The organism is Paenibacillus sp. Cedars (assembly GCF_003184205.1).
GTDB lineage: Bacteria > Bacillota > Bacilli > Paenibacillales > Paenibacillaceae > Paenibacillus_AQ > Paenibacillus_AQ glucanolyticus.
Map to the genome: position 1 here is coordinate 227,501 of NZ_CP020866.1, position 230,686 is coordinate 458,186.

At 49.9% G+C, this 230,686-nt stretch carries 206 protein-coding genes, 11 tRNA genes, 2 rRNA genes and 2 riboswitches (2 of these 221 cut by a window edge); of the genes, 176 read left to right on the forward strand and 43 right to left on the reverse strand.

What is annotated here, in order from left to right; all coding sequences use genetic code 11:
• The 20 genes from B9D94_RS02550 to glmS all read left to right on the forward strand — a co-directional run.
• Window positions 1-88 (forward strand): 23S ribosomal RNA (locus B9D94_RS02550) (it extends 2,840 nt beyond the left edge of the window).
• A 66-nt stretch (window positions 89-154) separates the two neighbouring features.
• Window positions 155-271 (forward strand): 5S ribosomal RNA (rrf, locus tag B9D94_RS02555).
• A 10-nt stretch (window positions 272-281) separates the two neighbouring features.
• Window positions 282-357 (forward strand) — tRNA-Asn (locus tag B9D94_RS02560).
• 3 nt (window positions 358-360) lie between these two features.
• Window positions 361-436 (forward strand) — tRNA-Thr (locus B9D94_RS02565).
• A 37-nt stretch (window positions 437-473) separates the two neighbouring features.
• Window positions 474-548, forward strand: a tRNA-Glu gene (locus tag B9D94_RS02570).
• A gap of 22 nt (window positions 549-570) precedes the next feature.
• Window positions 571-646 (forward strand) — tRNA-Val (locus B9D94_RS02575).
• Between the two features lie 55 nt (window positions 647-701).
• A tRNA-Gln gene (locus tag B9D94_RS02580) sits at window positions 702-776 on the forward strand.
• Window positions 777-844: 68 nt separating this feature from the next.
• Window positions 845-920, forward strand: a tRNA-Lys gene (locus B9D94_RS02585).
• 14 nt (window positions 921-934) lie between these two features.
• Window positions 935-1,018, forward strand: a tRNA-Leu gene (locus B9D94_RS02590).
• A 5-nt stretch (window positions 1,019-1,023) separates the two neighbouring features.
• Window positions 1,024-1,098, forward strand: a tRNA-Gly gene (locus tag B9D94_RS02595).
• Between the two features lie 3 nt (window positions 1,099-1,101).
• Window positions 1,102-1,178, forward strand: a tRNA-Arg gene (locus tag B9D94_RS02600).
• Between the two features lie 19 nt (window positions 1,179-1,197).
• Window positions 1,198-1,271, forward strand: a tRNA-Pro gene (locus tag B9D94_RS02605).
• Between the two features lie 76 nt (window positions 1,272-1,347).
• Window positions 1,348-1,421: transfer RNA gene (locus B9D94_RS02610), tRNA-Gly, on the forward strand.
• Window positions 1,422-1,696: 275 nt separating this feature from the next.
• Window positions 1,697-4,486: a phosphoenolpyruvate carboxylase gene (ppc, locus tag B9D94_RS02615; RefSeq protein WP_148246404.1), complete on the forward strand. Its 2,790-nt coding sequence runs from the start codon at window positions 1,697-1,699 to the stop codon at window positions 4,484-4,486.
• Between the two features lie 241 nt (window positions 4,487-4,727).
• Window positions 4,728-5,297, forward strand: coding sequence for an RNA polymerase sigma factor SigW (gene sigW / locus B9D94_RS02620; RefSeq protein ID WP_006212876.1), 570 nt, complete (start codon window positions 4,728-4,730; stop codon window positions 5,295-5,297).
• Between the two features lie 220 nt (window positions 5,298-5,517).
• Complete coding sequence (locus B9D94_RS02625; protein ID WP_040681072.1) at window positions 5,518-6,132, forward strand: zf-HC2 domain-containing protein; 615 nt, start codon at window positions 5,518-5,520, stop codon at window positions 6,130-6,132.
• Between the two features lie 313 nt (window positions 6,133-6,445).
• Entirely contained in the window at window positions 6,446-7,276 is an 831-nt protein-coding gene (gene cdaA / locus B9D94_RS02630; RefSeq protein ID WP_006212874.1) for a diadenylate cyclase CdaA, read from the forward strand.
• On the forward strand, window positions 7,269-8,729 hold the full coding sequence (locus B9D94_RS02635; RefSeq protein ID WP_051449335.1) for a CdaR family protein: 1,461 nt from the start codon (window positions 7,269-7,271) through the stop codon (window positions 8,727-8,729). The genes cdaA and B9D94_RS02635 overlap by 8 nt, the downstream gene beginning before the upstream one ends.
• A gap of 32 nt (window positions 8,730-8,761) precedes the next feature.
• Window positions 8,762-10,102 carry a phosphoglucosamine mutase gene (glmM, locus tag B9D94_RS02640; RefSeq protein WP_148246405.1) on the forward strand — a complete coding sequence of 447 codons (1,341 nt, stop codon included), beginning with the start codon at window positions 8,762-8,764 and terminating at the stop codon, window positions 10,100-10,102.
• Between the two features lie 735 nt (window positions 10,103-10,837).
• Complete coding sequence (glmS, locus tag B9D94_RS02645) at window positions 10,838-12,670, forward strand: glutamine--fructose-6-phosphate transaminase (isomerizing) (protein WP_036643618.1); 1,833 nt, start codon at window positions 10,838-10,840, stop codon at window positions 12,668-12,670.
• 452 nt (window positions 12,671-13,122) lie between these two features.
• Here the strand turns inward: glmS and B9D94_RS02650 are convergent, their stop codons facing one another.
• The 5 genes from B9D94_RS02650 to B9D94_RS02670 all read right to left on the reverse strand — a co-directional run bounded on the left by B9D94_RS02650 (window position 13,123) and on the right by B9D94_RS02670 (window position 19,918).
• The gene (locus B9D94_RS02650) at window positions 13,123-14,412 is read right to left on the reverse strand and encodes an ABC transporter substrate-binding protein (protein WP_063477838.1); all 1,290 of its coding nucleotides are present in this window, start codon (window positions 14,410-14,412) and stop codon (window positions 13,123-13,125) included.
• A gap of 162 nt (window positions 14,413-14,574) precedes the next feature.
• Window positions 14,575-16,194, reverse strand: coding sequence for a response regulator transcription factor (locus tag B9D94_RS02655; RefSeq protein ID WP_148246406.1), 1,620 nt, complete (start codon window positions 16,192-16,194; stop codon window positions 14,575-14,577).
• On the reverse strand, window positions 16,169-17,956 hold the full coding sequence (locus B9D94_RS02660; protein ID WP_006212867.1) for a cache domain-containing sensor histidine kinase: 1,788 nt from the start codon (window positions 17,954-17,956) through the stop codon (window positions 16,169-16,171). Before B9D94_RS02660 ends, B9D94_RS02655 begins: the two co-directional genes overlap by 26 nt.
• A gap of 163 nt (window positions 17,957-18,119) precedes the next feature.
• Entirely contained in the window at window positions 18,120-18,956 is an 837-nt protein-coding gene (locus B9D94_RS02665; RefSeq protein WP_006212866.1) for a carbohydrate ABC transporter permease, read from the reverse strand.
• The gene (locus B9D94_RS02670) at window positions 18,953-19,918 is read right to left on the reverse strand and encodes a carbohydrate ABC transporter permease (protein ID WP_036643609.1); all 966 of its coding nucleotides are present in this window, start codon (window positions 19,916-19,918) and stop codon (window positions 18,953-18,955) included. The genes B9D94_RS02665 and B9D94_RS02670 overlap by 4 nt, the downstream gene beginning before the upstream one ends.
• Before the next feature lie 376 nt (window positions 19,919-20,294).
• On the opposite strand from B9D94_RS02670, the gene dcuS reads away from it, so the two are divergent.
• The 3 genes from dcuS to B9D94_RS02685 all read left to right on the forward strand — a co-directional run bounded on the left by dcuS (window position 20,295) and on the right by B9D94_RS02685 (window position 24,497).
• Window positions 20,295-21,908 (forward strand): DcuS/MalK family sensor histidine kinase, encoded by a 1,614-nt coding sequence (gene dcuS, locus B9D94_RS02675; RefSeq protein ID WP_006212863.1) that lies wholly within the window; start codon window positions 20,295-20,297, stop codon window positions 21,906-21,908.
• Window positions 21,909-21,916: 8 nt separating this feature from the next.
• Entirely contained in the window at window positions 21,917-22,624 is a 708-nt protein-coding gene (locus B9D94_RS02680) for a response regulator (RefSeq protein WP_348537788.1), read from the forward strand.
• Window positions 22,625-22,787: 163 nt separating this feature from the next.
• Entirely contained in the window at window positions 22,788-24,497 is a 1,710-nt protein-coding gene (locus tag B9D94_RS02685) for an SLC13 family permease (protein ID WP_148248717.1), read from the forward strand.
• Window positions 24,498-24,675: 178 nt separating this feature from the next.
• Here B9D94_RS02685 and B9D94_RS02690 read toward each other — a convergent pair whose 3' ends face one another.
• From B9D94_RS02690 to B9D94_RS30845, 3 genes are read right to left on the reverse strand one after another with little or no spacing between them, the layout of a single operon-like run.
• Window positions 24,676-26,586, reverse strand: coding sequence for a hypothetical protein (locus B9D94_RS02690; RefSeq protein ID WP_006212860.1), 1,911 nt, complete (start codon window positions 26,584-26,586; stop codon window positions 24,676-24,678).
• Window positions 26,587-26,601: 15 nt separating this feature from the next.
• A complete protein-coding gene (locus B9D94_RS02695; protein WP_148246407.1) occupies window positions 26,602-27,537 on the reverse strand; it encodes a hypothetical protein in 936 nt (311 codons plus the stop codon).
• On the reverse strand, window positions 27,530-27,682 hold the full coding sequence (locus B9D94_RS30845; protein ID WP_006212858.1) for a hypothetical protein: 153 nt from the start codon (window positions 27,680-27,682) through the stop codon (window positions 27,530-27,532). The genes B9D94_RS02695 and B9D94_RS30845 overlap by 8 nt, the downstream gene beginning before the upstream one ends.
• Window positions 27,683-27,990: 308 nt before the next feature.
• Between B9D94_RS30845 and B9D94_RS02700 the strand changes: the two genes are divergently transcribed.
• From B9D94_RS02700 to B9D94_RS02745, 10 genes are all read left to right on the forward strand, one after another.
• Window positions 27,991-29,778 (forward strand): vWA domain-containing protein, encoded by a 1,788-nt coding sequence (locus tag B9D94_RS02700; RefSeq protein ID WP_148246408.1) that lies wholly within the window; start codon window positions 27,991-27,993, stop codon window positions 29,776-29,778.
• Window positions 29,779-29,850: 72 nt separating this feature from the next.
• Window positions 29,851-33,240 (forward strand): tubulin-like doman-containing protein, encoded by a 3,390-nt coding sequence (locus B9D94_RS02705; RefSeq protein WP_148246409.1) that lies wholly within the window; start codon window positions 29,851-29,853, stop codon window positions 33,238-33,240.
• A gap of 3 nt (window positions 33,241-33,243) precedes the next feature.
• Entirely contained in the window at window positions 33,244-35,628 is a 2,385-nt protein-coding gene (locus B9D94_RS02710) for a transcription initiation factor TFIID (RefSeq protein WP_148246410.1), read from the forward strand.
• A 37-nt stretch (window positions 35,629-35,665) separates the two neighbouring features.
• Complete coding sequence (locus tag B9D94_RS02715; RefSeq protein ID WP_148246411.1) at window positions 35,666-36,931, forward strand: vWA domain-containing protein; 1,266 nt, start codon at window positions 35,666-35,668, stop codon at window positions 36,929-36,931.
• Between the two features lie 16 nt (window positions 36,932-36,947).
• Entirely contained in the window at window positions 36,948-37,589 is a 642-nt protein-coding gene (locus B9D94_RS02720) for a hypothetical protein (RefSeq protein WP_006212853.1), read from the forward strand.
• 73 nt (window positions 37,590-37,662) lie between these two features.
• Window positions 37,663-38,925: a TRAFAC clade GTPase domain-containing protein gene (locus B9D94_RS02725; RefSeq protein WP_172963898.1), complete on the forward strand. Its 1,263-nt coding sequence runs from the start codon at window positions 37,663-37,665 to the stop codon at window positions 38,923-38,925.
• Window positions 38,925-41,933 carry a GAP1-N2 domain-containing protein gene (locus B9D94_RS02730; RefSeq protein ID WP_148246412.1) on the forward strand — a complete coding sequence of 1,003 codons (3,009 nt, stop codon included), beginning with the start codon at window positions 38,925-38,927 and terminating at the stop codon, window positions 41,931-41,933. The genes B9D94_RS02725 and B9D94_RS02730 overlap by 1 nt, the downstream gene beginning before the upstream one ends.
• Window positions 41,878-42,303 carry a carbohydrate-binding protein gene (locus B9D94_RS31240; RefSeq protein WP_216642864.1) on the forward strand — a complete coding sequence of 142 codons (426 nt, stop codon included), beginning with the start codon at window positions 41,878-41,880 and terminating at the stop codon, window positions 42,301-42,303. Before B9D94_RS02730 ends, B9D94_RS31240 begins: the two co-directional genes overlap by 56 nt.
• 48 nt (window positions 42,304-42,351) lie before the next feature.
• On the forward strand, window positions 42,352-42,720 hold the full coding sequence (locus tag B9D94_RS02740) for a YybH family protein (protein WP_063477829.1): 369 nt from the start codon (window positions 42,352-42,354) through the stop codon (window positions 42,718-42,720).
• Between the two features lie 707 nt (window positions 42,721-43,427).
• Window positions 43,428-47,120, forward strand: a complete 3,693-nt coding sequence (locus tag B9D94_RS02745; RefSeq protein ID WP_148246414.1) for a glycosyl hydrolase family 18 protein — start codon at window positions 43,428-43,430, stop codon at window positions 47,118-47,120.
• An 88-nt stretch (window positions 47,121-47,208) separates the two neighbouring features.
• Here the strand turns inward: B9D94_RS02745 and B9D94_RS31730 are convergent, their stop codons facing one another.
• Window positions 47,209-47,340 carry a hypothetical protein gene (locus tag B9D94_RS31730; RefSeq protein ID WP_301337238.1) on the reverse strand — a complete coding sequence of 44 codons (132 nt, stop codon included), beginning with the start codon at window positions 47,338-47,340 and terminating at the stop codon, window positions 47,209-47,211.
• A 172-nt stretch (window positions 47,341-47,512) separates the two neighbouring features.
• Between B9D94_RS31730 and B9D94_RS02750 the strand changes: the two genes are divergently transcribed.
• The 4 genes from B9D94_RS02750 to B9D94_RS02765 all read left to right on the forward strand — a co-directional run bounded on the left by B9D94_RS02750 (window position 47,513) and on the right by B9D94_RS02765 (window position 50,191).
• On the forward strand, window positions 47,513-48,259 hold the full coding sequence (locus B9D94_RS02750) for a helix-turn-helix domain-containing protein (RefSeq protein WP_148246415.1): 747 nt from the start codon (window positions 47,513-47,515) through the stop codon (window positions 48,257-48,259).
• Between the two features lie 86 nt (window positions 48,260-48,345).
• Entirely contained in the window at window positions 48,346-48,756 is a 411-nt protein-coding gene (locus B9D94_RS02755) for a VOC family protein (protein WP_006212842.1), read from the forward strand.
• A gap of 184 nt (window positions 48,757-48,940) precedes the next feature.
• On the forward strand, window positions 48,941-49,369 hold the full coding sequence (locus tag B9D94_RS02760) for a MarR family winged helix-turn-helix transcriptional regulator (RefSeq protein WP_040681070.1): 429 nt from the start codon (window positions 48,941-48,943) through the stop codon (window positions 49,367-49,369).
• Window positions 49,370-49,534: 165 nt separating this feature from the next.
• Window positions 49,535-50,191 (forward strand): FMN-dependent NADH-azoreductase, encoded by a 657-nt coding sequence (locus B9D94_RS02765; protein ID WP_148246416.1) that lies wholly within the window; start codon window positions 49,535-49,537, stop codon window positions 50,189-50,191.
• Window positions 50,192-50,493: 302 nt separating this feature from the next.
• Here B9D94_RS02765 and cls read toward each other — a convergent pair whose 3' ends face one another.
• Window positions 50,494-51,942 (reverse strand): cardiolipin synthase, encoded by a 1,449-nt coding sequence (gene cls / locus B9D94_RS02775; protein WP_063477825.1) that lies wholly within the window; start codon window positions 51,940-51,942, stop codon window positions 50,494-50,496.
• A gap of 226 nt (window positions 51,943-52,168) precedes the next feature.
• Here cls and B9D94_RS02780 point away from each other — a divergent pair, with 226 nt between their 5' ends.
• The 4 genes from B9D94_RS02780 to B9D94_RS02795 all read left to right on the forward strand — a co-directional run bounded on the left by B9D94_RS02780 (window position 52,169) and on the right by B9D94_RS02795 (window position 55,823).
• Complete coding sequence (locus B9D94_RS02780; protein WP_006212838.1) at window positions 52,169-53,248, forward strand: AI-2E family transporter; 1,080 nt, start codon at window positions 52,169-52,171, stop codon at window positions 53,246-53,248.
• 218 nt (window positions 53,249-53,466) lie between these two features.
• Window positions 53,467-54,414 carry a VOC family protein gene (locus B9D94_RS02785; protein ID WP_148246417.1) on the forward strand — a complete coding sequence of 316 codons (948 nt, stop codon included), beginning with the start codon at window positions 53,467-53,469 and terminating at the stop codon, window positions 54,412-54,414.
• 1 nt (window position 54,415) lies between these two features.
• Window positions 54,416-55,027 carry a flavin reductase family protein gene (locus B9D94_RS02790; protein ID WP_148246418.1) on the forward strand — a complete coding sequence of 204 codons (612 nt, stop codon included), beginning with the start codon at window positions 54,416-54,418 and terminating at the stop codon, window positions 55,025-55,027.
• A 52-nt stretch (window positions 55,028-55,079) separates the two neighbouring features.
• Window positions 55,080-55,823 carry an SDR family NAD(P)-dependent oxidoreductase gene (locus tag B9D94_RS02795; protein ID WP_006212835.1) on the forward strand — a complete coding sequence of 248 codons (744 nt, stop codon included), beginning with the start codon at window positions 55,080-55,082 and terminating at the stop codon, window positions 55,821-55,823.
• A 70-nt stretch (window positions 55,824-55,893) separates the two neighbouring features.
• Here B9D94_RS02795 and B9D94_RS02800 read toward each other — a convergent pair whose 3' ends face one another.
• The gene (locus B9D94_RS02800; protein ID WP_301337239.1) at window positions 55,894-56,850 is read right to left on the reverse strand and encodes an exosporium glycoprotein BclB-related protein; all 957 of its coding nucleotides are present in this window, start codon (window positions 56,848-56,850) and stop codon (window positions 55,894-55,896) included.
• Between the two features lie 497 nt (window positions 56,851-57,347).
• A riboswitch (cyclic di-AMP (ydaO/yuaA leader) is annotated at window positions 57,348-57,492 on the forward strand.
• Window positions 57,493-57,877: 385 nt separating this feature from the next.
• On the opposite strand from B9D94_RS02800, the gene ehuB reads away from it, so the two are divergent.
• Genes ehuB through B9D94_RS02845 form a run of 9 tightly spaced genes read left to right on the forward strand, consistent with a single transcriptional unit; the run spans window position 57,878 to window position 64,577 of the window.
• Entirely contained in the window at window positions 57,878-58,696 is an 819-nt protein-coding gene (ehuB, locus tag B9D94_RS02805) for an ectoine/hydroxyectoine ABC transporter substrate-binding protein EhuB (RefSeq protein WP_228030115.1), read from the forward strand.
• Window position 58,697: 1 nt separating this feature from the next.
• Window positions 58,698-59,351, forward strand: coding sequence for an ectoine/hydroxyectoine ABC transporter permease subunit EhuC (gene ehuC, locus B9D94_RS02810; RefSeq protein ID WP_036643586.1), 654 nt, complete (start codon window positions 58,698-58,700; stop codon window positions 59,349-59,351).
• A 3-nt stretch (window positions 59,352-59,354) separates the two neighbouring features.
• Entirely contained in the window at window positions 59,355-60,017 is a 663-nt protein-coding gene (gene ehuD / locus B9D94_RS02815; RefSeq protein WP_148246420.1) for an ectoine/hydroxyectoine ABC transporter permease subunit EhuD, read from the forward strand.
• A gap of 12 nt (window positions 60,018-60,029) precedes the next feature.
• Window positions 60,030-60,872, forward strand: a complete 843-nt coding sequence (gene ehuA / locus B9D94_RS02820) for an ectoine/hydroxyectoine ABC transporter ATP-binding protein EhuA (RefSeq protein ID WP_148246421.1) — start codon at window positions 60,030-60,032, stop codon at window positions 60,870-60,872.
• 44 nt (window positions 60,873-60,916) lie between these two features.
• The gene (gene ectA / locus B9D94_RS02825) at window positions 60,917-61,429 is read left to right on the forward strand and encodes a diaminobutyrate acetyltransferase (protein WP_006212828.1); all 513 of its coding nucleotides are present in this window, start codon (window positions 60,917-60,919) and stop codon (window positions 61,427-61,429) included.
• Window positions 61,430-61,445: 16 nt separating this feature from the next.
• Entirely contained in the window at window positions 61,446-62,738 is a 1,293-nt protein-coding gene (ectB, locus tag B9D94_RS02830) for a diaminobutyrate--2-oxoglutarate transaminase (protein ID WP_148246422.1), read from the forward strand.
• A complete protein-coding gene (locus B9D94_RS02835; RefSeq protein WP_006212826.1) occupies window positions 62,735-63,145 on the forward strand; it encodes an ectoine synthase in 411 nt (136 codons plus the stop codon). Before ectB ends, B9D94_RS02835 begins: the two co-directional genes overlap by 4 nt.
• Window positions 63,142-64,050 carry an ectoine hydroxylase gene (thpD, locus tag B9D94_RS02840; RefSeq protein ID WP_036643579.1) on the forward strand — a complete coding sequence of 303 codons (909 nt, stop codon included), beginning with the start codon at window positions 63,142-63,144 and terminating at the stop codon, window positions 64,048-64,050. The genes B9D94_RS02835 and thpD overlap by 4 nt, the downstream gene beginning before the upstream one ends.
• Window positions 64,047-64,577, forward strand: a complete 531-nt coding sequence (locus B9D94_RS02845) for a DUF2179 domain-containing protein (RefSeq protein ID WP_006212824.1) — start codon at window positions 64,047-64,049, stop codon at window positions 64,575-64,577. Before thpD ends, B9D94_RS02845 begins: the two co-directional genes overlap by 4 nt.
• Before the next feature lie 140 nt (window positions 64,578-64,717).
• Here the strand turns inward: B9D94_RS02845 and B9D94_RS02850 are convergent, their stop codons facing one another.
• On the reverse strand, window positions 64,718-65,239 hold the full coding sequence (locus tag B9D94_RS02850; RefSeq protein WP_063477819.1) for a DinB family protein: 522 nt from the start codon (window positions 65,237-65,239) through the stop codon (window positions 64,718-64,720).
• A gap of 75 nt (window positions 65,240-65,314) precedes the next feature.
• Window positions 65,315-66,271 (reverse strand): helix-turn-helix transcriptional regulator, encoded by a 957-nt coding sequence (locus B9D94_RS02855; protein ID WP_148246423.1) that lies wholly within the window; start codon window positions 66,269-66,271, stop codon window positions 65,315-65,317.
• Between the two features lie 93 nt (window positions 66,272-66,364).
• Here B9D94_RS02855 and B9D94_RS02860 point away from each other — a divergent pair, with 93 nt between their 5' ends.
• From B9D94_RS02860 to B9D94_RS02885, 6 genes are all read left to right on the forward strand, one after another.
• Window positions 66,365-67,033, forward strand: a complete 669-nt coding sequence (locus B9D94_RS02860; protein WP_148246424.1) for a hypothetical protein — start codon at window positions 66,365-66,367, stop codon at window positions 67,031-67,033.
• A gap of 106 nt (window positions 67,034-67,139) precedes the next feature.
• Window positions 67,140-67,364: a hypothetical protein gene (locus B9D94_RS02865; protein WP_006212820.1), complete on the forward strand. Its 225-nt coding sequence runs from the start codon at window positions 67,140-67,142 to the stop codon at window positions 67,362-67,364.
• Window positions 67,365-67,392: 28 nt separating this feature from the next.
• Window positions 67,393-68,055: a ribonuclease H gene (gene rnhA, locus B9D94_RS02870; protein WP_006212819.1), complete on the forward strand. Its 663-nt coding sequence runs from the start codon at window positions 67,393-67,395 to the stop codon at window positions 68,053-68,055.
• 29 nt (window positions 68,056-68,084) lie between these two features.
• Complete coding sequence (locus tag B9D94_RS02875; RefSeq protein ID WP_036643575.1) at window positions 68,085-68,867, forward strand: Cof-type HAD-IIB family hydrolase; 783 nt, start codon at window positions 68,085-68,087, stop codon at window positions 68,865-68,867.
• Between the two features lie 429 nt (window positions 68,868-69,296).
• Complete coding sequence (locus tag B9D94_RS02880) at window positions 69,297-70,154, forward strand: CPBP family intramembrane glutamic endopeptidase (protein ID WP_148246425.1); 858 nt, start codon at window positions 69,297-69,299, stop codon at window positions 70,152-70,154.
• Window positions 70,155-70,171: 17 nt separating this feature from the next.
• Complete coding sequence (locus B9D94_RS02885) at window positions 70,172-70,774, forward strand: TetR/AcrR family transcriptional regulator (RefSeq protein ID WP_006212817.1); 603 nt, start codon at window positions 70,172-70,174, stop codon at window positions 70,772-70,774.
• A 152-nt stretch (window positions 70,775-70,926) separates the two neighbouring features.
• Here the strand turns inward: B9D94_RS02885 and B9D94_RS02890 are convergent, their stop codons facing one another.
• Window positions 70,927-71,310 (reverse strand): RidA family protein, encoded by a 384-nt coding sequence (locus B9D94_RS02890; RefSeq protein WP_036643570.1) that lies wholly within the window; start codon window positions 71,308-71,310, stop codon window positions 70,927-70,929.
• A gap of 278 nt (window positions 71,311-71,588) precedes the next feature.
• Between B9D94_RS02890 and B9D94_RS02895 the strand changes: the two genes are divergently transcribed.
• The 4 genes from B9D94_RS02895 (at window position 71,589) to B9D94_RS02910 (ending at window position 74,697) form a co-directional block, all read left to right on the forward strand.
• Window positions 71,589-71,990 (forward strand): Rrf2 family transcriptional regulator, encoded by a 402-nt coding sequence (locus B9D94_RS02895; protein WP_006212815.1) that lies wholly within the window; start codon window positions 71,589-71,591, stop codon window positions 71,988-71,990.
• Window positions 71,991-72,295: 305 nt separating this feature from the next.
• On the forward strand, window positions 72,296-72,952 hold the full coding sequence (locus B9D94_RS02900; protein WP_253806100.1) for a ThuA domain-containing protein: 657 nt from the start codon (window positions 72,296-72,298) through the stop codon (window positions 72,950-72,952).
• A 117-nt stretch (window positions 72,953-73,069) separates the two neighbouring features.
• Window positions 73,070-73,540, forward strand: coding sequence for a DinB family protein (locus B9D94_RS02905; protein ID WP_006212813.1), 471 nt, complete (start codon window positions 73,070-73,072; stop codon window positions 73,538-73,540).
• 257 nt (window positions 73,541-73,797) lie between these two features.
• Window positions 73,798-74,697, forward strand: coding sequence for a class I SAM-dependent methyltransferase (locus B9D94_RS02910; RefSeq protein ID WP_006212812.1), 900 nt, complete (start codon window positions 73,798-73,800; stop codon window positions 74,695-74,697).
• Window positions 74,698-74,799: 102 nt separating this feature from the next.
• On the opposite strand, the gene B9D94_RS02915 is transcribed toward B9D94_RS02910, so the two are convergent.
• Entirely contained in the window at window positions 74,800-75,183 is a 384-nt protein-coding gene (locus B9D94_RS02915) for a hypothetical protein (protein WP_172963899.1), read from the reverse strand.
• 223 nt (window positions 75,184-75,406) lie between these two features.
• A complete protein-coding gene (locus B9D94_RS02920) occupies window positions 75,407-76,285 on the reverse strand; it encodes an AraC family transcriptional regulator (protein ID WP_006212810.1) in 879 nt (292 codons plus the stop codon).
• A gap of 204 nt (window positions 76,286-76,489) precedes the next feature.
• Between B9D94_RS02920 and B9D94_RS02925 the strand changes: the two genes are divergently transcribed.
• From B9D94_RS02925 to B9D94_RS02965, 10 genes are all read left to right on the forward strand, one after another.
• Window positions 76,490-77,224, forward strand: a complete 735-nt coding sequence (locus B9D94_RS02925; RefSeq protein WP_006212809.1) for a ThuA domain-containing protein — start codon at window positions 76,490-76,492, stop codon at window positions 77,222-77,224.
• A gap of 259 nt (window positions 77,225-77,483) precedes the next feature.
• The gene (locus B9D94_RS02930; RefSeq protein WP_148248719.1) at window positions 77,484-78,419 is read left to right on the forward strand and encodes a DNA-binding transcriptional repressor DeoR; all 936 of its coding nucleotides are present in this window, start codon (window positions 77,484-77,486) and stop codon (window positions 78,417-78,419) included.
• Window positions 78,420-78,807: 388 nt separating this feature from the next.
• Window positions 78,808-79,473, forward strand: a complete 666-nt coding sequence (deoC, locus tag B9D94_RS02935; protein ID WP_036643563.1) for a deoxyribose-phosphate aldolase — start codon at window positions 78,808-78,810, stop codon at window positions 79,471-79,473.
• A gap of 76 nt (window positions 79,474-79,549) precedes the next feature.
• Entirely contained in the window at window positions 79,550-80,728 is a 1,179-nt protein-coding gene (locus B9D94_RS02940; RefSeq protein ID WP_063477813.1) for a NupC/NupG family nucleoside CNT transporter, read from the forward strand.
• A gap of 80 nt (window positions 80,729-80,808) precedes the next feature.
• On the forward strand, window positions 80,809-81,987 hold the full coding sequence (gene deoB / locus B9D94_RS02945) for a phosphopentomutase (RefSeq protein WP_148246427.1): 1,179 nt from the start codon (window positions 80,809-80,811) through the stop codon (window positions 81,985-81,987).
• Window positions 81,988-82,011: 24 nt separating this feature from the next.
• Window positions 82,012-82,719 (forward strand): purine-nucleoside phosphorylase, encoded by a 708-nt coding sequence (deoD, locus tag B9D94_RS02950; RefSeq protein ID WP_006212804.1) that lies wholly within the window; start codon window positions 82,012-82,014, stop codon window positions 82,717-82,719.
• Between the two features lie 108 nt (window positions 82,720-82,827).
• Entirely contained in the window at window positions 82,828-84,129 is a 1,302-nt protein-coding gene (locus B9D94_RS02955; protein WP_006212803.1) for a pyrimidine-nucleoside phosphorylase, read from the forward strand.
• A gap of 237 nt (window positions 84,130-84,366) precedes the next feature.
• Window positions 84,367-84,495: a hypothetical protein gene (locus B9D94_RS31735; protein ID WP_255308638.1), complete on the forward strand. Its 129-nt coding sequence runs from the start codon at window positions 84,367-84,369 to the stop codon at window positions 84,493-84,495.
• 145 nt (window positions 84,496-84,640) lie between these two features.
• Window positions 84,641-85,606, forward strand: coding sequence for an MraY family glycosyltransferase (locus B9D94_RS02960; protein WP_063477812.1), 966 nt, complete (start codon window positions 84,641-84,643; stop codon window positions 85,604-85,606).
• Window positions 85,607-85,725: 119 nt separating this feature from the next.
• Window positions 85,726-86,592: an SDR family oxidoreductase gene (locus tag B9D94_RS02965; RefSeq protein WP_172963900.1), complete on the forward strand. Its 867-nt coding sequence runs from the start codon at window positions 85,726-85,728 to the stop codon at window positions 86,590-86,592.
• A gap of 127 nt (window positions 86,593-86,719) precedes the next feature.
• On the opposite strand, the gene murQ is transcribed toward B9D94_RS02965, so the two are convergent.
• Both murQ and B9D94_RS02975 read right to left on the reverse strand, forming a co-directional pair.
• On the reverse strand, window positions 86,720-87,631 hold the full coding sequence (murQ, locus tag B9D94_RS02970; protein WP_148246428.1) for an N-acetylmuramic acid 6-phosphate etherase: 912 nt from the start codon (window positions 87,629-87,631) through the stop codon (window positions 86,720-86,722).
• A gap of 55 nt (window positions 87,632-87,686) precedes the next feature.
• A complete protein-coding gene (locus B9D94_RS02975; RefSeq protein WP_148246429.1) occupies window positions 87,687-88,643 on the reverse strand; it encodes a BadF/BadG/BcrA/BcrD ATPase family protein in 957 nt (318 codons plus the stop codon).
• A 225-nt stretch (window positions 88,644-88,868) separates the two neighbouring features.
• On the opposite strand from B9D94_RS02975, the gene B9D94_RS02980 reads away from it, so the two are divergent.
• From B9D94_RS02980 to B9D94_RS03060, 17 genes are all read left to right on the forward strand, one after another.
• Complete coding sequence (locus B9D94_RS02980) at window positions 88,869-89,705, forward strand: MurR/RpiR family transcriptional regulator (protein ID WP_036643553.1); 837 nt, start codon at window positions 88,869-88,871, stop codon at window positions 89,703-89,705.
• A gap of 45 nt (window positions 89,706-89,750) precedes the next feature.
• Complete coding sequence (locus B9D94_RS02985; protein WP_148246430.1) at window positions 89,751-91,145, forward strand: ABC transporter substrate-binding protein; 1,395 nt, start codon at window positions 89,751-89,753, stop codon at window positions 91,143-91,145.
• A gap of 138 nt (window positions 91,146-91,283) precedes the next feature.
• Entirely contained in the window at window positions 91,284-92,201 is a 918-nt protein-coding gene (locus tag B9D94_RS02990; protein WP_006212796.1) for a carbohydrate ABC transporter permease, read from the forward strand.
• Window positions 92,202-92,234: 33 nt separating this feature from the next.
• Window positions 92,235-93,068 (forward strand): carbohydrate ABC transporter permease, encoded by an 834-nt coding sequence (locus B9D94_RS02995; RefSeq protein WP_006212795.1) that lies wholly within the window; start codon window positions 92,235-92,237, stop codon window positions 93,066-93,068.
• A gap of 14 nt (window positions 93,069-93,082) precedes the next feature.
• Window positions 93,083-94,189, forward strand: coding sequence for an ABC transporter ATP-binding protein (locus B9D94_RS03000; RefSeq protein WP_006212794.1), 1,107 nt, complete (start codon window positions 93,083-93,085; stop codon window positions 94,187-94,189).
• A 26-nt stretch (window positions 94,190-94,215) separates the two neighbouring features.
• On the forward strand, window positions 94,216-94,911 hold the full coding sequence (locus B9D94_RS03005; RefSeq protein ID WP_063477809.1) for a hypothetical protein: 696 nt from the start codon (window positions 94,216-94,218) through the stop codon (window positions 94,909-94,911).
• The gene (locus B9D94_RS03010; protein WP_148246431.1) at window positions 94,908-96,086 is read left to right on the forward strand and encodes a DUF1343 domain-containing protein; all 1,179 of its coding nucleotides are present in this window, start codon (window positions 94,908-94,910) and stop codon (window positions 96,084-96,086) included. Before B9D94_RS03005 ends, B9D94_RS03010 begins: the two co-directional genes overlap by 4 nt.
• Before the next feature lie 3 nt (window positions 96,087-96,089).
• Window positions 96,090-97,280: an anhydro-N-acetylmuramic acid kinase gene (locus tag B9D94_RS03015; protein ID WP_148246432.1), complete on the forward strand. Its 1,191-nt coding sequence runs from the start codon at window positions 96,090-96,092 to the stop codon at window positions 97,278-97,280.
• A 165-nt stretch (window positions 97,281-97,445) separates the two neighbouring features.
• Window positions 97,446-98,909 carry an FAD-linked oxidase C-terminal domain-containing protein gene (locus tag B9D94_RS03020; protein WP_036643545.1) on the forward strand — a complete coding sequence of 488 codons (1,464 nt, stop codon included), beginning with the start codon at window positions 97,446-97,448 and terminating at the stop codon, window positions 98,907-98,909.
• 15 nt (window positions 98,910-98,924) lie between these two features.
• On the forward strand, window positions 98,925-100,328 hold the full coding sequence (locus B9D94_RS03025; protein WP_148246433.1) for a (Fe-S)-binding protein: 1,404 nt from the start codon (window positions 98,925-98,927) through the stop codon (window positions 100,326-100,328).
• Between the two features lie 213 nt (window positions 100,329-100,541).
• Window positions 100,542-101,117 carry a class I SAM-dependent methyltransferase gene (locus tag B9D94_RS03030; protein ID WP_148246434.1) on the forward strand — a complete coding sequence of 192 codons (576 nt, stop codon included), beginning with the start codon at window positions 100,542-100,544 and terminating at the stop codon, window positions 101,115-101,117.
• Window positions 101,118-101,214: 97 nt separating this feature from the next.
• Complete coding sequence (locus tag B9D94_RS03035; protein ID WP_148246435.1) at window positions 101,215-101,838, forward strand: hypothetical protein; 624 nt, start codon at window positions 101,215-101,217, stop codon at window positions 101,836-101,838.
• A 316-nt stretch (window positions 101,839-102,154) separates the two neighbouring features.
• Window positions 102,155-102,934: a TerC family protein gene (locus tag B9D94_RS03040; RefSeq protein ID WP_228030114.1), complete on the forward strand. Its 780-nt coding sequence runs from the start codon at window positions 102,155-102,157 to the stop codon at window positions 102,932-102,934.
• Between the two features lie 540 nt (window positions 102,935-103,474).
• Complete coding sequence (gene map, locus B9D94_RS03045; RefSeq protein WP_006212783.1) at window positions 103,475-104,221, forward strand: type I methionyl aminopeptidase; 747 nt, start codon at window positions 103,475-103,477, stop codon at window positions 104,219-104,221.
• Between the two features lie 47 nt (window positions 104,222-104,268).
• Window positions 104,269-104,508: a hypothetical protein gene (locus tag B9D94_RS03050; protein WP_148246436.1), complete on the forward strand. Its 240-nt coding sequence runs from the start codon at window positions 104,269-104,271 to the stop codon at window positions 104,506-104,508.
• 62 nt (window positions 104,509-104,570) lie between these two features.
• The gene (pdxK, locus tag B9D94_RS03055; protein WP_036643640.1) at window positions 104,571-105,383 is read left to right on the forward strand and encodes a pyridoxine/pyridoxal/pyridoxamine kinase; all 813 of its coding nucleotides are present in this window, start codon (window positions 104,571-104,573) and stop codon (window positions 105,381-105,383) included.
• Window positions 105,384-105,642: 259 nt separating this feature from the next.
• On the forward strand, window positions 105,643-106,299 hold the full coding sequence (locus B9D94_RS03060; RefSeq protein ID WP_006212780.1) for a YqaA family protein: 657 nt from the start codon (window positions 105,643-105,645) through the stop codon (window positions 106,297-106,299).
• A 126-nt stretch (window positions 106,300-106,425) separates the two neighbouring features.
• On the opposite strand, the gene B9D94_RS03065 is transcribed toward B9D94_RS03060, so the two are convergent.
• Complete coding sequence (locus tag B9D94_RS03065; protein WP_148246437.1) at window positions 106,426-107,046, reverse strand: hypothetical protein; 621 nt, start codon at window positions 107,044-107,046, stop codon at window positions 106,426-106,428.
• Window positions 107,047-107,357: 311 nt separating this feature from the next.
• Between B9D94_RS03065 and B9D94_RS03070 the strand changes: the two genes are divergently transcribed.
• Complete coding sequence (locus B9D94_RS03070) at window positions 107,358-108,425, forward strand: ATP-binding protein (protein ID WP_148246438.1); 1,068 nt, start codon at window positions 107,358-107,360, stop codon at window positions 108,423-108,425.
• A gap of 66 nt (window positions 108,426-108,491) precedes the next feature.
• Entirely contained in the window at window positions 108,492-109,715 is a 1,224-nt protein-coding gene (locus tag B9D94_RS03075) for an MFS transporter (protein ID WP_148246439.1), read from the forward strand.
• 149 nt (window positions 109,716-109,864) lie between these two features.
• Here B9D94_RS03075 and B9D94_RS03080 read toward each other — a convergent pair whose 3' ends face one another.
• Window positions 109,865-111,583, reverse strand: coding sequence for a ribonuclease J1 (locus B9D94_RS03080; protein ID WP_006212775.1), 1,719 nt, complete (start codon window positions 111,581-111,583; stop codon window positions 109,865-109,867).
• A 185-nt stretch (window positions 111,584-111,768) separates the two neighbouring features.
• Here B9D94_RS03080 and B9D94_RS03085 point away from each other — a divergent pair, with 185 nt between their 5' ends.
• Together B9D94_RS03085 and B9D94_RS03090 are read left to right on the forward strand one after the other, a co-directional pair.
• On the forward strand, window positions 111,769-112,521 hold the full coding sequence (locus tag B9D94_RS03085; RefSeq protein ID WP_036643538.1) for a YqcI/YcgG family protein: 753 nt from the start codon (window positions 111,769-111,771) through the stop codon (window positions 112,519-112,521).
• 304 nt (window positions 112,522-112,825) lie between these two features.
• Window positions 112,826-114,247: a glycosyl hydrolase family 18 protein gene (locus tag B9D94_RS03090; RefSeq protein ID WP_234973112.1), complete on the forward strand. Its 1,422-nt coding sequence runs from the start codon at window positions 112,826-112,828 to the stop codon at window positions 114,245-114,247.
• On the opposite strand, the gene B9D94_RS03095 is transcribed toward B9D94_RS03090, so the two are convergent.
• The gene (locus tag B9D94_RS03095) at window positions 114,242-115,120 is read right to left on the reverse strand and encodes a helix-turn-helix transcriptional regulator (protein WP_063477799.1); all 879 of its coding nucleotides are present in this window, start codon (window positions 115,118-115,120) and stop codon (window positions 114,242-114,244) included. The two genes, B9D94_RS03090 and B9D94_RS03095, sit on opposite strands and share 6 nt — an antisense overlap.
• Window positions 115,121-115,320: 200 nt before the next feature.
• Between B9D94_RS03095 and yicI the strand changes: the two genes are divergently transcribed.
• The 3 genes from yicI to B9D94_RS03110 all read left to right on the forward strand — a co-directional run bounded on the left by yicI (window position 115,321) and on the right by B9D94_RS03110 (window position 121,233).
• A complete protein-coding gene (yicI, locus tag B9D94_RS03100; protein ID WP_148246440.1) occupies window positions 115,321-117,651 on the forward strand; it encodes an alpha-xylosidase in 2,331 nt (776 codons plus the stop codon).
• Window positions 117,652-117,896: 245 nt separating this feature from the next.
• A complete protein-coding gene (locus tag B9D94_RS03105) occupies window positions 117,897-119,705 on the forward strand; it encodes a sensor histidine kinase (RefSeq protein ID WP_036643535.1) in 1,809 nt (602 codons plus the stop codon).
• Complete coding sequence (locus B9D94_RS03110; protein WP_006212769.1) at window positions 119,680-121,233, forward strand: response regulator transcription factor; 1,554 nt, start codon at window positions 119,680-119,682, stop codon at window positions 121,231-121,233. The genes B9D94_RS03105 and B9D94_RS03110 overlap by 26 nt, the downstream gene beginning before the upstream one ends.
• A 172-nt stretch (window positions 121,234-121,405) precedes the next feature.
• Here B9D94_RS03110 and B9D94_RS03115 read toward each other — a convergent pair whose 3' ends face one another.
• A complete protein-coding gene (locus B9D94_RS03115; protein WP_148246441.1) occupies window positions 121,406-121,642 on the reverse strand; it encodes a hypothetical protein in 237 nt (78 codons plus the stop codon).
• A gap of 114 nt (window positions 121,643-121,756) precedes the next feature.
• Here B9D94_RS03115 and B9D94_RS03120 point away from each other — a divergent pair, with 114 nt between their 5' ends.
• The 5 genes from B9D94_RS03120 (at window position 121,757) to B9D94_RS03140 (ending at window position 130,155) form a co-directional block, all read left to right on the forward strand.
• Window positions 121,757-122,719, forward strand: coding sequence for an ABC transporter permease (locus B9D94_RS03120; RefSeq protein ID WP_006212767.1), 963 nt, complete (start codon window positions 121,757-121,759; stop codon window positions 122,717-122,719).
• A 15-nt stretch (window positions 122,720-122,734) separates the two neighbouring features.
• Window positions 122,735-123,643, forward strand: coding sequence for a carbohydrate ABC transporter permease (locus B9D94_RS03125; RefSeq protein ID WP_006212766.1), 909 nt, complete (start codon window positions 122,735-122,737; stop codon window positions 123,641-123,643).
• A gap of 98 nt (window positions 123,644-123,741) precedes the next feature.
• Window positions 123,742-125,454, forward strand: a complete 1,713-nt coding sequence (locus B9D94_RS03130; protein WP_148246442.1) for an ABC transporter substrate-binding protein — start codon at window positions 123,742-123,744, stop codon at window positions 125,452-125,454.
• A gap of 172 nt (window positions 125,455-125,626) precedes the next feature.
• Window positions 125,627-128,035: a glycoside hydrolase family 95 protein gene (locus B9D94_RS03135; protein ID WP_253806101.1), complete on the forward strand. Its 2,409-nt coding sequence runs from the start codon at window positions 125,627-125,629 to the stop codon at window positions 128,033-128,035.
• 86 nt (window positions 128,036-128,121) lie between these two features.
• The gene (locus B9D94_RS03140) at window positions 128,122-130,155 is read left to right on the forward strand and encodes a beta-galactosidase (protein ID WP_148246443.1); all 2,034 of its coding nucleotides are present in this window, start codon (window positions 128,122-128,124) and stop codon (window positions 130,153-130,155) included.
• 249 nt (window positions 130,156-130,404) lie between these two features.
• Here the strand turns inward: B9D94_RS03140 and B9D94_RS03145 are convergent, their stop codons facing one another.
• The 5 genes from B9D94_RS03145 to B9D94_RS03165 form a co-directional block, all read right to left on the reverse strand.
• Window positions 130,405-131,289: an IS3 family transposase gene (locus B9D94_RS03145; RefSeq protein WP_210190097.1), complete on the reverse strand. Its 885-nt coding sequence runs from the start codon at window positions 131,287-131,289 to the stop codon at window positions 130,405-130,407.
• Window positions 131,232-131,555 carry a helix-turn-helix domain-containing protein gene (locus tag B9D94_RS31365; RefSeq protein WP_006210604.1) on the reverse strand — a complete coding sequence of 108 codons (324 nt, stop codon included), beginning with the start codon at window positions 131,553-131,555 and terminating at the stop codon, window positions 131,232-131,234. The genes B9D94_RS03145 and B9D94_RS31365 overlap by 58 nt, the downstream gene beginning before the upstream one ends.
• Window positions 131,556-131,598: 43 nt before the next feature.
• Window positions 131,599-132,174 carry a dihydrofolate reductase family protein gene (locus B9D94_RS03155; RefSeq protein WP_148246444.1) on the reverse strand — a complete coding sequence of 192 codons (576 nt, stop codon included), beginning with the start codon at window positions 132,172-132,174 and terminating at the stop codon, window positions 131,599-131,601.
• A 249-nt stretch (window positions 132,175-132,423) separates the two neighbouring features.
• On the reverse strand, window positions 132,424-134,061 hold the full coding sequence (locus B9D94_RS03160) for a response regulator transcription factor (RefSeq protein WP_148246445.1): 1,638 nt from the start codon (window positions 134,059-134,061) through the stop codon (window positions 132,424-132,426).
• Complete coding sequence (locus B9D94_RS03165) at window positions 134,039-135,877, reverse strand: cache domain-containing sensor histidine kinase (RefSeq protein WP_148246446.1); 1,839 nt, start codon at window positions 135,875-135,877, stop codon at window positions 134,039-134,041. Before B9D94_RS03165 ends, B9D94_RS03160 begins: the two co-directional genes overlap by 23 nt.
• Before the next feature lie 124 nt (window positions 135,878-136,001).
• Here B9D94_RS03165 and B9D94_RS03170 point away from each other — a divergent pair, with 124 nt between their 5' ends.
• The 4 genes from B9D94_RS03170 to B9D94_RS03185 all read left to right on the forward strand — a co-directional run bounded on the left by B9D94_RS03170 (window position 136,002) and on the right by B9D94_RS03185 (window position 141,271).
• Entirely contained in the window at window positions 136,002-136,883 is an 882-nt protein-coding gene (locus B9D94_RS03170; RefSeq protein WP_006212759.1) for a carbohydrate ABC transporter permease, read from the forward strand.
• Between the two features lie 21 nt (window positions 136,884-136,904).
• Window positions 136,905-137,723 (forward strand): carbohydrate ABC transporter permease, encoded by an 819-nt coding sequence (locus B9D94_RS03175; RefSeq protein ID WP_036643633.1) that lies wholly within the window; start codon window positions 136,905-136,907, stop codon window positions 137,721-137,723.
• A 67-nt stretch (window positions 137,724-137,790) separates the two neighbouring features.
• A complete protein-coding gene (locus tag B9D94_RS03180) occupies window positions 137,791-139,077 on the forward strand; it encodes an ABC transporter substrate-binding protein (RefSeq protein ID WP_148246447.1) in 1,287 nt (428 codons plus the stop codon).
• 154 nt (window positions 139,078-139,231) lie between these two features.
• Window positions 139,232-141,271 (forward strand): beta-galactosidase, encoded by a 2,040-nt coding sequence (locus B9D94_RS03185; RefSeq protein WP_148246448.1) that lies wholly within the window; start codon window positions 139,232-139,234, stop codon window positions 141,269-141,271.
• Between the two features lie 309 nt (window positions 141,272-141,580).
• Here the strand turns inward: B9D94_RS03185 and B9D94_RS03190 are convergent, their stop codons facing one another.
• Window positions 141,581-141,922 carry a protein YmzB gene (locus tag B9D94_RS03190; RefSeq protein WP_036643523.1) on the reverse strand — a complete coding sequence of 114 codons (342 nt, stop codon included), beginning with the start codon at window positions 141,920-141,922 and terminating at the stop codon, window positions 141,581-141,583.
• A 191-nt stretch (window positions 141,923-142,113) separates the two neighbouring features.
• Here B9D94_RS03190 and B9D94_RS03195 point away from each other — a divergent pair, with 191 nt between their 5' ends.
• Together B9D94_RS03195 and B9D94_RS03200 are read left to right on the forward strand one after the other, a co-directional pair.
• Complete coding sequence (locus tag B9D94_RS03195) at window positions 142,114-143,016, forward strand: hypothetical protein (protein WP_148246449.1); 903 nt, start codon at window positions 142,114-142,116, stop codon at window positions 143,014-143,016.
• Window positions 143,013-143,564, forward strand: a complete 552-nt coding sequence (locus B9D94_RS03200; RefSeq protein ID WP_063477793.1) for a hypothetical protein — start codon at window positions 143,013-143,015, stop codon at window positions 143,562-143,564. The genes B9D94_RS03195 and B9D94_RS03200 overlap by 4 nt, the downstream gene beginning before the upstream one ends.
• 59 nt (window positions 143,565-143,623) lie before the next feature.
• Here the strand turns inward: B9D94_RS03200 and B9D94_RS03205 are convergent, their stop codons facing one another.
• Window positions 143,624-143,803, reverse strand: coding sequence for a hypothetical protein (locus tag B9D94_RS03205; protein WP_006212752.1), 180 nt, complete (start codon window positions 143,801-143,803; stop codon window positions 143,624-143,626).
• A 124-nt stretch (window positions 143,804-143,927) separates the two neighbouring features.
• Here B9D94_RS03205 and B9D94_RS03210 point away from each other — a divergent pair, with 124 nt between their 5' ends.
• The 7 genes from B9D94_RS03210 to B9D94_RS03240 all read left to right on the forward strand — a co-directional run bounded on the left by B9D94_RS03210 (window position 143,928) and on the right by B9D94_RS03240 (window position 151,484).
• Complete coding sequence (locus B9D94_RS03210; protein ID WP_172963901.1) at window positions 143,928-144,722, forward strand: sulfite exporter TauE/SafE family protein; 795 nt, start codon at window positions 143,928-143,930, stop codon at window positions 144,720-144,722.
• Window positions 144,723-144,771: 49 nt separating this feature from the next.
• Entirely contained in the window at window positions 144,772-145,677 is a 906-nt protein-coding gene (locus B9D94_RS03215; RefSeq protein ID WP_006212750.1) for an aldo/keto reductase, read from the forward strand.
• A gap of 287 nt (window positions 145,678-145,964) precedes the next feature.
• Window positions 145,965-146,834: an ABC transporter ATP-binding protein gene (locus tag B9D94_RS03220; protein ID WP_006212749.1), complete on the forward strand. Its 870-nt coding sequence runs from the start codon at window positions 145,965-145,967 to the stop codon at window positions 146,832-146,834.
• Complete coding sequence (locus tag B9D94_RS03225; protein WP_148246451.1) at window positions 146,827-149,031, forward strand: ABC transporter permease; 2,205 nt, start codon at window positions 146,827-146,829, stop codon at window positions 149,029-149,031. Before B9D94_RS03220 ends, B9D94_RS03225 begins: the two co-directional genes overlap by 8 nt.
• Window positions 149,032-149,121: 90 nt before the next feature.
• A complete protein-coding gene (locus B9D94_RS03230) occupies window positions 149,122-149,811 on the forward strand; it encodes an RNA polymerase sigma factor (RefSeq protein ID WP_036643512.1) in 690 nt (229 codons plus the stop codon).
• Window positions 149,792-150,634, forward strand: a complete 843-nt coding sequence (locus tag B9D94_RS03235; protein WP_006212746.1) for a hypothetical protein — start codon at window positions 149,792-149,794, stop codon at window positions 150,632-150,634. Before B9D94_RS03230 ends, B9D94_RS03235 begins: the two co-directional genes overlap by 20 nt.
• Entirely contained in the window at window positions 150,627-151,484 is an 858-nt protein-coding gene (locus B9D94_RS03240) for an ABC transporter ATP-binding protein (protein ID WP_148246452.1), read from the forward strand. The genes B9D94_RS03235 and B9D94_RS03240 overlap by 8 nt, the downstream gene beginning before the upstream one ends.
• A 116-nt stretch (window positions 151,485-151,600) precedes the next feature.
• On the opposite strand, the gene B9D94_RS31370 is transcribed toward B9D94_RS03240, so the two are convergent.
• Entirely contained in the window at window positions 151,601-151,675 is a 75-nt protein-coding gene (locus tag B9D94_RS31370) for a DUF3949 domain-containing protein (RefSeq protein ID WP_253806174.1), read from the reverse strand.
• A 256-nt stretch (window positions 151,676-151,931) separates the two neighbouring features.
• Between B9D94_RS31370 and B9D94_RS03250 the strand changes: the two genes are divergently transcribed.
• The 10 genes from B9D94_RS03250 to B9D94_RS03295 all read left to right on the forward strand — a co-directional run bounded on the left by B9D94_RS03250 (window position 151,932) and on the right by B9D94_RS03295 (window position 163,726).
• The gene (locus B9D94_RS03250) at window positions 151,932-152,759 is read left to right on the forward strand and encodes an SDR family NAD(P)-dependent oxidoreductase (RefSeq protein WP_063477791.1); all 828 of its coding nucleotides are present in this window, start codon (window positions 151,932-151,934) and stop codon (window positions 152,757-152,759) included.
• A gap of 142 nt (window positions 152,760-152,901) precedes the next feature.
• Entirely contained in the window at window positions 152,902-154,194 is a 1,293-nt protein-coding gene (locus B9D94_RS03255) for a homocysteine synthase (protein ID WP_063477790.1), read from the forward strand.
• 299 nt (window positions 154,195-154,493) lie between these two features.
• On the forward strand, window positions 154,494-155,204 hold the full coding sequence (locus B9D94_RS03260) for a response regulator transcription factor (RefSeq protein WP_006212742.1): 711 nt from the start codon (window positions 154,494-154,496) through the stop codon (window positions 155,202-155,204).
• Between the two features lie 336 nt (window positions 155,205-155,540).
• Window positions 155,541-155,807, forward strand: coding sequence for a PqqD family protein (locus B9D94_RS03265; RefSeq protein WP_006212740.1), 267 nt, complete (start codon window positions 155,541-155,543; stop codon window positions 155,805-155,807).
• Window positions 155,804-156,271, forward strand: a complete 468-nt coding sequence (locus B9D94_RS03270; RefSeq protein WP_006212739.1) for a lasso peptide biosynthesis B2 protein — start codon at window positions 155,804-155,806, stop codon at window positions 156,269-156,271. Before B9D94_RS03265 ends, B9D94_RS03270 begins: the two co-directional genes overlap by 4 nt.
• The gene (locus tag B9D94_RS03275) at window positions 156,268-158,292 is read left to right on the forward strand and encodes an asparagine synthase-related protein (RefSeq protein WP_063477789.1); all 2,025 of its coding nucleotides are present in this window, start codon (window positions 156,268-156,270) and stop codon (window positions 158,290-158,292) included. Before B9D94_RS03270 ends, B9D94_RS03275 begins: the two co-directional genes overlap by 4 nt.
• 1 nt (window position 158,293) lies before the next feature.
• The gene (locus B9D94_RS03280; protein ID WP_148246453.1) at window positions 158,294-160,288 is read left to right on the forward strand and encodes an ABC transporter ATP-binding protein; all 1,995 of its coding nucleotides are present in this window, start codon (window positions 158,294-158,296) and stop codon (window positions 160,286-160,288) included.
• On the forward strand, window positions 160,224-162,065 hold the full coding sequence (locus B9D94_RS03285) for an ABC transporter ATP-binding protein (RefSeq protein WP_253806102.1): 1,842 nt from the start codon (window positions 160,224-160,226) through the stop codon (window positions 162,063-162,065). Before B9D94_RS03280 ends, B9D94_RS03285 begins: the two co-directional genes overlap by 65 nt.
• Window positions 162,007-163,254 carry a clostripain-related cysteine peptidase gene (locus B9D94_RS03290; RefSeq protein ID WP_148246455.1) on the forward strand — a complete coding sequence of 416 codons (1,248 nt, stop codon included), beginning with the start codon at window positions 162,007-162,009 and terminating at the stop codon, window positions 163,252-163,254. The genes B9D94_RS03285 and B9D94_RS03290 overlap by 59 nt, the downstream gene beginning before the upstream one ends.
• A gap of 7 nt (window positions 163,255-163,261) precedes the next feature.
• Complete coding sequence (locus B9D94_RS03295) at window positions 163,262-163,726, forward strand: GNAT family N-acetyltransferase (protein ID WP_006212735.1); 465 nt, start codon at window positions 163,262-163,264, stop codon at window positions 163,724-163,726.
• 116 nt (window positions 163,727-163,842) lie between these two features.
• Here B9D94_RS03295 and B9D94_RS03300 read toward each other — a convergent pair whose 3' ends face one another.
• On the reverse strand, window positions 163,843-164,463 hold the full coding sequence (locus B9D94_RS03300; protein ID WP_327196597.1) for a nucleotidyltransferase domain-containing protein: 621 nt from the start codon (window positions 164,461-164,463) through the stop codon (window positions 163,843-163,845).
• A gap of 276 nt (window positions 164,464-164,739) precedes the next feature.
• Here B9D94_RS03300 and B9D94_RS03305 point away from each other — a divergent pair, with 276 nt between their 5' ends.
• From B9D94_RS03305 to B9D94_RS03320, 4 genes are all read left to right on the forward strand, one after another.
• A complete protein-coding gene (locus tag B9D94_RS03305; protein WP_148246456.1) occupies window positions 164,740-165,849 on the forward strand; it encodes a PEP-utilizing enzyme, TIM barrel domain protein in 1,110 nt (369 codons plus the stop codon).
• Window positions 165,850-166,195: 346 nt separating this feature from the next.
• On the forward strand, window positions 166,196-168,220 hold the full coding sequence (locus B9D94_RS03310) for a heavy metal translocating P-type ATPase (protein ID WP_148246457.1): 2,025 nt from the start codon (window positions 166,196-166,198) through the stop codon (window positions 168,218-168,220).
• Between the two features lie 448 nt (window positions 168,221-168,668).
• Window positions 168,669-169,610, forward strand: a complete 942-nt coding sequence (gene trxB / locus B9D94_RS03315) for a thioredoxin-disulfide reductase (RefSeq protein WP_006212731.1) — start codon at window positions 168,669-168,671, stop codon at window positions 169,608-169,610.
• A 67-nt stretch (window positions 169,611-169,677) separates the two neighbouring features.
• Window positions 169,678-169,914, forward strand: coding sequence for a glutaredoxin family protein (locus tag B9D94_RS03320; protein WP_006212730.1), 237 nt, complete (start codon window positions 169,678-169,680; stop codon window positions 169,912-169,914).
• 116 nt (window positions 169,915-170,030) lie between these two features.
• On the opposite strand, the gene B9D94_RS03325 is transcribed toward B9D94_RS03320, so the two are convergent.
• Both B9D94_RS03325 and B9D94_RS03330 read right to left on the reverse strand, forming a co-directional pair.
• A complete protein-coding gene (locus tag B9D94_RS03325) occupies window positions 170,031-170,234 on the reverse strand; it encodes a hypothetical protein (protein ID WP_006212729.1) in 204 nt (67 codons plus the stop codon).
• A gap of 153 nt (window positions 170,235-170,387) precedes the next feature.
• Complete coding sequence (locus B9D94_RS03330) at window positions 170,388-171,560, reverse strand: ROK family protein (protein WP_148246458.1); 1,173 nt, start codon at window positions 171,558-171,560, stop codon at window positions 170,388-170,390.
• Between the two features lie 378 nt (window positions 171,561-171,938).
• Here B9D94_RS03330 and xylA point away from each other — a divergent pair, with 378 nt between their 5' ends.
• The 5 genes from xylA to B9D94_RS03355 all read left to right on the forward strand — a co-directional run bounded on the left by xylA (window position 171,939) and on the right by B9D94_RS03355 (window position 179,657).
• Window positions 171,939-173,255, forward strand: coding sequence for a xylose isomerase (gene xylA, locus B9D94_RS03335; RefSeq protein WP_148246459.1), 1,317 nt, complete (start codon window positions 171,939-171,941; stop codon window positions 173,253-173,255).
• A 143-nt stretch (window positions 173,256-173,398) separates the two neighbouring features.
• Window positions 173,399-174,895, forward strand: a complete 1,497-nt coding sequence (xylB, locus tag B9D94_RS03340) for a xylulokinase (RefSeq protein ID WP_148246460.1) — start codon at window positions 173,399-173,401, stop codon at window positions 174,893-174,895.
• A 275-nt stretch (window positions 174,896-175,170) separates the two neighbouring features.
• A complete protein-coding gene (locus tag B9D94_RS03345) occupies window positions 175,171-175,806 on the forward strand; it encodes a bifunctional 4-hydroxy-2-oxoglutarate aldolase/2-dehydro-3-deoxy-phosphogluconate aldolase (protein ID WP_172963902.1) in 636 nt (211 codons plus the stop codon).
• Window positions 175,807-176,052: 246 nt separating this feature from the next.
• Entirely contained in the window at window positions 176,053-178,407 is a 2,355-nt protein-coding gene (locus tag B9D94_RS03350) for a YcdB/YcdC domain-containing protein (RefSeq protein WP_148246462.1), read from the forward strand.
• 107 nt (window positions 178,408-178,514) lie between these two features.
• Window positions 178,515-179,657 (forward strand): transglutaminase domain-containing protein, encoded by a 1,143-nt coding sequence (locus tag B9D94_RS03355; protein ID WP_006212723.1) that lies wholly within the window; start codon window positions 178,515-178,517, stop codon window positions 179,655-179,657.
• 66 nt (window positions 179,658-179,723) lie between these two features.
• On the opposite strand, the gene B9D94_RS03360 is transcribed toward B9D94_RS03355, so the two are convergent.
• Complete coding sequence (locus B9D94_RS03360; RefSeq protein WP_231888095.1) at window positions 179,724-181,121, reverse strand: amino acid permease; 1,398 nt, start codon at window positions 181,119-181,121, stop codon at window positions 179,724-179,726.
• Window positions 181,122-181,293: 172 nt separating this feature from the next.
• Window positions 181,294-181,473, reverse strand: a riboswitch (Lysine riboswitch).
• 115 nt (window positions 181,474-181,588) lie between these two features.
• Window positions 181,589-182,719 (reverse strand): virulence factor, encoded by a 1,131-nt coding sequence (locus tag B9D94_RS03365; protein WP_063477780.1) that lies wholly within the window; start codon window positions 182,717-182,719, stop codon window positions 181,589-181,591.
• Between the two features lie 356 nt (window positions 182,720-183,075).
• On the opposite strand from B9D94_RS03365, the gene B9D94_RS03370 reads away from it, so the two are divergent.
• From B9D94_RS03370 to B9D94_RS03385, 4 genes are all read left to right on the forward strand, one after another.
• A complete protein-coding gene (locus B9D94_RS03370) occupies window positions 183,076-184,428 on the forward strand; it encodes a cytochrome ubiquinol oxidase subunit I (RefSeq protein ID WP_063477779.1) in 1,353 nt (450 codons plus the stop codon).
• The gene (locus tag B9D94_RS03375; protein ID WP_006212718.1) at window positions 184,425-185,456 is read left to right on the forward strand and encodes a cytochrome d ubiquinol oxidase subunit II; all 1,032 of its coding nucleotides are present in this window, start codon (window positions 184,425-184,427) and stop codon (window positions 185,454-185,456) included. The genes B9D94_RS03370 and B9D94_RS03375 overlap by 4 nt, the downstream gene beginning before the upstream one ends.
• 229 nt (window positions 185,457-185,685) lie before the next feature.
• On the forward strand, window positions 185,686-186,717 hold the full coding sequence (locus B9D94_RS03380) for an MBL fold metallo-hydrolase (RefSeq protein WP_006212716.1): 1,032 nt from the start codon (window positions 185,686-185,688) through the stop codon (window positions 186,715-186,717).
• Between the two features lie 181 nt (window positions 186,718-186,898).
• Complete coding sequence (locus B9D94_RS03385) at window positions 186,899-188,524, forward strand: ABC-F family ATP-binding cassette domain-containing protein (RefSeq protein ID WP_006212715.1); 1,626 nt, start codon at window positions 186,899-186,901, stop codon at window positions 188,522-188,524.
• 129 nt (window positions 188,525-188,653) lie between these two features.
• Here B9D94_RS03385 and B9D94_RS03390 read toward each other — a convergent pair whose 3' ends face one another.
• On the reverse strand, window positions 188,654-188,842 hold the full coding sequence (locus B9D94_RS03390; RefSeq protein WP_006212714.1) for a hypothetical protein: 189 nt from the start codon (window positions 188,840-188,842) through the stop codon (window positions 188,654-188,656).
• A 223-nt stretch (window positions 188,843-189,065) separates the two neighbouring features.
• On the opposite strand from B9D94_RS03390, the gene B9D94_RS03395 reads away from it, so the two are divergent.
• Window positions 189,066-189,944 carry a cation diffusion facilitator family transporter gene (locus tag B9D94_RS03395; protein WP_006212713.1) on the forward strand — a complete coding sequence of 293 codons (879 nt, stop codon included), beginning with the start codon at window positions 189,066-189,068 and terminating at the stop codon, window positions 189,942-189,944.
• Window positions 189,945-190,052: 108 nt separating this feature from the next.
• Here the strand turns inward: B9D94_RS03395 and B9D94_RS03400 are convergent, their stop codons facing one another.
• Window positions 190,053-190,397 carry a hypothetical protein gene (locus tag B9D94_RS03400; RefSeq protein WP_006212712.1) on the reverse strand — a complete coding sequence of 115 codons (345 nt, stop codon included), beginning with the start codon at window positions 190,395-190,397 and terminating at the stop codon, window positions 190,053-190,055.
• 186 nt (window positions 190,398-190,583) lie between these two features.
• On the opposite strand from B9D94_RS03400, the gene B9D94_RS03405 reads away from it, so the two are divergent.
• The 3 genes from B9D94_RS03405 to B9D94_RS03415 all read left to right on the forward strand — a co-directional run bounded on the left by B9D94_RS03405 (window position 190,584) and on the right by B9D94_RS03415 (window position 193,430).
• Window positions 190,584-191,162: a hypothetical protein gene (locus tag B9D94_RS03405; protein WP_148246463.1), complete on the forward strand. Its 579-nt coding sequence runs from the start codon at window positions 190,584-190,586 to the stop codon at window positions 191,160-191,162.
• Window positions 191,163-191,420: 258 nt separating this feature from the next.
• Window positions 191,421-191,870, forward strand: a complete 450-nt coding sequence (locus tag B9D94_RS03410) for a MarR family transcriptional regulator (protein ID WP_006212710.1) — start codon at window positions 191,421-191,423, stop codon at window positions 191,868-191,870.
• Window positions 191,871-191,924: 54 nt separating this feature from the next.
• Entirely contained in the window at window positions 191,925-193,430 is a 1,506-nt protein-coding gene (locus B9D94_RS03415; protein WP_036643487.1) for a DHA2 family efflux MFS transporter permease subunit, read from the forward strand.
• 126 nt (window positions 193,431-193,556) lie between these two features.
• On the opposite strand, the gene B9D94_RS03420 is transcribed toward B9D94_RS03415, so the two are convergent.
• The gene (locus B9D94_RS03420) at window positions 193,557-193,721 is read right to left on the reverse strand and encodes a DUF1328 domain-containing protein (protein WP_006212708.1); all 165 of its coding nucleotides are present in this window, start codon (window positions 193,719-193,721) and stop codon (window positions 193,557-193,559) included.
• A gap of 280 nt (window positions 193,722-194,001) precedes the next feature.
• On the opposite strand from B9D94_RS03420, the gene B9D94_RS03425 reads away from it, so the two are divergent.
• The 11 genes from B9D94_RS03425 (at window position 194,002) to B9D94_RS03475 (ending at window position 206,056) form a co-directional block, all read left to right on the forward strand.
• Window positions 194,002-194,523: a DUF948 domain-containing protein gene (locus B9D94_RS03425; RefSeq protein WP_036643485.1), complete on the forward strand. Its 522-nt coding sequence runs from the start codon at window positions 194,002-194,004 to the stop codon at window positions 194,521-194,523.
• 56 nt (window positions 194,524-194,579) lie between these two features.
• A complete protein-coding gene (locus tag B9D94_RS03430) occupies window positions 194,580-195,119 on the forward strand; it encodes a hypothetical protein (RefSeq protein WP_006212706.1) in 540 nt (179 codons plus the stop codon).
• A gap of 87 nt (window positions 195,120-195,206) precedes the next feature.
• On the forward strand, window positions 195,207-195,548 hold the full coding sequence (locus B9D94_RS03435; RefSeq protein ID WP_036643483.1) for a YflT domain-containing protein: 342 nt from the start codon (window positions 195,207-195,209) through the stop codon (window positions 195,546-195,548).
• Between the two features lie 254 nt (window positions 195,549-195,802).
• Complete coding sequence (locus B9D94_RS03440) at window positions 195,803-196,978, forward strand: PP2C family protein-serine/threonine phosphatase (RefSeq protein ID WP_148246464.1); 1,176 nt, start codon at window positions 195,803-195,805, stop codon at window positions 196,976-196,978.
• Window positions 196,975-200,634 carry a response regulator gene (locus B9D94_RS03445; RefSeq protein WP_148246465.1) on the forward strand — a complete coding sequence of 1,220 codons (3,660 nt, stop codon included), beginning with the start codon at window positions 196,975-196,977 and terminating at the stop codon, window positions 200,632-200,634. The genes B9D94_RS03440 and B9D94_RS03445 overlap by 4 nt, the downstream gene beginning before the upstream one ends.
• A 60-nt stretch (window positions 200,635-200,694) precedes the next feature.
• Window positions 200,695-201,567 (forward strand): CheR family methyltransferase, encoded by an 873-nt coding sequence (locus B9D94_RS03450; protein ID WP_051449329.1) that lies wholly within the window; start codon window positions 200,695-200,697, stop codon window positions 201,565-201,567.
• 21 nt (window positions 201,568-201,588) lie between these two features.
• On the forward strand, window positions 201,589-203,268 hold the full coding sequence (locus tag B9D94_RS03455; RefSeq protein WP_148246466.1) for a response regulator: 1,680 nt from the start codon (window positions 201,589-201,591) through the stop codon (window positions 203,266-203,268).
• A gap of 113 nt (window positions 203,269-203,381) precedes the next feature.
• Window positions 203,382-203,705 (forward strand): STAS domain-containing protein, encoded by a 324-nt coding sequence (locus B9D94_RS03460; RefSeq protein WP_006212700.1) that lies wholly within the window; start codon window positions 203,382-203,384, stop codon window positions 203,703-203,705.
• 32 nt (window positions 203,706-203,737) lie between these two features.
• Window positions 203,738-204,187 carry an anti-sigma B factor RsbW gene (rsbW, locus tag B9D94_RS03465; protein ID WP_036643480.1) on the forward strand — a complete coding sequence of 150 codons (450 nt, stop codon included), beginning with the start codon at window positions 203,738-203,740 and terminating at the stop codon, window positions 204,185-204,187.
• The gene (locus B9D94_RS03470) at window positions 204,184-204,954 is read left to right on the forward strand and encodes a sigma-70 family RNA polymerase sigma factor (RefSeq protein WP_006212698.1); all 771 of its coding nucleotides are present in this window, start codon (window positions 204,184-204,186) and stop codon (window positions 204,952-204,954) included. Before rsbW ends, B9D94_RS03470 begins: the two co-directional genes overlap by 4 nt.
• 124 nt (window positions 204,955-205,078) lie before the next feature.
• Window positions 205,079-206,056 (forward strand): magnesium transporter CorA family protein, encoded by a 978-nt coding sequence (locus B9D94_RS03475; RefSeq protein ID WP_006212697.1) that lies wholly within the window; start codon window positions 205,079-205,081, stop codon window positions 206,054-206,056.
• An 85-nt stretch (window positions 206,057-206,141) separates the two neighbouring features.
• Here B9D94_RS03475 and B9D94_RS31375 read toward each other — a convergent pair whose 3' ends face one another.
• From B9D94_RS31375 to B9D94_RS03490, 3 genes are all read right to left on the reverse strand, one after another.
• Window positions 206,142-206,573, reverse strand: a complete 432-nt coding sequence (locus tag B9D94_RS31375; protein WP_006212696.1) for a DUF5665 domain-containing protein — start codon at window positions 206,571-206,573, stop codon at window positions 206,142-206,144.
• 137 nt (window positions 206,574-206,710) lie between these two features.
• Window positions 206,711-207,121, reverse strand: coding sequence for a YtxH domain-containing protein (locus B9D94_RS03485; RefSeq protein ID WP_006212695.1), 411 nt, complete (start codon window positions 207,119-207,121; stop codon window positions 206,711-206,713).
• Window positions 207,122-207,172: 51 nt separating this feature from the next.
• On the reverse strand, window positions 207,173-207,430 hold the full coding sequence (locus B9D94_RS03490) for a GlsB/YeaQ/YmgE family stress response membrane protein (protein WP_006212694.1): 258 nt from the start codon (window positions 207,428-207,430) through the stop codon (window positions 207,173-207,175).
• 282 nt (window positions 207,431-207,712) lie between these two features.
• On the opposite strand from B9D94_RS03490, the gene B9D94_RS03495 reads away from it, so the two are divergent.
• Window positions 207,713-208,717 carry an asparaginase gene (locus B9D94_RS03495; RefSeq protein WP_148246467.1) on the forward strand — a complete coding sequence of 335 codons (1,005 nt, stop codon included), beginning with the start codon at window positions 207,713-207,715 and terminating at the stop codon, window positions 208,715-208,717.
• Between the two features lie 66 nt (window positions 208,718-208,783).
• Window positions 208,784-209,503 (forward strand): pirin family protein, encoded by a 720-nt coding sequence (locus B9D94_RS03500; RefSeq protein ID WP_006212692.1) that lies wholly within the window; start codon window positions 208,784-208,786, stop codon window positions 209,501-209,503.
• Window positions 209,504-209,599: 96 nt separating this feature from the next.
• Here B9D94_RS03500 and B9D94_RS03505 read toward each other — a convergent pair whose 3' ends face one another.
• Entirely contained in the window at window positions 209,600-209,827 is a 228-nt protein-coding gene (locus B9D94_RS03505; protein ID WP_006212691.1) for a DUF1128 domain-containing protein, read from the reverse strand.
• A gap of 181 nt (window positions 209,828-210,008) precedes the next feature.
• Between B9D94_RS03505 and yyaC the strand changes: the two genes are divergently transcribed.
• The 5 genes from yyaC (at window position 210,009) to B9D94_RS03530 (ending at window position 216,764) form a co-directional block, all read left to right on the forward strand.
• Window positions 210,009-210,548: a spore protease YyaC gene (gene yyaC, locus B9D94_RS03510; protein WP_036643477.1), complete on the forward strand. Its 540-nt coding sequence runs from the start codon at window positions 210,009-210,011 to the stop codon at window positions 210,546-210,548.
• Between the two features lie 107 nt (window positions 210,549-210,655).
• The gene (locus tag B9D94_RS03515) at window positions 210,656-211,447 is read left to right on the forward strand and encodes an alpha/beta fold hydrolase (protein WP_036643476.1); all 792 of its coding nucleotides are present in this window, start codon (window positions 210,656-210,658) and stop codon (window positions 211,445-211,447) included.
• A 350-nt stretch (window positions 211,448-211,797) separates the two neighbouring features.
• On the forward strand, window positions 211,798-212,490 hold the full coding sequence (locus B9D94_RS03520) for a DUF6483 family protein (protein ID WP_036643475.1): 693 nt from the start codon (window positions 211,798-211,800) through the stop codon (window positions 212,488-212,490).
• A gap of 32 nt (window positions 212,491-212,522) precedes the next feature.
• Window positions 212,523-213,704 carry a class I SAM-dependent methyltransferase gene (locus tag B9D94_RS03525; RefSeq protein WP_148246468.1) on the forward strand — a complete coding sequence of 394 codons (1,182 nt, stop codon included), beginning with the start codon at window positions 212,523-212,525 and terminating at the stop codon, window positions 213,702-213,704.
• A gap of 924 nt (window positions 213,705-214,628) precedes the next feature.
• A complete protein-coding gene (locus B9D94_RS03530) occupies window positions 214,629-216,764 on the forward strand; it encodes a tetratricopeptide repeat protein (RefSeq protein ID WP_148246469.1) in 2,136 nt (711 codons plus the stop codon).
• A 101-nt stretch (window positions 216,765-216,865) separates the two neighbouring features.
• Here the strand turns inward: B9D94_RS03530 and B9D94_RS03535 are convergent, their stop codons facing one another.
• Complete coding sequence (locus B9D94_RS03535) at window positions 216,866-217,180, reverse strand: hypothetical protein (protein WP_148246470.1); 315 nt, start codon at window positions 217,178-217,180, stop codon at window positions 216,866-216,868.
• Window positions 217,181-217,331: 151 nt separating this feature from the next.
• Between B9D94_RS03535 and B9D94_RS03540 the strand changes: the two genes are divergently transcribed.
• The 19 genes from B9D94_RS03540 to perR all read left to right on the forward strand — a co-directional run.
• Window positions 217,332-217,940 (forward strand): undecaprenyl phosphate transporter UptA, encoded by a 609-nt coding sequence (locus B9D94_RS03540; protein ID WP_148246471.1) that lies wholly within the window; start codon window positions 217,332-217,334, stop codon window positions 217,938-217,940.
• Between the two features lie 3 nt (window positions 217,941-217,943).
• On the forward strand, window positions 217,944-218,510 hold the full coding sequence (locus tag B9D94_RS03545) for a thioredoxin family protein (protein WP_006212681.1): 567 nt from the start codon (window positions 217,944-217,946) through the stop codon (window positions 218,508-218,510).
• A 2-nt stretch (window positions 218,511-218,512) separates the two neighbouring features.
• Window positions 218,513-219,151, forward strand: coding sequence for an MBL fold metallo-hydrolase (locus B9D94_RS03550; protein ID WP_148246472.1), 639 nt, complete (start codon window positions 218,513-218,515; stop codon window positions 219,149-219,151).
• 178 nt (window positions 219,152-219,329) lie between these two features.
• Window positions 219,330-219,521 (forward strand): hypothetical protein, encoded by a 192-nt coding sequence (locus tag B9D94_RS03555; protein WP_063477769.1) that lies wholly within the window; start codon window positions 219,330-219,332, stop codon window positions 219,519-219,521.
• A gap of 250 nt (window positions 219,522-219,771) precedes the next feature.
• Entirely contained in the window at window positions 219,772-220,317 is a 546-nt protein-coding gene (sigY, locus tag B9D94_RS03560) for an RNA polymerase sigma factor SigY (protein WP_006212678.1), read from the forward strand.
• Window positions 220,301-220,639, forward strand: a complete 339-nt coding sequence (locus tag B9D94_RS03565; RefSeq protein WP_006212677.1) for a YxlC family protein — start codon at window positions 220,301-220,303, stop codon at window positions 220,637-220,639. Before sigY ends, B9D94_RS03565 begins: the two co-directional genes overlap by 17 nt.
• Window positions 220,636-220,845: a hypothetical protein gene (locus tag B9D94_RS03570; protein WP_006212676.1), complete on the forward strand. Its 210-nt coding sequence runs from the start codon at window positions 220,636-220,638 to the stop codon at window positions 220,843-220,845. Before B9D94_RS03565 ends, B9D94_RS03570 begins: the two co-directional genes overlap by 4 nt.
• A 34-nt stretch (window positions 220,846-220,879) precedes the next feature.
• Complete coding sequence (locus B9D94_RS03575; protein ID WP_006212675.1) at window positions 220,880-221,074, forward strand: PLDc N-terminal domain-containing protein; 195 nt, start codon at window positions 220,880-220,882, stop codon at window positions 221,072-221,074.
• Complete coding sequence (locus tag B9D94_RS03580) at window positions 221,071-221,994, forward strand: ABC transporter ATP-binding protein (RefSeq protein WP_148246473.1); 924 nt, start codon at window positions 221,071-221,073, stop codon at window positions 221,992-221,994. The genes B9D94_RS03575 and B9D94_RS03580 overlap by 4 nt, the downstream gene beginning before the upstream one ends.
• Window positions 221,991-222,767 (forward strand): ABC transporter permease, encoded by a 777-nt coding sequence (locus tag B9D94_RS03585; RefSeq protein ID WP_148246474.1) that lies wholly within the window; start codon window positions 221,991-221,993, stop codon window positions 222,765-222,767. The genes B9D94_RS03580 and B9D94_RS03585 overlap by 4 nt, the downstream gene beginning before the upstream one ends.
• A gap of 213 nt (window positions 222,768-222,980) precedes the next feature.
• A complete protein-coding gene (locus B9D94_RS03590) occupies window positions 222,981-223,364 on the forward strand; it encodes a hypothetical protein (RefSeq protein WP_006212673.1) in 384 nt (127 codons plus the stop codon).
• Window positions 223,365-223,536: 172 nt separating this feature from the next.
• Window positions 223,537-223,824 carry an Asp-tRNA(Asn)/Glu-tRNA(Gln) amidotransferase subunit GatC gene (gatC, locus tag B9D94_RS03595; protein WP_063477766.1) on the forward strand — a complete coding sequence of 96 codons (288 nt, stop codon included), beginning with the start codon at window positions 223,537-223,539 and terminating at the stop codon, window positions 223,822-223,824.
• Between the two features lie 20 nt (window positions 223,825-223,844).
• The gene (gatA, locus tag B9D94_RS03600) at window positions 223,845-225,302 is read left to right on the forward strand and encodes an Asp-tRNA(Asn)/Glu-tRNA(Gln) amidotransferase subunit GatA (protein ID WP_148246475.1); all 1,458 of its coding nucleotides are present in this window, start codon (window positions 223,845-223,847) and stop codon (window positions 225,300-225,302) included.
• Between the two features lie 30 nt (window positions 225,303-225,332).
• The gene (gene gatB / locus B9D94_RS03605; RefSeq protein ID WP_148246476.1) at window positions 225,333-226,772 is read left to right on the forward strand and encodes an Asp-tRNA(Asn)/Glu-tRNA(Gln) amidotransferase subunit GatB; all 1,440 of its coding nucleotides are present in this window, start codon (window positions 225,333-225,335) and stop codon (window positions 226,770-226,772) included.
• Between the two features lie 113 nt (window positions 226,773-226,885).
• Window positions 226,886-227,344, forward strand: coding sequence for a GNAT family N-acetyltransferase (locus B9D94_RS03610; RefSeq protein ID WP_040681054.1), 459 nt, complete (start codon window positions 226,886-226,888; stop codon window positions 227,342-227,344).
• Between the two features lie 49 nt (window positions 227,345-227,393).
• Entirely contained in the window at window positions 227,394-228,107 is a 714-nt protein-coding gene (locus tag B9D94_RS03615) for an MgtC/SapB family protein (protein WP_006212668.1), read from the forward strand.
• Window positions 228,108-228,298: 191 nt separating this feature from the next.
• Window positions 228,299-228,916: a hypothetical protein gene (locus tag B9D94_RS03620; protein ID WP_006212667.1), complete on the forward strand. Its 618-nt coding sequence runs from the start codon at window positions 228,299-228,301 to the stop codon at window positions 228,914-228,916.
• A gap of 59 nt (window positions 228,917-228,975) precedes the next feature.
• Window positions 228,976-230,295, forward strand: coding sequence for a DUF4097 family beta strand repeat-containing protein (locus B9D94_RS03625; protein WP_006212666.1), 1,320 nt, complete (start codon window positions 228,976-228,978; stop codon window positions 230,293-230,295).
• Between the two features lie 88 nt (window positions 230,296-230,383).
• Window positions 230,384-230,686, forward strand: the 5' portion of a protein-coding gene (perR, locus tag B9D94_RS03630; protein ID WP_006212665.1) for a peroxide-responsive transcriptional repressor PerR. 117 nt of this gene lie beyond the right edge of the window; the window shows 303 of its 420 coding nt (coding positions 1-303); the start codon lies at window positions 230,384-230,386; the stop codon falls past the right edge of the window.

Below are 230,686 nucleotides of genomic sequence, written 5' to 3' on the forward strand. Positions count from 1 at the left end.
CTTGAAGACGACGAGGTAGATAGGTTGGAGGTGGAAGTGCAGCAATGCATGGAGCTGACCAATACTAATCGGTCGAGGGCTTATCCAAACATATTTCAATGTGCTGCAACTTCGTTTCGTATCTAGTTTTCAGGTGATTAAGCATCTGAAGCCGTTTGGTGGCGATGGCGGAAGGGTTCCACGCGTACCCATACCGAACACGACCGTTAAGCCTTCCAGCGCCGATGGTACTTGGACCGCAGGGTCCCGGGAGAGTAGGACGTCGCCAAGCGGATACATATTCCCTGATAGCTCAGTTGGTAGAGCACTCGACTGTTAATCGAGTTGTCACAGGTTCGAGTCCTGTTCGGGGAGCCACTTGCTTCCATAGCTCAGTAGGTAGAGTGCATCCATGGTAAGGATGAGGTCACCGGTTCGATCCCGGTTGGAAGCTCCAGATTCGTTTTTAGAATGGACATGCGTCATGTAAATGAGGCCCGTTGGTCAAGGGGTTAAGACACCTCCCTTTCACGGAGGTAACAGGGGTTCGAATCCCCTACGGGTCACCACTATTTCTCATCCATTACATATGGAGGCTTAGCTCAGCTGGGAGAGCATCTGCCTTACAAGCAGAGGGTCGGGGGTTCGAACCCCTCAGCCTCCACCATTTAACTCATGATTATTAGAGTGTTGAAATGAAAAATAGAAATACTCATCGATATTGGGGATTAGCCAAGCGGTAAGGCAACGGACTTTGACTCCGTCATGCATAGGTTCGAATCCTATATCCCCAGCCACTTCACACCAAAAAGTGAAGTTGCGCTTTGAAGGTGATTCCGGATATTTTTCGGAGGCCCTGATATGCGAGCCATTAGCTCAGTTGGTAGAGCACCTGACTTTTAATCAGGGTGTCGAAGGTTCGAGTCCTTCATGGCTCACCATTGTTTCATCTTGTGCGCGTGTGGCGGAATTGGCAGACGCACTAGACTTAGGATCTAGCGTCTTTGACGTGGGGGTTCAAGTCCCTCCACGCGCACCATTTATGCGGACGTGGCTCAGCGGTAGAGCATCGCCTTGCCAAGGCGAGGGTCGCGGGTTCGATTCCCGTCGTCCGCTCCATTTGCGCCCTTAGCTCAGCTGGATAGAGCGTTTGACTACGAATCAAAAGGTCGGGAGTTCGAATCTCTCAGGGCGTGCCATTTTTTCAAAGATTAATATCGGGATGTAGCTCAGCTTGGTAGAGCACCTGGTTTGGGACCAGGGGGTCGCATGTTCAAATCGTGTCATCCCGATTTGCTTAGGCGTTATTGCCCATAAAAGTAATCAGAATATGCTACAAAGCATAAGATCACTTTTGTGGGGTGATATGCGGGTGTAGTTCAATGGTAGAACTCCAGCCTTCCAAGCTGGTAGCGTGGGTTCGATTCCCATCACCCGCTCCATACATATGCAGGACATCACCGTGTGTGATGTTTTTTTTACATATTTACACGACTATCCTGCGAAGTGTTAATGTGATAAAGAATGCAGTCATATCAAGGGTTTCTTGGACTAATGTTTATCGTAGAAGGGCATATCAATAGCATGAGTTTTGTCGATTTGGCTAATTTTTTCGCCTGAAAAATGCAGATTTTCATTCGCTTTTATTGTATGATGTTAGGAAGGCGTTACGTCCTAAAGATAAACTGCTGAAACGGGTTGAGATGGGAGGAGTAGCATGACTGAACTTACAGTAACCGCAAAGAGCAATTCCAACAATCTGCTGCGGCGTGATGTACGGTTCCTTGGCAATATTCTTGGGGAAGTTCTTGTCCATCAAGGAGGCAATGAGCTTTTAGATATAGTTGAGAAAATTCGCGAAACGAGTAAATCGTTGCGATCCGTATTCCTGCCGGAATTGTTTGCAGATTTCAAAGGGATTATCAGCACGCTGGAACCAGACATTCGCCATCAGGTGATTCGTGCGTTTGCCATTTACTTTCAATTGGTTAATATCGCAGAGCAGAATCATCGCATACGCCGCAAGCGTGATTACGAGCGTTCCGCTGGGGAGAGTGTTCAACCAGGTTCCATTGAAAGTGCGATCCAGGATTTGAAAGAGCGCAATATTACGTTTGAAGAAGTTCAAGAAATTCTCGAAAGTCTATCCCTTGAGCTGGTAATGACAGCTCATCCGACAGAAGCGATGCGTCGGGCTATTCTGGATATTCATAAACGGATAGCAGACGATGTTATGCAACTGGACAACCCGACACTGACATTCCGCGAACGAGAGCAGCTTCGGGAGAAATTACTGAATGAGGTTATCACACTGTGGCAAACCGATGAGCTTCGTGATCGCAAGCCGACGGTTCTTGATGAAGTCAGAAACGGCATGTATTATTTTCACGAGACTCTGTTTCACATTCTGCCAGAGGTTTATCAAGAGCTGGAGCGCTGCCTAAGTAAGTATTACCCGGGTCACCATTGGCACGTTCCAACCTATTTGCGTTTCGGTTCATGGATTGGTGGCGATCGGGACGGAAATCCTTCAGTGACGGCGGACGTAACATGGAGAACGCTCGAAATGCAGCGGAAGCTTGCGGTTCGTGAATATCAACGGATCTTGCGTGAATTCATGAAATACCTCAGCTTCAGTTCATCCATTGTGAGCGTGTCGGATGAATTGCTTCAATCCATCGAAAAAGACCGCGAGCATGTGACACTGAAAAAGATGGAAATTTGGCACAATGAGAAAGAGCCTTATCGTGTAAAACTGGTATATATGTTAGCTAAAATGAGTCATATTCTTGATGAAAACATGACAGGAAGCGAGCGGTACCAGTCTCCTGAAGAGTTTATTGAGGATTTGAATATCATTGATCGAAGCTTGCGTTTCCATTTTGCTGACTATGTTGCAGACACTTATATCCAGAAGCTGATTCGCCAGGCGGAGTTGTTTGGTTTCCATACAGCATCACTGGATATCAGACAGCATAGCCAAGAGCATGAGAACGCAATGGCCGAAATTCTTCGTAAAATGAACGTCACTCAGGATTACGCACAAATGAGCGAGGACGAGAAAATCGAGCTGCTCAATAACCTGCTTAACGATCCTCGACCGTTGACAACTCCATATCAGGAGTATAGCGACAGCACCGAAGAATGCCTTGAAGTCTATCGCACGGTATTCCGCGCACAGCAGGAGTTTGGTGTGAAATGTATTTCGAGTTATTTGATCAGTATGTCGGAAGGAGCAAGCGACATTCTTGAAGTGATGGTGTTTGCCAAAGAGGTCGGACTCTTCCGCAAGGATAATGATGGTTCTGTGGTTGCTACATTACAGGCTGCCCCATTGTTCGAGACGATTGAGGACCTTCATGCAGCGCCTGAAATTATGCGCAAGCTCTTCAGCCTGCCGATTTATCGTGAGGCCGTAAGCGCAATGAATGAACTGCAGGAGATCATGCTGGGCTACTCTGACAGCAACAAGGATGGCGGAGCTATTACAGCAAATTGGGAGCTGCAGGTAGCGCTCAAGGATATTACCGCTGTAGGCAACGAATACGGCATCAGGCTGAAATACTTCCATGGACGCGGTGGTTCGCTTGGACGCGGCGGCATGCCTCTGAACCGCAGCATTTTGGCTCAGCCGGCATCCACTATTGCTGGCGGCATCAAAATCACGGAACAAGGCGAGGTGATATCCTCCCGCTATTCCTTGAAAGGAATAGCTTACCGCAGCTTGGATCAGGCCACTTCAGCACTTATTACGGCTTCTCTGAATGCGCGGTACGCTGAAACCGAATCGACCGAAAAGGAATGGGAAGAGATTTCTTCCAGCATTTCGGCTGCTTCACAGAAGAAATATCAAGATTTGATATTCCGTGACCCGGATTTCCTTAGCTTCTTCAAGGAATCCACACCGCTTCCCGAGGTGGGAGAACTGAATATTGGCTCCCGACCTTCCAAGCGTAAGAACAGTGACCGTTTCGAGGACCTGAGAGCCATTCCTTGGGTGTTTGCGTGGACGCAGAGCCGTTACCTGCTTCCAGCATGGTACGCTGCTGGTACGGGCTTACAGAGCTTCTATCAGGACAAGGAAGAGAATCTGAAGGTGCTTCAGAAGATGTATACGAGTTATCCGTTCTTTACTTCGTTAATTGACACGCTTCAGATGGCTCTTGCCAAGGCCGATCTGATCATCGCCAAGGAGTACTCCTTGATGACGAAGGATGATAAAGCTCGTGAGCGTATCTTCGGTTTGATACAGGATGAGTTCAATTTGACGAAGGAGCTTGTTCTCAAGATAACGGGTCAACAGGACATTCTGGATAACCAGCCGGTCCTTCAGGAGTCCATCCGTCTCCGTAACCCTTATGTCGATCCGCTCAGCTATTTGCAGGTTCAACTGCTTAATGAGCTGCGTGAACTTAGAGAGCAAGAGCAGGATGACGATCCGGATCTGCTCCGGGAAGTACTCCTCACGATCAACGGCATTGCAGCAGGGCTGCGCAATACAGGTTGATTTTTGTAACTGGTCAAAAGGGTAGGCAAGGGTTAATATAAAGCGAGGTTCCCCTGTGGGCCTCGTTTTTTCATCTATGAGGTTGCTTGCCTGCTGATCATGAATTTACAGGCTGCAGGAAGCGTATCTTTGATATGGAAATGGGATTGTTTTTGAATTATTGTTGATTTTTAGAAACAGTTGAATTACCATTTGAATGATGCTTTTTAGACGTTACCCATCAGACCATTCTGGGGGAATTATGGTGGACAATTTGGATGTAAGACTGGCGAAGCTGGCCCGAAAAGGGGATCAGAGAGCTTTTGCCGAAATCGTAGAGCTTTATAAGGATAAGATTTTTCATCTGGCTTACCGGATGCTGAGCAACCGCCATGAGGCCGAGGATGTCGTACAAGAGACTTTTCTGCGTGTGTATAAGAACCTTGATCGATATGACGAGAACCAAAAATTCTCAACTTGGATATATCGTATTGGCACAAATCTTAGCATTGATCGGCTGCGTAAACGCAAGCCTTCTTTCTCGCTGGACGCAGATCTGAATGAAAGTGAAGGCATGGACGGCTACTCCCTGATTCCGAGTGATAACCGTACACCTGAGAGCGAGATGCTGCTGTCCGAAACACAGCGCATCATTCATCAGGCTATTGATGGACTCCCTGCGAAGTACAAGACGATCATGATCCTTCGGTACATCCAGGATTTATCACTGCAGGAGGTCAGCGAGATTATGGACTTGCCTGTAACAACGATCAAGACGAGAGTACATCGCGGACGTGAATTTTTGCGAAAAAAATTAGAGTACAAGCTTTGAGGAAAAACGCCTATCGCCGTTCTTAGAGGAAGACAGACAGCGTTTATGGGCGCTTTTTCTTGAGGAATCAGAAAGTCATGTCATTTCATCTTTCTTTCCGATTTTCTTAAAAAAAATTGAAACATCCCCGATTCCGGCACGTATGAACAATAAGCAAGTCTTATGCCTCTCAGGAGGTATAGACCCAGCAAAGAGATTGAATGAAAGGATTGGCTCACAAATGGATTGCAAATTAGCCGTCTCTTTGATGCATGATTATCTGGATAATGACTTGTCCAACCCGCAGCAGCTAGAATTGCAGAAGCATTTGCTGGATTGTGCTGACTGTCGGAATTACTTCGAGAAGCTGGAGCATACCGATATGCTTCTTTTTTCCTTAACTCATCATGCGACCAAGCCATCAGATGATTTAACGGATCGTATAATGGGCATGCTGCCGCAGCCCAAGACACAAAAAGTCTGGGTCAAATGGGTTAGGAATCATCCTGCGCTCACGGCTGCAGCAATGTTTTTGGTTGTCATGCTCTTTAGTACAATCAGTTTTTGGAGTCAGGATAATCAGCTGGTTGTGAAGAGTGATGAATTCGAAAAACTGGTGATTGAAGGAGATACCGTCATTATTCCTCCAGATCAGATCATCACGGGAGATATTACAGTTGAGAATGGCAAAGCTAAGGTTTATGGCCAGGTTAATGGCAATTTGACGGTCATTGACGGAGAATTATTTCAGGCTTCCACCGCACATATAGCAGGTCAAGTGAAAGATATAGATAGGGCAATGGATTGGATATGGTATAAAATTTCCACTCTGTTTACAGATGTCGCTTATCGCTAGGTGAAAGCCGCAGCTTGCTGAATGAAAGCGCCTCTTTTCAGTGAAAAGAAGGCGCTTCTTTTGTTGATTTTAGGCTTCTAAATACGAAAAGCGAGGGACGTCCGCTTGCATCGGAAAGATTAACGTTATAACCTAGAGAGTGTAGAGCACATACTACATATATAGTCTCAAGCGTTACTCAAGAGGAAGTTCAAAAAGTCCTGGGGCATTCACGAAGGATCATGTGGGCAGGTTCGGTATCGAATCCTGCGATCATCTTCGAGGAACCGGATGGATTGGGCCCGCACTTAAAGGAAATGACGGGGGTTGCTGTATGGAGTATTTCACAGATATGACCTGGGGTGAAACCATTAAAGATATCATCGATATCCTTATCGTTACTTATATAATATATCAATTGATTCTGCTCGTCCGAGGTACAAGGGCGGTCCAGCTGCTTAAAGGGATTCTTGTGCTGGTTGTCATCTGGGCGCTTAGCACCTGGTTTGATTTGTACACACTCAAATGGCTGATGAATCAGATCTTTACATTTGGGGTGCTTGCCATCTTTATCATCTTCCAACCGGAGCTTAGACGTGGTCTGGAGCAGCTTGGGCGAGGTAAGCTGTTCGGACGGGGCGGGGATGTTGATGAGGAGACGAATAAGTTAATCAGCGAAACCATTAAGGCGGTTAATTATTTGTCGAGGCGCAAAATAGGGGCTCTGATCGTGTTTGAGCGGACCACAGGTCTGAATGAATTTGTAGAATCGGGAATTCCGATGCGGTCTGTGATCAGCTCGGAGTTGTTCATTAACATTTTTATACCGAATACACCTCTCCATGATGGGGCGGTCATCATTCAGAATGGTCAAATTGCAGCGGCAGGCTGTTATTTGCCACTATCAGAGAATCCTTTTATCAGCAAGGAACTGGGAACGAGGCATCGTGCAGCCATCGGTATCAGTGAGGTGGGGGATGCCATTTCTGTTGTTGTATCCGAGGAGACTGGACAAGTATCGCTGGCTTTGAATGGACAAGTGGTTCGGGATATCAAAGAAGAGTCTCTGATCTCCAAGCTGTATGAGGAGCTTCGTCCTGCCGCATCCATAAAGGAGAAACGCTCGTTCTTCTGGAAACGGAAGGGGGATGGCCGTAATGGATAAATGGATCAAGAACAACACGGCAAGCAAATTGATTGCTTTGGCAGTCAGTATCCTGTTATGGGCAATGGTTCATATGGACAGTGGAGCTCCTGCCCCGCCAACTACATTTTATGATACCAAGATCATTGAAGGCGTTAAGATCCAGACTTATGGATTTGATGATAGTGAATATGCATTAACCGGCATTGATAAAGATCGCGTGAATCTCGAAGTTCGAGGGAAGAAGTCCAACATTGCGCTCTTGACGGATGAATATAAAGTGAAACTTGATCTGAGTACTGTCAGAGAACCGGGTACACACACACTTCCGCTAACTTACTCGATTCCAAGCGGAGTTGAGCTGGTATCGATGGAACCTTCCGCTGTAACCGTAACGGTAGAGACAAGAGTATCGGAATCCGTTACGGTAAGTATTGGCACGAAGGGGGAACCGGCAAAAGATTACCGGGCCGGAACACCCGTGCTGATTGACCCACGACAGGTCACCGTAACCCTGCCAGAATCGTCGATGGCGAATTTGGGACAGGTCAAAGGTAACGTGGATCTGGATGGAGCCAAGGAGAAAATTACGGAGAAGCGAGTCAAGCTTACAGCATATGATAAGCAAGGCGTCGAGATGGAGGATGCGGTCATTGAACCTGCTGCGGTAGCGGCTGAAGTACCGATTGAACCTGCGTTCGTGACTCTTCCTCTGGAGCTTGAATATACGGGAAGACTGCCGGAAGGATTCGTTTTATCCAAGGTAGACCAGAAGGTAAAAGAAGTGAAGCTGTTCGGCAGCAAGGAGGCACTCGCAGGAGCTGGGACCTATATCGAAGCCGCGATCAACTTGGGAGAAGTTAGGAACTCCGGAACAACAGTGCTTACGGCCGACTTGACGCCGCCCGAAGGTTTTGAGAAAATCGAGCCGAGCTCTATAACAGTGGATGTTACGGCCGTATCGCATGGTGAACGGGTTGTTAATGGCATTCCCATTACGTTAAAAGGGGTCTCTTCAGGCCTGGATGCTGTAATAACCGATCCGAAAACGCAGACGATATCCTTGACGCTTACCGGTGCGCCGGATTTGCTGAATAGTCTGGAGCCATCAGACATCGGGGTTGAAGCGAATGCGGCCGGCTTGAAGGCGGGGGTGCACGAAATTCCGCTGCAGATCACATTGCCAAGTTTCATCAACCGAGCGGACCGGAATCGACTTGTCATTAAAGTGGAGCTGAAGGACAATTCCAAGCCAGTTACAACGGATCCAAGCAGCTCTAACAACGAGGGAACCGACAAAGACAAGCCTGATTCACCGGGAACGGGATCAGGTAATGATCAAGTGGAGAATCCGCCTGCGCCTCCCACGAACGAGGGCACGGATAACTCCGGATCAGGAGAAAGTCCATCCCATCCGCCGGGAGACGGATCGAACGATGGAACAACGGGGTCAGAATCATCACAAGATGGATAATATCGAAGAGTAGATAAAGGAGTATATAAAACATGGGGAAATATTTTGGTACAGATGGAGTAAGAGGAGTTGCGAATCAAGAACTGACAGCGGAAATGGCTTATAGCATCGGTCGCTGCGGCGGCTATGTGTTGACAGGTGATAAAGAGAAGCCAACCGTAATCATCGGTATGGATACCCGGGTATCCGGGGCTATGCTGGAGTCGGCTTTGGTTGCAGGCCTGCTGTCCATCGGTGCACACGTCATTCGTTTGGGTGTTGTAAGCACTCCCGCGGTGGCTTATATTACAAGACTGTTGAAAGCTGATGCAGGTGTCATGATCTCGGCATCGCACAATCCGGTGCAGGACAACGGCATCAAATTCTTCGGCGGAGACGGCTTCAAGCTGTCGGATGAAACAGAACTCAAGATTGAAGAGCTGATGGATGCCGAAACGGATAATCTGCCGCGTCCGATCGGAGCTGATTTAGGTGAGCTTCTCATTGATGATGAATCGAAATATAAATACCTGGATTATCTGAAAACCACGGTTAACAACCGGTTTGACGGCTTGAAAATCGTGCTCGACTGTGCAAATGGTGCTGCTTATGAGCTGGCTCCGAAACTTTTCCGTGAGTTGGGTGCTGACGTAATCACCATTGGCGCTGAGCCGAATGGCCTGAATATTAATGATCACTGTGGATCTACACACCCAGAGAAACTCGTTGAGGCTGTGCTTGCTCATGGGGCTGATCTCGGTCTTGCTTTTGACGGTGATGCGGATCGTCTGATTGCGATTGACGGTAAAGGCGAGGAAGTGGATGGCGACTTCATCCTATGCATTTGCGGTGACGCTATGAACCGTGCGGGCAAGCTTAAGGAAGGCACAATCGTTTCGACCGTCATGAGTAACATCGGCTTTTATAAAGCATGTGAGAGCTTGAAGCTGAAAACAGCAAAAACCGCAGTCGGCGACCGTTATGTCATGGAAGAAATGCGCCGCGGCGGGTATAACCTGGGCGGAGAACAATCCGGACATGTCATTTTCCTGGATCACAACACAACCGGTGATGGCATTTTGACGGGGATTCAACTGGTGGATACATTGGTAGCCTCCGGGAAGCCTCTGCATGAGCTGAAGAGCAGCATGCGCAAGTACCCGCAAGTGCTGGTTAATGTACGTGTGGGTGATAAGAGCAAATATCAAGGAAATGCGGTTATCGAGTCCGCGATTGCTGAGGTTGAGGGCATTCTGGGCGATAACGGCCGTGTCTTGGTTCGCCCATCGGGTACGGAATCCCTTATTCGAGTCATGGCGGAAGGCCCGGACAAAGAAGAGCTCGATCGTTATGTTACGCAGATTGCGGATGTAGTGAAGCGGGAATTGGCGTAAGTCTAAGGGTGTATTTTTCAAGGAAAGCAGACTAATTTCTGTCAGGGCCAGTGAACTATGTTGTTCGGTTCACTGGCCCACAGCTTTTCCAATATGTCGAGTGTATGAAAGCGCAACACACCCTGTCCTGTCTGCGAACATAGCTGTGTAAGCCATCGCCTGCGAACATAGGTCATTCGATGTCATCAGCGTGGATTATAGCGTGTAGAGTCCAGTCGGGCAAGGAAACGGCCGAGTTGCCAAAGTGATGATGTGTGAATATAATAAAGGATGTTATTCAAGAATAGAAAGTGAGGACCGTGAGGTTACTATAAGCTTCATAAGCGCCAGAGCTTGTACCTGCGCGGGGATTGGTTATTGCTTGATGGAATGACCAAACGGCAGAACGCAAGTTGACGAGGTAGAGGTGTTCGGATTATTCGGCGGGGACCTCTCGGTGATGCACCAACCGTAAGCGGATCACGGAAAAGGAATGGGCGACCGTTCTGACAACGTATTTGCAGGTGCTGCACAATAACTTATATACCAAAACATGAATGTGCGATCTAGAATGCGACAGCGCGGTGGAAGAAGAGTGCATTCATGTCTGTTCAACTAAAATCAGCCTACGTATTGCTGGGTTTCTTGAACGTTGATAATTGAATAGATCATTCTTCTTTCCTCATACCGCACAGATGCTGCCGTGTTCTATTTCCGCCTAACTATTATAGGGAAATCGAACGGAGGAATCATACTATGTGTGGTATTGTCGGATATATTGGAAATCAGAAAACGCAAACGGTGTTGATCGAAGGATTGAGAAAGCTTGAGTATCGTGGATACGATTCTGCTGGGATCGCGGTCTTCACGAATGAAGGTCTGCGCGTTGCGAAGGCACAAGGACGTCTTGCCAACTTGGAGGAGAGACTGGAGTCTGCTCCCCTCGTAGGAACCGCAGGTATCGGTCATACCCGCTGGGCTACGCATGGTCGTCCATCGGACGTGAACTCTCATCCGCATACAGACGAAAGCCAGAAGTTCTCCGTTGTTCATAACGGTATCGTTGAGAACTATTTAGAGCTGAAGGAAGAGCTGATCAGTCAAGGACATCACTTTGTTTCGGAGACCGATACAGAAGTTATTTCCCACCTCATTGCCCGTGAGTATGACGGTGATATCGTTAAGGCCGTGCAGAAGGCGATCTCTTACATGAGAGGTGCATTTGCCCTTGGAGTCTTAACCGAGTATGAGCCGGATCGTCTGGTGGCTGTGCGTCAAGCAAGCCCGCTTATTATCGGTCTTGGCGAAGGAGAGAATTTCATCGGTTCTGATATTCCGGCGATTTTGAAATATACACGGAACGTATATATTCTTAACGACGGAGAGATGGCTCTCTTGACGGCAGATGCTGTCGAATTAATGACCATTGAGGGGAACTTTATTTCTCGGGAAATGATTCGTGTCGATTGGGATGCTGTTACAGCGGAAAAAGGCGGATTCGATCACTTCATGCTGAAGGAAATCCATGAGCAGCCAAAAGCATACCGTGATACGATGCTGGGCCGCGTGGATGAGAGCGGACGCAAAGTGGTTCTGCCTGAACTGAAGCTGACCCAGGAACAGATTAAGAACATTCGCAATGTGCAGATCGTTGCCTGCGGTACGGCTTATCATGCCGGTCTTGTTGGACGCAGCGTGATCGAAGAAATGGTACGCATTCCGGTAGAAAATGATGTGGCTTCCGAGTATCGTTACCGTTCGCCAATCGTTACACCAGAGACCCTTGTCATCGTGGTGAGCCAATCCGGTGAGACGGCTGACACATTGGCTGCGCTTCGTGAAGCCCAGAGCCACGGTGCTCATGTCCTGGCCATCACGAACGTAGTAGGCAGCTCGATTGCCCGTGAAGCGAATGATGTACTCGGCACGCTGGCTGGTCCAGAGATTGCTGTAGCATCCACTAAAGCTTATACCTCACAGTTGATTGCCTTCTATCTGTTTGGTCTGTACCTGGCTCAAGTACGCGGTACAATGACTGAGGACGCTGTTGCTGAAGTCATTGCAGCGATGGAAGCACTGCCTGAACAGGTGGAATCCATGCTGACCAACGCGGAATCCATTAAGGGATATGCCGAGCAAATTGCGGAGCATGAGAACCTGTTCTTCATCGGCCGTGGTCAGGACTACGCCGTGGCACAGGAAGGCTCCCTGAAACTCAAGGAGATCTCTTACATTCATTCCGAGGCATATGCTGCCGGCGAACTGAAGCATGGTACGCTTGCCCTTATTGAAGAGGGAATACCAGTCATTGCCCTGGCAACCCAGGAAGCGGTGTTGGAGAAAACCGTAAGTAACATCAAGGAAGTGAAAGCACGTGGTGCTGAAGTAATGGCAATTACGTATGAAGAGCATGTGGCTGGCCTGCTGAAATCCGTGGATCAAGCCTTTGCCATTCCGAAGACCTTGCCGATCTTGACGGCTGCCGTGTCTGTAGTTCCACTGCAGCTTCTTGCTTACTATGCATCTCTTGCCCGTGGCAACGACGTAGATAAGCCGCGTAACCTGGCGAAGAGCGTGACGGTGGAGTAAGGAAAGAGGGTGGGAGCAAGGAAAATATAAGCTTCCTAGTGGCACAAAGTGTAGAAGAGTAAAATGTGTGGAAACACATATAAGATATCGTATATAGAGGGCAGTCTAAGGGAGTCATCCCAGGCTGCCCTCTTTTTATTTCAATGAACATTATTTCGTGTAGAATCTGAATATGCTGGTTTAAAGAAGCTGTTTGAGCCTGTTTATTTCATCGAAATTTCAAAGCGGTCGTGGCTGGCTGTGATTCGATGGAGTTGTGCCGACCCAGGAAAGTCGGTGCTCCCTATATTGTTGCGGTAAAGCTGACTTACAAGATGCCGCTCAGAACTGAAAAGCAAACACCAAAAAGCACCTGATAGTATCAGGTGCTTTTTGGTGTACTACTGCTATTGCTACGCTGCCGCGCGTACGGCATTTTATGCAAACGTAATCCAGCCCTTATGGGACATAGCTTACTCCAAGCTTTGGCTTAATTTGACAATCTGATTCCAGCCCTCGTCGATGCTGATTTTACCGAACATAATCGACTGCGTGATGTTGTCGTACTCCTTCGTGAAGTTGGCCCAGCCGCCCTTATTCCCCGGGCCGGGGTCAAACGCGGCGCCGTCCTTGGATACCTCGTTGATCAGACCGAGGGAGCTTTTATCGACGTCCGTAAATTTAGGCTGGAGCGCATCGGCTACGCTTTTATTAACGGGAATCCCCCTCGAAGTGCCCAAGATTTCTCCGGCTTCTTCGCTGTTGACGAACCAGTCGATAAACTCCTTCGCTTCCTCTTTATATTGGCTGTTGGGGCTGACACTCCAATACATGGAGGCTTTCAGCCAGCCGCTCGCCTGCGTGGCCCTCGGCTGAGTCGTTAGTGCCATCACGCCAGGTTTTAAGGCATCCGTTCCGCCGAATTCCGCCGCATGTGCGCCCCGAAGCAGAATCTTTTCCTGGATGAGCAGGTCCATTTGTGCGTCCTGCCCTTTATCCGACACGGTCACGTCCGGAGGTGTCACAAGTTGTTCTTTGCGAAGCTCAGCCCATTGGTTCATCCAATCCTTCCAGGTAGCCTCGTCATAATGGAATTTTCCGTCCTTGCTCATGGAGAAGCCTTTGCCCATGCTCAGCTGATAGGACATATAGGACGCGCCATCCGCGGTCAGGTCCCGCGTGAGGTATTGGTCTTTGGCCAGCCTCGGTTTCAGGTCACGCGCCATGGCAAAAAACTCGTCCCATGTCTTTGGCGGTTGAATGCCGAGACTGTCCATCATCGTTTTGTTGTACACCATGCCCCAGGCATTGTTGCCCAGCGGCATCGCGTACAATTTGCCCTGATAGGTGCCAGTCTCAAGCAGCACCTTATCGATCTTGTCCGTCGGAATGGAGGAGAGATCCTCCAGCCGTCCGCTGGATGCCCAATCGTTGAACCAGGCGGCATCCATTTGGAAGATATCCGGTGTATTTTTCCCCGCGGACTGGGTAGACAGCTTGTCCTGGTACCCGTCGAAGGACTGGTACTCTGGTTCGAAAGTGATGCCCGGATGCTTTTCAGAGTATAAATCAAGCGCTTTCAAAGTTGCGTCATGCCGGGCTTGAGAGCCCCACCACATGATCCGGAGTGTGATGGACTTGCCGTTTCCCGAATCCGCGGATCCGCCTTCTTCCTTCTTGACACCGCTGCAAGCGGAGAGAATGAGTGATAGTGAAAGCACTGCCGCAGCGCCAGTGGCGAGACGATGCCATGATTTTCTCATCGGATGAACCTCCCTTAAGTAACTGATCTACTTCTTCACTTAACGTACCAAGTCCAGAGCCTCCCTCGTAGTGGACAAATCAACAAATCGTTTCAGTATTTTACGATTATCGAGTGAAGGGGGCCATATGCTTAACGCCAGGAATAATCGGGAACTCTTCATTCAGGCTTTGTGGAACTCGGTCGGACTGCGTCCGGTATGCTTTTTGAACAGGGTGGTGAAGTACGGAACATTCCGATAACCGACCCGCTCGGCGATTTCGGCGATCAGCAGTTTTTTCTCGAGAACCATGCGCTTGGCTTTGTCCATTCGGACCCTGGTTAGATAATCGCCAAAGGTTTCGCCTGTAAACTGGCGGAATAACGTGCTGAGATAGTTTTTGGAGATATAGACCTGGTCGGCCAAATCCTGAAGGTGGATGTTCTCGGCATAATGCTCATGAATGTATTGGATGATATAATCGACCGTTTCCTTATGCTTGAGGTTCTCGTTAGGCGTGTAACGCGAGCAGATTCGTTTCACTTTCTCCGCTACCCATGCTTTCCACTGCAACGCATCTTCCATTTGGTCCAGCTCTTTGGTCAAGTCCGTGAGAGGCAGTTCATCGTCGAGCCGGATGCCGGACTCATACAGGGTGAAGGAGAGGATGGCGAACAGCTGCGTTCCGATGGCGGTAAGCTCTTCGGGTTGGAGCTGGGCCGCGCCGTTATCCCTGCGGAAGAAATCATCCAGCGCCAGCAGCGCCCGGGGCTCATCGAAGGTTCGAACAGCGTCGGTCATCTCCTGGAAAAATCGCACCGGCCGTACGCTCCGTGCTGCTGAATGCCGGAAACCGCCTTCGTTATAAACGTAGACACAGGGAAAGGCGACATCCGGTTCGCGCCGCTCGGCGAGTGCCTGAAATGCTTCTTCGGTAGAATCGGGGATGGCAAGCCAGTCATCCTTGCGAAGACCTGCCCCGATGTGCAGCTTGACCTTGAGGAACCGATGCACAGATGAATTGATTCGCCCTGCCAGTGCCAGAACTTCCGAGCGGAACGCCTCTGTCGGCCAGGAGAGGGGCTTATACAGCAGCAGTGCCATATGGTGACTATGCAGCTCCAGGAAATAGCTGCGCAGCCCATCCTGGCCGGCCAGCTCCTCGACCGTGTTGCCCACGGCGAAACGGAACAGGTGCCAGTCACGGACGGAGATTCCCTCCATACGTCCTTGCCGCTTGATTTCTAAGGCCAGCATCATGAATTGGGCATTCTTCCAGCCGAGCCGTTCCAGCATTCGGGAGGGATCTGTCAGCGGGGAGGGTGTTCCTCCGGTGAGGGCGGACTTGACCCATTCCCTTTCCAGATAAGGCTCATACTGCATAAGCTGGGTTTGAATCTCCTGCTCTCTGTGTTCCAGCGCTCGGCGTTCCGCAAGCTCGCGGGTGACGCGCTGCAGCACCTCGCGGATCGTGGTCGGTGAGGCCGGCTTCGGTAAATAATCATCAACCTGAAGCCGAAGCGCTTTACGAGCGTAGTCAAAATCCGAGTACCCGCTCAAAATGATGATTTTGCCAGCGTACTGCTGCTTACGGAGCTGTTCAATCATATCGAGACCGTTCATCACCGGCATATAAATATCCGTAATGACAATATCGGGCTGAGTCGCTTCAATCAGCCGAAGTCCTTCTTCACCATCTAGAGCCTCCCCGACAGGCCGGACTCCGAGCTGCTCCCAGGGAATCAGCCGGGACATGCCGCTGAGCACTTGCCGGTCGTCATCCACGATAGCGATGGTCCACATGTATTCCTCCCCCTTCCTGATCCCGCGGCTGATTTACCTTCGGCCAATAGATCTCCGCTTCGGAGCCTGGCGCATCGGTACGGTTGCGAAGCGAAACGCCAAAGGGCGGGCCGAAATAAACCTGTATGCGCTCCTTTACATTGCGGATCCCGTATCCGCCCGTGGGATGGCGTTTACGAGTCTTCCAGTCTTCACGCAGTCCGATGCCGTCATCCCGAATCCAAATCCGGATGCCTCGGTCCTCTTCCATGCAAATCAGATGAATCCGGCCCTGGCGTCTGCCATGAAAACCATGCATAACGGCGTTTTCTACAAAGGGCTGCAGGGTCAGCTTCGGAATCATCAGATGCCGTAATTCCTCCGGGCAATCGATGTGCCATTCCAATTCTTCGCCCCACTTGAACTGCTGGATTTTCAGAAAGCAATCCACGTGCAGAAGCTCTTCCTGAAGCGTAATCATGGATTCGCCGCCTGACAGCCCGATGCGGAACATCTGTCCCATCAGCTCGAGCACTTGGCTGATCTTCTCCTGGCCAGCTTCAAGGGCCATCCAATTCAGCTGATCCAGCGTGTTGTAGAGAAAATGGGGGTTAATCATCGCTTGCAGCGCCTTAATCTCCGCTTCGCGCTGTGCTTTATACTGCTGCTCCAGGGATTGATACAGGGTTTCGATCCGCTCGGTAAGCTTGCGGTAGCCGCTGAACAGGCTGCCGAATTCGTTGCGGTATTCTGTCGGCAGCGGCTGTCCGCGCTTCTCGGGATTAAACGCCTGCATCAGCTGAACGAGCTTCCGGATCGGCCGCGTGAAATTCCGGGATAGGAACATTGTGAAGAACAAGGACAGCAGAATGGCGGCGGCTCCAACTACAGCCATCGTCCACGCCAGACGTACACTTCCGCTGGTGATGTCCTTCCAGGGCGTAAGCTCCACCAGCATCCAGCTGCCCGGGGACGTCCGGGACCATACGGTGAGCATGCTCTTCTCCGGCAGCGAGCCGGCGGCAGCCAGCACCTGATGCGCTTGGCCGGTGTCCCCGTCGACCCGCTCCAGGATGGCGTTGATTTCCCCGGGAGGCGGAGCAATCCGGGTGTGCATGATCATCCGGCCGCCGGAGTCGAGCAGCAGTCGGCTGGCCGAGGAGTTGTCTTCAGTCAGAATTTGCTGCAAAAATTTAACCCGGACATTGATGATCAGAATCCCCCGGTTCACGCCGTCCAGCGTGGTGATTTTACGGATAAAGCTGATTACCTGCTGCTTCCCCTGCGGGGAACCGACCTCACGCTGGCCGATCCAGACAAAGTCGGACTTATCCACGGCCGGATACCAGCTCTCCCGGCTGGCCGAGGCGAGAGGGAGGTACTGAATGTTGGCGTTGGGGTCGACCTGAAGCGGATCATTCATATAAATCTGAAAGGAGAACATCGAGCGAGAGCTATTCAGCATCGGCGCCAAATAATCCCGGTTCAGCTCGTCCCTCGCTGTCTTTCGTGCATAATAATCTCCGTTCATCGTTACATAGTTGACCAGAGGCGAGTTAATGGACACGGCTAACGAGGTTTGCTCCACAGCACTCATATGGTCGGTAAGCTGCTTGTTGAGCTGCTGCAGCACCGCCTGCTGGTACATGGAGGTGCTGTCCGCCTGCTCAGCTGCCGAGAACCGATAGCTAACGATCATCATGATCGTGATGAGGACCGCGACAAAACCGGCAAAGCTGAAGAAAAAGACGTAATCGATGCGGAACGTGCGAAACGGATTCATGCGTTTTTCCCTCCTCTTGGTAGCTGTGAGGACTCTGCATTCGCTCTGCTGCCTCAAAGCCAACGTTGACGGAAGCCGAATGAACGAGACCGTCCGGCTTAACCGCTGCCTGAAGAAGAGCTGGAATAAACTTGGCACAGCGATCCGTTTACCGATCTGAAACCTAACCTTTCAGCCCGGTTGTGGCGATCCCTTCCACGAAGTGCTTTTGCGCCAGAAAGAAGATGACAACCGGCGGCAGCACGGAGAGCAGGGATACGGCAAGCAGTTGTCCCCACGGAACGGCTGACTGGGAATCGATGAACATCCTGAGCGCGAGCGGGACGGTATACTTGTCCACAGTATTCAGATAAATCAGCGGGCCGAAATATTCGTCCCAGCCCCAAATAAACGAGAAAATCGTGACCGTAATGAGCGCCGGGAGAGTCAGCGGCATGATGATGCGCAGATAAATGCCGAACCAGGTGCAGCCGTCGATTTTTGCTGACTCATCGAGCTCTCGCGGAATACCGCGGATGAATTGGACAATCAGGAAAATAAAGAAAGCTCCGCCCATGGCTGACGGGATGATCAGCGGCAGATAGGTGTTGATCCAGTCGAAGGAATGGAACATCGTATACTGCGGGATGAGCGTGACCTGCCCCGGAAGCATCAGGGTCATGAGCAGGATGGAAAACCATAATCCCTTCAGCGGAAAGGTCAGCCTAGCGAAGCCGAAAGCCACCAGGCTGGCTGAAATAACGTGAATGATCGTAGTCGCCACGTTGAGCTTGAGGCTGTTCATAAAGAAGCGTGTAAACGTATACTTGGGCAGTGCCATCCAGCCTTCCGTATAATTTTGCCACAGCCATACCTTGGGGAACAGGGTGGGCAGACTGATTTCTGGTGTAGACTTAAAAGAAGCGCCGATCCACCAAAGCACGGGATAGAACATCACAAAACAGAACGCAATCATCAGCACATGGACCAGCCAATTTTGTTTATTATGAGCCCCTGTCATTTGCGACCCTCCGTTTCAGTTTCGTAGAACACCCAGTATTTGGACGCAACAAAATTGAGCGCCGTGGCAATGCCGATGATAACGAGCAGTATCCAGGCCAAGGCCGAAGCGTAGCCCATCTGCAGCGAACCGAAGGCTTTATTGTAGAGGAACAAGGCAAACATCTCGGTTGAATTGACCGGTCCTCCATTCGTGACCACAAAAGCCGAAGTGAACATCTGGAATGCGTTGATGATGCCCATGATCAGATTAAACAGGATGACCGGGGATAACATGGGCAGGGTAATCCGGATAAACTTGCGGAGCGGCGATGCTCCGTCCACGGAGGCAGCCTCATATAACTCACCAGGGATTTGTTTGAGACCGGCAAGGAAGATAATCATCGATGAACCGAACTGCCATGCCGTCAGCAGCACCAGGGTGGCAAGGGCGGTGGAGGGGGTGCCAATCCAGTTTTTGGGGGCGATTCCGACCCAAATCGCGAGATGATTAATGAAGCCGTTCAGGCCGAAGATATTGCGCCACAGCACGGCCACCGCCAAGCTTCCGCCGATCAGAGAAGGCAGGTAGATGATGGTCCGGTAGAAGGAGATTCCACGGATGTTCCGGTTCAGCAGCAGGGCTACAGCCAGCGCAGCCAGCAGTTTCAGCGGCACGGAAGCGATCACGTACAGAAAGGTCACCTTCAGCGAATTGAAGAAAAGCCGATCTTGGGAGATATCCTGGTAATTCTTGAGTCCGATCCAGCGGGCCGGCTCCAGCAGCGAATACTCGGTGAAGGATAAATAGAAGGATTGGATGATGGGCCACAGCTGTAAAATGAGAAAGCCCAGCAGCCAGGGTGCGATGAACAGGTAGCCGGCTAACGGAGCGTTCCAGCGTCCTTTGAACCTTTTGGTAATCGCTTTCATCTTTTTGTCCAGTTCGACCTTACCCGCCGACTGTACCGTTTGTGGATTCATGATTGATTAATCTCCTCTCGCCTATTGATAGCTCCCATTGTATCCTGATGAAAATGTGGCCTGTAGGCGAAAGATGCACAAATTCTTTCATTATTGAATGATGATTAGGAGTGAATTCAAGGTAAATTGCAGGGGGATGTTTTAAGAGTATCTTTTCTGACGATGGGTGTTCAGCACAAAGGACTGTAAAAAGCATTAAAAGCATGCCGGTTACTATGGGCGTCAAGCAGTTGAGTTAATGTGCTGAGGAGAGGTCTGCAGAATCACAAAATCCTTATTTCACAAGGGTTTTGTGACATCGTTGTCGAATTTATCTGCAAGGAAAACCGACTCCACTACATTTTATCAAAACAAGATAGAAAGGTGACCAAGATGGATGGTACACGGTCTCAAAACATTTGTTTTTTCGAATAGACCTTATAAACTAAAAACGCTTATCATTTTACTGGTAACCGTTGTGCTTGCGGTGTCTCTTATTTTGACAGGTATACTTATTGCAAATGACTATGCAACTACAACCCAGAGAAATCTCGAAGATAAAGCTAAAGCGATTGCAAGTGCAGTGGGGCACACCTCCACCACTCTGGAAAGCCTGCGCAATGGAAGTTATGGCGGTGCGGTCCAGACTTATACAAAGGATGTTCAAGCGGACACAAACATTGAGTACATCGTGGTCATGGATATGAATAGCATTCGCCTCTCTCATCCTAACGAAGAGATGATTGGCAGAAGGTTTGTAGGAGGAGACGAAGGGCCAGCCCTTGCAGGAGAAAGCTATACATCGGTCGCTCTCGGCACTTTGGGAGAGTCGATGCGTGCCTTTGTGCCAATTTGGGACGGAGCAGAGCAGGTTGGCGCAGTGGCGGTGGGGATGGCAAAGGATAAAATAAATGATGCGGTTTTTCATAGTCAAAAGATTATCCTTTTCGGCATGAGCATTGGTTTGGCTGCAGGCTTAGTTGGTGCACTCCTGCTGGCGCAAAAGGTCAAGAACACGATGCATGGGCTGGAGCCGGCTGAAATAAGCAAACTACTGGAGGAAAAGGAAGCGATGCTTGCTTCCGTTCGTGAGGGAGTAGTGGCTATTGATGAAAAGGGGATCATGGTGGTGGCCAATCCGGCAGCGCGGGATATATTTAAGAGGGCTGGTCTTGGAGTCGATCCTATTGGGAAAAATGTGCAAGAAATTATGCCAGAATCAAAGCTGCAGGAAGTTCTCATTCATCAAAGAGCAGAGATGGACCAGCCGCAAAAACTTAACAATCTGGAAATCGTCGTAAACTGTGTTCCTGTTAAGGCAGCAGGCAAACTCGTAGGAGCACTGGCTACGTTTCGTGATAAGAGGGAGTTGACAAGCATGCTGGAGCAATTATCAGGGGCCAAAAATTATGCAGAAAGCCTTCGGGTTCACACGCATGAGTTCATGAATAAGCTTCATGTGATATCAGCAATGGTACATACAGAATCTTACAAGGAATTGCTGGAGTATATAAAACAAATTTCAAATTACTATCAAAAAGATGTAGGCTGGGTCTCCAACTATGTGAAAGACCCTGTGTTAGCAGGATATTTGCTTAATAAGCTCACCTTTTTACAGGGTCATGATGTCAAAGTCACACTTACAGGGCAAGAAGCGTGGCCTTCCATTGCACGGTCAGAAGTTCTGGATGCGCTTACTACCATAATAGGAAACAGTTTGGACAACGCCTATGAAGCGATGGCCGGGCAGGAAGAAAAAGAAATAACGGTTGAATTGTCTTCAACCAAGGACGGCTGGCTTGAATGGACGGTGCGTGACAATGGCCCAGGTCTATCGGAAGAGCTTCCAGGGGAATGGATCAGAAAAGGAAGTTCTACCAAAGGAGAGGGACGGGGCTACGGCATGCATCTAATCCACAAAGCGGCGGCAGACACAGACGGCACTGTGCATATATCATCAAGGAAAGGAGACGGGATGAAATTGACGGTGCGCATCCCATACCAGGCATGATTCAGGTCTTGATTATTGAAGATGATCCGATGGTAGCAAAGTTTAACGGAATGTACGTGGACAAGGTGTCAGGATTTGAATTGGCAGGAACGGCAGATAGAGTGGAAGCGGGATGGGAGATTCTAAAAAATAAAAAAGTTGATTTAATTTTACTTGACGTATATCTGGCGAACAAGAACGGGCTTGATTTACTCGTTGATGTACGGAAATCTAACCATTCAGTTGATGTTATCGTTGTCTCTTCCGCGAATGACCAGGGCTCTATACAAACGGCTCTTCGTTACGGGGCTGTTGACTATTTAATCAAGCCCTTTGATTTCGAGCGGTTTCAAGAGGCGCTTATGCGATACAAGTTCAGATATATCCATTTGCAAAAAGAAGGAATTCAGCAAAAAGAGCTGGATGAATTATTTCATCAAGGGAACGGGAACAAAGAAAGAACTGAGGAGAACTTGCCCAAAGGGATTACAAAAGAAACATATATTCGTGTTCTACGTGAGCTTCATGGGCTGGAGGGCTGGTTTTCCACAGCTGCGTTAGCTGAGGTAACAGGGATTTCAAGAGTCTCGCTGAGAAAATATCTGCGCTTCCTGGAGGACTGCAACATACTGCTTAATGATGTCAGCTATGAAGGCAGCGGCCGTCCACTTCATCGCTACAAGCTTAGTCAGGAGGGGCATGATTACGTGCTTTCTATTCTGCAAAAAACCAGATAAAAAATGAAGTTCATGCAGCTCGTTTGCAAATTTGCAACGAGTTTTTTCATGTTCACACACTTTTTTTAGTTACAAAAAACCAGATATTAGTTACAAAACCTATACGGAAAGGCAAATATATAAGAGAATTATCGAAAGCGCTTACAAAATGGAGGGGTAAATGATGAGACAACTGGCTTTGTCAGCTTGGCGCAGCCTGTGGGCACAGCACAAACGAACAAAAAACATACTGAATGTATTCTTTTATCGGAATCAATCAGCAGCTGTGCCAGAACCTAAACAAGCATCAGACAAGATAGCTATTCAACATAACGAAGAAAATGCTGTTGAGGATATGAAGAGTCAAGAATCGAATGAAAACTCCAATAAGCCGTACTCAAAAGCTCAGCTGATCGGGCTTATACTGGGGCCAGCCTTGTTCATATTGACGATGTTATTTTTCCAACCTGACGGACTGTCCACGGAAGGGAAATCCGTGCTCGCCGTTACGTTATGGATTGCCACATGGTGGATTACAGAGGCGATCCCTATACCGGCTGCATCATTGCTGCCGCTCATACTTCTTCCTGTTACAGGAGCGATGCAGGGCAGTGAGGTGGCATCATCATACGGCAACGATATTATTTTTCTGTTTCTGGGCGGTTTTTTCATTGCTACGGCGATGGAAAAGTGGAATTTGCATAAAAGAATGGCCCTATTTATCATCTCGATGATCGGTACCAGCACACAGCGTATCTTGCTAGGTTTTATGGTTGCAACTGGATTTTTATCGATGTGGGTGTCAAATACCGCGGCTGTTATGATGATGGTCCCAATGGGCCTTGCGATTACCGCCCAGGTTGCCAGTGCTTTGAAGGGAAGGCCGGAAGAAAAGGATCTGCCGAAATTTGAGAAGTCCCTTATTTTTGCTATTGGCTATGCAGGAACGATCGGTGGACTCGGGACATTAATCGGCACTCCGCCTAATATTATTCTAGCTGCCCAAATGAATGAGTTATTTGGTATTACCATTTCCTTTGCCCAGTGGATGCTGTTTGCCGTACCCGTTGTCATTGTAATGCTGTTCTTCACATGGTTTTATTTGGGGAAAATGAAGTTCAACACGTCCATTAAACAACTTCCAGGCGGAAGAGAATTGATTCAAAGCGAGCGCGGAAAACTTGGCAAGTTATCCTTTGAAGAAGGTATGGTTGGCGCGGTGTTTGTATTTGCTGCATTTATGTGGATCACTCGTGAGTTTTTATGGGTAGAAGATGGTTTACTCATCCCAATTCCCGGGATCTCGGATGGGATGATTGCAATTATGGCAACCGCACTTTTGTTTATGATTCCAGCTAAAGCAAAAACAAGTTCTCGTATTTTAAATTGGAGTGATTCGAAGGAAATTCCGTGGGGTGTACTCCTTCTTTTTGGAGGCGGCCTGGCTATTGCGGCAGGGTTCCGTTCCAGCGGCTTATCTGACTGGATGGGTGAGCAGTTGACCATACTCAATGGTTCTCATCTTATTGTTATTATTTCATGTGCTACACTTCTCATCATCATGATGACCGAGATCACGTCCAATACGGCAACAGCAACGATGATCTTGCCTGTCGTAGCTGCCCTTGCCATCGCCCTTGGTATTCATCCATTCGCTCTTATGGTGCCTTGCGCCATGGCGGCCAACTGTGCCTTCATGCTGCCTGTCGGCACGCCGCCCAATGCGATCATATTCGGCACGGGGAAAATAAAGATTATTGACATGGTTCGCGCAGGTTTCTCCGTTAACATTTTTGCCACAATCATTATTATCCTTGCCGTGTATTATTTGCTTCCCATCGTTTTTGGGTTTGATCTTACCGTTGTCCCTGAAAGTTTCTTGAATAAGGCATAAAGAAGCCACCCCACTTCTACATCTGCATCTGCATAGCTTGATGAAAGTGGGGACCTCTTTCGGTATCGTTTATACGCTTTAATATGTCTTGCCGATATTTCCTGTTATTTCTCTTCCATCTTGAATTCATCCTTGTCAATAGGATGAATTCATTGTGACAGGCCTTCATTCTTATGACTCATTCTACCGATTCTACCTGAATGACAGGAACCTGCGTGAGTTTAGCAGTTTCAGTACTGTCACGACTCTCACTGTTGTCTGGTTGGGCATCCTCAGGATTGATGACCTCGGTGGGGACGGAATCTCCTGGAATATCCGTTTCCTCCATGGAATCGCCCTCAGCTGGTATATCCTCCGGTTCGGTCGGGTCGGAGGCAGGAGGATCCTGGCTGCCTGGTATCTCCATCTGCTGATACTCGCTAAACGTTCCTATAATGCTTGCACTCCCCGCAGGGAAATCCAGCTCGCCTCTTAAGATCACATAGTGGCCATCCCGTTCAGCAAGGGCTTCACCATAGCCCCCTGCCAGGATATTGATGGTGAAGCGGACTTTCTTGTTCCGGTGACTTTCGATATCAGCAATATCGATGTCGGTATAATTGGGCTGAAACCCTGTGAATCCGTATTGATCTCCCTGACGCTCGAAGATGGCGATCTCTTCCGGGCTTGCTCCTTCGAAGTTGGTAACCAGCAGAGACTTATCCGGAAGGATTTGATAGCTTTCGGCGGTAAACTGGAACAGCGGAATCAGATTGGAAGCCCTGGCTTCATAGGCTGAATACCATACCAGATCGGTTCCTGTGCCACCTTCCACCAGGACGACCGGATTTGTCTCCGTGCTGAGCGATTCTTCAATTGAAACTTGGCGGATCGCGATTTCAGACGGGAAATCATGATTTTGGAATAATTGCACGCTTTCATCGGCGTTTAAAACCGCTAGATAGATGATATTCCCTTCATCGACTCCAATGGCATATGCCAATCCCCCGAAACGTTTCCCGCCTCCGCTGACATAACTAAAGCTGCCTTGAATATCTGCCATATTGAACAAACGAATGGGATCGTGAATAGTCCAGGCCAATTTTGCAGCTTGCAATGGTCTGCTCATATCCTGGTACCCGGACAGCGCTTCATAGAGCGCTACAGCTTCCTCGTAGTTCTGCTCTGTTACCATTTCATCCGCAGCCAGGATCCACCGGTTGATCTGATTCTGAATATACTCCAGCATATCCGAATTCTGTTGATTACTCCGATTCAAGTAGTCTCTGTAACCCTTGGCGTGTGAAACAAAGTCTGCCGGCCGTTCCCGCTGTGCATCCTTTTGCAGCATGGCAAGCACAAGTTCATCTGTCTTGCCGCTCACCCAAGCAGCCTTCACTGAACGGCTGGCATATTCGGAGCTTATGGCATGGGACCAGTTTAGCAGCTCGGCGTAATGTCCGGCTCCTGCCAACCGGGTCATTACCGTCTCATCGTAACGCTGGAACAGGCTGAGCAGCTTCTCATCCTTCTGCTTCTCGCCGCCATAGAATGAGTCCGGGATGCGAAGCAAGTTCCATTTAAAGCTGTTGTCATCATACTGCAACTCTTCAAGCTGCTCGTCGGCCTGGCGGTTAAACAAACCGATGAATTGCAGGAAAATTCGCTTCACATCATCGGGTATGCCATAGAACGCAACAATTTCATCGTAATACGAAGCATATGATCCCTGGTGCCCCGTCAGCTTCTCCTCCGCATCAAGCAACTCGGCATATACGTTCATGAAGGCGGAAAAGTCGCCTGCTTCTCCCACTTGATTCAACCGTTGATCTAGAGAGGAGAGATTCTGCTTCATAGACGTAATGGGGGCGAGCTCCTGAAGCCTTGAGGCCAGCAACGCTTCTTTATATAGAAGGGAGTGGTTTCGGCTTGCCTTCTGATACCACTCCTCAGCCTGAACGAGTTTCTTCTGAGCATACAATCGTTCGGCTTGCGCCATTGTCTGGATTTTTTGATAGATATGAACGCCCTTATATCCAATCAACAACAGTAGGACTATACATAGAAAAAAATACAGATTACGCAGGGTTAGCGTGTTTTTTATCGTCATAACGGTATAGCCCCTCTAATCCCATTTTTGAAAATCAGGGTCCGAGCGGTATTGTTCATTATAAATGGCAGATACCCGGTCCCGCAGGCCGTTCCACGACAAGCCGGGATTGCGGCGTACGATCTGATACAAGCGGAGGAAGCGATATCTTGGCAGTCCATCCGCATAGCGGCTAATAAAATCAGGGAATGTGTCGATATATTTTTTCTTCCGTACCGCTGCTCCGGCAGCGTCAATCATAATCTGCCTGCCTTGCTCCATCCGCAAAATGTCAGCTTCATGATCGAGCAGGTAACGGATGGCTTTACTGTTAATCAGTTCCCGCTTGATTTTGGCGATTTCACCAATATAAGCGGCCAAGTCCGGATCAAACTCATTCAGCAGCAGCGGTTCAAGTTCAAGCTCCATATCCTTGCGCAGGCAGAAGGTTTGCAGAAGAACGATCTGCTGCAGGCGGATTCGGTCATTTCGGACCAGGGAAGAAATTTCCCTGACGATCTCATACCCTAGTTGGGCATCTTCCTTGATGGCGGCAGCAGCCGTTGCTTTGTTCAGATCTAGGCCATCAAGAATCTGTTTTTGATGACTTCGTATTAACTTGTCCAGAGCATGCAGGGTCTCCGTTTGCAGCACTCGCCGCTGGATCAGCCATAACCATACGAGCAGGACCACCATACAAGCAAAGGAGATCACGATCTGCAAGAAGGTCTGACTAAGAAGTACGGCAGAGAGTCCTATAATATAGAAGAGAAGCCGGTCACTCTGCATGGAACGCTTGGCCTTTTTCTCTGCAAGCTCCATCACGTGGACCAGCGAGTGGCGTTTACAGAACGCGCAGCTGTCTTCCCACAGAATCGTAAAATTGTGGCAATGTTTGCAAACCCTTAACTTTTGGTAGACATATCTCGTTTTAATATAGGGACGAAGTTGTACCGGCTTTTTCTTATCCATGCCGTTCCCTCTTTGAATTGGCGACTTCTAGCAGCGTTTGGTGCAGCTGCTCCGGTGTCGGGGCGTTCTTCTTACGTTTGAAGTATGCCGTGATCTTGATGATGACAAAAAGAAACAAAATCCCGAGACATCCGTATGTAATCATATACCTATTCCTTTCCGGTATCGTAATGGGGGTGAAAATGGTGAATGAGCCTTGTGTCCTAAGTCCGGGTGATACACTGATTATGTTGAACTTTGGCAGGTATAATTATATCATATGGACATAGTACTGGGATATTTTAGTGAGTTGCATGGTATTTCCTATATAAACATACCAAGGAAATGAAAGTGGATGTATCGTTTTTAAGCTTTTTTTCATATATTTTTAAGACTTAATGCCTACAGTTAGATTAGAGGATCGAACATAGGCATCCTCAAATGCTAGATTAAATGGGTGAAGGAGTAAAATCAATGCTACGTAACAATAAATGGCTGCTCTGTCTGATGGCAGCAGCGCTGCTGATCGTGACCTGGAGCGGGGGAACCTTGCCTCAGGCAATGGCAGCCTCGCAAGGCTCCAAGATAGATGCCGTTCTGGTGATGGATGCCAGCAACTCGATGAAAAACAGTGATCCTGACAGAATCGGCAGCGAAGCGATGAAGATGTTCATCGACATGCTGTCCACAACCGGCGACAAAGTCGGCGTTGTTTCCTATACCGACCGGATTCAGCGGGAGAAGGCACTGCTGGAAATTCAATCGGAGGCGGACAAAACGGCGCTGAAGGAGTTTATCGACCAACTGGACCGCGGTCCTTACACTGACATTTCGGTAGGTCTTGATGAAGCGGTGAAGGTGCTGAAGCAGGGCATGGACCCGGCTCATGCACCCATGATCGTTGTTTTGGCCGACGGTAACAATGATCTGGACCCCAACACAGGCAAGACGAGCCAAGAAGCGTCAGATCATTTGAACCAGGCGGTTCAGGAGGCCAAAGGAAGCGGCATCCCGATCTATACGATTGGTCTGAACGCCGACGGGAAGCTGAATAAAGAGGCTTTGGCTGAGCTGGCGAACCAAACGGGAGGAAAATCCTTTACCACGAGCTCGGCGGATGATTTGCCGCAAATTCTAAGCGAGATTTTTGCCAGCCACCAGCAGCTCAAGATTGTACCCGTGCAGTCGATTACCGGCAATGGCAGCTATCAGGAGGTCACGGTCAACGTACCGAATGCAAACGTGCTGGAAGCGAATATTTCTATTATGTCCTCAAGTCCCGTGGACGTTAAACTGATGGACCCCACTGGTGCTGAGCAGAGCATTCCATCGGCTAATGTCATGCGCTCCACATCCAATTCCTACTCGCTTCTCAAGCTGCTGAAGCCGCAGCAGGGCGATTGGAAGCTGCAGGTGAAGGGTGTATCCAAAGACAAAATCGATATCAATCTTGTGTTCAACTACGATCTGGAGCTGACCATGGATCCTCCGTCATCATCGAAGGTGAAGGCAGGGGATACAATCGATATTAACGCGTATCTCGTCAGCAACGGACAGAAGCTGCAAAACAATGAGCTGTACGGCAACATGAAGGCCAAGCTGTTGGTGAAGGATCTCGACACCGGTGACGAGTCGGAGGTCGAGCTGGAGAACAAAGGCGGCAGCTTTGAAGGGAGTTACAAAATTCCGCAGAAGCATGACTATGAGCTGCGGGTAAGGGCGGAGGAGCAGAGCTTCTACCGCGAAAGCGCGCCTGTGAAGATCAGTGCGAAAGCAGCCGCCGCGGGCTCCGGCAGCGGTGGGAATGAGCTGACCGCAGGCGATGAAGAGAAACCTTTTCCATTATGGCCCGTAATCATTGGCATCGCTGCTCTGCTCATTGTGGGGGCTGGAGCTTATTTCATACTAGGCGCGATTAAGAAAGCGAACAAGGGCTTTGTCGGTCAGATCGTGATTGAAATCAGGGATGAGAATACCGGCGAGAAGACCTTCCCGCAATACAAAAAGCTGACTTCATTCAAAGGGAAGTTCAACCTGCACCAGCTTCTGCAGCTGGCACCTGAGCTGAAGGAGACGGAGAAGATTCTGTTCACGCCTGGCAAGAATGATCGCATCATGCTTAGAAATAATTCTTCGGCTGTGATTGAGAAGTCGGGACGTGCCCTGGATGCCACGAAAGGGACGGAACTGAAGAACGGAGACCGGCTGAGAGTTTCCCTGCAGCAGGCTGACAAGACCATATTATTTGAATATTTGGCTTAAAGTGCGTGTTCATGATCAAAAGCGGACTTTTTGAACAACCTCTTAAGCCATGACCTATCAGGAGGGGAAATTATGAAACCGGTAGTTAGAGAACATATACAACAGCTTGACGTTTCACTCGGAGGCGGGATTGTCAGTGAGAAAATACGAGTGGATACCATCGACAACCCGATTCTCATCATTGGACTTGGAGGCACGGGGATCGATGCGCTGCTGCGCCTGAAATATCAGATTAACCGCCGGTTTAAGCTGCCGGAGGATCCCTTGTCCAAGAAAAGAATGGACAAGCCGGACAATGTGGAGTTTATGGCTTTTGAGACCAACGAACAGGATAAGAATAAACGCTATAAGGGCATAGGGCTTGATCCGATCAATGAATTCGTGCTTCTCTCGAATGCGGAGATTGGAGGGCTCCTTCAGAATCGCAGCATCCTGGAGCCGTACATTACGGATTGGCTGTCGCCGGAGCTAAGCATTACCGATGGAATGAACGGGGCAGCCGGTGTCCGTCAGGCCGGCCGCTTGCTTCTGTTTACGAAAATCACCCAAGTGGTGCAAGCGATCGACAAGAAGATTAAGACATTATCGGTTGGCACCAACAAAAAGCTGATGGTCTTCCTGTTGACCGGATTGTCCGGCGGGACAGGCAGCGGCTGCTTCCTTGATATTGCTTATATCGTCCGCGGCATTATTGAGCGCGATCACGGCTCTGCGGGGATTGACCGCGTGAACACACTCGGTTATCTGTTTACGCCGGATATCAATCTGGCTAACAAAAGCTTGAGCGAGCACACGCGCGAGTACATCAAGAAGAACGGATATGCGGCGCTAAAGGAGCTTGACTACTGGATGAACGTGGATGCCAGAGGCGAGCGGTTCAAGCAGCAGTACGGCAGCATTCTGAACGTGAATTCGCCGCTGCCTCCGTTTAATCTGTGCCATCTCATCTCTGCTACCAATACGGAGGGCAAACTGCTGGAGAACGCCTATGATTACTGCATGAATGTCACCGCCGAGAATATCACGAACTTCATGGCCAGCGAGGAAAAGCAGTCCGGCGAAGAGTTTGCAATCCATGATTATATCAGCAACATCCGAACCAACATTGCCCAGATGAACAAAGCCTATCCTGCCAATTACGATTACAACATTATCGGAGCATCCTCGGCCGTGCTGCCTATCGAGGAGATGACCACCTATCTGGCATACCGCGTATTTGGCAAAATGCAAACCATGTTCGAGAAAGCGCCAAGCCAGGAGGATGTTGAGAAGTTTGCAAGTAAGCTGGGCATCGACCTGGACTCGATGACGAAGAATTTCGAGTCCCGCGTACCGGAGCCGCTGCCCGGGTATCAGAACAGCGAGCGGCTCAGCTACGCCAATGTGGTGAAGAATCAGGTCATTAATATGGATACGGAGCTGGAGCAGAATTTTCTCGCCAGAGCCCGTGAGGAATACATCAAAGCGAAGAAGCAGCTTCCAGGCGAGATCGTGGATCAATTCAGCGACCAAATCCGCCGGATGTTCCTGCATCCGCAGCAAGGACCGTTCTATGTATCCCGTCTGATTTATACGGAGAAGGGCTTCAGCCTGCTGAAGATGCTGCTGTCTTACATCGAAACGCTCCGGGAGAACCTGACCCGCATTCCCCGCGACATCGAGTCGGCCAGAGAACAGGCGATCGAACGCCTGGGCGATGCGAAGAGTGCTTTTGTTTCTAAGGATAAGAAGAAGAACATCTATATTGAAGCAAAGATCAATGAATACTGGCTGGAAGCCGATGTGGAACGCACCGAGCAGATGATTGAATTCTATGAGGATTTATACGATCTACTCAACCAGGAGAATAACCGGATTTATAGCGTATATACCGAAATTCTGAACGCGCTGAACTCCATATTTGCCAAGAATGGGGACATCCTTGTCAACGGTGATGAACAGCAGGATCATAAAGGGAACAAGACGTATTACTGGAACTTGGTCAGCGTGCCCGACATCTCCGATGTGATCAACAAGATCATGGATCAAAAAGATGTGGACGATCTCATCCGGGATTTCGCACAGGAACTGCTGAGCCATGCCAATCGTTGGACACGGGAGCAGGAGATTGATATCGTCAGATCCATCTCCGAGTTTCTGACGGACAAATTCGGCGATTTGATCACCCGCTCGATGGAGGACTTCCTGACCATGAAATTCGGGCAGGAGGATTCCATCGAAAAGTTCGTCGAGCGCAACATCGCCAGCAAGCTGGATGATGAAGCCGTGCCGGTCTTCCATCTGAGCAACAGCGCGGGCAATTTGTACTTCCCATCCTGGGGCTTTGTGTCCGTGCCTGTGCAGGCGCCAAGCATTCTGAAGGGCATTCGCAATTACCAGAACAATTCGGTGGGTAAATCCCATTTCACGGTGAAGGAAAGTGAAGTGAAGAATCGGATATTCTGGTTGAATACAAAGAACGGTGTGCCGCTGTTCGTTTACACGCCGCTTAAGGTTTATGAGGAGAGTTACGAACGCACCATCATGGACAAGGAAGGCGTAGGGCGTCATTTGGTGCAGACAGACCGCAACAATTGGACCTACCTGCCTTCGCCGATTCCTGAGAAGTCCTGGGGCGATACTTATATCAACCCGCGGGTTCAGGATTATAACGCCCGGGTTCGTGCAGAATTCAACCAAGCACTTACGTATAAAGTTATCATGGAGAAGGATGTGGACCAGAATACAAGCAGCCGTTATGCGGTTGTGTTCACGAAGCCATTTGATCTCAGCGAGCTGCTTCGTGCCTATGATCTTCAGCTTGACACGCCTAAGCCTAATCTGGGCGAAGTGAAGCGGGCCTGGACGGAGCTGAAGCGACTGATGAACGAAGGCCTCGAGCCGGTGGGGTCCAAGGATATCTTCAACAGCATCAATGAGGATATGGCTAAAGAGAATTTGATCCGTTCACCGGAAATGATTCGCAGCGTGCGTGAAGAGTTGAAGAAGTATGCCGCCATTGCCGCCAAAATCACGGCATTCGAGCTCTTGATCAGCGACAATCAGAATGAGGAGAAATGGCTGGATCAATTTATCGAGGCTATGTATACCGGGACCATTACCAAGAAGGGTGCGCTGTTCGTCTATGACCGCGATCCGGAAGAGGATTCCTGGGAGCCGTTTGCCAATCTGCTGAAAAGCGTGAATGACGTGGAGTATGAAGTCTACAAGCATTTCCGCCAGCTGGATGAGAAAAGCCGGAGCACGCTGCTGCGCAAATCTTCCCGCCGGGATCAGGAGCTGACCGCTTCCGAAGATATTACGCCGCTGCTCGGTAAGCTGGAGGAATTGGCTGAGCGTTTCCTGGAGACGCGCGACCGGTTGGAATACGAGAAGGTGGAGCTAGCGGACGGCGAAGAGCGGTACCAGTTCTACCGACAGGTATCCTCCAAATTAAACGACATTCGAAGAAGGTTGAAATAGACGATGAGGGAAATTCTTCGCCAGTATGCTGCCGGTTATGCCAAGTCGGAAGAGCAGCTTACCTTGATGGAGGATGATCAGAGCAGCATCCACTACCCGGAGGTATACTTGTTCATCGGTGATATGACGGCTGCAGCCATCGAACCGATCATGGAGATTCATGACCGCAAATGGGACAACAGCGCTAGCGTCATCTATTTTCATGTGGGAACGGACCGTGGCGGCAGGCCGGGGCCGAAAGGCTCCGAATCCTCCAATCGTCTTCACAGTTATCAACTGGATCTGCCGGTGGCAGACGGTGCGTCCAAGTCCTTACGCAAAGAGCTGTATCAGGCGTTCTATCAAGAACGGGGCCCCCTGTCTGGGTTAAATAAAGCCATTCGGAAGTTGAGCCACCATATTTCAGATTATGGACGCAGTTATTCGTCTTTTGACCGGGTCCATCTGTCTATCATTACACGGGTCGATGACCCGTTTAATGTATTTATCCCGGAAATTTCATTACTGGCAGAATCCATCTTCAATCAGTCGTTCAAATCGGTGCAGATGGATTTGTACGCGCTAATCAATGAGAGGGAGCAGATTGAAACCTATGGCTATGCGAGCTCCGTGGGGGTCGCCTTCTTACGGGAGCTTGAGTTGATGCAGAGCCGGGATTACAGCTTCTCCGCACCGCTTCAAATGACGGAGGATGGACTGAGCATCCCGGTCGTTCACCCGGCTTCTCCGTTGTTTGATCTGGTCTACGTGCTGTCCGATAAGAATGAGCGGGGCATCTCCGGTTACTCCGGCATGCAGGATATCTATGATATCATCTGTCATCTCGGCTTGCTTAAGAATCGGAAGCGGAAGGACGAGGCATATGACGGGATCAGAGGCGTTTACAACAATACATCCTTCAAAAGCAACATCATGACCGAATCCGGTCGCCAAGGCTTTGTCTCGGCTGGCTTTGCCCGGGTAAAAAGGCCGAACGAGCCGATTGCCTTAACGGTCCTCTATCATCTCTGCCGGGGACTTCTCCAGCGCATGAAGACCGGACCTGAACCGGAGGTTCAGGAATGCCTGACTTACTTCGGCCTCGACCCGGAAGCCGTAACGGCTAGAGCGAAGCGGATGCTCCCGAATGTCGAACATCTGGACGGACTGAAAGGCATGATGTCCCATCCTGTCAGTTATGCCGGACTGAAGCGGATGAATATCCGCGAGGCCGAAGAGGCACTGTTCGGAGAAGGCTGCCAGCAGTTTTTCCATAGCAATTATGAGCTGGAGGTCCAGAAGAGACTAGGGGATACGAGCACAGCCGAAGAAGTACACGCTGCCCTTCGCCGCTCGTTGTCCACACATCCGCATATCGGCTGTTATCAAATCGTGGAGTGGACAAGCGACAAGGGTGGAGCGGGGATCCTGCTCGAAGCGGTCCGTTCCCGAATCCGGGATCTCGGCAGTCTGCTGAAGACGGAGCAGGAAGAACTAACCCGCTATTATGAAGAAAGCGTGGAAACCCAGCCCTTCAAGAAACTGCCCTTTCGGGATAAACAGAATGTGCGCCAGTTCATTCGTTTTTTTGTAGGCGAGGTTTATCATCGCAGGTATGAGCTGCTGCTTCTGGAGACCGAACTTGCGCTGTACAGGTTATATGAGGCGGAGCTTGAGCAGATTCACCGGCATTACAAGCAGCAAGCGAGCATGCTGGACCAGTTGGAAGCAGAATTGCTGGAAGCAGCTCAGTCCAGTATCCGCACGGCAGACGATTATATCGGTCAGAACTTGATGGAGTATTATGGCCTGGTGACCGAGGAGTTGATGCTGGAGCTGGAAAGTAAGCGCGGCGCGGCTGTATTCTTCGAGGATCGCTATGTCGGCAATTTATCCGTTCTCACTCACGAAGGTACGGAGCCGATCCTGGCCAATATGATTCGAGTCTGTCTAAGGGATTTATTGACGGCAGAGCCGTTTGTGCAGACCTTCGAGGAGGAGCTGCTGCGCCGGGCGAACGTAACCATCGAGTATCATAACAAGCAGGTGCTTGCCAAGGAAGATTTGTTTAAGGTGCTCTATCGGATGCTGGAGGAGAACTCCGTTACTTTGGTCAGGCTGCTGGACTATACGCAGGAGCATCGATATGAAGAGAAATATTTCTTCGGCGATGCCGACAGTGAATTCGTTCGCTACGCCATCCGTGCGGATGAAGCATTACGAGTATACAAGCTTGGCATCGTGCATGAGAAGCGCTCCAGCGGGGTCGAGAAGCTGAATCTGATGGGGGGCTTCCATCTGGAGGATCTGATGTATTACCGGAATGGCAGAGCTTACTACGAAACCTATACGGCGAACGGTTATGAATTTCATGGAATGGAACCGGCGCTGCTCCCGGAGCTGCGCTAGCGTTCTTAGATTCTGATAAAGAGAGTAGGCGCGTATTGTGCAACGAAAAATAAACCCTCTCCTGCTGCTGTTGAGTCTGGTCGGCGGGGGAATTGGATTTGCCATTGGGGAATTTCTGCTCCGCCAGTGGGGAACAGGGCTTCCCGTTATTGTGGTTACGGGAATTTATTTCGGGATTCTGGCCTTCTGCATCGGCTTGGCCTGCTTAATCGCAGAATTGATCTCCCCCCGTTTGAGCGGGAGCTCCTGGAGACAGCGATACACGGGCACATCGTGGAAGCTGCTGATTCCATCCACTTTGGTGGCACTGTTCCTGCTTGGCATGCTGTTTGAGTGGGTGTACCAGCTGAACCCGGGCAGCGCCAAGCCCGTGAAGGACGTTGTTCTGGTCATAGACAATTCCGGCAGCATGAAGGATACCGACCCGAATCAGGATCGCTATACAGCAGCCAAAAATCTGATCAACCGCATGGATCGGGATAACAGGGTATCGGTGATCGTGTTTGATCATGCAACAACGTTACTGCAGCCATTTACCCGTGTGAAGAACCAGGAAATCAAGGATGAGATCATGGCGGAAATCGACGGTTTGGCAACAACTGACGGCGGTACGGACATTAGTCTCGCACTTGAGGATACCATGTCGCATATTCAGGAAAGCCAGGATGCGGGGCGAAGCGCCATGGTCATTATGCTGTCAGACGGATTTAGCGAAACCGACCATGATCGTGTGCTTGCGGACTACAAGCAGCAGCAAATCGCGGTGAATACGATTGGCCTTAGCCTCGTGTATAAGGACGGTGCCAATCTGCTTCAAACGATTGCAGCCGAGACGGGCGGGCAATATTACGATGTGCAGAATGCGGCAGACTTGTCTTTTGTTTTTCAGAAAATTTATGATGATGTCGGGGACCGTTCGCTGTTGACGAAGCGAACGGGCGCTATGGAAGACAGCGTTTATTATCAGATCGGAAGAATTGCTGCGATGCTGCTCATTGGCACTGCCATGGGTCTGGCGCTCGGCCTGGTGTTTGACAACCGTTATCTCGCGCGCAGCTTTAGCATAGGCGGTGCGGTATCGGGCTTACTGGCGGGCGTTGTTCTGGAATTTGGCCTCTCCGGGGGAGAAGTCAGAGATGCCAGTGTGCGTCTCTTGGCATGCTTCATCCTCGCAGGTATGATGACCTTGTTCACGCTGGTGATACCTGTCAAGGAGAACGGCAGGTTAACTGGCGGCACGCAGCGGCCGGGCCGAACAGGACGTGGACAACGGCCGAATGATTCGACAAGCCGAGGATTTTAAGCAGGGGGCGTTCGATATGCAGTATAAAAATGCGGAGCCCGGAGATTGGGTTATTCAGGGATTAAGCCATCAATTGGACGAAGGTTTCTGCACGATTCGCTGGAACTGGCCGCCTGGTCTTCAAGCGGTATACATTCAACGTGTGATGGATGACGGATTCGCCGCATCGAATGGAGATCCGCATCTTGGCAGCCTGCGCTTGTATACCAGAGACGAATACAAGGCGAATAATGGTTATCGGGATCGTGTGGATGGTGTTGGGCAGATCTCATATACGGTGTATGCCTTCTCTTCTGAAAACGGGGAGACCACCTTGATCACACAGCCCGATGAAGCGAACTGCATTCAGTTCAGCACCGGTAAAGCCATGCTGGTATACTCCATTCGCGAAAAAAGCCGCTGGCTGCAATCCTATAAAACGATTGAAATTCAGGTTACAGCCGAAGTGCCTGTACCGAAGGAGGCTCTCTGCTATGTGAAGAAAGAGGGAGCTTATCCGGTGAACAAGGAAGACGGGATATTGTACCCGTTCGTTACGGATTTTGGGGCCGGACGGAATGTACTGCCCGTCATTGAGGTCGGTAAGAACGATTATGTACGCCTGTTTTTTACGGACGGGAAGAAGTATGGGCAACGGTATGAGCTGGTGTATAGATAGAGAGAGCAGAGATAGAACACAGTGACAACAACGAAAGCGTCCATGCAATCCAGAGGTTTAGAGGGAGGTACAAATGATGGGCATTTTTGATATTTTCAAGAAGAAGCCGGAGCCGGAGCCAAGGCCGCTGTTTTATGATATTGTGTGCCCTTACTGTTTCAGTAAGTTCACGCCGAAGGAGGTTGTCTTCCGGGCTGCCCACGACCGTGAGGACGACGAGGATTATGCGCTTGGGGAAGACGACGAGCTGAATCGTTACCGCGAACGCTTTGGGCTGGATTCGGTCTATGATATTGAGGCTATCATCCGGCCAAGCGACATACCGGAGGAGCATCACATTTATTCGGATCATGTGCTGGTTGGATTGAACGACCGCTACGGTGTCGTCACACGCAGACGCCTATGCCCGAAATGCCATAATGAGCTGCCTGTGACCGCAGGGAAGGTACCGAGCAACATTATCTCGATTATTGGTGCATCCCAAGTGGGCAAGTCGGTGTATATGACTTCGCTGATCCATACATTGCAGCATACGACGGCGGATCACTTCGATGCGGCCTGTATGCCGCTGAATGCGGAGATCAGCCGCAAGTTCCGCACCGGATATGAGGAACCGTTGTTTGAACGCGGAGATTTGCTGGCGTCTACTCAGAAGGAGAAGATGCAGGAGCCCTTTATATTTCAATTCGTGTTCAAGGATGAATCGAAGCCGCCGTTAACGCTTGTATTTTTTGACGTGGCGGGTGAAGGCATGGTGGACGAGGACTACCTGGGACTTCATGGACAGCATATCAAGAACTCCGCGGGCATTCTGTTTATGGTCGATCCGCTCCAGATTCGCTCCATTCGGGAGAAAATCCGTTTGAAGTTCGGCGATCAGCCAGGCGAATGGGTATCCCAGTACGATGAACCTCGCGATGTTGTCCTCACCATGTTCGGTGATTTCATTGCTTATGAGGACAAGGGCAAAACGGATATTCCGACAGCTGTCGTCCTAACCAAGAGCGATATGCTTCATGCGCTTAAGGATGAGGATGGCGAATATGTGAAGCTGAACAGCAACATATTCAACAATATGGTTCACCGCAAGCATTTGAACATGACCGAGTTTGAAAATATCGATGGCGAGATTCGCCGCTTTATCGAGAAGGTCGACCGTCCGTTCAAGGGCACAATGGATGTATATTTTTCGAATACAGCGTATTTTGCCGTGTCTGCCTTAGGCAGCAACCCTGTGGATCAGAAGCTGCAGAGCGTGGTCAGCCCGATCCGGGTGGACGAACCGTTCATCTGGCTTCTGTACAAGCTGAAGTATATTGAGGGGAGGGATGACTAGTGCCGGATTTCCCTTCCCGAAACATACAGCAGCAAATGTACACGAGGGAACGGCGGGGCGTGTTTCGCTCGGCTGAAGGATTTGATACGGTTGCGCGCTCGTCAGGATTGGAACCTTCCTATATCAAAAAGGTGCTGCATCCCTTTTGTCAGTATGAAGCTCCGGCGGAGCTTACGGCACGCAGCGAGAAGGACGCCGAGGCTTATCCTGCCGCTCTTCATCTGTTCCATACGGAAACAGGGGAGACGGTGCTGGGGCGCAGTGTGTTTCAGCCAGCGGATTTCACGGGACTTCGCAGCGCTTTTTTTACGCACCATTATGTGATTCCTGACGGATTTCTGGAAGATGAGCATTCCGCTTACCGGACTTGGCTTCAGGCCTCTTTTGCCAATCATTACGATATTGAAGAGGGGATAGAGCTGCCGGAGTTATCTGCCATGCCGGTTCAGGCTCGCCCGCAAGTTCCCGTCTCGCCTGACCATACCCCGGCCTTACTGCAGGAACTGGGCATTGACGAGAAGGTATTCAAGCAACTGCTCTATGCATCGATAACCGCAGCTGCGGGTAAGAAAAAGGTGTATATCGTACTGGATGTACCGGTGGAACAGTTGTCCGCGAAGGCGGAGCAGCTGCTCTTTGTGTTGTTTGGCCGACTGCCTTACGCGCTGCGCCGGGTGCTTGGGTTCGTAACGTATGCCAAGGAACCCTACAGCAAGAAGGGACTTCATCTCATGTTCGTGGAGAAGGGCGGCCTGCGCCTGAATGACCGCAACATTGAGAAGGACTATTTATTTGAACTTGCTGCCGGAAGGGTCATTAATGCGGATTTGAAATGGTCCGAGCAGCCTTATCTTGATTTTGCATGGGATACAGTGCTGGATCTGGCCCGATCTGAACGTTTTTTTGCCTTCGCGGAGCAGATGCTCTCGGATATGGAGCCGTCCCGTCAGATTTCTCTGGATAGCTACGACGATTTATGCGTGCTGTTCCAGATCGAAGAGGGCCGTGAAGATCTGTATACCGACCATAAGTTTGTTGTGCTTCGTGCCTTGCTGCTCTATCTGGAGCCAGCCGGGGCTCTGGGTTTAAAGAAACGGCTGGATGATCTGTTCCTTGCCCTGTTTGCCCATGAGTTTGAGCTTGTGAAGGGCGGACAGGTTCCCGATCCGGCGATTGCCGGGTCCGTGAAGGACTATCACAGCATCAACCCTAGACAGCACAATGACATGATTGTGGAATATTTTATTCGCTCATTAAATAATGCCTTGTCGAAGCAGCGTCAGGATGTGACCTTGGCGATTTATGGCTTGCTGGAGGGCAGTCCGGCTCTAAGCCGTGCCTTCTATGCCAGAGTACTGACCAGCCCGGGGCTGCCTGCGCTGATGTTCGATCCTTATATGAAAGCCAGTATGAAACAGAGGGTAACGCCAACGGATCTGGTTGATCTGATCAGTCTATGGGTGAGGAACCATCCCCTTCTGCTGGAACAGGAGAATTATGTTAGGCTGGCTGAAGCCCAGCTCATCGATAAATTACAGCATGATGCAGATCCTGTAAGAGCGGTCAACGCCGTGCTGGATCAATTGGATTCCCTGGAGCATCACGAAGAGCGGGGGATCGGTCGTTACCAAGGCGGGACCGCATTTGCAGACCGAATGATTTATGCAGCCAACCTCTTTCTCTTACGAGAATTGGAGCCTGAGCAATTGAACCGGAAGCAGCTTCTGGACATTGGATTTCTGCAAATGCCCAAGGAATTCAAAGGGTGGGTAGAACGTTTTGATTCCCGAATACGCTCCAAAGCGGCTGTCATGCTGGCGCTGTACCAGTGGTGCAGCAGAACCGAAGTTAAAGCGGAGGTGCTTGCCGATCTTTCAACCGAGGAGCGGGAGCGCACCCAGTATATTATGCGGAGGTGGCTGCAGCAGGATGTGGCGCCATCCCATTTTGAAAGCATCACCTTGGCCTTCTGCACGGAGATTCATTCCGGCGCTATTGACTACCGTGGCCTGCTGGATTATGTACATAAGTACAGCAAGAGTCCTGAAGTGGTCTACCAGTATATTCAATGGTCTGCGAAGCAGCCGGTATTCGTTAAGCCACGGGGTCTCGTGCCGGCCTATGCTGCCGCGATCGTCCAGTACTTCAAGACCCATGACCGCGAAGCATTCAAGAATAAGGAGTACGTGAAGACTTATTTTAGTAACCCTGACCCTGTTCTTAAGGGGGTCTATACGAAGGTTAGGGCCGAGCTGGCTTCGCCATTCATGAGATTTATCCGAAGCCATCCGAGGTTCGTAAAAATAGCTTCAGCTGCACTTGTCCTCATCTTGGCCGGCGGTATCTTTCTCATGGTGCAAAACGGGAAGGACCCTGCGGATCCGAATTCAGTTGTTACGCCTCCAGTTACCGTGCCTCCTGTCTCGCAGGATACGGTTCCGGAGCAGCCGCTGTTGACGGCGTCCGTAGTGGAAGAAGGTGAGCAGAAGGGCTTGACTGAACTGAGCTTCCATTTCAAACAGTCGGCAGCTTGCCGGGATTTCAATATGGAGAATCTCCAGGTCCTGGGTCAGGATGCAAACCTATTGTTTGAAGCGGCAAGTCCTGAACTATCACGGACGTGCACGGATGAAACAACAGGGGGAGCGGACACCGATCCAACAGGAACAGATTCTGGTTCCAGCCAGGATCAGACAGATTCGAATTCGGGGACAACAGCGGGAGACGCAGAAGGAGCAGGCTCAGATTCTTCCGAGTCGGTTGATGGTGGAGAAGAACCGGAGTCCTCAGGAACCGAAAATGACTCACAGCAGAAGCTGCCATATACAAGCAAAGTTATCGTGAAGCTGGATAAACCGCTGGATGTGTCCCTAATCGACAAGGTTGTTGTGGATGGCATATCTTATGAGCTGTCCGATGAAAGTGCGCTTTCTGAAGAGCAGACGCCTGAGAATGGAACGTCTGAAAGAAATGAGTCATCTGAGAATGAGTCTGGCAGCGGAAAATGAATATAATGAGGGCGAAGGAGCATACAGATCATCTGTGTGCTCCTCATTTTATATATCCACGCAGCAGCCGGATTACTCCCTCAGCGGCTTTAATCGCCGCAGTCAGGGAAGAGGTCAGACGATCGGTGAGGGCAATGATATCTTCGTGCTCATCCGGCGTGTTGAGAACCTGTTCAACGTTGGGTTCCTGTGTACGTTCTGTTTTATGGAGAAGTCGCAGGACTTTAACAAAGCAACCGTGGCTTGGAACAGCTCCAAGGCTTACATTGGCGGTGAACGGGTATCTTACAATGGAGCCGTTTGTGAAGCAAAATGGTGGACCAAAGGGGAAACGCCTGGCCAAGCCGGTGTGTGGAAAAAGGTTCAGTAAAAAAATGTGCCATCCTTATAATGGATTAGAGATGGGAGGTTAAGCGAAATGTCATATCAGAACGCACTTGAGGCTTATATTGCGGCTACGAACACACATGACTTTGATCAAGTGGCCCGGCTGCTGGATGAAGAGGCGGTTTATTGGTTTTCGGACCGGAGCTGCACGACCTTGGATGAGATCAGGTTGTATTTCGAGCAGGCGTGGGATGCCATTCGGGAGGAGGTATACCGGGCGGAGGATGTGGAATGGATTGCGAGTGATGCCCATTCGGCGGTGTGTATCTACACCTACCACTTCGAGGGTTATCACCAGGGGACATTTATGTCCGGGAGCGGCAGAGCCACCAATGTGTTTATTCGAGATGTCGAGGGATCATGGAAATTAAAGCATGAGCATTTAAGTTCGATGAAGTAGATCGAAGATTATTATGGTTTGCTTACATAGGGAAGTGAATAGACAAAAGAGCCCCTGGAGGGCTCTTTTTCAGCTCATACGTCTGCTTTGATTACTGGACCGGCTCCATTCGTACAGTGGGTTTAACCGCCCCGCCCCGCTTGGAATCCTAGAAGGCTTCATTATGGCACTTCGTTGCTTTTGGGATCGGATAATTCAACGGGCTGAATATGGAATTCGCTTGAGCAGATGTAACGGCTGCTTGAGTTTTTTTATGATGGTACTCCTTTTCTTTTTTATGCAAAACATTCGTTTAGTGGACACTAGCTGATTCTATATAGATTGAATTTATTAACAGAATATAAAATCACAAGATTTTATCCCATGTTTATGGAAATGTATCCCTTCTCAATAGAGAGGTTAGGTTCCATGATACAAATATGAATATGCATTAAATATATGAAGTTCTTTGAAGGGAGGCTGTAGCAGAGCGTTGGGATAAGAGATTGATATACTGGAATGAAGAGGGGGATATGATAAACGTTACACAATCCATCTGGAAAAAATAGTAACCGCTTTCAAAATAAGTTGAATTTCGGGCGAAATTCGAAATGGGGCAAGCCATCATGGATATAACCCGATGACACCGAGAGAACAGACATTCATGGAAATGCTGTATCCTTTGCAATCGAAATATATCGACAGAGGTGAAAACGGTGAACTCATTTATGACGAAAAAGCACCCGAAATGGGTGGTATGGTTTCTGGCTCTAATCCTTATCTTTACCCCTCTTCTCAACGCGCCTGTATCCTATGCTTCAGATGGTGCCCCTCCCTCAGACATACCGGCAGTCAGTTCCAGCGTCGATCCGTTGACGGTAACAAGCGCAACTTATGGATCTCAGGATCCGTTGGCGCCGCAGAATCTTCGTATTGAAAGTGTCTCTCATAACATGGCGATATTTCAATGGGATTTCAAACCCGTCGAAGGTGAAAATAATATACAAGTGTGGGACGCGGATTCAGGCAACTGGCTGGCATGGGGAAACTTCTGGACTCGTGCGGTGACCGGATTGACACCTGAAACGACCTACCGAATCTATATTACTTGGGACGGCGACGTGAAAAAAGAACACAAAAGCAATGTATTGGAATTCATCACAACCAAAGATGAAGCTGAATATAAAGATGCACCGTTGACTCCTCCAAGTCATCTTAAGATTGAAGATGCAACGGAAGATACGGTTACGCTGAGTTGGGGTTCGAGTCCCGGGGCCGAAGCCTATGACATTTATATTAATGGAGCATGGAAAGGCGGCACTTGGGAAAACTCCGTTACCACGGCTACTTATGGACCTTTGGAAGCAGGAGAGACTTATACTTTTAAAGTAGGTGCACAGAGAAGTGTGAATGGAGCTTTGGAAGCATCCGCCAATAGTAATGCTGTTACCCTTAAATGGGGGGAGCTGGCTCAACCTCGAGGGTTACAAGTAGTCACTTCTACACGATCTACGGCTTCACTGGGCTGGGCACCGGTGCCCGGGGCCACAAGTTACGACATTTATCAGGATGGGGTAAAGGTTGGCTCGAGTAGCGGGAGCCGATATGTAGCTGCTGGACTGGAAGAAGGAAAGACCTATTCGTATAAGGTAGTGGGTCATAACAGCCTATGGACTTCGTCTGAAAGCGAAGCAGTGTCGGTAGTGCCTGGCAGCAATTATAACAATATTACGTACTACACTTCTTGGTCAGCTAGTACCGAAGAGCGTAATTTTCATCCTGGTGACTTGGATGTATCACAGATCACCCACATTAACTATGCCTTCGCCGATATATGCTGGAAAAAATACGGGAGCGGGCCGAGAGCCTGCGAAGACCCTAATATTCCTGCACAGGATCGATACGTCCATGACGGAGAAATTGTGATTGGAGATCCGACATTTGATTTTCAGAATTTCGCAGCTTTCGAATCTATCAAGGCATCGAACCCTCATTTGAAGCTTATGGTTTCAGTAGGAGGCTGGACTTGGTCTGATAATTTTTCTAACGTAGCCATGACGGAAGAAACACGCCGTACTTTTGCTAATTCTGCTGTGAAGTTCCTACGAGATTATAAGTTTGATGGTCTGGATGTTGACTGGGAATATCCTGTTGAAGAAGGTGAAGAGTCGAACTCCAGAGCACCGGAGGATAAAGAAAACTTCACATTATTAATGAAAACCGTTCGCGAGGCATTGGATGCTGCGGGGTCAGAAGATGGAAAATATTATCTGCTGACGATTGCTTCCGGTCAGGGAGATAACTTTACCGTTAACGCAGATTTTGCGAATTCAGTCCAGTATCTGGATTTCATTAATATTATGACTTATGACTATAGTGGCAAAGATGACCCGTTTGGTCATCATAATTCACCATTGTTCTATGATAAAGCTCTTTCAAAGTCTTCTGCTCCAAGAAATCATGTGCTTGGCGGATTGTTAGGCCATCTGAATGGCGGGGTACCACAGCATAAATTGATTGTGGGAGTACCCTACTATGGCAAGGGCTGGGATGGCTGCGGGCCACTTGGTCAGTATCAGACTTGCAATAAGGGCGGGACTGATTTGAAGTCTTGGGAAAATGCCATTTTCGATTTCAGTGATCTCGAGAACAACTACATCGACAAGAACGGGTACAAGAGATATTGGAACGAATCGGCTAAGGTGCCTTATCTGTACAATGATCAGAATAAAGTGTTCATCACCTACAACGATAAGAACACCATGAAGTATGCGGCTTCCATTGTGAAATCGTTGGATATTGCAGGCGTCATGAGCTGGGAAATAAGTGGTGATCGTAATAAAACATTAACCACCCAATTAGTCCATGACCTGCCGGTTAACGGCAAAGTCAATGCTTCAGCATTACAGGCCCCAACGAATCTTCAACGGGTCAATGCCGACTCCAGCTCCATTCAAGTCACATGGGATGCAGTGCCAGGGGCAACGGGGTACGAAGTCTATGTGAACCATGCATTGGCAGGTTCAGTCACCGAGAAGGGTTATATCATTAATGGCCTTAACGCTCTAACGAATTACAAGATTCATGTGCTTGCTGTGGATCGGGCGGGGGATGAAATTAACCGCGTATCCAGCGCTTCGAATCTACTGAGCGTTACGACTTCTGGCAACAGCACAGGCGGATCTGAGGGTTCCGGCGGATCAAGCGGATCCGGTTCTACTACGCCTTCGACGCCGCAGCCGCCTAAAGGAAAGGATGAACTGGAAGCAAAAGTTGTGCTTGAGGGAGATAAGGCGGTGGTTACCGTGCCAACGGCAGCAGCAGTTAACAGCATTAACCTTTCGGACTCTTCCAGCTTCCAGATTCATGCGGGCACGGGTGCGAAGCAGGCTGAGTTTGAGATTCCACAAGAAGTGATTGCAGCCATCGCGAAAAAAGGAGCCCAGGCCAGTCTGTCCGTTATCGTAAACGGCACAGAATATCGGATTCCGGCTTCGCTGATCTCGGTTTCCGGCCATGTGAAAGTCTCCATTGTGGCTCCCGGTGCAGCCGATGCTACGAGCGTGGCATCCCTGCTTAAGGGTAAAGAAACTCTGACTTCTCCGCTGTTGTTCAAGCTCGAGCAGCTGAACGCGGATAAAACAACTACGGAGCTGAAACATTACGGGAAATCCTATGTCAGTGAGCTGGTAACCGTGGATGCCAAAAAGATAGATACAAAGCGCGCGGGCGGAGTGGTTTATATATCAGGCACAAATGAGCTTCGATCCTCTCCAACCTTGTATAAGGTGAATGCGGACGGTACGGTTACCGTGGAGATGAGGAGGACGGGAAGCGGTATTTATGCTCTGCTTCAGCAGGATGTCCGGTTTAACGATAGGATTCCTTCTTGGGCACAGGAAGACGTGGAACAAGCGGCTGCGAAGCTGATTGTGTCTGGGGAGAGCATCAGCACGTTTGGTGCGAATAAAAACATTACCCGTGCCGAAATGATATCCATTGTAGTGAAAGGGCTGGGTATTCTTCCAGATGATAGCCTTGCTAACTTCCAGGATGTGAGCGCGAATGCCCCTTATGCCAAAGAAATTGCGGCTGCCAAGGCAGCAGGGCTGGTGAAGGGGCGTACAGGCGATATCTTTGATCCAAACAGTCTGATTACCCGTGAGGAATTGGCTGTCATCCTGAGCAGTGTACTGGAATATGCAGGCAAGAAGAATGAGGCTGATCAAGGGCTGTTAAACAAATTCAAAGATCACTCCAAGGTGTCGTCCTATGCGAAGTTGTCCGTCGCCTTCGTAGTGGAACAGAAGATTATGCAGGGGGTATCCGCTGCCAAGCTGGATCCGCAATCCCATGTGACGAAAGCTCAAACGGTTGTAACTGTCATGAGATTGCTGCGCGTAGCGGAGTTATCGAACTAATAAACATGACGGAATCAAATTAAATGGATGCCTTTCAGGCGGTTTGACGCTGCCTGGAGGCATCTTTTTTTCGATTCATGGGTACAGCTTACAGTCGGCTGAAACGCTGCTGCGTATGGTTCAGAAAACGAACCCGTGCTTCGGAAAAACTTCTTCGGTGGGCAACATATTCGGATGCCTTTCCGCCATAGGGATGATCAAACACAATAACGGCTCTCATAAATGACCTCTCTTCTCAGGAATATTGTTTCCGCGATTATAAATATGTTTCTAGGGAACGATATAATATATCCATGCCCATTAAGTTAATATTGTTTCCAAGGAAACTTTAATTAGTTCCAGGATCTTGTTATACTAAATAGGACGATAGCTGAGCGTAAGGAGATACGGATATGGAAATAGACCGGAATTCTGCTTCTTCTTGGGAACGAACCTCTCGGAAGGATCAATGGATCCTTGAATTAAAGCAGAAGGTTTCCGTGCTGCAGAAGAAATTCCAGGCCGAGGATGACGAAGAGAGACAGTGGATGATACAACGCTGCAATCAGCCGGAGCTAATCGAGTTGCTGAGGGAAATGACCGTTACGATGCTGCACGTGGTGGATGCGGTAGGCAGATTGGAGCCTGTTAACGGGATCACGATTTCCAAACAGTTCGGGATTCCGAAGGGCAGCGTCTCCAAAATAACCAAAAGATTGGTTGATAAACAGATTCTCCATATGGAGAATCTGCCGGATAACAAAAAGGAAATCATATTTACGCTGACTCCTGCCGGAAGAGAGATCTTCAAGCTGCATGGTGCGCTGCACGAGCAAATGGATCTCGGAATCAGCCTTTTCTTGCGAAGATACAGCGAGGATGAACTGCGATTTTTGAATCGCAGTATGCAGGATACGATCGATGCATCTTGGGTTAACTTTGAAGACAGCGAGGTGCCGAGCCTGATTCAAGGGGAAGCTGGCGAACTGTGCCTCCCCGAAGACCAACTCAAGACTGAGGGGGTTCCGCTATCAGTTTTCGGAAGTGAAACGGAGGAGATCGAGAGGATCCTGAGCATGCTCCGCAGGCTGGATTCCCCCAGCTTGAAGAGAGCGGAGGCCATTTTGACGGATGTGTTTTTCACTGAATTCGACGAATAATGGTTTGAACATAGCAAGTGAAGAGAAATGTTGTACTGCTGCCCGTGTTAAGATGAGTCTATCAAATAAAATGAGGTGATCCCGAGATGGCGTTGAAATGCGATAATATTTTTGTGAACCTGCCTGTAAAGGACCTGGAGAAAACGAAGGAATTCTTCTCGAAAATCGGTTTTGAATTTAACGCGCAATTTACGGATAAGAACGCAGCCTGCCTGGTAATCGGCGACAATATTTTTGCGATGCTGCTCACCGAGGATTATTTCAAAACCTTCACGAAGAAAGATTTGTCCAATGCGGCCAATACAACGGAAGTTATTCTGGCATTGTCGGCAGACAGTCGTGAGCAGGTAGACGAAATCGTGAATCATGCACTCGCTGCAGGGGGATCGCCTTCCAATGACCCGGTGGATCATGGATTTATGTATGGATGGAGCTTCCAGGATCCAGATGGTCATCTGTGGGAAGTCATGTACATGGATCCGGGTCACGTAGAATAAAAGTGATTCACATTAAAAGCACAAACCGTAATGAAGCATAGAAACCATAAAATGAAGCGGCGGAAGACTCCAAGTGTTATGGGGAAACTGCCGCTTTACTTTTATTTGGAAATCCATTATATATGTATGTGCAAACAATAAATGGTTGATCATCGTGATGAACTTAGCGAAAGAGGTAGCCATGATGCTGAATACGTATATCAAAGAATGCCTGTACTTTACAGCCAATCGTCTTAGCCGGGTGATTACGAAAATGGCAGAAGACGAGTTTGCCGCAAGTGGATTATCACCAACGTATGCTTATCTACTTATGGCTGTATATGAGAAGGAAGGGATCTCGCAGAAGGAATTAGGCGAAATTCTCCATCTTCAGCCTTCTACGGTTACCCGACTGATTGAGAAGCTGGCCGTCAAAGGCCTCGTGTATAATCGGGTAGAGGGAAGGATGTCGCTGATCTACACAACGGATAAAGGGAAAGCGCTCGAAGAGGTTATTCACGAATGCTGGAACCATCTGCGCAGCCGGTATGGTGCCATCTTAGGCAACGCTGAAGGCGACGAATTATCACTGCGGCTCTATGAGGTTAGCGATCAATTAGAGAATAAGGACTGAGGTCTTTATTTTCACGAATTATAATTGTATGTACAAACAAATTTAATATAAAATAATGAGCTTCACAACTGAATCTTGATTCTAACAAGGAGGTGGATCCACTTCGTCATTACGGGTTATCGGTTATCTGGAACAAACAACATATTAAAGGAGTGAATGGTTCATATGGAAAGAGTACTTGTCATTAATGCCCATCCTAGAGTTGTAAGTGCAGATTCTCTAAGCTTGCAGGTGTTGGATCATTTCATAAGCCAGTATCGCGCACATAGTCCTGAGAGCGTGCTCGAACAGATTGATTTATATCGAGAGCATGTGCCTGCCATTGATGTGAATTTGTTGAACGGGTGGGAGAAGCTTGAAACCAGGGAGCTTCTAACAGAAGATGAGGAGAAGGTGATGGGCCGGATGGCAGAAATCTTGCAGCAGTTCAAGAGGGCTACGAAATATGTGATCGCTATGCCGCTGCATAATTTTAACGTCCCTTCCAGGCTGAAGGATTATTTGGACAACATCATCATACCGCAGGAAACGTTCAGATACACCGAAAGCGGTTCCGAGGGACTCCTTACGGATGGGCGAAGCGTTGTGGTGATTCAGGGCAGTGATGGGATATATACCGAGAACGATTGGTATAGTGAGGTTGAATATTCGCATAAGTATTTGAAATCCATGTTCGAATTTCTGGGCATTACCGATTATCAGATCATCCGTGCGCAGGGGCACGCTGTTCTGGATAAAAAGGATATTCTGGATACAAGCCGTTTGGCAGCTGCCGAGATTGCCGAGCGGTGGAGTGGAGATAAACCGTCAGAGGTAGGTTAACCGGTGTTGGAATAACACATCCATTGAGTTTTCAATAAAAACGTTATACCAGCCGAGGCTCTCTAACCACGGAGCTAATATGAGAAGAAGGCCCTCCAAGGTAACTTGAAGGGCCTTCTTCGTTTAATTGATTTGAGCTTCTGTTGTAACTTGCCATAATACGCCGAACTTGTCCTCCAGCACACCGAACAGCGCTCCCCAGAACTGAATCTTCAGCGGGTCAAAGACCTTGCCGCCCTCTGCCAGTCGGTCAAAGTCTTCATGTGCATCCGAATCTATTTAAAGCAGTGTACGGGTTCGTCCTACAGAATAGGTGACAGCAGGCGGGAGATCGACTCCTTGAACTTGACCCATCTCGAGCGTTCAAGATACTGCTTCATGGTGAGCTGGCTGGATACACGAAGATCATGGTGGAATATTCGAGTCAATCGTTTCGACAGCTGCTCATCGTACAGGAAGGCATTCACTTCGAAATTGAGCTTGAAGCTGCGAACATCAATGTTCGCCGTGCCAACGGATGAGATTTTCTCATCAATGATGATGGTTTTGGCATGAATGAACCCGTTATTGTATAGATATACGTTAGCACCCGTTCTCAGCATCTCCCCGATGTAGGACAAGGTTGCCCAGTACACAAAGGGATGATCCGGTTTATCCGGGATCATCAGGTGAACCTCTACACCGGACAGCGCCGCAATGCGAAGCGCATCAAGCAGGCTTGCATCCGGGATAAAATAGGGCGTCTGGATATAAATTGATTGTTTGGCGGACGAGATCATTTTGATATAACCGTTCTTGATGTGCTCGTATCTTGAATCGGGACCGCTGGTGACAATCTGAATGCCGACATTACCCGGTGAATTGATCTTGGGAAACAGATTGGATTCATAGGAGATGTCATTATGGTGAGAAGCCTGGTTCCAGTCCAGAATGAAACGAACCTGCATCGCGTAGACGGCTTCGCCTAAGATGCGCAGATGGGTATCACGCCAATACCCGAATTTGGAGTTCAGGCCCAAATACTCATCCCCGACATTAAAACCTCCGACATAGCCGATATTGCCATCAATGATCGCCAGCTTCCGGTGATTTCGGTAATTTAAGCGCAGATTAATGAAGCGCAGCTTGGAAGGGAAGAAGGCTTCGGCTTCACCACCAGCTTCGCGAAATGCCTTGAAGAATCCCTTGGTTAATTGACGTGAGCCGAGCTCATCGTATAGAACCCGGACTTTCACGCCTTCTTTTACCTTTTTGGTTAACAGGGTCATCAACTTCTTGCCAAGCTCATCACGACGGATAATATAGTATTGAATGTGTATGTAGACTTTGGCTTCCTCAATATCCTGAAACAGTCGTTCAAACTTCTTGCGTCCATCCGTGAAAATCTCGACGTCGTTGTCGTCCGTAAGAATAGCCTGATTTTCGTTGATGTGCATATGAATCAAATCGCTGTTATCCTTGGCGGCCTGGTTGCGAAACGGGTATTCCCCGGAACTCATTCCTTCCATCTGGGACAGTAACACCTTCTCAATACCGGTTTTCTGCAGGTCATCCCAATGAAAGAGTCGGATTCTTCTTAAGTTTTGAGCGAACAGCAGGTACAGAATAAACCCGAGAATGGGTATAAAGGACAGCACCAACAGCCATGCCCAAGTCGAGCCGGCATCCCGCCGTTCCCTAAAGACCACGAACATGGAGAACACAATATTCAGAATGATGATCAGACCAAGAATAATGGAAGTAACATGCATGTTTTTTATTATCCTCCTAAACTATAGCCTTGCCCTTGCAATGCTTCATATTATACGTGAGCCGTTAGGAGAAGTATATATCCGCAGTATGGCGTGCAACCGATGTTTTTAAACGGTGGATGCGGCAGCGTCTTCATTTCATACAAGCTGTCACGGTTGCTATTTGTATCACAACTCGTTGTCATGATACGATGATTGAAAAAAGTAGGAGAAGGGGCATGCTGTTTTGCTGAAAATGAATAAGTTTTTCAAATTGTGTCTTGCCGTGATCCTGGTTCTGATCATTATTTACTTGGGATCGCTGGTGAATTTTATATTCAGACCGATTCTTTCGTTCTTCTCCATTATCCTCGTGCCTTTGATGCTATCGGGATTTTTCTATTACCTGCTCAGGCCGCTGGTTGATCTTCTGGAAAAGCGAAAGCTCAATCGCTCGCTGGCGATTCTGCTCATTTATGTCGTATTTGCCGGTATATTCACGGGATTCATTATCGGAGTGTGGCCGTCCCTGCGTGATCAAATCATTGCGCTTGTGGACAATGCGCCTGCGTTGTTTGCTGCATTAGGGGAACAGCTGCAGGAATGGGAAAATAACGGTTTGTTCAAGGAGATATTTCCGGAGGATTCTAATCCACTTACCCAATTAACCGATTATTTGAATCAAGGCTTTACGTTCCTCACGAATTACATTATGAATCTGTTCTCGATTGTATCGAACTTTGCCATTGTATTGTTTACGTTCCCGATCATGCTCTACTACATGCTGAAGGAAGGCGGGAAGTTCGGGAAGATGATTGTCAGCTTTATGCCGAACCGCTTCAAGGAAGTGGGTGCTTCGGTACTGGATGAAATCAATAGCGCACTCAAAGGGTTTATCGTGGGACGGGTGCTCGTCAATTTGGCTTTGGGCGTCTTGATGTACTTCGGCTTCCTCATTATTGGGCTGCCGTATGCCTTGCTGCTTACAGTGGTAGCGTTCTTTGCAAACTTTATTCCGTTTATCGGGGCCATTCTGTCCTCCATCCCGATCGTTATCATCGGGTTCATCCAATCCCCGGGAACGGCAATCTGGTCCCTCGTTGTCATTCTGGCCGCTCAGCAAGTTCAGGATAACCTGATTGGTCCGTATATCTTTGGTAAACAGTTGGCCATTCACCCGATTACAATCATCATCCTCGTCCTGGTGGGACAGGATCTTGGCGGGATTATCGGAATTCTGATCGTGGTGCCCGTGTATATGATCATTAAAATTGTGGTTACCAGAGTGTATCAGCTGTTCTTTAAGGAAAAATGGGAAAAAGCTTGAGCTCAGAAATGAGCTGAATGTAAAAAGTGAAGCCGTTAAGAACGGGTATTCGTTCTTGACGGCTTTTTTATGAAGGGAAAGGGGCTTGGAACAGAATATCTTGCTTGACAACAAATAGGAAAATATATAATCTTTAATTAAAGATATTATAAATTGAGATTGTATTCAAATAACTATGATCATCTACCAAATAACGTTCGATAAGGGGGAGAAGAAACATGACGTTACAAACGGCAGGCATTCATCATATTACGGCTTATGCACAGGATCCGCAGAGGAACGTTGATTTTTATACTGGCGTGCTTGGGTTAAGAATGGTGAAGAGGACGGTCAATTATGATGCGCCAGAGGTATATCATTTGTATTTCGGGGATGAGGCAGGGCAGCCAGGAACGATTATTACGTTCTTTCCGTCTTCTGCTTCGCGAAGAGGCATGCATGGAGGGGGGCAGGTCGGTTATATCACATTTGCAGTGCCTCAAGGCGCTCTTTCCTACTGGGAGCAGCGGTTGCGGAGTTTTGGCGTCTCGGTTATGAAAGCGTTCAGGTTTAATGAGCCTTATCTTCAATTCTCTGATCGTGATGGGCTTCGCCTGGAACTGGTTGAGCGGGACAGCGGATCGATGAGCGGGTGGAGCGTGGATGACATTACTTCGGAGACAGCAATTAAAGGATTCGGCGGTGCGGTGCTGTTCAGCAGCAAGTGGAAGGACACGAAGGAGGCACTTGAGCAGGTACTGGGACTTACATTCATTGGGGAGGATGTGAACTATGCCCGGTATGCGTCCGCGGGACCCTGCGGGAATATGATTGATCTTCCGATGCGGGATATCTCTTGGGGCGCTGGAGGTGCCGGAACTGCTCATCATATTGCTTGGCGGGCAAAAGACGATATAGAACTCGGTGAATGGAAGGAATGGGTGAAGAAGTACGGGTACGCATCCACCGATATGATGAACCGCAATTATTTTAAATCGTTATATTTTAGGGAACGAGGGGGCATATTGTTTGAGATTGCCACGGATGTGCCTGGATTTACGATGGATGAGGATCTCCGTTCATTGGGTGAACGATTGAAACTTCCTGCGTGGTTGGAGCCGGAACGCCTCCGAATTGAGGAAGGACTGGAGCCGATCCAAATTCGTACACTGGAGAGGGGCAAGTGAAATGATATCCATTGATCCAAAAGTCCAAGACGAACGGGACAATTACAAACTTTTGATAGGAAGTGTTGTCCCCCGACCGATCGCTTTTGTTACAACATTATCAGCGGATGGCGTGCTGAACGCGGCACCGTTCAGCTATTTCTCGATCGTGTCCAGCAATCCTCCCATGCTATCCGTTTCGGTTCAGCGAAAGAATGGCATTACAAAGGATACGGCGAGGAATGCCATGCTTAAGGGTGAGCTTGTCATCCATATCGTGGACGAAGATAACGTAGCAGCCGTGAATGAAACAGCTGCGAATCTTCTACCGCATGAAAGCGAGATTGAACGAACGAATCTGACGCCGGTGGCCAGTGAGGCTGTTGCCGTTCCCGGCATTCAGGAAAGCAAGATTCGCATGGAATGTGTACTGGAACAGGCGGTTGCCTTGAATGACGCAGAACAGAGGCCAGCTGCTGATCTGCTGATCGTCCGCGTGGTAAGGTTTCACGTATCGGAGGAACTTTACGAGAAGGGCCGGATTGATGCTGCCAAGCTGAAGCCTGTGAGCCGTATGGCGGGGAACATCTATGCTGCTCTGGGAGATATGTTCACCATTGAGCGGCCATTATAACGCAGGCGAGATACGATAAATAATTCAACGATATAGGAGGAGTGGTTAACGGATGAGATTTCAATCGAAGGTTGTTATCGTAACAGGAGGCGCCAGCGGGATTGGCGAGGCAACGGTAAGGCTTTTTGTTAAAGAGGGAGCCAGCGTTGTTATTGCGGATTTCTCTGACCGGGGACAAGCTGTTTCAGACGAATTAAGTGCAGCGGGGTTTAACACCCTGTTTGTCAAAACCGATGTAACCAAGGAGCAGGATGTTGCCAACATGGTTGAACAGACGGTCAAGCAGTATGGGCGTGTGGATATCTTGTTTGCGAATGCAGGCATTGCGCATGACGCTCCCGCAGATCAGTTAACGATGGAGAATTGGCAGAGAACGATTGATATTAATCTTACAGGCGTGTTTCTCTGTGATAAATATGTAATCCAGCAGCTGTTATCCCAGGGATCGGGCGGGGCTATTGTAAACTGCGGATCGATCCATAGCCATGTCGGAAAAGCAGGAGTAACCGCATATGCTTCGGCTAAAGGCGGCGTTAAGCTGCTGACGCAGTCGATGGGCGCTGATTATGCCTCCAGAGGAATCCGGGTCAATGCAGTGTGCCCGGGTTATATCGATACTCCGCTTATTCAGGGAAGAACTGAAGCGATCACGCAGCACTTGGTCGGCCTGCATCCGATGGGGCGCTTGGGGCAGCCTGAAGAAGTAGCTAAAGCCGTGCTGTTTCTTGCCAGCGAAGACGCATCCTTTATTACTGGCACCACCTTGCTGGTGGATGGCGGATATACAGCGGTTTAAACCATATGAAGAAGCCCCGAGCATGCTCGGGGCTTCTTTGTTATATATGACAGATACGGGATAGGGCAAATTATATAATGCTGACGCCAGCACTGCCGTAACCGGCAGTTGCAGTGATCAGAGTCAGACCTGTTGCTGTTGTGGAGAATACCATCAACAAGCGGGTATTTGCTGCAACCGGAATAGCCAGGCCATCCAAGAAGCCGTTGCTGACCGTACCCAATGTGACTGCGCCGGTATATGGGGGAGCCAATGTGACAAGGGCACCGGGGATTGGCGTGAAGATATTGCTTGTAGCCGGAGCGCTGTACAGCTGGGCTGTGACCGTAACAGTAGTTCCAAGCAGGTCGAGTGCCAAGGTGTTGCTGAAGGTTGCGGAAATTGCCGTGATGGTGCCTGCGCGTGGCGTATTAAAAGCAAAGTCAAGCGCAGTACCTCCCGCACCCGTAAGGTCGATCGTTCCGCCAGCGAGCGTAACGGTTGGACCCGAAATACCGAAGCCTACGAGACCAACCGTTCCGACCAAACCTCCAACAATGGTTGTAAGCGCAAGAGGTATGCCGGATGCGAAAGGAATGATCGCTCCTCCACCTGGCAACCCAGTAGCCCCTGTTGGCCCAGTAGGGCCGACGGCTCCAGCAGGACCAACGGGTCCGATCGCTCCAGCAGCTCCAGCAGCACCGGCAGGTCCGACAGGTCCAACAGGTCCAACGGGTCCTGCAGGTCCTGTTGGACCCGGAATGCCTGTTGACGATCCAGCAGGTCCAGCAGGCCCAATTGGCCCAGCTGGCCCGACCGGTCCAACGGGTCCAAGAGCTCCAACCGGCCCCACAGGTCCGACTGGTCCAAGAGGTCCTTGCGGTCCAACCGGTCCGCGGGGACCTCTGACACAGTGGCGACGAATCGGCTTGTGTCCACCTTTACCACTATTGCCGTTATCAGGACATCTTTTTTTCTTGGCGTGCAGTACTTTTTTCTCTATCTTTTTAAGAGCACACAATTTTCTCTTTCTAGAAGAACGATCCAAATCAAGCACCTCCTTTAGATTTGCTTTATACTACGCAAATGCTCTCTTAGCCGCATGGGTTAACAGCTTATAAATGATAGATATATACCTATTATTTTAAGAATGTACGATAGCCTCTGAGGAATCAGTCTATAAACGAATAGCGAAAAAAAGCGATCGTGATGATATTTGGAATAGCGAAATTGGGGGCTAACAGAGCTTATAATGGATCGTGTTGAAAAAAAAATCTGTTTCCAAGTTAAGGGCTTGTCTACTCTGCATCGTTCATGATTCATGTCATGAATGATCTACCGCATGAATTATCTGTTATCTGATGGGCGCAATGCCTGCTGTATAGCGAAAAACACACCTCCGAACAAGGAGGCGACAGGCAGGGGACAGCCATGAATTTGTGGAGATTATGGCTACTAATAAGCCTTGGAAGAGCGCTGATTTCACCTCCGATTTTCCAGAAAATGCAGCTCCAGGGGTTTGACTTTTACTGAGCTTCCCTTTATCATGAACACACGCTTAGTTTCCGGCATACATTTCCGGAGAGCGGGGGAACCAGTTTCATCAGGGGCGAGTCACTTGAATTCACGAGTGTAGGGTACCATCTTACCCGAGTCCGTCAGCTAACCTCGTCAGCAGTGGATGGGTCTTGTATACATAATGGATGTTCATAACAAAGGCCCTTTATTCTCTATAGGGGCCTTTTCTCTATTTTTTGACCCCCTGCTGGCGGAGCTATGTCTAGATCCCCTGTTTGGTGGTCTTTTTGTATTCTGCAAAAGAGGAGGGCAATGCCTGCTAATGTTTAGCCAATTGAATCAGTCAGACGGTTTGGGTTTACAAGGCACAGGGAAATGGATGCAACCTCTCCCCTGAGCCCCCGGACTGTGCAAGTGTGTCTGAATGTCACATATCCGAGTTAACACATGTGTTAACATGGATAATTTACTCATGCCGTTTTTAGGAACAACAAAGTCATTGCGAAAGGTTGTGGAAGGTGTTGAAGAAAGTTGTTGTGCTGTTGTTGTCATTGGTTATGGTGGTATCGCTCGCGGCCTGCGGCGATAAGGGGAGCACGCTGGAACGGGCCAAAGAGCAGGGGTATATTACCGTAGGTTTTGCCAATGAAAAGCCTTATGCCTACAAAGAGGCCAGCGGGGAGCTTACAGGCGAAGCCGTTGAGATTGCCCGTGTCATTCTGGAGCGACTTGGCATTAAGGAGATGAGAGGTGAGCTTACGGAGTTCGGCTCCCTGGTTGCCGGGCTTCAGGCGGAACGGTTTGACCTGATCACTGCAGGCATGTTCATCAATCCGGACCGCTGCTCCGCCGTTTTGTTTGCTAATCCGGAGTACAGCATAGGGGAAGCTCTTGCCGTGAAGCAAGGGAATCCAAGTGGACTCGGAAGTTACGAAGATATTGCCAAGGATGATCAGGCGAAGGTGGCCGTCATGACTGGCGCGGTTGAAATCGGCTATATGGAGAAGTCAGGCATCCCTTCGGACCGGATCATACAGGTTCCCGATCAGGCCTCGGCCATCAGTGCCCTCCAGGCAGACCGGGTGCAGGCGATTACCATGACGGGACCGTCCCTGCAGGCGATGCTGGATTCGGCCAGCGATGACAACATCGAACGCGTCGCGGATTTCGAACAGCCGGTCATCGACGGTGAAAGCGTTCGGGGCTATGGGGCCACGGCATTCCGTCAAGCGGATACCGAATTCCAGGAGGCTTATAATGCGGAGCTTGAAAAAATGAAGGAGTCAGGTGAGCTGCTAGAGATCTTGCAGAAGTTTGGATTTACCGAAGAAGAGCTGCCGGGCGAGATGACAGCCGCTGCGCTTTGCGGTGAATAGTATGCCGAATTCATGGATCGATTTTCTTCCTACTCTGCTGAAAGGAGCGGAGATTACGGTTTTGGTCGCCTTCTTTTCAGCTGTTCTGGCCATTGCCATGTCCTTCGCAGCTGGTTTATCCAGACTGTCGAAGCTGTGGATCGTCCGCACGGTTACAGCCGTGTATGTGGAAATCTTTCGGGGAACCTCCTTGCTGGTGCAGCTGTTCTGGTTGTATTTTGCTCTTCCGTTTATCGGCATTGAGCTTCCCAAAATGCTGGCAGCCATCCTTGCGATTGGATTCAACTTTGGCGCATATGGCTCCGAGATTGTCCGAAGCGCGGTGCTGGCTGTTCCAAAAGGACAGTGGGAAGCTTCGGTGGCGCTTAATATGAAGCCATGGCAAAGGATGTGGAATGTTATATTGCCTCAAGCTTCACTGCGAATGCTCCCGCCATTCGGAAATCAGCTGGTGGAACTCATCAAATCTACGTCACTTGTCTATTTCATCACGATGGCGGATCTGACGTATCAGGCCATGGTGCTGCGCAACAACTATATTTCCTGGACAACCGAGATTCTGGTGCTGCTGCTTCTTATGTATTTTGTCATAGCTACGCTTGTCTCGATGGCAGTTCGGCTGCTGGAGCGTAAATGGACGGCGGGGAGGCTATAGCGGATGTGGGATTGGAATTATGTGTTTGATATCCTGCCGGAATTGCTGAGTGCATTAAAAATGACGGTATGGGTGACGCTCTGCGCTTTTGTGGTGGCCTTGATAATCGGGCTGCTGCTTGCCTTTGCTGCTCGAAGCCAGTGGAAGCCTGTGTCGCTCATGACCAAAGGTCTTATCGAATTTATCCGCAATACACCGCTGCTGGTTCAGGTCTTCTTCCTGTACTACAGTCTGCCGCTCCTTACCGGAATCTCCATTCCGGCCTTCTATGCCGGGGTGATCGGTCTTGGGCTGCATTACAGCACGTATCTGTCCGAAGTGTATCGTTCTGGCATCGAAGGGGTCCCCAAGGGGCAGTGGGAAGCTGCAACTGCTCTGAATTACACGAAAGCCCAAACCTGGCGGAGCATTATTCTGCCGCAAGCGGTGCCGCCTATTATTCCGGTGCTGGGCAATTATTTGATTGTCATGTTTAAGGAAACACCGATTCTGTGTGCCATTACGCTTGTTGAGATGATGCTGACAGCCAAGAATATCGTTTCCCAGTCGTTTCGTGCATTCGAGCCGTATACGCTGGTTGGCATTCTGTTTCTAATTATCAGTTATATCGCGTCTTTGCTGGTGCAAAGGCTGGAGAAACGAATGAATCTGCAGCGTGGAAAATAAGGAGGGAGTCTATTGAACGCAGTAGTAATTGATGCGTTTGCCGGAGCCGAGGTGCCGCAGCCTGATCCAAGCCCGGCAGCGGAAGTGAAGCCGATGGTGAGATACAAGGGCGTGACGAAGTCGTTTGGTAATCTCCAGGTGCTTAAAGGCATTGATCTGGAGATGCAGCCTGGAGAAAAGGTGGCTGTTATTGGTCCGAGCGGCTCGGGCAAAACGACGATGGGGCGGATGTTAATGACACTGGAGGAACCGACTGAAGGCACCATCGAGGTTGATGGTGAGCTTCTCTGGCATATGCAAGAGAAGGGCAGGCTTGTTCGGGCAAACGAGAAGCATTTGCACCGAATGCGCTGCAGCGTCGGTATGGTTTTTCAGCATTTTAATCTGTTCCCGCATATGAGTGTGCTTCGCAATGTGACGGAGGCCCCGCGCAAAGTGCTGGGTTTATCCAAGGAGGAGGCGGAGGAGCGGGCCGTCTCCATGCTGGGCAAAGTCGGCTTGGACGACAAGCTGAAGATGTACCCGGCCAATCTGTCCGGGGGGCAGAAGCAGCGTGTTGCTATCGCACGAGCGCTGGTCATGCGGCCGAAGGTGATGGTGTTCGACGAGGTGACCTCGGCTCTGGATCCGGAGCTGGTAGGCGAGGTGCTGGAGGTGATCCGGGAAATCGCGGAAGAAGGCGATATGGCGATGATGCTGATTACGCATGAAATGGATTTTGCCAAGGAAATCGCCGACCGGGTCATATTCGGTGCGGACGGCTTGATCGTCGAGCAGGGGACGCCGGAGGAGATATTCGATAATCCCCGGAGCGAGCGGCTGCAAAACTTTCTGCAGCGATTCCGCTCTAATTGAAAAATGACCAGGGGACTGATCATGGAAAGAGGTGCTTGTATAGAATGATTGTTGATACTGGAGTGGACATCGTTTATCGCAGACCGGAAGCGCAGGATGGCGCCCGGGTGTGGGAGCTCGTAAGAGATACCGGATCACTAGATCTGAATTCCCCCTATTGCTATATGCTGCTTGGAGACTATTTCAATGATACCTGTATGATCGCCGAGCACGAAGGAGACATCATCGGTTTTATCTCTGCATTCCGCTCACCGCGTAATCCGGAAACGCTGTTTGTATGGCAGGTGGCCGTTGCCGGCTCGCATCGGAGGCAAGGGATTGCGAAGGCCATGCTGACAGGACTCATGAACCAGAGGGCATGTCACGGCGTTCGCTTCATTGAAACAACGGTATCGCCAAGCAACATGGCATCCCGCCGGTTATTTCTCGGTTATGCCGAGGAGAAATCCATTCCCAGCACCGTAACCGTAGGTTATGGAGCGGAGATGTTCCCGGATGGAACGTCACATGAAGATGAGCCATTATTCGTGATAGGCCCTTTTTTCAATGACATTTAGACCAATGGAGGGAATTATGGACAATCAAGTCATGGAGAAACCGAAGCTTACGGTGTTTAACAATCTGGAATCGGAAGTAAGAAGTTATTGCCGCAGCTTCCAGACGGTCTTTGACAAGGCTCGGAATGCAAGGCTGTGGGATACGCAAGGCAATGAATACATTGATTTTTTTGCCGGCGCCGGCGCGTTAAATTACGGACACAACAATGAGAAGATTCGACAGAAGCTGGTTGATTATATGATGCAGGATGGTGTTACACACAGTCTGGATATGGCTACCGAAGCGAAGGAGACCTTTCTGACCCGCTTTCAGGAAGTCATTCTAAAGCCGCGAGGCTGGGATTATAAAGTGATGTTCCCCGGTCCGACCGGCACGAATGCGGTAGAGGCAGCGCTCAAGATCGCGCGGAAGGTGACAGGGCGCAGCACCGTTCTGTGCTTCACGAATGCCTTTCACGGCATGTCCCTCGGCTCACTGGCTGTTACCGGCAATTCCTTCAAGCGGCAGGGTGCTGGCGTGGATCTGAGCCACTCGGTATTTATGCCTTATGACGGTTACTTCGGCGATGACGTGGATACGATGGCATATATGGAGAAGCTTCTGGATGATCCGGGGAGCGGTATTCCGCTTCCGGCGGCGGTTATCGTTGAAGCTGTACAAGGTGAAGGCGGATTGAATGCTGCGAGCGGGGAATGGCTGCAAAAGCTTGCGCGCATCTGCAAGGATAAGGGGATGCTGCTCATTCTGGATGATATCCAGATGGGCTGCGGCCGAACGGGTCCGTTCTTCAGCTTTGATGATGCCGGTATTGAGCCGGACATCATATGCCTCTCGAAATCGATCGGCGGCTTCGGCTTGCCGATGGCGCTCACGCTGATGAAGCCGGAGATCGATATTTGGGAGCCGGGCGAGCATAACGGCACCTTCCGGGGCAACAATCTCGGATTCGTTGCTGCAGCGGCAGCGCTGAATTATTGGGAAACGGAAGATTTTCAGCTTGATATCGGTATTCGCGAGAATCAGATTCGCGAATCCTTGGATTGTATAGCTAAGGATTATCCACAGCTCAGCGGTGAAATACGGGGCAGGGGGCTGATCCAGGGATTTGCCTTTAATAAGCCGGAGCTCGCAGGCAGATTGTCTGAAATCGCCTTCGAGCAGGGACTGATTATGGAAACGTCAGGTCCGCACAGTGAAGTAGCGAAACTCATGCCGCCGCTGACGATTGAGATGGACACATTGGAGCAGGGATTGGGGATATTTATAAACAGCGTGAAACAATTAGCAGCAGAGGAGAGGTTGTCATGATTGTTAAACATTTGGAAGAGATTGTGGATACGAAGGACGATATCGATGCGAAGACTTGGAATTCGAGAAGACTCCTGCTCACCAAAGACGGCATGGGCTTCTCCCTCAATGACACCATCATTAAGGCCGGAACCGAGACGCTGATCTGGTACAAAAATCATGTCGAGGCTGTTTATTGCATCGAGGGAGAGGGTGAGATCCAGGTGGTCGGGGGTGAGACTTACCCCATCTCTCCGGGGATGATGTACGCACTGGATGGACATGAGAAGCATTACTTGAGAGCTCGTTCCCAGATGCGGATGGTCTGCGTGTTCAATCCGCCGCTGACGGGGGCTGAAGTTCATGACGAGGAAGGAACCTACCCGCTGCTTGCCCCCATATCGAACAAAGGAGATGACATGCGATGAGTCATAATCAGGTATCGGCGTTTCAGGAAAAAGAGATGGACGTTTATCCTTCAAGATTGCATTCAGAGCCAAGACTCTTAAAGAGACAGGATCCTGTGGTGTATTCGGACTGGACACCGGATGCTTCTATAACACTGGAGCAATCCGAATTCTATGAGCGCAACGGATATTTGTTTCTGGAAGGTTTCTTCGATCGGGAGGAACTGCAGCACTATCAGGCGGAAGCCCGCAGTCTACAGGTGACCGCGAGAGAGTCGGAGAAGGATGAAGTTATTCGAGAGCCAGGCGGTGACGAAGTGCGTTCGGTGTTCGCGGTGCATCACAGCCATGCGGTATTCCAGGAGCTGTCCCAGCATCCGAGACTCCTGGCCATTGTGGAATATCTGCTGGGAAGCGAGACCTATATCCATCAATCGCGCATCAATTACAAGCCGGGTTTTACGGGCAAGGAGTTCTACTGGCACTCCGATTTCGAAACGTGGCACGTGGAGGACGGCATGCCGCGGATGAGGGCTTTGAGCTGCTCCATCGCACTAGAGGATAACTATCCCTTTAATGGCCCGCTCATGGTCGTGCCTGGATCCCATAAGGAGTTTGTGGCTTGCGTTGGCAAGACACCGGATAATCACTTCAAGGATTCGCTGCGCAAGCAGGAATATGGCGTTCCTGACCATGACAGTCTGACACGCTTGGTGAAGGAAGGCGGAATTGATACACCTGTTGGCAAAGCGGGATCGATCGTGCTGTTTGACTGCAACATTATGCACGGCTCGAACAGCAATATCACGCCTATGCCGCGCAGCAATATTTTCATGGTCTATAACAGCGTGGAAAATAAGATCGTTCAGCCCTACTCGGGTCAGAGCCCTAGGCCGGAGTACATTGCTGCCCGTGATTCTCGATGATCTCGCTGTCGCTTATCGGCTCGATCATCGGCATCAACGTAGTCTATGTCTCCATTTTTACGCTGCGCTTGATTCTGATGATCAAAGGCAGAAGAGGGGTAGCCTCTCTTCTTGCCATGCTGGAGGTATTCGTTTACTTGCTCGGCCTGAATCTTGTTCTGCAAAATCTGGACAATCCCTTTAATATGGCGGCTTATTGCCTGGGCTTCGGCCTTGGGGTATATGCCGGCAGCCGGATCGAGGAGTATTTGGCACTCGGGTACATCGTGGTACAGGTCATTGTAAATTCCGTAGAGACCAACCTGGCGATGAACCTGAGGGAGAAGGGATACGGCGTGACCGCATGGGAAGCGGATGGCAAGGACGGCAAGCGGCTCGTGCTGCAGGTTCTCGTGAAACGGAAGAACGAGCGCCGTCTGATGGAGACGCTGGGCAAAATGTCGCCGCAGGCGTTTATCATCTCTCATGAACCGAAAAGCTTCAAAGGCGGCTTCTGGGTGCGGTTGACGGAAGGTCGCAAATTATAGAACGCGTGACAAGGCATAGCCTGCTCGGAACCTGGTTTTTCGAAGCAGGCTTTTTTTATATGGCAGTATGTCGGGTTTCGTACAGTAGGAACAGCTAGCCACTTGCGAGTCAAGAAAGGAGCCTTCGATTCTTCGAATCCTCACTTGAGGACCTGCTCCGACTCACTCCGGTACCAAAAAAAAGCGTAATCGGTCATCGTGGAGGAGCTTCCGAGCTGGCGCAGCATGGCGGTAATATTTCCCCGACGGTAGGTGCCATGATTCACGATGTGCAGCACGATTTCGGAGAAGCGGGTATCCCGGATGCCGGCATAGGGATTATCCAGCCGAATGCTCTGCTCAAGATCCGGATGCTGAGACAGAAAGGCCGTGAATTGTTCTGACAGCTCGATAAACCGAAGATTCAGGTCCTCCAGCAAAATTGTTTCCAGCTTCTCGCGAAGCAGGTAGGCATCCGCTAAAGCAGCGTTCATGTCCGTCCCGGACAATATCTTCATCCAACCGAGATCTGTTGTGTAGATCTGAGTCAACGCCTCAGATACGGTCGGGAAAATGCTCGTTATTTTCCGATTGTATACATCGCCCGGCAGCTCCAGCAGACGGTTGAATATGGCTTGATTCGCCCAAGCATGGTATTCATACATTTTGACGGGATAATTCATGAGCATTGTCCCCTTTAGCTTCGTGATTTGGTTTTGTTGAGATCAGTGTAAATAAAAAAGTATGACAGCGGACTGTCATACTTTTGCATAAAGCTGCAGCATTTTTTCTAGCTTCGATTGCATGCGTGTCCTTAAGCTGGCAGGCTCTATGATCTCGATATCCTCACCAAAGCTCAGCAGGGTGGACCAGAGCCACCCGGAGTCCGGATGGTCGATTTTAAATGTAAGGCGGAGTGATCCGTCCTCACAAAATTCCCGCTGGACATCATAGAAATGGTCCATTGCCTTCGCCAAAGCTTGAGTTGATACATGCAGCACGACTTCAATGCCATCTGAGGAAGCTTTCCATGCATGCGTTTCGTTCCTGTGGTGCTGCCGCTCTTGAAGATGGGGGCCTTGGGTGTGCTCCTCCGAATGTTTGCGCTGAAAGGGCTCAGCGGAAGCAGAGAGCTCCGACATTCTTGATATGCGGAATTCCCGGTAGTCGGCCCGGGTTCTGCAGAATCCGTACACATACCAGACGCTATATTTATACATAAGCCGAAGGGGCTCAACCTTCCTGTAAATCCGCTCATTTTTGGCGCTGATGTATTGAAAGGAAATCACGTGTTGATCCGTAATGGCGCCGCGCAGAAGACGAAGCGATTCATGGTGTGACCGCCAGCTCCCGATATCCATGGACAATCCTTGCGATGCAGAGCTGCCGGAACGGTCAATGGTCTGCAGCCGCTGTATGGTATCCATTGCCCGTTCATCCTCAAACACGGTTGACATGCTGTGCAGGATCGTGATTAAGGCGCTGACGTCGTAAGAGCCAAGCAGGCTTCTGTCCATCTTATACTGTTCCATGATGCCATATCCGCCGTTTACCCCTTGATAGGATACAACCGGAATGCCGGCTGCGCAGATTGCGTCAATGTCCCGATAAATGGTTCTCTGGGATACGTTATATTTCTCAGCCAAGGCAGACGCCGAGAGAATTTCGTTGTTCAGCAGCATATAAATCATGGATATGAGCCGCTCCAATTTCATATCGGTTGAACCCTCCTATCCTTATTGGGTCTATTCTCCAATGATTCCGTATTATATCATAGCTTTATAGAAAGAAAGGGGAGGAAGACACAGATGAGACAAAATATGAAATCTTTATTATTATCGCTGCTTGCAGCGTTATCTGTGCTGGCATTGTCCGCGTGCAGCGAGTCAGCTCTGTCAGATCCGGAGAAGAAACAAATTGTGAAGCAGGTTGAGCAGCTGGAGACGGCCGAATATAAATTGCTGCATTTTCAGACGGACTACCCGAAGTATCAGGCGGAGCTGGACGGGATTGTCAGCGATTCGTACAGGGATGTTATCAGCGACCGCATTATTTTCGGATATAACGAGAAGGAATATCGTGCTGCGGATTTGATGGGGATGCCCAAGGAGGAGTACGAGAAGCACAAGGAGCATATGCTCGGGCTGATTCATTCTATGGGGATGGACGAGGAGAAGGCCGTTATCCGCGTTTCGGAGCCTTATGGAAGCGAAGGGGCAGATGGTGTCTATGTCTACGTCTCGGAATCCAGGGAGCTGAAGGAGAGACTGCTGTCGCAGACGAACCGAAGATATTCGCTGGACAACGCGAGCGGATCGTGGACCATCACGAATGTAGATCAGGATAAGGTCACGATCGGAAGTGACGAACGTGATGACGAGGCTGAGGCGAAGCTGAACGGGCTGGAATACCAGACGCATGACGGAGTGAAGATCGTTTATCGGGACAAGGCCCTTGCGTTTGATGGATGGAAATGAACAGCTGTGTAAAGGGAGTGGGAGTCTGCGCGAGCTTTTCGTTCCATTCCCTTCGGGTTTGCCGTACAATATAGGGGAATTCCATAATATAAGGAGTGTGAGCCTCATGGCCCGTACCAAAACACAAAAAGCGCTCCGCCAAGCGGAACGTGCCGGCACATGGTCAGCCGCGATGATGAGAAAGACCAATGAAGATTATAGTTCACTGTCACAGCATGTGAGAGTCAAACCTACGAAACAAGAACAATTGCATAAGGTCAAACACAGAAAGCGGATCGGAGACGATGGCGCTTTTTTTGTTGGTTTTGGGGGATGTGATATAGTACGCTAGAGAGGTTAGCTCAGGATGGAGGTTTATGATGGCGAAGCAGAAATTTTATGTAGTCTGGGTAGGTAAGGTGCCCGGAATTTATACAAGCTGGGCCGAATGCCAGCAGCAGGTGAACCAGTTTACTGGCGCTAAATTCAAGGCGTTCGAATCCCGAAGCGAAGCGGAGAAGGCTTATGCTGCGGGCTATAAGAATTACTGGGGACAGCAGTCCGGAAGCGGTGCCGGAAGTTCAGCATCCAAGGGTTTCAAGCGAAGCAGTGCTTCACCTGACATAGATCCGGGAGAGATCGATTACGATAGCATCTCAGTGGACGTGGGAACGCGGGGAAATCCGGGACCTGTGGAATATAAGGGTGTAGATACTCAAACCGGGGATATTCTATTCTCATGCGGACCCATCCAGAAGGGGACGAATAACCTCGGCGAGTTTCTGGCGATCGTTCATGCGTTAGCTTATTTAAAGAAAATAGGAAGCACCAAAACGGTGTACAGCGATTCCATGAATGCGCTCAAGTGGCTGAAGCAGAAGAAGGTGGTGTCTACACTCCCGCGGGATGCATCAACCAAGGAAATCTGGGATCTGGTGGACCGGGCAGAGCACTGGCTTAGAACCAATACCTATGAGAACAAGGTGTTGAAATGGCAGACGAAGAGCTGGGGAGAGATTAAGGCCGATTACGGGCGCAAATAAAGAGAAAATTAACAGGAGGAAACCATACGATGACGTACAAAGCCGTGTTTTTTGATATAGATGGAACGCTTGTGAATGAAGAGAAGGAAATTCCACAGGATACGATCGATGCGATTCATCAGTTGAAAAAGAACGGGATCGACGTTTTTATTGCCACAGGGCGGGCGCCGTACTATTTTGAGCATTATGCTAGGCAGCTAGGTGTCGATTCCTTCGTAAGTTTTAACGGATCTTATGTCGTGTATCAAGGGAAAGCGGTATACGAGCACCCGATCTCCGAGAAGACGCTGGAGCTGTTGGAAAATACGGCGCTTGCGCACAATCACCCGATTGTGATGCAAGGTGCGGAAGCGGGATTTGCAAACCATGAGGAGCATCCGTATGTTGCCGAGTCTTTCTACGATCTGAGGGTCGAAGTTCCTGGATACCGCAGCAGCTATTGGAAAGAGGCCAAGGTATATCAAGCGCTGCTGTACTGTGAGGCGCATGAGGAAGAGCTGTATACCTCTGCAGAGGCTCCGTTCAGCGATGTGAGCTTTGTGCGCTGGCATCGGGTCGCTATGGATGTCATTCCGGGAGGCGGTTCGAAAGCCAAGGGGATCGAGGCTGTGCTGAAGCATCTCGGGATTACCGCCGAGGAAGCCGTGGCCTTCGGGGACGGGCTTAACGACAAGGAAATGCTGTCTTATGTAGGGCTCGGTATTGCCATGGATAATGCGCATGAGGAAGTGAAGCCGCTTGCTGATTATGTAACCAGGCATGTGAACGATGGCGGCATTCGCCATGGATTGGAGTATGCGGGCCTGATATAGGACAGGTTACATCATATGACCCGAAATCGGGCGCTGCCGCGGGCAGGCCTAAATTCATAAGCGAAGACAGGGAGGAGCTTCCCTTGTCTTCGCTTTTTTTAATATACCTTAGCGATATGCAGAAAAATCCAAATTCTATATTGTGGATAATTCAAGCTCTCACAGCAGTGAGACTCTTAATGGACTGTGCATAACATCGTTTTGGAGTTCTTTATACACAGAGTTATGAACATTATCCACGCTAGATTCGTGTAAATTGAATTTAAGTCGCATATTCCATGAAAGTTATCCAGTGTTTGTGAACATATGTGGAGAAGTGCAAAGATAAGTGAGCGTCAAAACTCTTGTTCAATGTTGACAGACCAAAATCAGCTATGTATATTTTATTTACCGACTATATAGTCGGTAAATAAAATGAGAGATGGGTGAATGTCATTGGAAAAAAAATATGGCCTTCAACCGCTGATACCGTTCAGCGTCAAATCTTTAGCAGGCTTCATCATCATTTTTATGATTTGGCAGGGCGACACTTTATTGTGGCTCAGTCTGCTTCATAACTTGATTCCCGCTACTCGCTCAGGACTGCCTGGTCTGATCACGCTGTATTTGTCCTTTGTTTTCCTGATTCTCGGAGTTTTCCTAGTCACCAGATATTTCTTCAAAATTCGTTTTAGAACATTTTTGTTTGAAGGTAATAGGCCTGATTTCCGGAAGTTTGTACGTTATTTTTTATGGTATTTATTTGCCCTTATCCTGTATTTGCTTGTGGATATAGGCGTACATCCTCAAGCTTTTACGCTTCATTTTGATCCGCTTCCATGGTTAGGTGTACTCCTCATTACCGCTCCTTTGATTTTGCTGCAAAGTGCTGCTGAAGAGATTTTCTTCAGAGGCTATATGTACCGTATGTTCAGATCATTAAGAGGCGGGGTATTCTGGTCCATCTTTGCCACTTCCCTAACCTTTGCCCTGATCCATGGTTTTAATCCCGAAATGCTAAACTATGGGATTTTTGGACCGTTGTATTACCTGCTGGGGGCCTTCTTTCTGGGAATCGTTGCTTACCACACCAATGGTCTGGCTGCTCCCATCGGGATCCATTTTGCCACGAATATTTTTAATACATCCATTTGGGGATATGGATCATCGACGTTGGATAATATGGGACTGCAGAGCATTGTATACCGTCACACGCTGGATATGCCGTTTGCATTCTTTGGGATTTTTGCTATTGTTATCACATATGGGGCTTTTCAATTTTTCAAGCATCAAAGGAACCGTCCATAAGGTTCCGGGAGGAACATATGACCAGAAGGCGACTGCCAGCAGAAGAAGCAAAAACGATCATATTAAACCATGCCAAGTTATTATTTATTGAAAAAGGTTATGACCGAGCCACAATGGACGACTTGTGTGCATCGACACAGATGAGTAAAGGCAATTTGTATCATCATTTCAAAAATAAAGAGGTGCTCTTTCTCCAATTGCTTACCCAGCATGCGGAACAAATGTCACAAAAGTGGCTTCATTTGATGGAGCATTCCACGTCTCCCAGCGAACAGCTGATTGAAATGGCTGATTTATTCGGCAGAGATTGTGAAAGTCCATTAGTCCAAGCACTCGAAGAGTATGCCAGAACACTTTCTAGCGAATCCGAGTCATTGGCTACATTGAGAGAGATCACAGAAGCAGCCTATCGTGCAATAAGGCAAGTGCTGCAAACGGGGATCGACCAAGGCGTCTTTATTAATGAAGATATCGAAACGTTGAGTTTTGGTGTAATGTCCACATTGGCTGGAGCAACGCAGCTCTGCCTAACGATGCCAAATCTAAGCGGGGACGAGTATGCAGCTCTGCATGTCAATGCGGTCAAGCTGCTATTAAAGGGGATATCGATTGAACGATAATGAAATGGCCGGAGCAGCCTTGCGAGAAAATGATACACACGTAAAAGCCGCATCGTTGCGGCTTTTTGTGTTTTTACGATCTATAATTTTGTCTAAACCGGAGGGTGATCCAAAGCTCGGGCCGCACCTGCTGTGCCGACCACGGTGACGAGTTAGTCCGTGTGTGCAACGGCGCTTATTTCAATCCATTGTTCAGCGGACGCAAGATAGGTCACGCCGAGGAGACAGCCAGCCGGCCGGTGTTGTCCTACGTATTCCTTGAACAGTCTGATGACCGGATCGAAATGTTCTTCAGCGTTTGTTAAATAGATCTCCACATAAGCGAGGTTCGACCTCGTGACATCAAATCCCGCCAGTACGCGATCTAGATTTTCCAGCGTTTGCCGGGTTTGTGCCTCGATATCGCCTTTGCCAACGAACGTGCCCTCCGTGTCGTGGGAAAATTGCCCCGAAATGTAGATAGTTCCGTTTACGGAGTAACCCTGGGTGATGCCGTGATCCCAAAGACTGTGATTGTAGCTTTTGATATTCGTCATTTTTTTCTCTCCTTTACTTGAAGTAAGGTTAGTATAGATTGAAAGTATATAAAAAAATAGTACGCACATTATTGATAGGTACTATCAAAAAGGATAGTGTACGAAGTGAGACTAAGAAGGGCTTGAGCTCAAAATTGATCATGTGAAGAAACTCGATGTATGCAAGCCAGAAACATGAATATGGTTCAATATGGCGTAAAGCGCATGTTTTCTTCTTGACGTAATGAAACAAAATAGCTATTATAGACCTGTGAAGTCCCTAATTGAGGTGATGTTGAATGAAGTACTCCAAGGCTACAGACTATGCCCTCCATACGATGCTCTTTCTTACTGCGGCGACTCCCCAGAAGCCAATAGGCGTACAGCAGTTGGCGGAGCGACAAAGTGTGTCTCCCACCTATCTGTCCAAAATACTGACCAAGTTGGTGAAGGCGGGCATGATCGAATCGATAACGGGGGTGAATGGCGGCTATCGCCTCAAACGAAATTGGGAAGATATTTCGTTTCTGGATATTATCCATGCGATTGAAGGTTCGGCTTCCTTGTTCGATTGCAGTTTCGATCATGGACCAGGATGCCCGATTCAGAAGGTGGTGTTGTCGGCAGAAGAGAAGATGGAAGAACTGTTGAGAAATCAGAAAATGTCGGATCTTGTACGTGAACATAACATCGTTATATGATCCTTCCTTTTTTTAAGTCAATTAAAGACAATAAGAGTCTTTGAAGTCTGTAATATGATTTTTAACGGGCATGATTGAATCGATAATGGGGGTGAATGGCGGGTATCGATTTAAACGAAGCCGTTAGCCCATGGGTGACAAGTGATGGTTATCTAGCGGCCGTGCTGCCGGATGTGTCTGCCGATCGCATTATTTTTTAGCTTGTGATGGACCCCCCAATGCGCACCTTGGCGAACAGCTGATCTTGATGGATTATGAAGGACAAGAGCGACCCTGATCAATGGGAAGGAGAGGAGACTATGAATATGAATATCAATATGAAAGCAATTGCGCTTGGACAATACGAGGGAGCGAAATATCATCCTTTTGCGCATATTGATCACGAATTACAAACCATATTTGAACCTATGGACGTTGAATGTACGGATGATTACGCCGTGCTTCAGGAGGATAAGCTGGAGGGCTATGATCTGTTCATATCGTACGCGGATTTCTCGGATCTGGAGATCACCCCAGATCAGGTGCAAGCGCTCATATCCTATGTGAGAAACGGTGGCGGCCTGCTAGTCATCCATAACGGTATCTCACTGCAGCAAAGCCAAGAGCTCGAAAAATTAATCGGCGGCAGGGTTACGGGACATCCGGACTATACGTCACTGCCAATTCGATATAATCGGGGGAGTCACCCTATTGTGGAGAACTTAAGCGATTTTACAATAGATGAAGAACCGTTCCGGTTCGAGCTGAGTCCGCATGAATCAGCGGTTATACTTGCCGAATATGTGCATGATGGCCAGCGGTGGCCTGCTGCGTGGGCACATACATATGGCTCTGGCCGCGTGGTATATCTGATGTCGGGGCATCATCTTCCATCTTTCCAGGTGGAATCCGTGCGTAAGCTGATTCGGAATAGCGGAATGTGGGCTGTTCGGGGGGCGAAGAGTAGTGATGCGACATCCTAATTTTATGTGCATCGCTATTAACGGCGGTATTTTTTAGCGCTTTGTATGGCGATTAACTAGGTGGGGAAATCCGCAATTTAATCATACGTAGCTTATTATCAAAAGGAGGGGAAGAAGATGGATGTATTCAAAAGCCAGTATGATTTGATTAAGCGTACAAGGGAATCATTATTTCGTTACTGCGAAACTATGTCCCCCACAGATTATGTTAAAGAAGTTGAAGCCCTGGGCGGAGTTTCTATTCGGAGTCTGCATGTTCATGTAGCTGATTGTTATCGGGTATGGTTGGGGAATCGTGGCCTTGGCAAATCACTTTCCAGATTAAAACCGGAATCCGTTGACAATGTGCAGGGAATGCGTGAAGTTTTTAAGAAAACGGATGCCCTGGTTTATGAATTTCTGAATGAATTTAAAAACCAATGGGATCCTACCGTTCAAGCATCCTGGCAGAGTGACAGCGTAGAGTTAACCGAATTATGGCTATTTACCCATGCCATCACGCACGAATTTCATCATAGAGGACAAATTGTGAAAATAGGCAGGCAGCTCGGATATATCCCGCCGAAAATGAACCTCGCTAAATCTTAGTGATTTCATTTCATGGAGATACGTTACTGCCCGAGCTGGTGAAGGCGAGCATGACAATCCTGGGCCAGAACGCCCGATTGTTGTTGCGATTGCAGGTTTCGTCCTTTCTCTTTTCATGAAGCGTGTTCACATATCGGTCAGAAGGACAGGAACGTTTAGCCATTCCCGACCCCATGTGAAAAATGATTATGAATAGACCTCCATGTTGGTTTTTCAATTGAGTCATAAAAATCGTGAGAAAATAGGTGATGTATACAATGAGCCATGAACTGTTTGATTCGGCGGTATGGGAAAAAGCATGGAAGGAAGATCCGTATACGGGTGTAAACAAGATGAAGAGGGCCGGCATCGACCCGGCTCATTCATTTGATTCATCGGCTAAGTCATTCGATAAAGAAGTGTTCAGCGAAGAAGGCAGACAAAGGGCTAGACGGATTATGAACTGGCTGGAGGACCAGGGCGTTGAATTTTCAGGATCTTCTGTTCTGGATATAGGTGCGGCGTCGGGTGGCTTTTCCGTACCTTTCGCGGAGCGGGGAGCGGATGTAACCGCGGTGGAAACCTCCCTTCCGTTGGTCGAGCTCCTGCAGCAGAATAGTTCAGCCTTGGTCAATGGAACGGTCAAGGTGGTACACGAACCTTTCGAAAATATTGATCTTGAGGCAAAAGGATGGGAGCGAGCCTTTGATCTTGTCTTTGTCTCCATGTGCCCGGTTTTGGTTGATTGGGCCAGTGTGGAGAGGGTACTGAGCTGCGCGAGGGCGTTCTGCTACATGAGCTTGGCGGTAGGTTTCAGGGAGCACAGCTTGGTTGACGAGATATGGCCGCTTGTCACTGATCGCCCCCGAAAGACCGAGCATTTGGAGATGATTTACCTGACCCAATTACTGCTGCTGAAGGGCTACTCTTATCAATCGCTGGTAACCCGAGAGGTGAAAACAACAACGCTTTCCAAAGAGGCGGCATTCCATGATACGATCAAATGGTTGAATATGCACGGCTTGACTGTGGATGAGCGGGTTCGTGGCATCGTCTCGAGGCATCTGGACAATCATTATCCGACTGACGAGGTTCCGCTTCGGCAAGGAGGCAGCTTTGGTAAGGTGCTCGTTCGATTGCAAGACGAGAATATGTACAGCAGAGAAGATAGGGGTTAGCCCGAACAGCATGGGGGCAAGAATAACTTCCCCAAATGTACTGCCATTCCGTATCCAAACGTTACTACATTCAGCGTTTTCGGCAAAACCGGAAATACTCCCTTAACTTTCTTTTGTAGGCGTAGAATTAACCACTTTCCATTGATCCTGTTGGTAAGCTAGAGTTACTTTTGCGGTGAGCCCGCCCTCATTCGAACGATACTTGCTTACCTCGATAGTCATGTTGTTCTGATCCGATTGCTCCTGCTTTTCGATGCTCAGTAAAATCCCTTTACGTTTGGTATCACCAGCGTCATATAACCCTTGCGCAACCAATTGTTCATAGGTGAGATGATAAATCTTCACGTTATATCGGCTTTGCAGGTATTCCTCGATGCTTTGCTTATCTGAATCCTCTGATGGAAGCTCTTCATCGAAATCCAGTGAAATGAACTCCATGCCGTCATTGAGGGCTGTATCGGTTGATATTAATTCATCCAGCGCCAAGCGATAAGGCTCCGCTAACCCGATCTGCGAATCTGAGCCAGTAACGCCATTGGCGCAAGCTGATATGAGAAAAACGACTACAACACTGAGCACAACATACAACGACTTGAATCTTATGATAATCCCCTCCTTGGCATTCGCTACTTAAACTAACGCATTCCGTCCATTTAATGTTCCATTTATGCCTGATATTTTCCAACAAAAAAAGCGGCTGACCGCCGCTTTATTTCTTCTCATGCACCTGTTTATAGTATTGATTGGGGGACATGCCAACGTATTTTTTGAACACCTTGCTGAAATAGAATGGATCATCCAGGCCGGTCAGATACCCGATCTCCCCGAAGCTGAGATGGGTGGCCTCAATCAGCTCCTTGGCATGATGAATCCGGACTTGGTTCACGTAGCGCATGATCGTAAGGCCAGTGAGCTTGGCGAACACCCGGTTGATGTAGTCATAATTGCATTCGAAGCGCAGCTCGATTTCCGAGCTGATGATCTTCTGGGCGTAGTGTTCATGGATGTAATCCAGCAATGCATGCACCTTCATGTAGGACTTGGTATGCGGGCTGTCGTTCTCCAGCTCGTCGAAGAGGCTCTCGCGGGACAGCTCGATCAGCATTTCCATGAATTTGAGCGCGGTCAAACTGCGGTTGAAGTGCTTGCGTCGGTACAGTTGCAGCATTTCACCCAGGGCATGGTGCATATGATGGAGGCTTTTTTTCTGAGTCAAGGTGCAGGTCTTAGGGAAGTATAGCTGCCTGTTGCTATCCTTGCCTGCGGGGTCGCTCTCACCTATTATCCATTGTTTGGCAAGCAGGGATAAGGGACGGTCCGGTGCTGGATGAATATCCGGATGTTCAAAATGAATATAGTAGTAGTCGCAGGCATGCTTGCGGGTCCCCTCATGGTCCAGATGCGGTTCAAGCACGAGCAAGTCGCCTTTCTTGAGCACATGGGCCACACCATTCTCCTGAAGATGAAGCTCGCCGCTCTTCACAAAATACAGAATAAACTCGTGCGTATTCCGCTTGAAATGAATCCAGGGGTTCTTGTAGGAGACAAATCCCATGAGTTTGATTCTTGGTACATAGTCCGCGTTCATCGATAGCACGAATACACCCTCTCTCCCCCAAAAAAACGCAAAGTCGTTTTTGTACAAAAAGAGTAACTTTCTCACATTCCCGTTCATTGTAACACAGCCTATACTTGGGGTGAATTTAAATGGTTTGCCAACGAACGATGGATGTTATTTGCTGATTTTGGTCGGAAGAACGCAGAATGATCATACTTTGGGAGGTCACTAACCATGGCTAGGATTAATGTAACGGTATGGAATGAATATCGGCACGAGAGACATAATGAACAGATTGCAAAAATTTACCCCGAAGGCATACACCGGACGATTGCGGACTTTCTGGAGAAGGATGCCGAGTTTTATGTACGTACAGCCGTTTTGGATGATCCGGAACATGGTCTGACAGATGAAGTGCTAGCTTCAACAGACGTTCTGCTCTGGTGGGGGCATGTGGCACATGGTGAAGTGAGAGATGATATCGTGGAAAAAGTACGCCAGCGCGTACTGGACGGCATGGGGATCATTGTGCTCCATTCCGGGCATGGATCGAAGATTTTTCAGCGCCTTCTTGGCACGAATACTGGCGCCCTGAAATGGCGTGATGATGGCGAGAAGGAACGTTTATGGGTTATTGATCCAAGCCATCCTATCGTTAGCGGGCTCGGAGAGTATATTGAAGTTCCGCAGGAGGAAATGTACGGAGAACGCTTTGAGATTCCGGCACCGGATGAACTGGTGTTTGTCTCCTGGTTTGAAGGCGGCGAGGTGTTCCGCAGCGGCTGCTGTTATAAGCGGGGGCGCGGCAAGCTGTTCTATTTCAGACCGGGTCACGAAGCGTTCCCTACCTATCATCTGCCGGACATTCAGCAGGTGATCGTGAACGCCGTAGGCTGGGCGGCTCCGATCCAAGGCGCCAAGGCTTCCTATGGCCGAGTATCTCCGCTCGAATACAATCAGCCGGTATAGGCTGGTAGATGGTAAGTGGCAAGTGCCCGTTGTTAACGCGTGAAGCGACTGAGTTTTCAGCGATAGCATGTGCTGCGCGGGTGCTTGTCTGTTTTTGCAAGGAGGCAGTTGGTTGACACAGGAATTCCTATGATGCTGCACATCAAATTGCGAACATATCGCAAATTTATGTGCTTCTTTTGCATGGCTATCGAAATCCGCATAAGAACGCTGTATAATGTACCCAAATTGTATACGACACAACAAAGTGGGTTGGATGATGGAACAGGATAAACAGCGTCTCAGTATCGAGGCCGCAAGATTGTACTATATGTCGGATTACAGCCAGCAGGATATCGCCACCAGGCTCGGCGTTTCACGCCCTACGGTTTCAAGGCTTCTTCAGCACGCTAAAGAGCAGGGGTATGTGCAGATCAGCATTGTGGACCCGCTTGAGAATCTCGATGCTTTGGGCGAGAGGGTCAAGAAGGTATACAAGCTGGAGGAAGTGCTTATTAGCTATTCTCCCATCAATGAGTATCGTGAAATTCAGAAGCATATCAGCAAAAGGGCAGCCGATTATTTGCATGAAACGGTTCAGGATGCCGACATTATCGGCGTGACCTGGGGAACGACCATGCATGCCGTGGCGCTGCAGCTGCAGCAGAAATCGGTCCGTGGCGTAGAGGTCGTGCAGCTGAAGGGCGGGGTCAGTCATTCGCATGTGAACACGTATGCAGCGGAGATTGTCAATCTCTTCGCGGAGGCGTACCATACGATGGCGAGATATTTGCCGCTGCCCGTCATATTTGACACGATGGAACTGAAGGAAATGGTTGAGAGGGACAGGCATATCCAGCGAATCATTCAATTAGGCAAACAAGCCAACATTGCCATGTTTACGGTGGGCACGGTGCATGAAGATGCGCTCCTCTTTCGACTCGGCTACCTGAGCGAGAAAGAACAGAAGCTGCTGCAGCAGGTCGGCGCAGGTGATATCTGCTCCCGGTTTTTTGACGCCGAGGTCCGGGTGTGCAGTGAGGATATCAACAGCCGTACGGTCGGCATCGATTTGGAGGATTTGCGGCACAAGGAGAAATCCATTCTCGTTGCAGGCGGACAGCGAAAGGTAGATGCCATAAGAGCTGCGCTAATCGGTAAATATGCCAACATACTTGTGACGGATCAGTTTACGGCGCAAGCCTTGCTTTCATGAAATCGTGCATGTCGATGCACAAGAAGGATCAAACACACCTCATTGCGGTGATCATCGAAGCGGATCGGCTTCGTGCTCACCTTCATGAGGTGTGTTTGTGCTGTGGAATATGTGACGGACTAGTGAAGGGACCGTATCTTCTGTTTATGTTTACCCCGACAGGGTATAGAGCATAGTAAACAAAGAGTTGTTAGATTATTCCTGAATGATGGCAAGTTGTTAAGCGAACAATGATAAATATCATTGCCATAAATCGGAATGAACATATTTTCACCATGTGTTTTACATATGTTCATAGCTGTGATATGATGGTCCCGTCTACAGGTTTAAGCGTAATGAGAGCGCTTTTACAAAATTACAAAAATTATATTAGGGAGTGTTTAACCAGATGAATATAGCAGGAATGATTGACCACACACTGTTGAAGGCGGATGCAACCCAAGCCGAGATTACGAAACTTACAGATGAGGCCAAAAAATACGAATTTGCTTCGGTTTGTGTGAACCCGACTTGGGTATCCTACTGTGCTGAGCAGCTTGCGGGCACTAAGGTTAAAGTATGTACCGTTATCGGCTTCCCGCTGGGAGCTTCGACAACAGCAGCCAAAGCATTTGAAGCGAAGGACGCTATTGCCAATGGGGCTGGAGAAGTGGATATGGTCATTAACATCGGGGCGCTTAAAGATCGTAATGATGAGCTCGTGCTTAAGGATATCCAAGCTGTAGTGGATGCAGCTAAGGGCAAAGCGCTGGTTAAGGTCATCATTGAGACAAGCCTTCTGACCGAGGAAGAAAAGGTGCGTGCATCCGAGTTGTCCGTGAAAGCGGGAGCGGATTTTGTTAAGACCTCTACAGGCTTCTCTACAGGCGGAGCTACTCCGGAAGATGTTGCCTTGATGCGCAAGACCGTTGGTCAGAACACCGGCGTTAAGGCGTCCGGCGGCGTACGCAGCAAAGAAGATATGGAAGCTATGATCAAAGCGGGCGCAACCCGAATCGGTGCAAGCTCCGGCGTGAAAATCATGGAGGGCGGCCAGTCCAGCTCATCCTATTAATGTAACCAGCAGTTCTGAATGATCATCGGGTAACCGTGTTATATCATAAAAATTCACCTATGGGGGAACAACGACGATGAAATTTTTAATCGCCATACTAGGTTTGCTGGTCGTATTCGGTCTTGCGTTCCTTATCAGTAATGATAAGCGCAAAATTCGTTATCGTCCGCTGGCTGTAATGATTGTGCTGCAGCTGATCCTGGGATTTATCCTGCTGAACACCAATATCGGCGAGTATCTTGTCAAAGGGATAGCGAATACGTTTAAAGCGCTGCTTGACTACGCGGGAGCCGGAATCGAGTTTGTATTTGGTGGCATTGCCAATGAAGGTGCAGGTCCGTTCTTCTTGAACGTTCTGCTGCCCATCGTGTTTATTTCCGCGTTGATTGGTATACTTCAATATATTAAGGTACTGCCGTTTATCGTAAGATATATCGGTCTCGTCTTAAGTAAAGTCAACGGCATGGGAAAGCTGGAGTCTTACAATGCGGTAGCTTCCGCGATCCTGGGGCAATCCGAGGTGTTTATATCGGTTAAAAAACAGATCGCCTTAATTCCGAAGCACCGTATGTATACGCTCTGTGCTTCCGCGATGTCCACGGTATCGATGTCGATCGTAGGTGCGTATATGACCATGATCGAGCCGCGGTACGTGGTGACCGCGCTGGTACTCAACCTGTTTGGCGGATTTATTATTGCTTCCATCGTGAACCCATATAAGGTGGAGAAGGATGAGGATATCCTGGAAGTGCAGGAAGAGGAGAAGCAATCCTTCTTCGAGATGCTGGGCGAATACATCATGGACGGTTTCAAGGTAGCGATTACCGTTGCCGCGATGCTTCTCGGATTTGTTGCATTGATCGCGATGATCAACGGCATCTTTGATATGATTTTCGGGATATCTTTCCAAGAGCTGCTAGGATTTATCTTTGCTCCCTTTGCTTTTGTCATGGGTGTGCCTTGGAAAGAGGCAGTGGACGCCGGCAGTATTATGGCAACGAAGCTTGTATCGAATGAGTTCGTAGCCATGCTTGAGCTGTCCAACTTCACGAATCTGTCCGAGCGCACCATTGGTATCGTGTCCGTATTCCTGGTGTCGTTCGCAAACTTCTCCTCCATCGGCATTATTGCCGGTGCGGTGAAGGGGCTAAACGAGAAGCAGGGGAATGTGGTTGCACGTTTCGGCTTGAAGCTGCTGTACGGTGCAACGCTGGTAAGCGTGCTGTCTGCAACGATTGCCGGACTGTTCCTGTAATCAAGGGATGGAAGTAAACAACAAGCGAGCCTTATGGATAGTTTGATTTTTTGAGATCATATATGAGGGGGAGCATGGATATGGAACGTTTTGACCGAATTCACTTGATTGTACTGGATTCTGTAGGCATCGGTGAGGCACCGGATGCGGCTGATTTTGATGATATCGGATCTGACACGCTGGGGCATATCGCCCGCGAATGCGGGGGGCTCAACATGCCGAATATGGCAGCGCTTGGGCTGTCGAACATCCGGGAGATCGAAGGAGTGCCTGCTGCCGATAAACCTCGGGCCTATTATACGAAGATGCAGGAAGCTTCGAACGGCAAGGATACGATGACAGGTCATTGGGAGATCATGGGCCTGTATATTGATACGCCTTTCCGAGTGTTCCCGGACGGTTTTCCGGATGAGCTGATTCAGCGAATTGAAGCGAAGACCGGACGCAAGGTTATCGGCAACAAGCCGGCAAGCGGAACGGAGATCATTGAAGAGCTTGGCGAGGAGCATGTAAAGACAGGCGCGCTGATTATTTATACCTCGGCGGACTCTGTGCTGCAAATCGCGGCGCATGAGGATGTGGTTCCCCTGAAGGAACTGTATGAAATTTGCGAATTCTGCCGCGAAATTACGCTGGAAGATCCTTATATGCTCGGCCGGATTATTGCGCGTCCGTTCACTGGCGAGGTTGGCAGCTTCAAGCGTACCGCGAACCGGCATGATTATGCCTTGAAGCCTTTTGGACGCACAACCATGAACGAGATGAAGGATGCAGGACTCGAAGTGATTGCCCTCGGCAAAATCTCCGATATTTTTGATGGTGAAGGCATTACGAAGGCTGTCAGAACCGTATCGAATATGGACGGCATGGACAAAATGGTGCAGACCATGGATGATTCCTTCAAGGGTCTGAGCTTCATAAACCTCGTGGATTTCGATGCGGTGTACGGGCACCGCCGCGATCCGAAAGGATATGGCCAGGCATTGGAGGATTATGACCAGCGCCTGCCAGAGGTGTTCGAGAAAATGACAAACGATGATCTTCTGATCATCACGGCAGACCACGGGAATGATCCTACTTACAAAGGGACGGATCATACGCGGGAATACGTACCGCTGCTTGTCTACTCCCCGCGTTTTGCGGAAGGCAAGGAGTTGCCGCTGCGCAAGACCTTTGCCGACATTGGGGCCACGGTTGCAGACAATTTCGGGGTGAAGCTGCCGGAGCATGGCATAAGCTTTTTGAATGATTTGAAATAAATCGAAAAGTGGAGGAATTTGCACATGAGTACACATATTGGAGCGAAGCCGGGAGATATCGCAGAATCGATTCTGCTGCCAGGCGATCCGCTGCGGGCTAAATTTATTGCCGAGACGTATCTGGAGGATGTAACCTGCTACAACGAAGTGCGGGGGATGCTCGGATTTACGGGAACTTATAAGGGAAAGCGCATCTCCGTGCAGGGCTCGGGCATGGGCGTGCCTTCCATCGGTATCTATGTCAACGAACTCATTCGTGATTATGGCGTCAAAAATTTGTTCCGTGTCGGAACCTGCGGCGCGATGCAGGAGCATGTTCGTGTGCGCGACGTCATTCTGGCTCAGGCAGCATGCTCGGATTCCGGTATGAACCGCCATCACTTTAGCGGCTATGATTTCTCTCCGATTGCCAGCTTCCCGCTGCTGCTTGGTGCATATGAGCGCGGCAAGGACAAGGGCTTGAAGATGCATGTCGGCAATGTGTTCACATCCGATGTATTTTACCGTGAGGACAAGTCGGTGGTTGAGAAGCTGATGCAGCATGGCGTGCTGGGCGTAGAGATGGAGACAACGGCTCTCTACACGATTGCGGCACGGTTCGGTGTGAATGCCCTGACAATCCTGACGGTAAGTGACCATTTGCTGACAGGGGAAGAGACTTCCTCCGAGGAGCGCCAAACCACGTTTAACGAGATGATGGAAGTAGCGCTGGATACGGCGATTTCGTTGTAAGGAATGACGAAGGAATCCGGGGGCAGCAGCGATCGGTCGAACCATTCGCCTTTGTAGTGCTGCCCATAGAAAGAACACAATCATCGCAAACAGTGAGGAGAATGTACGATGAGAATGGTTGATTTAATTGCGAAGAAACGCGACGGCAAGGAACTGACAACAGAAGAGATCAATTTCTTTATCGATGGATATACCAAGGGAGATATTCCTGATTATCAGGTAAGTGCCATGAATATGGCGATCTATTTCCAGGACATGTCCGACCGGGAGCGGGCGGACTTGACGATGGCGATGGTAAACTCCGGAGAAACGATTGATCTGTCCGCAATTGAGGGAATCAAGGTTGATAAGCACTCCACCGGGGGTGTTGGCGATACGACAACGCTTGTATTGGCACCGCTCGTAGCGGCTCTGGACATTCCCGTAGCGAAGATGTCCGGACGCGGTCTCGGTCATACCGGAGGAACGATTGACAAGCTGGAGTCCATTGAAGGCTTCCACGTGGAGATCAGCAAAGACGAATTTGTGAACCTTGTGAATCAACATAAAATTGCTGTAATCGGCCAAACCGGGAACCTCACCCCGGCTGATAAAAAGCTGTATGCACTGCGGGATGTGACGGCAACCGTCAATTCCATTCCGCTGATTGCCAGCTCTATCATGAGCAAGAAAATTGCTGCAGGTTCCGATGCGATCGTATTGGATGTTAAAACCGGTGCGGGCGCGTTCATGAAAACCGTGGAGGACGCCAAGGAATTGGCGCATGCCATGGTTAGCATCGGCAACAACGTCGGCCGCAAAACGATGGCCGTCATCTCCGATATGAGCCAGCCCCTTGGGGCTGCGATCGGCAACTCGTTGGAGGTTCAGGAAGCGATTGATGCGCTGCGCGGCGAAGGTCCGAAGGATCTGGAGGAGCTGTGCCTGGCTCTGGGCAGACAGATGGTTTATCTGGCGCAGAAGGCAGACTCGCTTGAAGATGCCGAGGAGAAGCTGCGTGAGGTTATCCGAAACGGCAAGGCACTGGAGAAGTTCAAGGAGTTCATCCAGAACCAAGGCGGCGATTCGTCTGTGGTGGATCATCCCGACCGGCTGCCGAAGGCGCAATATCTGATAGAGCTTCCTGCACAGCAGGACGGCGTTGTCGCCGAACTGGTAGCGGATGAGATCGGTACCGCGGCGATGCTGCTTGGGGCCGGACGTGCAACGAAGGAATCCGAGATAGATCTGGCTGTAGGCCTGATGCTGAACAAGAAAGTTGGCGACACCGTGAAGAAGGGTGACTCCCTCGTCACGATTCATGCCAACCGCGAGAACGTGGACGACGTGAAGCAGAAGCTGTATGAAAGCATTCGAATTGCTGATCATGCGGATGCACCTGTATTGATCTATGATATCGTAACGGAGTAGGTTAAATCCTAATCCGATCAAGCCATAACGCTGATCACCGTCAGGCGAAGCGAAGACTCTTCAAGATAGGGGGAGAGGGAGCTCTGCCCGGTGTGTCAGCACGATGTACCACCTGCCCTTTCAACCGTTCGCTGAACGGGGGCAGGTTTTTTTTCTGGGATCTCGTCATAAATCGGGAGCGAGCCCTCATAGGATGGTAGTGGGGAAAGTAAGTAAGGCATTTAACGGGAGAGTGAGATGTATAGTCCGGGCAAGAGCCATCCTGTCATAAGGAGGCTTTCCGCCATGACCATCGATCAGTTGATTGCTTTGCTGGCACTTATCGTTATGATCATCGGACTTGTGGTGAACAAGAAGGAGTCTTAACCTGTGAGTCCGGAGGGCTGCTGCTAAGTAGATCATTCTACTGATGTGGCAGTCTTTTTCTTTTGATAGGTTGATAGAGTTCCTTATAAGTCATATACTTAGATTGCAATGTTCTCCATTATTCATCATTTATTGGGAGGAAACCATGCTCTATTTAGCAGCGTTTGTCATATCCATGGTGCTGGTCCTGGTATTGATTCCGCCATTTCGCAAACTTGCGATCAAGATTGATTTTGTGGACAAGCCAAGGCCGGACAGCGAGCGGAAAATACACCGCGAACCGATACCGCTGACAGCGGGCATCGCCATATTCATCGGATTTTTTATCACATATTTTGCACTTACCGGTACCATTTCCAGGGAAGCGGTAGGTATCTTTATCGGTAGTGCCCTGATTCTTGGGATTGGTCTTGTGGACGATTGGTATAAGTCCCAGGGCAAGGAACTGGCTTCACTGCCGAAGTTCATTGTTCAGATGAGCGCGGCTGTCGTTGTATACAGCTACGGCATTGCGTTTGAAGGATTCAACAATCCGTTCACGGGGCAATATATCAATTTGCCGGAATGGCTGCAGCTCATCTTGACAATATTATGGATTTTTGGTGTAACGACCGTCATTAATTTCTCGGACGGCATTGACGGACTAGCCGGAGGACTCTCAGCCATATCCGGAGGCACGTTGTTTGTAGTGGCCATTACGATGGGCAGAGGCGAATCCGCGCTGCTTGCGGTCGTTCTCGTGGGTGCTGCGCTTGGCTATTTGCGGTACAATAAGCCGCCGGCCAGAGTATTCATGGGGGATGCCGGTGCAACCTTCCTTGGGTTTATACTAGGGATCATTGCTCTGGATGGCGCGTTTAAAGGGGCCACCTTGGCTTCCTTGTTCGTTCCCATCTTTGCTCTGGGTGTGCCGATCTTCGATAATATCATTGTGGTTATCCGCAGAATGCTTCAATCCAAACCGATTTATCAGGCCGACGCTTCCCAGGCGCATTATCGTTTGCTGGCAACGGGGCTGAATCAGAAGCAGACACTGGTATTTCTGTGCTTGCTGAATCTGTGTTTCGGTCTGGCTGCGATCATACTGGCGATGAATGGGAGCGGAGCCTAAGGCGCTGATCCTTTGTCTGAATTACATCTGTACGTTATCTAAGTCCCGTCTCCAAATTAATGTTGGTGGCGGGATTTTTTGTTAGCATGATAGGGTAGGAAGTAAGAGGAGGTCTGCGGATGAATGACATGGCAGGGAGTATCATTATTGTAACAGGGGCTAACTCTGGTATGGGCCTGGCTACAACGATTGAGCTTGCCAAATTGGGGGCGCATGTTGTGATGGCATGCCGGAGCCAATCCAGAGGGGAAGCGGCGCTTCACCAGGCGCTGGAAGAGAGCGGAAGCACAGAGCTTGAACTGATGACGCTGGATCTGGGCTCTTTTGACAGCATTCGGGCATTTGCTGCCGATTTTAAGGCCAAGCACAACAAACTCGATGTTCTGGTGAACAATGCCGGTGTGGTTACCATTAAGCGGGAGTTGACGAAGGACGGGTACGAAGCCATGATCGGCGTTAATCATTTAGGTCATTTCCTGTTGACAAACGAGCTGCTTGAACCCCTCCAGCGTGCACGGCAGGGTCGGATCGTGAACGTATCCTCGGGGGCGCATAAGGTTGGAAGCATCCACTGGGAAGATCCTAATCTGGCGAAGGGATTCAATGTGGCCAAGGGTTATGCGCAGTCGAAGTTGGCCAATATTTTATTCACCAAAGAGCTGGCGCGCCGACTGCAGCCGACGCGGGTGACGGTCAATGCACTCCATCCCGGCGCCGTAAGCACCAGTCTTGGTGTAAACCGGGATACAGGCTTCGGTAAAGCGGTCTATAAGCTGCTTCGCCCGTTCTTCTTAACGGCGCTCGAAGGTGCCCGGACAGCGATTTATCTGGCCTCTAGTCCTGAAGTAGAGCATGTGACAGGGGAATATTACGTCAAGTGCCAGCCGGACAAAACCACAGAGAAGGCAAGGGATACAAAACTTGCCGCTCGCCTGTGGGAATGGAGCGAACAACAGGTTGGAATGAAGCAGGGCATGGACAGATGAGATCATAGGCAGTGAGTATCCGATAAAACAGCAAAAAATAAACGGGATATCGTACAGGCCAACATGGACCTGGAGATATCCCGTTTCTATTCATGGAAGGCTTACACAGCATAACAAGCCCATTGCTTTACTTGGACGCCTTTAGATCAATCGCACCGCGAACGAATCCGCGGGTACCATCAAGCAGCGTGGATGCCTCCGCAGCACTGACATTCGCCAAGAGCATAACAATTGCTGTTTTGACATGGGCACCGGCTTCATGGTAAGCCTTCTCCACTTCCTCCTCCGATGCACCTGTTGCAAGCGTAATGATGCGTTTGGCACGATGCACAAGCTTGTTATTCGAAGGGTTGAGGTCGACCATCAGGTTTTTGTACACCTTGCCAATTCGAATCATGGCCGTTGTTGTCAGCATATTGAGGATCAGCTTTTGCGATGTACCGGCCTTCATGCGCGTGGAGCCCATAATGACCTCAGGGCCAACGACGGCTTCAATCACAAAATCCGCATACTGATGCATGGGCGATTCGTAGTTATTGCAGAGCCCGACAACAACCGCTCCGAGTTCCTTGGCACGTCGCATAGCTCCAAGAACATAAGGCGTGCGTCCGCTGGCGGCGATCCCAATGATAACGTCCTTCTTGCTGATACCGTTTTCATTGATGTCCTGGGCACCCAATTCCTCGCTATCCTCCGCACCTTCAATCGCCTCCTTCACGGCTCTGAAGCCGCCTGCGATCAACCCTTGCACCATGGACGGATCCGTCCCGTAGGTAGGTGGGCATTCGGATGCGTCAAGGATACCGATTCGACCGCTGGTTCCTGCGCCTATGTAGAACAATCTGCCGCCATTCTCGAAAGCTTCTACCACGAGATCCGCTGCTCGGGCTATAAGAGGGATCTGTTCACGAATCGTTTCGGTGATCAGACTATCCTCGTTATTAATAAGGATCATAATTTGTTCTGAGCTCAACTGATCAATGTTCTGCGTATGTTCATGAGGCTGTTCGGTTGTCAATTGACTTAGAGTATTCGTCATGAGACAGGTCTCCTTTTTTGCCTTGGAATATGGACGGGCACTGATGATGTGAATGCTACAGCAAGTCAGAGACGCCGTCTGTAAATAGCTTGCAGGCTAACAGGGCCGCACCATGCGCGGGTGTTCGTTCACGGTTCCCTTCGGGAAATCGCAGCTGAGGATAACGCATTAGCAGGGAGTCGCAGTACGCCTTCCGGAAATCTGGCGAATGCTTGAATATCGAGCCGATCCATACCAGATCACTCTCTTCGAATTCAGCTTGCTGCCTGATGAGAGCGCTAGTTGTATCGGCCAGCTCTTCAGCCTGCTGCCGGATGATACGGAGTGCCGCTTCATCCCCGGCTTCCGCTGCTTCAATGCAGCAGCGGGCGAAGGAAGCGATATGCTGTTTCGTTATAGCGGGCTGGTAAATGTAAGATTTGAGATCGGTAATATGCTGGAGAGGGTAGGATTCAACAATCAGGCTGGTCATGATAGTGGGCGGTGTAATGCCTTCATGACTCTTGATTACCGATTTCAGGGTCTGAAGCCCAATTTGGTAACCGCTGCCTTCATCCCCGAGAAGATGCCCCCAGCCGCCGACGCGGTGGATATCTCCGGATTGGGTGATACCGTAAGTATTGGAGCCGGTTCCCGAGATGGCGAGCATTCCATGCTGACGCTCCAGCACAGCCATTAATGAAATCTCGGCTTCCGAACGCATGTATATGCGTATGGAGGGCAGCCGCTGCTGAAAATAGGAAAGAAGGTGTAATTGAACACGCCGACGTTCATCCACAGAACTTATACCTGACATCCCAAGACATATTGATGTTAATGAAAATGACTCATCATTCAGAGGTGTCAGGAGCCCATCCAACACGTTCTGGAGTTCCGCCATCGCTTTATCGAACGTTACAATATAAGGATTTGTGGAACCTCCGGTAAAACGGGACAATACCTCTCCGCTGCTGTGGATAGCGGTTGCATCAGTCTTTGTGCCGCCACCATCAACACCGATATGAATTTCCATATTGAACCACTTCGCTTTCTATATCCAGTATAGGAGAAAAAAGAAGTGTTGTAAAATAAAATTTTAAATCATCAATTATGTATTGAAATATAATTTCATACAATTTATAATGAACTCAATCCACTGATATTGAAAGCGATACCAGTCATGCTTTCATTCAATAGGTGTAAAGTAATATTACATATGAATGATCATCAGAGGATTATGAGTAAAGGGGGGCAAGGAATGAACGGCGGATTGGTTCGATTGCGTGAGGTGTATGATTCATTAAATCCGTCCGAGCGCAAGGTTGCAGCCTTCATTTTGCAGGAACCGGCAGAGATGATACAGATGTCGGTCGCGGATCTTGCTGTCCGAAGCGGTTCCAGTCAGGCTGCTATCGTTCGCCTGTGCAAAACGATGGGATTCAAGGGCTATCAGGATCTGAAGCTGAAGGTAGCCGGAGACTTGCAGGAGCCATTAGCCACCGGATATCAGGATATTCGGCCCAATGACAGCATTTCTGCAATTATACAGAACGTCTCGAACAATAACATTCAATCGATTCGGGATACGATGAAGATTATGGAGGAAGGGAAGGTGGAGGAGGCCGTACTGGCCCTCGATCAGTCTAAGCGTATTTTCATGTTCGGGGTAGGGGCTTCGAATCTGATCGGGATGGATGCCCAGCAGAAATTTTTGCGGATTAATAAGGTATGTATATCTTTTCCGGACCCTCATGTGCAGCTCACCTCGGCGGTGCTGCTGACTCCAGATGATGCGGCCGTATGCATCTCCTATTCCGGTGAAACGGATGAAGTGATTCGCGCAGCAGCCATAGCCAAAGAGAAAGGATGCAAGACGATTGGCATTACGAAATACGGTGACTCTACCTTAAGCCGATCGGTGGATATTCCCTTGTACACCTCCTCGACGGAGAACGAAATTCGCAGTGGCGCGATGTCGTCTCGTATTACGCAGTTGAATCTTATCGATATTTTATATCTTGGCGTCGCCAGCCGGAATTACGAGAATTCAGTGAAATACCTGGATGAGAGCCGGCAAGCGATCAAGCGGTTGTAGTTCATAGCGAAACCACAAATATATAAATGATAAGGGGAGTAGTACATGAAGAAAAAAGGTTGGCTTACATTGTTGGCTTCTTTAATGCTCGTGTTCACCGCGGCTTGCGGCGGTTCCGGCGGGGCGAAGGCTCCTGAAGGCGGAAGCGGAACAGCTTCGGAAGGAAATGGCGAGGCTGCACCGAAGCAGGACACGGTTGTTGTCTGGACTTATCCGGTACATGGTAAATATGAAGATGAATTGAAAGAGCATGTAGCGGATTTGAAAGAAAAATACCCGCACATTACAGTCGAAACCGAAGTGCTTTCATGGGCTGAAGGTCCGAAGAAGTTCGATGTAGCCCTGAATGCCGGTAATCCGCCTGATCTTTATTTCCATGCGGTGGACGGTGCTTATGTGGATACCGGTCTGGCACTGGAATTAACCCCTTATATCACAGACGAGATAAAGAACGACTATCTCCCGGGTACACTCGAGCTTGGTCAAATCCAAGGCAAGCAATACGGTCTTCCGCTGTACCAATCCCTGTGGGCATGGGGCGGCAATAAGAAGATCCTTGAAGAAGCAGGCATCGACTGGAAGTCCATTCAGGAGAACGGCTGGACCTGGACCGAATTCAAGGCAGCTGCCGATAAGCTGACCACCAAGCTCCCGAACGGCAAAAAGCGCTATGCGCTGGTAACGGACGGAACTTCCCTTGACTTCATCGAAATGCTGACACGCAGCAACGGGATGCCGGACGTCCTGAACGATAAAGGCGAGTTTCAATGGAATGATGAGCGCATTCTGGACACGATGACGTTTGTTTCCGATCTGATGAAAGCCGGGCATATGCCGGCTGAGACAGCGGCGATTCAACCCGCTAAACGGATGGACTGGTTCTATGCAGAGGAAGCCGCCATCGTATCCAAGGCAATCCCTTATTACGATGTGATGCTGCAAAACCGTGCGAAGGACATTGACAGCGGTACGGTGCAAGGCGAGAAAATCGACTTTGTTCTGCTGCCGGTTCCGCACAACGACGGGGCAGAGCGCAAAACCTCCATGTTCGGCGAAGGCTACGTAGCCTTCAAGCAGAAGAAGGATAAGGGCGAAGAGCATGCGAAGAATACCTTCCTGATCATGGAAGGCCTGAGCGGCGCGAAAGCCGGTAATTCCGCCAATGAACTGGTGCTGCCATTCGTTCGCAAATCACAGGCGGAATTCTATGCAGGCAAAGGACTTGGAACAGAATCGACCATCAAAGCAGCAGAAATTTTTGCGAACTTCAAAGACATTCCTGTGACCTTGAGCCTCGATGCCAAAGATTCCGGCAACCAGAAGAAATTCAAGGAGCAAGTGGTGAAGCCGAACATCCAGGCGTTGTTCTCGGGTGAGAAGACGCCGGAGCAGATCGCACAAGACTTCATAGACAAAGGCAAACAAATTTTAGGACAGTAATTGAAGTTATAAGGGGGTGTCCCGTTGTCCTTAGCAGGAACAAATCGGGTCACTCCCTTTTTAAACGAATCGCTCTAGGCTTTGTAAGAATTAAGGCTTCATGAACATACTTCACCTGTGCGCAAAGGAGGAAATCAAATGCAGACTGCCCCGGCGCAAGCCCGGCCTTCACGTCCCCCCATGAAGGGGTACTGGCGCGAATATGGATGGGCGTATTTATTCATTCTGGCTCCAGTACTGTTGTTCTTGGTATTTACGCTATACCCGGTTGCTTCCGCCTTTCTGATGAGCTTCCAGGAATACAGCGTTATGGGCTCCGAATGGATTGGAACGGATAACTACACACGGATGGTACAGGATGAAGTGTTCTGGAAATCCATGAGGAATACGGTCTTATTCACGATCGGCACGGTTCCGGTCAACATTGTTATCACGTATGGTCTGTCCTTTTTCATTTTCCAGATGAAGAACAAATGGCAAACGTTCTTCAAGGCTACGATGTATTTGCCGGCCGTAGCCTCCGGCGTAACGATCTCCGTCGTATGGCTTGCCATTTACGATCCGACGAATGCCGGGCTTTTGAATCGGTTCATTGGATTGTTCGGATTCGATCCCGTCATATGGCTTGGCAAATCGGATACCGCCCTCTTTTCGCTCATATTGATGAACTGGCTCGGTTCGCATGGTGCAGGCATTATTCTCTATCTGGCCGCCATGGGCGGGATTCCCAAATCGCTCTATGAAGCCGCGGATATTGACCATGCCAGCGGATGGTCCAAATTCTGGCGCATTACGTGGCCACTGATGAAACCAACCACGCTGTATCTGCTTGTGACGGGCGTCATTACGTCCTTCCAGGTGTTTATCTCGGTGTATCTGATGACACAGGGCGGACCGAACTTTGCGACGACCACCATCGCCTATCTGATTTACAGCACGGCGTTTAATTTCTACGAATTCGGGCTTGCGGCGGCGCAATCTTTTGTACTGGCTGCATTGATTATCGTCATTTCCATCATTCAGTTCAAATATTTCTCTTCCGACGTAGAGTACTAACGTATATCACTGAAGCTAAAAGGGGGTGCACCCATGAAATCAAGATCAAAAGTGATCATGCTGATTGTGGCTTCGGTCATCCTGGTGGTATGGAGCGTTCTGACGATCATTCCGATGTACTGGATGTTGATTGGCTCTGTACAGGACACCAAGTCGGCCGCTTCGTTTATTCCCAAAATGATCCCGGACGTGCTGTCCGTAGCCCCATATGAGCGTTTTTTCGGCAAAACCAACGTAATGAGGTGGCTCTTTAACTCCTTATTAATCTCCACCATCCTGACGGTGACCAACGTGTTTCTCGCATCGCTCGCAGGGTATGCCTTTGCGAAGCTGAAGTTCCCGGGGAACAAAGCGGTATTCTGGGTTTTGCTCAGCACCATGATGATTCCGGCACAAGTTACGCTGATTCCGCTCTATATTTTGATGATTGACGTATTTGATCTCGGGAATACATATACGGCCATTCTGCTCCCCGGAATCGTAAGTGTGGGCAACATTTTCTTGATGAAGCAGTACATGTCGTCGCTGCCCACCTCCTTGATTCATGCAGCGCGGATCGATGCTTGCGGAGAGTTCGGTATCTTTTGGAAAGTCATTCTTCCTATGGCTAAACCGGGTCTCGCCGTACTCGCTATCTTCACGTTCGTTGCATCATGGAACGATTTCTTCTGGCCCTTCCTCGTGACCAATTCGGCGGAAATGAGGACCATTCAGGTAGGTCTTGCTTCCTTCGTCTATGCGGACACAACCGATTTCGGCGCACTTATGGCTGGAGCCACCGTCGCGGCACTGCCGATGATGATCCTGTTCTTCTCGCTTCAGCGCTATTTCCTGCAAGGCATCACCATTGGAGCCGTTAAAGGCTAGAAGGAGGCAAAGTTATGGCACGCGTAGAATTCCGTAATATACGAAAAGAATTTGTAGACGACAACAAAGGGACCTTTACCGCTGTAGCGGGGTCGGACTTTGTAATTCATGATAAAGAGTTTGTGGTATTTGTCGGTCCTTCCGGCTGCGGCAAAACCACTTCGCTGCGCATGATTGCCGGGCTTGAGCGTCAAACATCCGGTGATATCCTCATCGGCGACCGGGTGGTAAACAATCTCCATCCGAAAGACAGGGATATCGCCATGGTGTTCCAGGATTACGCCCTGTATCCCCATATGACAATTCGCGAGAATCTCTCCTTCGGTTTGAAGAATCTGAAGAAACCTAAAGAATATATTGAGCAAAAGGTATCACAGGCCGCCTCCATTCTCGGCCTGGAGTCGATGATTGATCGGAAGCCGCGCGAGCTGTCCGGCGGACAGCGTCAGCGCGTTGCGGTGGGCCGGGCGATTGTACGCGATCCGCAGGTGTTCCTGTTTGATGAGCCGCTCTCGAACCTGGATGCGAAGCTTCGCGTGCAGATGCGCGTGGAGCTGTCCGAGCTGCATAAACGTCTTGAGGCAACCATTGTATATGTAACGCATGATCAGGTTGAAGCGATGACACTCGGCGAGCGGATTGTCGTGATGAACAACGGGATTATTCAGCAGATTGCATCACCGACGGAGCTGTATGCGAATCCGCAAAACATGTTTGTTGCCGGTTTTATCGGATCTCCGCCGATGAACTTTATCGATGTGCATAAGGAAGGAAACGTGCTTCGGATGGAGGGCGGCGAATTTGTCATTCCCGATTCCATGGCGGCTGCGCTGAGCAAATACGAGAATGAGCATCTCATTCTGGGCATGCGTCCCGAGCATATTACGGGTGAGGATATACCGGTCATCTCGAATCTGGACTATACGTATTCAACCAAGGTACAGGTCGTTGAACATCTGGGCTCGGAGAATCTGGTGTATTTCCGAGTTGGCAACCGGACCGTTACCGCGAAGGTTCATCCCGAAACGACAGGTTATCCGGGCATGGAGAAAACATTCATTTTCAATTTTGATAAAGTGCATTTCTTCGATCCTGAGACGGAACAGCGTATTGATTGGTAAACAACGACGAAGAGGAGAGGAAATCTATGCGCAAGCTGAATGATGTGTTGAAAAAGACAGGGGTTGAGGTTTACCGCGAAATTACGGCGGTGGCCTTATACAGCATGATAACCTCGCTGATCCTCGTGGTTGTCGTGATGTTTGTGCCGCTGATGGCGGCGCTACTGCTGCTGCCGGTGCTGTATATGCCGTTGTTCTACGGGGTTTGTTATGCTTACCATCGCAAGACGGAACGGGGCAAGTCCAGGCTCAAGGACGTGTTCCAAGGTGCGCTTAAAGGCCTCGGGCCTGCTGTGGTTATGGGCTTCTTCTTCGTAGTGATGGCACTGATTCTGTGGTCCACCTGGTGGTATTACGGAGGCAAAGAGGGAATCGGCTATCTCGCGATCGGTGTATTCCAGACCTATTTTGTCATCATGGCGCTCATCTCCCAATTCTACACCTTTCAGCTTGTCATTCAGGAAGGGATGGGCATCTTTAAAGCGATGGCCTACAGCGTCAAGTTGTTCCTGAAGTTTCCGGCCTATACGCTTGGAGCAAGCTTTCAAGCCTTCTGCGTTGCGATTCCACTGGTCCTTACCGTGGTTGGTTTTGGATTCCTCTTTAACGGCATGTGGGCGATATACCAGCATAAGGTTACGTATAATGTACTGAATCCGGAAGAGGCCAAGCCGGCAGAAGACGGTATTGCAGCCTCGGAAGCGAGAGGTGTAAGCGTATGATGAGGGGTAACATGCGGAGCGGAATTGATGTCCTGCCGGGATTATCGCATGAGAAAATCACAGGCTGTCGCCTTGGCGTCATCACGAATCCGACGGGGCTCACGTCGGATTTTCGTTCATCTATTGAGGTGATTGCAGGCTTGCCGAATTCGGAATTGACGGCTTTGTTTGCTTGTGAGCATGGGCTGCGCGGTCAGCTTCAGGCAGGCAAACACGTGGAGGATGAAGTAGATCCGGTATACGGTGTTCCTGTGTACAGCCTGTACGGCTCCCGGCGTAAGCCGGATGCCGATATGCTGAAGAATGTCGATACCGTCATCTTCGATATTCAAGACCTCGGTGTGCGTTTCTACACCTATATGACCACCCTGCTGTATGTCATGGAGGCATGCGCCGAACATGGCAAGAGCCTGCTCGTTCTGGACCGGCCGAATCCGCTCGGCGGGGAACGCTGTGAAGGCGGCTTGCTGCAGCCGGGATACGAATCGATGGTGGGCGGATGGCAGATACCGATTTGCACCGGGATGACCATCGGTGAATTTGCGCGTATGGCTAACGAGATGCGGGGAACCGGCTGTGATCTGGATGTCATTGGGCTGGAAGGTTGGACCCGCAGGATGGACTACACCGAGACGGGGCTTCCGTGGGTGCTGCCTTCCCCGAACATTCCCACGATGGATACGGTTCGCCTCTACAGCGGAACCTGCTTCTTCGAAGGGACCAATCTTTCGGAAGGCAGAGGCACGACCCGGCCATTTGAATGGATCGGTGCTCCGTGGATCGACGGCGAGGAGCTGGCCAAGGCGTTTAACGCCTATCGACTTCCAGGCATCCATGCCCATCCCATGTTCATGACACCAACCTTCTCGAAGCATCAGGGTGAAGGATGTGGAGGCGTGATGCTGTTCATGACGAAGCCATCTGAAGTGGAGGCTGTACGTACTGGGCTTACGCTTCTGCATCTGGTCAGCCGGATGTACCCGGAGGAGTTCCAGTGGCTTACTCCGCCGGCAGGACGCAATCGATATTTTATTGATTTGCTCACAGGAAGCGAGGATGTCCGGAGGCACATCCATGAAGAAGCCGGACTTCAGCGTATTGCTGCGCAGTGGGCCCGGGAATCGGAACAGTGGAGAACGATGAGGGCTCCTTACCTGCTGTATGGGGAGGCGTAGACGATGATGTTCTCACCATGGAAGGATGGAAGGCCGACCGTTGTGGTCGGCTTGATGTCCGGCACTTCGCTGGATGGCATCGATGCTGCGATTGTCCGCATAGAGGGAAGCGGCCTTGCAGCCTCGGTCGAGCTCTTGCATTACTACAGTAAGGCATATGAGCCGGAGCTTCGTCAGCGGCTGCGTGATTTGTGCGTGGAAGCGAATTCGAACAGTGCTCTAATATGCAATATGAATGCGTTCCTCGGTTATCAGTTTGGAGCGGTTGTTCTGGAAGCGGTTGCCGATGCGGGCATGCATGTCGATGAAGTGGATCTGGTCAGCTCTCACGGACAGACCATCTGGCATCAGCCGGTACCGGAACAAGGCGACCCGTATGCTGTCGCGTCGACTTTGCAGATCGGCGATATCTCTGCTATTGCCAAGCATACCGGCAAGCTCGTGGTCGGGGACTTTCGTCCCGCGGACATGGCGGTCGGGGGCCAAGGCGCACCGTTTGCTCCGTATGGGGATTGGATATTATTCCGTCACCCGGAACGTGGAAGGCTGCTGCAAAACATCGGCGGGATCGGCAATTGCACGGCGCTGCCCGCAGGGGCGGATCCTTCGGATGTGCTGGCCTTTGATACCGGACCCGGCAATATGGTTATAGACGCTGTGGCCTACATCCTGTCCGGAGGGCGGTTGTTGTATGACGACGGAGGTAATTGGGCTGCCCAAGGCAAGCCGGACCGCGTTTTATTGGACGAAATGCTGGGCCATTCTTACTTCGGCACCCCGCCGCCCAAATCAACGGGGAGGGAGTTGTTCGGCCACAGTTATGCGGTTTCGTTCCTGGAACAAGCCAAGCTGCGCAAGCTGTCGGACGAGGACGCAATGGCAACGGCAACGGCTTTTACAGCTCATTCCATTGCTGACAGCTATGAGAACTATGTTTTCCCCCGTCACGGGATCGATGAAGTGATAGTGACCGGTGGAGGAGCCCGCAACAAGACATTGCTCTCCATGTTAGGCGAGTTATTGCCGGGGCAGAAGGTGATGACCTCCAGAACGCTGGGGTTTGATGACGATGCCAAGGAAGCCGTGATCTTTGCACTGCTTGGCAATGATTTCATGTTCGGCGTTCCCAACAATCTGCCTGCAGCTACTGGAGCGTTTCGCCCAACCGTGATGGGAAAGCTGGCGCTGCCCTAGTGGGAGAAGCAAGCCTGAATTTCTCTAGCTTAGGAAGAGGGACGATGGGCTCGATGCCGTTCCTATAATTGATATTCAAGCATCAGGACGGAAAGCGTATTTAACTTCGTGAGAAGCAAGGGGAATTTATCGTAGTAAAGCCCGTAATGGGAGGGGGAATGAAATGTGCTGGAATCGGTTATTCGCGAGTTGTTGATCAAAGTGGTTGGCGGGGAGTGGTTCAAGGACGATCCGGAAAGCCTGGTTTCTTACAGTTATGATGCTACCCCGCTATATCAAGCGATGCCGGACGGGGTGATTTTTCCCGAAAGCACGCAGCAGGTATCCGACATCGTCAAAATTTGTTCAAAGCATCGGATACCCGTCATTACACGAGGTGCAGGCAGCAATCTGTGCGGCGGCACCATTCCGCTTCAGGGCGGGCTGGTGGTGGTCATGACTCGAATGAACAAGCTGCTGGAGATCGATTCGGATAATCTGACCGCGACCTTCCAGACCGGTCTGAATACAAAGCAGTTTCATCTGGCGGTTGAACGGACCGGGTTGTTCTACCCGCCGGATCCAAGCAGTATGATCATCTGTACGATGGGCGGCAATATTGCCCTGGGGGCTGGTGGACTGCGTGGTTTGAAGTACGGCACAACCAAGGATTATGTCCTGGGGTTGGAGGCTGTATTGCCGGACGGCAGCATCCTGCGTACAGGCGGCAAGCTGGTGAAGGATGCGGCAGGGTACGATCTGACCCGACTATTGGTAGGATCGGGCGGAACGTTAGCCATACTCACAGAAGCAACGGTTAAATTAATTCCGAAGCCTTCTTACAGGAAAGCGATGGTCGCCGTTTATGATGACCTCCATGCGGCTGCCCGAACGGTTTCGAACATTATAGCCCATCATATTTTTCCGTGTACGCTGGAATTTATGGATCAGCCCACACTTCAGGTGGTCGAGGATTTTGCCAAAATCGGACTGCCGGTTCACGCTAAAGCGATGCTGGCTATCGAACAGGATGGCAACGCCGATGATGTGGAGCGGGATTTGAAGCAGCTGGAGGAAATATGTCTTGCATCGGGTGCGGTGCAGCTGAATATCGCCAAGACTCCGGAGGAAGGGGCGAAGGTGATGGAAGCCAGACGGAGTGCGCTCGCAGCGCTATCCCGTCTGCGGCCCACAACGATATTGGAGGATGCTACGGTTCCCCGTTCGAAGATTGCGGATATGGTGCTTGAGGTTCAGCGAATCGCTCAGAAATATGATGTGCAGATCTGCACATTCGGTCATGCCGGGGATGGCAATCTGCATCCGACCGCGATGACGGATGCACGGGATCCGGAAGAGATTCACCGCGTGGAACAGGCCTTCGCCGAAATCTTTGAAGTGGCCATTGCGATGGGCGGCACCATTACCGGGGAGCATGGCGTTGGGATCGTGAAGGCACCTTACTTGGAATGGAAGGTGGGCGAAGCCGGCATCAAGATGATGAAATCCATCAAGGATGCGATCGACCCGCATCAGATCATGAACCCGGGCAAGCTGTTCGCGGAAACGAGAAAGCGGATCATTTATCAGGATCGAACGGAAGCTGTAGGACGGACGACAACGCAGGATGAGGAGATTCAAACACCGTGAGGGGAGCGAGAGCGCATGAATTCAACCCATGAGAAGCTAGCCCAATCGCTGAAGCTGACGCTGGATGAGGATCAGCTGACAAACTGTATGCGCTGCGGATTTTGCCAGACCGCTTGCCCAACATTCATCGAGACGGGACTTGAGGCGGCCTCCCCCCGTGGGCGGATTGCACTTATGAAAGCCGTTGTTGATGGCTTGATGGAGCCGGATGAAAGCTTCCGTAGCCAGATGGATCTGTGTCTGGGCTGCAGAGCCTGTGAGCCAGCTTGTCCTTCGGATGTGAAGTACGGCCAATTGATCGAGCAGACCCGGGCTGCCATTGCTGCGGAGAAGCCGTATTCGATGCCTGTGCGAATCGTCCGCAAGACCTTCCTGCAAGGGGTGTTCCCGCATCGCAGAAGGCTGAAGCTGATTGGCAAGACGCTTTCCTTCTATCAGAAATCAGGGCTGCAGAAGTTTGCCCGAAACTCAGGGGCCATGAAGCTGTTTCCCGACCATCTTCAGCAGCTTGAGCAGGCACTGCCTGATGTATCGGGCGATGGCCTGGAAGAGCTGTGGAGCAAGGCGGGCTTTCCTTACCGGCGTGAAACGACTGACAGTGGTTCAGGGCTTATGGTTATTCCAGCGGCAGGAGATACGGTTGGCCGGGTGGGCATGTTCCGGGGCTGCATTATGGATGTTATGTTTGCACCTACGAACGTAAATACCGTGCGACTGCTCCGTCAGGCCGGGTTCGAAATCGTCATACCGGAGGAGCAGGTATGCTGCGGAGCACTGCATGCCCATGCGGGTGAGATGGGTGATGCCAAGCAGCTGGCCGGTCGAAATATTTGGGCTTTCGGGGAAGCGAACGTTGATTATATCGCAAGCAATGCGGGGGGGTGTGGTGCCTTGCTGAAGGAATACGATCATCTGATGCATGCGGAACCGGATGAGCGTCTTTCGCAAGCGGCGGTCCGTTTTGCAGATCAGGTGAAGGATATCTCCGAGCTGCTGCACAACCTGGGCAGGCCGCTTGAGCCGATCCATGCGGAAGCCGGAAAGGACGATGCGGCGGTTGCCGTCACCTATCAGGATTCCTGTCACCTGCGCAACGTGATGAGGGTGCAGGGAGAGCCGCGCCAGCTGATGTTGCAGCTTCCGGGCGTGCAATTGTGCGAGCTTCAGGGGGCAGAGGTATGCTGCGGTTCCGCTGGCATATATAACCTGACCCAGACGGAAATGTCGACAACGCTGCTGGACCATAAGATGGAGCATGTGGAAGCTACCGGGGCCAAGGTCATTGTGACTTCTAATCCGGGCTGCCTGCTGCAAATGAAGTGGGGTATCGAGCGTGCCGGTTTGCAAAATGGCGTAGAGGCCGTTCATCTCGCAGATTTCCTGGCAAAGCAGGTACGAATGGAGGATCAACTCGATTAATTGCACGAATGGGTGTCCCCGTGATCAATGATGATCATGGGGATGCCCTTTTCGTTTTGGGCTTAACCGGTTTACATCATCAACGAACAACGGTATGGTAACCTCAGGAAGACGATATGGTAGCTACAGGAAGGGTGGACTCTATGTCCCCTACAGAATTTGTATTTATGGCTTACATATGAAATGCAATGATACAAGGAGGGAAACAACAAGATGAAGGAAATCTTTGATAAGACACTCATAGACCGATTGGAAAGTCCGGAAAGAAAGAGGGAGCTGCCCGCATCTTCGCTGCTTGAGAGGCTGCAGGTGAGTGGAGAGGTGGATGTGCTGGATATTGGAGCAGGCACCGGATATTTTTCCATACCGGCCGCTGCGCTAACGACAGGCACCGTATATGCTCTGGATACCGAGCCAGCCATGCTGCAAATGATGCGGGATCGTGTACGGGAGCAGGGGTTAACGAATGTCAACGTCATGGAAGGGATCGTGGAAAAGCTACCGTTCCAAGAGGGAACGATGGATCGTGTCATCGCTTCCCTCATTCTTCACATCACGGATGAACTGGAGGAGTCCATTCAACAGATTGCACGAGTATTGCGCCCGGGCGGACGCTGCTTATGCCTGGAATGGCAGGAGGATCCATCGGAGCAGCGGGTTCCTCGTCCGAACCGGATCGACCCGTATGTCATGAAGGACTTGTTGGAGCAAGCGGGGCTGAAGGTGGAGAACATCGAGTACCCAACAGAACGACACTATTTGATGGTAGCCAGTAAACAGCCTGTATGATGCGACCTATAAATCTCTTGCCGGATCGTCCTTCCTTTTATAGATCAACGGGAACATTTTAGAGGAGAGAGACGTCTAGGGATTGAGGTGATCCTTTATGAGAAATTTCACGGTCATGATCCTGCTTAGCTGTTTGCTGCTGCTTGTGAGTGTATATGCTGTAAAACCAACGGATGTATTCTCCTGTTCTTGCGCTGGACCGCCTACGGTTCCGGAAGGCTTGGAACGGAGCGCTGCTGTATTTGCTGGCAAAGTGACAAAGATGGTTGGCCCGAAGCCAAAGCTGGTGATGTCCTCTACAGATCCGGTCGTTGTGACGATTGAGGTAACTGAGGTATGGAAAGGGGAGTTGCCACTTAAGACGGAGCTTACAACGGCGATGTCTTCAGCCAGCTGTGGTTATGATCAGTTTGCGGTGGGAAGTGAATTTTTGGTGTTCGGTTATGTACGCTCCGGTCAGCTGCAAACAGGGCTGTGCGACGGAACGAAGCTCCTCTCTGCGGCAGGTAAGGAACTAACCGAGCTTGGCAAGGGGTATTCTCCACAAGAAATACCTAAATCAGGGGATACAGGGGAGAACACCCTTCCCGAGGAAGTCCCAGCAAGCGAAGATCAGGGGGCAGGTCAGTCGCCGTTACTGCAGCCTTTCTTGTGGGGAGCTGCAGTCGTTCTCGCAGTTGTACTGTTGGTCTATGCCTGGAGGAAGAAAAGAGAAGTGTAAACGGAATGTAAAATTTTCGGAAATCTATTGGCGCCATTATACAGCCATGCTATAATCCATTTATTCAAGTAAAGGGGAGTAGCAGCCTCAGCAAAGTCGTCAATTCGTGACACGTAACGTGTCTCCGGCTTTGTTGGCAACGAAAGTTGTTTGCGAGACCTTTGCCGATTCGGTAAAGGTTGTTATTCCTGTGAGCTATTTCTGGGTATGATACCTTTATCGCCGATTTTCGGGATAAAGGTTTTTTTGTTTCCTTCAACCTTTTTAAAACGGAATCGGAACATTTCATAACAAGAAGGAGAGATTGCGTTTGGAAATGGGACTGTTGCTTGAATATGGATGGGTACTGATTGTGCTGATTGGACTCGAGGGTATCCTCGCAGCCGATAATGCACTTGTCATGTCCATCATGGTCAAACATTTGCCGGAGGATAAGCGGAAGAAGGCGTTGTTTTACGGATTGGCAGGAGCTTTTGTATTCCGTTTTGCCTCGCTATTCATTATTTCGTTCCTGGCAGATGTCTGGTACGTACAGGCTATCGGAGCCTTCTACCTGTTGTATATCAGTATCAATCATATCGTTAAACAGTTCTTTGTGAAGAAGAAGAAACATCTGAAGGAAGCTGAGACGAAGACCGAAAAATTCTGGGTTACCGTATTGAAGGTAGAGCTTGCGGATATTGCCTTTGCAGTCGATGCGATTTTGGCAGCCGTTGCGCTTGCCTTGACGCTTCCAGAGACCAACCTGCCGAATATCGGGGGGATGGACGGCGGACAATTCCTGGTTATTCTCACAGGCGGAATCATCGGCCTCATCATCATGCGATTTGCGGCGTCGTATTTCGGAAGGCTGCTGGTAAGAAGACCCGGCTTGGAAACGGCAGCTTTCCTGATCGTAGGATGGGTAGGGATTAAGCTGGCCGTATATACGCTCGCGCATCCTGATATCGCTGTACTGGAGAAGACATTTCCGAAGAGCACGGGCTGGAAGCTTGTATTCTGGGGAGTGCTGATCCTGATTGCGGTTCTCGGCTGGTTCCTGTCCAAGGAGAAGAGCGATATGACCGATGAGGAACGGAAACAAGTGGAAAGCTAAGTACCTGGATCCATTTGATATAATAAAGCATAGGAAAAAAGAAAGGATTTGTGATCTCACGTGTAAAATTATCGTTTCTGCGCATCCTTAATGTATATTTTATTTTATGAGGAGAAACGATTGTCTTGGTTAAATGAAGTTTTAAATGGGGAAAATGGATGCCTGCTTTTATTCTGCTCATGGCTATAGAGAGTCATATGACCTCCTGGATTACGGCAGAGTTGAAGTTGCCCCCGAGAATACAAAATGTTTACGCAGCGGCTCTTGTACCTGTTACGTTTAAATCGGAGGGCAGATATTCATAACGGAAATGTTTGAGGTTACCTTAGCTTAAGAGTAGAATAAGATGATGTAGGGCGCTTCAGCTTTTCTTTTTGGAATATACGATTTAAGAAGAAAGCAGATACATCTTGTGCTTGTGAATCAGCCTTATTGGCAGGGGAGTATGGAGGGCAGGTGCCTGTCCTTGGCTCTCCAGCCAGCTAAGGCTTTTTGATTTGGATAGGAGATAACAGCATTTGAAAAAAGGAGTGAGCAGGATTGATAATCCTCAAAACACAAGAACAAATCGCCAAGATGAATAAGGCTGGAGACATTCTTGCCGAATGTCATCGGCAGATTGCGCAGATGATTAAGCCGGGCGTGACAACACTGGAGATTGACCAGTTCGTGGAGCGTTTCCTGGCAGAGCGAGGTGCGACCCCGGAGCAGAAGGGATATCACGGATATCCCTTTGCCACCTGCGCGTCGGTCAACGATGTGATTTGCCATGGCTTCCCGAGCCATGAACCGTTAAAGGACGGAGATATCGTTACCATCGACATGGTAGTGAAGTATGATGGCTGGCTTGCCGATTCCGCTTGGTCTTACCCGGTAGGCAGCGTATCTGAGGAAGCACAGCACCTGCTCGATGTGACCAAGAAATCCTTGTATCTCGGGATTGAGCAGGCAGTGGTCGGCAATCGGATCGGTGATATCTCTCACGCCATTCAGTCCTATGCAGAGTCGCAAAATTTATCGGTGGTTCGCCACTTCGTAGGGCACGCAATCGGCGAGAACATGCACGAGGAGCCGCAGGTTCCGCATTACGGCCCACCCAATCGGGGGACACGGCTTAAAGAGGGCATGGTCATTACCATCGAGCCGATGCTTAATCTGGGAACGTACCAATGCAAGATTGACTCAGACGGATGGACGGCAAGAACGGTGGACGGCAAATGGTCAGCTCAATATGAGCATACTCTGGCCATCACGAAGGATGGCCCGGTGATTCTGACGGAACAATAAGTTTCTCCTCCACTCCATAGGGCTAATGCCTAGCGGGAGTGGGGGAGATGTACAAGCTGCAAGAACTCTCACGATGCTCCAACGGAGCAGGCGGAATTGTTCTGGAGAAGCGAAGCGTTCGCCTGAAAGCTTTCCAGAGGAAAGCTGGCATCGGAAGCATAGGCTCATCCGGATTCCAACGATATATTCATGATTCAACAGGAATCCGGGATCAACAGCGATCGGAAGAACAATCCGCATGCGGAGTGATGCAGCATCTTTCAGAATTCGTCAGCATCTGCGAATAGACGCCAATAAGATCTTTTCATATAATAGAATCATCATTTTACAAGCGAAGGGAACATGGAACATGACGATACGTAAAGCACTAACAGTAGCGGGCTCGGATACGAGCGGCGGTGCTGGCATCCAGGCCGATCTGAAGACGTTTCAGGAATTTGACGTATACGGTATGACCGCTCTCACCACCATTGTCTGCATGGAACCGAAAACATGGGATCATCAGGTTTTCCCGGTGGCGCTCGATATCGTGGAAACACAGCTGAAAACAGTGCTTGAAGGCATCGGCATTGATGCAATGAAGACCGGAATGCTCGGCTCTGTTGAGATTATTGAACTTGTCTCCCAATATATCGATCGCTATGACTTGAAACGGATTGTCATCGATCCGGTCATGGTATGCAAGGGAACAGATGAGGTGCTGCAGCCGGAAAATACGGAAGCGATGCTGGAATTCCTTCTTCCGCGTGCCGATCTGGTAACGCCAAATCTGTTCGAAGCGTCCCAATTGGCGAAATCCGGTCCGATCACGTCCCTGGATCAGATGCAGGAAGCTGCCGCCATCATTCACGAGCGCGGCGCGAAGAATGTGCTGATTAAGGATAGAGGCAAAATTCGCGAAGGAAAAGCGATGGACCTGCTCTATGATGGAAAGAACTTTGAATGGTTTGAAGCCGATACCATCGTGACGAAGTATACTCACGGTGCAGGCTGTACGTCATCGGCATCCATTACAGCGAATCTTGCCAAGGGATTGACCGTGCGCGAGTCGGTACAGCAAGCGAAGGCCTTCATCACGCAGGCGATTTCAAACGGCTTCCCGCTGAATGATTTTGTGGGTCCGACAAGACATTCGGCACATCGCAGTATATCTGCAAATTAAACAAAATACATTTTTTTGCAAGCTTATTCATTTTTGATTCCGGCTTGCACAATGTGACGAGAAACCTTTCTTACTGCAAGAAAGGTTTTTTTGTTGTTAGTTGAATTCGATGCATATACTATATAGGAGCAAAGGCATGCTTCTTTATTCACGTATTTCCGCAGGGCTGGAGTGGCTTAGGTCCTTTCCAGTATAATTATGTGCTATAATTTATAAAGGGTCTGATAGAAACAGGAAGAAAATATTTAGGGGTTGAGACATGTTTCAGGTCATTTTGGATTTTTTGAAGAGTTTTGGTCCATGGGGATTGTTTATTCATTCATTTGCTGATGCTGTAATTTTTCCGATACCCGCCTTTTTTCTGCAAGTTTCGCTAAGTATTGTTCATCCGCAGGATGCACTTTGGCTTGCAACTTATGGTTTTATCGGGTGCTTGCTGGGAACGCCATTTGGTTATTTAATCGGAAAGCTGCTTGGGAAGTCGGTATTATACAAGATTTTGAAAAAAGAGTGGATTGACGCTGCAACGAACATGTTTCAGAAAAACGGCGAGGCGGCCATATTGATTGGTTCCTTTACGCCGGTTCCCTTTAAGGTGTTCACCATCCTTTCGGGTTGTTTGAACTTCCCGTTATGGAGGCTCCTGGCGTATGCTGCGATTGGCAGAGCCACCAAGTTTTATGTGGTAGGTACTTTGTTTTACCTGTATGGCAACGCGGCCGAAGGTATGGTTAAGGACGTATCCTTGTATATTGCGCTTATTGCCGTTCCGCTTCTGTTAGTCGGCGTGTATTTCAACCGTAAACGCAAGCGCAAGAAAATGGAGCAGCAGAAGCTGGCTGAAGCGAATTTAACTGTCGTGGAGAAGACACCAGTTGTTCTGGATCAAACCTCGGATCAGACTCCATCAGCCTAAACCTGAGCACGACGTCGGGGAAATCCCGTGAAGAACATATAAAGAAGCAGCCGGGCGATCGCCCGGCTGCTTTTTTTTCCAAGATGTTATAGGTTCCTATTTATATCATAGCTAAACATTTCGGTATTAACCCGTTTTCCCGATTCGGAAGAACTTGCCTCTGCCTTTGGTTGTTGCAGGAGCAAAGGTCGGCGTCGAGGACAGCGGGGAGGTCATTTCTTGAGCAAGATAACCATGAAGAGGACCGTGATAGATTTCATTCAACTGCGGTGAATGGGCGAAATCTTCTGGCGTTACCAAGTGACAAGGTTTGTTCACAGGCCGCAGGCCTGCTTGCTCGAGAACGGTAGCGACAAAGTGAGAGCAGAAGAAAGCATCATCACGATCAATATGAATCCGAAACAATATACCCAGCAGCCCTAGCAGATTATATTTGTAGCGGTTCTGATCACGCATCATCTCTTTGACAAGATTGTGCATGCGTTGATAGTCCTCATTACTGACGCGGCAGCGGTAAACGGCGCATTCCGAGGTGTAGAAGAATGGAGCGCGCAAATTCTCGCGAACCAAACCGCCATCAAACGGATTGTTTGCCTTCTTTCGGCCAAAGCTGTACACTTCGCGTAATTCGGAATCAAACGCAATGGATGCATGGTTTAGTGGGGCCTTCGTGAAATATTGGATCATTCTGCTGAACCAGGTGCCCGTGCCTGTAAGCACAATCCAAATATCTTGTTCCGTGTACATACTCGCAAACTCCTTTGTTAACGGTCCTAACGACTAGCAATTGTAAATGACTTGCTTTCTTTCACAATAAACGAAAAAGCGATGGCGTTCAAGTCAAAAAATACCATTTTCTCTCAATTTCACTAGAATAGCTCTGGTATTGACACCATATATTAGAAACTCCATAACAATATATTCGCCTTATGTCCAAATTATCCTTTGGTTTGCTTTATTTATATTTTCTAATATAGAGAAGAGGAGAGGAGAAGCAAACCTATATCTCGAAATATGTAAAACGATTTGAACAACGAAGGACAAGGAGGATCTCCACGATGATGAATAGTGAATGTCTCAACTATGATTTTATGGTTCAGGCGGTTGAAGTTGCGCCGATCGGAACGGTATTCATCGATTCTGAGGGGAGCATTATCAAGATCAATCCCGCTGCTTGTGTCATATTAGGGTATGAGGCGGAGGAATGTCTGTACCATCCGTACTATCATTGGATTTATCCGGAAGACGTGAATAAGGACAGGGAACGACTGGAGAAATTAGTGTCGGGTAAGGCCCTTTCCCTGCAAATGGAGAAGAGGTTGTTACATAAACAAGGCGATATCAAGTGGGTATCCTGCAGGTTAAGCATGGCCCATAGCAGAGATGGAAGAACGCTCGGCTACATAGCTCACTTTACGGATATCACCGATTTAAAGCGAGCCGCCCATCAGGAAGAGGAGAGGCTGATTCAGTCCGATAAGTTGTCGATGGCCGGGCAGCTTGCGGCAGGTATCGCCCACGAAATCCGAAATCCGATGACCTCCATCAAAGGATTTGTCCAATTAATTCGATCCGGTGCAGGTCGGAAGGATCAATATTTCGATATTATCTCTTCAGAGATCGAACGGATTGAGCTGATTGTCAGCGAGCTTCTGTTCCTGGCAAAGCCGCAGAGTGTGAAATTCGAACGTACGGATATCCGTCAGCTCCTGGAGCAGGTGATAACACTCTTGAATACACAGGCTATTATACATAACGTTGAGATCATCACGGATTTCGGAGCGCACGAGGCCAGCGTGGATTGCGATGTGAACCATCTGAAGCAGGTGTTTATTAATTTTATCAAAAATGCGGTGGAGTCCATGCCAGATGGCGGGGAGCTGACCATTCGGCTGGGAAGAGGCGAAGGCCATACCATCGCCATCCATTTCATTGACAATGGCTGCGGGATTCCCGAGTCTATTCTCTCCCGTCTGGGTGAGCCCTTTTTTACGACCAAGGAGAAAGGGAACGGCTTGGGATTCATGATCAGCAAAAAAATGATTGAGGATCACAAGGGGGAGGTTCATGTTTCCAGCAAGCTTCAGGTAGGTACAACCATCACTGTGATCTTGCCGATGGCATAATCCAGCTTGACCAGACGTATTGTTCGCTCTACATTATAGAAAGATATAGGAGAGGGGGCGGTCAATATGGGCAACATGCAATTATTAAAAGAGCCGAAGCGGCGCAAGCTACTGTTCAGCGCGGGACTCAGCTGGATGTTTGATGCGATGGATGTCGGGATGATTTCGTTTGTTGTCGCAGCGCTGGCAACCGAATGGTCGCTAAGCTCGCAGCAGGTTGGAATCCTGACGAGTACAACGTCGATCGGAATGGTATTTGGCGCGGCGATGGCTGGGTTTTTGGCGGACAAATACGGACGGAAGAACATTCTGCTCTGGACGCTGCTCATATTCTCGATAGCGAGCGGCCTTTCCGCGCTGGCTACCGGTTTTATTATGTTGTGTTTTATGCGCTTTATCGCCGGCTTTGGACTTGGCGGAGAGCTTCCGGTTGCATCTACCCTGGTGTCGGAAAGTATGCCGGCAAATGAACGGGGAAGAGCGGTTGTACTGCTGGAGAGCTTCTGGGCAGCGGGCTGGATTTTATCCGCACTTATCGCCTATTTTGTCATACCGGATTACGGCTGGCGGGCAGCCTTTGTGATTGGAGCTCTGCCTGCTTTCTATGCACTCTATCTGCGGCGTGCGATTGAGGATTCGCCAAGGTATATACAGCAGAAGGCAAAGATGGCCACGAAGGTGACCTTAAGACAGCGGGTAGCCTCGGTCTGGTCGGTTGAACATCGGCGTACAAGCATTATGCTGTGGGTGCTGTGGTTTACGGTCGTATTTTCCTACTACGGTATGTTTCTGTGGCTTCCGACGGTTATGGTGGACAAAGGCTTCAGTCTGGTCAGGAGCTTTCAGTGCGTGCTGATCATGACACTTGCCCAATTGCCAGGATATTTTACAGCCGCCTACTTTATTGAGAAGTTTGGACGGAAGTTTGTTCTGGTTACATACTTGGTGCTTACGGCTCTAAGTGCAATCTGGTTTGGCTATGCCAATACGGAAGCATCACTTCTTGCTGCGGGGATTTCCCTGTCATTCTTCAATCTCGGGGCATGGGGCGGACTCTATGCCTACAGTCCGGAGCTCTACCCGACGAAAGTACGTTCAACAGGGGTTGGGCTGGCGACGTCCTTCGGACGGATTGGCGGCGTGATTGCGCCGCTTCTCGTCGGTGTGCTGAAGCAGAACGGGACCAGCATTGAGTTCATCTTCGTGATGTTCTTTGTGACCATTCTAATCGGGGCTGCGGGGGTATTGATTCTTGGAAAAGAAACAAAAGGGCTGGAGCTTGCGGATTAAGTAATCAGCATCGCAAGCAGCGATAGCTGTTCTGTTATTCACAGCAAGGAACTAAATGTAAGAAAAGGGTGGACCCACAAAGGTATGAAATACCTTGGGTCCACCCTTTTTGTATGGTGATTCTGTTCATGCGGCAGGGCGTGAAGCGTTTATATTTCCATAATGGAAGGCATAATGTACGGGCTTCGGCCCAGCTCCCGCTTGAAGTAACGGTTAAGCGTGTTGTTGGTCATCTGCTCCCAAGCCGCGCGGTTGTATTCACGCTGCTCTCCGGCCTTGTTCAGCTGTTTGCGCAGCATGGCTTCTGCGCGGCGGAGAAGAGGTTTGGAATCCTGCATATAGACAAAACCGCGGGTGATCAGCTCCGGCCCGGACATCAGCTTGCGTGTTTCGCGATTGATGGTAATGGCAACGATGACAACGCCATCGTGAGCGAGCTGTACCCGCTCTTCAAGCAATTCCTTTTCATGAGTGCGAAGCTCACCGTTATTAATATAGACGTCTCCGGAAGGGATGTTCCGGCCTTTCCGCGCGTAGTTGCGGAACAGGGACAGCGTATTTCCGATGTTCATCAAGTAAACGTTGCTGTCAGGAACACCAACCTGCACGGCCAGATGACGGTGATTGAGCATCATCCGGTACTCCCCGTGAATCGGTACGAAATATTTAGGACGCAAACTGCTGATCATCAGCTTGAGATCTTCGCGGCAGCCGTGACCCGAGGTGTGAATATCGAGAATGGATCCGTATTTGACCTCTGCTCCGGCCCGCATCAAGAGATCGATGCTGCGGTTTACATTCTGGGTGTTTCCGGGAATCGGCGAGGAGGAGAAAATGACGGTGTCCTCCGGATGAATTTGAATGGAACGATGGGCACCTGAGGCGATACGGGTCAGTGCCGCATTGGGCTCGCCCTGACTGCCTGTACAAATAATTAGCACCTGGTCGTCCCGATAACGGTTAGCGGCTTTGGCATCGATAAACATGCCGTCAGGGACGCGAATATAACCGAGTTCTTGTCCGATGACAAATACCTTCTCCATACTACGGCCGACAATCGCGATTTTGCGTCCTGTTCGGATGGCAGCCTCAACGACCTGCTGTAACCGATGGACGTTAGAAGCAAAGGTTGCGAACAAAATCCGTCCGGGACATTCCTGGAACAGACGCAGAATGGAGTTGCCCACGGTACGCTCTGAAGGCGTAAATCCGTCGCGCTCGCTGTTGGTGCTGTCGGCCATAAGGGCGAGCACGCCGCGTTTGCCAATATGCAGGATTTTATGCAGATCAGCGGGTCTATCCTCTGGCGTAAAATCAAATTTAAAGTCCCCGGTATGTACGATCGGACCGTATGGGGTTTCTACCACGACCCCGAAGGCATCCGGAATGCTGTGGGTGGTTCTGAAGAAATGAACGGAAAGATGACGGAATGAGATGGTTTCGTCTTCATGAAACACACGCAGATCGCTTTGGTCCAGCAGACGATGCTCTTCCAGCTTCGCACGAACCAATCCGATGGTCAGCGCCCCGCCATAAATCGGCATCTGGATTTGACGAAGGACATAAGGAATAGCCCCGATATGGTCTTCATGGCCATGGGTCAGAAACAGACCCTTCACTTTGTGTTTGTTATCGATTAAATAACGGATATCCGGAATGATGTAATCGACTCCGCTCATTTCGGCATCCGGGAATTTCAGCCCGGCATCGATGAGGATAATCTCATTCTTGAATTCCACACCGTACATGTTTTTTCCGATCTCTCCAAGCCCCCCCAGCGCAAAGATGCGCACAGGCGGAGCGGATGGCCTCGGTTTTTTGGCAGGCTTGGCAGTTTGAATCTGATCTGTTAGCAGGGGTTTAGACATAATGTGAAAGAATCCTCTCTATGGTAATTAAGGCAGAAGCCTGGTCATTTTATATTTCTTCTCTACTTAAGATATCAGAAAGTTCAAGCTTCGTGAAACGCTTTTCGAAATTCATTTGGATTTCGGCCGGGACAGTCACCCATTTTTATCCACTCTTATATGCTGTAGAAAGAGGAGGACTGGTGATGAGCGGTTTAATGAGGTTGGAAGATATGGATGCTATTCATGGATTACCGGAGGACTGGCAGCGAGAAGCGATAATAAAGCTAACCGAGAAAATGACGGACCGTTCCGCCAAATTCCCCTGTATTCCGGCAGTGCAGGGACATGTGCTGAAGCATTTTAGATATGGCTTTATTAATCAGGGCGAATCGCAGGAGGCAGCGGGACAACTGGCCTCACTGCTGCATGAGTTCGGACTCGGCTCCAGAGATTTTGGGCCGTATACTTCACTTGTCGTGTTGATCAACACGGAACATAGCAGGAATGACTTGGCAGGCGTCGAGTACTATGAGCGTTTATTCTGGCAGCTGCTAAGCCGAACAACCGAATACGACGCAGAACCTTGGCCGGAGGGTCTCCCCGAGGAGCCTTCGGAACATCTGTGGGAATTTTGTTATGCAGGCGAGCCTTATTTTGTGTATTGCGGCACACCCGCGCATGAGCTTCGTCAGAGCAGATATTTCCCTTATATGATGCTTGCCTTCACGCCCCGCTGGGTTCTGCAGCAGTTCAATGCCCGGGAAGGGCAAGCAGAACGAACAAAGGCCATGATTCGCCAGCGGTTAGTTGAATATGATCCCGTACCGCCTCATCCGGATTTAAAGTTCTATGGGGCGGAGGATAATTATGAATGGAAGCAATATTTTCTGCGGGATAACACAGAATCGCTGTCAAAATGTCCGTTTGCAAGGCTCCACAAGGAGATCAACAGATAACAAGAAATAACACACTGCTATCATCATACCCTAAATTGTAGTAAGGGTTAACCAAGCTTATCCATTCAAGGCCGTTATTTTGCGAAAATTTGCAGAGTGACGGCTTTTTATTGGAATTATGGATTCATTAGGGTGTAGGATTTTGCCCCTATATAAGTAAATCTTATCCTTTTTGTACAAAGATCCACCAAGTTACACTTAAAGTGCGTTTTATAATTTCATTGGTATAGACCTGGGGAGGTGTATGGAACGAAGCTTTTGTCAGATTTGAAAACGCTTTAATAAGAATAATGGAAGGAGTTGTATGATGATGAACAGCATGTCCAGAACCATGAGAGGTTTTATTCTCGGAATCGTTGCTGTGCTGGTATTCAGTGTATTTCCAGTGTTCAAGGCCCAAGCAGCCGAGGCTTGCACAGAGCCTGCGTGGAGCAGTTCGGCTGTGTATGGTGGAGGCAACATAGTATCCCACAATGGTCATGCGTGGAAAGCGAAGTGGTGGACGCAGGGCGAGGTTCCTGGAACGACCGGACAATGGGGCGTATGGGAGGACTTGGGGGCCTGCAATCCAGGAACACCACCAGTCGATCCGCCAGTGGATCCCCCGGTCGATCCTCCTGTGGACCCACCTGTTGATCCTCCGCTGCCTGGGAGCCGGATGTATGTTGCTTACGCGAGCTCTTGGAATACAAGCATATACGACCTGACTACGGCTAATGTTCCCAATTACATTACCCATGTCAATCTGGCATTTGTAAGACCAGATACCACGTATGCCAAAGGCTCTTATGCATTTGACCAAGCCGTTGCGGGTTTGGAATTCGTGGAAGGAGCAACAACGCCAAACGGCCAGCGTAAATTTACTTCCCAGCAGTCCCTGGACCTTCGAAACAACATCGCGGCGCTGAGAGCCCGCGGAACGAAAGCGTTCCTGTCAGTAGGAGGCTGGTCGTACAGCCAAGGCTCACAGTGGTCCGGATTCAATGCCAAGAACATTGTGGATCTGGCACAGGATTTGGGTGTGGCCGGTGTCGACATCGATTGGGAGTCCAGCGGCAGCAGCTGCAACAAAGGAACAGCCGCTCAGTTCAGCTGCTCCAAGGATGGCGAGATCGCCGGCATTATTACGAGCCTCTATAACGAGATCAATGCAAGGAATGCCAATCTTCAGATCTCCATCGCAGGATGGTCTACGGGCGCTTATTATGTGAAGGGAACGCCGTTTGAGGAAGGCAAAGTTCAATGGGGTTCCCCTTTTGGCGGCACGATGTACCGTGTCGTCAAGGATCATGGCAGCAAGATCAATTTCATTAATCTGATGTCCTACGATGGAGGCATCTACTACGATCCTCGTGAAGGATACGAATCTTATAAGGCGATATATAACGGGCCGATCAACATGGGCATGCAGATTGCACCGGAGGGCTCCGGCGGCGCTGTCCTGCAGCTAAATGCAGCACCGGGGACGGTGTATGATGCCGAGATGATGAACGGACAGAATAACATCGCAACACAGTATTATAATGTAGAAACGATGGTTAATTACATCAAGAATAAGGGAAAGGCCAATGATGGCTTCATGCTGTGGCAGCTCTGGAAACAGCGGGTGCACCAGCCTGCACCTTCGGGAGCAGCGAACGAGAACAGCGCCGGGCAGTACGTATGCCGTAATTTGCCGCTACCTGGGGATTGCAATCAGACCATACCAAGCTTACCGAAATTATAATTTCTTCCGATACTCCGATGGTGTGCAGTTCATGATCTTTCGGAATACCCGAACAAAATAACTGATGTGTCCAAATCCGACATCGAGTGCGATGTCGGATATTTTATTGTCCGGCTGCCGAAGCAGCTCTGCCGCTTGGCGAACGCGATAGGAGTTCATATAATCCACGGGGGTTTGCCCGGTCATGGATTTAAAGAACCGGCAGAATTGGCCTTCGCTCATCGGAATGAGCTCTGCCAGCTCACTCAGCCGGATGGGGCGGTGGTAATGATTCTGAATGTAGAGAATCACCTTTTTTAAGCGCTCGGTCCTCGTGATATCAGCGGTCTCGCTCCGGCTTCGGTTTGCCAGCCTTCCAGTGGATGCAGCTTCAAACAACATGAGAAACAGATGTCCCTTTATAGCGGCTTCATAACCGGCAGGCTTTTGCTCCGATAACCCAATCATTTCCTTTATATGTCCAAGCAGCCTGTCATCGGTTTCGGAGGTCATCCGTCTTGGGAAGGTTGCCCTCCGCTCCTGAAACGGGATAATCATGCCCTCCTGAACAAGATCATAGTGGGGGCTTGCAAGCATGCCGAAATCGAACACCATGGCGCAGAAGCTGCACCCTTGGTCGCCCTGGGCATGTCCGGTATGGAGGTCGCCTCCGTCGATAAATATCGCTTCACCCGCCCGAACAGGAATATATTCCGAATCAATCTGAAACAGAACCTCCCCTTCCATGACGTAAAAAATTTCCGCTTCCTTATGCCAATGGGAGTCTACCACATGGGCACCGGGGGCAAAGTGATACCAGTAGGCGCCGAACGGAAACCGCTCATTCCCGTGGATGGTGCTTTCTTTTAACGATTGACGAAAAGATTGATCCATATGGAATCCCCCTTGGAAGTGGAATGCGTGAAGTGGAATTAAAATTGAAATCGAAATTGGTAAACCGATAGTTTGCGTCAATATTGTGCTATATATAGATCGAATACTGATAGTATGGGTAAAAATAGATCAGTATAATGACATTATAACGCTTACATCATAAAGTTCAATTTACCAAATATAGAAGGGCGGTATATAGCATGAAATTTACGGACGGCAACTGGCTTATCCGGGAGGGTTACTCCGTTTCGGGAGCGGTTCAGGCTTATGATTTCGCGGTAAAAGGAAACACGCTGACGGCTTATGCATCTACGGCACCCATTCCGGGAAGAGGAGCCACAATTAATGCCCAACTGATCACCGTGCAATTTCATTCGCCGGCACCCGGCGTCATCGGCGTTAAGCTGGTTCACTATGCGGGGGTACGAGATCGCGGTCCTGCATTTCAATTGTATGGGAATGAAGGTGACCACACGGTCATAGAAGAGAACGAGCAGGAGGCTGTTCTTCGCAGCGGCAATCTGAGCGTTGTGATCAGGAAGGGGCCGGAATGGTCGGTTCACTTCTATAGGGGAGGCGAGCGCATCACCGGCAGCAGGGCCAAATCCATGGCGCATATCGTGGAAGACGGCGGACAGGCCTACATGCGCGAAGAGCTGGACCTTGGCGTCGGCGAATGGGTATACGGACTTGGCGAGCGCTTCACTTCGTTTGTGAAGAACGGTCAGGCTGTGGACATATGGAACCAGGACGGCGGCACCAGCTCCGAGCAGGCCTATAAAAACATTCCATTCTACATCACGAACAAAGGATATGGTGTGTTTGTGAACCAGCCGGATCTCGTATCCTTTGAAGTAGCATCGGAAAAAGTGAAGAAGGTGCAGTTCAGTGTGCCAGGAGAGTCCCTGGAATATTTCATCATCGACGGACCGGACCCGAAAGGCGTCCTGGACAAATATACGAATCTGACGGGGAAACCGGCACTGCCGCCGGCTTGGACCTTCGGATTGTGGCTGTCGACGTCTTTTACCACGCAATATGACGAAGACACTGTAAACTCTTTTGTTGACGGTATGCTGGAGCGCAATATTCCTCTGCAGGTCTTCCACTTTGACTGCTTCTGGATGAAGGGGCTCAATTGGACGGATTTCCAGTGGGATGAAGAGGTGTTCCCTGATCCTGAAGGCATGCTGAAGCGGCTGAAAGAAAAGGGACTGAAAATTTGCGTATGGATCAACCCGTACATCGCCCAGCGCTCGCGTCTTTTTGAGGAGGGCCGTGAGAAGGGCTATCTGGTGAAAAAAGAGAACGGCGACGTTTGGCAGTGGAATCTGTGGCAGCCGGGCATGGCGCTTGTGGACTTCACGAACCCGGATGCGTGCGAATGGTACGCAGGATACCTGCGCGAGCTGACGGATATGGGCGTTGACAGTTTCAAAACAGATTTCGGTGAGCGCATTCCGACGGATGTGGTTTATTTTGACGGCTCCGATCCGCATAAAATGCACAATTATTACACCCAGTTATACAACCAAGTGGTATTCAACGTGTTAGTCGAGAAATTCGGCAAGAACGAAGCGGCGGTGTTCGCTCGCTCCGCAACGGTTGGCGGGCAGCAGTTCCCTGTGCACTGGGGCGGCGATTGTTATGCGGATTATGAATCGATGGCGGAGAGCTTGCGCGGGGGCTTGTCCCTTGGTCTCGGCGGCTTTGGCTTCTGGAGCCATGATATCGGCGGTTTCGAAAATACAGCTCCAGCGCATGTGTTCAAACGCTGGCTGGCATTCGGCCTGCTGTCTAGTCACAGCCGTCTGCATGGCAGCAGCTCCTACCGGGTGCCATGGTCTTATGACGAAGAGGCTGTTGACGTTACGCGTTTCTTCACGAAGCTGAAGAGCCGTTTGATGCCTTATTTGTTCCATACAGCTGTGCAAGCATCGGAGCAAGGCGTACCAAGCATGCGCGCCATGTTCCTGGAATTCCCGGACGACCCGGCTGTCGAGATGCTGGATCGTCAGTATATGTTAGGGGATTCTCTGCTTGTGGCACCGGTATTCAGCGAGAAGGGGGATGTGAAGTACTACCTGCCGCAGGGCCGCTGGACGCATCTGTTAACAGGAGACACCGTGGAGGGCGGATCCTGGCGCAAGGAAACGTACGATTTCCTTGGACTGCCATTGTTTGTACGCGGCAACTCGTTTGTTGCCCTCGGTTCGAATGATGCCCGTCCGGAATATGACTATGCAGACGGTGTAGAGCTTGGTTTATATGCGCTGGAAGACGGCAGCGAGGCATCCGTCACGGTTCGCAGCATGAGCGGAGAGAGCGAGCTGGTCGTGCGGGCCGTACGCGCAGGAAACCGCATTGACTTTACGGTGGTGGAAGGCAGCGGGAAGCCATTCTCCGTGAGGCTGCACGGGACAGGAGCCGTGTCATCCGTCGAGGGCTCAGGGGCGAGTCTGCAAGAGGGTCAGATTCAAGTAGAAGCAGGACAATCAGCGGTGAGCTTCTCAGCAGTGCTGGCAGTATAAGAGTACAACACTTGTCTGTAGAGGTTTCTGGCATGAAGTAGAAGGTTTGCTTATTAAGGAAAAAAACATAGCGAAGATAAGCCCGGACCAGCCTTGTGTTGGAGTCGGGCTTCTTCCATATTTTAGTTGGCCTTGGATGAATGGCAATGCTGATATAATAGGCCTGCGGCAAGCATAAGTGCACTGTTTTGTAATCGCTTTCCTAAAAAATGCCGAAGACTAGAGGACAGGAGCGAGACGGTCCGATGTTATCCAATTTCATTCAAATTATGAACGACATGAAGATCCGCAACAAACTAATATTGTCCTTTGTTGTTGTGGTTTTTGTACCGGTGGCCATCGTGGGGATATTCCTTACGGGAGAGCTCCGGAAATTCGCTTTGAACAATGCTTTGGAACAGGCTTATCAGAATGTGGACCGCATTAAGAAACGGTCAACCGAAGTTATCAACGTGGCGGACGATTTATCCTATCGCCTATCGTATGATGAGCGTCTGAAGAATGTTGCCAACCGGCAATATGAAAGCGTATACGACGTATTTGTAGCATACAGGGAGTACCCTGACTTGCAGCAGGCCATTCGGATGTATAAGGAAATATCGAATATTCGCTTTTATAGCGACAACCCCACCATGCTGAACAATTGGGAATTCATATACCCGGAGGGTGAAATCAGGAGAACCGAGTGGTATCGGCGAGCCGAAGACAATATCGGCGTCATCTACTGGGATTATGTTCGAGATGAACGGGATCAGAAGGTATACCTCAGCCTGATTAAAGGGGTCGACCTGGGAAGCAAGGACAATCTGGGTGTATTGGTGATTAACGTGAACACCGGCTTGCTGAATACGATTCTGAGCCAGGAAACGTTCGACACGATTATAGTAGACAGCAAGAACAATATCGTTGCGGCCAACCGCCCGGAGCTGTACGGAAAGACTTTGGCGGAAATTCACGATAACAACGGCGCTGTGTACAACGCCAGTGGAAGCTATGAATCCGTCATTGACGATGAAGCCTCCAAAGTTCTGATTGAGCCGTTGAATACGGAATCGGGCGTAAACGGCCTGCGTATTATCTCCATTTTTTCGATCGACAGCATTGTGTCGGATGCCAACCGAATCAGCAAGCTGGCAATGACGGTTATTATTGTGAGCCTGCTGTTGGCCGTTATCCTCATTTACAGCTTCTCTGCACTGATCTCTAACCGGTTGCTGCGTCTCAGCAAACATATTACGAAGGTGGGTACGGGTAACCTTGGCGTTGCCATGGCCATTGACGGCAAGGATGAAATCGGCCAACTGTCGCGTCAGTTCAACTCCATGGTGGGCAATGTTAACGACCTGATGAACGAAGTGCAGGAGTCCAACGAACAGAAGCGGTTAATGGAGCAGAAGCAGAACGAAATCAAATTCAAAATGATGGCCAGCCAGATCAATCCGCATTTTCTGTTTAACGCGCTGGAGTCCATTCGCATGGAGGCGCATCTCAAGGGTGAGAGTGAAATCGCCAGAATTGTGCGGCTGCTTGGCAAAATGATGCGGAGCAACCTCGAGGTGGGCAGTGGAAAAACAACGATTAAGGACGAGATCGAGATGGTGCAGTGTTATCTCGACATTCAAAAATTCCGCTACGAGGATCGTCTGAAATATGAGCTTCAGGTGGATCCCGATGCGAATCACGTCAGAATCCCGCCCTTGATCATCCAGCCGCTTGTCGAGAATGCGGTCATACACGGGATGGATCACAAGGAAGAGGGTACCTTCATAAGGGTTAGGGTCACGGCCGCCGAAGGGATGCTGCACGTCATCACCGAGGACAATGGAGCGGGAATATCTTTGGACCGGTTAAAGATGATCTATGGCTATTTGAACGATACCGACGAGAAGGACGGCGGACGGATCGGGCTCCGTAACGTTCATGTTCGTCTGCAGCTCACCTACGGCCCTGAAGCGGGGCTGATCATATATAGTGAACCGGGAACGGGAACACGTATTGAATTCAGGATTCCGACAGGAGGAGAGAAGGATGTTGAGAGTGTTAATCGTGGATGACGAACCCAAGCTGCGTGAGGGGTTGAAAAGCATTGTGCCTTGGGGCGAACTGGGGTATCAGATTGTGGGCACAGCAGCGAACGGGAGCGAGGCATTGGAGAAGCACAGACACCTAGCCCCTGATGTGATGCTGGTTGATATTCGAATGCCAGGTATGGACGGATTACGGCTAATTGAAGCCATACGGACCGTGGATGCTGCGATTCATCTGTTGATCCTGAGCGGATACGCTGATTTTGATTATGCCAAGCGGGCCATCTCCCACCGCGTTGACGGGTACCTTCTGAAACCGGTAGATGAAGAGGAGCTTCGCCAATATTTGCTTCAGATTAAGGAAGCGATAGAACAAGAGCAGGAATGGAGGACATTGAACAGAGCAGCTTCCGATATGAGTCGTGAGCAGTTCATTCAAACCTGGTTCAGCCAGGAGAGTAAGCCGGACCCGGCTTGGCGGCAAATCGCCGAGAAGATGGGGCTGTTATGGAATCATTATCAGGTGCTGCTTATCCATGATCATCGGCATGTTGAATCCGGGCAGGAGGGCAGCCATCTGTTGAAAAACAGGCTGATTGAGGCTTTTGAGGAACAGGGGCATGGCGTGGTATTTTCAATGCATGACTATATCGGCATTCTAATGCCGATTCCGGTTCTGACGGCAGGAGGAAGGAAGGAGCTGCTTCAGATGGCGGAAGGAGCTGCAAGTCTTGCAGGCACTGCAATTACATCTTCTCTAGGACGCCAGGCTCACCGTCTGGAGGAGGTCCCAAGCTCTTACCGCTGTGCCAAGGAACGAATTCGCGAACGCTTCTTCTATGCGCCGGGGGAGCTATTATTCTCTGGATCTGAGCGATTTGCGGGTGACATTTCACGCGACGAGCAGCAACCCTATGATCCGTTGCAGTGGATGGAACAGCTCTATTATGCCGTGGATGTGGGCAATGTCGAGGTGCAGCGAAATCTGCTGCGCTCCGCCGCTTATGCCATGGTCCATGAGGGATACAGCGAGGAGGGAATGAAGCGTTCGTTCGTTGCGCTCCTCACCGGCGTGTACAACAAGCTGATGCAGCATCATACCGAGCTCCAGTCGCGGACGAAGGAATATTCGGATCGGATCGCCGCGATATTCCGTCAGCGGACGGCGCATGATTTATGCCAGCATTCATCTCAATTTCTGGAGGAGCTGATCTGGCAGGCAGGCAAGGGGGGGCGGGACCAGGAGATGAAGCGGATCATGGATTTGATCCAGCGCAATTACAGCGAGAATATCAAGCTGGAAACCCTGGCGTCGGTATTTAATTACAACAGCGCTTATTTAGGGAAAATGTTCAAGAATACAACCGGAGAATATTTTAATACCTATCTCGACAAGGTCCGGATCAGCAAAGCCAAGGATTTTTTGAAGCAGGGCATGAAGGTGTATCAGGTCGCGGAGAAGGTAGGTTATACCAACGTGGACTATTTCCACAGCAAGTTTAAAAAATACGTCGGCACATCCCCGTCCAACTACCGCAAGGAGCTGGATCTGTAATTTAGCCGTGCCGTAACGCTGATTCGCACAATGTGACCGAGCCCGGATGTGGCGCCGAGGTTATACAGCCCATTGTGACAGAGTATCGCATGAGTAACCGCAGTGAGCCGGCACACGGCAAATAGGCTTCAAGCAGCTCCGCGCCATAAATACTTTCATATATCGCTGCCCATTAAGACGCGACTAAGGCACGCGTCTTTTTGTTTTTCCTGTGCCTCCCCCAAGGCATTACCGTGGGAGCCGAATGCTGCGAAGCATAGAGCGGAGGGGCCGGAATCGTATCGGAGAAGCGGCAGCGGTCACCTTTTAAAGCCGGGAAACCACCGCCCCGTGTCAATCGAAGTTTCCCGGGTTTAACAGCGATCGGAGATACGATCCGGACACGGAGCGGTGTAGAGGTCTTTCGCATTTTCACTCCCACCGTTAATGTCTAATTTTTATATGATTTTTAAGCCAATCCTTTGGGTACTTCCCTGCCGCAGCCTGGTTTATCATCAGAATATACAAGAGAGGAGGGGTTGGTTTGAAAGCGGTAACAAAGACAGAAGGCAGCATCCAACCTGCCGCAAAGAGAAAGAAAGGCTTCTGGGCCACTTTCAAAGAGCAGAAAGTACTGTATGGAATGTCGCTCCCATTTATCGTCATTGTGTTCATCTTCAGTTACATGCCGGTATGGGGCTGGTTGATGGCATTCCAGAATTATAAGCCCGGCAGGGGCATATTTGACCAGAAGTGGGTGGGTCTGGACCATTTCATCGCCCTGTTCTCTGACGATAAGTTTTATCTGGTGCTGCGAAATACACTCGCCATGAGTTTCATGGGATTGATTGTCGGATTTACGATTCCGATTCTATTCGCAGTCTTGTTGAATGAGCTTCGTGGAAGCGTATTCAAGAGGACGGTACAGACGATATCTTATCTCCCGCATTTTGTGTCCTGGGTTGTGGTAGCCGGTATCGTAACCAAGATGCTGTCCACAGATGGAGGCGCTGTCAATCAGCTGCTGATGTGGCTGGGCTTCATCGATCAGCCGATACAGTTTATGGCTCAAGGGAATCTGTTCTGGTATATCGTAACGGGTTCAGATATATGGAAGGAAATGGGCTGGAGCGCGATCATTTACTTGGCAGCGATTTCAGGGATTGACCAGGAGCAGTTTGAGGCAGCCAAGGTCGACGGTGCGAGCCGGATTCGCCAGATATGGCATATCACGCTGCCCAGCATCGCTCCTACGATTGCTATTCTGATGATCATGTCGATCGGGCATCTGATCAGTATCGGTTTCGAGAAGCAGTTTTTGCTGGGCAACCCGCTGGTGGTTGATTACTCGGAAGTATTGGATCTGTATGCACTGAACTATGGGCTTGGCATGGGACGTTTCTCATTCGGTACGGCAATCGGGATGTTTAACTCCATCGTAAGTATCATCTTGTTGCTGCTCGCCAACGGGGTGTTCAAAAAATTCACCAAGCAATCCATTATGTAAGGGGAGGGAAGCAGCATGGCACGAACCAAAACAGCATTCAAGCCCACGCTCTCCGACCGCGTGTTTGATATTTTCAATTTTACATTTATGATGCTGGTCATGATTGTCACCCTGTATCCGTTCCTGAACGTTCTTGCGATATCGCTGAACGATTCCGTTGATACGGTGCGCGGGGGAATCTACATCTGGCCACGGGAGTTTACGCTGGAGAACTACGTGCAGATCTTTAAATACGAAGGCTTGATTACCGGTTCAAAAATCACCATTCTTCGAACGCTGGCAGGAACCTTCCTTGGTCTGCTTAGCGGAACGATGCTGGGGTATGTCCTCAGCCGAATGGATTTTCAGGGAAGGAAGTTCATGTCGACCTTTCTTGCGCTGACGATGTACTTCTCGGGCGGCATGATTCCGGTGTTCATTCTGATCCGCGACTTGAACATGATGAATTCGTTTCTGGTCTACATCATTCCGGGAATGGTCAGTGCGTTTAACGTATTTGTTATCCGCTCCTTCATCGACAGCTTGCCTTACTCGCTGCAGGAATCGGCGAAGCTTGACGGGGCCAGCGATTTTACGATCTATTACAGAATCATTCTGCCGCTTTGCAAGCCCGTGCTGGCTACCATTGCGTTGTTCCTGGCAGTCGGGCAGTGGAATTCATGGCTAGATACGTATCTCTACAACGGTAACGCTCCCCATCTCACGACGCTTCAATTCGAGCTGATGAAGGTGCTGCAGAGCACGCAGGGGCAAACCAGCGGCATGATGTCCGGGCAGAATATGGCGGAAATCGTAAAGCAGGTCTCGCCGGAATCGATCAAAATGGCAATCACGATTGTGGTCACGGTTCCGATATTGCTCGTCTATCCGTTTCTGCAGCGGTATTTCGTGAAGGGCATGACACTCGGCGCTGTGAAAAGCTAGCATTCATGTACGGTATCAGCAGGGCTTGCGTCCTGTTATACGATAGATTTTTTTGAAAAATATCAGAACATTTAAAAAATCGATTAGGGGGTAAAGCAATGAAACACAAGCAGAGATTGTCACTGCTGCTCGCTATGATGATGCTGGCTACGTTCGTTCTTGCGGCGTGCGGCAACGGCGACAGCAGCAATAGCGCCAACGGCGGCAAAGATGGCAGTGGCGGAAGCGATACGCAGCAGGAAGAGAAGCTTGAGCCGATGACCATGACGTATTACAGCGCCGATTCCAATGCGAATTGGGCTAACATGCAGGATGCGGTCGGCAAGAAGCTGACCGAGAAGACCGGCATTACGATTCAGGCCGAATACGCGGTGGATGGCTCCAATCAGAAGCTTCCGCTGATGGTGGCGAGCGGCGAATATCCGGACCTGGTATTTGCCAAGGGCGATGCCAATCTGTTCGTGGATTCCGGCGCGTTTATTGATTTGACGGATTTAATTGAAGAGCATGCGCCGAACATCAAGAAGGTATACGGTGACTACATGAGCCGTCTGAAGTGGAGCAACGAGGACGAGGCTATCTATGTGCTTCCGACACTTGCAGCGGTGGACCATCAGATGCTTGATGCGGGCGGCACGTTCCAGATCCAGCATGAAGTGCTGAAGGAACTCGGATACCCGGAACTCAAAACCGTGGAGGATTACGAGAAAGCGTTGAAGGATTATTCCGATAAACATCCGACCATTGACGGACAGCCAACGATTCCGCTCACGCTGAATGCGGACGGATGGAGAATTATGATCTCCGTCACCAATCCGGCCTTCATCGCGACCGGCGCATCCGATGACGGTGAATATTATATCGACCAGGAAACGGTGGAGGCGAAGCTGCACTACAAGCGCCCGGAGGAGAAAGAGTATTTCCGCTGGTTGAATCATATGAACGCTACAGGACTTCTGGATAAAGAAACCTTCGTACAGAAAACGGACCAATACGAAGCTAAAATTTCCTCCGGCCGCGTCCTTGGTGTCATTGACCAGGAGTGGGGCTTCGGCAATGCAACGAATGCGCTGAGATCCGCCGGCAAGGAAAATCGCACGTATGCAAGATTCCCGATCCAGCTGGGCGAGTCCAGTAAGGATGCAACGTTCCAGAACGCGGGGTACGTCGCAGGATGGGGTGTGGGAATTACGACATCCGCGAAGGATCCTGTTCGGATTATCAAGTTTCTGGATTATTTGGCCTCCGAGGAAGGGCAAGTTTTGATGAACTGGGGAATTGAAGGCGAGCATTACGACGTCGTGGACGGCAAACGCGTCATTCCGGAAGACGTGCAGGAGCGCAAAACCTACGATAATGCCAACTTCACCAAAGAAACGGGAATCGGCTTGTACAATGCCATGTTCCCTCGTTACGGCGACGGTGTGAAGGATTCGACAGACAACTACTATACAACGAACTTCCCGGAGACCATCATCGAGAACTATACGCCATCCGCCAAGGAAACGCTGAAGGCCTACGGCGTGGAAATGTGGAAGGACCTGTGGCCGAAACAAGAAGAATTCGAAGTGAAGCCATGGGGCGTGGCTTACAACATTCCGGTACCAAGCGACTCCAATATCAATATTACCTACAAAAAAGTGGAGGAGATTACCCGCAAACGCATTCCTGAAATTATTCTGGCCGATCCGGCCAAATTCGATGGGCTGTATGATCAGTTCATTAAAGAGCTGAACAGTGCAGGTGCAGAAAAAATGGAACAGGAATATACCCAGCTGGTACGTGACCGCGTCAAACTTTGGAACGATTAAAGGAATAGGGGAATAGAAGGGGCCGGCTGCATGCGGCCCCTTTTGCCGCTATCTGAAGGCCGGGATTGTATAGCTGCGTCCTTTTGCTCATCGCAGAAATACGGTTGGGGGTTGAAGGATTTGAAGAACTCTTCGAGAAGACACTTATCAACAGGAATAAGGAGGGATTACAGTGAATCCAGCGTTTACAGTGAATCCAGCGAAGCAATGGACCTCAAAGCTATGGTACCGGGAACCGGCAGCCAAGTGGGAAGAAGCGCTCCCGCTCGGGAATGGCCGGCTGGGTGCAATGGTGTTCGGGGGAGTAGAGGAAGAGCGCATTCAATGGAATGAGGATACACTCTGGTCCGGATTTCCAAGGGACACGAATAATTACGAGGCACGACGGCATTTGGCAGCCGCAAGGAAGCTCATCACATCCGGGCAGTACAAGGAAGCGGAGGAGCTGATTGAGGACAAGATGGTGGGAAGGGGCACGGAGTCCTTCCTGCCGCTAGGAGATCTGTTGATCAGACAGTCGGGAATTCACGGCCACCGGACGGAATATCGGCGCGAACTGGATTTGGATACGGGGATAGCGTCCGTTCGCTTTCAGTCCGGCGGTTCGGCTACCTATGCCAGGGACATGTTCATCAGTGCCGTTGACCAGGTAGCGGTTATACGCTGTGCGAGCCCGAATAACGAAGACATCCGGCTGGATATCAGGCTGGACTCTCCGCTGCGGCATGGTACACGCCGCTGTGCGGAAGACGGGTCCCTGGTGTTATATGGACATGCTCCAACCCATATTGCTGACAATTACAAGGGCGATCATCCCGGGTCGGTACTCTATGAAGAGGGGCTCGGCATACGGTATGAGATGAGGCTGCTGGCCTTGCCGGACAGCGGTCAGGTGACGGTGGATGACCGTGGCATGCACATCAACGGGAGCGGTACGGTCACCCTGCTGATTGCGGCGGCAACGAATTTTGCAGGCTTCGACCGTTCTCCGGGCTCTGGAGGAATCGATCCGTCCGTTATATGCAGGAAGAGGCTTCAGGACGCGGTACAGCATGGATATGAGGAACTGCGCGCGAGGCATGTGAAGGATCATCAAGCGTTGTTCCGGCGTGTGGATCTTCGGCTTGAAAGCCTGGATTGTGAGCGGTCCACAGAGAGTGCGGCGACCGACGAGCGCATGAAAGCGTACAGGGAAGGGCAGGAGGATCCGGCACTGGAGGCACTGATGTTCCAGTTCGGAAGATATTTGCTCATGGCGAGCTCCAGGCCGGGAACACAGCCCGCACATCTGCAGGGAATATGGAATCCGCATGTACAGCCGCCATGGAATAGCGATTATACAACGAATATCAATACCGAGATGAACTATTGGCCGGCAGAGACAACTCATCTGAGCGAGTGTCACGAGCCGTTGATACAGATGATTCGGGAGCTTAGCGTGAGCGGGCGCCGGACCGCGAAGATTCATTACGGAGCCCGCGGATGGGTTGCCCACCATAATGTGGATCTATGGCGCATGGCAAGCCCGAGCGATGGGAGAGCGATGTGGGCTTTCTGGCCCATGGGTGGCGCGTGGCTGTGCCGGCATTTATGGGAGCGTTATCAATTTCAGCCAGACCTTGAATATTTGCGGGGAACGGCATATCCGTTGATGAGGGAAGCGGCGCTGTTTTGCCTGGATTGGCTCATTGAGGACGGAAAAGGCCATCTGGTGACCAGTCCGTCAACATCACCGGAGAATCAGTTCCTCACCGCGGAAGGCGTGCCTTGCAGCGTGTCTGCAGGCTCCACCATGGATATGGCCATTATTCGCGATTTGTTCCATAACTGCATAGAAGCGTCGCAGCTCTTGGGGCAGGATGCTGATCTGCGGGAGGAGTGGGAGTCGGCGGCCGCACGGCTGCTCCCTTACGGAATGGACGGGGAGGGCAAACTCATGGAGTGGAGCGAGCCTTATCGGGAAGCAGAGCCTGGTCATCGGCATGTGTCCCATTTATATGGACTCTATCCGGGTTCCGATATTACCCTTCAAGGCACGCCGCAGCTAGCGGAGGCCGCATATCGTACGCTATCGTCCCGCATCAGCAATGGAGGCGGACACACGGGCTGGAGCTGTGTGTGGCTCATTAATTTGTTTGCCCGGCTCCGGCAGGCGGACAAAGCCTATGGTTATATCCGGATGCTGATTTCCCGCTCGATGCACCCTAATCTGCTTGGAGATCATCCTCCGTTCCAGATTGATGCGAATTTTGGAGGGACTGCAGGACTTGTGGAAATGCTGCTCCAGAGTCATCTGGGGGAGCTTCAGCTGCTCCCTGCGCTGCCCTATGCATGGAGGGAAGGCTCCGTAAAGGGCTTGAAGGCGCGCGGCGGATTTATCATCAATATGGAATGGAGCCAGGGGCTTCTCATTTCGGCAAGCCTCACCTCAACCCATGGTCAGCATTGCAGGCTGAATTACCCTGAGTCTCTTATCGTTACAAGGGAAGACGGAAGTGTTGTGAAGACGCAGGAGGACGGTGCGTTTGAAACGGTGATCGGGAGCACTTATTATATTACGCCGGTTACCAACAAGGCCTGATCGAACAAGGGCAAGGGCTGCTCATGAATGGACCGTTCGAGTTGAATGTATACCGGATCTAAAATCTTAAAGGAGCTGAGTCCAATATGATTAACGAGAAGTTACCCAAAATGTGGTATGGCGGCGATTATAATCCGGAGCAGTGGGATGCGGATGTCTGGAAGGAAGATGACCGCATGTTTAAACTGGCGGGCATCGATGTAGCTACCATCAATGTATTCGCCTGGGCTTTAAGTCAGCCGGATGAGGAAACCTATGATTTTGGCTGGTTGGATGAGACGATAGACCGGCTGTACAGCAATGGAGTGTACGTCTGTCTGGCAACCAGCACAGGCGCACATCCGGCCTGGATGGCGCGTAAATACCCGGATGTGCTGCGTGTCGATTATGAAGGGCGGAAACGCAAATTCGGCGGCCGCCATAATTCCTGTCCGAACAGCCCCACCTACCGTAAATACGCAACGATTATGGCCGGGAAGCTGGCGAGGCGTTATAAGGAACATCCGGCCGTCCTGATCTGGCACGTATCGAACGAGTATGGAGGTTACTGTTACTGCGACAACTGTGCAGCGGCATTCCGTACCTGGCTTCAGCAGCATCACGGGACGCTGGATGCCGTAAACAAGGCATGGAATACCCGTTTCTGGGGCCACACCTTCTATGACTGGGAGGATATTGTTGTGCCTAACGCTCTAAGCGAGGAGTGGTCCGGCAGCCGGACCAATTTCCAGGGCATATCCCTGGATTACCGCCGTTTTCAGTCGGACAGCCTGCTGGAATGCTATAAGCTGGAGCGGGATGAATTGAAGCGGATCACGCCGGATATTCCGGTGACCACCAATCTGATGGGCTTCTATCCGGAGCTGGATTATTTCAAATGGGCCAAAGAGATGGATGTTGTATCCTGGGACAACTACCCGTCGCTGGATACTCCGTTCAGTTATACTGCCATGACGCATGCCTTGATGCGTGGGCTTAAGGGCGGACAGCCCTTTATGCTGATGGAACAAACGCCAAGCGTGCAGAACTGGCAGCCGTATAACTCCGCCAAGCGTCCGGGCGTTATGCGATTATGGAGCTACCAGGCGGTCGCCCACGGTGCGGATACGGTGATGTTCTTCCAACTTCGCCGCTCGATCGGAGCCTGCGAGAAATATCATGGAGCCGTCATTGAGCATGTGGGCCATGAGCATACACGCGTGTTCCGCGAGTGCGCGGAGTTGGGCAAGGAGCTGCAGCAGTTGGGGGACCGAATTCTGGATGCCCGTTCCGACGCCAAAGTCGCAATCATCTATGACTGGGAGAACCGATGGGGCATTGAGCTGTCGAGCGGTCCGACCGTGGCCCTCCATTACGTGGATGAGGTCCATAAATATTATGATGCCTTGCATCAGCTGCATATCCAGACCGATATGATCAGCGTTGAAGAGGACTTCAGGAAGTATGAGGTAGTCATCGCACCTGTAATGTACATGTCGAAGCTGGGATTCGCAGAGCGCGTTGAGGCTTTTGTAGCGCAAGGCGGAACGTTTGTGACAACCTTTTTCAGCGGTATTGTGAACGAGAACGATCTGGTGGCGCTGGGCGGTTATCCCGGAGAGCTGCGCAAGGTCATGGGAATCTGGGCCGAGGAAATTGACGCGCTGCTACCTGGCCAGCACAATCAGATGGTGATGCGAGGACGGCAGGGCCGTCTGGAAGGCACCTATGACTGCGGAATTCTGTGCGACGTGATTCATGCAGAGGGAGCGGAGGTTGTTGCCGAATATGGCTCAGATTATTATCAGGGCATGCCGTCGTTAACCGTCAACGCCTTCGGGCAAGGGAAAGCATGGTATGTGGCGACAAGCCCGGAACCCAAATTCCTGAAGGATCTGATGCAGACCATCTGCAACGATCATGGCATTGAGCCGGTCCTGAAGGCTCCTCAAGGCGTCGAGGTAACAAGACGCATCAAGGAAGATAAAGCATTCACCTTCGTGCTTAATCACATGTCAGAGAGCAAATCCGTTCCCCTGGACGGGGATACCTATGTGGACCTGCTGACAGGGGAGGAGCATCGGGATACCTGCGAAGTTCCGGCACGAGGCGTGATGATATTAGAGCAACGGAGGGGGTAGAGAGAGCATGAGGACTTTTTGATGAAAGCAAATAGGATAGGGGTCGTTTTTGGAAAAGTCTATGTTAAATTCTAATTCTAATGCTGATTTGTGACCATAAGAAAACCGCCTTTGTGAAAAGGCGGTTCATTGAGCTATCGTCTCCCGTTAGCGTAATCACCTTAAGTGACAAGGTCATCTTACCGTCTGGTAAAAGAGACCTATGGCTCCAGTGGTCAAGACCCCATTTTGTGGACATTGGAAAAACACCTAAGCTGCAAACTGGCGTCGGTACTCTACCGGCGTCAGTTTGTTTAATTTCCGCTGCGGTCGTCTCTGGTTGTAAAATCGTATGTATTTTTCAATTCGGTTTTGTGCCTCTGCCAGATTTCGGATATTATAAGGGTAGAGCCCTTCCGTTTTGAGATGCGAGAAGAAGCTCTCCATGGAGGCATTGTCTAGGCAATTGCCCCGACGAGACATGCTGATTTGGGCGCTAACCTTTGGCAGCATGTCATGGTAAGCATGAGACGTGTACTGGAACCCTTGGTCGCTGTGAACGACCAATCCGGTCACGTCTTTTTGCTTGGCAAACGCTTTGGCGAACGTCTTTAGTACCAGTTCGTTGTCGTTGCGTTCGCTAAGCTGGTAGGCCACAATCTCGTTGTTGAATAAATCTTTGACTGCCGAAAGATACAGCCAGCGCTCACCTACCCGGTATTGCGTCACATCTGTTACCCATTTCTGGTTCGGTTTTTCTGCTGTGAAATTTCGCTTCAACAGATTCTCCGCCACGCGTTCCCCCGCATGGTACGCCGTGTTAAAACGGCGTTTGCGGCGAATGTTGGATTGAAGTCCGAGCTTTTGCATCAGACGCAATACTTTCTTGTGGTTCATCCATATGCCCTCATCCTGCCACAAGAACAACTGGATTTGGCGGTAGCCGTATTTCCCTTCGTAGCGCGCATACACCCGACGAATGAGCAATGCAGCTTCCTTGTCCCGGTCCATATGTTTGCGCTTCAGATAGGCGTAGTAGCCGCTACGAGAGACCTTGAAGAGTTTGCAAAGGCTGCTGACGGGGTAGCTAGAGGCAGCTATCTCAATGACTTTATATTTCTGTTTTTCACCTCCTGCATCCAGATTTCCAAGCACTTTTTTAGCATTTCGTTTTCCCGCTTGAGCTTTTGAACATACCGATCTTGGTCGATGTATGCTTCCCGTCGACCTCGCTGATCCACCAGTCCAAACTCGCCCTGTTCCCGAAACTTCCGCATCCATTTCTTCATCCGCTGAGGATCATTAATCCCCAAGTGTTCATTAATCTTTCGGTAAGTCCATCCCTCGATAACATGCAGACGAACCGCCTCTTTCTTGATCTCTTCCGAATACGTTTTATACTTTTGTCCCTTAATTGCCATACAAAAATGCACCCCCTAGAATTTCATCGGATAAACCAGGGGTTTATTCCAATGTCCATTCTAAGGGGTGCACTTCACCAGAATCAAAGGTCTTGTTTTCGATTAGCTTAAGATTGATCTTCTCCTTGAGACCTTGGAATAACGGCAATCCCTTACCGATCAGGACGGGAGAAACCGTAATTTTATACTCATCAATTAAATCAAGCTGCATAAGGTGGTGTGCGAACCTAGGACTGCCGAGGATGACCATATCCTTGCCTGGCTGCTGTTTGAGGTTATTGATCTCTTCCTCGACATCTTCTTTCACGAGTCTGGAATTATTCCATTCGACTTTCTCCAGCGTTGTGGAGAAAACGATTTTGGCTGTCTTTTCGATCCACTCGGCATGATTTCGTTCATGCTGCGAAGCGGATGGGTTTGAAGGTACAGATGGCCAGTAACTGTGCATCATCTGATAAGTCCCACGTCCCCAAATGACAGTGTCGGCAGTACTCAGAATTTCTTTCGCATGTTTCTCCAAATCAGCATCGTAGGAAACCCAGCCAATGTCCATTTCACCATTCGGCCCTTCTACAAAACCGTCAAGCGATGCGTGCAGAAATAGAACGAGTTTTCTCATTTTCAGTTCTCCTTAGTTTATAAGGGATATATATATTATAAATTAACTACATCTTAGCAGAATTCAACTCGGGTTGTTTCTTATGGATTGCTAATCTCAAACCTGCCCTTTTCGACAACGCCTGAGAGATTTGACGTTGCAATAATTTTCTCAATTGTTGAAGCGCCGTAATCTGACGATCCACTTGGGTATGCTCAGGTTTTACAACAAGTAAAAGTTCCAATTTAAGGTACAGGTGAATTAGACGGGTTACGTATAACCGCCCGTTAGCTTGCGGAACTCCTTGGGGGAAATGCCCTCTTGCTTCTTAAATACAAGACTGAAGTATTTCTCGTTCTTGAAGCCTACCATCTCGGAGATCGCTGCCATCTTCAGGGCCGGGTTTTGCAGCAGGATTTTGGCTTTGGAGATGCGGATCCGGTTTAGATGCTCCGGGATGTTAATCCCGTGTTTTTGCTTGAATTTGCGGGAGATGTACTCCCGGCTTACGTGAAAACGGTTTGCAATATCATACAGGGATACATCGTTCTGATAATTCTGCTCGATAAACGCCGTAATGTCATGGATCAGGTCTTGACCTGTTTGCTTCTGGGACTGCACAAGCGAGGCCAGCAGGCTCATCAGCGCTCCCCAATGCTGCTGCCACTCCGCCAGGGAGCAGATATACTTGTCCGGGCTTGGCCGCTCCATGTTGGCGCTTTCTTCTTTGTATAATTTCAATAGTGTTTCAGACGAAGGGTTTGCAGCTTCATGAATGACATGGTTGGCGAATCTTTCAATTTCCCGGTCCCAGCGCTCCAGAAGCTCCGGCGTGAGGATGCCGCTTTTGCGGATGGCCGCTATCCAGGTTTCTACTGCTTCGGCGATGGGTCCGGGTTGCCCGCTAAGGATAGCAAGCCTCCATGAATCTTCAAATCCGCTGAACTGCACGCCATTATGATGATCGGCAGCGGCGAGAAGCTGTTTCTCTCCATCATGGATGAAATGGTTCAGCACCGTTAAATCACGCGAATGAAGGGCAGCCGAGCTGCGGGCATACAATTCGGGAATGTCTTGGGGGTACCGGCCGTCAGAACTGATGCCAAAATGCATGTGGCGCGACAAGGTGCGGTGCATCCCCTGATTGATCTCTTGAAGCCTCGTAGGCAGCGTGGCAAGCTGATCCCACAACAGAATAACCAGCTGGTGCGGAGAACCGAAGTGACGGAAGGCGATCCCGGTCCGGTCCTTTTGCAGAAATTCATTGCATATATTCAGCAGGGCAAACATGAGCAGGTCCAGATGGCGGCCGAAGCGGTTAAAAAGCGCATGATCGGTCTTGTCCATCTGCATGACGGCCAAGCGTATGGTCTTCGTGTCCTCCGGTACGATGCCTTCGTCCCTGAGACGGTTGACCACCTGGGAGTGGGCACTCCTGTCATCGATGAGGCTCGACAGCAGCTTCTCCGAATAGACCGGCCGGTACTCGTTCACCTGAACATGCTGCTGCCGCGCCGCAAGGCGCTCCTGCTCCTCGGCCCTCCAGGCCATGGTTGCTTTGCGGACTGCTTGGTTAATGACGGTCTCCTCGATAGGCTTCAGGATATAGTCCGTGCCGCTGTACCAGATCGTGTTGCGCACGAATTCAAAATCGTCATGCCCGCTGATAACGATGAATTTGATATCCGGGTAATTTTTGTGAATCCATTCCATCAGGTCGACACCGTTCTTGAGCGGCATCAGCATGTCCATCAGCACGAGGTTTGGCCGGAACTTCGGAATCAGCTCCATGGCCTCCAGCCCGTTGGCTGCTTCTTCAATATCGGTTATCCCGTGCTCTTCCCACTGGACCAGCAGCCGGATGGCTCTTCGCACACGAGACTCGTCATCCACGATTAATGCCTTCATCCGTTTCACCTTCCACATTTATAGTCAGTACAACCCGAAAGCCGTGAGGCTGGTTGTTTTCGATGTTGAATTTGGATTTTCCGCGATAATACAGCCTGAGCCTTGTCATGATGTTGATGAGCCCAATTCCGCTGCTGTCTTCCGCTTCTATCTCGGAATGAACCTGCAGCTGTTCCAAATCCATCTCTTCCATCAATAATAAGTGTTCCTGGAGTGCTTGGAATTTCTCATCCTGCATTCCGTTTCCGTTATCCTCGACCGTGATCTGAACGATGGAGGCCGAGAGGCGGCGGCTTTTTAATGCGATGTAATTGTCTTGTGTCAGAGGGTTCATCCCATGCTTGAAAAAGTTCTCGATCAGCGGCTGAACCAGCATCTTCGGTATCAACACCTGCAAAGTCGACTCATCCACATCGTAACGGAAGTCGAACTGATTCTCAAATCTCTCTTTTTGCAGCTCGACATAATCGTGGATATGATCAAGCTCTGTGCTCAGTGTGACCGGTTTGTCGGTGTTGTACATGCTGTATCTCATCATTCGGGCCAAGGCCGAGATCAGGGAGTAAATCCTCTTCATCCCATGCTCCAGTGCAAGCGTTCCGATCGTTTGCAGTGCATTGTTCATAAAATGCGGGTTTACCTGGGCCTGCAGCGCCCGGAGCTGATTGGTCCGGTTCGCGAGTTTCAGCTTGTATTCCTGCAAAATAAGGTTGTTGATCGTATCCATCATGCTGCCGAATCTGCGATGCAGGGTTCCGATTTCGTCCTTGCGGTCGGAGGAGATATCAACGGTCATTCGTCCGCTTTTCACTTGGCTCATGAGTCCTACCAATTGTCGAATCGGTGCTGTGATGTACACCGAGATCCAGATCATGGCGATGATGATGAGGATCAAGGACACGCCTAACAGTGAAATGTTGACAAATGCCGCTTTTTCCGCGCTGCTCAGAATATAGGAGGACGGAATTTCCTTGATCATTGTCCAGTCGCTGACAGACGTCTTGATATTGTTATATAAATAGATTTTGTTGTTATATTCGAAATGACCTTCCTTGTGGCCGGATTCCTTTATTTTGCTATACCAGTCTTCCTGGATCTGCCGACCCAGCGTGGCTTCGTTACCGGAATACATGACATGACCGTCTTCATTCACAATATAGAGCTGCTCATGCTCGGGCTGAAACAGCTGACCGCTAATTCGGCTGAGGAAATTCATATTCAGATCAATGGCGAGAATACCCAATCGTTCCGAAGAAGGGACTCGTTCAATGACTCGGTACATCGTGAATACTTGTTGATCGGCTTCATAAGGATAGGCTAATTGAAAGCCGTATGTGTGAAGGGGATGGGGAGGCTGAATGGACACCGTACGGCTCTTTAGATCGGGTATTTCGGGATAAAGCGCGACATCGCTTGTCTTTCTGGCGATATCCTGCGCGAACAACGTAGCTTCTCTTTTGCCGTCAACATAGAGATAGACCTGCCTTGCGCCGCTTATAGCTTTATTGATCGATTGCAGCGTAGCGGATTGCCTGCCGCTGGCATTGATATTCTCGTGGCTGTAATAGAGGCTGCGGAAAAAATCCGGATCCGAATAAACCGTAAGGGAATTACGGTTCATGTCTTCCAGATAGCTCTCCAAATTCAACCGTCCCTGATAGAGAAGGTTCATATTCTCAACAACCGCCCGTTCCTTGAGCGAGTTGGTTGTCATGACATAACTGATGATCATGGAGATGGTGGTCGGAATGATGGTAGCCATGATCATGAAGGTAATTAATTTAGTGCGTATGCTGTTCCAGTTCAATATTTTCACCGCCGATCAATTTTCTATACCAATTAGTTCACATCCTATGGTAGTGCCAGGGTCTTCATCTTAGCATAATTAAATCATAGAGAAATGGATAGAGAAACGATAGGACAAGCGGAGGGGGATTTACATGAACAGCAAGAGAACGGCTGCCTTGACGCAGCAGTTGGTTTATATCGGACCCGCGCTGCTGTTTTTCGGTATTACGATCATTATCCCATTTGTGATGGGGATGTATTACTCGTTCACCAACTGGAATGGTGTATCGGGGAATGTCGAATGGGTGGGGCTGGACAATTTCAAACAGATTTTCACAAATGACAGCGCATTCGCACAGTCGTTCTGGTTCACCACCAGGTTTACGATCGTGGGTGTGCTTCTAACGAATGTGGTCGGTTTTTTCCTGGCCTACTTCTTGACAAAAAACATCCGGGCGCGCAACTGGCTGCGAACGATCTTCTTTATGCCGAATGTGATCGGCGGATTGCTGCTCGGTTTCATCTGGCAGTTTATCTTCGTGAAGGGCTTTGCAACCGTTGGCGAGGTTACGGGAATTCCGTTCTTTAATCTTCCATGGCTGGGAGACGAAGTGACCGGCTTTTGGGGGATTGTGATGGTATTCGTATGGCAGTCGTCAGGCTATCTGATGGTCATCTACATTGCGTCCATTACGAATGTATCCAAGGAAGTGATGGAAGCCGCTGAAATTGATGGAGCGAACCGCTTCCAGGTGCTGAAGAGCATCATCGTTCCGCTCATTATGCCAGCGGTCACCGTCTGTTTGTTCCTGGCGATCTCATGGTCATTCAAAATGTTCGATTTGAACCTGTCCCTCACAAAAGGCGGACCGTATCGCTCCACGGAGTCACTGGCCATGAATGTGTACAACGAGGCGTTCCTGAATAACCGGTATGGACTCGGGACAGCCAAATCTTTGATTTTCTTCCTCGTTGTTGCGGTCATCACACTCATTCAAGTCCGATTAACGAAACAGAAGGAGGTTGAAGCTTAAGTGAGAACGAAGAAACCTCCGATGTCGGCTTCCCATATCGTATTGCAGATTGTTATGGTGGTTGTGGCTCTGATCTTTCTGGCGCCTTTTTATTTCCTGCTGGTGAACTCGGTCAAATCGCTGGGGGATATTATGGTGGATGCGGCCAATTGGCCGACTGCGTTTCACTTTGACAATTACAGCAAGGCATGGGAAATGACCCGCTTCCCGGAAGCATTCACGAATTCCATCATCATTACGGTCATCAGCAACCTGATCATCGCCCTGCTGAGCGCGATGGCCGCTTACCGGATGGTTCGGTCCAATACAAGATTCAATCGCATCGTGTTCATGCTGTTTGTATCGGCTATGGTCATTCCGTTCCAATCCATTATGATTCCACTTCTTCAGGTCATTAACTTCCTGGGCGTTAACAACAGCATCGTAGGCTTGATTCTCAGCTATCTGGGCCTCGGCATACCGCTGTCGGTCTTTCTGTTCCATGGTTTTGTGAAGGGGATACCACTTGAAATCGAAGAGGCTGCTACGGTGGACGGAGCTTCCCCGTTCAAGGTATTTGCCCGGATCGTTTTGCCTATGCTGAAACCTATGATGGTGACGGTCATCATCCTGAACTGTCTCTGGGTCTGGAATGACTACCTGCTGCCATCCTTGATCCTGCAAAGTCCGGAGCTGCGTACCATTCCGCTCGCAACCTTTGCATTCTTCGGGCAGTACTCGAAGCAATGGGACATGGCGCTGCCGGCTCTGGTGCTGGGCATTACGCCGATTATCATCTTCTTCCTGTCATTGCAGAAGTATATCGTTGAAGGCGTCGCTGCCGGCTCCGTTAAGGGGTAGGGCAGTCGGGCGCTTCCTACATTGGTTTTCCATCATTTATATATAAACATTACTAGGGGGTAGTAAGATGAACAAAATGAAATTATCACTTGTGATGCTGCTGGCTTTCTCCATGCTGCTGGCAGCGTGCGGCGGCAAGTCGGAGGGAAGTCAAGGCGGGAGCTCGGACGGGGCCTCTGGTGAAGTCAAGACGGTTAAGATTTTCCAATTCAAAACCGAAATCGTGGATGGCTTGAATGAGCTCAAGGTGGAATTTGAGAAGGAATACCCGAACATCAAGCTGGATATTCAAACGGTAGGCGGCGGTGCGGACTATGGCGCTGCACTGAAGACCAAATTTGCGTCCAACGATGCGCCTGATATTTTCTCCAATGGCGGCGATGCCGAGATGGAGATGTGGATCGACCGTCTGGAGGACTTGTCCGACCAGCCTTGGGTGAACGATCTGGTTGAGATGGCGAAGGAGCCGATGACCAAAGACGGTAAAGTATACGGCATGCCGATGAACCTTGAAGGATGGGGTTATATCTACAATAAAGATTTGTTTGAGCAAGCAGGCATTACCGAGCTCCCGAAAACCTATGCCCAGCTGGAGGAAGCTGCGAAGAAACTGGAAGCTGCTGGCACAACTCCTTTTGCGAACGCTTACCAGGAGTGGTGGTTGATCGGCAACCAGGGCATTAACCCGGCATTTGCCCAGCAGGATGATCCGAATGCATTTATTCAGGGCTTGAATGACGGAACGCAAAAATTTTCAGGCAATGCGAAGTTCGAAGAGTGGGCCAAGCTGATGCAGTTGACCTTGGATCATGGCAACAAGAACCCGCTGACTACGGACTACAACACGGCGATTTCCCTGCTGGCCACCGAAAAAACAGCCATGATGCAGAATGGCAACTGGTCCCAAACCGAGATCGATGCCATCAACCCTGATCTGAATCTCGGCTATCTGCCGATGCCGCTTGGCGACAATGCGGAGCAAAATGATAAGCTGAACGTGGGCGTTCCTGCGAACCTTGTTATCAACAAGGATTCCGCATCGAAGGAAGAAGCAAAGATCTTCCTCAACTGGTTTGTCACATCCGATATCGGTAAAGAGTACATCGTGAAGAAATTCAAATTCATTCCGGCATTAACGACCATCGAAGCGACGCCGGAAGATATGGGCGACCTGGGCTCGGCTGTGTGGGAATACGTCCAAGCCGGAAAAGTGCTGCCAAGACAATCTGCCAAGTTCCCTGACGGGGTAGCGCAGGAATTCTCAGGCTCCATGCAGGCGTTCTTTGCAGGCAAGTCCGACGCAAACAAGATGCTTGAAGACATGCAGACGTCTTGGGACAGCCTGAGCAAGTAAGCGGCAGGTAGTGCTCGTAATGTGTAAGTAGATCTTTCATAAGAGGTATGATCCCTTGTTCTTAGATACAAGGGATGGTGCCTCTTTTCTTTTAGACAGATTATCAACATCGATTGACGTTTTCTTATTGGACACTCATAAAGGAGGCAATTCTATGATAAATCAGCGTGTTCCGAAGATATGGTATGGCGGAGACTATAACCCCGAGCAATGGGATAAGGCCACGATGGAAGAAGATCTGCGGATGTTTGAGCTGGCAGGGGTCGATGTGGCAACTCTCAACGTATTCTCCTGGGCAAAAACACAGCGCGATGAGCATAGCTACGATTTCACATGGCTGGATGAAATTATGGATCGTCTGGCAGAGGAAGGGGTCCATGTCTGCCTGGCAACAAGCACGGGGGCGCATCCTGCCTGGATGGCCAAGAAATATCCAGACATTCTCCGAGTGGATTACGATGGACGCAAGCGCAAATTCGGAGGGCGCCACAACTCATGTCCAAACAGCCCGACGTATCGCAAATATTCTGCGCTGATGGCGCGCAAGCTGGCTGAGCGGTACAAGGACCATCCGGCACTCGTGATCTGGCATGTCTCCAATGAGTACGGCGGCTATTGTTATTGTGATAACTGCGAATCGCAGTTCCGTATTTGGCTGAAAGAGCGTTACGGCACGCTCGATAAAATGAATGCCGCCTGGAATACCGGGTTCTGGGGCCATACCCTTTACGAGTGGGACGAAATTGTGGTGCCGAATGCACTCAGCGAAGAGTTTGGCGGGAATCGGACGTTCTTCCAGGGGATATCGCTGGACTACCGTCGCTTCCAGTCGGACAGCCTGCTTGCCTGCTATCGCCTCGAACGGGATGAACTGAAGAAGATTACCCCGGACATGCCGGTGACCACGAATCTGATGGGCTTTTATCCGGAGCTGGATTACTTCGAGTGGGCGAAGCATATGGATGTTGTGTCCTGGGACAACTATCCCGCAATCGATACGCCGGTAAGCTTTACGGCGATGTCCCATAACCTGATGCGGGGCTTGAAAAGCGGCCAGCCATTCATGCTGATGGAGCAGACCCCGAGCGTTCAGAACTGGTCGCCTTACAATTCCGCGAAGCGCCCCGGCGTGATGAGATTGTGGAGCTACCAGGCTGTAGCCCATGGCGCAGATACGGTGATGTTCTTTCAGCTGCGCCGTTCCGTGGGGGCCTGCGAGAAGTTCCACGGCGCGTTGATTGAGCACGTGGGGCATGAGCATACCCGCGTCTTTCGGGAATGCGCGGAGCTGGGCGCAGAGCTGCAGCAGCTCGGAGACCAGCTGCTCGGTTCCCGCTCGAACGCCAAGGTGGCGATTATGTATGATTGGGAGAACCGCTGGGCGCTGGAGCTTTCAAGCGGACCTTCCAAAGCCCTGAACTATGTGGACGAGGTTCATAAATACTACGACGCGCTGTACCAGTTGAATATTCAGACCGATATCATCGGTGTTGAAGAGGATCTGGGCAAGTATGATGTGGTGGTTGCGCCCGTAATGTATATGGTGAAACCGGGTGTAGCCCGGCGTGTGGAGCAATTCGTATCCCGGGGAGGAACCTTTGTGACCACTTTCTTCAGCGGCATCGTCAACGAGAACGATCTTGTGACCCTTGGAGGTCATCCTGGCGAGCTGCGCCACGTGATGGGAATCTGGGCTGAAGAGATCGATGCCCTACTTCCTGGGCAGCACAATCAGATCGAATGGAATCAGGAATGGGGATCACTGCGTGGAAGTTATCCTTGTGGATTGCTGTGCGATGTCATCCATGCGGAGACAGCGGAGGTTCTGGCTGGGTACGGTTCTGATTTCTATAAAGGAACTCCTGTTGTAACCAGGAATAGGTTTGGAGAGGGACTGGCCTATTATGTAGCCAGCAGCCCGGATTCGAAGTTCCTGCAGGGCTTTCTTGCTAATCTGTGCGAAGAGCAGGGGGTGAAGCCGCTGCTGAATACACCAACCGGGGTAGAGGTTACGGAACGGGTGAAGGATGGAGGTTCCTACCTGTTCGTATTGAACCACAACGCCGAAGAGATGACGTTCGATGCAGGTTCTGCCAAGCTATTCGATCTTCTGAGCAACCGGCAGGTTTCAGGCCATGTTACGATTCCGGGAAGGGACGTTATGATCCTGAAACGGTCCGCTGCCCAGTCTTAAACAGGTCCAGGAAGATAAAAAAATGGGACTCTGGTTAGGTGGCAGAAGCCTGCGCTGCTTGCTGAGTGCCAGCGCGAAACGGCCCATCGCTATATGCTGGGACCGAGGGCCGTTCAGACGCGGGATTGGCCATCCCTGCGATGCATGGAGATGTCCAGAAACATATGTGGAGATACAAGCGAGAATAGGGATGTTGTGTAGCCTTTTTATGTACCTTTTCGTTCGTTTGAGCACCAGCGTGCAAACAGCCTAAAAGAACCGCCAGATGAATCATGCTGGCGGTTCTTGGCGTTTTTCAATTCGGCTGCGTCAGGTTGCCTTGATGGTGTAAGTACCACGCTCCGTTGTGAGTACGACATGATTGTCGTGGATCTCCGCAGCTTTAAGCCCATCCAGCCCGATGACATAGGCGTTGGTTGGCAGCGGTGCTGTGTGGCCCGCAGTCATGACAACACCGGAACCGTGCAGCAGCAAAGCGCTGCGATCCCCATAACCGTCAATGGACGGCTCCTGATGCTGATGATGCTCCAATCGTTCCAGCTGTAATTCAATCTGGTCCTGATCTTTGTCTTCTTCCTTGGATATGTGAAGGGTGTGGCTGCTCTTGGATTCAAGCCAATTCGTAATTTCTTCGATGGATGGATTCATCATGGACACCTTCCTTGATTTCGATTGCTTCAAATAGTCTGTCCATGAATCGGCCTCCTTATTTCAAATTTCAATTCGAGAGCCCCTCCGGAGAAACGCACCGAAAAATTAACGCTGTGCAAACCCCCTTATTATATTTACGTGTTAATATAGTTAAAGAATAAGAACAAACGCTTGATACATAAGGAGGGGCCATGAGCAAGAAGTGGTATTATGGGCTCGCCATCCTGCTGGTTGCCTGCAGCTGGATCGGAAATGTCTGGTATTATGAAGCCAACCAACTGGGAAGAACGGTATTCCTTGCGCATCATGTTGAGACATCGGATAGGGAAGGGCACGTGTTTGACTTGTATTATATAGAGGACAAACGAGCCGATAAGACCCTGAGCACCATTCAGATCGAGGGTTACCCTGAACAGATCGTGACACCTTACCCCAAATATGCAGAGTACCAAAGGCAGTATCTAGGGAAAATGATGGTGAATTTAAATAACCCTGCTCGAGGGCAGGGCGTGGCGGAAGAGCTGCTTAAGGAGCCAGTGCTTGTCCGCGAGATCACCGCGCTTTACTCCGATGGAACCTCGGAACAGGTGGATGTAGGAGAAATTTACATTTGGCCTGGCACATATAACGAAGTCAAACCCGTGGAGTGGACCTCCGGTGGATCCTCGTCGGATCACTCGGGAAACAACTCCGCGGTCATCAAGCGGCCGCTTCAGTTAACAGCGTTCTGCTCGAAGTTTCTGGATATCGCAGAAGAAGGAGCTTTGCAAATCTATGCCGATATCTCGGGTCAAGGGCCGGGTACAAGTTACCGCCCGCTACCTCCGGAGTCACAGATGGAACAGAGCGGTATGCCTATTCAGGAGATACAGCTTCCAGCGAAGATGAATCAAGGGGACTCTTTTAGGATCAGCTATCAATTTAACATGCCGTCTCGTGAGAAGAGTATGCAAGTGTATCAGTTAATGCTGAGAACAACGTTTACGGAGGAAGGTCAGGGCACCTGGCAGGAAGATACGATCATACCTTATCATCCAAGTCCGACCGATAAAGAAATGACGGCATATGTCCGCGAAAGAAGGAAGGGATTATGAGAAGCGCTTGGTATCGTATACTCTGGGGGCTGCTCTTTGTACTCATCGATCTGAAGGTTGAAATGGTGGATATACTGCCCGATATGCTGGGGTATCTGCTGATTGCCTCAGGGTTATGGCGGCTGCAGCGATTGAACGGATATTTTAGGCTGGGACATCTGTCGGCTTGGCTGCTGCTGGTGTGGTCGGCGGCTTCATTATTTTGGTTCCCCGAGGTCGCAATGGACAGCGTGCACATGCAATCGGTTAAGAACCTGTTCATTCTACTGCCTGCCGTGCTCCTGCATACGGCATTGATTTACAGTATTTGCAGAGGGATTCAAGCTCATTATACAGGCACGGAATCCGAATTGGATAGGAAAGCCCGCTTCCGGCTGCACCTGTTTATGGCTGGGCAGCTGTTATTGCTTATCCTGTACCCATTCATGCTGAATCTGGATTCGGGGGATATGATGTCTGTTATTTTCATCTGCTCACTTCTGGTGATGGTTACTGAAATTACAGTTCTGTTTCTCGTTAGGTCAGCGGGAGGGGAATGGATTGAGTAAGTAAATGGATTAGAGACGGTATGAGCGATTGGGATGGTTTGTGCCGGGTTTAGGCTGATTTAACTGTTGTCTTTACTGGGATGATAAACAATTGTAACGCCCAACTGATTATATATTTCCTCGGTGTAGTGGTGATCCGGGCAATGCTTGATCGTAGCCATGTCTTCCTGCTTGGAGATCAGCTTCTGCTCGCAGTCAGGACATCGGTCCTGGAAGAGAAATTTCAGCTTGTTTAACATGATCGCCACACACCTCCCTGATTTCCGATATAAATACTTGGGTTTTATTATAAATCAACAACGAGGTACATTCAATAGCAATGTGCCCGTAAAACGATATCAAATGAAACGGAGATCGATCACCTTGATAGTGCAGCTTGTAGTCATGATCTTTATAGGTATCATTGGTTCCTTTTTCTCTGGGCTGCTGGGTATTGGCGGGGCTATCATTAATTTCCCATTGCTGCTGTATGTTCCCTCCTGGTTTGGATTGGAGGCTTTCACTTCCAAGGAAGTGGCATCCATTAGCATGCTTCAGGTATTTTTCGCCTCATTGTCAGGCATGATAACCAACCGGATGAGTTCGCGCGGAAGTGAGTCATACGTTCACAAGCCATTGGTTATTCAGATGGGGGCCAGCACGCTGGTAGGCAGTCTGATCGGGAGCCTGTCATCGATGCTGATGACCAGCGGAACGATCAACGTCGTTTACGGTTTCCTGGCGGTTATCGCTGTGTTATTAATGATTGTGCCGACACGGGCGTCCATGGAACAGAGGTCGGTGAGCGAGGTTACCTATCATTCAGGGATTGCAATGGGAGCCGCGTTCATAGTCGGAGGCATTGCCGGGATCGTTGGTGCCGGAGGCGCTTTTATCCTCATCCCCATTATGCTCACGGTTCTAAAAATACCGACTCGGATCACCATTGCATCCTCACTTGCTATCGTATTTCTGTCTGCGGTCGGCGGTGTTATTGGCAAAATCGTTTCAGGCGGCATTCCGTTCTGGCCTTCCCTGTTTGCCGTTGTGGGGAGCCTGCTGGGTGCGCCTATCGGCGCCATGATCAGCCGCAGGCTGAATGTTCGTCTGCTGCGATATGCCTTGGCGATTCTCATTGCGGTAACGGCGTTCAAGATCTGGATCGATATTTTAAGGTAAGTAAAGGGGTAGAACCTTATTCATCATAAATAAGAGGAGGATATCGAACATGAGAACCAATCAGCTGGGATCTTCAGAATTGTATGTAAGCGAAATTGGGCTGGGCTGCATGTCATTGGGAACGGACGAAGGACAAGCGGTGAAGCTGATTCATGAAGCGCTTGATCAGGGCGTGAATTTCTTGGACACGGCGGATTTGTACGATAAGGGTCGTAATGAAGAACTGGTCGGCAAAGCCGTTCAAGGCCGGAGAGAGGATGTCATTATCGCTACCAAAGTAGGCAACCGGCGTGTTGAAGGTCAGGATGGCTGGGTATGGGACCCCTCCAAAGATTACATAAAATCCGCCGTCAAGGACAGTCTTCGCAGGCTGGGTACGGATTATATCGATCTGTATCAGCTCCATGGAGGAACGCTGGATGATCCGGTGGAAGAGACGATCGAAGCTTTTGAAGAGCTGAAGCGGGAAGGATGGATTCGCTATTACGGGATTTCGTCCATCCGTCCGAATGTCATCCGTGAATATGTGAGTAAATCCAATATCGTCAGTGTCATGAGCCAATACAGCATCCTGGACCGGAGACCGGAGGAGGAGGTGCTCGATCTGCTGGCGGAGAATGGGATTTCCGCCATTGCGCGGGGTCCCGTTGCCCGGGGGATCTTGTCGGATCGGGGCCAATCCAAGGCAGAGAAGGGTTACCTGGACTACAGCAAAAATGAGCTGCTGGACATTCTGAAGAGACTTGAAGAGTATGGAAATGGCGCGGATCTGACTCATACGGCCATTCGCTATGCGTTAAGCCATGCCGCCGTTGCCTGCACGATTCCCGGCGCAAGCTCGCTTGAACAGCTGCTGCATAATATTGCTGCAGGTACTGTGGAGAAGCTGTCGCCGCAAGATATCCAGACGATTCAGGCTATAACCCGCGCGAACCAGTATGAAGCGCACCGGTAACGCAAACAGCACATGAATGATCGATCCTGTTAATCATTTGGGACGTGAAATATTTACGCCTTGAAGGATTGCGGATGAACATTGCCGCTGCATGTTATACTAATAAGATCAGAACCCATTAGATTATGCCCGCAATCCGTTCTTAGGATCACGGGCTTTTTTGCACCTTATAAATAAATTGGCTTTAGAACGGTGAAAATTCAAACTTTTTGAGAAGGCGGTTCGTTCCAATTAACGTAAACCGCGCGGGCTTATCCCATAATCGTAAATGGTGAAAGGATTCTAGAATGATTACCATTGAACATCTATCCAAAACCTATCGCAAGGGCGCATGGGCGCTCTTGGATGTTTCTCTACAATTTGATAAAGGCATGACCGGTCTGCTGGGACCCAATGGCGCTGGCAAAACAACGCTGATGCGTATCCTGTCGACCTTATTGTCTCCAACCTCCGGGCAGGTAAGAATGAACGGGATATCGCTTGGACGGCCTGAGGAGATTCGGCAGATGATCGGTTATTTGCCGCAGCACTTTCATATTTACCCGCAGCTGACTGGCAGGGATTATCTGGATTATGTTGCCGCTATGAAGGGGATTACCGATCGAAACGCAAGGCTGAAGGAAATCTCCAGGCTGCTTGAGATGGTGAATCTCCAAGAGAAGGCCGACAAGAAAGTGCGCACATACTCCGGAGGAATGAAGCAGCGGCTGGGCATTGCCCAAGCGCTATTAGGATCCCCGGACGTTCTGATCGTTGACGAGCCGACATCCGGGCTTGATCCTCAGGAGCGTGTCCGGTTTCGTAACGTGCTGACTCGGTTTAGCATCAACCGGACCGTGCTGCTGTCAACCCATATCGTAGCCGACATCGAGAGCAACTGCCGGCGTATCGCCGTTATGAACAAGGGGAGGCTGGTCATGACAGGGAGCCTGGCTGAACTACAGGCCTGCGGTCAAGGGCAAGTATGGGAAGCCGTGATGAGCCCGGACGAATTTGCCTTGATTGATCCCATGTCCGTTGTGTCCACCCGAACGGTTCCGGAAGGCATCTTGTGCCGCTTTATCAGTCCAACTGCGCCGGTTGAAGGGGCGTTTGCGGCTGATCCTTCTTTAGAAGACGGTTATCTGGCCTTGCTGCGGAGGGATCGCCATGCATAAATGGTGGAGGCACAGCCTCCTGGAACTTCGGCTCCTGTTTGGCAATCCTCTGTTTGCCTCAATGCCAATCATCTATGCCGTTTTGTTTATCGTCATGATGCTGCAAGCGGCCAGCGGCAACGGGGCAGACCATAATCTGTACACGGCTGCGTATTCCTTCCATATGCTGGGCCATACGATGACGCTAGGCCCGGCTATGCTGATCGGCATTTTGTCCATCCGCAGAGACATCAGCCGCCGATCCTTCGAATGGAATCACAGCTTGCCTGTACCCTTCTTTACATTGCTGTCATCGAAATACGTGGTGAGCCTGCTGTACTTTTCCCTGTTCACGCTGTCCACGTCGGTTATATTCTACATCCTGTCGGTTAGCAAAGGCATTGCCAGTGAAATTGCGATCATGCACACGATGCAAATTGCCGTGCAGTATGAAGTTTCCTATATGGTAACTCTGGCGCTCGCGATGCTTCTTGGAGCGAGCATTCCGAATCGGATTGTTTATTTGATCGGTTTCTGTGCATGGATGTTCGGAACTTTTTTCATGGAGATTTATATCATCAGCGAACTGAAATGGCTTCCGGCTCAAGTGTTCCATCTCAATCAATTTTTTCTGCAGTCCAACCGGTATGAGTATGAGAATTGGGGATACGGCTTGTTAACCGAGGATATACAGCTGGCCCGGTGGTTCGTGCTGGCTTTCACCCTCATGCTGCTTACCGTGTGTTTGTTCTTGTTAAACCGCAGGCGTCCAACGATGCTCTTGAGGGCAGGTTGGGTTGCCGTGCTCGGCACTTTTGTGTTAACAGCGATTGCCGCGGTACCTTACAGTACGATCTGGTCGGAACGATATGCCCAAATTGATAACAGGCTGGAGGACCCTTCGGTTTCCTATGTTAATGATACGGAAATCGGATCGATTTACAGGGTTTCCTCCTACGATATCAAACTGAAACGACTGCCGAATGATGAACTTCTGGTTACGGCGAGGCTGAATATACCACTCTCTGATGAAGTATCGGGTAAGAAGCAGCTTCCGCTGACCCTGAACCGGATGTTCAAGCTGGACCGTGTCCAGCTCCAGGGAGTGGACGCTCCATATCGCAGACAAGGAGAGCGGATTTCGGTAAGTATGGCGGGCGTTGCGAATGGAAACGACATTCAAGCAGAGCTGACATACAGAGGTCATGTTATGGATTTTATGCCCGGATACTCCAGCGAAGAATTTGCCGCCTATAGTGTGGGACCCGAAGTTAAGCTGGAGGGACATATGGCCTGGTACCCGCTGCCCGGGCATCAGAATGTGTACTTGAAGAATCCGGAGGAAAACAATCGGCCAACCGAAATGTATCTTGGCGGGGAATACGGCGTTATGCGTTATTCTTTCGGCGATATGCGGCTGGAGGTGGAAGGCTACCCGGTTCCCTTGTATACGGGGATGAAGGAGCTGGAACGAAGGCCGGGCTATCAGCGGTTTGAGGTCCAGGGGACCGAACAGAATGTTTCCCTGTACGGAGGCAAGTTCTGGAGGGAGATTCGCTTGAATCAATTTCCGATCATGGTTGTGACAACCCCGTATCTGGAGAAAACATCAAAATTGATGCTGCGTGATCTGAAGAAAAAACACGACTATTTTGCCAAATGGGTACCCGAGTTTAAAGGCAGCGTGGACAAGATTTTGTATCTGGGCCAAGGATTTAGATATCCTCGGGTAGACCATTCGTTGATTCTCTCCTCTCACCAATACACGTATAACATCAGCAATCTGTCAGGCGAGTGGATGAATTCCATTCTGTTTGGCAACCAGGATGCCATTTATAATTATTATGAACATCCAGAGAGAGATGTGCGCGGAAAGATCAGCAGTCTGTTCTGGTACGTGTATTACATTGAAGAGAAAGGGCTCAGCGATAAGGAATTAAGATCGGCGTATCTCAATTTGCGTTCGGTACAGCAGCTGCTGTTCAAAAACGGGGACGGCAGCGACCCTCAGAACAAAATCGGCATCAGCATGGCCAAGCAAGTCAGAAGGGCATTGGAAGAGGGCAGAGGGCACCAGGTCAAAGAACTGCTGGTGCATTTTTACCAACAAGGGGTGCGGCTGCCCGATACCGAGCGGAACAAATTCCTGGACCCGGAGAAACCGATCACATACCAGGAGTGGCAGCAAAAGTGGGATGCCATGATGAATGTCAAATAATGACGACTATGCACATGCACACGGTCGGTTATAATTGAGAAATAGATAAAATGGGAAGATTAGAAATGCATATAGAAAGGGGGGGAAGGCATGATTTCTGATCAGCAGCTGACCGAACGCATGGCGGCCGGCGACCAGGAAGCATTCGAAATGTTGGTGACCAGGTACCATGGACCTCTGCTCAGTTATACAACCCAGCGGCTTGTTGACAGGCAGAAGGCTCAAGATATCGTTCAGGAAACCTTTATCCGGCTCATACGGCATCTGAACCAGCACGGGACACTGGAACATGTTCGCTCCTGGTTATACCGCGTCGCCCTGAATATGTGCAAGGATTACTGGAAGAGCGCATCGTACAGGTCTGAGGGGCTTGCAGGCGAGGAGATGCCTGATGCATACGATCCTGCACCCGGTGCCGAGGAGCTTGTGGAGAGGCAGGAGACATCACTGGAGATAGCCGCATCGCTGGAGAGCCTGCCCGATATACAACAGGAAGTCATATCCCTTCGATTCTTTCATGATCTGAAGCTGCAGGAAATCGCAGACCTGGTTGACCTCCCCTTAAGTACGGTAAAAACACATCTATATAACGGTTTAAGAAAGTTAAAGAAAACGTTGTCCATGGAGCATTCCGATTTGGTACCCGTGAATCCGCGCCAGCGGACACGGGAGAAAAGTCCTCAAGAACAGGTCAGGAGCCGCTCCAAATCGGAAGAGTCAGATTCGCAGTGCAAAGTAAAAGAAAGTGAGGTGTATCTCCATGGATCATCCATTCGATAACGAATTGAGAAGACTTGAAGACGAGCTGCGGGGTCCCCTTAGACGAGCTGCCCTTCCATCGCCGTCACCGGATGAGACGGCCCAACTCATTGCGTCCCTTCAGGGAGAGTTCAATCAGCTCAAGATTGAGCCCGAGTCCCCCAAGCTGGATTTTAATCCACAGGTGGACCCGCCCTCATTGAAACAGATCCTACGGAGCCAGATTCGTTTGAATCAAAGATCCATCCTGCTCACAGCCGGGGCGGTATTCTGCATGCTCGTCCTGCTGATTGACCCGGAATACCCGTTGGATCAGTTTGCCGGATTGCCTGGCGGCATTTTTCCATTAATCACGCCCCTGCTGTTGATCGTATCCATGCTGTTCAGCAGCCGAACCTGGGATAAAGGGATGAGAGCTGTAGAGACGCTAACCCCATACCCGCCGGCACTTGTTTTGTATACCCGGCTGCTGCTTGTGACCGGCATTGTCATCGGAATGGCGCTGCTGAGCACGCTTGCCCTCGGGCTTCGATCCATCCAGGCGGAGACCTCTCACTTTTTATTCGGACCCTTTATTCTGGAGTGGATGGGGATTCTATTGGTGACGGGCGGTGCTGCGATGTATATGCTCTTTCGCAAAGGGATGGTGGTATCGCTGATCTCTGCCGTATTGGTCTACGGCATGTGGATTGTCATCCAGGGCCAGATTATCGATCACGGGGTATCGATGGGCGGTAAAATGCTGACGGATATGACCCTGCTTGTTATCGGATTGATCCTGCTTGTCTCCTCCTACGGCCGCAGTCTGAAATTGAACGGAGCCTGGAGAACCGCTAATGATTAGGGTAGAAGGACTGGAACGACAGGCCGGAACGTATCGGCTTGAAATCGAGAAAGCGGAGATTCATTCCGGCTTGAACCTGATTGTCGGAGCGAACGGCGCGGGAAAAACAACGCTGATCGAGCTGTTGGCCACGCTGCAAGCTCCCGACGCAGGTGAAATTCTATATAGTGGGCGCAAGGCAGGAGACCATCTTCCGCTCATCCGGAGCCAAATTGGTTATGTTCCGGCTGATATCGAGCTATACGGGGATATGAAGGTCGGCAAGCTGCTGACCTATATGGCGGAATTGAAAGGCATCTATAACCCGGAAGCCATCGACCGGCTGATGCTGGACTTTAGGCTGGAGCCTGTTCGCAAGAGTAAGGTCAAGAATCTATCGCAAGGGTTACAGCGGCGGATTGCCGTCGTACAGGCGCTTATTGCTTCGCCGTCCTTTCTGTTCCTGGATGAACCCCTGAACGGCATGGATGCAGAGGAGCGCAAATTCCTTATCACCTATCTTACTAAATATGCGCGCGGCCGAATGGTCATCGTTGCTGCCCACGAGTTGAATGAATGGGAAGAGGCAGCAGATACGGTGATTTGGGTTCATCGCGGGCGCATTCGATATATTGGTTCCCCGAGCCAATGGAAGCTGAATGTTGCCTCCAGCGTCTGGGAGGGCGAGGTTGATCTTGAGGCCTTCGAACGGATCCCGCAGGAACTGTTAATCCATTTTCAAATGACGGAAACTAACATGAGAGTCAGGCTGATGGGGAAAAAGCAGCCGGGTGCTGAGTTTATGGAGAAGGCACCGACGCTGGAGGACACTTTTTTCCTACATATGAACGCTTTAGCCAGACGCGGCTGACTGCAGCTCGGATCTTGGAGAATCATCGCCCAAAAAGGGCGATGATTTTTTTGCGTTTCATCCATCAGCGACAATTCATTTGGACGCTTTATGGTCCCGGTGCCTTCAGTATAGTGTCATGAGGCAACCATGCAGGAAGGCCAAAGCCATCCTTGCGTACTGTAATGCAGCTGTTCTTCCTGAAAGGACATGTTGGTGTTATACGCTTCTTGATCGACCCCTTGACTTCGGGGGGCAACTCTTCAATGCGTGCAAATAGCACTACTGTACGGGAATCATGATCAACTATTCAGGGAATCGAATGGCTCTTCATTCGGATTTTATCTCGGAAAAGCAATCATCCCTCACAGAACAGGGTAAGGAAGGTTAGGCAGGATGAGCATCATTGTTTAATCCACGGCAAGCCACCGTGGCATGAGAGGATGAAATCTGAAGGGAGAAAACGTGATGGGAACCGTAGGTAATCAAGGCTTGGAGAAGGTGGCGTTAGTTACAGGAGCAGGTGCAGGAATCGGAAGAGGGATTGCCAAGGTACTGGCTGAGAAAGGTTACCGGCTGGCGATGACATACAATTCAAGCAAAGACGGCATCTTGGACGTAGCAGAGGATATCGGCCACATCTATGGCAAGGAGCCGCTCATTATTCAAAGCGACCTCACCGTCCGCAGTGAAGCGGAGAACACGATCCGCAAGACGGTTGAAGAGTTTGGCCGGATTGATCTGCTGGTGAACAATGCGGGGATCGGCATTTATGACGAGCTGACGGAGCTTGAGGAGGATGCGCTGGACATGACCGTTCATCTTGATTTCAGAGCGCCGATGCTGCTCAGCAAATATGCTGTCAGGGAAATGATGGCACAGGAGATCCCGGGGAATGTTATTTTCATTACCTCTTCCCGCGGGGAGAGGGCCTACCCCAAGGACAGCATCTACGGCGGCATGAAGGCAGCGCTCATACGTGCGGCGCAATCGCTGGCGCTGGAGTGGGCGCCGCACGGCATCCGCGTCAACTGCGTCGCTCCGGGCGCGACTGTCCATAAGCCGGGACAGTCGGCAGAGGATGAGCCGCTGGGTAACAAAATCCCTCTGGGACGGTTAGGTACGCCATCGGATATCGGTGAAGCAATCGCTTGGCTGTGTTCGGATGCGGCATCCTATATTACCGGGATTAATCTCCGTATCGACGGCGGTCTGATTCTGCCCGGCATGCCGGAAGATACGTCTCCCGAGGCAGGATACGGATGGGGCAAGGTCTATAAGAAAGAGAAGGAATGATGGAAGCCCACATAGGTGAATTTATTATATTCCGATGAAATTAGTTGGTTATCACTCTTTTCAAACGATGGAAAGTATGAGAGAATGGGAGCAATTATGAATTCATAATACTTTCCATATGAAGAAAAGGGAGGAAACACCTATGTCAGAAGAACGCCAATTTTCCATTGAAACCTTAGCGGTTCATGCCGGTCAGGAGCTTGATCCGACCACCTTATCACGTGCTGTGCCTCTGTATCAGACGACTTCCTACGGGTTTAAAGACAGTGAGCATGCGGCGAATCTGTTCGCACTTAAAGAATTCGGCAATATTTACACACGTATTATGAACCCGACCACGGACGTGTTTGAGAAGCGGATTGCGGCGCTTGAAGGCGGTGCCGGTGCACTGGCGACATCTTCCGGGCAGGCAGCGATTACGTTCTCTGTTCTGAACATAGCGGGTGCCGGTGATGAAATTGTTTCCTCCTCCAGTTTGTATGGCGGCACATATAATTTATTTTCCAATACGCTGGCGAAGCTGGGCATCAAGGTGCACTTTGTGGATTCCACGGATCCGGAGAATTTCCGTAAGGCCATCAATGGCAAGACCAAGGCATTGTTTGCAGAAACGATTGGCAATCCGCAAGGAAACGTGCTGGACGTGGAAGCCGTGGCTGCCATTGCGCATGAGAACGGTATTCCGCTGATTGTGGATAATACCTTCCCAAGCCCGTACTTGCTGCGTCCGATTGAATTTGGAGCGGATATCGTTGTTCATTCGGCCACCAAATTTATTGGCGGTCACGGTACTTCCATCGGCGGGGTTATTGTTGATAGCGGTAAATTCGATTGGACGGCAAACGACAAGTTCCCTGGGCTTACGGAGCCGGACCCAAGCTATCATGGCGTTGTGTATACGGAGGCCGTAGGCCCGATCGCTTATATTATTAAAGCGCGTGTCCAGCTGCTGCGGGATATCGGCGCATCCCTCTCCCCATTTAATTCCTGGCTGCTGCTGCAAGGTTTGGAAACACTGCATCTTCGCGTTGAGCGGCATAGCGAGAATGCGCTGAAGGTTGCCAAGTATTTGGAGAGTCACGAGGCGGTGGAATGGGTGAGCTATGCAGGGCTGCCGAGTCATCCGTCATACGAGCTGGCACAGAAGTACCTGCCAAAGGGCCAAGGCGCCATTCTGACCTTCGGTATCAAGGGTGGAGCTGAAGCAGGGCAGAAGGTGATCGAGAATGTGAAGCTGTTCTCCCACCTTGCCAACGTTGGCGACTCCAAGTCTCTTATTATTCATCCGGCTAGCACCACGCACCAACAGCTGACCGAAGACGAGCAGCTGACAGCGGGCGTGAATCCGGAACTGCTGCGTCTGTCCATCGGAACCGAATCCATTGACGATATTCTTTATGATCTGGAGCAAGCCATTGCGGCAAGCCAGAAGTAGAGGTTGTTAATACCACCTTATAATAGAATCAAAGGCACTTTCCTTTTTGAAGGAAGGTGCCTTTTTGTTGTTTTTATCTCTAGAATGACCTGCCGGATAGGGAGAAAAGTCAGGAGAGTCAATGCCGCTGGGGGAGACGGTCAGAGCGCCGATTGTCCGGAATGGATTGATGACATGTCATATTGATGTTATGATGAAATTAGAAATTACAAATATATACTTACATGGAAATTATTTTATATATTGAGAGTGGCTCTATCGAATTTCAAAACCATATAAATTAGAAGAGGTGAACCATCATGAAGATACGAACCCTGCTTATCGAAGATGATCCCGAGTGGATCGATGGCATAAAACTTACAATTGAACAATCGAGGGATATTGTACTGATCGGCGTTCTTTCCGGGAATGAGATCGAACTGCAGATGATCAAGTGCTTGGAAGTGGAAGTCATTGTTATAAACATGAATGCTGATAATGATATGGAAGTGCTCAAAGCAATCGATAGCATTATCGATATTAATGATAACATTAAAATAATTGTGCTGTCCTCGGTGGAGGAAGATCGCGTTATCTGGGATGCCTATCTGCACGGAGCTGTGAATTATGTTGTCAAATCGGCTGTTTGCAGTCGTGCAATAACGAAACTCATCAGAGAAGCGCATGCGAATACATTGGGCATTCACCATACATCGGCACAAGCGATCCGAAGGGAATTCCAACGACAGAGAAAAGAACTATGGAGCAAACTTCTTACCCCGCAAGAAAGAAAAATTCTGTGTTACGTCTATCAAGGAAAGACAACGTCTGAAATTCATCGTATTCTGAATATTGAAGAAAAAACGATTGATAACCATGTGACAAGCATCAACCGCAAGCTTCAGGTCAAAAATCGCAGGGAAGCTGCGCAAGTTGCCAACAAAAAAGGACTGCTGTTGTTTGACGAAATCCGATCCCAATTCTATTCCGCTTTCAATATATTAGGTCTTATCCCCCTGAATTTTATTTAGGGGGTTTTTAGCATAATGTCCATGCTCGACCTGGTCAATCCGGTTGGATTCCACGATTAAAACTCACGGATTAGAAATAATAGAATGGTTTGTTATTCTAATAATTGTAAACTTCACTTTATGAATAGATTAGGAAAGGAGGAAAGACTCATGAAACTTCAAGCTGGTCAAATCAAAGAATACGGCACTTTTATGAATCTGACGCTTGCCAAGAAGAACAAGCCAGGTGATGGAAAGAACGGCCTTGGCGTGAAAAAAGGATAAGGTTTGAAAACAATGAGAGAGTGAGTTCACTCTCTCATTGTCTAATTTAAAGCTTGTTGAGGTGAGTTCCTTATGATGATAAGTCAAAAAGAAGAGGTTTATACGACGGTACATGACCAAGAGGTTGTTCTTTTGGATATGAATCAAGGGAAATACTTCGGATTGGAGGGAGCGGCAATGGCGCTATGGAATGAGCTGTCGCAAGGTCCGGTCACGACTTCCGCCATTCTGGAAAAATGGAAGACGATTTATGATCAAGCGGAAGACGAGCTGAATTCTCTATTAACCCAATCCTTGGAGGAGCTGACGGCAAAACGTTTGGTTGTGGTAGACACATGATGAACTTCCGAAGAAAATCAGACGATAAATTATACGCCTTGGTCATTCACTCCCTGATCCGCAGTGCTCTCAAAGACGGCGATTTCTTGCAATCCTATCGACAGCTTGCTGTGCAGTTGTTTCCTTTTTTTGAGAATGCCATTCGCCGCAAGGAAGTGTCCGTCTCCTCGAAGAGGCTTGATGAGCTGGGGCGGTATTTGATTACCCTGGATGAAGAGGACCAAGTCGTAGCGACTTGCGTGTCCGTGGCTGCCACGGCGCAAGCGATATTGTTCTGTTCGGGTATTCAGGCTGAGCTGCACATCGGGGTGAAGAAAATAGATGAGAAATTGTTTGCCCATGCCTGGGTGAAGCTGCCTGACGGCAGCATGATAGACCCGCAAAACAAATATGGGGATCTGCAAATCATTCGAGTGCTGAAATTGAAAGATGAAGCAGAAAGGTGGGCCGCTTCCGTTATATGAAAATATGGATAGCGATGTGTTCTGGAAACGATGCGGCATGGAGTCAGTGGACGAGCAATTTAGCCGAATGGCTCAAAGACACGATGACCACCTATGCATCAGGCTGTGACGGACCGGTGAGGATGGCGGAGTTTCAGTATCGGTATGAGAGGCATGGAAGAAAGACTCATGAAGAGGGTTTGGGGGCTGCCTGTGTGCTCGATGGATGGCTGAAGCATGCACAGTGCGGTCAGATATGGGGAGACCATATGCCTATGGGCACAAGACATCAGCTGCTGCAGACCTTTAACCAGCATCCGGAAGGAATGATGCAATCCAGCTCGGGGGATTTTACATTATCCGTATGGGACCGGGAACGAGAGACGTTATGCATCGGCAGTGATGTTTATGGATCAAGGCCTATCTATTACTGGATTAGTCCTGAGCAGGAATTGTTTGTCTCAAGCGACCTCAGAGCACTGCTCCATGTTCACCATATCCCGTTTGATATAGACTACGAACGTTGCTTGCTGTACTTAAGCTCCCAATATGCTGTCGGCGAGAATAATTTCGAAGCGAATACGTTCTTTAAGGGAATCTGCAAGATACCCGCGGCAACGATTGCAAGATGGAACAACGGAAGATGGACTTTGAATACATATTGGGGAATGCACAACCTGCTCAACTTGGAAAATATTCAACAGGACGCAGCTCCCATGTTCCGGAATGCCATGATAGAGGCTGTGGGCGATCGTTTGCATCATTCAACATCGATTGTGGAGGTTAGCGGTGGATTGGACTCTGCAGCTGTGCTTGCCGCAGCCATTGCGGGTGGGCATAAGGAGCGGGTTTTAGGCGTGAATATTTCCTTTTCCGGTGAGGATATGGTACAGAGCAATGACATGGATCTTGTGCGGAGATTGTTTCAGGATTTACAGATGCCCTCCATCATCATTCTTGGAGATAACACGTTGAAGATGCCGAATGCCGAACTAGGACGGGATCCTCTGTGGTTTCTGGACGGGCCTGATCCGCGGGCTAACGTGTTAATTAATGAAATGTACACCGCCATTGCCAACGAATTCGGAACGGACGCCGGGTTGACGGGTGAAGGCGGGGATTTTTTATTTACCGGCGAAGAGTATGTGCTCGATTCGTTGATCAGGCAGCGGAAATGGAAGGAGATGCTCCATACGCTGTGGGCCTGGTCTGATCATAAGCTGGGAAAGGCAATTCAACTGGGGGCCGCTTACGGATTAGCCCCGTTTATTCCGGTTGTTAACGACAGGATGTATTACAAATTGGCTTGGTCAGACTCCGAATATGAAATGCCGGAGTATTTTACGCAAGCCCATATGGCCAGGGAACGCAGCGCTCAACGCGATGATTATATGCGATATAAACAGAGTAAGCCCTTCAAATATTGGGGGAAAAGGTACCACTATGACTACACCTGGCCCAGGGCCAGTTATTTGGACGCGGTTGGGGTATCCATGCAGAGCATGCATCCTTTTTTTGATCGCAGAATGATGGAACTCTCCTTCTCGGTGCCGACAGAGCAGCATTATGATGTGCTTAGAGGCGAAGTGGATAATTATTATGGAACCAAAATGCTGATAAGAAAGGCATTTACAGATATTTTGCCGACCTATTTGCATAATCGGGTCACCAAAACGTCCTATGCGCATATGGCAAGAAAGAGCTTGCTCAATGAACGCAGTAATCTGCTGCAGCTATTTGACCGCTCGGAGGAGGTCCTGCTTCATCAGCTTGAGGTGATTAACAAGCATAAATTTTGGGAGCACCTGCTTGGAACATTGATTCGGGTGTCGGACACGAATAATGATCTGGGAATGTCCTATCAATATTTACGTATGGTCATCTCCATGGAAATTTGGCTCAGGGAAATGAGCAAGGGCAAGGCAGCCGTCCTGGAAAGGGCAAAGCCGCGCAGTCCAAGATGGCTGGCCGATATTGAAATCGTTGGCGAGCTTCAACAGTTTAAAGAAATTAAGAATCATAGCTTCATGACAGGTGTCTGATATGAAAATGTGGCAAGAGCAAGCCAAGGGGCAACATGGGTGGCAGAGCAGGTGGCAAGAGGCCATCTCCCAGATGAGGACGATTCGACTGATAGGGAGCATGATATGGAGATCAGGACCGTTATTGGTCGTGCTTCTTTTTGCAGCCATGTTTGTGCAAGGACTAATCCCTGCACTTCAACTGCTTGCTTCCAAGCAAATCATTGATCATGTTACGGTTGGAAACGGGCGAATCAGCATGATCTGGGCATGGGCGTATGCCATTTCCATGGTATTCATGGTGTTATTGTTGTCTGTGCAGAAATGGATATCCAAAATCCTGGCCGAACGCTCCATGCTCGCCATCAATCTGCTTCTTCTGGACGCTTGGGAGAAGGTCCCGGGTATGAAACTGTACGATCAGAAGAAGTACCGCAACCGTCTGGAGGCGCTGCAGGATTCGGCCAACTGGCTGCCTGCCCAGATCATTGCATTAAGCGCAAGCTTCATGACGGGTCTTGTGTCCCTTATCAGCATTGTTGTGCTGGTTGGAAATTTGTCCTTGATGTTAGCGATCGTGCTTGTGCTCAGCACAATTCCCCACGCCCTCAAGCAGAATCGGTATGCCGAGATGGATTGGGAATATGATAAATCTTCCACTGAAGATCGCCGCCGTATGAATTACGCTCGCGAACAGCTGCTCGGGCGCCGCGCCGCCAAGGAGATTCGGCTGTTTGGGCTGGGTCCGTTTTTTTTGCAGCTTTATCGTAAGAAGTTTGAACGATTGTTCCTTCGTTTTGAGCATCTGCAAAAAAGGTTTGTCCGCGGCTCGGTCCTGACAGGATTGTTATCCGGGGGAGTGGCCGGACTCGGGTATTTTTGGATCGTGAATCAAATCAGCAGCGGCTCGGTTTCGATGGGGGATATCGCGCTTTACCTGCTAGCCATCTTCCAACTATCGAAGGAACTGCGGGAGACCAGCAACGATGGCGTAAATGCGCTTGAGCTTTGGCGTATGGGGCATGATTTCCGTCTGTTTATCGAGGCGGAACCCGATATCCATCAAGATCCGAATCCGGTGAAAGATGTGTATGGTAGTCCGATGACCATTGAGTTTAACAACGTCGTTTTTAAATATGAACAGGATGCGGAAGCAAATGAAGACGAGGACGAAGATGACACGGACGAAGATGAGCCTGACTTCGATGAAGACATGGACGATAACTCGTATGACGTCTATATGGAGGATGGGGCCGGAGAAGAGTCTGAAGACACTGAACAGGAACGTCCGGACAGGGAATACATATTGAATGGAATCAGCTTCACCATCGCTCCAGGTGAATGCGTGGCGTTAGTGGGGGCCAATGGCTCTGGGAAAACAACCATCGTTAAGCTATTGTGCAGATTCTATGAGTTAACGGGCGGTTTTATCCGGATGAATGGGCGTGATATCCGAACGCTGGATATCGGGGAATTGCGCAAACGCATTTCGGTTGTATTCCAGGATTACGGCAAATACGGGTTGACGGTTAGAGAGAATGTAACGATTGCGAATGTGGATCAGCAGGACTTGAAGAAGATGGATGAAGCTGTGACACTCGCACAAGCCCAATCATTCATTCAGGATTTGCCGAATGCCTATGATACGTTATTAGGACCTGAATGGGGAGGCGAGGATTTGTCGGGCGGTCAATGGCAGCGGCTTGCCATTGCCAGATCGATGTATCGCGATGCGGACTTCATCATCCTGGATGAACCCACAGCTTCCCTTGATGTAAGGGCCGAATACGAGCTATTTAACAGCTTCCGCAAGCTGGCGGAGGGCAAATCCGTGCTGCTCATCTCCCATCGCTTCAGTACGGTGAGGATGGCTTCTCGAATTCTTGTGTTGCAGGATGGGAGAATCATAGAAGAAGGAACTCATAATCAGTTAATGGAACTGGGTGGCGAGTATGCAAAAATGTACAAAATTCAGGCTGAAGCATTTGAACATGCCGGAGCTGAAAAAGACAGCTAGCTACGCTTGGTGGGGAATTAAGCTGATGTACCGCGCTAATCCGCGGCGGGCTATCTTTGTGCTGTCGGTCAGATTAATGGAGTCTACGCTGGGTCCGCTTCTTGTGTGGTTAAGCGCCATGGTCATCGATGGTTTGATACGGGATTACAGCGCCTTTTCCGAACGGGGTCTGTTCTTCTGGATGGTCGTGCTGTTTGTGATTCTTACCATTCTGGTTGAAGTGCTGGAGCCGATCGTGGAGATGAACAAGAAATTACTCACCGTTCAGATTCAGAAGCACATCGATGAACTCCTGATGGAAAAGGCAAATGAGTTCGAGGATATCGCTCCGTTTGATGATCAAAACTTCTATAACAAAATCAAAGTGATACGCCACAACGATTATGTTACGGAGTTATGGCTGGATATGACCTCCAATACATTTGGCGGTCTTGTTCAAATCATTGGTGGAACCATCCTGATATGGACGGTCTTTCCATTAGCCCCTGTCTTGTTTGTAATTATGGCACTTCCCAGAGTTTTTGCAGAGGCCAAGCTGAACAACGTTACGTTTGAGGGCAGGGCCGAGGTTCAGGAATTGAGGCGCCGATCCGAATATTACATGAGCATTCCTCTCAGTCACGAATTGGCAAACGAGGTGAAAATGTATGGTCTCACTTCATTCTTCAAGAAGAAATACAAGGATGCTTCCCATGAACTGATAAAGATGCTGTCCGGTGATCAAAGAAAATGGACGCTCCACAATATGGGCTGGGGAGTCGCCGAAGCTGCCGTCAGCGGTATGGTGCTTCTATTTATTGTAAGCCAGGCATCATCCGGAAGAATTGCTGTTGGAGCACTGTTATTATTCATCGGAGCACTGTACCAGCTCAGGGAAGGGATTAACGAGTTATTCGCTGTATTTGCTATCGGGGCGCGCGAGATGGTCAATCTCCGCAATATGGCGGAGTTCTTGTCATTCCAGAGTCCGAAAACATCCGGGAGCTTGCCGGTCCCGGCACGCATTCATCAGGGCTTTGTACTGGAACAGGTAAAGTTCTCGTATAAAGGTCAGCGGGAAATTCTAAACATCGATCATTTAACGTTACCCCACGGCAAGGTTACTGTGCTTGTCGGCGACAATGGGGCCGGGAAAAGCACACTGGTTAAATTGCTGCTTCGGATGCTGCACGCAGACAGCGGTTCGATCTATTACAATGGCATGCCCCTGGAAGCTTATGATATGGACGCATTCCGTTCCAACGCAACAGCCGTATTTCAAGACTTTGTCCGCTACGAAGCAACGATGAATACCAACATTGCAGTAGGAGATATGGAGCATTACAAGGATATGGACGCTGTGATGAGGTCAGCCGTGCTTGGGGGAGCTGACGGAATTGCTGCCAAGCTGCCGCAAGGCTACGAGACGGAGCTCGGACGCTTTTTTGGCGGTACTCCGCTGTCCGGCGGCCAATGGCAGCGCGTTGCGATGGCACGCGCTTATATGAGAGATCAATCCGCGCAAGTCTTAGTATTTGACGAGCCCACCTCGGCTCTGGACCCGTATATGGAGCACGAAGTCATGAGACGACTGAAGCAATTAGGGCAGAACAAGACGGTCGTTATTATTTCGCACCGTTTGAGCACGGCAAGATTAGCGGATCATATCATTCTTCTTCAAGAAGGAAACGTGCTGGAAACCGGAGATCATCTTACTCTGATGAAACGTGGAGGCGTATATGCAGAGTTATACGACATGCAAGCATCCAAGTATCAAGAAGCGGGGCATAATCAGTAACCCTTCGGCTATGCTCTCTGCCATGCATACAAGGTTGTTTCCCAAATTAAAGGCCCGTTACACCGTGCTGATCTATATGGTGGGCTCCGATCTGGAAACCAACTATGAGATGGCAAGCGGTGATATCAGGGAGATGATGGAGGTTGGCTCTTCCTGGGGTATACATATCGTGCTGGAAACCGGAGGAGCCAAGAAATGGGGACTGGATTTCATTCCCACGGATCGCAAGTGCCGTTGGCTGGTACAATGCGGTCATTTGCAGCTGCTGCAGGAAACGGGGAATGCGAACATGGATATGGCAGAAACCCTCGGCGATTTTATAACCTGGGGCATTCAGCAGTATCCGGCAGAGAACTATGTTCTGATTTTATGGGGACACGGACTTGGCCCCATTGACGGATTTGGCGGTGATGAGCTTCACGGGAATCATAAAATGAAACTTGTCACTCTGCAAAATGCTTTGCAGCGAGCCTATCAAGTTACGCAGACGACATTCCGAATCATAGGCTTTGATGCCTGCAATATGGCCGGGCTGGAAATTGTATATGCGCTCAGGCATTATGCGGAGTATTTGGTGGCTTCCGTTGATTATACGAATCATAACGGCTGGGATTACAAGACGATTATTGAATCGCTGCGCCAAATGCCTGCGTTGACCGCTCCCAAACTGGGGGAGATTATCGTGAACAGCTATCGGCTCCATTCCAGGGAACATGGCGAGCTGCAGGATTTGCAGCAAGGGGTCATCCGGTTGGATAAGGCAGAGCGGATTGTTCACGCCCTGGAGGCGTGGAGCCAAGTATTGTTGGAGCGTATTGCCAGTGAGGATTCGTTTGATCTCATGAGACATGACAGAACCCGTTGCGAAGATTATGCGGAGGAAACAGATATGGTGGATCTGGTCGATTTATCCGGTCATTTCGGCCGCAGCTTTGGTTGTATGCAAGAAACCCATACCATTCAGGAAGCGATAGAGGATGCCGTTATCTATCATATGAAGACACCCGAGCATCCGAAGGCCAAAGGGATTTCCATCTATTTTCCCAAGCAGGATCAGGAACGTTTCATTGAAAAGTCAATGATCTATCAGCATCATGACTTCTCCGTCTCCTACAAAAAATTAATTGACCTGTATTCCCTTATCATGATCAAAAAGGATTATAATGGAATCTATCATCATATGAAATGAGGTTGTTATGTTGATCGAATTCGAGCGTTGGGAACGTCTGCAAAAGGATGATTTGCCGCTCTTGGAGCTATGGCTTGAGGATGCGGAAGTGCTGAAGAGAATGGACGGCATGCTCCCTCTGGGAGAGTGGTATGAGAATACGTCACAAAACGATATGTACTTTACATGGCTGGCTTATATAGGCGAACAACCGATTGGAACGGTCATTATAGAACGGGACAACGAATCCGCTTATATCGGGATCATTACCAATCCAACACTCCGCTATCAAGGATACGGCAAGGCATTGATCAGCGAAGTAATGAAACGCCCCGAACTGCAAGCCGTGGCAAAATGGGTGGCCAGCATCGAGGAAGATAATAAGCCGTGTTTGGCTTGTTTCTCAGCTCTGGGTTATGTGCAGGAGGAAGAGGAGCCGGATGAGGACGGATTTTTGGATCTTGTGTATGAGCGTGAACGCGAAAGGGACTGAACATGAATCCGATAGCCTGATCAGGCATTTATATGATAATGGCTGTTCTGCGGGGATTTCGACGATACCGCGGAGCAGTCTTTTTTTATGAGACCAGGGGGAATGCTTGGCGGCGGCTAGAACGATGATTGAATGTAATCGATCCAGGGATGTCCCTCTGGAAACTGTGTACGGAGCGCATAGATAAGCCATTCTTTAGCCTGTGGGTCAAGTAAGGGCAGTACCCTGATAAGATCCCTTTCATCTTTTTCACGAATCTTCTTGCTTCCCCCTTTGTATAGGAGCTGTATCTCTGGCCTCAGGTAAGGGATTCCGTGGTCCGTCTTTAAGAATATGTCCGGGAGCGGTCTTCGGATCGAAGGTTCTCTTCCATATATCCAGTTGTCCTGCTCGGCCTCAACCAGCATCATCTGGAATGAAAAAGGGGCTTCATGATTCTTGCTTACCCATACATCCCCAACGGCATGCAGATATTCGCCTTTCTCCCATAGAGATAAGGTTCCTTGATCAGCTTTGTATAGCGTCCATTCTTGGGTTAATTCGGTGTAAATAACGGTTTGCTCTTCACGAAGGATGAAGATATCAATATCGCTGTGCTCCCTGGTCTGCTCTCCTACATATAAATCTAAAGCCCAACCGCCGGCGATGTGCCAACGAGCAGGAATGGCGGCAAAAATCTTTACGGCTTCCGGTACGCTAATCGGCACCCAATAATCATAGTCGGTTCTCATATGCATCTCATCTCTCCTTTACGTAATCATACCGGTTTCGATCCATTCCTCCATTATAATGATTTCATCGTATCCGTAAACCGAAGATAAATTCGCGTTACGTATCCCCTATCCATCCCATCGGCCTGACAGTCTGAAAAAGGAACAGAGGTACCGTTTCCCTTCATCTCGATATTTTTTATCCATCGTTCATGCGGTGCACTGTATATTTCCAATTGTTTCATAATAGTCTGTAAGGAGGCGTTTATCCAATTCAACGTGAAAGGGAGTAGAAGGATAACCATGACGGAAAGGCAATGGGGAGCTGGCAGTGAATTGGGAGAGCGTCTATGGGAAGATGAAGCGTTCATCGAAGCAGGGGACAGCACGGCAAGTGAAAATTCTCCCGAGACGGATCTGCTGAAGCATTTTGCAATGGCAGGAGGAGTCACTCACGAGGAGGTGTTACTGCTGTTGGCATCGCCTGACGATATTGAAGAAGCTCTCAGGGTTTCGGGTATTCGGCATAACGGCACGGACAGACCTTCCTTGAGCCGTCTGCTGGGGTGGAGTGACCGGAACCGAAGACTGAAAGTCATGAGCCGATCCACAGATCCTGAATCCATTACGCGTGATCTCAGGCAAGGGGCTCAGGGGATCGGATTAATACGCGGTGAAGATGCCCTGAAGCAAGGTCTGCTGCAGGAGGTATACTCGGTCTGGTTGAATTCACGCAGTGCGGAGAAAAGCGCGCTGTTAAGGCGGAGACTGATTATGTTATGGACGTCATATTGGGTGTCCATATTCCAAGCCGCGAATGGAGCCCGATGTGCAGTCAGCCTGCTTCTTGACTCCAGGCTGTCCAGTATGCTGGAATTACGCGAGGCGCAGGATGCACAGCTGGAGTCCCTCTTCCGATCCATGGAGCAGTGCAGTGAGGAAGGCGTGGACTGTCAATTGGAGCTGCTGGCTGTACGTCCAGCTCATGCGGATGAGTTTATATCGATCCATAATTTTATGGAAGAGGTGGCAGAGCAGACCCTTATGGACCAGAAGCGATTTGTTCGTATTCGCTATGGGGCACTGCTTGGAGAAGGGATGAACCCATCGGCAGCGGCTGAGATTGCCCGCTTGGCTGATGTGATTGTATTGGATTCGGAGAGGCTGGAGGATTCGGGGCCATCAGTGGAGTCGAGGGATAAGGTCTCGGTGTTCTCGGATATGATCAATCGAATAAAACGCACGAAACCGCAGTTAACGCTTCGGATCAATGGGGTAGGAGCCACGGATTTGCGGATGGTTTACCAGCAAGGCATACACGAGGTATGCTGTCAGCCTTCTGAGCTTGCAGCCATTCGAATAACAGGCGCGAGATTGGAAATGCGTCGCAGATGTTCACCCATCATGGATTAATTGTATCATTATGAGAGCGCTTTAAATGGAAGTTACACATAGAGGAGGCCCTGCGGCGAGACCGCAGGGCCTCTTTTTGTTTAGCAGATAAGAGTTCATCGGGGCAAAAAACGGAGCACCGTGTCGGTGTTTTTTATATTTTTAGAAAATGGTTAAAAAATGGGTTTACAAATGATGGGGATGTGAGTATGATACTTATAAAGTTGTATTAGGGAAAATAAATTGTATAAGTTCAAAAATGATTCTCATTCTCATTTAGCATGCTGCTCCGGCGAAGCCGGGGCAGCATGTGTCATTTTAAGGGTAGTAATAATGGATCTCATTCTCAATTAGGAAGGTGATTGTAATGCAATGGATACAAAATCAAACGTCGACTGGACGCATATCATCCATAGAAAACGGGGCCGATCCGCGTGAGCCGCGGCAGCCGGGCAAGTGGGATTTACGCAGCCTGCTGAGCAATTCGGAGGTGGTAGCTGCGCTGGGCAGCGGTATGCTGATGCTGGTGGCTTGGCTTACGAGCCAATGGTCAGAGCCGCTCTCGGTTGTGTTATATGTAATATCCTATGCCGTAGGCGGATGGGTGAAAGCGAAGGAGGGAGTCGAGACCCTTCTGAAGGAACGCGATCTCGATGTAAACCTGCTGATGATTGCTGCCGCTATGGGGGCAGCGGCCATCGGATACTGGAATGAAGGGGCGATGCTGATCTTTATCTTTGCACTTAGCGGAGCGCTTGAGAGTTATACGATGGAACGAAGCCGTAAGGATATCTCTTCCTTGATGGAGCTGCAGCCGGAGACGGCGCTTCGAATTGAGAAGGGAGAGATGGTGTCGGTATCGATCGGCAAGCTGGAGATTGGGGACATGATTCTGGTGAAGCCGGGCGAGCTGATTCCGGCGGACGGCAAGATTTATCGTGGCAGCTCCTCTGTTAACCAGGCGTCGATTACCGGTGAATCCGTACCCGTTGATAAAGTCGTGGGCGATGAAGTGTTCACCGGAACGCTGAATGGTGAAGGGGTGCTGTATATCGAGGTGACGCAATCGGCAGAATCCACGTTATTCGCCAAGATCATCCGGCTTGTGGAAGAAGCGGAAAACGAAGTGCCGGAATCACAACGGTTTATCAAGCGGTTTGAATCGATATACGCACGTATCGTTGTCATGGCAACCGTGGCGCTGATCGTTCTGGCAACTCCCGTCCTTGGGTGGGATTGGGATACTACTTTTTATAAAGCGATGGTGTTCCTTGTTGTGGCTTCCCCATGCGCGCTGGTGTCCTCGATTATGCCTGCGATGCTGTCGGCGATTTCCAATCGAGCCAGAAAAGGCGTACTGTTCAAAGGCGGCGCCCATATTGAGAATATGGCACGCACGGCGGTTGTAGCTTTTGATAAGACTGGTACATTGACGCTCGGTACACCTGAGGTTACGGATTTTATAGCAGGAGAGGGATGGGATCGCCAGGAATTGCTTGGCATCAGTGCCTCTATTGAAAGAATGTCGAAGCATCCGCTGGCATTGGCGATTGTCCAATCGGCCGAGAAGGAGGGCGCTTTGCTGCAGCAGGTTGAGAACGGTCAGTCTATAACAGGCTGGGGCATGCAGGCCGATGTTGATGGCGTCACTTGGAAAATAGGGAAAAGCGATATTTTGGATGAAGTCGCTGGGAATGCACAAGAAATTACCGGTTCAATCGAACAGGACAGCTTGTCTGAATCCGAGGAGAATCGCCAGCACTGGCTGTCTATCCGCAGCACCCTGGAATCCGAGGGCAAGACGGTATCCGTTATCTTGAGGGGAGACAGCATCGCGGGCATGATCGCTCTGCAGGATGCGGTCCGTCCACAGGCGGCCATGGCGGTTAAGCAGCTGCAGCAGTTGGGCATCAAGGTGGCGATGCTGACAGGAGACCGGAAGGCTACGGCGCAAGTGATTGCGAAGCAAAGCGGCGTGGATATGGTGTTCTCCGACCTGCTGCCTGAAGATAAAGTTACACACATTAAAGAACTGCGTGCCCGTTACGGTCATGTGGTTATGGTAGGAGACGGTGTTAATGATGCACCTGCACTGGCTACTGCAACCGTCGGGATCGGCATGGGTGTCTCGGGTAGCGGCACGGCGCTGGAGGTAGCAGATGCGGTGCTGATGAATGACAATATCGATGAAATTGCCGGCACAGTTAAGGTGGCACGCCGGGTACAACGCATCGTGAAGCAGAATATGATATTTGCCATCACCGTCATCTTGACGCTGATTACAGCCAATTTCATCGAAGGTGTTGCGCTGCCGCTCGGGGTTATCGGTCACGAGGGAAGCACCATTCTGGTCATCCTGAACGGACTTCGCCTGCTGCGCTCCAAACCTTAATCGATAAATAATTAGGTGAAGCGGCACAATTGATCATGTAACAAATTCCCCCTCTTTTCCTGCGTGGAGAAGAAGGGGATTACTTTGTCCGGGACGAGAAGAATACGAATGGCCATAGCTGTCATTTTTTTTCATCAAAAATTCATCTTCCTTCCGATATAAGAGCGGGATGGAGTCTGTTCATAGGCTGAAATTTATATAACCTCCTCTGTAGGTACAATCAACCTTGAAGCAAGCGCTTCCATAGCAAAAGGCAGATAACGCGCTTAAAGTAAGAGGATGCAGTTCACTCCATATGTTGGTTTATTTTCCGATCATGAAGAATAGGTAAATAATATTTCCTCTGGGCTGTGAGGCGGCATATTGACATACGGCTCCGATATAACCATAATAAATATTAATTTATAATGATTATAATTAAGCGTTGCAGATATAGGAGGGAAATCATATGTACAAATCCGTTATTATCGGCACAGGCCCTGCGGGTCTGACGGCTGCAATTTATCTGGCTCGGGCGAATCTGAGCCCGCTCGTCATTGAAGGTCCGCAACCTGGCGGACAGCTCACAACCACTACTGAAGTTGAGAATTTTCCGGGTTTTCCCGAAGGCATCATGGGTCCTGAACTGATGGACAATATGCGTCAGCAGGCTGAACGCTTTGGTGCAGAATTTCGTACAGGCTGGGTAAACAGCGTTGAGTTCGGGGAGCGCCCGTTCAAGCTGGATGTGGACGGTTTAGGTGAGGTTGTTGCCGAAACCTTGATCATTTCTACAGGTGCAACTGCAAAGTATCTCGGAATTCCAGGAGAACAGGACAACGTGGGACGCGGTGTAAGCACCTGCGCAACATGTGACGGATTCTTCTTCCGCGGCAAAGAGATTGTTGTCGTTGGGGGCGGAGATTCCGCGCTGGAAGAAGCGAACTTCCTGACCCGCTTTGCGTCCAAGGTGACGCTGGTGCACCGCCGCGAAGAGATGCGTGCCTCAAAAATCATGCAGGACCGTGCCCGCGCTAACGAGAAAATCGAATGGGCACTGAACCGTACACCACAAGAAGTCATCGCAGACGAGTCCGGTGTTAAAGGGATTAAGGTGCTCAATAACGAAACGGGTGAAGAAGAGACGATCGCCGTAAGCGGTGTGTTTGTAGCAATCGGTCATCACCCGAACACAGGCTTCCTGGGCGGAAGCATTACGACCGACCCTAACGGTTATATCGTAACTACGCCAGGAACCTCCGAGACGAATATCCAAGGCGTATTTGCTTGCGGTGACGTGCAGGATACCCGTTACAGACAAGCGATCACGGCAGCAGGAAGCGGCTGTATGGCAGCTATGGATGCCGAGAAGTACATTGAGAGCTTGGAACACAGCGCGGTCGTGTTGTAAACTGTATAGATAGAGATCGAACCGGCTCTAATAGAATCAAATCATAAGTAGAGGAGACTGACCGACCATGGAAAATGTTATTGTATACACCTCCAACAACTGCCCGCACTGTAAACAAGTGAAAGGTTTCTTGTCCGATCAAGGCATCGAATTTGAAGAGCGCAACATCGAACAAAACGATGAGTTTGCTCAACAAGTATGGGATATGGGCGTTCGTGCAGTACCTCTCACCATCATTGGTGAGCACCGCATTCTTGGCATGAACAAACTTCAGTTCAACAAAGCGTTGAATCCGGAAGCTTAAGATCATCGATACCTTATGGCAAGCGAACCGCTTGTTTCATGATATGAGAAAAAAAGCTCTTTCCCTGGCCAGGGAAAGAGCTTTTTTTGGCTTCAAGCAGATGCTGCAACGGGTGTTCATTTGCTAAAGAACAGACTCATGATGATCTGAAATACAACATACACACCCACGCCGGAGCCGAGAAGAATGAATCCGTTTTTTTTCTTGCCTTGAAAAAAACGCATAATGCTGAGACTGAACAAAGGTGCGATAACTAGGAGAAACAGCAATACAGTCACAAACATTTCTGGCGATATATCCGCAATGCTTACATAGGTCATTTGAGCGGTTCCTCTCCCTTTAGTATAACAATCACACGCATTCCCATAATGAAAATGATAATTTAAATGTCAGGACGAGATTAATTATAGCGGAAAATCATGAAATTTTCCTTAATATGCAGGGCGTTAATTACGACAAAATATCGTCAATTTTTAATGAATCGGCATGGATACCCTTACCGGCCCAAGAAATTGCGAGATGGCAGAATATGCTGCGCCAATCAGGGTAGAACGGCTGCCCAACTCGGCAAACCGGATCTCCATCAGCTCCCGGTGGTAGGGAAGCGTTCGCTGGGCGACGACCTGCTGCAGTGTTTCCTCAATCCAGGGCCGGGCATCAGAGAGCGGTCCACCGATGATAACCGACTGCGGATTGAATCCATTGACAAGATTGGTAATGCCGACACCCAGAAAGCGCCCCAGCTCTTCAAAATGGCGGATCGTTTCTTCATGGCCCTGCTCGGCGTAATGGATAAGCTCGGACGTTCGTCTGGAGGGAAGAGCCGTACCTTTGCTGTCGTAGGATTTCTCCGAAGCGTACAGCTCCCAGCAACCGCGGTTGCCGCAGGTGCATTCCCGTCCTTCGGCTTCGATGGACATATGCCCGCTTTCGCCCGCATACCCGCGGGCGCCTTTATAAAGCTCGCCATTGATAATGATGCCGGAGCCGATACCGCTGCCGGCGCTAATATACAGGAGGTGGCGGGCATCCTGGCCGGCTCCGAATCGAAGCTCGCCTTGAGCGCCGGCATTCGCTTCGTTATCGATGGTAACGGGAAGTCCCAGTTCGTGCTCCAGCTGCTTCTGAAGGGGCACCATGTCCCAACCCAGATTGGGTGCGAAGAGCACGGTGCCGTCGCCGTCGACCATGCCCGGTACACCCACGCCGATCCCGATGATGCCGTAAGGGGAGGGTAGGGCCTGTCTCATCAGGCCGTTAATCATGCTAACCATGAGTCTGGTCACCGATTCAACGTCATGCCCTTCAAGCGGCCTATCGTCTTCGGCCAGGATGCGGCCTTCAAGATCCGTCAGAACTGCGGTCATTTGTTTGACGCGCAGCTCTACGCCGATGGCATAACCGGCCTGTCCGTTGAACAGGAGCAGCTGCGGCTTTCTGCCGCCGCTGGATTCTCCGGGTCCGATCTCCTGGATCAGATGATGACTGCTCAGTTCTTGTACGAGATTGGAGACGGTGGCCTTGTTCAGTCCAGTCAACTTGGAAACCTTGGCCCGGGAGACCGGGGCGTGCTGACGTATTGTATCCAGAATAATCGATGTATTAATTTTCTTGACCAAAGCCTGGTCACCGGTAATATTCGTCATGTGCATTCATCCTTTTAGTCTTGCTTTGATGATGATTTATTTGTCTTAAAGATTTGATATGCTCATAGTCTAGGGGCAAAGTTCGGAAATTGCAACAAGGTGTAACGTCGTACAGGGGAAACACTGCCCTTGTACAGCGGGGCTCTGCGGGCGAGGTTCGCTGTTATCTATCGGGATGGTTCCGCTGTTTTAGTTCGTGGACACAACGTGAGCATAGGGGCACACTGGCAAACGGCAGCCGTAATAGTAGGGACCATCGGGCTTGTAAAAGTTGTAAAAGAATAACTTTGTTTAACCAATAGACAAAGTAGAAAAGCTGTGTTAGGATAGCCTTGTAAGCGTTAACCAAACCTTAATAAGGTATAGGAGGATTTATTCATGGCCTATTTTAACAACGTCAGCAAAGTGGAATACGAAGGCAGCCAATCGACCAACCCTTATGCTTTTAAATTTTATAATCCGACAGAAGTTGTAGCCGGCAAAACGATGGAAGAGCATCTCCGTTTCGCGATGGCTTACTGGCATACATTGACTGCGGGCGGCTCTGACCCGTTTGGGGCCGACACAGCGGTTCGCCCTTGGGGCAGCCACTCGGGTATGGACCTTGCAAAAGCCCGCGTAGAAGCAGGCTTTGAGTTCATGGAGAAATTGAACCTTCCGTATTTCTGCTTCCACGATGTGGACATTGCTCCGGAAGGCAGCAATCTGCGTGAGTTTTACAGCAACATTGATACGATTGTAGATTCGATTGAAGATCATATGAAATCCACCGGCAAAAAACTGCTGTGGAACACAGCGAACATGTTCACGAATCCGCGCTTTATGCATGGCGCAGGCACGACCTGCAACGCTGATGTGTACGCACATGCAGCAGCACAAGTGAAGAAAGGCCTTGAGGTTGGTAAACGCCTTGGCGCCGAGAACTATGTGTTCTGGGGAGGCCGTGAAGGTTACGAGACCCTGCTGAACACGGATATGGGTCTTGAGCTGGATAACCTGGCGCGCCTGTTCCATATGGCGGTGGATTATGCGAAGGAAATCGGCTTTGACGCCCAATTCCTGATCGAGCCTAAACCGAAGGAGCCGACGAAGCATCAATATGACTTCGATGCGGCAACCACAATTGCATTCCTGCAGAAATACGGTCTCGACAAGCACTTTAAATTGAACCTCGAAGCAAACCATGCAACGCTGGCTGGTCATACCTTTGAGCATGAGCTTCGTGTAGCGCGCATCAATGGCATGCTCGGTTCTCTTGATGCGAACCAGGGCGATATGCTGATTGGATGGGATACCGATGAATTCCCGGTTAATATCTATGATGCTACCTTGACGCTCTATGAAGTGTTGATGAATGGCGGTCTCGGCCGCGGCGGCGTGAACTTTGACGCCAAGGTTCGTCGTCCATCCTTCGAGCCGGAAGATCTATTCCATGCTCACATTGCAGGCATGGATACCTATGCCAAAGGCTTGAAGGTGGCAGCGAAGCTGATTGAAGACCGTGTGTTCGAAGACTTCATTGCGAACCGCTACAGCAGCTTCAACGAAGGCATCGGTGCGAGTGTTGTATCCGGCAAAGCCACGTTGGCTTCCCTTGCAGAATATGCGTTGAACAATGAGTCTCCTCGTCAGAATGAATCCGGTCGTCAAGAAATGCTGAAAGGGATTCTGAATCAGTACATTCTTGCAAACTAATGTAATGCATGCTGGCTTCAAGTTGGCTCTATGACATTCAAACCTTCACCGGCTCCCTTCAGGGAAGCCGGTGTACTTATTTCATACAAGGAAACCAATACACCTTTCATATTCGGTTCATGATGAAACGAAGGAGGATCTAGATGAGTTACGTTATCGGAGTTGATTTGGGAACCAGTGCGGTGAAGACCGTACTCGTGGACCGCAGCGGCACGGTAGTCGCCGAGCATTCGGAGGCGTATCCGCTGAGCCAGCCGAAGCCGGGTTACAGCGAACAGCGGCCGGAGGACTGGGTAGACAAAACGGTATTGTCGTTACGTCTGTTGATGGAGGGGAACGACATCTCTCCAGCCGAGGTTGAGGGATTGAGTTTCTCCGGGCAAATGCACGGTTTGGTATTGGTCGATGGAGAGGGCGTCGTGCTGCGTCCGGCTATTCTGTGGAACGACACCCGTACAACGGCGCAATGCCGCCGTATTGAGGATACCTTGCAGGAGAAGCTGCTCGGCATCGCGCGCAACCGCGCGCTGGAAGGCTTTACCCTGCCGAAAATTCTGTGGGTGCAGGAGTTTGAACCGGAACTGCTTGATCAGGCAGCCCTGTTCCTGCTGCCGAAGGACTATGTACGATACCGCTTGACCGGACAGTATGCGATGGACTATTCCGATGCTGCCGGGACGCTGCTGCTGGATGTGGCGGGCAAATCATGGAGTGAGGATATACTGGATGCCTTCCATTTGCCGCACAGCTTATGCCCGCCGCTGGTCGAATCCTTCGACGAGTGCGGAACCCTGCTGCCGGAGATCGCCAGGCAATCCGGCCTGCTGCCGGAGACGAAGGTATTTGCCGGCGGCGCGGACAACGCCTGCGGCGCGATCGGTGCCGGTATTCTGGAAGAAGGGCAGACGATGTGCAGCATTGGCACATCGGGCGTGGTGCTGTCCTACGAGGAGCGGCGCGAGGTGGATTTTGAAGGGAAGGTCCACTTCTTTAATCACAGCGAGAGGGACGCCTACTATATTATGGGCGTAACCTTGGCGGCTGGATACAGCTTGACCTGGTTCAAGGATACCTTTGCACCGGACGTTTCCTTTGATGAGCTGTTAAGCGATATCGGGATTATCCCGGCTGGCAGCGGTGGTCTGCTGTTCACGCCATACATTGTCGGTGAGCGCACACCGCATCCGGACGCTGCCATTCGCGGCAGCTTCATAGGAATGGACGCAGGACATAAGCTGCCTCACTTCGCACGATCGGTACTGGAAGGAATCACGTTCTCCCTGCGTGAATCCATCGATATTTTACGTGCATCGGGCAAGCAAATTGAACGTGTCATTTCCATCGGTGGCGGTGCCAAGAACGAAACCTGGCTGCAGATGCAGGCGGATGTGTTCAACGCCGAAATCGTGAAGCTGGAAAGCGAGCAGGGCCCGGCCATGGGCGCAGCGATGCTTGCAGCTTATGGCTGCGGCTGGTTTCCAAGTCTTCAGGATTGCGCAAGGGAGTTCTTGCGGCCAGCTCGCGCTTATTCTCCCGATCCTGAAGCGGTTCAGGTATATGACAAGCTGTTCGGACTCTATCAGAGCGTATACGGAGCAACGCGCGAGCTCGGCGCAGCGCTGTCCGCATTCCGCGGATAATTCATGTAGGATACAGAATCGCAGGTCAGGGATGATATTCCTGGCCTGCTTTTTTTGCGTGAGCGCTTATGACGGCATATACTTGAATCAGGCTGAAGGCTCGCCCGGAGACATTGTGAGGCAGAGGCTTGGATAAGGCTCCTGGAGGAGCGGCTGTTATTATCTTTTTTTGCAGATGGCAGGTTCTTGAGGCTCTGTAACATGTGATCATTATGTAGCATTTGGGGTTATATCGATTTAGGATAAAGCGGGACGTGTAAAAAGAAGGGGAGGGCATGGGATTGAAACTGACAGCTGAACTCAAGCGCGAGAAAATCGTTGCCATTATGCGCGGCATTACCCGAGAACAGGCAGGCTTCGTAGGAGAAGGATTGTCCCAGGGGGGAATCCGGTTTATGGAAGTGACCATGAATACCGAAGGTGCTCTGCATATTATGGAGGACTGGCGTACCCGATATGATGGTGCTGTAAATGTAGGGGCGGGGACCGTCCTTGACGTGGAGATGGCGAAGGAAGCAGTCTGTGCAGGAGCACAGTTTCTGATCTCCCCGAATACGGATCTATCCGTCATTGAGTATGCCTTAGAGCAGGGAATTGACGTGTGGCCCGGAGCGATGACGCCGACGGAGATTGTGGCGGCCTACGCAGCCGGGGCTGAGATCGTGAAGCTGTTTCCTACGGCCAGCCTGGGCCTGGAATTCATTCGGGAGCTTCAGGGACCGCTCCATCATATTCCGCTGCTGGCAACGGGGGGCGTGACGCTGGATAACCTTGCGGACTATTTTGCAGCTGGCGCGGCAGCGGTCGGCCTGGGCAGTTCGCTGCTTCCCAAGGATGCACTGGCTGCCGGCAATAGGGATGAAATCACGAGTCGCGCCGCTGCTTTTGTGAATGCAGCCAAGGGGCTGTAGCACGTATAGTTTGAGAGGTATGAACCATCGCCAAGAGGGTCGATTCAATAGTTACACTTTATTCATCCTTTACAATGCAGGTTATCTTTTGGAAACTTACTACATAAGGAATATATAGACAAGTTATGGTATTATTTAGGGTAGCTTGGTTATGTCATTGCTGCCGTGTACAGGCACTTGTTATGGATATCATCATGTGTAAGTAAGGCATGGTTAGGTTCAAGTTAATGGAAGGGAGCGAATCGAGTGAATTCATCGGTTAAAAAGAAGGTAAGGGTAAAAAAGACCGTGTGTGCGGTCACGGCTACAGCCATGCTCTGTTTGGCGCAGCCGGTATGGGGGGATAATTCCGTTCCGGGGAGCGGCGTCGCTGTATCCGATACGGTAACGACTACCGTCAACAGCGGCGGGAGTGCGGCTTCGGAGAGTGTAACGGATAACGAAATACCGAAAGGGGCCAAGATTTCGTCCAAGCAGGCGGAAGAGATCGTTAAGAAGGCTTTTCCTGAACTGAAGAACGTCAAGGTAACCAACGTGCAGTTCCTGGAGGACGACGGCATGAGATCCAACGCGCTCGCATGGGACATACAACTGGTGTTAAACAAAGGGAACTCAAGCTCCGGCTTTAGTGCCCAGGTCAATGCGGTAACGGGTGAACTTATTAATATTTATCTTCCTAATCGTATACTGAATAATGAGAGTGACAAACCGGTGATAACAAGAGAACAGGCGAAGGCGAAGGCGCTTCAATGGATAGCCAGTCACGCCTCGGACGTGAAGACCAGCGACTTTAAGGAGAATGAGGCTTATCTTGGAATGCAAGCTGCCTTGTTTAGTCCGCCCCGGTTTGAATTCTATTTTCAGACGGCACACAACGGGATTGAATCGGATGTGAACAGCATTTCGATCACGCTGGATGGACAGGGCAATATCATGAGCTACTCCCGCAATCAGATCAAAGAAGAGTTTCCATCATCAACACCGAAGTTGGATGAAGCCTCGATTCGCAAATTGTTTGAGGAACAATTCCAAGTCTCCTTGGCTTATGTGCCTGAGAACTTATATAACAACTCCAAGGGCAATTATTTTTTAGGTTACATACCTAACGATCAATCCAGTTATTCACTGGATGCCAATACAGGGAAGTTCATTGGTTTCGCAGGGGAAGAGAGTGAGCTTATTTCTATAGAGAACCGTACGATCCCGGCATCCGGGGAGGCCTTCAAGCCTGTCACGGCACCTCTATCCGGCGGTGAAGCCGCTGCACAATGGGTGGAGTCCCAGATCAAGCTCCCGTCTGGCCTGAAAACAGAGTCCAAGACTCTGGGAACCCGATGGAGCAACAAAGAGACGAAGACGTGGAATATCAGATGGACTGACAGCAGCGTCTCATCCATGGGGAGAGGGGAGATGGTGTCTGCGGAATTGGATGCCAAGACCGGTCAGATCTACTCGTACAGCAGATATCGTTATGACAGCAGCGGAACCCCTGAGGTGAAGAGCCCGATTTCGCAGCAGGCTGCGCAGAAGCTCGCCTTCGATACCGTAACGAAACTGGTGCCTAACGCCAGCCAGGAATGGAAACTGACGTCGGTTGATAAACTGGGCAAGAACAATACCGGCCTGAGTTATCAATTTTCATTCCAGCGCTATGTCGGCGATATCCGCGTGATGGGGGATTCCGTGAATTTGGCTATCGATGGCAACGGCCAGATTCAGAACTTTAACGTGAATTCGGACGCCGTCCTATCCAAGCTGCCAACGGACGTGAAACCTGCAATCAGCGCGGAGCAGGCGAGATCCCAATATTTAAAAGAGATTGACCTGAAGTTGAAATATGGTTATTACGGCGGTTATACAACGATGGGCAATGAGATCACGAAGCCGTTCATTAAACTGATCTATTATGCAACGCACAAAAAGGCAGCCTACGGCGGCATTACGGTGCCGCTTGACGCCAAGAGCGGAGAATGGCGTGATATTACGCCGGAAATCAGCCGCAAGGATATTCCGGCAGTCACGGATGCAGCCGGTCATTCGGCAGAAGCAGCCCTTAAGGAGCTGGTCAAATACCGGGTATTGGTTCCGGACAAGGACGGAAAGGTATATCCGGAGCGCCAGATTACCCTTGGCGAATGGTATCAGCTGGTAGCGGCGGCAGTTAGCCCTTCATACGAACAGCTGTATGGAAGATCCACGATGGACCCTTATGCAGGTCTGCAGCCGGATCATCCATATTATCAGGCCATTCAGGTATTGCTCGGACAGAACTGGATTCCGTACGATCCGGAAAGTCCGCTGCAGCTCGACCGCAAGCTCACAAGAGATGAATTGGCCAGCTCGCTGACCCGCATTTTGAATTATGAGAAGTTATCCAAAGCCTTTATTCTGCCGACCGACGTACAGGGGATCTCGGATGCTGACGCCGTGTCTAACAAAGGAGCAGCGCTGATTGCCTTGAAGCTTGGACTTCTGCCGGCGGTGGATGGAAAGTTCCTGCCGGAGCGAGAGGTAACGCGTGCGGAAGCTGCAGAGGTTCTGGTTCGCATGTCGAAGCTGGCTGGACGAAGCGATTCTTTCCTGTCCACATTTTATTGGTAATATCTGATATTCGTGCCCGGTCGACAAAACTAGAACCCTTAAGCCCTGATGTTATGTGTTACAATGGTGGTGCATACGGATGAGGAAGATGAAGGGCGGGTGTACCGATGAAACGAAGCCGAGGAACGATAGTTAAATTACTGTTCATAGGGACTTTGGCGGTAACCGTTGCAGCAGTACCAGAGCCGGCTAACCTCAGTGATGTCTATGCTACTTCCAACAAAGCGGTCGTGAAGTCGGTCAGTGCCATTCAGCAGAAGCTGTTAACCGCGATGAGCGACAGGCAGTCAACGGTTCGTTTTGTTTATCAGGGAGAGACCAAATCACTGAAATCACAGCTTAAAGATGCACTCGATCAGGCGATGGCCAGTGATCCGTATATTCACTACACCATCGCAAGCTATAGCTACGACTATCGTGGAACATCCAGTTCCGCCAATGTTACGGTCCGGTTGAGTTACCGCGAGACTGCGGAACAGACGGACTATGTTAATCAGCATACCGACAGCATATTGAAGCGTATCATCAAGCCGGACATGAACGATCATGAGAAGGTGAAGGCCATCCATGATTGGGTCGTCCGCAACTTGAAATATGATACAACGCTCACGAAATATACGGCCTATGATGGGCTCTATACCGGCAGCACGGTATGCCAGGGCTATTCCCTGTTAACCCATAAGCTGCTGAGGGAAGCAGGAATTCAGAACAAAATTCTGGAAGGCACAGCTTATGCCTCTGACAATCCCAAGGGTCAGCTTCATGCCTGGAACCTGGTTCTGCTGGACGGCAAATGGTACCATCTGGACACAACGTGGAACGATCCGGTGCCGGATCGGGAGAATGAGGTGTCTTATACGTACTATCTCCGGACCGATGAACAGATGAGCCGCGATCATACCTGGGTGAAATCCTACCCGAAGGCGGATACGCTCTATCGCAGCACGCTGGCCGGGTTGGCCGTAAAGGATCGTGCGAAGGCCGGGGTATACGAAGAAATCAAGCGGGATTTGGAGTATCAGCTGTATGATACCCGTTCCATTGTCAGCTCCTATAAGCAGCTGGAGCCGCTGGTTAAGGCGGCTAAGGCTAAAGGCGGCCAAAAGCTCGTATTCCGGTTTGAAGGCAGCGAGCGTGAGCTTGTGAATGTGCTCCAGCAATTGCAGTTGAAGAGCAGTCTCGGCTCCATCAAATACTATCATAATGCTTTTGAAGATACGGATGATCTGAGAGTTCAAATCATATGGTAGTGCGATCACTAAAAAAAGGCTTCCCTCCTCATTGAAGGAGGGAAGCCTTTTTGTGCATATCTGGCTTTAGTTATTATTGACGTTCGTGCTTAGATCGCACTCATTCAAAGGCACAACCCGGCTTTTCTTAACGAACCGGTAGCCGAACCAGATGGAGAGGAACAGCGGAACGCTCACATACGTAGCAATGATTGTTAACCAGTCGATCTCACCGCTGAAATTACCTTGGCCAATGATGGCGACAAGGCAGAGCAGGAAAGCGAAGATGGGACCGAAGGGGAACCAACGCGCACGGAATGGCAGATCCTTCAGGTCTTTTCCTTGGGCAACGTAGGCCTTGCGGAAGCGATAATGGCTTACCGCGATAGCCAGCCAGTTGATAAACCCGCACATGCCGGATGCATTCAGCAGCCACACATACACAACACCATCGCCGAAGAAGGAGGCCAGGAAGGCCAGCATGCCAACTGCGGAAGTTACGATCAGAGCCGCTACGGGAACGCCGCGGCTGTTCAGGCGGCTGAGCCATTTCGGAGCCATTCCCTGCTTCGCCATCGCATACAGGACACGAGTTGAGGCATACATCCCCGAGTTGCCGGCAGACAGCACGGAGCTTAGAATGACCGCGTTCATAACCGATGCGGCAAAGGCCAGACCGGCCTTCTCAAACACCAAAGTGAATGGGCTGACCCCGATATTATCCACACCGGATTGAAGCAAGCTTGGATGAGTGTAAGGGATCAGCATGCCGATGACAAAAATAGCAAAGATGTAGAAAATCAGAATGCGCCAGAACACCTGGCGAATGGCCTTGGGCACATGCTTTCGCGGATTTTCACTTTCACCGGCGGCGACCCCGATCAGCTCGGTCCCCTGGAAGGAGAAGCCTGCAGCCATGAAGACCCCGACCAGTGCAAAGAATCCGCCGTGCACGGGCCCGTCGCCCAGGCTGAAGTTGGTGAAACCAACCGCTTCACCGCCAAGTATGCCGAAGATCATCATGACTCCGATGATAAGGAAGATAATGACGGTTGCCACTTTAATGATCGCAAACCAATATTCCGATTCGCCGTACCCTTTGGCGGACAGAAAGTTCAGCCCGAACATGATTGCGAGGAACAACAGACTCCATACAAACGAAGGGCTGTCCGGGAACCAAAATTTAATAATCACCGTTGCGGCCGCGAGCTCGGCGGCAATGGTCACGGCCCAGTTGTACCAGAAGTTCCAGCCGACGGCAAATCCGAAGGCAGGGCTGACAAACCGGGAGGCATAGGTGCTGAATGAGCCGGAATCCGGAAGATAGGTGGCCAGCTCGCCCAGGCTGGTCATCAGGAAATAGACCATAAGGCCAACGGCAGCATAAGCGATAAGCGCTCCGCCCGGGCCGGCAGAGGAAATGGCGGTTCCGCTTGCCAGGAACAGGCCTGTTCCGATCGAGCCGCCAAGCGCGATCATGGTCATATGGCGTGCTTTAAAGCTCGGCTTCAGCGAAGCAGCAGGGGCTTTTTTGCGATTCAAGGTCGAACACTCCTTCTATACACTAAGAAATAAAATTTGAAATCTATGCTCTGCCAGAAAAAAAGACCACAGGTCCAATACCTGCGGTCTTTATCGTATCCGCATCATTACCCTCCATGAAGATAGCACAACACGGGGAGTTCCCCGTGACAGTTCCGTTTCTTTCGACAACGGTCCCAGCACAGGATACAAGAGCATACCCTGCACTTCGGCAGACATGCCTTTCACTGTGCTTCACCGGCTTCTCTTCGCCTCGGCACAACTACTGATCATGTCTGCAACCTCTACCTCATCTTGGAATGATGAGGCTATCTGTATATTCAATTCTAGCAAGAGATTCCTAGTATAAATCACATCATTCGCTAGAAGCAATGGTTAATTTTGACGGTTCGCGGTTGACTCCTGTGCGATTAGGATTGATTCCGCTTGGCCATTTGCTGCCAGACGGTTCCGGCGGCTTCTTCACCGGATTCGATGCGTTCCAGTGCCATGCGGGCCTGAAGGCTAACCTCAAACTCCGGATCGTCCGCAGCTTCTTCAAGAGCGGAACGGGCTTCCTCGGTCCCCACTTCATACAGGAAGCGTGCAGCACGCCAACGAACAATCTTGCTGCTGTCCTTCAGCGTTTCGATCATGACCGGGGTAGCGGCAGCATCACCGATATCGGACAGCGTATCGCCGGCGGTACGGCGCACGGCTGGCGTTTCGTCGCGCATCGCTTCATATAAGAGCTCCATCGCTTCAGGTGAGCGAAGGTCGCCCAAGTACACAACAACGAGCCGGCGAATCTGCATCTTCGGATCCTGAAGCGCTTTGCGAAGCAGCGGGATGTGTTTCTCGGTCGGCTCCAGTACATCCAGGGCGGCATAGCGGACGCGCCAGTCTTCGTCCTGCAGCGCAGCTTCCATTTCTTCGTCTGTCAGCTTCCGGCGCTGCTCGACGAAGTCCTCATCGCTTGCACCATGGGCAATGGCCTGAGCGACAACCTTATCCAGCCGCTCCTGCGGGAATGCAGCCTCAAGCTCCTGCTCGACGTCACGGGCAATGTCGGCAAGCTGTCCGTAGCGAACGCCGTATTCCTTCAGTTTGCGTTCCTTGATAAGCGATGCGGTTCCCACGGCAGCTACCGCTTGGGAGAAGCGCTCGGACAGGCCGATACGTTCTTCCTGGTTACCGCCCTTTACACGAATTTGCATCGGAATATTCCGGAAATACTGCACGAATACTTGAGCTTCGCCGAAGGCGAAGTCCTCATCGGCTTCTTTTAATCCGGCAGCAAGTCCCTCCTGGCCGAATATTTCCTGAACAGCGCCCAGAATGGAAGGCCAATCGGCATTGCCTTTACGGTCCAGCGCGATGAAATCGAGGGTATGGAACACGCTCTTCACACCCGGAATGTGCAGCAATTGCTTGATCCAGGGGGGAGCCGAACGTTCGTTATCTACTGTATATGTTCTGCGTATCCCGGCTTCTAGCGTTTCATCGAGATGAAGCATCATGGAGTTCGGGCTCGGGGTTGGTTCAATGAATGTAATTTTCATGGTATGGTATCGCCTCCTTATCTTCTTATTGTACCTCTTTTCCCAGCAGGAAAAAACATCATGCAGCGGTTTCAAACAAAATGAACGGACTTTGGATAAAAAGAGGAAAGGTTTGTCAAACTGATAAGGGTGGCTGTATTCCATTCCTATTTTCAAAGAGTAACCGCTGCGAAGAATAGCACCCTTGCAGAGGGCTGTCATACATAAGGAGGCTGGCGTACGCATGTACAGGAATCAGGAGAGAAGGCTTGCGCTTCTATGCTTTATCGTTGCGGCCATTATGCTGTACGGCGCGGTGAAAGGATATTTGCGCTACATGAAATATTTTGGATAAAAGAACCCAAGGAGTGAACCTGATGTCTTCACTGGATCCAGTACTGATGAGCCGGATATTAACCGGTCTGACCCTGTTTGTACATATTGTTCTGGCAACCATCGGGGTAGGAATTCCGATCATGCTGGCCCTGGCGGAGTGGAGGGGGATCCGGACGGGAGACAATTACTATACATTACTCGCCAGGCGGTGGGCGCGGGGGTATGTCATTACCGTGGCGGTCGGCGTTGTGACAGGTACCGCGATCGGTCTGCAGCTAAGCCTGCTGTGGCCTACGTTTATGCGTGTTGCCGGTAAGGCCATTGCACTGCCGCTATTTTTGGAAACCTTTGCTTTTTTTGTGGAGGCTATCTTTCTAGGCATATATCTGTACACGTGGGATCGCTTCAAGAACAAGTGGACCCATCTGATGCTGCTGATCCCTGTAGCAATTGGCGCTTCGGGTTCGGCGTTCTTCATTACCAGCATGAACGCTTTTATGAACCAGCCGCAGGGCTTTGAACTGGTGGACGGTGTATTCACGAATGTAAACCCGTTCGTAGCCATGTTCAATCCGGCGACACCAACGAAGGTAAGTCATGTACTGGCTTCTGCGTATACCACCAGCGCTGCGGCATTGGCGAGTATAGCGGCCTTCAGCCTTCTGCGGGGGAGCAAACATATTTATTTTAAAAAAGCGCTGAAACTGACGGTGGTGTCCACCTTTGTTTTTGCTGTAGCGACGGTGATGATCGGGGATTTCTCCGGCAAGTTTCTGGCGAAATACCAGCCGGAGAAGCTGGCGGCGGCCGAGTGGCATTTTGAGACGATGACCGAGGCTCCGCTTATTTACGGCGGTTTCCTCGATGAGAACAATGAGATTAAGTATGCACTGGAGATTCCTTATGCGCTTAGCATATTAGCCGGGAATAGTCCCAGCACGGAGGTCATCGGGTTGAATGAATTTCCGGAGAATGAAAGACCGCCCCTGTCGGTCCACTATTTTTTTGATTTGAAGGTGACAAGCGGCGCGGTGATCGTTCTCATACCGCTCTTGTATATGTTCCGCAAGAAACTTCCTGGCAAAAAGCCTTATCCAAAATGGCTGCTGCTCAGTATATTGGCTTTAGGGCCTCTCTCAATGACAGCCATATGGCTGGGCTGGTTCCTTGCCGAGATTGGAAGGCAGCCATGGATCTTACGCGGATATATGAAGGTATCGGATGCTGCGACGACTTCTTCCAGCGTCGGCTGGATGCTGGTGCTGTTTATCGTCCTGTATCTGGTGCTCTCCATTTCCGCGATCCGGGTGCTTAGCCAATTGTTCCGCAATAAGAGTGCTGAAGAGGAAATCCGGCAGCTGGGACTTGAACTCGAAGGGGGAGACCGCAAATGAGCTATGCCATGGTGGCAATAACCGTCCTGTGGACGTTCCTGTTTGGCTATTTGCTGGTTGCCTCGATTGATTTCGGTGCCGGATTTTTCAGCTTTTACAGTGTTCTTACCGGACATGAGAACAAGATTCATAACATCATTCAGCGGTACTTATCCCCCGTGTGGGAAGTGACCAACGTGTTCCTGATCTTTTTTGTGGTCGGTCTTGTCGGTTTCTTTCCGGATGCGGCGTACTATTATGGAACCGCTCTGCTCGTACCGGGCAGCCTTGCGCTTGTGCTGCTGGCGATTCGGGGCGCTTATTACGCCTATCATACGTATGGCACCCAGATCGGGAACAACATCGTACACATGGGGTTATACGGAGCAACGGGCCTCCTCATTCCTGCTGCGCTGTCCACGATACTAGCCATCTCGGAAGGCGGCATTATCTATGTGGACAACGGGAAGGTGGAGCTGCACTGGTATGCATTCTTTACGAACCCGTACACGTGGTCGGTTATCCTGCTCGCTCTTGTCAGTGTTCTGTATATCTCGGCGATGTTCTTGTCCTATTACGCGCAGCGCGCGGGGGATGAGGTGGCATTCGGCGTGGTCCGGGGATATGCGCTGGGCTGGAGCGGACCGACCATCCTCGCTTCGGTTTTCGCGTTTTTCCAGATCAACCATCAGAATCCGGTCCATTTTCAAAACATGCTGGATATCGCCTGGATGTTTATCGCATCGTTTATCTGCTTCGTGATTGCGGTCTATCTTGTGTGGAAACGTACCCGGCTCGGCATCGCTTTTATCATGGTCATGTTTCAATTTGCGTTTGCCTGGTATGGCTATGGCCGCTCCCATCTGCCGTACATTCTCTATGATTACATTCATATTCATGAGAGCATTACGAACGACGCCATGGCGATCGCTTTAATTACCGCGTTCATCCTTGGCTTCTGCGTGCTGGTTCCTTCGCTGATCCTGCTGATGCGGCTGTTTCTGTTCGACGCCAACTACATTCGGGGCAAGTCCGCCAAGAAAGGGTGAGCGAAGTGGAGGATTTCAGCATTTTTGTCGCACCGATGCTAACCGTTCTGGCTGCTGTAGCCTTTCTGGCGATCTATGTTGTAAAGTACAAGGATCCTTCGGATTGAAGCTATATACTCAAAGGGATTGTTTCGCAAATAATCATTCGGTGTAAAAAGAACAACAAGCGTAAAGTTGAGCGGATAGGTCATTACAGGTTAAAATATGGGTAATGGAAGGAGGAGGCTGCATGCCAAAGATTCGCTATAACAATATCGATAACGTCAGCACAGACAAAACACTGAAACAGTTCAAGCAGTGGCGCGACGAACGTCGTCAGAAGAAGAAGGATTATTCCTACTGCATTCCGAATCTGACGCCGGATCTTCAGTATTTGCATAGCAACCGGCACGAAACCTCCGTTACCTGGATCGGGCACGCCACGTTCTTCATCCAATATGAAGGCATGAATATCGTTACTGATCCCGTATGGGCGCGGAGAATGGGTTTTAACAAGCGCCTCGGAGAACCTGGACTTCCCATTCATGAGATTCCTCCAATCGATGTTATTTTGATCTCGCATTCTCACTATGACCATATGCATATTGCTTCGATCCGCAAGCTGTATCGTGCGGATACGACCATTATTGTGCCAATTGGTCTGCGTCGCAAAATGATGAATAAGGGCTTCCGCCGTGTCATCGAGCTGAAATGGTGGGAATCCACGACCATCAGGGACGTGAAATTCTCATTTGTGCCAACCCAGCACTGGACACGGCGCACGCCGTTTGACACGAACACATCCCACTGGGGAGGATTCGTGATGGAGCCTGTTTTGCAGGACGCGAAGATCGACCCGGATCCTTCTGATGAATCCTCATGTGAAGTCGGGGGTGCTGCCGAGGCCAATACCCGCTTGCTTCCGCCGAATGTATATTTTGCCGGAGACAGCGGATACTTCGAGGGCTTCAAGCTGATTGGCGAGCGGTTCAACATCCACCTTGCTCTGATGCCGATCGGGGCCTATGAGCCGGAATGGTTCATGACGTCACAGCATGTCAATCCGGAAGAGGCGCTGCAGGCGTTTATGGATGTGAAAGCGGAGACGATGATTCCGATGCATTACGGTACGTTTAAGCTAGCTGACGATACAGCCAGAGAAGCGCTGGACCGGATGGAAGCGGAACGCCAGCGGCTCGGTATCGCCAAGGAGAGAATTTGCGTATTGAAGTACGGAGAAACCTTCAAGGTTCAGCCTGAATGCCGCAGTGCACAATCTTAATCACTTTAAATTTTAATAGGATGAACCATATAGGCCTCCTGTGTGCTTGCCAAGAGAAATTGGCGGGAGCAGGAGGTTATATTTGTTTAAAACCGTTTTATATCGTGCAGAAGCTTCGATAACCGCCGGACTTATGCTATAATGTGCTGAAACCAATAGTGATAAAGGATGGTAATGCTTAATGATCAGTACAAGCGGCGTAACGCTCCGCTATGGCAAACGAGCACTATTTGAAGATGTCAATATAAAATTCACCCCGGGCAACTGCTACGGCCTCATCGGCGCAAACGGGGCGGGTAAGTCTACATTCTTAAAAATCCTCTCCGGTGAGATTGAGCCAAACCAAGGCGAGGTTCATATGACACCGAATGAACGGATGGCGGTTCTGAAGCAGAACCACTATGAATATGACCAGTATCCAGTTCTGGAGACGGTTATCATGGGCCATGCACGTCTGTACCACATCATGAAAGAGAAGGATGCGCTCTATGCAAAATCCGATTTCTCCGAAGCAGACGGTATGCGTGCGGGTGAGCTGGAAGGCGAATTCGCAGAGTTGAACGGTTGGGATGCAGAGCCGGATGCGGCGGCGCTCCTGATTGGTCTCGGTATTCCGCGCGAGCTGCATGATAAGAAAATGGCAGAGCTGAGCGGCAATGAGAAGGTACGCGTTCTCTTGGCGCAGGCCTTGTTTGGCCGCCCGCACAACCTGCTGCTGGATGAGCCTACCAACCACTTGGACCTGGAATCGATTCAGTGGCTCGAGAACTTCCTTATGGATTACGAAGGCACCGTTATCGTGGTGTCCCATGACCGTCACTTCCTGAACAAGGTATGTACGCATATTGCGGATATCGACTTTGGTAAAATCCAGCTGTATGTCGGCAACTACGACTTCTGGTACGAATCCAGTAAGCTGGCTCTTGAACTTCAACGCGATGCCAACAAGAAAAAGGAAGAGAAGATCAAGGAATTGCAGGCGTTTATCCAACGCTTCTCCGCGAATGCTTCCAAATCGAAGCAGGCGACTTCCCGTAAGAAACAGCTTGATAAAATCACGCTGGAGGATCTTCGTCCTTCGAACCGGAAATATCCGTTTCTCCACTTCAAGCCTGAACGCGAAGCTGGTAAACAATTGCTCACGGTGGATGGCATTACGAAGTCCCTGGATGGCGAGAAGGTTCTGGATAACATCAGCTTTGTTGTGAACAAAGGCGACAAAATCGCATTTGTTGGACCAAACGGGATGCCGAAATCAACGCTGTTCCAGGTCATTACAGGTGAAACTGAGGCAGATGCGGGCGAATACAGCTGGGGAGTTACAACTACCCAAGCTTATTTCCCGAAAGACAACTCCGCTTATTTCGACGGCGTGGATATCAATCTTGTGGAATGGCTGCGCCAATACTCCAAAGACCAGGATGAAACATTCCTGCGGGGGTTCCTGGGCCGCATGCTGTTCTCCGGTGAGGAAGCGCTGAAGAAGGCAAGCGTATTGTCCGGGGGCGAGAAGGTTCGCTGCATGCTGGCAAAAATGATGCTGAACGGTGCAAACGTGCTGATATTCGACGAGCCGACGAACCACTTGGATTTGGAATCCATTACGGCACTCAACAATGGCCTGATCGATTTCGATGGAACGATTCTGTTCACCTCGCATGACCATCAGTTCATTCAGACGATTGCGAACCGGATCATTGAGATTACGCCGAATGGCGTAATTGACCGCAGCATGAGTTATGACGAGTATCTGGAGAGCGAAGAGGTTAAGGGTCTTCGTGAAAGCATGTACCCGGTTGAAGCATAAGGTTACAATTAACAGATGGCGGGGAAGATGATGGTTAACAGCTTTCATCCTCACCGCTCCAATAAAAAATGCTGCACCTCGGATAAGTTGGAGGTACAGCATTTTTTTCGCGTCTGTAGGGCTTTGGCTCTACGAACCGCCAGTACGACGACGCTGGTTGTTTGGTTTTTTGTTGTTTTGACTTTTCATTTTTTGCGCAGATCCAGCCTGGAATTGTCCCGGCTTATTGGCAGCTGAATTTTGCTGTTTCTTCTGCTCCAGCTTTTGCTTGATGGCATCAGCCAAATTCACTTTACGTGACTCATTATTCTCGGGCATAGTATCACCCTCCTCTTCGTGTTCGCTTGTCCTCATTTTATTCGTTTTTAAAACGCCCGGCAAGGGTAACAATGATTAATATCATTTTCTACGTCCACTGAAGGATTGGACGAAAGCCATCATGTTTCTTTTGGACCCACACGAATTTCCGTTATTAGGATTAAATATGGATAATGATGGATATGCTTTAACCCTATAGGGAGCAGCAAAAGGAGAGACATGCATGGTAAATACCTATGACAACATCAAACAAGGTGAACGCGGGGCCTGGATCAGTATTGCGGCTTATCTCGTATTATCATCGTTTAAAATATTCAGCGGATATTTTTTTGCATCCAGTGCCCTGCTTGCGGACGGCTTCAATAACCTTACGGATATCGTGGCATCACTCGCTGTATTGATCGGACTGCGGATTTCCCAGAAACCGCCGGATTCCGATCATGCATACGGGCATTTAAGAGCGGAGACGATTGCAGCATTAATTGCCTCATTTATTATGGCGGTTGTCGGGATACAGGTGCTGGTTGAAGCCGTGCGTTCTTTTTTTGAGGGAGCTAAGGAAGTGCCGAATCTATGGTCTGCCGGCGTAGCGGGGATCAGCGCGATTGCGATGATTGGTGTCTACCGGTACAATCGGAACCTGGCCCGACGGATCGATAATCAGGCGCTCATGGCGGCGGCCAAGGATAATTTGTCGGATGCACTTGTCAGTGTGGGGGCAGCGGTCGGTATCATTGGCGCTCAATTCGGTTTGCCTTGGCTCGATACGGTAGCAGCAGTAGCCGTTGGTGTCATTATTTGCAAAACGGCATGGGAAATATTCAGGGATTGCACTTATAGTCTGACGGATGGTTTTGACGAGAATCGTTTATCAGACTTAAGGAGCACGATAGCCCGTACGCCCGGCGTTGAGGGTATCAAAGACATGAAGGCCCGAATTCACGGCAATCACGTGCTGGTGGATGTTGTCATCGAGGTGGACCCGGATATCAGCGTTTTGGAGGGGCATCGAATCAGTGACCGCATAGAAGAGCAGATGGAGAAGATTCACAATATCATGAGCGTTCACATCCATGTTGAGCCTAAAGCTTCGTCATCGTAGTCTGGTGGATAATAAGAGGTTATACAAATGGCAGGTCAAGATTTCTTGACCTGCCATTTAATATGCAAGGGATACTTGATGGATCAAGGAGCCCTTAATCATAGATGATTACTCTACATAAATCCAAGCCTTACCGAGCCATGTATAAACTTCGACCCATTCCCCGCCAAACACGACATCCTGTCGATTGCCGGTGGTGTCGATTTTTTGCGCACCCAAGGCGCCAAGCTTTTGGCCATTTGGAGCGTTATAGAAGTAAGTTCTTTCGGTCAGCTCAATCATAGGTGTAGGAACAAGTACAACTTCCTCAGGTTTGATAATCGGCTCTTCTACCGAGATGGGAGCAGGTGCGGTTGTGTCGGATACCGTTCCGCTGATCGGATCTGCGCTGGCTACGGCGGTCAGGGACAGGGTGAGTGCTAGGGCTGCAGTAATGCTTAGAGTTTTTTTCATAGAATAATTCCTCCTTGGGACCGAAGTATGATTTGACAATATCGTAATAACCACGATTTGGATGTTATGAACCAAGAAAGTTGGGAACATTTCTCAAATCGTGACAAGTTTCACGGATTCCTATATACTTTGGAGATGGGAAAAACCCTGTATTTACAGGGATATCCAATGGGAGGGGGACTAAAGATGGTACGCCGAAAAAAAAGAGCCGGACGATTCCTATTCGGAATATTTATCCTGCTCCTTGTGATCATCGGTGCGGCGGTCTGGTTTGTTTATCCTACACAGTCTCTGGACATGCGTTATCGCTCCGTTGATTTCAAGGACAAGTTGATGACCATGGTATCGAACCGGGATACTCGTATGCTGCTGAGCACCGAGGAAGTCGGGGAATTGAGCAAAAAGAACATGGTAAAATATATAAGCACCCATAATCTGGGTGTTGAGATTACTGGGGCCGATTTCACGATGAACGGCACTACCATGACAGCGCATATGAACGGGAAATGGGGGATCGTTCCCTTTGGTGCCGTGCTTCGCTTTCAAATGTCTGCGGAGGGAAGCCATCTTTACTTGACTCATCAATCTACAACCATCCGGGGCGTTGAAGTACCGCAGAATCTGTTTCAACTGGAGCCCATTCAAGTTTCGCTGAAGGACTATTTACCGGATCTGGTAACAGTGAATAATGTTAAATTTCTATCCGATGGTCTGGAATTGAATTTCACGATGGATTGGATGTCCATTCCGTCGCTGTTTAAGTAAAGTTAGAGACTAGGCTTAAGACTCAAACAAGAAATCTTGTTTGAGTCTTTTTTTTATGATGATCTATCATTCAATGTCATAATTTTCAGAAAAACATTATGGTAAAAATATATATGTAAAGATTGACACTGTGGAGATCGGCCACTATAATCAGTAATTGTTTAGAAATAAATGTTTTAGTACTAAAGTATTTAGAGGCGAAGGAGTGGGTGTCTCTATTGAAGGAGTGCTGGACCTTTAAAGGAGTGTAATGAATACATGTCCATGCGGAATGAAATTCTGGAGTTGGAGATGCTATTTAAGAAGATGGTTCGGACGGTTCATCATGAATGGCAGAAGGAGGGGTTTCCTAAAATAGGCAGAACCCAGTATGCCGCTTTGGAGAAACTTCATGAACTGGGGTCCTTGAGATTGTCGGACTTGGCGGATACCATTCATGTGACGTGCGGGGCAGTAACCGGCATATCCGATAAGCTGATTGAAGGCGGATTTGCGCGTCGAATAAGAGATACCGAGGATCGCCGGGTTGTCCATCTGGAAATTACGCCCCGCGGGCTGGATCTGATCGATCAATTGGCCAAGAAGCGCGCCGAACTGAGTCATTTGTTATACGGATTCTTATCCGACGAAGAGGTTAAGCAGCTTAACATCCTGTATCGCAAAATTATGGTGAATGTCGAACATATGCAAAGTCAGATGTCCACATAGAACAATACAGTTTATCACATGAACTTACTTAGAAAGAGAGAGTGAAACCTACACATGAGTACCCATACTGCTGTTCGCCCCGGCGAGCCCATTAAGAAAGGTCCCATCATTGCCGCATTGATGATTGGTGCATTTGTTGCGATTCTCAATCAGACATTGATGAATGTTGCTCTTCCGAGCATCATGGAAAATTTGAATATCAAACCGACGGTAGCCCAGTGGCTGACTACAGGCTTCATGCTGGTAAATGGGGTGCTGATTCCTGTTACCGCCTACCTGATCGCGCGTTTCTCGACCAGACAGCTGTTTATCAGTGCGATGACGCTGTTTACGATTGGCACCTTGCTGTGCGCCGTTAGCCCGAACTTTGCATTCCTGCTGACCGGACGTCTCGTTCAGGCAGCTGGCGCGGGCATACTGATGCCGCTTATGACCGTTGTATTTCTGAACATTTTCCCTATTGAGAACCGGGGGAAAGCGATGGGCATGATGGGGATCGCCATGATCTTTGCTCCTGCCATCGGGCCTACGCTCTCAGGATATATCGTGGAGCATTATGATTGGCGTGTGTTGTTCTACATGATTTTGCCTTTCTCCATTATTGCAACGCTAATCGGGATCTTCTTCCTCAAAAATGTGACCGAGGTCAGCCGACCTAAGCTGGATATGCTCGCTGTCATTTTATCGACTCTTGGATTTGGCGGTCTGCTGTACGGCTTCAGTGATGCCGGGAATGACGGTTGGTCCAGCGCACCGGTTGTTACCACGCTGGTTGTCGGTGCGATCGCACTCATCCTGTTTGTATGGCGGGAAATGACCGTCGACAATCCGATGCTGGAGTTCCGTATTTTCAAGTACAACATGTTCTCGTTAACAACCTTGATCAATGTCATTGTTACGATGGCGATGTATGCGGGTATGATTCTGCTTCCGATCTATTTACAGCAGATTCGCGGGTTCACACCTGTAGAATCCGGACTTCTTATGCTTCCCGGTGCTATTCTGATGGGAATCATGTCGCCGATTACGGGGGCGATATTTGACAAGATCGGCGCCAAATGGCTCGCTGTCATCGGTCTTGCCATTACGGTCATTACGACATGGGAGTTCAGCAATCTGACGGAGACGCTGTCTTACAACCACATTATGATCATCTACACGGCAAGAATGTTCGGGATGTCCATGCTCATGATGCCAATCCAGACGGCTGGACTCAACCAGCTGCCACGGAGCATGAACGCTCATGGCACCGCCATGTCGAATACGCTCCGCATGGTTTCCGGCTCGATCGGAACGGCGATTCTCGTTACCGTGATGTCTACCCAGGCACAGAGCAAGGGGGAAGCCTTGATGCAATCGGGACTGTTTGATCCGAAGAATCAGGCCGATCTGCTTAAGCTTGGAAACGAAGCAACCATTTATGGCATTAACTATGCCTTTGTCATTGCTACAGGTATCAGTGTGGTTTCCTTGATTCTGGCTTTCTTCATCAAGAAAACGAAGCCGGCGGATGAGCCAAAGACCTCCGGTAATCAGGAAGCCGCCGCAGCGACGCTGTAGTCCTTATTCCTATCAACTGCGCAGCAAAAAAAGGGTGTCCCAAGCCGTTTATCTACGGCAGGACACCCTTTTTTTTACATTTGCTCTGTGTATGTTCAATGCATGGGCTTCAAGTATGCGACAGTGTCACATACTTCGTCTGCGTCCGGTAAAGAGAGAGATCACAAACAGGACAACGAAGATGAAGAACAGAACCTTCGCAATGCTGGCTGCAGCCTCTACGATACCGAAGAAGCCGAAGATCCCTGCAATCAATGCAACAACTAGAAAAATAACGGACCATTTTAACATAATGTTCACCCTGCTTTCTTAATCGATTTTAATTGGATATGCTCCTGGGATTGCATGATGTTCTATGAAGCGGCATATACCCAATTTGAAGGATCGTTAGGGAGGCGTTGGCAAGTTGCCTCAGCGCCCTTCGTAGTGTTCTTTAACCGAGGCGGCAGAGGATGAAACAACTTGGCGAATGGTGGCATTCCTGGCAAATGCCCTTTGTTTCGTAAGGTTGGGGATGGGGTAACTATTGCGTATCGAAAACCAAACATTACTGGAAAGTGAGGGACAACGTATGCTAACACAAATCAGTGTTGCCATCATCGCTGTAGCGTTTGCGGTTCTTGTCTTCTTCTTGATCAAGACCTTAAAGGCCGCAACACAATCGCTCGAAAAGGTAACACAAACACTTCAGGAAGTTCAAAAGACCGTGGACGAATTGAGCTACGAAGTGAAGCAGACGATTCGAAATACAAACGATATTACGGTGGATGTTCAGCATAAGATGAAACAGATCGACCCTGTAATGGATACCGTCAAGAACCTGGGAGAGGCTTTAAGTGAGGTTACCTACGCGGTGAAGCAGGTTTCCTCAGGCATGGTCAGCCGCTTCAAGCAGTCCAGGGTGGAGCAGAAGGAAGAGCCGCGCATTCGTCAAGAAGTGCCTGTGACAGCCCAAGACCGCACGTTCCAGTCTTATGATGCCGTATATCAGAATACAGAAGCACAAGAGAAGTCACGCAGTCGGAATTGGTTAGCCTATGTGGACACAGCCGTTAGTCTGTGGCATAGTTTCCGCCGTCAAAAGGCCAGATAAATCGAAAGAGCGAATTCAAGTTACAGCTCTGTAAGGTGAAGAAAGGAGGAGGTCGCATGTGGAATGTCACACTGTTGATGGTAGGGCTCTTGATTTACTCCGGAGGTGGAGGTGTTGTGTCAGAGCCACAGCCACAGCATACAGCCGGGATATCGCAGCCGCCTATAATTCTAGCCGCTTCGGATGTTGGACAAGCACATATTAGCGACAATTCTGTAGAGAGCTATGGGACATTAAACGGGATTTCCTTAACGGATAGCAAGAAAGACGTTATCCGTAAGCTGGGAACGCCGGCCCGAACTGAACAGGAAGACTTGAGCGGGATAACCAAGCTTCATTATAAAGACATGGAGGTTGGTGTCCGCAACGGTTATACCGAATACGTTCATGTGAAGCCCTCTGCAGACTCCTTTCAGGTGGAAGACCAGAGCATAGGTATGACAACCGAACGGGTCCGGGCGTCCTTGGGCAAGCCATATTTTAAAGCCGAGGACGGAGATGTTTATCTCGAGAATCAAAATGCGCTTAAGGTTTATGTGGATCGGGATACCGGTCAGATTGAAGGAATTGATTTGTTTTTCGATTATAGTCAATAAAACTGTTTCAACCTTGAACAGGATGGGTAATAACAGTTGGACTATAACCTAAATTTAGGTTTTACACTATTAGGGGAGGTTTTCATCATGGAATTTACAAATACACAGTCTTATGCAAAAGTCGTTGAGAATGGTACGCAGGCGGTTCAGGAGGTTCAGAACCTTCGCCAGTCCGGCTACGATAATGATCGGATCTATGTGCTGGCTCACGATTCGGATAAGACGAGCCGGATTGTGGATGCATCAGATGCCAATAACGTAGGCATCAAAGAAGAAGGCGTGTTCGATGCCTTTGCGAATCTGTTCCGCTCACGCGGCGATGAACTGCGCGCCAAAATTGTATCTCTAGGATTTACCGAGGCAGAGGCAGGCTTCTATGAGAAGCAGCTGGATCTGGGTAAAGTACTCGTTATTGCTAAGAAGGATTAATAACTGTAACGGAAGTTCAGCCTTGTTGCTGTGACTATAGTATGAGTTATAGGTCTTAAAACATAGATAAGGAATGAGACATAAACAGGTCTCATTCCTTATCTATGTTTTAAAAGAATGTTCCATGAACCTATTAAAAGTGGAAGATTCAAGTTTTACACCCTTTTTCTATGGCAAAAGATACAGCGGTTATTATAGTATAATAGTAGGAAAAGGATTTCTATCGTATAAACCGAACGTTAAAGGAGAGGGCAATGAGAATATTAATCGTAGACGACAATCCGACTAACGTCATCATTATTCGAGAAATCTTGAAAAAGGAAAACTACCAGGATACCGTATCTGCATCTTCAGCCCTGGAAATGTTTGAGCATTTGGGACTTGGGGATCGCAGCCATGTGCTGCATCCACGAAGAGCGGATATCGATCTGGTTCTGTTAGATATGATGATGCCTGAGATGGATGGAATAGAAGCATGCCGTATTGTTCAGCAATACGAGCATTTGAAGGATATACCGATCATTATGGTAACCGCCGTCGGCGATTCCAAGAAGCTGGCAGAGGCCCTTGATGCCGGGGCTGTAGATTATGTGACCAAACCGATCAACAAGGTTGAACTTATGGCACGGATACGCCTGGCGCTCCGGTTAAAGCATGAGAAAGACTGGCATATTGAGCGTGAACAGCGGGTGCAGGCGGAGCTTAAGCTTGCGGCTATGGTTCAAAATGCCGTCCTGAGCTCTCCAATTGAAGATGAGCAGCTAGAGATTCATGCACTGTACCAGCCTTCGGCAGAGCTTGCGGGAGATTTGTACGCATGGTACCCGCTTGGAGATGGCCGTTACGGCGTGATTCTGCTGGATATGATGGGACACGGTATTACTTCGTCCCTATTTTGCATGTTCATTGCCTCGGTTCTGAAAGACACCGTGACGACTTATGTCGAACCGGAGAAAGTCGTTCAGGAATTGAACCGCAGGTTCAATCAGCTAAGCCTTGGCGAACAGCTGATACAGTACTATTTTACAGCTATCTATCTTGTCGTAGACACGCGTTTGAAACGGGTGGACTATGTTAATGCCGGTCACCCACCGGCGCTGTTCTTCCAGGAAGACGGCCGTGTTATGACCCTGGACCAAGGCTGCTGCCCGGTAGGCTTGTTCGATCGGATTGAAGACATGGAGCCAAGAAGCTTTCAATATGAAGGCGAGGGTCATTTGGTGATGTATACCGACGGTCTGCTTGAATTGGTGGACGGCGGACATGACGAGAAGCTGGACTATTTGAAGGAACATTTGGGCGGCCCTCATCATTGGAGAGAAGATGAGATGAAGGAACAATATTTTGTAGATGATCCAATGCAGGAGCGAGAGGACGATAAATGCCTGGTTTGGATATCTCTTAAAAAAGGAGAGAACATAAATCAATGAAGCTTAAGAGTAAGTTAGTCATTGGTTTTACAACCTTGTTAGCTCTCATGCTGGTTCTTACCCTGATTGGGTACGACCGGATTAGTTATATGAACAGCCAGATGGACAAAATCTATGAAGAGCGCTATCAAAAAGTGCGAAACTCCAGCGGTATGCGCGGGGAAGTCAACAATATGGCGCGCGAGCTAACGAATATGATTTTGAGCAATGACCAATCCACGTATGCTGTATCCAAACAGGAAATCGAAAGCATGACCACAAAGGCAGTGGAATATTTCTCATTCATTCAAGATAGCGTAAATACCGCTGAGGAGCAGCAGCTGCTGGTCCGGATTGAACGTGCGGTTAATGAATATATTGTATACCAGAACAAGACACTGGATCTGTTGGCCAACAGCGATGCAGACGAGGCTAACTCGCTACGTAATTCAACAGGGCAATCGGTTCAGGATGAAATGCTTACCAGCTTAAACGAGCTTAGCAGCTACGAGAATCAGAAGATCAATGATGATATTACGGCAGCCAAGGCTGCTTATGACCGTTCCGTTCAGATGTTCATTTATATTATGGCCGGTGGACTATTAATCGGGATGCTGGTCATTCTATGGATCCTTCCAAGCATTACCCGGGGCATCAACGTTGTCTCGATGATGTTGAAGAGTTTTGGGGAAGGCAGACTGAAGGCAATTCGCCGTATCAAAGTTACGTCCAAGGATGAATTTGGAGATGTAGCCCGGGTATTTAAAGACTTGTCCGAAGATATTCTCGAGAAGCAGCGGATAGAGGAGACCTATCTTCAGGCGCAGCGTGATCAATCGTGGCTTAACTCGAATATGGCCAGAGTAACGGAGCTGCTGGAGGGGATTAATTCCCTTGAAGAGGTGGGTCAGCGGTTTATTAGCGAATTCACACCGATATTAGGTGCTCACTATGGAGCTATTTATATTCATCAAGAAGATAAACATCCGAATAAATTGGAACTGAAAGGTTCCTATGCGCATGAGGGCGGCGAGGAGCCCAAGATTTCCTTCATGATTGGGGAAGGACTCGTAGGGCAAGTCGCGATGGACAAGAAACCGATTGTGCTGAGAAATGCGCCTGACGATTACATGAAAGTGGAGTCCGGCTGGGGATCATCCAGACCGATTTCCGTCATGATCTATCCGATTCTGTTCGAGAATGAAGTGCTGGGTGTGGTGGAGCTGGCAGCCTTCGAGGAGACAACATCCCTGCAGGAGCAGCTCATCTCACAGCTGAGTCAGTCGCTTGGCATTATTCTGAATAATATTACAGGACGCCTGCGGGTCGAGCAGCTGCTGCGGGAGTCGCAGGCGATGACAGAGGAGCTTCAGGTTCAGTCGGAGGAGCTGCAGACCCAGCAAGAAGAGCTTCGCCGTTCCAATGAAAATCTGGAGGAGCAAACCAATGCCCTCAAACGTTCCGAAGATTTGCTGCAGCGTCAACAGGAAGAGCTCGAGCATTATAATACCGAGCTGGTTGCCAAGACGCGCGCGCTGGAGGAACAGGTGCAGGAAGTGGAAGAGAAGAACGATGAAATTGAGAAGGCCCGGTTGAAGCTAGAGCAGCAAGCGAAGCAGCTTTCGGTTACAACCAAATACAAGTCGGAGTTCATGGCAAATATGTCTCACGAACTGCGAACCCCTCTTAACAGCCTGCTCATCTTGTCACAGCTGCTGTCTGAGAATAAGAGCGGAAATCTGAGCGATAAGCAGATTGAATATGCGCAGACGATTTATATGTCAGGTTCGGACCTGCTCAAAATGATTGATGAAATTCTCGACTTGTCCAAAGTGGACGCCGGGAAAATGGAAATTAATTACGAGGATGTTCAGCTGCAGGATATTGAATCCTTTGTGGAGCAGAATTTTGCCGCTGTAGCGTCGCGTAAACATATTGATCTTCATGTACACATCGGGGAGGACATTCCGCAAAGCATCGTTACGGACAGTCATCGCGTGAAGCAAGTCCTTCGTAACCTGCTGTCCAATGCATTCAAGTTCACGAACCAAGGCTCCGTTGAACTTCATGTGGAGAAGGCCGATCCAGAGAAACTCCCTATCTATTTGAATGCAGAAGCAGACTATGTGGCATTTGCGGTAAAAGACAGTGGAATTGGTATACCTGCTGACAAAACCGATCTGATCTTTGAAGCTTTCCAGCAGGTGGACGGCACCACAAGCCGCAAATATGGCGGGACCGGGCTCGGCTTGTCGATCAGCCGCGAGCTTTCCCGTCTGCTTGGCGGGGGGATTCTGGTTGAATCGGAAGAAGGCAAGGGCAGCTGCTTCACTCTCTTCCTGCCGAGCAGCCCTCCGGAAGTGGTTCAGGGAGTACAGGAGGCAGCGGCGTCCATTGAGGCTCCGCCAGAGAGCAATCTGATTGTTCCGAAGGCCAAGATGGTCACAACAGAGGTCAACCCATCCGTACAAGTGGATGATGATCGCAACCAGATAGGGCCGACCGATCGAGTGCTGCTCATTATTGAGGATGATGTGAAGTTTGCCAGAATCCTTCTGGATATGGCTAGAGGACGCGGGTTCAAAGCCTTGGTTGCTCTGCAGGGGGATATCGGCCTGGAGATGGCGAAGTCCTACAGACCGGACGCCATCATCCTGGATATTCAGCTTCCGGTCATCGACGGCTGGTCCGTCATGGGCGAGTTGAAGAGCTCAGCGGTTACGCGTCATATTCCGGTGCATGTGATCTCGGTTGTGGACGAAGTGAAGCAAGGACTTATGATGGGGGCTATCGCCTACCTGAAGAAGCCATCATCCAGAGAGGCACTGGAGAATGCGTTCACGCATATCGAATCGTACGCGGAAAAATCGATGAAACATCTCCTGATTGTTGAGGACGATGACATTCAGCGTAACTCCATCATTGAATTGATCGGTCATGACGATGTATCTATTACGGCGGCATCCACGGGTGCCGAAGCACTCAGCGAGCTGCGTAAGCAGCGCTATGACTGTATGGTGCTTGATCTGATGCTGACAGACATGACGGGCTTTGAGCTGCTGGATCAGATTCGTGATGATGAGAACCTGATGGATCTGCCAATTATTATTTATACCGGTAAGGATCTGGATTCGAAGGAAGAGATGCAGCTTCGCAAATATGCGGAGTCCATCATCATTAAAGACGTGAAATCTCCCGAACGGCTTCTGGATGAAACGACCCTGTTCCTCCACCGGATTGAAGCCGATTTGCCGGAGGATAAACGTAAAATTCTGCAAAAGCTGCACAATAAGGAAGAGCTGTTCGAAGGCAAGAAGATTCTGCTTGTGGATGATGATATTCGCAACGTATTTGCTCTCTCCAGCGTACTGGAAGGATACAACATGGAAGTGACCTTTGCCGAGAACGGCAGGGAAGCGATAGAGCTGCTTCAGGATAATCCGGACTACGATTTGGTGTTGATGGATATGATGATGCCGGAGATGGACGGCTATGAAGCGATGCGCCTTCTGCGAGAGATGCCTGAGTTCGAAAAGCTGCCGATTATAGCATTGACAGCCAAAGCCATGAAAGAGGACCGGGCGAAATGTATTGAAGCCGGAGCCTCTGATTATATGAAGAAGCCGATTCAGACCGAGCAGCTTCTTTCACTTATGAGGGTTTGGTTGTATTCGTAAACCGCTTTTGTGGGTAAAGTACAAGTAGCAAATAAACACTCGGAAAGCGGTGCACCCGTTATGTCATCTAGTAACCATACTGAATCAGAACAACTGTTGATAACAGAGGATAGCGAATGTGAGCTGGAGCAGATCGAGTTGGAGCTTCTTTTGGAAGGTATACATCGATTCTATGGTTACGATTTTCGTAATTATGCTATTCCTTCATTGAGGCGGAGAATCTGGCATCATGTGCATGCCGAAGGGGTATCCTCGATCTCCGCGCTTCAGGATAAAGTACTCCACGACCGTTCTTGTTTTGAACGGCTCATATATAATCTGTCCATTCCCGTCACGGAAATGTTCAGGGATCCCAAATTATTCCTGACATTCAGGCAGACGGTAGTTCCTCTGCTTCGTACGTATCCGTATATACGGATATGGCACGCCGGCTGCTCAACTGGAGAAGAAGTGTATTCCATGGCGATTCTGCTTCATGAAGAGGGGCTGTATGAAAAATCCCGGATTTATGCGACGGACATGAACTCGCGTTCTCTCCAGCAGGCCAAGGAAGGCGTGTTTGACATCAAACGCATGAAGCAGTACACCAAGAATTATATGGAGGCGGGCGGAACCCGCTCGTTCTCCGAATATTATACTGCGAAGTACAACTCGGTTATTTTTCAACCGTATTTGAAGAAAAACATGATTTTTGCAGAACATAATCTGGCAACGGATCGTTCCTTTAACGAGTTTAATGTGATCTTTTGCCGGAATGTCATGATATATTTCAATGATCAGCTGCGGGATCATGTGCACGGATTATTTCACGAGAGTCTAAGCCATTTCGGTATTCTCGTACTGGGTGCCAAAGAGTCCATCCACTTTACGAATTACAGTGAAGCCTATGAGACACTGGACCGGGTCGAGAAAATTTACCGGAAGATTAAATAGAAAGTTTTGTAGGAGGATCTCATGGGGTTTCACGAACCGATTCATATTCTGTTGGTAGATGACCGCCCTGAAAACTTACTTGCACTCGAAGCTGTTCTGGACAGTGAGCAATACACGCTAATAAAAGCGACTTCGGGGGAAGAAGCTCTGCGGTATCTCTTGAAGTATGACTTTGCTGTGATTGTTCTGGATGTACAGATGCCCGGTATGGACGGTATCGAAACAGCAAGGCTGATCAAGGCGAGAGACAAAACAAAGGATATTCCGATTATCTTTATTTCTGCAAACAGCAAGGATGCGGAGCATCTCTTTGCGGGTTATTCGGCAGGTGCAATCGACTATATGGTTAAACCTTTTATCCCTCAAATCTTGAAGTCCAAGATCGAGGGTTTTGTCGATATGTACCAAACCAATAACAGACTCAAGATCCAGTCCATGCAGCTGCATCAGAAGACGCTGGAACTGGAGAAGATCAATCATGAGCTTGTGCAGGCGAAGGAAGCAGCGGAGATTGCCGTTAAAGCCAAAACGGAGTTTCTGGCGATGATGAGCCATGAAATCCGTACGCCGATGAATGGCGTGATCGGTATGATCGATTTGCTGATGGACAGCGAGCTTCAGGAAGAGCAGCGGGAGTATGCAACGATCATCCGCAACAGCGCGGATGCTTTGGTTAACATCATTAATGACATCCTGGATTTCTCCAAGATGGAATCCGGCAAGATGGAGCTGGAGGAATATCCGTTTGATCTCAAGTCTTGTGTGCAGGAAGTGTTCGGTTTGTTCTCGGGAGAAGCCTCCAAGAAAAATTTGCAGCTTTCGTATTACATTGAGGAGCGTATTCCGTCGATGGTATTTGGCGATATGGGACGTCTTCGCCAAGTATTGGTCAATCTGGTATCCAACGCTGTGAAATTCACCAATGAGGGTGGAGTATATTTGGTTGTATCGCTGACCCAAGTCGAAGAGGACCGGTTAACCCTCGAATTTACGGTGAAGGATACGGGGATTGGCATCTCATCAGAGAAAATCGATCGGCTGTTCAAGCCATTCTCGCAGCTTGATTCCTCCATGACCCGCAAATACGGAGGGACAGGGCTGGGACTTGCCATCTGTAGATCCCTTGTGCAGATGATGGGTGGGGACATTACGGTGGAATCCAAGGAAAATAAGGGTGCCACCTTCGTATTTACGATGTGTGTTCATACCTATGAGGAAGGAGACTATCGACGGCGAGAAGATGAGCCTACCGATAAATTTCGCGTCCATGGGGAGAGACAAGCCAACATCCTGATTGTGGATGATCACCCGATTAATCGAAAGCTGATGGACAGCATGCTGAAAAAGATGGGAATGAGCGCGGACATGGCAGAGGACGGTAAGCAGGCGGTTGATATGGTTGCCGGTCCTAAAGTGTACGATATCATTTTTATGGATCTGCAAATGCCGGTTATGGATGGCCTGGAGGCTGCACGCCTGATCCGTCAGATGAAGAATGGAGCGGATGCACCTATTCTGGTTGCCATGACAGCCAATGTGATGGATGGTATCCAGAAGCGCTGCTCGGATGCCGGAATGGACGAATATATTAGCAAGCCGGTCAAAATCAGCTGCGTTAAGCACCTGTTGTCCCGATATACACCAGTGGAACCGGACGACTGGGACAACCGTCCAAACAACATTCGAATCATTAACGGTTAGGGAAAAGATTCGTTTCCATATATTAGCACGGCCACATTCCCCTTCAACCTGTTTCAACGAGTTAGATAACGGGTTATGTAAAGGGAAAACAAATTATTTGGGAGAGAGTGTCTATGAATACAAAAACAAATGATAAGTTCAATGCCAAGACTCAGATGAGCGAGGGTGTATGTACTGTATTTTTGAGCGGTGAACTTGATCTGTCCGTCGCTCCGGATTTTCGATTAGTAATGGAACCTCTTGTCGGCAATTCCGAAGTAGACTTGATCGTCAACATGAAGGACATGACATATATTGATAGTACAGGTATTGGTATTCTTCTGTCGATACTGAAAGCAAGACACGGCATGGAAGCCCGTTTTGCAGTTGAGGAAGTTCCGCCGCAAATTCAGAAGCTGTTTGATATGACGGGTATTGCGAAGTTCTTTCAGTCGTAAGAAGTATTCCCAATAGGAAAGGATCGAAAAGAATGAATTCAGATGTACAAAGAGTAACACTTAATTTGCCTGCCAGTGCTGAATACGTGGATATCGTAAGGCTGAATCTGTACGGGATAGCTTCCAAGATGGGCTTCTCCTATGAAGAGATTGAAGATATGAAGGTTGCAGTGTCTGAGGCCTGCAATAACTCGGTTTTGTATGCGTATAGTCAGGAAGGCGGAATGGTAGAGGTATTATTCCAAGTGACTAGCGAGTCGCTATCCATTACGGTCAGAGACGAAGGGGAGAGTTTCGACAGTGTGGGAGCGGTTGGTAACCGTTCACTTCATGATAAAGATCTCAGTGAGGTCCAAATCGGCGGACTCGGCTTCTACCTGATGGAGGCGCTTATGGATGAGGTGAGCGTAACAAACCAGGCTGGAAAGGGAACCGAGGTTATGCTTACGAAGCGGCTTGCAAGAAGCGAGGAGCGGGTATGAGTGATAAGGTGACTCCCCCAGAGTCCAGGGATGAAGCAGTACATTTAATACAACAGTATCAGCAGACGAAGGATAACGATATCGCAACGGTGCTGATTAAGAAATATGAGCCGATGGTCAAAATGGCTGCGGGCAAAATTGCCCGGAATCGGCCGGATCTGTATGAGGACTTATATCAGGTGGGTCAGATGGCATTAATCCGTCTGCTTCAGCAATACGACATTAGCCTGGGGATTCCGTTCGAGCCCTATGCCATGAAGAGCATGATTGGGCATATGAAAAACTTCCTCCGCGATAAGTCGTGGTACATTCAAGTACCCAGACGAATCAAGGAGAAAGGTGCCTTGGTCCAGCAGGCAATTGATGAGTTAATGGTGAAGCTGGAGAGGTCTCCGGATGTGAATGAGATTGCAGCTTATCTGGATCTATCCGTTGAAGAAACCGTCGAGGTGTTAGCCGGACGGGAATGCTATCACTACGTATCACTCGATTCCCCATTATCTCAGGAAGAAACCGGAGCAACGCTTGGAGAGCTGATTAGCTCGGATGTGAATGACTTTGATTCCGTGGAGAAGCGGATGGATCTTCAGCAGGCGATGAGTCAGTTGAAGGAACAGGAGCAGAAGGTGCTGCTGCTGGCATTCCAGGAAGGGCAGTCCCAGCGGGCCATTGCTCAGAGACTTGGAGTATCGCAAATGAGTGTGTCGCGTATCCAGAAGCGGGCAACGGAAAAATTGAAGCAGATTATGTCCAATTCATCTTACTGATATGGACAAGCCCCGTAGTGACAGACGTATGGGAACATAAGGCACGCTTCCTCAATTATAGGAAGGCGTGCCTTTTTGGAACCGCAATATCCGGATTGAAATAGAAGGGAGTGGCAAAGAGAGTATGCTTGCGCCAGATAGAGCGGAGGGTCAGGATATATATACTTTTGCAGGAGGGTGGCAGTGGCATGATGTCCGAACGGATGATTGGCAATCCTCCTGGATTGGTGAACTTCGAACGCGTTATCCCTATACGTCCGAATGGTTTGATCTGGCATCGACGTTAAAGGATCGGAATTACTTGTCCGTTCGCTTCAAAGAGGGCGTAGAAACCGTTATTATGGGGACCATGCTCTATAAGGTTACGTCCGATCCTGATCATCACAAGTCGGAACAGTTCTATTTCTATTTGGACGATCATGTGCTGATTACCATTAATCTGGATGACCATACCCGTAGTGTGATGGCCAAGTCGGAGAGAACATCCATGCTCCATCAATGCCGGGGGCCTGCAGATGGCATGTTTGTTCTGGCACGGGCGATTCTGCATTATTATCATGCAGGGATGGATCAATTCGAATGCAATCTTCGGCTTGTTGAAAGTGATATGCGCACGCGCAACCGGCGAACCTTGATGGATAAGATCCTGTCGGCCCGGTTCGAGTTATTGGACTGGAGTAATCTGTTTATCCCATTTCAAGAGCTTGTTGCCGCCGCTAGAGAAGGCTATCATAACCAACTGGATGACAGCCGCTCCTTCCAGCAGCTCCAGTACAGAGTGGAGAGACTGGAGCAGCTGATCCACCATTATGAGCGCGAAATTGATACGCTTGTTTCTATTGATGATGCCATCTCCGGATTCCGCGGCAATGAAATTATGAAGACGCTGACGATTTTTACCGTCGTCTTCACACCGGCCACGGTGATCGGTGCCGTATGGGGAATGAATTTTGAGAACCTGCCGGCTATTAAAACATTCTGGGGATTTACGGCAATCAGCGCTTTCATCCTGCTGTGGACCGGTGGAATGTACCTCTGGTTGCGTGCGAAAGGATGGACGGGTGATTTGCTCCGCGTGAAGTCCAAAAACAGAAACATATAAAATCAAGGTTAGTAGGAAAATTTAGCGTCATAACAGCCCGGTACCTGCTTAGGTTACCGGGCTGTTTGTATGCAGCGAGAGCTGGCTAGGATTTGGATTGATCGATATATCCTTGCAGATCGGAGATGAAATCTCCAATCATCGGTACATTGACAAAGAAGCTGAGAATGTAGCCCAAGAGACCAAGCACAAGAGCCGTGCCCAGGGTTAGACCGAGCCCCCGGGACAGCCCGGCCGTGAGGTTGGCAATGATGCGTTTCTTGGGATTCATGTAATTGTCGATCATATCCTTCATTTCCGATTTCTCCAGGGTGGCCGCGATTTTGTCCAGACGAGTGTTCAGCTTCTTCACTTCATGCCGGAGCTCGAAAGGGTGCTCCTGAACATCATCTGCCGCGCTGGAGTGCCTTTCCTTGGTTGATGCAGATTCCTCCCGCTTTTCCTCATGTGGTCTGGAATGCCCCCCGCTTCGTGTTGAGAGGCTGGAGCCGCTGTTATATGGATTGGCTTTGCTCATGAGATATCCCCGCTTTCTTAGGCAGATGCCCCGTGTCATTTCACCTGCAGAACAATACACTAATAACAAGTAACCTTCTAACGCTCTGGCACAAAAATAGCCAGCTTTGTCAGCTGGCTATTTCGTGACTTCACGAATTAATAATTCGTAGTCGATTTTATTTCACGGCTGACATCGGAAGAGGTGTCCATCGCTTTTTCCTTCACGTCTTTGGAAGCACTGGATACCTCGTCGGACACATCCGCTGAGACTTCCTTAACGCTGGACATAATATTTTGACGGCCTTCATTCACCGTTGTCATGACATCGGAGGCTTTGCTGCCCACGGTTTTAGCCAGCTCAGAAGCCTTATCGCCAACAGTGCAAGCAACTTCCTTGGTTTTATCGGTTACGATGCTCAGCTTCTCGGACAAATCGCCACGAAGCTCGCGGCCTGGCTTGGGAGCGAACAACAGAGCTGCTGCTGCTCCGACCAATGCACCGATAAAAGCACCTCTAAAGAATGTGGATCCGCCTTGTACTGGATTTTCTTGTTCTGTGTGATTCATAACTTTCACTCCTTTTAGTTAATATAAAGTTTAAACATATAAACACGAGTATCAGGCTGTGCGTCTAAACAATTTGGCAACAAGACCGAGCAGGAATACAAAGATGGCCGTACCGATAATAGCAGGTACAATGGCAAATCCGCCAATTACAGGGCCCCATGCTCCGAAGAGCCACGGTCCGAGCCACGCACCTACAAAACCTGCGATCATGGATCCGATAATTCCGCCCGGCATTTCATGACCCACCAGCGCATCCCCGATAATCCCGATGATGATTGCCATCACGATGCTGATAATGATTCCCCACATAGGATCGCCTCCTTTTTCAGAGCAATGTTTTTCGTGTGGGCTTGCTTATCTCGTAATTAAACGTAAGGCCACATCGTGAAACAGGGCAGACGGGGAACGGGGAAGAAAATAAAATGTCCATCCTCTGCGGAATTTACCCTGCTGTCATTTGCGGATTTTTGTACTATACTGGATAAGGATTTGCAATTATTATCGAATAAAAGATCTATTTCGATGTCACAAACACTCGAATTATTCAGGAACGATGCTGTCATAGACGGTTTATAGAAGGAGTCGTGCAACATGGATACTGTATTGGTGAAGGAATATCGAGCGGATATAGTGGAGTGCGTCCACAATGGACATATATGTATTGTTAATGATGAAGGAGCCGTTCAAGCCTATGCAGGAGACCCGGAGTATGTCGCATTCACGCGTTCCTCCGCCAAGCCGCTGCAGGCAATCCCATCCATCCGTGCGGGATTGGCAGATCATTATGGGTTAACAGTAGAGGAAATTGCGATTATGACGGCTTCCCATCGGGCAGAGCCGGCCCATGTTGAAGTATTGGAGCGCTTTGCCCGCAAGGTAAGCATTGGGGAGTCCAATATGGTCTGCGCATCCAGCTGGCCGCTGGATGAAGGAAGCAAGGAATCTCTTTTGCGTGAAGGAAGCGATAAGAGCAAATGGTACCATAATTGCTCGGGCAAGCATTACGGCATGCTTGCCTATTGCCAGATGGCGGGATACCCGCTTAAAGGATATGACCATCCGGAACATCCGCTTCAGCAGGAGATTCTTGGAACGGTCTCCGATTTGGCCGGATTGGCACCCGGAGATATTCGTCTAGGCACGGATGGATGCGGACTGCCGGTATTTGCTATGCCGCTCCGTGCTCTGGCCACCGCCTATATGAAGCTTGCATCCCCTGACCGGATCGAGGATGAGCCTACGCGAAAGGCGGTCCTTACGATCACATCGGCTATGAATGCATCTCCCTATATGGTTGCGGGAAACCACAAAGTGGACACCCTCCTTCTGGAAGATGATAACGTGGTGGCAAAAGGGGGCTTTAAAGGGGTGTACTGTTTTGGTCTGAAGAAGGAGCGATTGGGTATTTCGTTTAAAATCGCAGATGGTTCAGAGGAAGAGTGGGGCTGGATTGTGGAGTCCATACTGGAGCAAATCGGATACAGCAATAAGACGACCCTCCAGCGGCTGAAAGCCGCGTATCCCAAGGATCTATTCAATGATGAGGGACGCAGGGTAGGCAGGGCCGAAACTGAATTTATACTGACCCGCGTTTAAACAAGAATGATTAGATCGAAATCCGCCGGGGTATTAGAATAGTAAAAACGGCGGAGGTGACCGGCCATGATTAAGATCATGACGGCTGCGGAAAGACATACTACCCATGATGATGGTATTCATAGTGAATTCAGTTTTTCTTTTGGAGATTATACAGATCCGCATAATGAGCATTTTGGAAGCCTACTCGCACATAATGAATATGTGCTGAAACCGATGGAGGGTTTTGATCGCAGGTTTCATCATGACTTGGTGATTGTCCATTTGGTGCTGGAGGGCAAGTTAACGTATGAGGATGATAAGGGGAAGTTTATGGAGCTTACCCCAGGCACGATTCATGTTGTGAATACAGGCTCGGGTGTATATCATGCAGAGAATAATGCGTCTTCCTCCGAAGATGTCCGTTATCTGGAAATGTGGTTTTTACCTGCTGAGCCGGGTCTTGAGGCCAGTCATCACCAAGGCGACTTTACACAAGCACAGCGATTAAACCAGATGCTTCCGATCATCGGATCGGGTGACGGTGAACGCAGCTTGCCCCAATCATTGGATGTTGTGATGTACAGCAGCATACTCGAGACAGGCAAAGAGCTGACGTACAGCTTATCCGAGGATAGGAGAATGCATGTGTACGTTATCAGCGGCCAGGTTGAAATATCATCGGAAGACGGAGTATTTGATATTTCATCCGGTGACGCCGCCAGAATACAGCGTCGTCATGAGCTGACCTTCCAGGGGAACTCAAGTGAGGGGAACTCGGAAGTAGTTATCATTGATATGCCATAGATTAGGACGGCAAAGCCCCCGGAAACTCGCGAATTTCATTAGCGAAGTTCCGGGGGCTTTGCCGTGGAATGGGTATCTGCTTGGTTTCTTTACGATTTAATGATTTCCGCGAAGCTGGCCGAGTTCTGATACTACGGCTTCCACTTCGGATATGCTGAGATTTTGTTTATTCATGACCATATCATACAAGTCATAAATATCATCGTATTGATTAACCGAGAAGGCGGAAGCCTGCATTGCAGCGCCTGTAGCCATCCGAAGCTTTGTTTTGATCTGCTCAATCATATACTCGACATTCGCTTGCGATTTTTCATTCAAGTTCATGTGTAACACCATCCTCTCTTCGGCGGATTTACGATTTTCATCCCTGTATTGTATCATGTTACTGTGCAGCTCGACCAATGTTTTTGCCATTGTGGACGTGAATAGGTTAAAATCAGGAAAAAACCTGTTTCAAAGGCATCGGTAAGCAGTATGGGAGCATGGATTAATGAGGAGGTCCGTCATGAGCGAACAAGCTGATAAACCGCCAATCGTATATGCCGCCAAGGCCAAAATGTCGGGCCACGAACTGATGGTTTTCTTTCAAATGATCTCGCAGCGGCATGCAATCGAAAGCATTGTGTTCTTATGTATTGGTACCGATCGTTCAACGGGGGATGCACTGGGACCGCTGACGGGAAGCCGGCTGGCGGCATATGGGTTCCCGCACGTGGTTGGGACGCTGCCTGAACCGTGTGATGCCTTCAATCTTCAAGCGAGACTGAACGGGATACCCGCGGATAAGGTGATTGTTGCCATTGATGCGTGTCTGGGGCAGGCTTCCTCTGTCGGTTATTTCTTTACGAGTGAAGGTCCATTGACACCAGCCCAGTCTGTCGGAGGGAAGCTTCCTTCCGTGGGAGATTACAGTGTGGCAGCCGTTGTGAATGTTCAGGGTCCAAAGCCTTATTGGACCCTGCAGGTAACGTCCCTTTACCAAGTCATGGGGATGGCGGAGGAGATAGCACGGCAAGCGGCATTGGCCTTTAATCTTAGGACATAAGGCATGGCGTTTCAGCCTGGGTTGATTCTGTTTAATATAGATCATTCTTTATAAAATAATGGGTGTCTACCAAATGGCATCCGCTGAATAGAAAGAAGGGTATCGCTATGGAAAAAGTACAATGCAACGGCAGCACGATTTGTTATGTTGATCAGGGACAAGGTGAGCCGGTCATTTTGCTTCACGGGTTCTGCGGAAGCTCTGCCTACTGGGAACAGATTCTGCCATTTCTTCAAGGCTTCAGAGTCATTGTACCGGATCTCCGGGGACACGGACGGTCTGACGCACCGATGGGACCTTATACCATCGAACAGATGGCAGACGATGTACTCCAGTTAATGGATGAGCTCGATATTCCGAAGGCTGCATTACTTGGCCATTCCCTCGGAGGCTATATTACGCTCTCCTTCGCCCAGCGTTACGCTTCTCGTCTGAACGGCTTCGGCCTGATTCATTCTACGGGTTATCCGGACTCGGATGAGGCGAAGGAGAAACGAGTGAAGGCGGTTAGCACCATTCAAGGGGAAGGCATTACTGCTTTCGTTGACGGGTTGGTGCCCGGCTTATTCGCTCCTGGCACAGAGGATACCAAGCCAGAGTGTATTCAGCGGGCGAAGGAGATAGGCTACCTGACACCACCGCAGGGAGCAATAGGGGCGGTGCTGGCTATGCGTGAACGTCCGGACAGACGCGACGTTCTCTCGGCATCCATACTGCCTATCCTGCTTGTAGCCGGAGAGAAGGATGGATTAATTCCAGCAGAGCGTACCTTTACGACAGAGAATGACAATGTAACTCGCATTGTGATTGAAGGTGCCGGACATATGAGTATGATGGAGACGCCGGAGAAACTTGGCGAAGTGATTACGTCTTTCATGGAACAGCTTGAACATGAATAAACGCATGACAACCCTTGTATAGCTTATAATAAACGGATACCTCTTGAATCGGGGTATCCGTTTTATTTTTTTCATAATGTGTTTGGTTTGCTCCCATCATCCATCCTGGGCTGATCAGTGCTGTGTTGTTGAAGGTTACCCCGCGCTACTGGAATTCTGATCCCGGATAGCCTACAATTTAATCTAGATTGAGCTTAGAGTAATGAAGGCTGCGCCGCAGAGGGAATCTGCGAAGCTGCCCAGCGATCACAGGTGAGTGTCCGGCAGCGGAACTCATATTGGAAATATAACAATCAGGTCACTAGATGAATACGCTGCATTCGAAGTGATGCAGGTTAGGGGGCAAGCGTATGTTTCGCAGGGATTATCTCGTGCGTCTTATAGAGGATATGTCGCAGATGATTGCCAAGGTGTTTTCGCTGAAGCAGGAGCGCAAGCACACAGAAGCGCTCTGGGAATTGGATGATCTATTCAAACGGCAGTTCCGGTTGAATTCCCAGCTGCTTCGCTCACTGTCTGCTTCCGATATTGAGCAGTTATTTCGAAATCACGGCTATCTGGAGGCGGACAAGCTGCAGAGTGCTGCAAGACTAATGGAAGAGGAAGCCTCCATTCTGCTTGAGTTGGAGCGTGAAGAAGAAGCAGCGCTGCTCTATACCAAGGTCTTTCAGTTATATTTGAAGGCTGCCCTGCAAGGGGCCGATCCCAAGCTCCTGAACTTGCCGGAACGGATACACATCGTGAGGGAGCGTTTAAAGTCATATGCATTGCCTGACACCGCTGCGCGGGATTACTATGCATATGCGGAGCAGCAGGGGATGTATGCGGAGGCCGAGAACATCCTTTATCAATTGCTGGATCACCGTGCGATTGAATATAACGAAGCGCTGCAGTTTTATCAACGATTACAGCTGAAGTCGCCTGAAGAGCTAGTCAATGGAGGGCTTCCTCTTGAGGAAGTCCGCGAAGGAATGGATGAGCTTCACCGTCGATTCCAGCATTCGGAGGAGGACGGTGGCGAGCAATCTATCCGTCAGGATTAACCTGTCCCTGTCTATACCATAAAGAAAGTGAGATGTACCTTTTGGATACATTAAGAAAATTGATTCATAACATCATGGAAGAAAGATCATTAATTACGGCTACACTGAGCCAGCTTCGCAAGCGGGAAGGCATGACCTACAGCAAGGTGACGATCAAGCCCGTAGATCTCAAGAACAAGCTCCACTATCAGTTCGCCTATTATTCGGGCACCAAGGTAACCCATCAGAACGTGCCGTTGGATGAGGCGGAGGCCGTGCTGGTGGACTTGTTCGAGAATGTATTCCGGCAGGCGATGATCTACACACCGGAAGCGGATTATCAGGTTCTGATATCCAAGAAATACAAGGTTTCGATTCTGACGAAATCGCCGTCCAAGACGAAGACAGATTTATCCCATAACCGAAAAAAGACGTACATTCTCGAAGAGGGGGAGCCAGTTCCGTTTTTGGTGGAGCTGGGCATTATGAACGAGGATGGCAAGGTGTTTGCCCGCAGATACGATAAGTTCAAGCAGATTAACCGTTTCTTGGAGATGGTTGAGGATGTTCTTCCCCATCTGCCGGAGAACCGTCCGTTGACCATCGTCGATTTTGGCTGCGGTAAATCCTATCTGACCTTTGCCTTGTATCATTATTTGGCGGTAACCGCACGCAGAACGCTGAATGTTGTCGGATTGGATCTAAAGGCGGATGTGATCGAACACTGCAGTATGCTGGCGAAAAAACTGAATTATAACCAACTGCGGTTTCTTGTCGGCGACATTGCGGAATATGACGAACTGGAGCAGGTCGATATGGTGGTTACGCTGCATGCATGCGATACGGCAACCGATGCAGCGCTGGAGAAAGCAGTCCGTTGGGGGGCCTCGGTCATCCTGTCGGTGCCTTGCTGCCAGCATGAGCTGTTCGCCCAAGTAGAGAGTCCCATCATGGAGCCTTTGCTGTCCCACGGTATTCTGAAAGAACGCTTCTCGGCGCTTGCGACAGATGCGATCCGGGCCAAGCTGCTGGATCTGATGGGGTACAAAACGCAGCTTCTGGAGTTTATCGATATGGAGCATACGCCCAAGAATATCCTGATCCGTGCGGTCAGCGGTTCGGCCGGTGATCGGGATAAGCTGTGGCAGGAGTATACCGCGTTTCGCGATTTTCTGAGCGCTTCGCCATATCTTGAGCGAGCGTGCCAGGATTTATTGCCAAATGCAAAAAAATAATTCGCGTTTTGACCCTGTGAACGATGAAAGTCCCTCACAGCCGCAAGGCTATGGAGGCGTAAGCAGACTAATTCATGTTGACCCTGTAAACGATGAAAGTGCGAGAGCTCACTTTCATCGTTTTTTGATTATGATATAAGAAAGTATGCTCTATCTGAAATCAGCACCTTGACGGATGCTTTGGAATGCGATAACAATCGACCCTCTTAATGTATTCATCACGCCCACGGTGCGTGGTCCGAGGTTTGCTTGGATGACTGGTGAAGCTAATGGACTGGAGCGAGCTTATCTGCCATAAAAACCAGAGTTTGATTTGCTAACGGACACGAGGGTTCTTATTTGCCCAAAAACAACCCCAAAGATGCGTTCAAATGCCGAAAAAGGGCTGTGGTGTCCGTTAGTTCTTACAAGTTCTCGATTTCGTTGAAATAACCTCTCTCTGGTCCGTTAGGATGATGTCATACTCCCCAACAGTGTCACACTCCCCAACAGTGTCATACCTCTCAACAGTATTACATTGATGCTGTGGCTGCTGTGGGAGGAGAGGGATTCAATGCTTATGTAGAGGCTATAATCAAACCGGCTAGATAGGGCTCTGCAAAACCCGAAGACTCTAAATTCTTCTTCAATACGCCTGTCCTGATCTTCTTCTGAATCGATTGGTCCAAGCGTTGTTTCTGCTTCTAGACAACTTTACAAAGTCATTTGCGTCTGTGAGCCGGACAATATGGACCGTACTGTAAACCATCCCCTAATCCAGCAAGGAGTTCACCGCCAGTTCCATAAGAATAGCCGTGTGGTTCCTTGTCCAAAATGGATAATAGGTTGTGTTGACTCTGTGAGCCGAATGGATGAAGGCCTTGAAATGAGCATCCACATGCGAGGGTTACACACACATTCCTTATGGAATCGGGGTGTTCATTCATGGTACAGACCACATTTCGTTATGGGGTTGTGATGCTGATCGTTCTTCTGCTTGTCGCTGGTGTTCGTACAGGAATGTTCTTTGATATGGACGTATATCTGATCGGAACAGGTTTCGGTATGCTCCTGCTGGTTATGGCGGGAGTACGGCTGTTCGGAACACGCCGGAGGGTGGCGGCAGTTCAGCGTGTCATGATGCCGGATACTCTGCTGTTTGATAGAGGTCTGCCCGTTATCCTTGGATGTATATGCGGCATCCTGTTGCTTTATGGATTTCATGGAATCAGAGGGCCGCTGTCGCTGGAGGGTACGATGAAGGAGATCGTTCTGTGGGGAGGTTATGGAGCCTTTGCAGCTGCTGCATGGAGCGTGTGCCGTACAGCAGAGGGTCTGAAGGCAATGCGGATGGGCTGGCATCTGCTGGGGGCAATTTTGTGCGGCAGTGCGCTGCTTGCCGTATATGGGCTCCTGGAGCTATCGTATGGGATTCACCATACGGCGGATGCGGCGATCAGCGCGACGGGCGCGAGGCTTGGCGGACTGCTTCAGTACCCGAACACGTTCGGGGCCGTGATGGCCGCCTTCCTGCTGGAGCGGCTGTTCGCGCTGCCGTCCGTCCCGTGGACTCGGACGAGCACGCTCCGCGCAGCGGCGGCCTTGCTGCCGCTGCTGCCCTACACCGCCGCGCTCCTCCTGACGGAGTCGCGCGGCGCCTGGCTCGCGGCCGCACTCGCGTGCGCGGCCGGCTTCGCCAAGGAGCGGCGTGCCTTCGCGCCGCTCCTTGTGGCTGCCGCCGCGCCTCTGGCAAGCGCGGCGCTGCTGTACCGCCAGCTGGCTGCTGCCCAGCTGGCTCCAGCGGTGCTGCCCGGCCTGCTGTGGCTGGCCGGGCTCTGGGCCGGCGGCGTCCTCGCCGGCCTGCTGCTGTGCCGCTGGCGGCACAGCGCGGGGCCCCGGCGGCGATATGCCGCGTTCGGGGCATCGGTGGCGGCGGCGCTGCTCGTCGCCGCCGCAGGCGTGCTGATCCTGCTGCAGGTGCAGGATCGGGCACTTGGCGGCGCGGCAACGCTTAGCGCGCGCCGCCTCATGTACAGCGACGCGTGGCAGCTGGCCCGGTCGTCGCTGTGGCTGGGACGGGGAGGGGAGACGTGGCGCCAATCGTACCTTGCCATTCAGTCCCAGCCTTATGTCGGAGCCGAGGTGCACAGCGGATATATTGATATTTTGCTGGACACAGGTTTCATCGGATTGGGGCTCGTCCTTATTCTGCTGATCTTTGTTCTGACCAAGCTCATGCAGGCAAACCCACGAGCCATGCCCCCGGCCATCGTGCTGATCGCGCATGCGGCAGTCGATTTTGACTGGAGTTTTGGACTGGTATGGCTAATGCTGCTGTGGATCGCAGCGATCGGGTTGGCTGAAGGCATCTCCGGCCAGGAGCCCCGGCATGGACATACTGCAGCGCAAAGGCGCTGGCAATTCAAGCTGGCGGTACCACTGCAAGCGGTCGTCCGGGAAGGGAAACGGGCCCATCCGGCTTGGCGGCTGCTCAGTCTGACAGCCATCCTGATGCTGCTGGGCTGGACTGTTCTCGCAGCTTCCTTGGGCATCAGCGAAGTCAACCGCCGTGCTGCTGTATCGGCTTCAGACGGAGGGCAGATCGCGCTGCTCCAATCCGCATTAAAGTGGAATCCTGCCAACACGAGTGCAGCAATGAGCTTGTCCGATCGGCTGCAGCCCAATCAGCGAATCCCGCTGCTGAAGAGGAGTATGGTCTATGCACCCGAACACCCGGGGCTTAGCTGGAGGCTGGCAGAAGCGTATTCCCTTCGAGGCGAATCAAAGGCAGCGGCGGCTTGGTATGACAGGAGCCTAACCCTGGACCGCTTCAATGCAGTTAAGCAAACCCGAGCCGTGCTAAAGCTGGCCTCCCTCGCGGACTGGCACCATACGGCAGGAGAGCAGGCCGAATCGATCCAAGCAGCTCGGTCTGCTCTGGCCATCCTGCAGCGCTATCGTTCTCTTGCCGGAGGACTTCATGACATCACCCATCTTCGAAATGATCGGGAGTTTTATCTGACCATGCTTGCGAACCGGCAGGTGAAGCGTCTGGAGAACAGGCTTGATCTAGGAACATAAATGCTTGAGTTCTCCAGGCCACCGATTTGTGAAATCATGAGTCGAAGGATGCCGCTTCCTTGTTTCGCTTAGGGTTTCATGGCAACTGAAGGCAGCAGGGGCTACCTGCCAAAAGCATCCCGGAAAGCGGAGGCCAACTGGCGTTCCGGGACCTCCCATAACTCTGCCAGCTCACTGCACACCTCTTTTTCCCACCACTCGCACAGCAGCTTTTTGTTGCTATGGTTATCGTGGATCCAGATCAGGTTGCCAATCACCTTCCGGTAATACAATTCTTCTCCTTGCTTCAGGCTTTCCGGGGGAATGTACAGCTTGAGGCGTTTGGTCGTTCGGTATAATTCTTTGCTGCAGGCCCGCCTGATACCGCGGGGGGTGGGGGGCTTGCTGTCGGGTTGTTTGGCATGGGGAGAATGCATACGTGACTCACTCCTTTGCTTCACCATATGTCCTGAAACGGGCGGAAGTCACTGTGCCGCCTATAAATGGGCGCAGTAGAAGGCATGTCCCGGGCTGTGTTAGAATAGGCTAGTATAAGAAATCAACGCAGTAGGGAAGCGGGGGACGGGCGTGGAATTCTTTTACGAGGCTGTCGGTCAATTGTTTGCATGGATCCAGCAACTGGGTTATTTCGGCATCATGCTCGGCTTGATGGTAGAGGTCATCCCGAGCGAGATCGTATTGGCATATGGGGGATATCTGGTTTCCCTGGGCGAGTTTCATTTTCTGGGGGCCATGCTCTTCGGTACCATTGGCGGCGTATTGGCACAGTTGTTTATTTATTGGATCGGCCGTTACGGCGGAAGACCCTTCTTGGAGAAGTACGGGAAGTACATATTGATTAAGAAGAAGCATATTGATTACGCCGAGGAGTGGTTTGGCAAGTACGGCACGGGCGTTATTTTTACGGCCCGGTTTGTGCCTGTTGTCAGACACGCTATATCGATTCCGGCCGGCATATCCAAGATGAATGTAGGCCGATTTACGCTTCTGACCACATTAGCCGTAATTCCGTGGACGGCATTATTTTTATACCTTGGCTTGCTTCTGGGAGACCAGTGGGAGCACATCGATGAGAAGGCAGGGCCATACGTGCAGGAAATTCTGCTGGGGGCACTGGCCGTCATGATTCTTTATTTTTTGATAAAATGGATAAAATCAGCGAAGGCGAGGTCGTAACGAATGAGTATGAATATGGCAAATCATTTGGGAACAGGCATATCTCCTCAGCAGTTTATGGATGGCATGCAGAAGAATCAGGACACCTTCAAGGCAGGGTATGAACAGTTTGCCTGGGAGAATGAAGAGGACAAGGAGTTTTTCGAGAGTCTGAATTTCCGCGATGACCTGCGGGTCCTTATTCTGGCAGCGGATTGGTGCGGTGATGTTGCGCGTAATATTCCTGTGGTGTTCCGTGCGATGGAGACGGCGGGAATCGAGACCGAAGTGCTTATTATGGAAGAAAACCTGGATGTCATGGATGAGTTTCTAACCATGGGTGGGCGCTCGGTGCCGGTTGTTATTATTTCCGATACCGGTGGTCATGTTCTCGGCACATGGGGACCGCGTCCGGCACACGTACAGAAGTTCATGATTCAGTTCAAGCAGGACAACCCGGATCGTGAAGCACCAGATTATCAGGATAACCTTGCCGCAGCACGTCAGAGCATCATTCAAGCCTATGGAGAAGGGTACGAGGTTCACGCTGCTATTATTAAGGAATTGCGCGAACTGATCTCGGGATTCTAATCATGACACTTCATATTGAAACCTTCAATTTAGGACCGCTTCAGACAAACGCCTACCTGCTGACAGGCCCCGTGGAAGGCAAAGCGGTTATTATCGACCCGGGGATGAACCCGGGTCCCTTGCTTAAGCGGATTGCCGATTTGGAGATTGAAGCGATCCTGCTGACGCATGCACATTTCGACCATATGGGCGGCGTCGAGGAAATCCGTAAGCTGAAGGGCTGTCCCGTCTATCTGCATTCCATTGAGAGCGATTGGCTGACCAATCCGAAGCTTAACGGCTCATTAATGTGGCCGCAGGTGAGTGCGCCGTTGTCAACCGGACCGGCGGAGTTTGATTTGGCGGACGGACTGGAGCTGCAGTTGGTTGGACATACGTTCAAGGTCTATCATACGCCGGGTCATTCCCCGGGTTCCGTCAGTTTTCGGAGTGGAAACGATCTCTTCTCGGGCGATGTGCTGTTCCGTTTAGGTGTGGGACGCACGGATCTTCCGGGCGGCCGTGAGCGCGATTTAGTGGACTCCATTCAAAATACGCTGTATACATTCCCTGATGAGGTCGTTGTTTACCCTGGACATGGACCAAGGACAACCATTGGCTATGAAAAGCAGCGGAACCCCTACGTCTCTTCGAGTCGGTGAGGATAACATCCGACAAAAACCGGGAATATTTGTCTGGACAAGTTAAGACAAGATTGATACAATACGGTTAATTAAATGTTACCCATTGCGAAGCACGCAGACTGTGGAATTTATCCCGGTTTGCGTTCTTTTATTTTATGGGGAGTTTTGGCATGGACGTGATTAGGGGGAAGCGCCTTTGAGGAAGGATCATCTATCGCTGTTGAACGGGAATGTTACAAGAAGCGACGAAGTTGATCGACAACCCGAGTCGAAGCGGCCAGCTCAGACGGAAATAACTTCGGTTGTCTGGGACCGGCTCGTGAAGGACGAGGGAATAGCGCAGCAGCCATGGTTTCATCGGCTGCAATGTATAAGATTTAATGAATGACATTGGAATGCAAACCTGACACCCTCATCATGAAGTTTTAATTTTAATCTAATCGCGAAGGCAGCCGGAACATGGTCGGCTGCTATTTTTTTGTGCGTTTTACAGACTTCCTGACGAATTTAAGTCTCATTATAATGGGACCTATATAAATTACATCATTTGGTACAGGATAAAGGCATGAACCATTTGAACGATTGGATCGGGTTCGTCGTATTACATATGCAAGACGAAAGAAGGTGATGAGTTCATCATGCTCCCTGATGAAGAGGATTTGATACGGCAAGCGCAGCGGGGAGATGCTGCGGCGATGGCCCAACTATTCAAGCAGCATTACTCCTTTCTCTATAAATATTTGCTTAAAGTGACAATGGATCCGATGATCGCGGAGGATACGGCACAGGACACCATCGTTCGATGCATGGAGAATATGGCCCGATATAACGGAACTTCGTCCTTCTCCTCATGGATGATCACGATTGCTACGCGGCTGTTTATCGATCACGCCCGGCGTAAGAAACGGGAGAAGAAATGGCTGGAGCAGGAGGGGGTTCAAGCGGCAAGGCGGATGCGCTGGCAGATGGAGCGGCGGGGTGAAGAATGGACGGATATGCTGGACGGATTATCCCGTTTATCCGAGGATCACCGGATCGCGATATTGCTGAAGCATTATTACGGCTACAGCTATGATCAAATCGGAAGCATGCTGGGCATACCCGAGGGTACAGCGAAATCACGGACAGCATACGGCATTAAACAGCTGCGAAAGGAGATGGGTGACGATGGCCAAAGTACCTGAGAATGAAGACGATTTATGGATTGAAGGATTGAACACGGAGATGAAGCGGGTAGATCAATTGTTTGACGATGTGCCGTCACCTTCCATGGAAGGACTGCAAATGCTGGCCGTTCATACGCTGGAGCGTCAGCGGAGACGGATGAGATATGAATTCATGCTCTTTCTCTTGGTTGCATCTTTTATCGTGGGAGGGGGATTGCTGGCCGCCCTGGCAGCGCCGCTTATTCTTCTGTTCATTCACGGGATCGGAATGATTGCGGGCATTGCCACTCTTCTATTTTCCAAAAGACTGAGATCTGCCGGAAAGAAGGGGACTCCATGAATGAAATGAATGAGTCCTCGATTTGGATCATTATTGCAGCCGTTGTACTTGTGCTGGTACAAGGGACATGGCTGTTCTTGGATGCGAGGAAGCGGGGGCTTGGCAAAATGGCTTGGTTTTGGGGGATATGGGGCTCGACCACATCGCCGACACCGCTGATATTTTACTGGATATTCGTTATCCGCAAGAACCGCCGCAAGCCTTAAGTTCTTTCATTATATAGAAAAGAGGAGGATCATTATGGAGATTAATTGGGGATTGATTTGGCCGATCCTTGCACTGCAAGCGATTCTCGCTGTAACAGGTCTTGTCTCACTGTTCAAGGCAGAACCGGCGAACATACGAGGACCGAGATGGATGTGGGTGCTCATTATACTGCTCGGCAACATTCTGGGCAGCATTGCTTATTTTGCCGCGGGGAGGAGGGAGACATGACGGAGAAACTTCTGAGTATTCATGAACTTACCAAAAGCATTGGAAGCATCACGCCGGTCAAAGGCATATCGTTTGATCTGAAGCGTGGAGGCTGCACGGCACTGCTGGGCCCGAACGGCGCAGGCAAAACAACGACCCTGCGCATGCTGGCAGGATTGATTCCCCCAACACGGGGAGAGATCAAGCATGGGTCAGCGGATAAGCAAACGAACGACTGGCGACATCGAATTGGCTACTTGCCGCAATACCCGAAGTTCTACAGTTGGATGAGCGGTAAGGAATACTTGTCTTTCAGCGCCAAGCTGTCGGGATTGTCCGGACAAAAAGCGCTCCAGCGGAGTCAGGAAGTGATCGAGATGGTTGGACTCCAGCAAGCATCCAAACGGCGTATTTCCGGTTATTCCGGCGGGATGAAGCAGCGGCTTGGCATTGCTCAAGCGCTTGTGCACGAGCCGGAGCTGATTATGCTGGACGAGCCGGTATCTGCACTCGATCCGATCGGGCGCCGCGAGGTCATGGATTTGCTGAACCGTCTGCGAGGAGAAGTGACGATTCTGTTCTCCACCCATGTGCTTCATGATGCGGAAGAGATTTGTGATGACATGGTGCTGATGGTTGACGGAGAAATTGCAGAGAAGGGTGCGCTGAGCGAGCTCCGCAGCAAATACCGGCAGCCGGTCCTCTCCATTGAGGTAGAACCAGGAGAGCGTGAACTTGCATGGCTCCACGGTCTCTCCAAGCGATCCTTTGTCCAAGAGGCAGAGGTTGGCAAACACAGAGCGAAGCTGACGGTAACGGATATGGGGGCAGCGCGTGCAGTGTTAATCAAGGAGCTTGCGGATAACGGGATCGAACTCCTCCGTTTTGAAGCAGGTACTTCCTCGCTGGAGGATATGTTTATGAAGGTGGTGGGCCCATGAAGCCGTTCTGGATTTATTATCAAAAGGAGATGCTCGAAGCCAGCCGTACTTACAAATGGATCTGGGTTCCTGCGGTTTTTCTGCTTCTTGGCATTATGCAGCCGGTATCTACTTATTATTTGCCGGAAATTTTAACTATGTCGGGGGAGGTTCCTCCGGAAGCGGCGGCATTGTTCACGATTCCGTCCGCTGATAGTGTCATGGCATCAACGTTAAGCCAGTTTAGTACCATCGGACTGCTGGTGCTTGTACTGGCCGGGATGAACACCGTAGCAGGGGAGCGGGCAACCGGTACGGCTGAGCTTGTACTCACCCGAACGGTATCCACGCTGCCGATGATGGGCGCGAAATGGGCAGCCATGATGACTTTAATGTTGGTTTCCTTCGCGCTTGGGCTTGCCGGTGCAGCGTATTATACGCATCAGCTCATTGGTCCCTTGGAATGGGGGGCCGTGGCGAGCGGCGGATTGCTGTATGCTGTATGGCTTGCCTGGATCGTAACGCTAGTTCTTCCGCTTGGTGCGGTCCTTCGAGGTCCTGCCGCAGCGTTCATTAGCTTGGGAACGGCGGCTGCTCTCTCGCTGTTGTCCGGCTTGCTGCCTTCCCGTTTTCAGTGGAGTCCGGGCCGGTTAAGCAGTATGGCTGCAGAGTGGATGCTGGGTGCGGGAGCCGGTGCTTGGGCACCTGTCATCGCTGCTTTGCTTATCATGCTGCTGTCCATTATCGCTGCTGCAGGGCTGCTCAGAAAAAGTCCGTTATCTCCGCAATCCTAGTTTCCATGGGAGATTCAGGTTTATTCTGAATCGCATGGACATCTCTATCTTTTTTTAGTAGACTATGAAGATAAGAAAAGCGTCTATCGACGTAGTTTCTCGAAAGACAGCCCGCTGTAGCGGAAGTTTTTCTTGTGAGACAAGGAGGATAAACCTCTGAAGTTTATTATTTCTTATCTCTAAAAAAAGGATGGACAACTCAGGAGGTAGACGATGCTGCGTTTAGGGGAAAAGATTACAATCGTCGCGGACGCCTTTGAGCAGAATCTTCCAGTTGGTCAATACGGTTATATAATCGCTTATGACCGAAATCCGGACAATGCGTTCGATTACGTCATTCGGATTCCGAGCCTCAACCGTAATTTTTTTGTTCCGGCAGATGATGTAGAGCTGGAATCGATCGTGTTGAAACAGGAAGCCGAGCGGGTCGAGCGGGAAGCGCTCATCGATTTCGCCCTGTCGACATATAATGAGAAGCTGTTTCGTCAAGTGATGAACGGCGAGTTAGAAGAAAGTGTTGAAGAGGAAGAAGAAACCAAGGAAGCAATGTCCCAGGCGGATTTCATCAAACAAGTGAATCTGCGTGCCTGGATTTAGAAGAGTCGGCTGAGGCCGGCTCTTTTTTGAAGTGATAAGACGTATCCTAGGAAGCAGAAAGCTTCAGCCGATTGGATTGAATCTTCCATGCTTCTACAATATAATGAGAAAAGTTATCGAGACAGACTTTACCCCTTTAATAGGACAGGGGCATGAAGGAGGACGCACAGCCATGAGCATTACCGATAAGGATGTTCAGCATGTAGCGAAGCTGGCCCGTTTGAATTTGACGCCTGAGGAAGAACAGATGTTTACCGGCCAACTGAATGCGATTTTACAATATGCCGAGAAATTGAAAGAACTGGATACAGAGGGTGTTGAGCCGACAACGCATGTGCTGCACCTCAGCAATGTCATGAGAGATGACGAAGTGCGCGAGAGCTTGCCTATCGAGAAAGTGCTGCTGAATGCACCGGATGAGGAAGACGACCAAATTAAAGTACCTGCTGTATTGGAATAGCCTGAAGGGAGGATACACACTTGAGCCTGTTTGATTACAAGTTAACGGAGATACATAATAAGCTCCAGAACAAAGAGCTTTCGGTCACCGATTTGGTTGACCAAGCCTTCAACCGCATTTCGGAAACGGAGGATCGGGTGAAAGCATTTATTACGCTGGATGAAGAAGGTGCGCGTTCATCTGCCAAGGTTTTGGATGATAAGCTGGCTGCAGGAGACACGCGTGGACTGTTGTTCGGTCTTCCTGTCGGAATTAAGGATAACATCGTAACGGAAGGACTTCGCACAACATGCGCAAGTCAGTTTCTGTCTAATTTTACGCCAGTATACGATGCGACGGTTGTCGGTAAATTGCGTGCAGCAGATACCGTAACAATCGGGAAGCTGAATATGGATGAATTCGCAATGGGGGGCTCGAACGAGAACTCCAGCTTCTACCCCGTACGCAACCCATGGAATCTGGATCGGGTTCCAGGCGGATCAAGCGGAGGCTCGGCAGCAGCCGTTGCTGCGGGCGAGGCATATTTTGCGCTGGGATCGGATACAGGTGGATCAATTCGTCAACCCGCTTCCTATTGCGGTGTCGTTGGATTGAAGCCAACCTATGGACTGGTGTCCCGGTTTGGCCTCGTTGCCTTTGCCTCTTCGCTGGATCAGATCGGACCCCTGACTAAAAATGTCGAAGACTCCGCTTATGTCCTGCAAGCTATCGCAGGTTATGACCAGATGGATTCAACATCTGCCAAAGTGGACGTGCCGGACTATCTTAGTGCTCTTTCGGGTGACATTGCGGGACTGCGTATCGCTGTGCCTAAGGAATACTTGGGCGAGGGCGTTGACGCGGAGGTGAAGGAGACCGTCCTCAACGCACTGAAGGCGCTTGAAGCGCTGGGAGCGACTTGGGATGAAGTTTCCCTGCCGCATACGGATTATGCGGTTGCTACGTATTATTTGCTTGCTTCTTCGGAGGCTTCCTCGAACCTGGCCCGCTTCGACGGCGTACGCTACGGCGTTCGTTCGGACAATGCAGGTAGCCTGATCGATCTGTATCATGAGTCCCGCAGCCAAGGCTTTGGTGATGAAGTGAAACGACGCATCATGCTGGGCACCTATGCCCTCAGCTCGGGTTATTACGATGCCTACTATTTGAAGGCACAGAAGGCTCGTACCCTGATTAAGCAGGATTTTGATAAAGTATTTGAACAATATGACGTCATCATCGGACCAACGGCTCCTACGACAGCTTTCAAGCTGGGGACTCAGGTGGATGATCCGCTGACGATGTATTTGAATGATATCCTGACGATTCCTGTCAGCTTGGCGGGTGTGCCGGCCGTGAGTGTTCCATGCGGATTCGCAGACGGACTTCCTGTAGGCATGCAAATTATCGGCAAAGCCTTTGATGAGTCGACCGTGCTGCGCGTAGCGCATGCTTATGAGCAAAATACAGAACATCATAAACGGCGCCCTGAACTGTAAACCGGCGGCAGAGAAGGAGGGAAACAATAGATGTCTACATCGAAATATGAAACGGTTATCGGATTGGAAGTGCACGTAGAGCTGCATACGAATTCCAAAATATTTTGCGGTTGCTCCACGGCATTCGGAGCACCGCCGAACACACATACATGTCCCATTTGCCTTGGCCATCCCGGCGTACTGCCTGTATTAAACCGCCAGGCGGTGGAATATGCGATGAAAGCAGCCATGGCGCTGAATTGCACCATCGGCGATGTCAGCAAATTTGATCGCAAGAACTACTTCTACCCGGATTCGCCCAAAGCATATCAAATTTCTCAATACGATCAGCCGATCGGTTTAAACGGCTGGATTGACATTGAGGTAGACGGGAAGACGAAGCGGATTGGCATTACCCGGCTTCATCTGGAAGAAGATGCGGGTAAGCTAACTCATGTTGACGGCTTATATGCCTCGCTGGTTGACTTTAACCGGGTAGGAACACCGCTTGTTGAGATCGTATCCGAGCCTGAGATCTCAACGCCTGAGGAAGCCAAAGCTTATCTGGAGAAGATGCGTGCGATTATGCAATATTGTGATGTCTCGGACGTGAAGATGGAAGAGGGCTCGCTTCGCTGTGACGCCAATATCAGTCTTCGTCCATGGGGACAGAAGGAACTGGGAACCAAGGCGGAACTGAAGAACATGAACTCCTTCCGCGGTGTACAGCGCGGCTTGGAATATGAGCAGTTCCGGCAGGCTGAAACGCTGGATGAAGGCGGTGTAATCGTTCAGGAAACCCGCCGCTGGGATGAAGCGCAGGCCAAAACCTTCTCGATGCGCGGCAAGGAACAAGCGCATGACTATCGCTATTTCCCGGACCCGGATCTGGTAACGGTGCATATTAGCGAAGAATGGAAGGAGTCGGTTCGTGCAACGATTCCGGAGCTTCCGGATGCTCGTAAGGCACGTTATGCTTCGGAATATGGTTTGCCGGACTATGATGCTGCGGTGATCACGTCGTCCAAGCTGCTGGCAGACTTTTTTGAGGACAGCTTAAACTATACCAAGGATGCTAAATCCGTATCCAACTGGATCATGGGTGATTTGCTGGGTTACTTGAACTCGGGCAATCTGGAGCTGTCCGATGTGAAGATCTCGGGTCAAGGCTTAGGCGAGATGATCGGATTGATCGAGAAGGGCACCATCAGCAGCAAAATCGCCAAAACCGTCTTCAAAGAGATGCTGGAGAGCGGCAAGCTGCCTGCTGTAATCGTGGAGGAGAAGGGACTCGTCCAAATCAGCGATGAAGGTGCCATCAAGAGCATTGTCGAGCAGGTTGTCGCGAACAATCCGCAATCCGTTGAGGATTATAAGGCAGGTAAACAGAAAGCGATCGGCTTCCTGGTTGGGCAAGTAATGAAAGAGAGCAAGGGTAAAGCCAATCCTGCTCTGGCGAATAAACTGCTGGTTGAGGTACTGAACGGATAATTAGCCACAACAGCAGATAACCATTACCCTCGAATTATTTCTCAATAAGCGGAGCTTGTCCTGTTTAGGGGCAAGTTCCTTTTTACAATGAAATTAGATAGGGGATGAAATGTATGATTAACGAGTTATCTTTAGAAGATAGGGATACCGTCCAGCAAATATGGGGGTTGCAGCACATGGCGTACCCGCTGGAAGCTGAGCTCATCGGTTTTACGGATATTCCGCCGCTGCTGGACACCTTTGATACCATTCGTACGAGTGGAGAGACCTTTTTTGGGTATATAAATGATGAAGGGGAGCTGATCGGCGCGATTGCCGTGGAAGCCGAGGAGGCGCAGGTCACCATATCGCGGATGATGGTTCATCCGGGGCATTTTCGTAAAGGTATCGCCGGGACTTTGATACGCCATGTATTAGAGACGTACCATAAGGCGCCGATGTTCACGGTCTCGACGGGAACGCGCAACACGCCTGCGGTTACCTTGTATGAGAAGTTCGGGTTTGTAAAAGATCATGTTTTTGAAGTTGCTCCTGGAGTCGAGTTGACCGAATTCCATCTTCGCATACAATGATCATATAACATAAGCAACAAGAAGCAGACGTGAGGGGAGTATCGTTCTTTTGAATAATCCTTGGGTAATAGATAATGGATCTATATTATTAAGGCTGTTGCTTGCTATGCTGCTTGGCGGCTTGATCGGATTTGAGCGTGAGCGTTCCAATCATGCAGCGGGTCTGCGTACACATATATTGGTTTGCTTGGGTTCTGCACTGATTATGCTTTTATCCATCTACGGATTTTCGGATTTCGTAGACGAGATTAATGTCCGGATTGACCCTGCGCGTTTGGCTACAGCCGTTATTACGGGAATCGGGTTCTTAGGCGCAGGCACCATTCTGTTCACGGGTAAATCCATTACCGGTTTAACCACCGCTGCTTCCATCTGGGTTGTTGGCGCTGTAGGATTGGCCGTCGGAGCCGGGTTTTACTTTGCCTCGATTGTGTCGACAATCCTTATCCTTCTGAACCTGGTGGTCTTTAATAAACTGGAGCAGCGATATATACGCGGCAGCAAGCTGCATCTGATTACCATCCATTCAGCGAATACACCGAATATTTTGGAGGAAATCTCGGCGGTTCTGGAGGAACAGGAATGCGTGATTAGGAAGTTGGTTGTTAACGAACGAAGCAATACTGTTTATGGAGAGCTGCAGCCTGCGGTATTGGGGCTCGAAATCACAATGCAAGTATTAACAGATCGTAAATTCGAGCCGATGACGATAACCCGGCAATTGCGGGGAATCGGCCAGGTGACAATGGTAACAGCCGAGTAGGATGTACAACGAAGAAACGGCAACTGCTGATCATCGGCAGTGCCGTTTTTTTATAGGCTTGTCAGCAGTCAGCGGAGGGCTCATCCAGTTTTTTGCCAGTTACTTCGGCCTCTCGTTGGGGTACTATCAAAGAAAAACATCGTTAAACAACGCCAGTTCTCCCTGATGTTTGAGAAGGAGGAGAGAGGGTCATGAACACGACACCTGAACCGCAAACCGCGATAAGCAAGAAGAAACGAGAACGTATCCGCATGAAGCGTCATTCAGGCCTGCAGAGAAGAAGGCGTAAATTATATGCGCTTTTGCTAGCCGCTCTCATTCCGGGCTTGGGGCATCTCTATCTGGGTGTGTACCGTAAGGGAATTACGTTTATTATGTTATTGCTGCTGGATATCTCGGCGCTTTTATACTTTTCTTCCATCGGCATGCAGATCAATGTACCGCTGCTTATTGTACTGGGGCTGCTGATTCCGATTGGCTATTTCTATAATGTGTACGATGTGCTGCAAGCAGCTGAATATATGATCTCGCGGAGACGGCGTGGCGAGGCAGCCGCTGTTTCTTCTGATGAGGGAAGAGGGCCGAACAATCCGTTCCGAGGTGAACGGGGAATCCCTTTTGGCTTGATGCTGGTTGCTATAGGGATCCTGCTCATTCTGTTTCATCAGAAGCCTCCCTGGCTTCAGGTGGTTATCCGTGATTATGGAGCGGAGTTCTCTGCTGTCGTATTAATCATCCTCGGAATATGGGCGGCGGTTCGAGAAGTTCTCCGGCACCGTAAAGGTAAAGGCAAGGGCAAATCCCTGTAGCGTATCTTTGCAGGGCACAAAACACGATAGCTGCCAATACTGACGAGGGGAGGAGACGGATGAAACATAAAATCAGAGTAGGTCGATTTACAGCTGCCATACTGCTTGTCTGTTCAGGGGTGTTATTGCTGCTGGATGAACGCGGGGGCACCGATTATATATTTTTGATCCAGCGGTGGTGGCCGCTGCTATTCATATTGCTCGGAGTTGAATATTTAGTACGGTACACCGTGACACGTGTTCTGGGCAGACGTAAGGAATTTCGGTTCCGGCCGGATATCAAGGGCGTTCTGCTTGCCGCAGCCATTACGGCATCCGTGTTCGTTATCTCTCAGCAGGAGCATTTTCTCCATCTCTGGAATCGGGTGAGCCTGAATTTGACGGCAGCGGGAGTCGATTACAGCGAAGCTGAGGGTACCCAGTTTCAGAAGCCGGTGCTGGATATTCCGGTAGAACTGGACACCGAGAAAATCATCGTGGATCACTTAAACGGCGATATCACCATCGTGCGGCAGAATGTGGATGAGATCAGGGTCGAAGCGGAAGTTTGGGTCGACCACGAACCTTCCGGTCTAGCCGAAGCGATAGCGGAACAATCCACGATTGAAGTGGGAGAAGGCAAGACGATAACGATTCGATCGAAGGGGAAGGCTTATGGACAATCGGGTAAGCGTCAGCCCCGGATGAATCTCCATATCGCGGTACCGGATGATCGTCGATTTAATTTTGAGATACGGACGATGAACGGAGCGATCACCTTAAACGGCGTTGAAGCTATAGAGAATATTTCGCTGGAGAGCGGCAACGGACCTATTACGATGGATCGTGTTTACGGGAATGTTACCGGTAAAACATTAAATGGCGACATGACGGCACGCGGCGTCCTGGGGAATATCAAAATGTCCACTAACCGAGGCAATATGATGGCCGTAGACATCACAGGCGAAACAGATATGACCACTCAGGTGGGGAATATGACCGTCAAGCGAACGACGGAGGAAATCCGGGTCCAGACGAGGAATGGCAATATTCTGATCAGTGGTGCAGAGTCGCAATTAAGCGCGGAATCCCTCAATGGCGGCGTTGCTATACGCTCACCTCATGTGGGAGGCGATTGGAACGTGTACAGTGCGGTTGGCGAGATGAATCTTCATATTCCGCTTGAAGGGGATTACAAGCTGGAAGGGACCATCAGTTACGGTAGAATCCTTACGACGCTTCCCAATCTTCTGATCGATCAAAAAACGATATCCGGTGAATCGGGCACATCCGAACACTCCATTCGGATTGAAGGCAACAGTAATTTGAACATCTATCGGAGCTATCCGGAGCAGGAGGAAAGCCGCAGTAACGGGGGCTTGACGCCTCTGCCGGATTGACAAGAATCAAAGAAACGCCTTACAATAAAGGTTAAGAGCGGTATAGGTTTTGAAAAAAACCAGTTAAACCTGAAGGCGGTGGGCAACCATGGGAACGTCCGTACAGCATGCGCTGGAACAACTGAAAACGACCGGTGTCCGTATCACGCCGCAACGTCATGCGATTTTAACGTATTTGGTTGAATCTATGGGTCATCCGACAGCGGATGATATTTATCGGGCTCTGGAACCTAATTTTCCTAGTATGAGCGTAGCCACTGTATATAACAATTTAAAAATGTTTATTGAGGCCGGCATGGTGCGTGAACTGACTTATGGAGATAATTCCAGTCGTTTTGATGCAAATGTATCCGATCATCATCATGTAATATGCCAGAGTTGCGGAAAAATT

What these genes read in the sequence shown, in the direction of transcription:
- ppc (WP_148246404.1), top strand. Translation starts at nt 1,697, where the DNA reads ATGACTGAACTTACAGTAACCGCAAAGAGCAATTCCAACAATCTGCTG.
- sigW (WP_006212876.1), top strand. Translation starts at nt 4,728, where the DNA reads ATGGTGGACAATTTGGATGTAAGACTGGCGAAGCTGGCCCGAAAAGGG.
- B9D94_RS02625 (WP_040681072.1), top strand. Translation starts at nt 5,518, where the DNA reads ATGGATTGCAAATTAGCCGTCTCTTTGATGCATGATTATCTGGATAAT.
- cdaA (WP_006212874.1), top strand. Translation starts at nt 6,446, where the DNA reads ATGGAGTATTTCACAGATATGACCTGGGGTGAAACCATTAAAGATATC.
- B9D94_RS02635 (WP_051449335.1), top strand. Translation starts at nt 7,269, where the DNA reads ATGGATAAATGGATCAAGAACAACACGGCAAGCAAATTGATTGCTTTG.
- glmM (WP_148246405.1), top strand. Translation starts at nt 8,762, where the DNA reads ATGGGGAAATATTTTGGTACAGATGGAGTAAGAGGAGTTGCGAATCAA.
- glmS (WP_036643618.1), top strand. Translation starts at nt 10,838, where the DNA reads ATGTGTGGTATTGTCGGATATATTGGAAATCAGAAAACGCAAACGGTG.
- B9D94_RS02650 (WP_063477838.1), bottom strand. Translation starts at nt 14,412, where the DNA reads ATGAGAAAATCATGGCATCGTCTCGCCACTGGCGCTGCGGCAGTGCTT.
- B9D94_RS02655 (WP_148246406.1), bottom strand. Translation starts at nt 16,194, where the DNA reads ATGTGGACCATCGCTATCGTGGATGACGACCGGCAAGTGCTCAGCGGC.
- B9D94_RS02660 (WP_006212867.1), bottom strand. Translation starts at nt 17,956, where the DNA reads ATGAATCCGTTTCGCACGTTCCGCATCGATTACGTCTTTTTCTTCAGC.
- B9D94_RS02665 (WP_006212866.1), bottom strand. Translation starts at nt 18,956, where the DNA reads ATGACAGGGGCTCATAATAAACAAAATTGGCTGGTCCATGTGCTGATG.
- B9D94_RS02670 (WP_036643609.1), bottom strand. Translation starts at nt 19,918, where the DNA reads ATGAATCCACAAACGGTACAGTCGGCGGGTAAGGTCGAACTGGACAAA.
- dcuS (WP_006212863.1), top strand. Translation starts at nt 20,295, where the DNA reads ATGGTACACGGTCTCAAAACATTTGTTTTTTCGAATAGACCTTATAAA.
- B9D94_RS02685 (WP_148248717.1), top strand. Translation starts at nt 22,788, where the DNA reads ATGAGACAACTGGCTTTGTCAGCTTGGCGCAGCCTGTGGGCACAGCAC.
- B9D94_RS02690 (WP_006212860.1), bottom strand. Translation starts at nt 26,586, where the DNA reads ATGACGATAAAAAACACGCTAACCCTGCGTAATCTGTATTTTTTTCTA.
- B9D94_RS02695 (WP_148246407.1), bottom strand. Translation starts at nt 27,537, where the DNA reads ATGGATAAGAAAAAGCCGGTACAACTTCGTCCCTATATTAAAACGAGA.
- B9D94_RS30845 (WP_006212858.1), bottom strand. Translation starts at nt 27,682, where the DNA reads ATGATTACATACGGATGTCTCGGGATTTTGTTTCTTTTTGTCATCATC.
- B9D94_RS02700 (WP_148246408.1), top strand. Translation starts at nt 27,991, where the DNA reads ATGCTACGTAACAATAAATGGCTGCTCTGTCTGATGGCAGCAGCGCTG.
- B9D94_RS02705 (WP_148246409.1), top strand. Translation starts at nt 29,851, where the DNA reads ATGAAACCGGTAGTTAGAGAACATATACAACAGCTTGACGTTTCACTC.
- B9D94_RS02710 (WP_148246410.1), top strand. Translation starts at nt 33,244, where the DNA reads ATGAGGGAAATTCTTCGCCAGTATGCTGCCGGTTATGCCAAGTCGGAA.
- B9D94_RS02720 (WP_006212853.1), top strand. Translation starts at nt 36,948, where the DNA reads ATGCAGTATAAAAATGCGGAGCCCGGAGATTGGGTTATTCAGGGATTA.
- B9D94_RS02725 (WP_172963898.1), top strand. Translation starts at nt 37,663, where the DNA reads ATGATGGGCATTTTTGATATTTTCAAGAAGAAGCCGGAGCCGGAGCCA.
- B9D94_RS31240 (WP_216642864.1), top strand. Translation starts at nt 41,878, where the DNA reads ATGGAACGTCTGAAAGAAATGAGTCATCTGAGAATGAGTCTGGCAGCG.
- B9D94_RS02740 (WP_063477829.1), top strand. Translation starts at nt 42,352, where the DNA reads ATGTCATATCAGAACGCACTTGAGGCTTATATTGCGGCTACGAACACA.
- B9D94_RS02745 (WP_148246414.1), top strand. Translation starts at nt 43,428, where the DNA reads ATGACGAAAAAGCACCCGAAATGGGTGGTATGGTTTCTGGCTCTAATC.
- B9D94_RS31730 (WP_301337238.1), bottom strand. Translation starts at nt 47,340, where the DNA reads ATGAGAGCCGTTATTGTGTTTGATCATCCCTATGGCGGAAAGGCATCC.
- B9D94_RS02750 (WP_148246415.1), top strand. Translation starts at nt 47,513, where the DNA reads ATGGAAATAGACCGGAATTCTGCTTCTTCTTGGGAACGAACCTCTCGG.
- B9D94_RS02755 (WP_006212842.1), top strand. Translation starts at nt 48,346, where the DNA reads ATGGCGTTGAAATGCGATAATATTTTTGTGAACCTGCCTGTAAAGGAC.
- B9D94_RS02760 (WP_040681070.1), top strand. Translation starts at nt 48,941, where the DNA reads ATGCTGAATACGTATATCAAAGAATGCCTGTACTTTACAGCCAATCGT.
- B9D94_RS02765 (WP_148246416.1), top strand. Translation starts at nt 49,535, where the DNA reads ATGGAAAGAGTACTTGTCATTAATGCCCATCCTAGAGTTGTAAGTGCA.
- cls (WP_063477825.1), bottom strand. Translation starts at nt 51,942, where the DNA reads ATGCATGTTACTTCCATTATTCTTGGTCTGATCATCATTCTGAATATT.
- B9D94_RS02785 (WP_148246417.1), top strand. Translation starts at nt 53,467, where the DNA reads ATGACGTTACAAACGGCAGGCATTCATCATATTACGGCTTATGCACAG.
- B9D94_RS02790 (WP_148246418.1), top strand. Translation starts at nt 54,416, where the DNA reads ATGATATCCATTGATCCAAAAGTCCAAGACGAACGGGACAATTACAAA.
- B9D94_RS02795 (WP_006212835.1), top strand. Translation starts at nt 55,080, where the DNA reads ATGAGATTTCAATCGAAGGTTGTTATCGTAACAGGAGGCGCCAGCGGG.
- ehuB (WP_228030115.1), top strand. Translation starts at nt 57,878, where the DNA reads ATGGTGGTATCGCTCGCGGCCTGCGGCGATAAGGGGAGCACGCTGGAA.
- ehuC (WP_036643586.1), top strand. Translation starts at nt 58,698, where the DNA reads ATGCCGAATTCATGGATCGATTTTCTTCCTACTCTGCTGAAAGGAGCG.
- ehuD (WP_148246420.1), top strand. Translation starts at nt 59,355, where the DNA reads ATGTGGGATTGGAATTATGTGTTTGATATCCTGCCGGAATTGCTGAGT.
- ectA (WP_006212828.1), top strand. Translation starts at nt 60,917, where the DNA reads ATGATTGTTGATACTGGAGTGGACATCGTTTATCGCAGACCGGAAGCG.
- ectB (WP_148246422.1), top strand. Translation starts at nt 61,446, where the DNA reads ATGGACAATCAAGTCATGGAGAAACCGAAGCTTACGGTGTTTAACAAT.
- B9D94_RS02835 (WP_006212826.1), top strand. Translation starts at nt 62,735, where the DNA reads ATGATTGTTAAACATTTGGAAGAGATTGTGGATACGAAGGACGATATC.
- thpD (WP_036643579.1), top strand. Translation starts at nt 63,142, where the DNA reads ATGAGTCATAATCAGGTATCGGCGTTTCAGGAAAAAGAGATGGACGTT.
- B9D94_RS02845 (WP_006212824.1), top strand. Translation starts at nt 64,047, where the DNA reads ATGATCTCGCTGTCGCTTATCGGCTCGATCATCGGCATCAACGTAGTC.
- B9D94_RS02850 (WP_063477819.1), bottom strand. Translation starts at nt 65,239, where the DNA reads ATGAATTATCCCGTCAAAATGTATGAATACCATGCTTGGGCGAATCAA.
- B9D94_RS02855 (WP_148246423.1), bottom strand. Translation starts at nt 66,271, where the DNA reads ATGAAATTGGAGCGGCTCATATCCATGATTTATATGCTGCTGAACAAC.
- B9D94_RS02860 (WP_148246424.1), top strand. Translation starts at nt 66,365, where the DNA reads ATGAGACAAAATATGAAATCTTTATTATTATCGCTGCTTGCAGCGTTA.
- B9D94_RS02865 (WP_006212820.1), top strand. Translation starts at nt 67,140, where the DNA reads ATGGCCCGTACCAAAACACAAAAAGCGCTCCGCCAAGCGGAACGTGCC.
- rnhA (WP_006212819.1), top strand. Translation starts at nt 67,393, where the DNA reads ATGGCGAAGCAGAAATTTTATGTAGTCTGGGTAGGTAAGGTGCCCGGA.
- B9D94_RS02875 (WP_036643575.1), top strand. Translation starts at nt 68,085, where the DNA reads ATGACGTACAAAGCCGTGTTTTTTGATATAGATGGAACGCTTGTGAAT.
- B9D94_RS02880 (WP_148246425.1), top strand. Translation starts at nt 69,297, where the DNA reads ATGTCATTGGAAAAAAAATATGGCCTTCAACCGCTGATACCGTTCAGC.
- B9D94_RS02885 (WP_006212817.1), top strand. Translation starts at nt 70,172, where the DNA reads ATGACCAGAAGGCGACTGCCAGCAGAAGAAGCAAAAACGATCATATTA.
- B9D94_RS02890 (WP_036643570.1), bottom strand. Translation starts at nt 71,310, where the DNA reads ATGACGAATATCAAAAGCTACAATCACAGTCTTTGGGATCACGGCATC.
- B9D94_RS02895 (WP_006212815.1), top strand. Translation starts at nt 71,589, where the DNA reads ATGAAGTACTCCAAGGCTACAGACTATGCCCTCCATACGATGCTCTTT.
- B9D94_RS02900 (WP_253806100.1), top strand. Translation starts at nt 72,296, where the DNA reads ATGAATATCAATATGAAAGCAATTGCGCTTGGACAATACGAGGGAGCG.
- B9D94_RS02905 (WP_006212813.1), top strand. Translation starts at nt 73,070, where the DNA reads ATGGATGTATTCAAAAGCCAGTATGATTTGATTAAGCGTACAAGGGAA.
- B9D94_RS02910 (WP_006212812.1), top strand. Translation starts at nt 73,798, where the DNA reads ATGAGCCATGAACTGTTTGATTCGGCGGTATGGGAAAAAGCATGGAAG.
- B9D94_RS02920 (WP_006212810.1), bottom strand. Translation starts at nt 76,285, where the DNA reads ATGAACGCGGACTATGTACCAAGAATCAAACTCATGGGATTTGTCTCC.
- B9D94_RS02925 (WP_006212809.1), top strand. Translation starts at nt 76,490, where the DNA reads ATGGCTAGGATTAATGTAACGGTATGGAATGAATATCGGCACGAGAGA.
- B9D94_RS02930 (WP_148248719.1), top strand. Translation starts at nt 77,484, where the DNA reads ATGGAACAGGATAAACAGCGTCTCAGTATCGAGGCCGCAAGATTGTAC.
- deoC (WP_036643563.1), top strand. Translation starts at nt 78,808, where the DNA reads ATGAATATAGCAGGAATGATTGACCACACACTGTTGAAGGCGGATGCA.
- B9D94_RS02940 (WP_063477813.1), top strand. Translation starts at nt 79,550, where the DNA reads ATGAAATTTTTAATCGCCATACTAGGTTTGCTGGTCGTATTCGGTCTT.
- deoB (WP_148246427.1), top strand. Translation starts at nt 80,809, where the DNA reads ATGGAACGTTTTGACCGAATTCACTTGATTGTACTGGATTCTGTAGGC.
- deoD (WP_006212804.1), top strand. Translation starts at nt 82,012, where the DNA reads ATGAGTACACATATTGGAGCGAAGCCGGGAGATATCGCAGAATCGATT.
- B9D94_RS02955 (WP_006212803.1), top strand. Translation starts at nt 82,828, where the DNA reads ATGAGAATGGTTGATTTAATTGCGAAGAAACGCGACGGCAAGGAACTG.
- B9D94_RS31735 (WP_255308638.1), top strand. Translation starts at nt 84,367, where the DNA reads ATGTATAGTCCGGGCAAGAGCCATCCTGTCATAAGGAGGCTTTCCGCC.
- B9D94_RS02960 (WP_063477812.1), top strand. Translation starts at nt 84,641, where the DNA reads ATGCTCTATTTAGCAGCGTTTGTCATATCCATGGTGCTGGTCCTGGTA.
- B9D94_RS02965 (WP_172963900.1), top strand. Translation starts at nt 85,726, where the DNA reads ATGAATGACATGGCAGGGAGTATCATTATTGTAACAGGGGCTAACTCT.
- murQ (WP_148246428.1), bottom strand. Translation starts at nt 87,631, where the DNA reads ATGACGAATACTCTAAGTCAATTGACAACCGAACAGCCTCATGAACAT.
- B9D94_RS02975 (WP_148246429.1), bottom strand. Translation starts at nt 88,643, where the DNA reads ATGGAAATTCATATCGGTGTTGATGGTGGCGGCACAAAGACTGATGCA.
- B9D94_RS02980 (WP_036643553.1), top strand. Translation starts at nt 88,869, where the DNA reads ATGAACGGCGGATTGGTTCGATTGCGTGAGGTGTATGATTCATTAAAT.
- B9D94_RS02985 (WP_148246430.1), top strand. Translation starts at nt 89,751, where the DNA reads ATGAAGAAAAAAGGTTGGCTTACATTGTTGGCTTCTTTAATGCTCGTG.
- B9D94_RS02990 (WP_006212796.1), top strand. Translation starts at nt 91,284, where the DNA reads ATGCAGACTGCCCCGGCGCAAGCCCGGCCTTCACGTCCCCCCATGAAG.
- B9D94_RS02995 (WP_006212795.1), top strand. Translation starts at nt 92,235, where the DNA reads ATGAAATCAAGATCAAAAGTGATCATGCTGATTGTGGCTTCGGTCATC.
- B9D94_RS03000 (WP_006212794.1), top strand. Translation starts at nt 93,083, where the DNA reads ATGGCACGCGTAGAATTCCGTAATATACGAAAAGAATTTGTAGACGAC.
- B9D94_RS03005 (WP_063477809.1), top strand. Translation starts at nt 94,216, where the DNA reads ATGCGCAAGCTGAATGATGTGTTGAAAAAGACAGGGGTTGAGGTTTAC.
- B9D94_RS03010 (WP_148246431.1), top strand. Translation starts at nt 94,908, where the DNA reads ATGATGAGGGGTAACATGCGGAGCGGAATTGATGTCCTGCCGGGATTA.
- B9D94_RS03015 (WP_148246432.1), top strand. Translation starts at nt 96,090, where the DNA reads ATGATGTTCTCACCATGGAAGGATGGAAGGCCGACCGTTGTGGTCGGC.
- B9D94_RS03025 (WP_148246433.1), top strand. Translation starts at nt 98,925, where the DNA reads ATGAATTCAACCCATGAGAAGCTAGCCCAATCGCTGAAGCTGACGCTG.
- B9D94_RS03030 (WP_148246434.1), top strand. Translation starts at nt 100,542, where the DNA reads ATGAAGGAAATCTTTGATAAGACACTCATAGACCGATTGGAAAGTCCG.
- B9D94_RS03035 (WP_148246435.1), top strand. Translation starts at nt 101,215, where the DNA reads ATGAGAAATTTCACGGTCATGATCCTGCTTAGCTGTTTGCTGCTGCTT.
- B9D94_RS03040 (WP_228030114.1), top strand. Translation starts at nt 102,155, where the DNA reads ATGGGACTGTTGCTTGAATATGGATGGGTACTGATTGTGCTGATTGGA.
- B9D94_RS03050 (WP_148246436.1), top strand. Translation starts at nt 104,269, where the DNA reads ATGTACAAGCTGCAAGAACTCTCACGATGCTCCAACGGAGCAGGCGGA.
- pdxK (WP_036643640.1), top strand. Translation starts at nt 104,571, where the DNA reads ATGACGATACGTAAAGCACTAACAGTAGCGGGCTCGGATACGAGCGGC.
- B9D94_RS03060 (WP_006212780.1), top strand. Translation starts at nt 105,643, where the DNA reads ATGTTTCAGGTCATTTTGGATTTTTTGAAGAGTTTTGGTCCATGGGGA.
- B9D94_RS03065 (WP_148246437.1), bottom strand. Translation starts at nt 107,046, where the DNA reads ATGTACACGGAACAAGATATTTGGATTGTGCTTACAGGCACGGGCACC.
- B9D94_RS03070 (WP_148246438.1), top strand. Translation starts at nt 107,358, where the DNA reads ATGATGAATAGTGAATGTCTCAACTATGATTTTATGGTTCAGGCGGTT.
- B9D94_RS03075 (WP_148246439.1), top strand. Translation starts at nt 108,492, where the DNA reads ATGGGCAACATGCAATTATTAAAAGAGCCGAAGCGGCGCAAGCTACTG.
- B9D94_RS03080 (WP_006212775.1), bottom strand. Translation starts at nt 111,583, where the DNA reads ATGTCTAAACCCCTGCTAACAGATCAGATTCAAACTGCCAAGCCTGCC.
- B9D94_RS03085 (WP_036643538.1), top strand. Translation starts at nt 111,769, where the DNA reads ATGAGCGGTTTAATGAGGTTGGAAGATATGGATGCTATTCATGGATTA.
- B9D94_RS03090 (WP_234973112.1), top strand. Translation starts at nt 112,826, where the DNA reads ATGATGATGAACAGCATGTCCAGAACCATGAGAGGTTTTATTCTCGGA.
- B9D94_RS03095 (WP_063477799.1), bottom strand. Translation starts at nt 115,120, where the DNA reads ATGGATCAATCTTTTCGTCAATCGTTAAAAGAAAGCACCATCCACGGG.
- yicI (WP_148246440.1), top strand. Translation starts at nt 115,321, where the DNA reads ATGAAATTTACGGACGGCAACTGGCTTATCCGGGAGGGTTACTCCGTT.
- B9D94_RS03105 (WP_036643535.1), top strand. Translation starts at nt 117,897, where the DNA reads ATGTTATCCAATTTCATTCAAATTATGAACGACATGAAGATCCGCAAC.
- B9D94_RS03110 (WP_006212769.1), top strand. Translation starts at nt 119,680, where the DNA reads ATGTTGAGAGTGTTAATCGTGGATGACGAACCCAAGCTGCGTGAGGGG.
- B9D94_RS03115 (WP_148246441.1), bottom strand. Translation starts at nt 121,642, where the DNA reads ATGCGAAAGACCTCTACACCGCTCCGTGTCCGGATCGTATCTCCGATC.
- B9D94_RS03125 (WP_006212766.1), top strand. Translation starts at nt 122,735, where the DNA reads ATGGCACGAACCAAAACAGCATTCAAGCCCACGCTCTCCGACCGCGTG.
- B9D94_RS03130 (WP_148246442.1), top strand. Translation starts at nt 123,742, where the DNA reads ATGAAACACAAGCAGAGATTGTCACTGCTGCTCGCTATGATGATGCTG.
- B9D94_RS03140 (WP_148246443.1), top strand. Translation starts at nt 128,122, where the DNA reads ATGATTAACGAGAAGTTACCCAAAATGTGGTATGGCGGCGATTATAAT.
- B9D94_RS31365 (WP_006210604.1), bottom strand. Translation starts at nt 131,555, where the DNA reads ATGGCAATTAAGGGACAAAAGTATAAAACGTATTCGGAAGAGATCAAG.
- B9D94_RS03155 (WP_148246444.1), bottom strand. Translation starts at nt 132,174, where the DNA reads ATGAGAAAACTCGTTCTATTTCTGCACGCATCGCTTGACGGTTTTGTA.
- B9D94_RS03160 (WP_148246445.1), bottom strand. Translation starts at nt 134,061, where the DNA reads ATGAAGGCATTAATCGTGGATGACGAGTCTCGTGTGCGAAGAGCCATC.
- B9D94_RS03170 (WP_006212759.1), top strand. Translation starts at nt 136,002, where the DNA reads ATGAACAGCAAGAGAACGGCTGCCTTGACGCAGCAGTTGGTTTATATC.
- B9D94_RS03175 (WP_036643633.1), top strand. Translation starts at nt 136,905, where the DNA reads ATGTCGGCTTCCCATATCGTATTGCAGATTGTTATGGTGGTTGTGGCT.
- B9D94_RS03180 (WP_148246447.1), top strand. Translation starts at nt 137,791, where the DNA reads ATGAACAAAATGAAATTATCACTTGTGATGCTGCTGGCTTTCTCCATG.
- B9D94_RS03185 (WP_148246448.1), top strand. Translation starts at nt 139,232, where the DNA reads ATGATAAATCAGCGTGTTCCGAAGATATGGTATGGCGGAGACTATAAC.
- B9D94_RS03190 (WP_036643523.1), bottom strand. Translation starts at nt 141,922, where the DNA reads ATGATGAATCCATCCATCGAAGAAATTACGAATTGGCTTGAATCCAAG.
- B9D94_RS03195 (WP_148246449.1), top strand. Translation starts at nt 142,114, where the DNA reads ATGAGCAAGAAGTGGTATTATGGGCTCGCCATCCTGCTGGTTGCCTGC.
- B9D94_RS03200 (WP_063477793.1), top strand. Translation starts at nt 143,013, where the DNA reads ATGAGAAGCGCTTGGTATCGTATACTCTGGGGGCTGCTCTTTGTACTC.
- B9D94_RS03205 (WP_006212752.1), bottom strand. Translation starts at nt 143,803, where the DNA reads ATGTTAAACAAGCTGAAATTTCTCTTCCAGGACCGATGTCCTGACTGC.
- B9D94_RS03215 (WP_006212750.1), top strand. Translation starts at nt 144,772, where the DNA reads ATGAGAACCAATCAGCTGGGATCTTCAGAATTGTATGTAAGCGAAATT.
- B9D94_RS03220 (WP_006212749.1), top strand. Translation starts at nt 145,965, where the DNA reads ATGATTACCATTGAACATCTATCCAAAACCTATCGCAAGGGCGCATGG.
- B9D94_RS03225 (WP_148246451.1), top strand. Translation starts at nt 146,827, where the DNA reads ATGCATAAATGGTGGAGGCACAGCCTCCTGGAACTTCGGCTCCTGTTT.
- B9D94_RS03230 (WP_036643512.1), top strand. Translation starts at nt 149,122, where the DNA reads ATGATTTCTGATCAGCAGCTGACCGAACGCATGGCGGCCGGCGACCAG.
- B9D94_RS03235 (WP_006212746.1), top strand. Translation starts at nt 149,792, where the DNA reads ATGGATCATCCATTCGATAACGAATTGAGAAGACTTGAAGACGAGCTG.
- B9D94_RS03240 (WP_148246452.1), top strand. Translation starts at nt 150,627, where the DNA reads ATGATTAGGGTAGAAGGACTGGAACGACAGGCCGGAACGTATCGGCTT.
- B9D94_RS03250 (WP_063477791.1), top strand. Translation starts at nt 151,932, where the DNA reads ATGGGAACCGTAGGTAATCAAGGCTTGGAGAAGGTGGCGTTAGTTACA.
- B9D94_RS03255 (WP_063477790.1), top strand. Translation starts at nt 152,902, where the DNA reads ATGTCAGAAGAACGCCAATTTTCCATTGAAACCTTAGCGGTTCATGCC.
- B9D94_RS03260 (WP_006212742.1), top strand. Translation starts at nt 154,494, where the DNA reads ATGAAGATACGAACCCTGCTTATCGAAGATGATCCCGAGTGGATCGAT.
- B9D94_RS03265 (WP_006212740.1), top strand. Translation starts at nt 155,541, where the DNA reads ATGATGATAAGTCAAAAAGAAGAGGTTTATACGACGGTACATGACCAA.
- B9D94_RS03270 (WP_006212739.1), top strand. Translation starts at nt 155,804, where the DNA reads ATGATGAACTTCCGAAGAAAATCAGACGATAAATTATACGCCTTGGTC.
- B9D94_RS03275 (WP_063477789.1), top strand. Translation starts at nt 156,268, where the DNA reads ATGAAAATATGGATAGCGATGTGTTCTGGAAACGATGCGGCATGGAGT.
- B9D94_RS03280 (WP_148246453.1), top strand. Translation starts at nt 158,294, where the DNA reads ATGAAAATGTGGCAAGAGCAAGCCAAGGGGCAACATGGGTGGCAGAGC.
- B9D94_RS03285 (WP_253806102.1), top strand. Translation starts at nt 160,224, where the DNA reads ATGCAAAAATGTACAAAATTCAGGCTGAAGCATTTGAACATGCCGGAG.
- B9D94_RS03290 (WP_148246455.1), top strand. Translation starts at nt 162,007, where the DNA reads ATGCAGAGTTATACGACATGCAAGCATCCAAGTATCAAGAAGCGGGGC.
- B9D94_RS03295 (WP_006212735.1), top strand. Translation starts at nt 163,262, where the DNA reads ATGTTGATCGAATTCGAGCGTTGGGAACGTCTGCAAAAGGATGATTTG.
- B9D94_RS03300 (WP_327196597.1), bottom strand. Translation starts at nt 164,463, where the DNA reads ATGCATATGAGAACCGACTATGATTATTGGGTGCCGATTAGCGTACCG.
- B9D94_RS03305 (WP_148246456.1), top strand. Translation starts at nt 164,740, where the DNA reads ATGACGGAAAGGCAATGGGGAGCTGGCAGTGAATTGGGAGAGCGTCTA.
- B9D94_RS03310 (WP_148246457.1), top strand. Translation starts at nt 166,196, where the DNA reads ATGCAATGGATACAAAATCAAACGTCGACTGGACGCATATCATCCATA.
- trxB (WP_006212731.1), top strand. Translation starts at nt 168,669, where the DNA reads ATGTACAAATCCGTTATTATCGGCACAGGCCCTGCGGGTCTGACGGCT.
- B9D94_RS03320 (WP_006212730.1), top strand. Translation starts at nt 169,678, where the DNA reads ATGGAAAATGTTATTGTATACACCTCCAACAACTGCCCGCACTGTAAA.
- B9D94_RS03325 (WP_006212729.1), bottom strand. Translation starts at nt 170,234, where the DNA reads ATGACCTATGTAAGCATTGCGGATATATCGCCAGAAATGTTTGTGACT.
- B9D94_RS03330 (WP_148246458.1), bottom strand. Translation starts at nt 171,560, where the DNA reads ATGACGAATATTACCGGTGACCAGGCTTTGGTCAAGAAAATTAATACA.
- xylA (WP_148246459.1), top strand. Translation starts at nt 171,939, where the DNA reads ATGGCCTATTTTAACAACGTCAGCAAAGTGGAATACGAAGGCAGCCAA.
- xylB (WP_148246460.1), top strand. Translation starts at nt 173,399, where the DNA reads ATGAGTTACGTTATCGGAGTTGATTTGGGAACCAGTGCGGTGAAGACC.
- B9D94_RS03345 (WP_172963902.1), top strand. Translation starts at nt 175,171, where the DNA reads ATGGGATTGAAACTGACAGCTGAACTCAAGCGCGAGAAAATCGTTGCC.
- B9D94_RS03355 (WP_006212723.1), top strand. Translation starts at nt 178,515, where the DNA reads ATGAAACGAAGCCGAGGAACGATAGTTAAATTACTGTTCATAGGGACT.
- B9D94_RS03360 (WP_231888095.1), bottom strand. Translation starts at nt 181,121, where the DNA reads ATGACCATGATCGCGCTTGGCGGCTCGATCGGAACAGGCCTGTTCCTG.
- B9D94_RS03365 (WP_063477780.1), bottom strand. Translation starts at nt 182,719, where the DNA reads ATGAAAATTACATTCATTGAACCAACCCCGAGCCCGAACTCCATGATG.
- B9D94_RS03370 (WP_063477779.1), top strand. Translation starts at nt 183,076, where the DNA reads ATGTCTTCACTGGATCCAGTACTGATGAGCCGGATATTAACCGGTCTG.
- B9D94_RS03375 (WP_006212718.1), top strand. Translation starts at nt 184,425, where the DNA reads ATGAGCTATGCCATGGTGGCAATAACCGTCCTGTGGACGTTCCTGTTT.
- B9D94_RS03380 (WP_006212716.1), top strand. Translation starts at nt 185,686, where the DNA reads ATGCCAAAGATTCGCTATAACAATATCGATAACGTCAGCACAGACAAA.
- B9D94_RS03385 (WP_006212715.1), top strand. Translation starts at nt 186,899, where the DNA reads ATGATCAGTACAAGCGGCGTAACGCTCCGCTATGGCAAACGAGCACTA.
- B9D94_RS03390 (WP_006212714.1), bottom strand. Translation starts at nt 188,842, where the DNA reads ATGCCCGAGAATAATGAGTCACGTAAAGTGAATTTGGCTGATGCCATC.
- B9D94_RS03395 (WP_006212713.1), top strand. Translation starts at nt 189,066, where the DNA reads ATGGTAAATACCTATGACAACATCAAACAAGGTGAACGCGGGGCCTGG.
- B9D94_RS03400 (WP_006212712.1), bottom strand. Translation starts at nt 190,397, where the DNA reads ATGAAAAAAACTCTAAGCATTACTGCAGCCCTAGCACTCACCCTGTCC.
- B9D94_RS03405 (WP_148246463.1), top strand. Translation starts at nt 190,584, where the DNA reads ATGGTACGCCGAAAAAAAAGAGCCGGACGATTCCTATTCGGAATATTT.
- B9D94_RS03410 (WP_006212710.1), top strand. Translation starts at nt 191,421, where the DNA reads ATGTCCATGCGGAATGAAATTCTGGAGTTGGAGATGCTATTTAAGAAG.
- B9D94_RS03415 (WP_036643487.1), top strand. Translation starts at nt 191,925, where the DNA reads ATGAGTACCCATACTGCTGTTCGCCCCGGCGAGCCCATTAAGAAAGGT.
- B9D94_RS03420 (WP_006212708.1), bottom strand. Translation starts at nt 193,721, where the DNA reads ATGTTAAAATGGTCCGTTATTTTTCTAGTTGTTGCATTGATTGCAGGG.
- B9D94_RS03425 (WP_036643485.1), top strand. Translation starts at nt 194,002, where the DNA reads ATGCTAACACAAATCAGTGTTGCCATCATCGCTGTAGCGTTTGCGGTT.
- B9D94_RS03430 (WP_006212706.1), top strand. Translation starts at nt 194,580, where the DNA reads ATGTGGAATGTCACACTGTTGATGGTAGGGCTCTTGATTTACTCCGGA.
- B9D94_RS03435 (WP_036643483.1), top strand. Translation starts at nt 195,207, where the DNA reads ATGGAATTTACAAATACACAGTCTTATGCAAAAGTCGTTGAGAATGGT.
- B9D94_RS03440 (WP_148246464.1), top strand. Translation starts at nt 195,803, where the DNA reads ATGAGAATATTAATCGTAGACGACAATCCGACTAACGTCATCATTATT.
- B9D94_RS03445 (WP_148246465.1), top strand. Translation starts at nt 196,975, where the DNA reads ATGAAGCTTAAGAGTAAGTTAGTCATTGGTTTTACAACCTTGTTAGCT.
- B9D94_RS03450 (WP_051449329.1), top strand. Translation starts at nt 200,695, where the DNA reads ATGTCATCTAGTAACCATACTGAATCAGAACAACTGTTGATAACAGAG.
- B9D94_RS03455 (WP_148246466.1), top strand. Translation starts at nt 201,589, where the DNA reads ATGGGGTTTCACGAACCGATTCATATTCTGTTGGTAGATGACCGCCCT.
- B9D94_RS03460 (WP_006212700.1), top strand. Translation starts at nt 203,382, where the DNA reads ATGAATACAAAAACAAATGATAAGTTCAATGCCAAGACTCAGATGAGC.
- rsbW (WP_036643480.1), top strand. Translation starts at nt 203,738, where the DNA reads ATGAATTCAGATGTACAAAGAGTAACACTTAATTTGCCTGCCAGTGCT.
- B9D94_RS03470 (WP_006212698.1), top strand. Translation starts at nt 204,184, where the DNA reads ATGAGTGATAAGGTGACTCCCCCAGAGTCCAGGGATGAAGCAGTACAT.
- B9D94_RS03475 (WP_006212697.1), top strand. Translation starts at nt 205,079, where the DNA reads ATGCTTGCGCCAGATAGAGCGGAGGGTCAGGATATATATACTTTTGCA.
- B9D94_RS31375 (WP_006212696.1), bottom strand. Translation starts at nt 206,573, where the DNA reads ATGAGCAAAGCCAATCCATATAACAGCGGCTCCAGCCTCTCAACACGA.
- B9D94_RS03485 (WP_006212695.1), bottom strand. Translation starts at nt 207,121, where the DNA reads ATGAATCACACAGAACAAGAAAATCCAGTACAAGGCGGATCCACATTC.
- B9D94_RS03490 (WP_006212694.1), bottom strand. Translation starts at nt 207,430, where the DNA reads ATGTGGGGAATCATTATCAGCATCGTGATGGCAATCATCATCGGGATT.
- B9D94_RS03495 (WP_148246467.1), top strand. Translation starts at nt 207,713, where the DNA reads ATGGATACTGTATTGGTGAAGGAATATCGAGCGGATATAGTGGAGTGC.
- B9D94_RS03500 (WP_006212692.1), top strand. Translation starts at nt 208,784, where the DNA reads ATGATTAAGATCATGACGGCTGCGGAAAGACATACTACCCATGATGAT.
- B9D94_RS03505 (WP_006212691.1), bottom strand. Translation starts at nt 209,827, where the DNA reads ATGAACTTGAATGAAAAATCGCAAGCGAATGTCGAGTATATGATTGAG.
- yyaC (WP_036643477.1), top strand. Translation starts at nt 210,009, where the DNA reads ATGAGCGAACAAGCTGATAAACCGCCAATCGTATATGCCGCCAAGGCC.
- B9D94_RS03515 (WP_036643476.1), top strand. Translation starts at nt 210,656, where the DNA reads ATGGAAAAAGTACAATGCAACGGCAGCACGATTTGTTATGTTGATCAG.
- B9D94_RS03520 (WP_036643475.1), top strand. Translation starts at nt 211,798, where the DNA reads ATGTTTCGCAGGGATTATCTCGTGCGTCTTATAGAGGATATGTCGCAG.
- B9D94_RS03525 (WP_148246468.1), top strand. Translation starts at nt 212,523, where the DNA reads ATGTACCTTTTGGATACATTAAGAAAATTGATTCATAACATCATGGAA.
- B9D94_RS03530 (WP_148246469.1), top strand. Translation starts at nt 214,629, where the DNA reads ATGGTACAGACCACATTTCGTTATGGGGTTGTGATGCTGATCGTTCTT.
- B9D94_RS03535 (WP_148246470.1), bottom strand. Translation starts at nt 217,180, where the DNA reads ATGCATTCTCCCCATGCCAAACAACCCGACAGCAAGCCCCCCACCCCC.
- B9D94_RS03545 (WP_006212681.1), top strand. Translation starts at nt 217,944, where the DNA reads ATGAGTATGAATATGGCAAATCATTTGGGAACAGGCATATCTCCTCAG.
- B9D94_RS03550 (WP_148246472.1), top strand. Translation starts at nt 218,513, where the DNA reads ATGACACTTCATATTGAAACCTTCAATTTAGGACCGCTTCAGACAAAC.
- sigY (WP_006212678.1), top strand. Translation starts at nt 219,772, where the DNA reads ATGCTCCCTGATGAAGAGGATTTGATACGGCAAGCGCAGCGGGGAGAT.
- B9D94_RS03565 (WP_006212677.1), top strand. Translation starts at nt 220,301, where the DNA reads ATGGCCAAAGTACCTGAGAATGAAGACGATTTATGGATTGAAGGATTG.
- B9D94_RS03570 (WP_006212676.1), top strand. Translation starts at nt 220,636, where the DNA reads ATGAATGAAATGAATGAGTCCTCGATTTGGATCATTATTGCAGCCGTT.
- B9D94_RS03575 (WP_006212675.1), top strand. Translation starts at nt 220,880, where the DNA reads ATGGAGATTAATTGGGGATTGATTTGGCCGATCCTTGCACTGCAAGCG.
- B9D94_RS03580 (WP_148246473.1), top strand. Translation starts at nt 221,071, where the DNA reads ATGACGGAGAAACTTCTGAGTATTCATGAACTTACCAAAAGCATTGGA.
- B9D94_RS03585 (WP_148246474.1), top strand. Translation starts at nt 221,991, where the DNA reads ATGAAGCCGTTCTGGATTTATTATCAAAAGGAGATGCTCGAAGCCAGC.
- B9D94_RS03590 (WP_006212673.1), top strand. Translation starts at nt 222,981, where the DNA reads ATGCTGCGTTTAGGGGAAAAGATTACAATCGTCGCGGACGCCTTTGAG.
- gatC (WP_063477766.1), top strand. Translation starts at nt 223,537, where the DNA reads ATGAGCATTACCGATAAGGATGTTCAGCATGTAGCGAAGCTGGCCCGT.
- gatB (WP_148246476.1), top strand. Translation starts at nt 225,333, where the DNA reads ATGTCTACATCGAAATATGAAACGGTTATCGGATTGGAAGTGCACGTA.
- B9D94_RS03610 (WP_040681054.1), top strand. Translation starts at nt 226,886, where the DNA reads ATGATTAACGAGTTATCTTTAGAAGATAGGGATACCGTCCAGCAAATA.
- B9D94_RS03620 (WP_006212667.1), top strand. Translation starts at nt 228,299, where the DNA reads ATGAACACGACACCTGAACCGCAAACCGCGATAAGCAAGAAGAAACGA.
- B9D94_RS03625 (WP_006212666.1), top strand. Translation starts at nt 228,976, where the DNA reads ATGAAACATAAAATCAGAGTAGGTCGATTTACAGCTGCCATACTGCTT.